201 protein-coding genes, 1 tRNA gene, 1 pseudogene and 1 riboswitch (2 of these 204 only partly in view) are annotated in these 229,420 nt (G+C 69.4%); of the genes and pseudogenes, 93 read left to right on the forward strand and 110 right to left on the reverse strand.

Annotated features, from left to right (window positions below):
* The 3 genes and pseudogenes from cydD to ACZK39_RS05620 all read left to right on the forward strand — a co-directional run.
* A pseudogene (cydD, locus tag ACZK39_RS05610) lies at positions 1-180 on the forward strand (thiol reductant ABC exporter subunit CydD) (its annotated part extends 1,359 nt beyond the left edge of the window); the annotation flags it as partial.
* 285 nt (positions 181-465) lie between these two features.
* Positions 466-2,100, forward strand: coding sequence for a thiol reductant ABC exporter subunit CydC (gene cydC, locus ACZK39_RS05615; protein ID WP_463612915.1), 1,635 nt, complete (start codon positions 466-468; stop codon positions 2,098-2,100).
* A 187-nt stretch (positions 2,101-2,287) separates the two neighbouring features.
* A complete protein-coding gene (locus tag ACZK39_RS05620) occupies positions 2,288-3,790 on the forward strand; it encodes a molybdopterin-dependent oxidoreductase (RefSeq protein ID WP_463612782.1) in 1,503 nt (500 codons plus the stop codon).
* Positions 3,791-4,906: 1,116 nt separating this feature from the next.
* Here ACZK39_RS05620 and ACZK39_RS05625 read toward each other — a convergent pair.
* Positions 4,907-5,980 (reverse strand): glycerate kinase, encoded by a 1,074-nt coding sequence (locus tag ACZK39_RS05625; RefSeq protein WP_463612783.1) that lies wholly within the window; start codon positions 5,978-5,980, stop codon positions 4,907-4,909.
* An 87-nt stretch (positions 5,981-6,067) separates the two neighbouring features.
* On the opposite strand from ACZK39_RS05625, the gene ACZK39_RS05630 reads away from it, so the two are divergent.
* Entirely contained in the window at positions 6,068-7,336 is a 1,269-nt protein-coding gene (locus ACZK39_RS05630; protein ID WP_463612784.1) for a glycosyltransferase, read from the forward strand.
* A gap of 185 nt (positions 7,337-7,521) precedes the next feature.
* Here ACZK39_RS05630 and fumC read toward each other — a convergent pair whose 3' ends face one another.
* The 4 genes from fumC to ACZK39_RS05650 all read right to left on the reverse strand — a co-directional run bounded on the left by fumC (position 7,522) and on the right by ACZK39_RS05650 (position 11,950).
* Positions 7,522-8,910: a class II fumarate hydratase gene (gene fumC, locus ACZK39_RS05635; RefSeq protein ID WP_463612785.1), complete on the reverse strand. Its 1,389-nt coding sequence runs from the start codon at positions 8,908-8,910 to the stop codon at positions 7,522-7,524.
* 210 nt (positions 8,911-9,120) lie between these two features.
* Positions 9,121-11,301 carry a heavy metal translocating P-type ATPase gene (locus ACZK39_RS05640; protein WP_463612786.1) on the reverse strand — a complete coding sequence of 727 codons (2,181 nt, stop codon included), beginning with the start codon at positions 11,299-11,301 and terminating at the stop codon, positions 9,121-9,123.
* 104 nt (positions 11,302-11,405) lie between these two features.
* Entirely contained in the window at positions 11,406-11,615 is a 210-nt protein-coding gene (locus ACZK39_RS05645) for a heavy-metal-associated domain-containing protein (protein WP_463612787.1), read from the reverse strand.
* Positions 11,616-11,638: 23 nt separating this feature from the next.
* Positions 11,639-11,950: a metal-sensitive transcriptional regulator gene (locus ACZK39_RS05650; protein ID WP_182783399.1), complete on the reverse strand. Its 312-nt coding sequence runs from the start codon at positions 11,948-11,950 to the stop codon at positions 11,639-11,641.
* Positions 11,951-12,530: 580 nt separating this feature from the next.
* Here ACZK39_RS05650 and dnaB point away from each other — a divergent pair.
* Positions 12,531-13,883 (forward strand): replicative DNA helicase, encoded by a 1,353-nt coding sequence (gene dnaB / locus ACZK39_RS05655; RefSeq protein ID WP_182800832.1) that lies wholly within the window; start codon positions 12,531-12,533, stop codon positions 13,881-13,883.
* 95 nt (positions 13,884-13,978) lie between these two features.
* The gene (locus ACZK39_RS05660) at positions 13,979-16,678 is read left to right on the forward strand and encodes a phosphoenolpyruvate carboxylase (RefSeq protein ID WP_463612788.1); all 2,700 of its coding nucleotides are present in this window, start codon (positions 13,979-13,981) and stop codon (positions 16,676-16,678) included.
* A 403-nt stretch (positions 16,679-17,081) separates the two neighbouring features.
* On the opposite strand, the gene ACZK39_RS05665 is transcribed toward ACZK39_RS05660, so the two are convergent.
* Entirely contained in the window at positions 17,082-18,497 is a 1,416-nt protein-coding gene (locus tag ACZK39_RS05665; protein WP_463612789.1) for a sodium:proton antiporter, read from the reverse strand.
* A gap of 273 nt (positions 18,498-18,770) precedes the next feature.
* Between ACZK39_RS05665 and ACZK39_RS05670 the strand changes: the two genes are divergently transcribed.
* The gene (locus ACZK39_RS05670) at positions 18,771-19,631 is read left to right on the forward strand and encodes an iron-sulfur binding domain-containing protein (protein ID WP_463612790.1); all 861 of its coding nucleotides are present in this window, start codon (positions 18,771-18,773) and stop codon (positions 19,629-19,631) included.
* A 780-nt stretch (positions 19,632-20,411) separates the two neighbouring features.
* Here ACZK39_RS05670 and yicI read toward each other — a convergent pair.
* Positions 20,412-22,688 (reverse strand): alpha-xylosidase, encoded by a 2,277-nt coding sequence (gene yicI / locus ACZK39_RS05675; protein ID WP_463612791.1) that lies wholly within the window; start codon positions 22,686-22,688, stop codon positions 20,412-20,414.
* Positions 22,689-22,933: 245 nt separating this feature from the next.
* Here yicI and ACZK39_RS05680 point away from each other — a divergent pair, with 245 nt between their 5' ends.
* Together ACZK39_RS05680 and ald are read left to right on the forward strand one after the other, a co-directional pair.
* The gene (locus tag ACZK39_RS05680; protein ID WP_463612792.1) at positions 22,934-23,902 is read left to right on the forward strand and encodes a LacI family DNA-binding transcriptional regulator; all 969 of its coding nucleotides are present in this window, start codon (positions 22,934-22,936) and stop codon (positions 23,900-23,902) included.
* A gap of 459 nt (positions 23,903-24,361) precedes the next feature.
* Positions 24,362-25,486 carry an alanine dehydrogenase gene (gene ald, locus ACZK39_RS05685; protein WP_463612793.1) on the forward strand — a complete coding sequence of 375 codons (1,125 nt, stop codon included), beginning with the start codon at positions 24,362-24,364 and terminating at the stop codon, positions 25,484-25,486.
* Between the two features lie 279 nt (positions 25,487-25,765).
* Here ald and ACZK39_RS05690 read toward each other — a convergent pair whose 3' ends face one another.
* Both ACZK39_RS05690 and ACZK39_RS05695 read right to left on the reverse strand, forming a co-directional pair.
* Entirely contained in the window at positions 25,766-26,131 is a 366-nt protein-coding gene (locus tag ACZK39_RS05690; RefSeq protein ID WP_463612794.1) for an ArsC/Spx/MgsR family protein, read from the reverse strand.
* 119 nt (positions 26,132-26,250) lie between these two features.
* Entirely contained in the window at positions 26,251-28,188 is a 1,938-nt protein-coding gene (locus ACZK39_RS05695; protein ID WP_463612795.1) for a type I restriction endonuclease subunit R, read from the reverse strand.
* 36 nt (positions 28,189-28,224) lie between these two features.
* On the opposite strand from ACZK39_RS05695, the gene ACZK39_RS05700 reads away from it, so the two are divergent.
* On the forward strand, positions 28,225-28,458 hold the full coding sequence (locus ACZK39_RS05700; RefSeq protein ID WP_220491004.1) for a DsrE/DsrF/DrsH-like family protein: 234 nt from the start codon (positions 28,225-28,227) through the stop codon (positions 28,456-28,458).
* Between the two features lie 140 nt (positions 28,459-28,598).
* On the opposite strand, the gene ACZK39_RS05705 is transcribed toward ACZK39_RS05700, so the two are convergent.
* The 5 genes from ACZK39_RS05705 to ACZK39_RS05725 all read right to left on the reverse strand — a co-directional run bounded on the left by ACZK39_RS05705 (position 28,599) and on the right by ACZK39_RS05725 (position 32,980).
* Positions 28,599-29,135: a YbaK/EbsC family protein gene (locus ACZK39_RS05705; protein WP_459055788.1), complete on the reverse strand. Its 537-nt coding sequence runs from the start codon at positions 29,133-29,135 to the stop codon at positions 28,599-28,601.
* 10 nt (positions 29,136-29,145) lie between these two features.
* Positions 29,146-29,781, reverse strand: coding sequence for a MusI family membrane protein (locus ACZK39_RS05710; protein ID WP_182800876.1), 636 nt, complete (start codon positions 29,779-29,781; stop codon positions 29,146-29,148).
* Complete coding sequence (locus tag ACZK39_RS05715) at positions 29,782-30,699, reverse strand: carbohydrate ABC transporter permease (RefSeq protein ID WP_182783418.1); 918 nt, start codon at positions 30,697-30,699, stop codon at positions 29,782-29,784.
* Positions 30,696-31,541, reverse strand: a complete 846-nt coding sequence (locus ACZK39_RS05720; RefSeq protein ID WP_182783420.1) for a carbohydrate ABC transporter permease — start codon at positions 31,539-31,541, stop codon at positions 30,696-30,698. Before ACZK39_RS05720 ends, ACZK39_RS05715 begins: the two co-directional genes overlap by 4 nt.
* A gap of 95 nt (positions 31,542-31,636) precedes the next feature.
* Positions 31,637-32,980 (reverse strand): ABC transporter substrate-binding protein, encoded by a 1,344-nt coding sequence (locus tag ACZK39_RS05725; RefSeq protein WP_182783422.1) that lies wholly within the window; start codon positions 32,978-32,980, stop codon positions 31,637-31,639.
* Between the two features lie 225 nt (positions 32,981-33,205).
* Here ACZK39_RS05725 and ACZK39_RS05730 point away from each other — a divergent pair, with 225 nt between their 5' ends.
* Positions 33,206-33,718: a hypothetical protein gene (locus tag ACZK39_RS05730; protein WP_463612796.1), complete on the forward strand. Its 513-nt coding sequence runs from the start codon at positions 33,206-33,208 to the stop codon at positions 33,716-33,718.
* Between the two features lie 15 nt (positions 33,719-33,733).
* Here the strand turns inward: ACZK39_RS05730 and ACZK39_RS05735 are convergent, their stop codons facing one another.
* The 4 genes from ACZK39_RS05735 to ACZK39_RS05750 all read right to left on the reverse strand — a co-directional run bounded on the left by ACZK39_RS05735 (position 33,734) and on the right by ACZK39_RS05750 (position 38,598).
* Entirely contained in the window at positions 33,734-36,850 is a 3,117-nt protein-coding gene (locus ACZK39_RS05735; protein WP_463612797.1) for a type I restriction endonuclease subunit R, read from the reverse strand.
* A gap of 5 nt (positions 36,851-36,855) precedes the next feature.
* Positions 36,856-37,488: a PIN domain-containing protein gene (locus tag ACZK39_RS05740; RefSeq protein WP_463612798.1), complete on the reverse strand. Its 633-nt coding sequence runs from the start codon at positions 37,486-37,488 to the stop codon at positions 36,856-36,858.
* 10 nt (positions 37,489-37,498) lie between these two features.
* The gene (locus tag ACZK39_RS05745; protein WP_459055783.1) at positions 37,499-38,017 is read right to left on the reverse strand and encodes a helix-turn-helix domain-containing protein; all 519 of its coding nucleotides are present in this window, start codon (positions 38,015-38,017) and stop codon (positions 37,499-37,501) included.
* Positions 38,018-38,130: 113 nt separating this feature from the next.
* Positions 38,131-38,598 carry a TY-Chap domain-containing protein gene (locus tag ACZK39_RS05750; protein ID WP_463612799.1) on the reverse strand — a complete coding sequence of 156 codons (468 nt, stop codon included), beginning with the start codon at positions 38,596-38,598 and terminating at the stop codon, positions 38,131-38,133.
* Between the two features lie 143 nt (positions 38,599-38,741).
* Between ACZK39_RS05750 and trhA the strand changes: the two genes are divergently transcribed.
* The 4 genes from trhA to ACZK39_RS05770 all read left to right on the forward strand — a co-directional run bounded on the left by trhA (position 38,742) and on the right by ACZK39_RS05770 (position 41,639).
* Positions 38,742-39,419, forward strand: a complete 678-nt coding sequence (trhA, locus tag ACZK39_RS05755; RefSeq protein ID WP_182783430.1) for a PAQR family membrane homeostasis protein TrhA — start codon at positions 38,742-38,744, stop codon at positions 39,417-39,419.
* Positions 39,420-39,680: 261 nt separating this feature from the next.
* On the forward strand, positions 39,681-39,971 hold the full coding sequence (locus ACZK39_RS05760) for a hypothetical protein (RefSeq protein ID WP_182783432.1): 291 nt from the start codon (positions 39,681-39,683) through the stop codon (positions 39,969-39,971).
* A gap of 4 nt (positions 39,972-39,975) precedes the next feature.
* A complete protein-coding gene (locus ACZK39_RS05765) occupies positions 39,976-40,269 on the forward strand; it encodes a hypothetical protein (RefSeq protein WP_182783434.1) in 294 nt (97 codons plus the stop codon).
* 227 nt (positions 40,270-40,496) lie between these two features.
* A complete protein-coding gene (locus tag ACZK39_RS05770; RefSeq protein ID WP_459055780.1) occupies positions 40,497-41,639 on the forward strand; it encodes a tetratricopeptide repeat protein in 1,143 nt (380 codons plus the stop codon).
* A gap of 82 nt (positions 41,640-41,721) precedes the next feature.
* Here ACZK39_RS05770 and ACZK39_RS05775 read toward each other — a convergent pair whose 3' ends face one another.
* The 6 genes from ACZK39_RS05775 to ACZK39_RS05800 all read right to left on the reverse strand — a co-directional run bounded on the left by ACZK39_RS05775 (position 41,722) and on the right by ACZK39_RS05800 (position 49,791).
* Positions 41,722-43,482, reverse strand: a complete 1,761-nt coding sequence (locus tag ACZK39_RS05775; protein ID WP_463612800.1) for an ATP-binding protein — start codon at positions 43,480-43,482, stop codon at positions 41,722-41,724.
* A 259-nt stretch (positions 43,483-43,741) separates the two neighbouring features.
* Positions 43,742-44,824 carry a helix-turn-helix domain-containing protein gene (locus ACZK39_RS05780; RefSeq protein ID WP_463612801.1) on the reverse strand — a complete coding sequence of 361 codons (1,083 nt, stop codon included), beginning with the start codon at positions 44,822-44,824 and terminating at the stop codon, positions 43,742-43,744.
* Between the two features lie 12 nt (positions 44,825-44,836).
* Positions 44,837-45,139, reverse strand: coding sequence for a type II toxin-antitoxin system RelE/ParE family toxin (locus ACZK39_RS05785; RefSeq protein WP_463612802.1), 303 nt, complete (start codon positions 45,137-45,139; stop codon positions 44,837-44,839).
* Between the two features lie 37 nt (positions 45,140-45,176).
* A complete protein-coding gene (locus ACZK39_RS05790; protein WP_463612803.1) occupies positions 45,177-46,349 on the reverse strand; it encodes a restriction endonuclease subunit S in 1,173 nt (390 codons plus the stop codon).
* Entirely contained in the window at positions 46,346-47,926 is a 1,581-nt protein-coding gene (locus tag ACZK39_RS05795; protein ID WP_463612804.1) for a type I restriction-modification system subunit M, read from the reverse strand. Before ACZK39_RS05795 ends, ACZK39_RS05790 begins: the two co-directional genes overlap by 4 nt.
* A 2-nt stretch (positions 47,927-47,928) precedes the next feature.
* Positions 47,929-49,791 carry a hypothetical protein gene (locus tag ACZK39_RS05800; protein WP_463612805.1) on the reverse strand — a complete coding sequence of 621 codons (1,863 nt, stop codon included), beginning with the start codon at positions 49,789-49,791 and terminating at the stop codon, positions 47,929-47,931.
* Positions 49,792-49,934: 143 nt separating this feature from the next.
* On the opposite strand from ACZK39_RS05800, the gene ACZK39_RS05805 reads away from it, so the two are divergent.
* Complete coding sequence (locus tag ACZK39_RS05805) at positions 49,935-50,774, forward strand: hypothetical protein (RefSeq protein WP_459055775.1); 840 nt, start codon at positions 49,935-49,937, stop codon at positions 50,772-50,774.
* Positions 50,775-51,601: 827 nt separating this feature from the next.
* Here ACZK39_RS05805 and ACZK39_RS05810 read toward each other — a convergent pair.
* Complete coding sequence (locus ACZK39_RS05810) at positions 51,602-53,671, reverse strand: NAD(+) synthase (RefSeq protein WP_463612806.1); 2,070 nt, start codon at positions 53,669-53,671, stop codon at positions 51,602-51,604.
* A 154-nt stretch (positions 53,672-53,825) separates the two neighbouring features.
* On the opposite strand from ACZK39_RS05810, the gene ACZK39_RS05815 reads away from it, so the two are divergent.
* The 7 genes from ACZK39_RS05815 (at position 53,826) to ACZK39_RS05845 (ending at position 61,907) form a co-directional block, all read left to right on the forward strand.
* A complete protein-coding gene (locus tag ACZK39_RS05815) occupies positions 53,826-55,025 on the forward strand; it encodes a glycosyltransferase family protein (RefSeq protein ID WP_220491006.1) in 1,200 nt (399 codons plus the stop codon).
* A complete protein-coding gene (locus ACZK39_RS05820) occupies positions 55,022-56,227 on the forward strand; it encodes a glycosyltransferase family 4 protein (RefSeq protein ID WP_463612807.1) in 1,206 nt (401 codons plus the stop codon). Before ACZK39_RS05815 ends, ACZK39_RS05820 begins: the two co-directional genes overlap by 4 nt.
* Positions 56,224-57,348 (forward strand): glycosyltransferase family 4 protein, encoded by a 1,125-nt coding sequence (locus ACZK39_RS05825; RefSeq protein WP_463612808.1) that lies wholly within the window; start codon positions 56,224-56,226, stop codon positions 57,346-57,348. The genes ACZK39_RS05820 and ACZK39_RS05825 overlap by 4 nt, the downstream gene beginning before the upstream one ends.
* Complete coding sequence (locus ACZK39_RS05830) at positions 57,341-59,155, forward strand: ABC transporter ATP-binding protein (protein ID WP_220491007.1); 1,815 nt, start codon at positions 57,341-57,343, stop codon at positions 59,153-59,155. The genes ACZK39_RS05825 and ACZK39_RS05830 overlap by 8 nt, the downstream gene beginning before the upstream one ends.
* Positions 59,152-60,273: a phosphotransferase family protein gene (locus ACZK39_RS05835; protein WP_463612809.1), complete on the forward strand. Its 1,122-nt coding sequence runs from the start codon at positions 59,152-59,154 to the stop codon at positions 60,271-60,273. The genes ACZK39_RS05830 and ACZK39_RS05835 overlap by 4 nt, the downstream gene beginning before the upstream one ends.
* Positions 60,270-61,265: a hypothetical protein gene (locus ACZK39_RS05840; RefSeq protein ID WP_463612810.1), complete on the forward strand. Its 996-nt coding sequence runs from the start codon at positions 60,270-60,272 to the stop codon at positions 61,263-61,265. The genes ACZK39_RS05835 and ACZK39_RS05840 overlap by 4 nt, the downstream gene beginning before the upstream one ends.
* Before the next feature lie 75 nt (positions 61,266-61,340).
* A complete protein-coding gene (locus ACZK39_RS05845) occupies positions 61,341-61,907 on the forward strand; it encodes a netrin-like domain-containing protein (RefSeq protein ID WP_463612811.1) in 567 nt (188 codons plus the stop codon).
* Here the strand turns inward: ACZK39_RS05845 and ACZK39_RS05850 are convergent.
* From ACZK39_RS05850 to ACZK39_RS05860, 3 genes are all read right to left on the reverse strand, one after another.
* Positions 61,904-62,497, reverse strand: coding sequence for a DUF4126 domain-containing protein (locus ACZK39_RS05850; protein ID WP_182783463.1), 594 nt, complete (start codon positions 62,495-62,497; stop codon positions 61,904-61,906). The genes ACZK39_RS05845 and ACZK39_RS05850 overlap by 4 nt on opposite strands.
* Before the next feature lie 127 nt (positions 62,498-62,624).
* Positions 62,625-63,638, reverse strand: coding sequence for a diacylglycerol/lipid kinase family protein (locus tag ACZK39_RS05855; protein WP_182783465.1), 1,014 nt, complete (start codon positions 63,636-63,638; stop codon positions 62,625-62,627).
* A gap of 5 nt (positions 63,639-63,643) precedes the next feature.
* The gene (locus tag ACZK39_RS05860; protein WP_459055771.1) at positions 63,644-66,004 is read right to left on the reverse strand and encodes a glycogen debranching protein; all 2,361 of its coding nucleotides are present in this window, start codon (positions 66,002-66,004) and stop codon (positions 63,644-63,646) included.
* 91 nt (positions 66,005-66,095) lie between these two features.
* Between ACZK39_RS05860 and ACZK39_RS05865 the strand changes: the two genes are divergently transcribed.
* On the forward strand, positions 66,096-66,521 hold the full coding sequence (locus ACZK39_RS05865; RefSeq protein WP_182783469.1) for a hypothetical protein: 426 nt from the start codon (positions 66,096-66,098) through the stop codon (positions 66,519-66,521).
* A 16-nt stretch (positions 66,522-66,537) separates the two neighbouring features.
* Positions 66,538-68,262, forward strand: a complete 1,725-nt coding sequence (locus ACZK39_RS05870) for a DUF5671 domain-containing protein (RefSeq protein WP_463612916.1) — start codon at positions 66,538-66,540, stop codon at positions 68,260-68,262.
* Positions 68,263-68,370: 108 nt separating this feature from the next.
* Here ACZK39_RS05870 and ACZK39_RS05875 read toward each other — a convergent pair whose 3' ends face one another.
* Complete coding sequence (locus tag ACZK39_RS05875) at positions 68,371-69,000, reverse strand: cation efflux transmembrane domain-containing protein (RefSeq protein ID WP_370585769.1); 630 nt, start codon at positions 68,998-69,000, stop codon at positions 68,371-68,373.
* 324 nt (positions 69,001-69,324) lie between these two features.
* Between ACZK39_RS05875 and ACZK39_RS05880 the strand changes: the two genes are divergently transcribed.
* From ACZK39_RS05880 to mshB, 4 genes are all read left to right on the forward strand, one after another.
* Positions 69,325-70,320 carry a Gfo/Idh/MocA family oxidoreductase gene (locus tag ACZK39_RS05880; protein WP_463612812.1) on the forward strand — a complete coding sequence of 332 codons (996 nt, stop codon included), beginning with the start codon at positions 69,325-69,327 and terminating at the stop codon, positions 70,318-70,320.
* Positions 70,317-71,321, forward strand: coding sequence for a Gfo/Idh/MocA family protein (locus ACZK39_RS05885; protein ID WP_459055770.1), 1,005 nt, complete (start codon positions 70,317-70,319; stop codon positions 71,319-71,321). Before ACZK39_RS05880 ends, ACZK39_RS05885 begins: the two co-directional genes overlap by 4 nt.
* Positions 71,322-71,422: 101 nt before the next feature.
* Positions 71,423-72,055 carry an HAD-IA family hydrolase gene (locus tag ACZK39_RS05890; RefSeq protein WP_463612813.1) on the forward strand — a complete coding sequence of 211 codons (633 nt, stop codon included), beginning with the start codon at positions 71,423-71,425 and terminating at the stop codon, positions 72,053-72,055.
* 174 nt (positions 72,056-72,229) lie between these two features.
* Positions 72,230-73,132, forward strand: coding sequence for an N-acetyl-1-D-myo-inositol-2-amino-2-deoxy-alpha-D-glucopyranoside deacetylase (gene mshB, locus ACZK39_RS05895; protein WP_463612814.1), 903 nt, complete (start codon positions 72,230-72,232; stop codon positions 73,130-73,132).
* 57 nt (positions 73,133-73,189) lie between these two features.
* Here mshB and ACZK39_RS05900 read toward each other — a convergent pair whose 3' ends face one another.
* From ACZK39_RS05900 to ACZK39_RS05930, 7 genes are all read right to left on the reverse strand, one after another.
* Positions 73,190-73,783, reverse strand: a complete 594-nt coding sequence (locus ACZK39_RS05900; protein WP_463612815.1) for a CE1759 family FMN reductase — start codon at positions 73,781-73,783, stop codon at positions 73,190-73,192.
* 150 nt (positions 73,784-73,933) lie between these two features.
* Positions 73,934-75,088: an LLM class flavin-dependent oxidoreductase gene (locus tag ACZK39_RS05905; RefSeq protein WP_463612816.1), complete on the reverse strand. Its 1,155-nt coding sequence runs from the start codon at positions 75,086-75,088 to the stop codon at positions 73,934-73,936.
* 66 nt (positions 75,089-75,154) lie between these two features.
* Positions 75,155-75,838, reverse strand: a complete 684-nt coding sequence (locus tag ACZK39_RS05910) for a hypothetical protein (protein ID WP_463612817.1) — start codon at positions 75,836-75,838, stop codon at positions 75,155-75,157.
* Between the two features lie 20 nt (positions 75,839-75,858).
* Positions 75,859-76,935: a branched-chain amino acid aminotransferase gene (locus tag ACZK39_RS05915; protein WP_182783485.1), complete on the reverse strand. Its 1,077-nt coding sequence runs from the start codon at positions 76,933-76,935 to the stop codon at positions 75,859-75,861.
* Between the two features lie 2 nt (positions 76,936-76,937).
* A complete protein-coding gene (locus tag ACZK39_RS05920; RefSeq protein WP_463612818.1) occupies positions 76,938-78,662 on the reverse strand; it encodes an ATP-binding cassette domain-containing protein in 1,725 nt (574 codons plus the stop codon).
* A gap of 188 nt (positions 78,663-78,850) precedes the next feature.
* Positions 78,851-79,267, reverse strand: coding sequence for a hypothetical protein (locus tag ACZK39_RS05925; RefSeq protein ID WP_182783488.1), 417 nt, complete (start codon positions 79,265-79,267; stop codon positions 78,851-78,853).
* 28 nt (positions 79,268-79,295) lie between these two features.
* Positions 79,296-80,024 carry an SDR family oxidoreductase gene (locus tag ACZK39_RS05930; protein WP_459055762.1) on the reverse strand — a complete coding sequence of 243 codons (729 nt, stop codon included), beginning with the start codon at positions 80,022-80,024 and terminating at the stop codon, positions 79,296-79,298.
* Between the two features lie 113 nt (positions 80,025-80,137).
* Here ACZK39_RS05930 and ACZK39_RS05935 point away from each other — a divergent pair, with 113 nt between their 5' ends.
* Together ACZK39_RS05935 and ACZK39_RS05940 are read left to right on the forward strand one after the other, a co-directional pair.
* A complete protein-coding gene (locus ACZK39_RS05935) occupies positions 80,138-81,859 on the forward strand; it encodes a fumarate hydratase (RefSeq protein ID WP_459055761.1) in 1,722 nt (573 codons plus the stop codon).
* A 478-nt stretch (positions 81,860-82,337) separates the two neighbouring features.
* Positions 82,338-82,703 (forward strand): hypothetical protein, encoded by a 366-nt coding sequence (locus ACZK39_RS05940; RefSeq protein WP_182800555.1) that lies wholly within the window; start codon positions 82,338-82,340, stop codon positions 82,701-82,703.
* A gap of 12 nt (positions 82,704-82,715) precedes the next feature.
* Here the strand turns inward: ACZK39_RS05940 and ACZK39_RS05945 are convergent, their stop codons facing one another.
* Positions 82,716-83,381 (reverse strand): response regulator transcription factor, encoded by a 666-nt coding sequence (locus ACZK39_RS05945; protein ID WP_182783496.1) that lies wholly within the window; start codon positions 83,379-83,381, stop codon positions 82,716-82,718.
* Positions 83,378-84,832, reverse strand: a complete 1,455-nt coding sequence (locus ACZK39_RS05950) for a sensor histidine kinase (RefSeq protein WP_459055760.1) — start codon at positions 84,830-84,832, stop codon at positions 83,378-83,380. The genes ACZK39_RS05945 and ACZK39_RS05950 overlap by 4 nt, the downstream gene beginning before the upstream one ends.
* 303 nt (positions 84,833-85,135) lie before the next feature.
* Between ACZK39_RS05950 and ACZK39_RS05955 the strand changes: the two genes are divergently transcribed.
* The 3 genes from ACZK39_RS05955 to ACZK39_RS05965 all read left to right on the forward strand — a co-directional run bounded on the left by ACZK39_RS05955 (position 85,136) and on the right by ACZK39_RS05965 (position 92,318).
* Positions 85,136-85,666, forward strand: coding sequence for a hypothetical protein (locus ACZK39_RS05955; RefSeq protein WP_459055759.1), 531 nt, complete (start codon positions 85,136-85,138; stop codon positions 85,664-85,666).
* A 634-nt stretch (positions 85,667-86,300) separates the two neighbouring features.
* On the forward strand, positions 86,301-91,820 hold the full coding sequence (locus ACZK39_RS05960) for an ATP-binding protein (RefSeq protein ID WP_463612819.1): 5,520 nt from the start codon (positions 86,301-86,303) through the stop codon (positions 91,818-91,820).
* A gap of 228 nt (positions 91,821-92,048) precedes the next feature.
* Positions 92,049-92,318: a hypothetical protein gene (locus tag ACZK39_RS05965; RefSeq protein ID WP_463612820.1), complete on the forward strand. Its 270-nt coding sequence runs from the start codon at positions 92,049-92,051 to the stop codon at positions 92,316-92,318.
* Here ACZK39_RS05965 and ACZK39_RS05970 read toward each other — a convergent pair.
* The 4 genes from ACZK39_RS05970 to ACZK39_RS05985 all read right to left on the reverse strand — a co-directional run bounded on the left by ACZK39_RS05970 (position 92,315) and on the right by ACZK39_RS05985 (position 95,460).
* Positions 92,315-94,180, reverse strand: a complete 1,866-nt coding sequence (locus tag ACZK39_RS05970; protein ID WP_463612821.1) for a heavy metal translocating P-type ATPase — start codon at positions 94,178-94,180, stop codon at positions 92,315-92,317. The genes ACZK39_RS05965 and ACZK39_RS05970 overlap by 4 nt on opposite strands.
* 9 nt (positions 94,181-94,189) lie before the next feature.
* Positions 94,190-94,423 (reverse strand): heavy-metal-associated domain-containing protein, encoded by a 234-nt coding sequence (locus ACZK39_RS05975; RefSeq protein WP_463612822.1) that lies wholly within the window; start codon positions 94,421-94,423, stop codon positions 94,190-94,192.
* Positions 94,424-94,879: 456 nt separating this feature from the next.
* On the reverse strand, positions 94,880-95,200 hold the full coding sequence (locus ACZK39_RS05980; RefSeq protein WP_182800563.1) for a type II toxin-antitoxin system RelE/ParE family toxin: 321 nt from the start codon (positions 95,198-95,200) through the stop codon (positions 94,880-94,882).
* A complete protein-coding gene (locus ACZK39_RS05985; protein ID WP_182800564.1) occupies positions 95,197-95,460 on the reverse strand; it encodes a type II toxin-antitoxin system ParD family antitoxin in 264 nt (87 codons plus the stop codon). Before ACZK39_RS05985 ends, ACZK39_RS05980 begins: the two co-directional genes overlap by 4 nt.
* A gap of 105 nt (positions 95,461-95,565) precedes the next feature.
* On the opposite strand from ACZK39_RS05985, the gene ACZK39_RS05990 reads away from it, so the two are divergent.
* Entirely contained in the window at positions 95,566-96,273 is a 708-nt protein-coding gene (locus ACZK39_RS05990; RefSeq protein ID WP_182800565.1) for a Crp/Fnr family transcriptional regulator, read from the forward strand.
* Here ACZK39_RS05990 and ACZK39_RS05995 read toward each other — a convergent pair.
* From ACZK39_RS05995 to ACZK39_RS06030, 8 genes are all read right to left on the reverse strand, one after another.
* Positions 96,263-98,071, reverse strand: coding sequence for an ABC transporter ATP-binding protein (locus tag ACZK39_RS05995; protein ID WP_182783517.1), 1,809 nt, complete (start codon positions 98,069-98,071; stop codon positions 96,263-96,265). The genes ACZK39_RS05990 and ACZK39_RS05995 overlap by 11 nt on opposite strands.
* A gap of 42 nt (positions 98,072-98,113) precedes the next feature.
* Positions 98,114-99,103: a galactofuranose ABC transporter, permease protein YjfF gene (gene yjfF / locus ACZK39_RS06000; RefSeq protein ID WP_182783519.1), complete on the reverse strand. Its 990-nt coding sequence runs from the start codon at positions 99,101-99,103 to the stop codon at positions 98,114-98,116.
* A complete protein-coding gene (locus ACZK39_RS06005; RefSeq protein WP_463612823.1) occupies positions 99,100-100,188 on the reverse strand; it encodes an ABC transporter permease in 1,089 nt (362 codons plus the stop codon). The genes yjfF and ACZK39_RS06005 overlap by 4 nt, the downstream gene beginning before the upstream one ends.
* Positions 100,185-101,720 carry a sugar ABC transporter ATP-binding protein gene (locus ACZK39_RS06010; RefSeq protein WP_463612824.1) on the reverse strand — a complete coding sequence of 512 codons (1,536 nt, stop codon included), beginning with the start codon at positions 101,718-101,720 and terminating at the stop codon, positions 100,185-100,187. Before ACZK39_RS06010 ends, ACZK39_RS06005 begins: the two co-directional genes overlap by 4 nt.
* Before the next feature lie 35 nt (positions 101,721-101,755).
* Complete coding sequence (locus tag ACZK39_RS06015; protein WP_463612825.1) at positions 101,756-102,754, reverse strand: ABC transporter substrate-binding protein; 999 nt, start codon at positions 102,752-102,754, stop codon at positions 101,756-101,758.
* A 195-nt stretch (positions 102,755-102,949) separates the two neighbouring features.
* Complete coding sequence (locus ACZK39_RS06020) at positions 102,950-104,794, reverse strand: glycoside hydrolase family 127 protein (RefSeq protein ID WP_463612826.1); 1,845 nt, start codon at positions 104,792-104,794, stop codon at positions 102,950-102,952.
* Positions 104,795-104,927: 133 nt separating this feature from the next.
* Positions 104,928-106,214, reverse strand: coding sequence for a citrate synthase (locus ACZK39_RS06025; RefSeq protein WP_463612827.1), 1,287 nt, complete (start codon positions 106,212-106,214; stop codon positions 104,928-104,930).
* A 183-nt stretch (positions 106,215-106,397) separates the two neighbouring features.
* Positions 106,398-106,640: a DUF6458 family protein gene (locus ACZK39_RS06030; RefSeq protein WP_182783529.1), complete on the reverse strand. Its 243-nt coding sequence runs from the start codon at positions 106,638-106,640 to the stop codon at positions 106,398-106,400.
* A 137-nt stretch (positions 106,641-106,777) separates the two neighbouring features.
* Here ACZK39_RS06030 and ACZK39_RS06035 point away from each other — a divergent pair, with 137 nt between their 5' ends.
* Entirely contained in the window at positions 106,778-108,121 is a 1,344-nt protein-coding gene (locus ACZK39_RS06035; RefSeq protein WP_463612828.1) for an MFS transporter, read from the forward strand.
* A 19-nt stretch (positions 108,122-108,140) separates the two neighbouring features.
* On the opposite strand, the gene ACZK39_RS06040 is transcribed toward ACZK39_RS06035, so the two are convergent.
* Positions 108,141-109,331: an MFS transporter gene (locus tag ACZK39_RS06040; RefSeq protein WP_459055749.1), complete on the reverse strand. Its 1,191-nt coding sequence runs from the start codon at positions 109,329-109,331 to the stop codon at positions 108,141-108,143.
* A complete protein-coding gene (locus ACZK39_RS06045; protein WP_459055748.1) occupies positions 109,328-110,494 on the reverse strand; it encodes a Gfo/Idh/MocA family protein in 1,167 nt (388 codons plus the stop codon). The genes ACZK39_RS06040 and ACZK39_RS06045 overlap by 4 nt, the downstream gene beginning before the upstream one ends.
* A gap of 287 nt (positions 110,495-110,781) precedes the next feature.
* Here ACZK39_RS06045 and ACZK39_RS06050 point away from each other — a divergent pair, with 287 nt between their 5' ends.
* From ACZK39_RS06050 to ACZK39_RS06065, 4 genes are all read left to right on the forward strand, one after another.
* Positions 110,782-111,609, forward strand: a complete 828-nt coding sequence (locus tag ACZK39_RS06050; protein ID WP_463612829.1) for a sugar phosphate isomerase/epimerase family protein — start codon at positions 110,782-110,784, stop codon at positions 111,607-111,609.
* The gene (locus tag ACZK39_RS06055; protein ID WP_463612830.1) at positions 111,606-112,703 is read left to right on the forward strand and encodes a Gfo/Idh/MocA family protein; all 1,098 of its coding nucleotides are present in this window, start codon (positions 111,606-111,608) and stop codon (positions 112,701-112,703) included. The genes ACZK39_RS06050 and ACZK39_RS06055 overlap by 4 nt, the downstream gene beginning before the upstream one ends.
* An 11-nt stretch (positions 112,704-112,714) precedes the next feature.
* On the forward strand, positions 112,715-113,572 hold the full coding sequence (locus ACZK39_RS06060; RefSeq protein WP_463612831.1) for a sugar phosphate isomerase/epimerase family protein: 858 nt from the start codon (positions 112,715-112,717) through the stop codon (positions 113,570-113,572).
* Positions 113,573-113,640: 68 nt separating this feature from the next.
* On the forward strand, positions 113,641-114,546 hold the full coding sequence (locus tag ACZK39_RS06065) for a D-hexose-6-phosphate mutarotase (RefSeq protein ID WP_463612832.1): 906 nt from the start codon (positions 113,641-113,643) through the stop codon (positions 114,544-114,546).
* A 797-nt stretch (positions 114,547-115,343) separates the two neighbouring features.
* Here the strand turns inward: ACZK39_RS06065 and ACZK39_RS06070 are convergent.
* From ACZK39_RS06070 to ACZK39_RS06090, 5 genes are all read right to left on the reverse strand, one after another.
* Positions 115,344-116,192: an ATP-binding cassette domain-containing protein gene (locus ACZK39_RS06070; RefSeq protein WP_463612833.1), complete on the reverse strand. Its 849-nt coding sequence runs from the start codon at positions 116,190-116,192 to the stop codon at positions 115,344-115,346.
* Positions 116,189-118,012 carry a dipeptide/oligopeptide/nickel ABC transporter permease/ATP-binding protein gene (locus ACZK39_RS06075; RefSeq protein ID WP_463612834.1) on the reverse strand — a complete coding sequence of 608 codons (1,824 nt, stop codon included), beginning with the start codon at positions 118,010-118,012 and terminating at the stop codon, positions 116,189-116,191. The genes ACZK39_RS06070 and ACZK39_RS06075 overlap by 4 nt, the downstream gene beginning before the upstream one ends.
* The gene (locus ACZK39_RS06080) at positions 118,009-118,950 is read right to left on the reverse strand and encodes an ABC transporter permease (protein WP_459018210.1); all 942 of its coding nucleotides are present in this window, start codon (positions 118,948-118,950) and stop codon (positions 118,009-118,011) included. The genes ACZK39_RS06075 and ACZK39_RS06080 overlap by 4 nt, the downstream gene beginning before the upstream one ends.
* 70 nt (positions 118,951-119,020) lie before the next feature.
* Positions 119,021-120,601, reverse strand: coding sequence for an ABC transporter substrate-binding protein (locus ACZK39_RS06085; RefSeq protein WP_459018211.1), 1,581 nt, complete (start codon positions 120,599-120,601; stop codon positions 119,021-119,023).
* Positions 120,602-120,890: 289 nt separating this feature from the next.
* The gene (locus ACZK39_RS06090; protein WP_463612835.1) at positions 120,891-122,099 is read right to left on the reverse strand and encodes a TIGR04053 family radical SAM/SPASM domain-containing protein; all 1,209 of its coding nucleotides are present in this window, start codon (positions 122,097-122,099) and stop codon (positions 120,891-120,893) included.
* A gap of 286 nt (positions 122,100-122,385) precedes the next feature.
* Here ACZK39_RS06090 and chvE point away from each other — a divergent pair, with 286 nt between their 5' ends.
* From chvE to ACZK39_RS06115, 5 genes are all read left to right on the forward strand, one after another.
* Positions 122,386-123,537, forward strand: coding sequence for a multiple monosaccharide ABC transporter substrate-binding protein (gene chvE, locus ACZK39_RS06095; RefSeq protein ID WP_463612836.1), 1,152 nt, complete (start codon positions 122,386-122,388; stop codon positions 123,535-123,537).
* Positions 123,538-123,615: 78 nt separating this feature from the next.
* On the forward strand, positions 123,616-125,154 hold the full coding sequence (mmsA, locus tag ACZK39_RS06100; RefSeq protein ID WP_459018216.1) for a multiple monosaccharide ABC transporter ATP-binding protein: 1,539 nt from the start codon (positions 123,616-123,618) through the stop codon (positions 125,152-125,154).
* Complete coding sequence (gene mmsB, locus ACZK39_RS06105; RefSeq protein ID WP_463612837.1) at positions 125,154-126,329, forward strand: multiple monosaccharide ABC transporter permease; 1,176 nt, start codon at positions 125,154-125,156, stop codon at positions 126,327-126,329. The genes mmsA and mmsB overlap by 1 nt, the downstream gene beginning before the upstream one ends.
* Before the next feature lie 324 nt (positions 126,330-126,653).
* Positions 126,654-128,057, forward strand: coding sequence for a hypothetical protein (locus ACZK39_RS06110; RefSeq protein ID WP_463612838.1), 1,404 nt, complete (start codon positions 126,654-126,656; stop codon positions 128,055-128,057).
* A gap of 138 nt (positions 128,058-128,195) precedes the next feature.
* Positions 128,196-129,176, forward strand: coding sequence for a ribose-phosphate diphosphokinase (locus ACZK39_RS06115; RefSeq protein WP_182780992.1), 981 nt, complete (start codon positions 128,196-128,198; stop codon positions 129,174-129,176).
* 19 nt (positions 129,177-129,195) lie between these two features.
* Here the strand turns inward: ACZK39_RS06115 and ACZK39_RS06120 are convergent, their stop codons facing one another.
* The 3 genes from ACZK39_RS06120 to ACZK39_RS06130 form a co-directional block, all read right to left on the reverse strand.
* Positions 129,196-130,509, reverse strand: coding sequence for an MFS transporter (locus tag ACZK39_RS06120; protein ID WP_463612839.1), 1,314 nt, complete (start codon positions 130,507-130,509; stop codon positions 129,196-129,198).
* Between the two features lie 406 nt (positions 130,510-130,915).
* Entirely contained in the window at positions 130,916-131,974 is a 1,059-nt protein-coding gene (locus ACZK39_RS06125; RefSeq protein WP_463612840.1) for an NAD(P)-dependent alcohol dehydrogenase, read from the reverse strand.
* A 44-nt stretch (positions 131,975-132,018) separates the two neighbouring features.
* Positions 132,019-132,861 (reverse strand): hypothetical protein, encoded by an 843-nt coding sequence (locus tag ACZK39_RS06130; RefSeq protein WP_463612841.1) that lies wholly within the window; start codon positions 132,859-132,861, stop codon positions 132,019-132,021.
* Positions 132,862-133,052: 191 nt separating this feature from the next.
* Here ACZK39_RS06130 and ACZK39_RS06135 point away from each other — a divergent pair, with 191 nt between their 5' ends.
* The 7 genes from ACZK39_RS06135 to ACZK39_RS06165 all read left to right on the forward strand — a co-directional run bounded on the left by ACZK39_RS06135 (position 133,053) and on the right by ACZK39_RS06165 (position 140,668).
* Positions 133,053-133,697: a CpaB family protein gene (locus tag ACZK39_RS06135; RefSeq protein ID WP_463612842.1), complete on the forward strand. Its 645-nt coding sequence runs from the start codon at positions 133,053-133,055 to the stop codon at positions 133,695-133,697.
* A complete protein-coding gene (locus ACZK39_RS06140; RefSeq protein ID WP_463612843.1) occupies positions 133,697-134,497 on the forward strand; it encodes a hypothetical protein in 801 nt (266 codons plus the stop codon). Before ACZK39_RS06135 ends, ACZK39_RS06140 begins: the two co-directional genes overlap by 1 nt.
* Positions 134,494-135,954, forward strand: a complete 1,461-nt coding sequence (locus tag ACZK39_RS06145; RefSeq protein WP_463612844.1) for a TadA family conjugal transfer-associated ATPase — start codon at positions 134,494-134,496, stop codon at positions 135,952-135,954. The genes ACZK39_RS06140 and ACZK39_RS06145 overlap by 4 nt, the downstream gene beginning before the upstream one ends.
* The gene (locus tag ACZK39_RS06150; RefSeq protein ID WP_463612845.1) at positions 135,945-136,802 is read left to right on the forward strand and encodes a type II secretion system F family protein; all 858 of its coding nucleotides are present in this window, start codon (positions 135,945-135,947) and stop codon (positions 136,800-136,802) included. Before ACZK39_RS06145 ends, ACZK39_RS06150 begins: the two co-directional genes overlap by 10 nt.
* Positions 136,799-137,674: a type II secretion system F family protein gene (locus ACZK39_RS06155; protein WP_463612846.1), complete on the forward strand. Its 876-nt coding sequence runs from the start codon at positions 136,799-136,801 to the stop codon at positions 137,672-137,674. Before ACZK39_RS06150 ends, ACZK39_RS06155 begins: the two co-directional genes overlap by 4 nt.
* A gap of 111 nt (positions 137,675-137,785) precedes the next feature.
* Positions 137,786-137,968 carry a hypothetical protein gene (locus ACZK39_RS06160; RefSeq protein ID WP_182781000.1) on the forward strand — a complete coding sequence of 61 codons (183 nt, stop codon included), beginning with the start codon at positions 137,786-137,788 and terminating at the stop codon, positions 137,966-137,968.
* 36 nt (positions 137,969-138,004) lie between these two features.
* Entirely contained in the window at positions 138,005-140,668 is a 2,664-nt protein-coding gene (locus ACZK39_RS06165) for a LysM peptidoglycan-binding domain-containing protein (RefSeq protein ID WP_459055730.1), read from the forward strand.
* A 4-nt stretch (positions 140,669-140,672) separates the two neighbouring features.
* Here ACZK39_RS06165 and ACZK39_RS06170 read toward each other — a convergent pair whose 3' ends face one another.
* From ACZK39_RS06170 to ACZK39_RS06180, 3 genes are all read right to left on the reverse strand, one after another.
* Positions 140,673-141,197, reverse strand: a complete 525-nt coding sequence (locus ACZK39_RS06170; protein WP_459055729.1) for a DUF6553 family protein — start codon at positions 141,195-141,197, stop codon at positions 140,673-140,675.
* Positions 141,198-141,241: 44 nt separating this feature from the next.
* Positions 141,242-142,147, reverse strand: a complete 906-nt coding sequence (locus tag ACZK39_RS06175; RefSeq protein WP_459055728.1) for a rhomboid family intramembrane serine protease — start codon at positions 142,145-142,147, stop codon at positions 141,242-141,244.
* Between the two features lie 81 nt (positions 142,148-142,228).
* Positions 142,229-142,423 (reverse strand): DUF6767 domain-containing protein, encoded by a 195-nt coding sequence (locus tag ACZK39_RS06180; protein WP_182781003.1) that lies wholly within the window; start codon positions 142,421-142,423, stop codon positions 142,229-142,231.
* A gap of 66 nt (positions 142,424-142,489) precedes the next feature.
* Between ACZK39_RS06180 and ACZK39_RS06185 the strand changes: the two genes are divergently transcribed.
* The 5 genes from ACZK39_RS06185 (at position 142,490) to ribH (ending at position 147,409) form a co-directional block, all read left to right on the forward strand.
* Positions 142,490-143,773, forward strand: coding sequence for a YibE/F family protein (locus ACZK39_RS06185; RefSeq protein WP_459055727.1), 1,284 nt, complete (start codon positions 142,490-142,492; stop codon positions 143,771-143,773).
* A 68-nt stretch (positions 143,774-143,841) separates the two neighbouring features.
* Positions 143,842-143,970: riboswitch (FMN riboswitch) on the forward strand.
* A gap of 101 nt (positions 143,971-144,071) precedes the next feature.
* On the forward strand, positions 144,072-145,106 hold the full coding sequence (ribD, locus tag ACZK39_RS06190) for a bifunctional diaminohydroxyphosphoribosylaminopyrimidine deaminase/5-amino-6-(5-phosphoribosylamino)uracil reductase RibD (protein WP_459055726.1): 1,035 nt from the start codon (positions 144,072-144,074) through the stop codon (positions 145,104-145,106).
* 1 nt (position 145,107) lies between these two features.
* The gene (locus ACZK39_RS06195; protein WP_459055725.1) at positions 145,108-145,701 is read left to right on the forward strand and encodes a riboflavin synthase; all 594 of its coding nucleotides are present in this window, start codon (positions 145,108-145,110) and stop codon (positions 145,699-145,701) included.
* Positions 145,698-146,936 (forward strand): bifunctional 3,4-dihydroxy-2-butanone-4-phosphate synthase/GTP cyclohydrolase II, encoded by a 1,239-nt coding sequence (locus ACZK39_RS06200; protein WP_459055724.1) that lies wholly within the window; start codon positions 145,698-145,700, stop codon positions 146,934-146,936. Before ACZK39_RS06195 ends, ACZK39_RS06200 begins: the two co-directional genes overlap by 4 nt.
* The gene (gene ribH, locus ACZK39_RS06205) at positions 146,933-147,409 is read left to right on the forward strand and encodes a 6,7-dimethyl-8-ribityllumazine synthase (RefSeq protein WP_459055723.1); all 477 of its coding nucleotides are present in this window, start codon (positions 146,933-146,935) and stop codon (positions 147,407-147,409) included. Before ACZK39_RS06200 ends, ribH begins: the two co-directional genes overlap by 4 nt.
* Before the next feature lie 25 nt (positions 147,410-147,434).
* Here ribH and ACZK39_RS06210 read toward each other — a convergent pair whose 3' ends face one another.
* Genes ACZK39_RS06210 through ACZK39_RS06220 form a run of 3 tightly spaced genes read right to left on the reverse strand, consistent with a single transcriptional unit; the run spans position 147,435 to position 150,216 of the window.
* On the reverse strand, positions 147,435-148,001 hold the full coding sequence (locus ACZK39_RS06210; RefSeq protein ID WP_463612847.1) for a NifU family protein: 567 nt from the start codon (positions 147,999-148,001) through the stop codon (positions 147,435-147,437).
* The gene (feoB, locus tag ACZK39_RS06215; RefSeq protein ID WP_463612848.1) at positions 147,998-149,929 is read right to left on the reverse strand and encodes a ferrous iron transporter B; all 1,932 of its coding nucleotides are present in this window, start codon (positions 149,927-149,929) and stop codon (positions 147,998-148,000) included. Before feoB ends, ACZK39_RS06210 begins: the two co-directional genes overlap by 4 nt.
* The gene (locus ACZK39_RS06220; RefSeq protein ID WP_182781007.1) at positions 149,926-150,216 is read right to left on the reverse strand and encodes a FeoA family protein; all 291 of its coding nucleotides are present in this window, start codon (positions 150,214-150,216) and stop codon (positions 149,926-149,928) included. The genes feoB and ACZK39_RS06220 overlap by 4 nt, the downstream gene beginning before the upstream one ends.
* 160 nt (positions 150,217-150,376) lie before the next feature.
* Between ACZK39_RS06220 and ACZK39_RS06225 the strand changes: the two genes are divergently transcribed.
* The 4 genes from ACZK39_RS06225 to ACZK39_RS06240 all read left to right on the forward strand — a co-directional run bounded on the left by ACZK39_RS06225 (position 150,377) and on the right by ACZK39_RS06240 (position 153,749).
* Positions 150,377-151,351: an aldo/keto reductase gene (locus ACZK39_RS06225; protein WP_463612849.1), complete on the forward strand. Its 975-nt coding sequence runs from the start codon at positions 150,377-150,379 to the stop codon at positions 151,349-151,351.
* Between the two features lie 14 nt (positions 151,352-151,365).
* Complete coding sequence (locus tag ACZK39_RS06230) at positions 151,366-152,112, forward strand: SIR2 family NAD-dependent protein deacylase (RefSeq protein WP_463612850.1); 747 nt, start codon at positions 151,366-151,368, stop codon at positions 152,110-152,112.
* Entirely contained in the window at positions 152,105-152,458 is a 354-nt protein-coding gene (locus ACZK39_RS06235; protein WP_182781009.1) for an MGMT family protein, read from the forward strand. Before ACZK39_RS06230 ends, ACZK39_RS06235 begins: the two co-directional genes overlap by 8 nt.
* Positions 152,459-152,537: 79 nt before the next feature.
* The gene (locus ACZK39_RS06240) at positions 152,538-153,749 is read left to right on the forward strand and encodes an ROK family transcriptional regulator (protein WP_182800584.1); all 1,212 of its coding nucleotides are present in this window, start codon (positions 152,538-152,540) and stop codon (positions 153,747-153,749) included.
* A 79-nt stretch (positions 153,750-153,828) separates the two neighbouring features.
* Here the strand turns inward: ACZK39_RS06240 and lgt are convergent, their stop codons facing one another.
* The 3 genes from lgt to ACZK39_RS06255 all read right to left on the reverse strand — a co-directional run bounded on the left by lgt (position 153,829) and on the right by ACZK39_RS06255 (position 155,874).
* Positions 153,829-154,710, reverse strand: coding sequence for a prolipoprotein diacylglyceryl transferase (lgt, locus tag ACZK39_RS06245; RefSeq protein WP_463612851.1), 882 nt, complete (start codon positions 154,708-154,710; stop codon positions 153,829-153,831).
* 47 nt (positions 154,711-154,757) lie between these two features.
* Entirely contained in the window at positions 154,758-155,198 is a 441-nt protein-coding gene (locus tag ACZK39_RS06250) for a methylglyoxal synthase (RefSeq protein WP_459055715.1), read from the reverse strand.
* Between the two features lie 112 nt (positions 155,199-155,310).
* A complete protein-coding gene (locus ACZK39_RS06255) occupies positions 155,311-155,874 on the reverse strand; it encodes a TetR family transcriptional regulator (RefSeq protein WP_463612852.1) in 564 nt (187 codons plus the stop codon).
* 48 nt (positions 155,875-155,922) lie between these two features.
* Here ACZK39_RS06255 and ACZK39_RS06260 point away from each other — a divergent pair, with 48 nt between their 5' ends.
* The 4 genes from ACZK39_RS06260 to ACZK39_RS06275 all read left to right on the forward strand — a co-directional run bounded on the left by ACZK39_RS06260 (position 155,923) and on the right by ACZK39_RS06275 (position 159,824).
* Positions 155,923-157,605, forward strand: a complete 1,683-nt coding sequence (locus tag ACZK39_RS06260; RefSeq protein ID WP_463612853.1) for an FAD-binding protein — start codon at positions 155,923-155,925, stop codon at positions 157,603-157,605.
* Positions 157,606-157,770: 165 nt separating this feature from the next.
* The gene (locus ACZK39_RS06265; protein WP_463612854.1) at positions 157,771-158,757 is read left to right on the forward strand and encodes an aldo/keto reductase; all 987 of its coding nucleotides are present in this window, start codon (positions 157,771-157,773) and stop codon (positions 158,755-158,757) included.
* Between the two features lie 75 nt (positions 158,758-158,832).
* Entirely contained in the window at positions 158,833-159,327 is a 495-nt protein-coding gene (locus tag ACZK39_RS06270; RefSeq protein WP_463612855.1) for a bifunctional nuclease family protein, read from the forward strand.
* A 29-nt stretch (positions 159,328-159,356) separates the two neighbouring features.
* Positions 159,357-159,824, forward strand: coding sequence for an NUDIX hydrolase (locus ACZK39_RS06275; protein ID WP_182800591.1), 468 nt, complete (start codon positions 159,357-159,359; stop codon positions 159,822-159,824).
* Between the two features lie 193 nt (positions 159,825-160,017).
* On the opposite strand, the gene ACZK39_RS06280 is transcribed toward ACZK39_RS06275, so the two are convergent.
* Positions 160,018-163,104 carry a DEAD/DEAH box helicase gene (locus tag ACZK39_RS06280; RefSeq protein WP_463612856.1) on the reverse strand — a complete coding sequence of 1,029 codons (3,087 nt, stop codon included), beginning with the start codon at positions 163,102-163,104 and terminating at the stop codon, positions 160,018-160,020.
* Between the two features lie 50 nt (positions 163,105-163,154).
* On the reverse strand, positions 163,155-163,640 hold the full coding sequence (locus tag ACZK39_RS06285) for a GNAT family N-acetyltransferase (RefSeq protein ID WP_463612857.1): 486 nt from the start codon (positions 163,638-163,640) through the stop codon (positions 163,155-163,157).
* Positions 163,641-163,745: 105 nt separating this feature from the next.
* Here ACZK39_RS06285 and ACZK39_RS06290 point away from each other — a divergent pair, with 105 nt between their 5' ends.
* Genes ACZK39_RS06290 through arr form a run of 3 tightly spaced genes read left to right on the forward strand, consistent with a single transcriptional unit; the run spans position 163,746 to position 164,754 of the window.
* The gene (locus ACZK39_RS06290; RefSeq protein WP_463612858.1) at positions 163,746-163,952 is read left to right on the forward strand and encodes an antitoxin MazE family protein; all 207 of its coding nucleotides are present in this window, start codon (positions 163,746-163,748) and stop codon (positions 163,950-163,952) included.
* Positions 163,949-164,275 (forward strand): type II toxin-antitoxin system PemK/MazF family toxin, encoded by a 327-nt coding sequence (locus ACZK39_RS06295; protein WP_463612859.1) that lies wholly within the window; start codon positions 163,949-163,951, stop codon positions 164,273-164,275. The genes ACZK39_RS06290 and ACZK39_RS06295 overlap by 4 nt, the downstream gene beginning before the upstream one ends.
* An 11-nt stretch (positions 164,276-164,286) precedes the next feature.
* A complete protein-coding gene (gene arr, locus ACZK39_RS06300) occupies positions 164,287-164,754 on the forward strand; it encodes an NAD(+)--rifampin ADP-ribosyltransferase (protein ID WP_463612860.1) in 468 nt (155 codons plus the stop codon).
* A gap of 180 nt (positions 164,755-164,934) precedes the next feature.
* Here arr and ACZK39_RS06305 read toward each other — a convergent pair whose 3' ends face one another.
* Positions 164,935-165,462 carry a GNAT family N-acetyltransferase gene (locus ACZK39_RS06305; RefSeq protein ID WP_463612861.1) on the reverse strand — a complete coding sequence of 176 codons (528 nt, stop codon included), beginning with the start codon at positions 165,460-165,462 and terminating at the stop codon, positions 164,935-164,937.
* A 90-nt stretch (positions 165,463-165,552) separates the two neighbouring features.
* Positions 165,553-166,200 carry a LysE family translocator gene (locus tag ACZK39_RS06310; RefSeq protein WP_463612862.1) on the reverse strand — a complete coding sequence of 216 codons (648 nt, stop codon included), beginning with the start codon at positions 166,198-166,200 and terminating at the stop codon, positions 165,553-165,555.
* A gap of 60 nt (positions 166,201-166,260) precedes the next feature.
* Between ACZK39_RS06310 and ACZK39_RS06315 the strand changes: the two genes are divergently transcribed.
* Complete coding sequence (locus tag ACZK39_RS06315) at positions 166,261-166,770, forward strand: Lrp/AsnC family transcriptional regulator (RefSeq protein ID WP_182781022.1); 510 nt, start codon at positions 166,261-166,263, stop codon at positions 166,768-166,770.
* A gap of 73 nt (positions 166,771-166,843) precedes the next feature.
* Here the strand turns inward: ACZK39_RS06315 and ACZK39_RS06320 are convergent, their stop codons facing one another.
* From ACZK39_RS06320 to ACZK39_RS06355, 8 genes are all read right to left on the reverse strand, one after another.
* Complete coding sequence (locus tag ACZK39_RS06320) at positions 166,844-168,202, reverse strand: GntP family transporter (protein WP_463612863.1); 1,359 nt, start codon at positions 168,200-168,202, stop codon at positions 166,844-166,846.
* 3 nt (positions 168,203-168,205) lie between these two features.
* Positions 168,206-169,087 carry an NAD(P)-dependent oxidoreductase gene (locus ACZK39_RS06325; protein WP_463612864.1) on the reverse strand — a complete coding sequence of 294 codons (882 nt, stop codon included), beginning with the start codon at positions 169,085-169,087 and terminating at the stop codon, positions 168,206-168,208.
* 26 nt (positions 169,088-169,113) lie between these two features.
* The gene (locus ACZK39_RS06330; protein ID WP_459055704.1) at positions 169,114-170,547 is read right to left on the reverse strand and encodes a four-carbon acid sugar kinase family protein; all 1,434 of its coding nucleotides are present in this window, start codon (positions 170,545-170,547) and stop codon (positions 169,114-169,116) included.
* 151 nt (positions 170,548-170,698) lie between these two features.
* The gene (locus tag ACZK39_RS06335) at positions 170,699-171,388 is read right to left on the reverse strand and encodes a FadR/GntR family transcriptional regulator (RefSeq protein ID WP_459055703.1); all 690 of its coding nucleotides are present in this window, start codon (positions 171,386-171,388) and stop codon (positions 170,699-170,701) included.
* 51 nt (positions 171,389-171,439) lie between these two features.
* On the reverse strand, positions 171,440-172,681 hold the full coding sequence (locus tag ACZK39_RS06340; protein WP_459055702.1) for an ATP-binding protein: 1,242 nt from the start codon (positions 172,679-172,681) through the stop codon (positions 171,440-171,442).
* Positions 172,682-172,751: 70 nt separating this feature from the next.
* Positions 172,752-172,946 carry a hypothetical protein gene (locus ACZK39_RS06345; RefSeq protein ID WP_459055701.1) on the reverse strand — a complete coding sequence of 65 codons (195 nt, stop codon included), beginning with the start codon at positions 172,944-172,946 and terminating at the stop codon, positions 172,752-172,754.
* A 5-nt stretch (positions 172,947-172,951) separates the two neighbouring features.
* Positions 172,952-174,409 carry an NAD(P)/FAD-dependent oxidoreductase gene (locus ACZK39_RS06350; RefSeq protein ID WP_459055700.1) on the reverse strand — a complete coding sequence of 486 codons (1,458 nt, stop codon included), beginning with the start codon at positions 174,407-174,409 and terminating at the stop codon, positions 172,952-172,954.
* Between the two features lie 107 nt (positions 174,410-174,516).
* Positions 174,517-178,119, reverse strand: coding sequence for a TolB-like translocation protein (locus ACZK39_RS06355; RefSeq protein WP_459055699.1), 3,603 nt, complete (start codon positions 178,117-178,119; stop codon positions 174,517-174,519).
* Positions 178,120-178,406: 287 nt separating this feature from the next.
* Between ACZK39_RS06355 and ACZK39_RS06360 the strand changes: the two genes are divergently transcribed.
* From ACZK39_RS06360 to ACZK39_RS06375, 4 genes are all read left to right on the forward strand, one after another.
* Positions 178,407-178,673 (forward strand): HPr family phosphocarrier protein, encoded by a 267-nt coding sequence (locus tag ACZK39_RS06360; RefSeq protein WP_459055698.1) that lies wholly within the window; start codon positions 178,407-178,409, stop codon positions 178,671-178,673.
* Positions 178,674-179,119: 446 nt separating this feature from the next.
* Positions 179,120-179,797 (forward strand): TetR/AcrR family transcriptional regulator, encoded by a 678-nt coding sequence (locus ACZK39_RS06365; RefSeq protein ID WP_459055697.1) that lies wholly within the window; start codon positions 179,120-179,122, stop codon positions 179,795-179,797.
* Between the two features lie 85 nt (positions 179,798-179,882).
* The gene (locus ACZK39_RS06370; protein ID WP_459055696.1) at positions 179,883-180,776 is read left to right on the forward strand and encodes an ABC transporter ATP-binding protein; all 894 of its coding nucleotides are present in this window, start codon (positions 179,883-179,885) and stop codon (positions 180,774-180,776) included.
* Positions 180,773-182,398 (forward strand): ABC transporter permease, encoded by a 1,626-nt coding sequence (locus ACZK39_RS06375; RefSeq protein ID WP_459055695.1) that lies wholly within the window; start codon positions 180,773-180,775, stop codon positions 182,396-182,398. The genes ACZK39_RS06370 and ACZK39_RS06375 overlap by 4 nt, the downstream gene beginning before the upstream one ends.
* A gap of 301 nt (positions 182,399-182,699) precedes the next feature.
* Here ACZK39_RS06375 and ACZK39_RS06380 read toward each other — a convergent pair whose 3' ends face one another.
* Positions 182,700-183,245, reverse strand: a complete 546-nt coding sequence (locus ACZK39_RS06380; protein ID WP_459055694.1) for a pyridoxamine 5'-phosphate oxidase family protein — start codon at positions 183,243-183,245, stop codon at positions 182,700-182,702.
* Between the two features lie 212 nt (positions 183,246-183,457).
* Here ACZK39_RS06380 and ACZK39_RS06385 point away from each other — a divergent pair, with 212 nt between their 5' ends.
* From ACZK39_RS06385 to ACZK39_RS06400, 4 genes are all read left to right on the forward strand, one after another.
* Positions 183,458-183,832, forward strand: coding sequence for a hypothetical protein (locus ACZK39_RS06385; RefSeq protein ID WP_459055693.1), 375 nt, complete (start codon positions 183,458-183,460; stop codon positions 183,830-183,832).
* Positions 183,833-183,968: 136 nt separating this feature from the next.
* The gene (locus tag ACZK39_RS06390; protein ID WP_459055692.1) at positions 183,969-184,559 is read left to right on the forward strand and encodes a DUF6518 family protein; all 591 of its coding nucleotides are present in this window, start codon (positions 183,969-183,971) and stop codon (positions 184,557-184,559) included.
* A 91-nt stretch (positions 184,560-184,650) separates the two neighbouring features.
* Positions 184,651-186,435 (forward strand): alpha-amylase family glycosyl hydrolase, encoded by a 1,785-nt coding sequence (locus tag ACZK39_RS06395; RefSeq protein WP_463612865.1) that lies wholly within the window; start codon positions 184,651-184,653, stop codon positions 186,433-186,435.
* Between the two features lie 109 nt (positions 186,436-186,544).
* Positions 186,545-187,465: a hypothetical protein gene (locus ACZK39_RS06400; protein WP_463612866.1), complete on the forward strand. Its 921-nt coding sequence runs from the start codon at positions 186,545-186,547 to the stop codon at positions 187,463-187,465.
* Between the two features lie 17 nt (positions 187,466-187,482).
* Here ACZK39_RS06400 and ACZK39_RS06405 read toward each other — a convergent pair whose 3' ends face one another.
* From ACZK39_RS06405 to ACZK39_RS06415, 3 genes are all read right to left on the reverse strand, one after another.
* Positions 187,483-187,683: a type II toxin-antitoxin system antitoxin gene (locus ACZK39_RS06405; protein ID WP_255421928.1), complete on the reverse strand. Its 201-nt coding sequence runs from the start codon at positions 187,681-187,683 to the stop codon at positions 187,483-187,485.
* Between the two features lie 27 nt (positions 187,684-187,710).
* The gene (locus ACZK39_RS06410; RefSeq protein WP_182800616.1) at positions 187,711-188,697 is read right to left on the reverse strand and encodes an SPFH domain-containing protein; all 987 of its coding nucleotides are present in this window, start codon (positions 188,695-188,697) and stop codon (positions 187,711-187,713) included.
* Positions 188,698-188,842: 145 nt separating this feature from the next.
* Positions 188,843-189,844, reverse strand: a complete 1,002-nt coding sequence (locus ACZK39_RS06415; RefSeq protein ID WP_463612867.1) for a TerC family protein — start codon at positions 189,842-189,844, stop codon at positions 188,843-188,845.
* A 242-nt stretch (positions 189,845-190,086) separates the two neighbouring features.
* Between ACZK39_RS06415 and ACZK39_RS06420 the strand changes: the two genes are divergently transcribed.
* Entirely contained in the window at positions 190,087-190,650 is a 564-nt protein-coding gene (locus tag ACZK39_RS06420; RefSeq protein ID WP_463612868.1) for a hypothetical protein, read from the forward strand.
* A gap of 52 nt (positions 190,651-190,702) precedes the next feature.
* Here the strand turns inward: ACZK39_RS06420 and ACZK39_RS06425 are convergent, their stop codons facing one another.
* The 5 genes from ACZK39_RS06425 to ACZK39_RS06445 all read right to left on the reverse strand — a co-directional run bounded on the left by ACZK39_RS06425 (position 190,703) and on the right by ACZK39_RS06445 (position 196,665).
* Complete coding sequence (locus ACZK39_RS06425; RefSeq protein WP_463612869.1) at positions 190,703-191,065, reverse strand: hypothetical protein; 363 nt, start codon at positions 191,063-191,065, stop codon at positions 190,703-190,705.
* A gap of 919 nt (positions 191,066-191,984) precedes the next feature.
* Positions 191,985-193,049 (reverse strand): rhamnose ABC transporter substrate-binding protein, encoded by a 1,065-nt coding sequence (gene rhaS / locus ACZK39_RS06430; protein ID WP_459055686.1) that lies wholly within the window; start codon positions 193,047-193,049, stop codon positions 191,985-191,987.
* Between the two features lie 51 nt (positions 193,050-193,100).
* Positions 193,101-194,168: an ABC transporter permease gene (locus ACZK39_RS06435; protein ID WP_459055685.1), complete on the reverse strand. Its 1,068-nt coding sequence runs from the start codon at positions 194,166-194,168 to the stop codon at positions 193,101-193,103.
* Entirely contained in the window at positions 194,168-195,199 is a 1,032-nt protein-coding gene (locus ACZK39_RS06440; RefSeq protein WP_459055684.1) for an ABC transporter permease, read from the reverse strand. Before ACZK39_RS06440 ends, ACZK39_RS06435 begins: the two co-directional genes overlap by 1 nt.
* On the reverse strand, positions 195,199-196,665 hold the full coding sequence (locus ACZK39_RS06445; RefSeq protein WP_459055683.1) for a sugar ABC transporter ATP-binding protein: 1,467 nt from the start codon (positions 196,663-196,665) through the stop codon (positions 195,199-195,201). Before ACZK39_RS06445 ends, ACZK39_RS06440 begins: the two co-directional genes overlap by 1 nt.
* Before the next feature lie 215 nt (positions 196,666-196,880).
* Here ACZK39_RS06445 and ACZK39_RS06450 point away from each other — a divergent pair, with 215 nt between their 5' ends.
* Positions 196,881-197,894 carry a LacI family DNA-binding transcriptional regulator gene (locus ACZK39_RS06450; RefSeq protein WP_459055682.1) on the forward strand — a complete coding sequence of 338 codons (1,014 nt, stop codon included), beginning with the start codon at positions 196,881-196,883 and terminating at the stop codon, positions 197,892-197,894.
* Positions 197,895-197,936: 42 nt separating this feature from the next.
* Here ACZK39_RS06450 and ACZK39_RS06455 read toward each other — a convergent pair whose 3' ends face one another.
* On the reverse strand, positions 197,937-198,374 hold the full coding sequence (locus tag ACZK39_RS06455) for a PIN domain-containing protein (protein ID WP_463612870.1): 438 nt from the start codon (positions 198,372-198,374) through the stop codon (positions 197,937-197,939).
* A gap of 5 nt (positions 198,375-198,379) precedes the next feature.
* Positions 198,380-198,631, reverse strand: a complete 252-nt coding sequence (locus ACZK39_RS06460; protein ID WP_182800625.1) for a type II toxin-antitoxin system Phd/YefM family antitoxin — start codon at positions 198,629-198,631, stop codon at positions 198,380-198,382.
* A 328-nt stretch (positions 198,632-198,959) separates the two neighbouring features.
* On the opposite strand from ACZK39_RS06460, the gene glpA reads away from it, so the two are divergent.
* The 6 genes from glpA (at position 198,960) to ACZK39_RS06490 (ending at position 206,159) form a co-directional block, all read left to right on the forward strand.
* Positions 198,960-200,537, forward strand: a complete 1,578-nt coding sequence (gene glpA / locus ACZK39_RS06465; RefSeq protein WP_182800626.1) for an anaerobic glycerol-3-phosphate dehydrogenase subunit GlpA — start codon at positions 198,960-198,962, stop codon at positions 200,535-200,537.
* Positions 200,534-201,778 (forward strand): glycerol-3-phosphate dehydrogenase subunit GlpB, encoded by a 1,245-nt coding sequence (gene glpB, locus ACZK39_RS06470; protein ID WP_463612871.1) that lies wholly within the window; start codon positions 200,534-200,536, stop codon positions 201,776-201,778. The genes glpA and glpB overlap by 4 nt, the downstream gene beginning before the upstream one ends.
* Positions 201,775-203,046, forward strand: a complete 1,272-nt coding sequence (locus ACZK39_RS06475) for an anaerobic glycerol-3-phosphate dehydrogenase subunit C (RefSeq protein ID WP_182800628.1) — start codon at positions 201,775-201,777, stop codon at positions 203,044-203,046. The genes glpB and ACZK39_RS06475 overlap by 4 nt, the downstream gene beginning before the upstream one ends.
* A 207-nt stretch (positions 203,047-203,253) precedes the next feature.
* Positions 203,254-204,741 (forward strand): HNH endonuclease, encoded by a 1,488-nt coding sequence (locus tag ACZK39_RS06480; RefSeq protein WP_463612872.1) that lies wholly within the window; start codon positions 203,254-203,256, stop codon positions 204,739-204,741.
* 135 nt (positions 204,742-204,876) lie between these two features.
* Positions 204,877-205,722, forward strand: a complete 846-nt coding sequence (locus tag ACZK39_RS06485) for an HAD-IIB family hydrolase (protein ID WP_463612873.1) — start codon at positions 204,877-204,879, stop codon at positions 205,720-205,722.
* A 38-nt stretch (positions 205,723-205,760) separates the two neighbouring features.
* Positions 205,761-206,159 (forward strand): VOC family protein, encoded by a 399-nt coding sequence (locus tag ACZK39_RS06490; RefSeq protein ID WP_463612874.1) that lies wholly within the window; start codon positions 205,761-205,763, stop codon positions 206,157-206,159.
* A gap of 28 nt (positions 206,160-206,187) precedes the next feature.
* Here the strand turns inward: ACZK39_RS06490 and ACZK39_RS06495 are convergent, their stop codons facing one another.
* The 4 genes from ACZK39_RS06495 to ACZK39_RS06510 form a co-directional block, all read right to left on the reverse strand.
* Positions 206,188-207,018 (reverse strand): FAD:protein FMN transferase, encoded by an 831-nt coding sequence (locus ACZK39_RS06495; protein WP_463612875.1) that lies wholly within the window; start codon positions 207,016-207,018, stop codon positions 206,188-206,190.
* Positions 207,015-207,524, reverse strand: a complete 510-nt coding sequence (locus ACZK39_RS06500) for an FMN-binding protein (protein WP_463612876.1) — start codon at positions 207,522-207,524, stop codon at positions 207,015-207,017. Before ACZK39_RS06500 ends, ACZK39_RS06495 begins: the two co-directional genes overlap by 4 nt.
* 41 nt (positions 207,525-207,565) lie before the next feature.
* Positions 207,566-209,005 carry a ferredoxin reductase family protein gene (locus ACZK39_RS06505; RefSeq protein WP_463612877.1) on the reverse strand — a complete coding sequence of 480 codons (1,440 nt, stop codon included), beginning with the start codon at positions 209,003-209,005 and terminating at the stop codon, positions 207,566-207,568.
* Between the two features lie 327 nt (positions 209,006-209,332).
* Positions 209,333-209,875, reverse strand: coding sequence for a potassium channel family protein (locus tag ACZK39_RS06510; RefSeq protein ID WP_463612878.1), 543 nt, complete (start codon positions 209,873-209,875; stop codon positions 209,333-209,335).
* A gap of 316 nt (positions 209,876-210,191) precedes the next feature.
* Here ACZK39_RS06510 and ACZK39_RS06515 point away from each other — a divergent pair, with 316 nt between their 5' ends.
* Positions 210,192-211,532, forward strand: coding sequence for a protein kinase domain-containing protein (locus ACZK39_RS06515; RefSeq protein WP_463612879.1), 1,341 nt, complete (start codon positions 210,192-210,194; stop codon positions 211,530-211,532).
* A 23-nt stretch (positions 211,533-211,555) separates the two neighbouring features.
* Here the strand turns inward: ACZK39_RS06515 and ACZK39_RS06520 are convergent, their stop codons facing one another.
* The 13 genes from ACZK39_RS06520 to ACZK39_RS06580 form a co-directional block, all read right to left on the reverse strand.
* Entirely contained in the window at positions 211,556-213,601 is a 2,046-nt protein-coding gene (locus ACZK39_RS06520) for an SEC-C metal-binding domain-containing protein (protein WP_463612880.1), read from the reverse strand.
* Positions 213,602-213,674: 73 nt separating this feature from the next.
* On the reverse strand, positions 213,675-214,424 hold the full coding sequence (locus ACZK39_RS06525) for an LmeA family phospholipid-binding protein (RefSeq protein ID WP_463612881.1): 750 nt from the start codon (positions 214,422-214,424) through the stop codon (positions 213,675-213,677).
* Entirely contained in the window at positions 214,417-216,660 is a 2,244-nt protein-coding gene (locus ACZK39_RS06530) for an MMPL family transporter (RefSeq protein WP_463612882.1), read from the reverse strand. Before ACZK39_RS06530 ends, ACZK39_RS06525 begins: the two co-directional genes overlap by 8 nt.
* Positions 216,657-217,181, reverse strand: coding sequence for a hypothetical protein (locus tag ACZK39_RS06535; protein ID WP_463612883.1), 525 nt, complete (start codon positions 217,179-217,181; stop codon positions 216,657-216,659). The genes ACZK39_RS06530 and ACZK39_RS06535 overlap by 4 nt, the downstream gene beginning before the upstream one ends.
* Positions 217,182-217,626: 445 nt before the next feature.
* Positions 217,627-218,253: a hypothetical protein gene (locus ACZK39_RS06540; RefSeq protein ID WP_463612884.1), complete on the reverse strand. Its 627-nt coding sequence runs from the start codon at positions 218,251-218,253 to the stop codon at positions 217,627-217,629.
* A 604-nt stretch (positions 218,254-218,857) separates the two neighbouring features.
* Positions 218,858-219,154, reverse strand: a complete 297-nt coding sequence (locus tag ACZK39_RS06545) for a nucleotidyltransferase family protein (RefSeq protein ID WP_182781064.1) — start codon at positions 219,152-219,154, stop codon at positions 218,858-218,860.
* Between the two features lie 51 nt (positions 219,155-219,205).
* A complete protein-coding gene (locus tag ACZK39_RS06550) occupies positions 219,206-219,799 on the reverse strand; it encodes a hypothetical protein (protein WP_463612885.1) in 594 nt (197 codons plus the stop codon).
* Between the two features lie 662 nt (positions 219,800-220,461).
* Positions 220,462-220,779: a hypothetical protein gene (locus ACZK39_RS06555; protein ID WP_182800328.1), complete on the reverse strand. Its 318-nt coding sequence runs from the start codon at positions 220,777-220,779 to the stop codon at positions 220,462-220,464.
* A gap of 189 nt (positions 220,780-220,968) precedes the next feature.
* On the reverse strand, positions 220,969-221,139 hold the full coding sequence (locus ACZK39_RS06560; protein WP_463612917.1) for a helix-turn-helix domain-containing protein: 171 nt from the start codon (positions 221,137-221,139) through the stop codon (positions 220,969-220,971).
* A 139-nt stretch (positions 221,140-221,278) separates the two neighbouring features.
* Positions 221,279-221,521, reverse strand: coding sequence for a hypothetical protein (locus tag ACZK39_RS06565; protein WP_182781068.1), 243 nt, complete (start codon positions 221,519-221,521; stop codon positions 221,279-221,281).
* A 10-nt stretch (positions 221,522-221,531) separates the two neighbouring features.
* On the reverse strand, positions 221,532-221,768 hold the full coding sequence (locus ACZK39_RS06570) for a BrnT family toxin (RefSeq protein WP_182781069.1): 237 nt from the start codon (positions 221,766-221,768) through the stop codon (positions 221,532-221,534).
* Between the two features lie 70 nt (positions 221,769-221,838).
* A complete protein-coding gene (locus ACZK39_RS06575) occupies positions 221,839-223,041 on the reverse strand; it encodes a site-specific integrase (RefSeq protein ID WP_527252182.1) in 1,203 nt (400 codons plus the stop codon).
* Positions 223,042-223,188: 147 nt separating this feature from the next.
* Positions 223,189-223,261, reverse strand: a tRNA-Ala gene (locus ACZK39_RS06580).
* Between the two features lie 79 nt (positions 223,262-223,340).
* Here ACZK39_RS06580 and ACZK39_RS06585 point away from each other — a divergent pair.
* The 3 genes from ACZK39_RS06585 (at position 223,341) to ACZK39_RS06595 (ending at position 226,731) form a co-directional block, all read left to right on the forward strand.
* The gene (locus ACZK39_RS06585) at positions 223,341-224,648 is read left to right on the forward strand and encodes an MFS transporter (RefSeq protein ID WP_463612918.1); all 1,308 of its coding nucleotides are present in this window, start codon (positions 223,341-223,343) and stop codon (positions 224,646-224,648) included.
* 73 nt (positions 224,649-224,721) lie between these two features.
* Entirely contained in the window at positions 224,722-225,729 is a 1,008-nt protein-coding gene (locus tag ACZK39_RS06590) for a sugar-binding transcriptional regulator (RefSeq protein ID WP_459055659.1), read from the forward strand.
* 75 nt (positions 225,730-225,804) lie between these two features.
* Positions 225,805-226,731, forward strand: a complete 927-nt coding sequence (locus ACZK39_RS06595; protein WP_463612887.1) for an enoyl-CoA hydratase/isomerase family protein — start codon at positions 225,805-225,807, stop codon at positions 226,729-226,731.
* A 5-nt stretch (positions 226,732-226,736) separates the two neighbouring features.
* Here ACZK39_RS06595 and ACZK39_RS06600 read toward each other — a convergent pair whose 3' ends face one another.
* On the reverse strand, positions 226,737-227,081 hold the full coding sequence (locus ACZK39_RS06600) for a hypothetical protein (RefSeq protein ID WP_182781108.1): 345 nt from the start codon (positions 227,079-227,081) through the stop codon (positions 226,737-226,739).
* 132 nt (positions 227,082-227,213) lie between these two features.
* Here ACZK39_RS06600 and trxB point away from each other — a divergent pair, with 132 nt between their 5' ends.
* The 4 genes from trxB to ACZK39_RS06620 all read left to right on the forward strand — a co-directional run.
* A complete protein-coding gene (gene trxB, locus ACZK39_RS06605) occupies positions 227,214-228,149 on the forward strand; it encodes a thioredoxin-disulfide reductase (protein ID WP_182781109.1) in 936 nt (311 codons plus the stop codon).
* Between the two features lie 65 nt (positions 228,150-228,214).
* Entirely contained in the window at positions 228,215-228,532 is a 318-nt protein-coding gene (trxA, locus tag ACZK39_RS06610) for a thioredoxin (RefSeq protein ID WP_182781110.1), read from the forward strand.
* Positions 228,532-229,098: a hypothetical protein gene (locus ACZK39_RS06615; protein WP_182781111.1), complete on the forward strand. Its 567-nt coding sequence runs from the start codon at positions 228,532-228,534 to the stop codon at positions 229,096-229,098. Before trxA ends, ACZK39_RS06615 begins: the two co-directional genes overlap by 1 nt.
* A 96-nt stretch (positions 229,099-229,194) precedes the next feature.
* A protein-coding gene (locus ACZK39_RS06620) for an aminotransferase-like domain-containing protein (protein ID WP_370585652.1) crosses the window boundary here: on the forward strand, positions 229,195-229,420 show its start. Its footprint extends 1,079 nt past the window's final position; the window shows 226 of its 1,305 coding nt (coding positions 1-226); the start codon lies at positions 229,195-229,197; its stop codon lies beyond the right edge, outside the window.

The raw sequence follows: 229,420 nt of genomic DNA on the forward strand, positions 1-229,420 counted from the left end.
GCGCGCGCCCTGGTCCGGATCCGGCTGGGAGGCGCCCGGCTGCTGGTGCTCGACGAGCCCACCGCCGGCCTCGACGCCGCGACGGAGGCGCGCGTCATCGAGGCGGTGCGGGCCACCGGTGCCGGCGCCCTGATCGTGTCGCACCGCCCGGCGGTGCTGGTCGCGGCGGACCGCGTCGTGTCGACGGCGGGCGCTCCGATCCCTGCGGGGGCCGGCCCGCGAAGCAACACCCCGCTCCACGAGGAAGCCCGCCCGCGAAGCAACACCCCGCTCCACGAGGAGGCCCGCCCGCGAAGCAACACCCCGCTCCACGAGGAGGCCCGCCCGCGAAGCAACACCCCGCTCCCCGAGGAAGCAGACCCGCCACACTCCACTTCGCTCCCTGAGGAGGCCCACCCGCGGAGCGGCGAGGGCCGTCTCGAAGGGTCGTATCCCGCGACCTCCTCGCCCAGCGCCCCCACCTCCCTGCTCCGCGACCTTCTCGCCACCGCGCCGAAGGCCCGCACCCGCTTCCTGCTCGCCGTCCTCCTCGCCACCTTGGCGTCGGGCTCATCAGTGGCGCTGATGGGGGTCTCCGCCTGGTTGATCTCCTTCGCCGCCATGGCGCCGCCGGTGCTCTACCTCCAGCCCGCCGCGGTGGGCGTCCGCGCCTTCGGCATCTCGCGCGGCGTGTTCCGCTACGTGGAGCGCCTGGTGGGCCACGACGTCGCACTCCGCCTGCAGGGCGCCCTGCGCGTGCGGATCTACGCCAAGCTGAGCGCGACCACGCTGATCGGGCGGCGCCGCGGCGACCTGCTCACCCGGGTGGTGGCGGACGTCGCGGCCATCCAGGATCTGGTGGTGCGGGTGGTGATCCCCGTCGCCTCCGCCGCGACAGTCGTGGCCGCGACCAGCCTCATGCTCGCCCTCTTCAACTGGCAGAGCGCCGTCGCGCTGCTGGCCACAGCCCTCCTCGCGGGCGCGGTCCTGCCCCTGTGGACGCAACAGGCGAGCCGTGCCGCCGACACCGCGGCCGTCCCCACCCGCGGTCGCCTGGCCGACGGCGTGCGCGAGCTGGCCCGCACCTCCGACGACCTCGTCGCCTACGGGGCCGAAGCCCCCACGCTGGCGCGGCTGCTCGCCGTCGACGAGGAGCTCCGCGGGCAGGAGTGGCGGGGCGCCTGGGTGCGTGGCATCGCGACGGGGGGCCAGGTGGCGGCAGCCGGGATCGCCGTGCTGGCGGCGCTGTGGTTCGGGACGAACGCCCTCGCCTCGGGCGATCTCGACCCCCGTTTCCTCGCCGTCCTGGCCCTGACCCCCCTCGCCCTGCACGAGGTGCTGGGCACCTTCGCGCAGGCGGCGCAGACCCACACCCGCGCCAGGTCCGCGCTGGACCGGCTCGGCGAGGTGCTGAGCGAGCCCCCCGTCGGCCATGGAGACGCCGTCGCGGGCGACAACGGCGAGGCGGGGCTGCGCCTGACCGGTGCCGCGGTGGGGTGGCCGGGCGCGGGCCCGGTGCAGGAGGGCATCGAGCTCAGCGTGGCGCCCGGCGAGCAGGTGGCCGTGGTGGGGCCCTCAGGCGTGGGAAAGACGACGCTGGCCGCCACCGTCATGGGCCTGATCCCGCCGCTGGCCGGGGAGGTGCGACGGGGCGGCCGGGTGGGCTACCTGGCGCAGGACGCCCACATTTTCGCCACCACCGTCGCGGAGAACGTGCGCATCGGCAACCGCGACGCCACCGACGACGACATCCGCGCCGCCCTCGCGCGCGCCGGCCTGCCCCTGGACCCCGAGCGCCGGATCGGCGAGGCGGGCACCACGCTGAGCGGTGGTGAGCGACGGCGGCTCGCGATGTCGCGGCTGCTGGTGGGCAGCCCGGACGTCGTCATCCTGGACGAGCCCACCGAGCACCTCGACCGCGAAACGTCCACCGCCCTCATGGACGACGTGTGGCGCGAGTTCGCCGACACGCCGCTGCTGGTCCTCACCCACGACCCCGACCTGGTGGCCCGCTGCACCCGCGTCCACCGCTTGGACTCTGCGCCCCGCGCTGCAGGAGTTGGGCCGGAGCCGGGTCTCGTGGCGCGTGGATCGTTCGCACCGGGGCGCCCTCCGGGTTGAGCAGGGTCGCCCCTGGTGGGGCGCCCGTTCCGGGTGGAAAATGCAGATCTGGCTCACTCAGCTGGCCAGGCACGATGGGGCGCTTCTGATGAGCCTCTGATCCGGCTCGCGAGCCGTCGCCGCGGGCCGTGTCCGGCCCACACGTCGGCCCTTCCGCCGCCCTTGCGCCGGGGGGCACTATTGGTGCATGCCCGAGCGTGGACGGATCCCCGCCCTTGAGGGGCTTGTCGCGGTGGCGGCCGGCCTTGGGGCCGGGCACGGGCTGTCGGCGCTCGTCTCGGCCGGGTCCTCGCCCCTGTTCGCGACGGCCAACCGCCTCATCGACCTGACCCCCACCGTCGTCAAGGAATGGGCGGTGGCCACCTTCGGGACGGCCAACAAGCCCATCCTGCTGGTGGGCGTGGTGGCCGTCATCGCGCTCCTCGGGCTGGCCGTCGGACGCCTCGCCACCCGATCGCTGACGGCCGCCTGGCTGGCCACCGCCGCCCTGGGCCTGGTGGTCGGGGCGGCCGCGCTCACGGATCCCGAGGCAACGCCGCTGTGGGCCGCGCCGTCGGTGCTGGCCGTGCTGGTGGGCGGCGGGATCCTGACGGCCTTCTCCCGCCTCGGAGTCGGCGACGGCGACACACCCGGCCCGGTGTTGAGCCGACGGCGCGTCATCGTCGGGGCGGCCGGTAGCGGGGTGGCGCTGGCGGGGTTCGGGCTCGGCGAGCTGGCCCCCACCGTCGCTCCTGGCGGGCCGCCCGTCCTGCCGGTCCCGCCGAGTCCACTCCCTGCGCGGGCCGCTGGGCTGGAGGGAGAGGTGGAGGGGGTGTCCAAGCTCTACACCCCCAACGCGGACTTCTACCGGATCGACACCTCCCTCAGCCCACCCCGGCTCGACCACCGTGAGTGGCGGCTGAACGTCGAGGGCATGGTGGAGCGCCCGGTGACCCTGACCTGGGACGACCTCCTCGCGCTCGACGTGGTGGAGGCCGACATCACCATGCTGTGCGTGAGCAACCCCGTCGGCGGGCCGTACGTGGGGGCGGCGAGGTGGCTGGGCGTCCGGGTAGCCGACGTCCTGGCGATGGCCGGGCCCCTCCCGGAAGCCGACATGGTGATGAGCCGCTCGGTGGACGGGTTCACGATCTCCACCCCCATCCAGGCGCTGACCGACGACCGGATGGCCCTGCTCGCCATCGGGATGAACGGCGAGCCGCTGCCGCGCATCCACGGGGCGCCGGTGAGGTTGGTGACGCCCGGCCTGTACGGGTACGTGGGGTCGACGAAGTGGGTGACCAACCTGAATGTGACCACGTTCGCGCGGGATCAGGCCTATTGGACGGTCCGTGGATGGGACGAGCAGGGGCCGATCAAGCCGGCAAGCCGGATCGACGTGCCTCGCGATGGATCGACGGTGCCGGCCGGCCGGGCGGCCATCGCCGGCGTGGCGTGGGCGCAGGGAATCGGGATCGCGCAGATCGAGGTCAGCATCGACGAGGGGCCCTGGCGGGTGGCGAGTGAGGGCCCCGACGCGGGGATCGACATGTGGAGGCAGTGGACCCACGCCTGGGATGCGACCCCGGGCGAGCATCGGCTGGCCGTTCGTGTCACCGATGCGGACGGTCGGCCGCAGCCGGTCGGCCCCGCGGAGCCGTTCCCCAACGGCGCCGAGGGATACCACGAGGTCCGGGTCACCGTCGCCTGAGCCCCGCTGGTTGAGCCAGCCGCGGCGCGAAGCGCCCGCTCAACACCGCTGGTTGAGCCAGCCGCGGCGCGAAGCGCCCGCTCAACACCGCTGGTTGAGCCAGCCGCGGCGCGAAGCGCCCGCTGCTGCGTCGAAACCCACTGCACCGTCGCAGGAAGCCCTGACCCGAACCCGCCGTCGGTGCCGGGAGCCGTGAGCCGAGGCACGGGCGGCCGCTCTCCCCCGTCAGCACGCACCCGTGAGCGGGCCTCGGGTCGGCTATCGAGGCCGCCCGTGCCTCGTCTCCCGTCTCCCCGCACTCGTCCCCGGTGGCGTCGTCGAGTTCGGGCGCGTGCCGTCAGGGCGGCCTGGCGAGAGTCTGTCGAGGCGGGACGCCAGTTCGGTGACCCTCAAGCTGGGCACCCCGACGCAGACCGCCCTGCCGTCCCCCGCCCTCGCGTCCAACCCACGTCGCCGCCCCGCGACTCGCACCCATCTGGCTCACCGTCATTTCTGGTGGCGTAACGAACACCGGAAGTGGCAGTTCTGGTGTCGTAGTCGACACCAGAAGTGCCAGTCAACCGAATCCCCCCCGACGCAGAACCGCCCTGCCGTCCCCGAGCGTCGCACCCAATCGGCGACTCGCGCCGGCTCGTTTCGGGGCGGTGCCCCTTGGCGCCTGCGATAAGTCTGGCCGCCCGCGCTACAGCGCCGGCGCGCGAACACAGGACAGGCGGCTGGGGGGCGCCTGCGATAGAGCGCAGGCGCCGAGGCACAAGGCAGGCGACGAGACCTAAGACAGGCGACCGGACGGGCCAGCCGGGCGCGGGTGATGGGGCCTGGGGCTGGTGTGTCCGACGCGACGGAGACAGCAGGGCGCGGGTGATGGGGTCCGACGGGACGGGCCCGCAGGGCGGCGGGTGGTGGGGGCCGGGGCAGGTTGGGTGGGCGTTGATGACGGCGTCGCAGCGCGCAGCGCCGCCGTCGGCATCATGGGCGGCCCGGCCCCCACCACACGCCGCCAACCAGACCACCACGTCACAGCCGCCGAAACCGACCACAGCATCCACCGCCAACCCGATCTCAGCACCACCGCCAACCCCGACCGCAACCCGCAGCCAGGAACGCGCATGAAGATCAAGGCAGGACGAACCGCGACGCCAGGACCCTTCCCGCCTCCTCCGCGACCCTCGCGGCGTCCGTCAGCGCACCCTCGGCTGCGATATCCCACAGCGACACCGCTCCCGCAAGCCCGTCGACGGCGGCGTCGAGGCGCCCGGCCACCACCGCGACGCGCCCGTCCCCGGCCATCTCGCGCACCACGGAGACCACCTTGCCGCCGGCCGACTGGCTGTCGAAGCGGCCCTCGCCCGTGATCACCAGGTCCGCGCCGTCCAGCGCCGCCTCCAGACCCACAGCCTCCGCGACCGCCCGGGCCCCCGACTCCGTCGTCGCCCCCCACCGTTGGAGCGCGAAACCCGCCCCGCCCGCGGCGCCCGCCCCGGCTGCCTCGACGTCGCCGCCCAGCAGTTCGGCGAACAGCCCGACGTTGAACTCCAACTCGTCGACGATCCCCACCCCGCCCTTCTGCGGCCCTAAGACCGCGGCCGCGCCGAGGGGGCCGAGCAGCGGGTTGGTCACGTCCGAGAGCACCACCGCGCCACCCGGAGGCGGCGGCAGCATCGCGGAGAGGTCCACCGTCACCACGCGGGACAGCGCCGAGTTGCCGGGCGAGGTCACCTCGCGGCCCCCGTCGTCGAGCAGCCGCGCCCCCAACGCCACCAGGAGGCCGGCGCCGCAGTCGGTGGAGGCGCTGCCGCCGATGGCCAGCAGCAGCCGCGACACCCGCGCCTCCAGCGCCGCCCGGATGGCCATCCCGAACCCGGTGGTGTGCGCACCCCGCGCATCCAGGGGATCGAGGCCGACGATGCCGCAGGCGGCGGCCAACTCGACGACGCCCGTCCCGTCGGGCAGCCTCAGCCACGACGACTCCCGCGGGCGGCCCACGGCGTCGACCACCGACACAGGCACCCGCTCCGAACCTGGCACCGCCGCGAAGGCGTCCAGGGTTCCCTCGCCTCCGTCGGCCATGGGGTGGAGGGCGACGGTGTCGCGGGGGCGGACGGCCAGCCAGCCGGCGGCGATGCACTCCGCGGCATCCGCGGCTGTCAGGGTCCCTTTGAAGGAATCGGGCGCGACCACAATGTGCATGGGCTGAGCCTAAGGTGATCGACGGCGTCCGGGGCCGGCCCGGCCAACCCCGGTTACGCGACCGGCGCGAGCCGATAGAGTGACGTGGTGACCTCCCCCGCAGCGCCCGGCCGCCGCCTCAAGGTGGCGCAGTTCACGGACAACTACGGGCCCGGCAGCAACGGGCTGATGTTCGCGGTCCAGCAGCTCGAAGGCAACCTGTTGGACGCAGGCCACGAGGTGATCGTCGTGGCGCCGGAGACCAAGGGCCCCAACCCGCACCATGGGCGCCCCGGCCGCACCGAGGTGCGCCTACCGTCGGTCCGCGTACCGAAGATGCCCACCCGGGTGGCCAACGGCCGCCACTTCGACCGCACCATCGACCAGCTGGGCGAGATGCGTCCGGACGTGCTGCATGTGCACGGGTTCGGCACCGTCGGCCTGCTCGGCACCTGGGCGTCGCGGCGGCTGGGGATCCCGATGATGGTGACCTGGCACACGGACTTCGAGGCCTACGGCGACCACTACTCGGCCGTCCTGCCGCTGCTCACCGGTGTGTTGCGGGCGTTCGCGCGGATCACCAAGGGGCAGTTCGTCAGCGCCGAGGACATCAGGCTCGCCGAGATCCGCTACGAGGACCGGGGCAAGTCCACCGCGTCGCTGCTCAGCATCTGCGAGAAGATGCTGGAGATGGCCACGCTCACCACCACGCCGTCGCCGAAGACGGCCAGCCGTCTCCGCCTCATCTCGCCGGACGCCAGGATCGTCGTGGTGCCCAACGGCGTGGACCCCCTCCCGCCCGGCCCGCCGCCGTTCCCCCACCCGGAGGGGCCGCTGGTGCTGTACGCCGGCAGGATCGCGCCGGAGAAGGGCATCCCGCTGCTGGCCGAGGCATTCGACCTCGTGTACGCGCAGCGGCCTGACGCGCGCCTGTGCGTGGTGGGTGACTGGGAGCGGTATCCGCGCATTAAGAAGGTCCTGGCCGACGGCCGGGCCGCGGGCAAGATCATCCTGCCGGGCGAGCAGAAGCGCGACGCGCTGGGCGCGTACTACGGCATGGCGGACGTGTTCGCCTTCCCGAGCCTCACCGACACGCAGGCACTCGTGCTCCACGAGGCCGCCTTGGCGGGGTTGCCCATCGTGAGCGTCGATCACGAGCTCCAGCTGGTGATCGAACCCGGCGTCAACGGGGAGATCACGCGCCCGACGGCGGCGTCCCTGGCCGCCGGACTGATGCGGGTGATCGACCGCCTCGACGACGAGGCCTGGCGTCGGCACGCGTCTGAGCGCTCCGTCGAGCTGGCGTCGCAGTGGTCCATCGAGTCTCAGGCGGCGGAATTGCTTCGGCTGTACGCGGAGGTCGCGGCTACGCGCTGACCTCTCCCCCGGGCTGAGGCGCGAGGAGCGCTACGACGACCCCAAACCCGCTCCCGCTTGGCCGAGGGGTGAGACCCCACCCTCTGCAACTTGCTATCCAGAGCGCGGTATCTGTGTATATACGCAGATACCGCGCTCTGGATAGCAAGTTGCAGACCCGATCCCCTGGGCGGTGCAGGTGAGGGCTACTTCCCCGTCATGTCCGCCGGAATCACCCACGCGTCGAAGTCCTCGCCGCTCACCCCGTTGGCCAGGGCCGACTCGCGTAGCGACGTCCCCTCCTTGTGAGCCTGCTTGGCGATCTTCGCCGCCTTGTCGTAGCCGATGTGCCGGTTCAGGGCGGTCACCAGCATGAGGTTGGTCGACAGGTTGTGCTCGATGCGCGGCAGGTTCGGCTCGATGCCGACGGCGCAATGCTCGGTGAACGACAGCGCGCCGTCGGCCAACAGCCGGATGCTCTCCAGCACTGCGTGCGCCATCACCGGCTTGAACACGTTGAGCTGGAAGTTGCCCTGGCTGCCGGCGAACCCGACCGTGGCGTCGTTACCGAAGACCCTCGCCGCGACCATCGTCAGCGCCTCCGACTGGGTGGGGTTGACCTTGCCCGGCATGATCGAGCTGCCCGGCTCGTTCTCCGGGATGTTCAGCTCGCCGATCCCGTTGCGCGGCCCGCTGGCGTACCACCGCACATCGTTGGCGATCTTCATCAGGGCGCCCGAGAGCACCCGCAGCTCGCCGCTGACTTCGACGAGCGAGTCGTGGGCGCTCAGCGCCGCGAACAGGTTCTCCGCCTGCCGGAACTCCAGGCCGGTCTCCGCGGTGATCTTCGCGGCCGCAAGGCGGCCGAAGTCGGGATGGGCGTTGAGCCCGGTGCCGACGGCGGTGCCGCCGATGGCCAGGTCCCGCGCCCGCGAATCCGCGTGCCGGACACCCTCGACGGCGAAGTCCAGCTGCGCCACCCAGCCGCCGAACACCTGGCCGAGCCGGACCGGGGTGGCGTCCTGCAGGTGGGTGCGGCCCACCATCACCACGCCGTCGTACTCATCGGCCTTTGCGGCGAGCACGTCGCGGAGCCGGGCCATGGCCGGGTACAGTCGCTCGTTGAGCTCGGTCACCACCGCGATGTGCATGGCGGTGGGGAAGGTGTCGTTGGAGGACTGGCCGCGGTTGACATCGTCGTTGGGGTGGACCGGCGCCTTCGACCCGCGGACACCGCCTGCGAGCTCGATGGCGCGGTTGGAGATGACCTCGTTGGAGTTCATGTTGGACTGCGTGCCGGAGCCGGTCTGGAACACCACGAGCGGGAAGTGGTCGTCCAGGCGCCCCGCGATCACGTCGTCGGCGGCGCGGGAGATGAGATCCGCCTTGTCTGCGGCCAGCTCCCCGAGCTCGGCGTTCGCCTGCGCGGCGGCTTTCTTCAGCACGCCGAGCGCGCGGATCATGGCACGGCCCCACACGAAGGTGTCGCGGCCGATGTCGAAGTTGTGCAGGCTGCGCTGCGTCTGTGCGCCCCAGTAGCGGTCTTCGGCTACCGGGACCTCGCCCATGGAGTCTGTTTCGATGCGGGTACCCATGAGCCCCAACCTACCCTCGCCGGCGCCTCGCTCGGGCAGAAAAAGAGCTCGGCCGCTGCCCTTGGGGGGGCGGCAGCGGCCGAGCGGTCTTTGGTGACACCAACAGCGTCGGGGATAAATGTACCCGATCCGGTGGCAATCACATGCACTCGCAGTACTGGGTTTTTGGCTTCTTGACGATCTCTTGACGTTGCGCGGCAACACCCCCAGTCAGCGGCGGTTCACGCTCCGGAAGCCCTTCAACCGAAGGCTGTTGAGCACAACAAAAACGCTGGAAAAGGCCATCGCCGCGCCCGCGATGATGGGCGTCAGCATGCCGAGCGCCGCCAGCGGGATGGCCGCGGTGTTGTAGCCGAACGCCCACACCAGGTTGGACTTGATGGTGCGCAGCGTGGCCCGCGAGAGGCGGACTGCGTCGACGGCGGCCATCAGGTCGTGGCGCATCAGGGTGATGTCGCCGGCCGCGATCGCAGCATCGGTGCCGGTGCCCATCGCGATCCCGAGGTCCGCCTGCGCGATGGCCGCTGCGTCGTTGACCCCATCGCCCACCATCGCCACCTGCCGGCCGGCCGCCTGCAGCTCCTTGATGGCCGCGACCTTGCCCTCGGGCGTGACGCCCGCGCGCACGTCGTCGATGCCCACCTGCGCGGCCACCGCGCGCGCCGTGCGCTCGTTGTCGCCCGAGAGCAGCACCGGGTGCAGGCCCAGGGACTTGAGCTCACGGATGGCGGCCGCGGCCGACTCCTTGACGGTGTCCCCGACGATGATCCGTCCCAGCACCCGCTGCTCGTCGGCCACCTCGACGACGCTGCCCACCGGCTCACCGGGCCACGCCACCGGCGCCAGCCCGAGGTCGGCCATGAAGGCCGCCGATCCGGCGAACACGGCCCGCCCGTCGACCACCCCACGCACCCCGCGACCCGGCACGTTGACGAAGTCCACCACGGCGCCCGGCCGCTCCACCTCGGCCACGATGGCCTGGGCGATGGGATGCTCGGAGCCTGATTCGACGGCGGCCGACAGCCGCAGCAGCTCGTCGCGGGTGACGCCGTCGGCGGTGTCCACCTGAGCCACCGACATCTGGCCGGTGGTGAGGGTGCCGGTCTTGTCGAAGACCACGGTCTCGACGCGGCGGGTGCGCTCCAGCACCTGCGGCCCCCGGATGACGGTGCCGAGCTGGGCGCCGCGACCCGTGCCCACCATGAGGGCCGACGGCGTGGCCAGCCCCAGCGCGCACGGGCAGGCGATGATGAGCACGGCGATGGCCGCCGACAGCGACATCGTCACCCCGTTGCCCACCAGGAGATGCCCGGCCAGGGTCAGCGCGGCGATCACCAGCACGATGGGGACAAAGATGCCCGAGACCTTGTCGGCGAGGCGCTGCACCTCGGCCTTGCCGGTCTGGGCCTCCTCCACCATGGCCGCGATCCGGGCCAGCTGGGACTGCGAGCCGACGGCCGTGGCGCGCACCACGAGCCGCCCCGTCGTGTTGACCGATCCCCCCACCACGATCGACCCCGGCTCCACTTCCACCGGGAGCGACTCGCCGGTCATGACGGAGGCGTCGACGGCGGAGCGACCCTCCACCACCTCGCCGTCGGCCGCGACCTTCTCGCCGGGGCGCACCACGATGAGGTCGCCCACGCGCAACGACTTGGCGTCCACCCGGCGCTCCTCGCCGTCGACGAGGACGCTGGCCTGCTTGGCGCCCACCTCGAGGAGCGCGCGCAGGGCGGCGCCGGACTCGGTCTTGGCGCGGGCCTCGATATAGCGGCCGAGCAGGAGGAAGGAGATGATGGTGACGGCGGCCTCGAAATAGATGAAGCCGCGCGCGTCCTGCTGGCTGAGGGTCAGGGAGAACTCGTGCTTCATCCCGATCATGCCGGCATGGCCGAAGACCATCGCGTACAGGGACCAGGCGTAGGCGGTGAGCGTGCCCATGGACACGAGCGTGTCCATGGTGGTGGTGCCGTGCCGGGCGTTGGTCCAGGCGGCGTGGTGGAAGTTGCGGCCCAGCCACAGCACGACCACGCTGGAGAGCACCAGCGCCACCCACTGCCAGGCGGGGAACTGCAGCGCCGGCACCATGGACACGACGACGACGGGGATGCTCAGCGCGAAGGACCACAGCACGCGCGGCTTGAGCGCGGCGGCCTCGTCGGCCTTCTCCGCCTCGGGCACCGGGAGCGTGGCGCCGTAGCCGGCCTGGGCGACGACCTCCATGATGCGCTGCGCGGTGACTCCGGTGGGCGCCTCGACGGTGGCGCGCTCGGTGGAGTAGTTGACCGTGGCGGTGACGCCGTCGACCTTGTTGAGCTTCTTCTCGATCCGGGCGGCGCAGGAGGCGCAGGTCATTCCCTGGATGTCGAGCTGGATGGTGGAACTGGCCATGTCGGCCCTCCGTTTTTGGGCGCGCGGGGACGCGCGGGCACTGGGGATTTCAGCGGCGCCGACGGTGGTGGGCGCCGGGAGGAGGCGGGCGCGACCCGCCGGTGTCAGGCTTCGACGACGGAGTAGCTGCCCGCTTCGTGGACGGCCTCGATGATGGCGTCGAAGGGGATGCGATCGGCGGACTCGACGAGCATCGCCCCGTTGTCCAGGGTGACGGAGACGTTGATCACGCCGTCGACCTCGGAGACCTCTTCGGTGACGTGGTTGACGCAGTTGCCACAGGTCATGCCGGAGACGGTGTACTTGCTGATCATGGGGTGAATCCTCTCGTGGTGGGTCAGCGGACGAGGCGCTTGATGGCCTGCATCGCTTCGTCGATCTTCTCCTCGGCCTCCGGTCCGCCCTTGCGGGCGGCGTCGGCGACGCAGTGGGAGAGGTGATCGTTGAGAAGTCCGAGGGAGACCGCCTTGAGTGCACTGGTGACGGCGGTCACCTGGGTGAGGATGTCGATGCAGTACTGATCTTCTTCCACCATGCGCGCGATGCCGCGCGCCTGGCCCTCGATCAGCTTCAACCGACGCAGGTACGCAGCCTTCTCGGGCGTGTACCCGTGAGTGGCGTGGCAGCTCTCCTCAATGATGTCGGTCATCGGTCCCTCTCCTCGGTACCCAACATACCCCATGGGGGTATTGGATTCAACTGATCTCATCATGACACGACGGGGGTGCAGGCCCCCGTCCGGGGTGACCTAGGGCCCCACAGGGCTGACTTATCCACACATTGCGCACCCAGCCTGTGGACATCCCTCCCCGAAGCGCCGCCAGACGCCCGCCATGGGACACTCGGGGCCTATAACACAGCCTCGGGACGCACGGTTCGTGTTTGCCGATGATCGACGATCACCCCTAGTCGGATAGCGTTTCGCGGCGACGGCGCGGCAGCGTTGTGCCGCCGGAGGCGAGTCAGCGCCGGAGGCGCTTGACCCGCTGACCGATTTGTGGACAAAGTGACGGGAGCCGTCGACCCGCGGGTCTTTATAACAATTTGATAACGGTGATTCGACGCTCAACCCACAACATTGTGCACACCCCACGGGCACGACGGGCGGAGTTGTCCACAGGCCGCCCACAGGCCGCCCCCAGGCTTGCCCACAGGCACGTCACAGAACCTGTCAGTGGCGTGCCCTAGCCTGTCCTGTGGCCGGAAACCGGTGGCCATGAGGAGGGGACATGACGCAGACCGCCGTCTACGACGACCGTGATCTGGACCGCACTCCCCCGCAGGCCCTGGCCGCGGAGCAGAGCGTCCTGGGCGCCATGATGATGTCCAAGGACGCCATCTCGGACGTGGTCGAGGTGCTCCGCGGGGTGGACTTCTACCGGCCCAACCACGAGACCATCTTCGACGCCATCATCACTCTGTACGGTCGCGGGGAGCCCGCGGATCCCATCACGGTGGCCGGGGAGCTGGGCAAGAGTGGCCAGCTGTCCAAGGTGGGCGGCGCGGTCTACCTGCACGATCTCCTGGCCTCCGTCTCCATCGCGGCCAACGCCATCTACTACGCCGAACTGGTGCGCGACAAGGCCGTCCTCCGCCGCCTCGTCAACGCCTCCATCCGGATCGCCCAGCTCGGCTACCAGGGCCAGGGCGAGGTGGACAAGATCGTCGACGAGGCCCAGCAGACCCTCTTCGAGGTCACCGAGAAGAAGGCCTCGGAGGACTACAAGTCCCTCCGCGAACTGATCGAGCCCACGTTCGACGAGATGGAGGCCATCGCCTCCTCGGGCGATGCCCTCTCCGGGGTGCCGACGGGGTTCGTGGACCTGGACCGGATCACCAACGGCCTCCACGCGGGGCAGATGATCATCGTCGCGGCCCGCCCCGGCGTCGGGAAGTCCACGTTCGCGCTGGACGTGTGCCGCTCGGCCGCCATCCACCACAACCTCACGGCCGCGTTCTTCTCCCTGGAGATGAGCCGCACGGAGATCGTGATGAAGATCCTCTCGGCCGAGGCGTCGGTGCCGTTGGGCAAGATCCGCGGCGGCAAGATGGACGAGACGGACTGGCAGCGCGTCACGGACAAGTCCGCCATCCTCGGCGAGAAGAACCTCTTCATCGACGACTCCCCCAACCTCACCATGATGGAGATCCGGGCCAAGGCGCGCCGGCTGAAGCAGAAGCACGACCTGCAGATCCTCGCCATCGACTACATCCAGCTGATGAGCTCCGGCAAGAAGGTGGAGTCGCGCCAGCTCGAGGTCTCCGAGTTCTCCCGCCAGATCAAGCTCCTTGCCAAGGAGTTGGAGATCCCGGTGATCGCACTGTCGCAGCTCTCGCGAAACACGGAGCAGCGCAAGGACGGCATCCCGCAGCTCTCGGACCTGCGCGAGTCGGGCTCACTGGAGCAGGACGCGGACATCGTGATCATGCTGCACCGCCCGGAGATGTACTCGCAGAACCCCACCGACGAGGAGCGCGGCCTCGCCACGCTGCACATCCCGAAGCACCGCAACGGTGAGACGGGCAGGATCGACGCGCTGTTCCAGGGCCACTACAGCCGGTTCATCAACGCCCCCATGTGACCGGCCGTCAGTCCAGCCTGGCCTGCGCGAATGCTGCTGCGATGCGGAGTGCTGAATAATGCGCGTACCGGACTTCGCGATCGAAAGGCCCTCCCATGCCAGGTGAAGCCCTGCCCCCCGTCGACACGTCCCCTGATGCGCTCCTTGTCGCAGACCTCGCGCTGCTGACCGAGCTGCACCGTCAGGTGCTCACAGAGTCGGGCCGCGGTGAGCTGGCCACGCTCATGGACAGCCTGAAGGAGGCCGCGGCCGGCGCCGCTGACGGCGGCGATCCTGAGGCGCCGTCGCACATCATCGAGGGCCTCCCCGCGACGACGGCGGCCGATCTGGCGCAGACCCTCACCATGCACTTCCATCTCATCAACCTGGCGGAGGAGCGGCACCGCTCCCGCCTGCTCCGCCGCGCGGACCCCCGCTCCGGGGACGCCACGCCGGACATGTGGCCCGCGGTCGCCGCGCTGGGTGAGCTGGCGTCGCGGGTGCGGGACCTGCGCGTCCATCCCGTGCTCACCGCCCACCCGACGGAGGCGCGCCGCCGGGCGGTGTCGTCGGCGCTGGACCGGATCGGGGACCATCTCGACCACTACGACGACGCGGCCGTCGGCAGGCAGGAGCGGGCCGCCGCGCTGCGCCGGATGCTCGAGGAGATCGACATCCTGAGCCGCACCTCGCCGCTGCGCACCACCAAGCCTCAACCGTCGGACGAGGTGCGCGCGGTCATGCAGGTCTTCGACCAGACGCTGTTCCACGCGGTGCCCCGGCTGTACCGCTCCGTCGAGTCCGTGATCTCCAACGGGGACGCCGGCCGCCGCGAGCCGGCCGTGCCCGCGTTCCTCCGGTTCGGCTCCTGGGTGGGTGGCGACCGCGACGGCAACCCGTTCGTCACCGCCGAGGTGACGCGGCAGACCGCCGCCATCCAGGCTGATCACGCCCTGCGGGCGCTCGCCACGGGGGCTCAACGCATCGCGCGCACCCTGACCATGAGCGACGACGCCACCCCCGCGTCGCCGGACCTGGCCAACTCGCTGGCCCGCGACGCCGTCGCCGCGCCAGAGCTGTTCGCCGCCATCCGCACGTCGTCGCCCAGCGAGCCACACCGCCAGAAGCTGCTGTTCGTAGCTGAGCGCCTGGCCGCCACGCGGAACGGACGGATCGAGCTCGCCTACCGCCGGCCAGAGGAACTGCTCGAGGACCTGCGGCTCATCCAGGACTCCCTGCGCGTCGCCGGCGACGACCGCGCGGCCTTCGGCGAGCTCCAGCACCTGATCTGGCTCTCCGAGACGTTCGGCTTCCACCTGGCCGAGCTCGAGGTGCGCCAGCACAGCGCCGTCCACAAGGCGGCCCTCGACGAGTTGCTGGGTCAGCTCGACGAGAAGCCGGCAGACGACGAGGCCCGGCTGGCGCTGCTGGACCGCCTGGCCATGGAGGGCTGGCCCAGCCACGTGCAGGCCACCACCGACAGGACGCGCGAGGTGCTGGACACGTTACGCGTGATGTCCTGGCTGCAGGAGCGGTGGGGCGAGCGGTCCTGCGGCCGCTACGTGGTCAGCTTCACCCAGGCGCCCGAGCACCTGGTGGGCGTCCGGGCGCTCGCGCGGCTCGCGGTCGGCGACGGTCCGCTCCGGCTGGACGTGGTGCCGCTGTTCGAGACCGGGGCGGACCTCAACGGCGCCGTCGGAATCCTCGAGCGCTGGCTGCCCCTGGACAGCACCCGCGCTTGGCTCGGCCAGACCGGCGGGCACGTCGAGGTGATGGTGGGCTACTCGGATTCGGCGAAGGACGTGGGCCCCGCCAGCGCGACGCTGACCCTCTACACCGCGCAGGGCGAGCTCGTGGATTGGGCGGACCGGCACGGCGTGCACCTGACCATCTTCCACGGCCGGGGCGGCTCGCTCGGTCGCGGCGGGGGCCCGCTGCACCGCGCCATCCTGGCGCAGCCGCCGGGCTCCGTGGCCGGCCGGTTCAAGGTCACGGAGCAGGGCGAGGTGATCTTCGCCCGGTACGCGGATGAGACCCTGGCCCAGGCTCACCTGGAGCGGCTCACCTCGGCGGTGCTGCTGGCGGACACCGAGGACGCGACGTGCCGCAACCGCGACGCGGCGGCTCGGTTCGCCGATGTGGCGGCCACCGTCGAGAGCGTCTCCCGCGAGGCCTGGTGGGAGCTGGTGCGGATCCCGGGGTTCGCCGACGTGGTGGCCGAGTCGAGCCCGCTCGAGGAGCTCGGTGAACTGCGGCTCGGGTCAAGGCCGGCCCGGCGCAGCGGCGCTACGGAGGGCCGCGACCTTGCGGACCTGCGGGCCATCCCGTGGGTGTTCGCGTGGTCGCAGATCCGCGCCAACATCCCCGGCTGGTTCGGGCTGGGCACCGGCCTGGCCGCCGTCGGAGATCCGGAGCGCCTGCGCGCGGCCTATCAGGAGTGGCCGCTGTTCGCCAGCCTGATCGACGTCGCGGAGATGAGCCTGGCGAAGGCCAACCCGCGGCTTGCCCGGTCGTTCCTTGCCCTGGGCGGGCGGCCTGAGGTCACCGAGCGGGTGCTGACCGAACTGGATCTGACCAGGCGCCTGGTCCTGGAGACGATGGGCCAGTCCGAGCTGCTCGAGGCCAAGCCGCTGCTGCAGGGCCGGGTGAGCCTGAGGGCGCCGTCGATCGACGCGCTCAGCCACCTGCAACTCCGGGCGCTGCGGCTCATCCGCGACGCCGCCTCGCCGATCGACGATGCGGAGCGCGCCGAGTGGGCACGGGTGCTGCTGCTCACCGTCAACGGTGCCGCGGCCGGCCTGCAGAACACCGGTTAAGGGCCCCGGGACGCACCCGCTGGCGGGGGCGGAGGAGCGAAGCGACGACTCCACCCCGCAGGCCGAGGCACGAGCCCACCCTGCTGGCTGAGGCGCGAGGAGCCCTTCTCCGCTGGCTGAGGCGCGAGGAGCGAAGCGACGAGCCTCGAAGCCTAAGAAACCGCCGCTGACAAGGTCACGTTCCCGAGGCTTCGAGGCCGCTTCGCGGCACCTCAGCCAACGATATGGGCCGCTTCGCGGCACCTCAGCGCTGCGGGATGGCATGGGCCGCGTCGGCGAAGGCCTAATTGGCAGGTCTCGTGCCGTAGTCGGTACCAGACCTGCCAATTAGCCGCCCGACCGCCGCGGGGCGCCCACGACGGGGGCTCGGCCATCGCCTGAGACGTGGCTTCGCGCCTCCCGGTCAGGCCGGGGGGACGGGCACCGCCGTCGAGCGGCGGATGTCCAGGACCGCCCGCGCAAGAATCCACACCACGACCGCGGCGCCCGCCAGCCATGCGGCCCAGTGGTCCGCGATCATCAGCAGCATCATGGCCAGCAGAGTCGGGGCCAGGTACTGCATCGACCGCACGACGTAGACGCCGAACGACGGCATGTGCACGCCCCGCGAGTCGGCCACGGACTTCACCATGAAGTTGGGTCCGTTGCCGATGTAGGTCAGCGCGCCGCAGAACACGGCACCCAGCGAGATAGCCACCAGGAAGCTCTCCGGCACCGGCGGTGTGGTGCCGATCATGGCCACGCCCGGCGGCGCAGGCACCTGCGAGGCCATCTCGTAGAAGGTGGCGTAGGTGGGGGCATTGTCCAGCACCGACGACAGGCCGCCGGTGAACAGGAAGAACGTGATTTCGTTGAGCGGCAGCTTGGGCGCCTGCTGGCCGAGGAACTCCAGCGCCGGGATCATGGTGAGGAAGATGCCGATGAACAGCGCGGCGACCTCCCCGATGGGGGCCCAGCTGAACTCGTTGTCGTCGTGGCGGACGCTGCGGGGGGTGGTCAGCAACGAGGCAGCGGTCACCGCGAGCATGATCAGCTCGCGCACCGGCACCCAGGACAATGCCGTCGCATGGCCGGCCTCGATGGCGTGGAGGTCCATCGACGGCGCGAACGCCACAGCCGCGATGATCACGGCGAACCAGAGGAAGTTGATCTTGCCGCGCACCCCCAGCGGCTCGATGTGGGTGCGGTCGAAGGCCACGTCCTCCGGCGCCTCGGTGGCGTAGATCCGGCGATCGAGCGCGTAGTAGCTGAACAGCAGGATGACGTTGACGAACAGCCAGTAGGGCCACAGCCCGAAGGTCCAGGTGAACGGGACGCCGCGGAGCAGGCCGAGGAACAGTGGCGGGTCACCCAGCGGGGTGAGCAGTCCGCCGCAGTTGGCGACGATGAAGATCGCGAACAGCACGGTGTGGACCCGGTGCTTGCGCTCCACGTTGGTGTTGAGCAGCGGGCGGATCAGCAGCATCGCGGCGCCTGTGGTGCCGACGAAGGAGGCCACCAGGCCACCGATGGCCAGGAAGGTGGTGTTGTTGCGCGGCGTGGCCTCAATGTCGCCCTTGAGGAAGAGCCCACCGGAGACGACGAACAGCGCCAGCAGGAGGGCGATGAACTGGGCGTACTCATAGACGGCGTGACCCACGCGCCACGGGTCGTCCAGCGCCCACACCGCCAACGCGACGGGGAGGCCAAGCACCAACGCGTAGCCCAGCTGCGAGGCGGGCTTCTCCCACTGATGCTTCGTCCGCGACAGCAGCGGGAACACCGCGATGCCGCCCAGCATCGCGACGAACGGGAGCATGCTCCACCACGGGTATTCCATCGTTGGTCCCTTCACCGGAGCCCGCCGGGGCTCCTGGCTAGACCGCTCAGCCTAAACCGCCATCCCCGTGGAGCATGAGTCCGGTGCCGATGTTGCAGGGAGTTGCCGCCCGTCGGCTCCCAGCCGGGCCAAGAGGGCGGTGTGGGTAACTATGGCGCGGAAATGGTCCCCCAGTGACCGGCCCCAGGCTCAGCGCTCCATGGGGACACCGACGCTGAGGGATCGTTTCCGCGGCCCAGCCGGCACCATGCCAGCTTTTGGCATGATCGACCCGTGACCATCGGCCCACTCCACCCCCGCCTCGCGGCGTGGTACGTCGCGCACGCCCGCGACCTGCCGTGGCGCGCGGAGGGGGTGACCGCCTGGGGGGTGCTGGTCAGCGAGGTGATGTGCCAGCAGACGCCGGCAGCCAGGGTGGCCCCGCAGTGGGTGGAGTGGATGGAACGCTGGCCCGCGCCGTCGGATGTCGCGACGGCGCCGACGGCGGACGTGCTGCGCGCCTGGGATCGGCTGGGCTATCCGCGGAGGGCGCTGCGGCTGCAGGAGGCCGCGCGCGCCGTCGTCGAGGTGCACGACGGGGAGGTGCCCTGCGGCGAGGCCGACCTGATGGCGCTGCCGGGGGTCGGACGCTACACCGCGGCCGCGGTGCGGGCGTTCGGGTTCGGGCTCCGCTCGCTGGTCCTCGACACCAACATTCGGCGCGTCCTCGCGAGGATCGACGGTGGGGTGGAGTTCCCCGTCGCCCACGAGACGGCGGCCGAGCGGCGGCGAGCGTGGGAATTCGTGCCCGAGGACGACGGTGAAGCGGCGCTGTGGTCGGTCTCGGCGATGGAACTCGGGGCGTTGGTGTGCACGGCGAAAGCGCCGCGGTGCGAAGAGTGCCCGGTGGCTGATGCGTGCGCGTGGCTGGCGGCGGGGCGGCCCGCGTGGGACGGGCCCGAGCGCAGGGTCCAGGCGTGGGAGGGCACGGATCGGCAGTGTCGCGGGCGGATCATGGCGGCGTTGCGAGGCCACGGGGCGGTCCGGCTCGCGGACGTCGCCTGGCCCGACGGAGGGCAGCTCGAGGCCTGCGCGGCATCGTTGGTGGCCGACGGCCTGGCCGTCCGGACCGACGTCGGCCTCACCCTCCCCTGAGTCCTCTGAGTCCGCTGCCGAACCGTGAGGGCGTGCATGGTCAGACCCCGGTCCGGTGCGGTGACCCATGAGTCGAGTCTCGGGCTGCCGCTGTCCGCCGTTCGCAACCGTGAGGTCTGCACCGTCTGACCCCCGTCCGGTGCGATGACCCATGAGTCGAGGCCCGGGCGGCCGCTGTCCGCCGTTCGCAATCTGTCGCGACCTGGTCCTGGGTCGGGCAATCGAGGCCGCCCGGGCCTCGTCTCGTGTCTCCCCGCACTGGTCTGCCTGTGGCGTCGTCTGATCCGGGCGCGTGCCGGCCGGGCGGCCCTGGTGAAAGTGAGTTGAGGCGGGAGGCCGGCCTGGTGATCCTCGGGTTGGGCATCCCGACGCGCAGCCGCCCTGCCGTCCCCCACCCTCGTGCATATCTCGCGTCGGCTCGTCTCAGGGCGGCGGATCCGGTGGCGCCTGCGTTAAGTCTGGCCGCCGGCGCTACAGCGCCGGCGGCCGAACCGAGGACAGGCGGCTCCGGGCCGCCTGCGATATAGAGCAGGCGCCGAGACGCAAGCCAGGCGCCGAGACGCAAGTCAGGCGCCGAGACGGGACAGCAGGGCGGCGGGTGGTGGGGGCCGGGGCAGATTGGGTGGGCGTTGATGACGGCGTCGCAGCGCGAAGCGCCGCCGCCGGCATCATGGGCGGCCCGGCCACCACCACACGTCGCCAACGTGACCACAGCACGGACCGCGGATCCCGGGTCCCCGGAGACGTCACGACACGACCCTGCGAGACGGCCGCCGGTCGCTACGCGACGGCGACCTCCTCAGGGATCGGAGTGGGGCGGGACTCCTCAGGGATCGGGGTGCGGACGGTGAGGGTCCAGGACCCCACCGAGGCCGAGCCGTCGAGCAGTTTGGCCGACACCTCGCCATCGGCGTCCGCAACCACCTCGAACCGCGACACCGACCCGTCCGGCCGCGACACCTCGACCGTCCGCGACATTCCAGGCTCGAACCCGTAGGCGGTCAGCTCCACGCCGTCGGCCCAGTCGTAGTCGGGCCGGTCGTCGACGGCGCCCCACGGGATCACCGAGCCCGGGCGCGCCAGGAGCGGCAGCGAGTCGAACCCGTGCGTCTCCGTGCGCCAGCCCGGTCCCTCGACGACGCTGCCGTCGAGCACGCGCGTCCACCGCCCGCTCGGCACGTAGTACGACACCCTTCCGTCGTCGGTGAAGATCGGCGCCACCAGCAACTGGTCGCCCAGCATGTACTGCAGGTCCACCATCGCCGCGCCGGGGTCCTCGGGGAACTCGAGGAACATGGGCCGCATCACCGGCAGCCCCTCGAGGTGCGCGATCTCGCCCAGCTGGCCCAGGTACGGCATCAGCCGCATCTTCAGCCGGATGAAGCTGCGCGCCACGTCGACGGCCTCGTCGTCGAACGCCCACGGCACCCGGTAGGAGTTGGAGCCGTGCAGGCGGCTGTGCGAGCTGAGCAGCCCGAACGCCAGCCACCGCTTGAAGACCGCCGGGTCCGGGGTGCCCTCGAAGCCGCCGATGTCGTGGCTCCAGAAACCGAAGCCCGACGCCGCCAGGCTGAGCCCGCCGCGCAGCGACTCGCTCATGGCCGAGAACGTGGACTCGCAGTCGCCGCCCCAGTGGACCGGGAACTGCTGCCCGCCGGCCGTGGCGGAGCGGGCGAACACGACGGCGTCACCCTCGCCACGCTCCTCCACCAGCAGGTCGAAGACCGCCTTGTTGTAGAGGTGCGCGTAGTAGTTGTGCATCCGCTGAGGGTCCGAGCCGTCGTGCCAGACGACGTCGGTGGGGATCCGCTCACCGAAGTCGGTCTTCAGGCAGTCGACGCCCTGCCGCAGCAGGCCGCGCAGCTTGTCGACAAACCAGGCGGAGGCCTCCGGGTTGGTGAAGTCCACCAGCGCCATGCCGGCCTGCCACAGGTCCCACTGCCACACGGACCCGTCGGGGCGCTTCACCAGGAACCCGAGCTCCCGGCCCTCCTCGAAGAGCACCGAGCGCCGCGCGATGTAGGGGTTGATCCACGCGGAGACCTTCAACCCGCGCTCGTGCAGCCGCGACAGCATCCCTTCCGGATCCGGGAACGTGGCCGGGTCCCACACCAGGTCCGTCCAGTGGAAGGCGCGCATCCAGAAGCAGTCGAAGTGGAACACCGACATCGGGAGGTCCCGCTCGGCCATGCCGTCGATGAACGAGGTGACGGTGGCCTCGTCGTAGTCGGTGGTGAAGCTGGTGGACAGCCACAGCCCGTAGCTCCACGCCGGCACCCGCGCGGGGCGGCCGGTGAGCGCGGTGTAGCGGCGCAGCACGTCGGCCGGGGTGGGGCCGTCGATGATGAGATAGCGCAGCCGGTGGCCGGGGACGGAGAACTGCGCCCGCGACGCGAACTCGGAGGCCAGCTCGTAGGAGACGTGGTCCGGGGTGTCGACGAAGACGCCGTAGCCGCGATCGCTCAGGTAGAACGGCACGTTCTTGTAGGCCTGCTCGCTGGAGGTCCCGCCGTCGGCGTTCCAGATCTCCACGCTCTGGCCGTTCTTGATCAGCGGCCCGAACCGCTCGCCGAGCCCGTACAGGTGCTCGCCGGGCGCGATGGCCAGCTGTTCCCGCACGAACCGCCGCCCGTCCGGGTTGGTGAGGGCCGACGGCGAGCGCCCCGTCGACGACGTGAGCGGCCCGCCCGCGCCGACGAACTGGAGGTCCCACGGCACCTCTCTGCCCAGCGTCGCGGTCAGGGTGCCGCTGGTCAGCGACACCGCGTCCTCGGTCTCGACGACCGACACCTCATGCCCGCCGCCGGAGAGCGCGAAGCTCGGCCCGGTGGTGGGCTGGTCCCAGTGCTCGATGGTCACCCCGATGACGCCGTCGGCCGGGGAGTCGACGGTGATGGTGAGGGCCGGGCAGTTGAGGGTGTCGCCGCGACTCTCGATGACGCGCGTGGGCGTATGGGCAACCATGCGGTCGTCCTCCACCACGATGTCGGCGATGCTGCGCGGGCTGAGCGCAGTGACGCCGGGGCGCATCTGCCAGTAGCCGTCGGTGAACTTCATGCTCGGGTCCTCTCTGGGTGACGCGACACGACGCGGTGCCGGGCGGGAAACTGCTGGGCGACGAGGCCGCGGAAGACAGCTCTTCCAGGACCGTCTGACACGGGGTGCGCGTCCGCGCCCCCGCTTGGTCGAAACGCTTGCGCGGGCCTACGCTGGTGAGACACAGGGCCGTTTGTCGACGGCGCCAGCCCGTCGGGCTGATGGGGCCACACCCCGCCGCTCCCGCCCTGGGACAAGGGGTGTCGATGGCTGGAATCCAGGAGGTCGCACGCAAGGCGGGCGTCTCGCAATCCACCGTCTCGTACGTGCTCAGCGGCCGGCGCCCCATCTCCGAGACCACCCGCGAGCGGGTGCTCAAGGCCATTGACGAGCTCAACTACCGGCCGCACGCCGGGGCGCGCGCCCTGGCGTCGTCCAAGACCCACGTGCTCGGCCTGGTCACCCCGCTCCGCCCGGGCGTCAACGTGGACGTGATCATGCAGTTCGTCGCCGGCATCGCGACGCGGGCCCGCCACTACGAGCATGACGTTCTCCTGGTCACCGAGCCGGACGCCTCCGGCATCGAGGGCGTCTCGCTCCGCTCGATGGTGGACGGCTTCATCGTCATGGACGTCGAATCCCGCGACAGCCGCCTCCCGACGCTGGCTGCGCTGCGGCAGCCCAGCGTGCTGATCGGAATGCCGGAGGATCCCGGCTCGCTCAGCTGCATCGACTTCGACTTCGAGAACGCCGGCTCCATGGCCGTGCGCAAGCTGGCCACCGCGGGGCACACGCGGATCGCGCTCATCGGGTCCTCGCCCGCGGTCCACAGCCGCGGCACCTCGTACGCTGTCCGGCTGGCGCGCGGCGCCGACCGGGAGGCGGAGGCCCACCACATCACGCTGCAGCGGCTGGCCTGCGGCGACGATCCGCTCGAGGCGTCCCCGCTCATCGACGAGTTGGTGGAATCGGGCATCACGGGGCTGATCGTGCACAACGAGGCAGCCCTTCCGGGCGTGATCACGGCGCTGGCCCGACGGGGCCCCGAGGTGGCCAACTCGGTCGCGGTGGTGGCCATCGGGCCGAAGTCTCTGCTGCTCGCGCCGCTGCTGCCGATGACGGTCATCGACATTCCCGGCACCACCATCGGCTCCACCGCGGTGGACATGCTGATGGGTCTCGTCAACGACCGCTCCCTTCCGGAGCGCAGGCTGGTGGCGCCGCGGGTCGAGTGACCGGGCGCGCCCGCCAGGAGTGCTGAGCTCAGCGCGCCGAACCGCATTGCACTCCTCCACCGGGTTGGACGATCTTTCGATTCGTCGTCGAATCATTTCGACAGGTGCTGGTTCCTTGTCATCATGACTCTGCCTCCATTGGCGAAGCGTTTCGATGATTGATCATAACCCGCGAGCTGGACCAGCGCAATAGCCCTTGTAGAGCGCTCTCAAATCCTCGAAACGCCGCAACGCCCGCCTCTGCCACGGGTGCACGGCAACCGAGCTCAGCCCACCGGCTCCTGGCGGAGGTGCGGTAGCTGTTCCTCTAGAACGGCCCTGGAGCCCCCAGGGCGCCCGAGACCCAGCCTGGAGGAACATCAGCCGCAGACCTCCGACCACAACCGGTGGGCACAGGTGCGCGATAGCCTGAACCGTCGCCGCGACGAAGCGGCCCGCGAGCCCAGCAAGGAGCATCAGATGCGCATCGGCGTCCCCCGAGAGGTGAAGAACAGCGAGTTCCGGGTGGCGATCACCCCCGTCGGCGTGCACGAGCTGACCCAGCGCGGCCATCAGGTGCTCGTCGAACATGGTGCCGGGCTGGGCTCGTCGTTCAGCGACGACGACTACCGCGCGGTTGGCGCCACCATCGTCGCGGACGCCGACACCGCCTGGGGCCACGCCGAGCTGGTGCTCAAGGTCAAGGAGCCCGTGGCCGAGGAGTACCACCGCCTCCGCTCGGACCTGGTGCTGTTCACCTACCTCCACCTCGCCGCCGACGAACCGCTTGTCGACGCGCTGCTGGCCGCAGGCACCACGTCGATCGCCTACGAGACGGTCCAGCTCGCGTCAGGTCTGCTCCCCCTGCTGTACCCGATGAGCGAGGTGGCCGGATGCCTGGCGCCCCAGGTGGGCGCGCACGCGCTGCTGAAGAACCAGGGCGGACGGGGAGTGCTGCTCGGCGGAATCGGCGGGGTGGCCAACGCCAAGGTGGTGGTGCTGGGCGCGGGTGTCGCGGGGCAGAACGCCGCCAACATCGCGCTCGGCATGGGCGCCGACGTCACCCTCCTGGACACGGACCTGCAGAAGCTGCGGATGAGCTTCTGGCGGTGGGACAACCGGGTGCACCAGATCGCGTCGTCGACGCTGGCCGTGCGGGAGCAGGTGCTGGGGGCTGACCTCGTCATCGGGACCGTCCTGGTGCCGGGCGCGCGGGCGCCGAAGCTGGTCACCGACGACATGGTGGCCGCGATGAAGCCGGGCTCCGTGCTGGTGGACGTGTCGATCGACCAGGGCGGCTGCTTCGAGAGCTCCCGCCCCACCACGCACGAGAACCCCACCTTCCAGGTGCAGGGATCGACGTTCTACTGCGTGTCCAACATCCCTGGCGTGGTGCCAAACACCTCCACCTGGGCGCTCACCAACGCCACGCTGGCCTACGTCGAGGCGATCGCGGACCGTGGGTGGCGCGACGCGATGCGTGCCGACGAGTCGCTGGCGCGCGGCCTGTCCACCCACGCGGGGACGCTGGTGTCGCGGCCGGTGGCCGAGGCGTTCGGGCGCGAGTGGACCGATGTCGCGGCGGTGCTCAACCTCGCGGGCTGAACGGTCTGCAACTTGCTATCCAGAGCGCGGCTTCTGTGGATATCCGCAGAAGCCGCGCTCTGGATAGCAAGTTGCAGATTGTCCCCTCCCAACTAAACCAGGAAGGGGGCAACGGCGGTCTTCGGCTCCCCCGCTGGCCGAGGTGCCGCGCAGCGGCCCACTCCCGCTGGCTGAGGTGCCGCGCAGCGGCCTCGAAGCCTATGAAACGTTGGCTGACAAGGAATCTCTCTTAGGCTTCGAGGCTCGTCGCTTCGCTCCTCGCACCTCAGCCGGCGGGGGCTAAGCCAGGAAGGGGGCAACGGCGGTCTTCGGCCGGCCGATGATCGCCCGCTCGCGCACCCCGTCGCGCCTGATCAGCACAGGGCGCTGTGCCAAGGCGGGATGGGCGGCCAGGACGCGAGCCACCTGGTCCACGCTGGCCACGTCGTCGTCGCTGAGGTCGAGCTCGTCGAAGGCCTTGTCGCGGCGCACCAACTCGGTGGGGTCAGCGTCGAGGATCTCCAGCACGGCCAGCCAGCCGGCCTCGTCGAGTGGCTCCTTGAGATAGTTGCGCACCTCGAGGCTCAGCCCCGAGGCCTCCGCGGCCTCCAGTCCCGCGCGTGAGGTGGAGCAGCGCGGATTGTGCAGGATGGTCAGGTCCTTCATGGGATCCCCCTTCGACGGTGAAAGCGGCGGCGAAACCCCGCCCCCACCACGCTACCTATCTGCATCAGCCAGCTGATGCGGCCGAACGGATTGATCGCCGGTCAGTGTGACCGGCCGCCCTACCCCCGCGACAGCACCTCCATCTGCTGCACCACCAGCTTCACCGCCTCCTCGGAGCGGTCCGGTGGGTACTTGTACTTGCGCAGCAGCCGCTTGATCTTGGCCCGGATCGACGCGCGCACGTCGTCACGCACCGTCCAGTCCGTCTTCGCGTCGCGCCTGAGCATCTCCACGAGCTCGCGAGCGATCTGCCCCAGCACGGGCTGCCCGAGCACTTCGATCGCCGAGTCGTTGGCTGCGACGGCGTCGTAGACGGCCAACTCGTCGGTGCCGAGCGGAGGGTCGAACTGCTCCCCGCGCCGCGCTTCCGACGCGATCTCCTCGGCCGTACGCCACAGCTCGAGCAGCACCTCAGCGGAGGTCAACTGCCCGTTGGTGTAACGGTTGATGACGTCTGCCACTCGGTCGCCGAACGTCTGCTGCCGCACCAGGTTCCGGCCCGACACGCGCGCGGCTTCCAGCAGCAGCGCGGCACGCAGCGCCTCGATGGCCAGTTGCGGGTTCTGCGATGCCTGCGCCTCCTCCAGCACCGACGGCGCCAGGTGGTCGAAGTCCGGCGGGGTGATATGAGCCATCTCGTAGATGTCGATGACATCGCGCGAGTCGGTGGAGTCCTCGACGACGGCGAGCAGTGCGCGTGCCACCTCCTCCGGCACCGGCCGCCCGGTGGCCTCGCGCTCGGCCGCGTCGAGCTTGGCCACCCAGGCTCGCACCTCCACGTAGAACCGCACCTCGTCGGCGATGCCGGCCAGGTTGTCGGCACCGGCCGAGAGCGCCCACGCGCGGCCGAGCTGCGTGGTGAGGTGCCGGTAGCGGTCGGTGAGCGTCGCGTGCCCCTCCGCGACCCGGTTGCCCGGGTTGCGCGGGTCCCGCAGCCAGGCCGTCAGCAGCCGGGCGGCATCCATCCAGCCTCTAGGTGTGCCGAGCTTGGCCCGCCAGTTCACGGGCCGGACGAGGTCGCGGAGTTGCTCGACGAGGGCCCGCGCCAGCTCGACCGCCTCGCCGACGTCGCGGCCCATGGGGCGCTCGCGCTGATCGGAGAGGGTGTACTCGGCCAGGGCGTGGGCGAGGTTGTCGGTGAGGGGTGCGTAGGCCACCAGCAAACCGGCGGACTTTCCGCGGAATGTTCGGTTGACCCGGGCGAGGGTCTGCATGAGGAGGGCGCCCTTGAGGGGGCGGTCGAGGTAGAGGGTGTGCAGCGGCGGCGAGTCGTAGCCGGTGAGCATCATGTCCTTGACGATGACGAGCTCCAGGGGGTCCTCGGCGGTGGCGAGCCGCTTCTTGATCACCTTGTTCTCGGACTCGCGGCGGACGTGGTTGCTGATCGGGGGCTGGTCCGAGGCCGTGCCCGAGTAGACCACCTTGATGCGGCCGCCGTCGATGGCATCGGCGTGCCAGTCCGGCCGCAGCTCGACGATGGCCGAGTACAGGTTGGCGGCGATCTCCCGCGTGGCACACACGATGAGGCCCTTGCCCGGCCCCTCGATCTCGGTGATGACCCGGGCCCGCCGCTTCTCCCAGTGCTCGACGATGTCCGCGGCCAGAGTGCGCAGCCGCTCGGGCGCGCCGTAGATGGAGTTGATGACTGCCACCGACCGCTCGACCTGGTCCCGCTCGGTCTCGTCGAGGTCGCGGGTGAGCTCGTCGGCCGCGGCGTCGAGCTGTTCTGAGGTGACGCCGTCGTCGAACCCGACGGTGACCAGGCGAGGCTCGTAGTAGACGGGCACGGTGGCGCCGTCGGCGACGGCTCGGGTGAGGTCGTAGATGTCGATGTAGTCGCCGAACACCTCGCGCGTGTTGCGGTCGGTGAAGCTGATCGGGGTGCCGGTGAACGCGATGAGCGTGGCGTTGGGGAGGGCGTCGGCGAGGTGGCGGGCGTACCCGTCGAGGTCGTCGTAGTGCCGCAGCTGGGACGCCTGAAGCCCGGGCTCGAGCACGTCTCGATGCCCCAGGCGATGGGCAACATCCCGTTCATGACCCGCTTCGCGACGTCGATGATGAAGAAGCAGATGGAAGAGCTCGAGGTGCCCGACGTGCCCGACTTCATCGACCTGCTGCACGCCGCCGGTGCCCACATGTACGCTTGCAAGCTGACCTTCGACATGATGAAGATGATCGAGGCCGACCTGCACCCCGGCGTCGAGGGCGTCATCAGCGCCACCGACTTCATCGAGATCTCCGAGGGCGCGCAGGTCATCTTCGTCTGACCCTGCCGCTCGCATCGCGCTGGCCGTCCCCATGGGCGGCCGGCGTGAGTTACAGCGGCGCCTGGCGCGCGGAGCCATAACGGTATTCGTTAAACGAATCGTTACAATGTAACACCCCGCAGGGCCCTCCCTTGAGCCCGTCAGGCGCCACTCAGAGCCAGCGGGATCACCTTGGCGCCGGGCAGTCGTGCCAGGTCGGCGCCGTCAAGCAGAATCTTGCTCCCCCGGACCCCTCCCCCGATCACGACCGGCCCCGCGCTGACGACGGCCTCGTCGATGAGGATCGGCCAGCCGTCGGGCAGCCCCACCGGGGTGATCCCTCCCTGCGTCATCCCGGTCAGCTGCTCCACCGTCGGCTGGTCGGCGAACGACATCTTCCGCATGCCCAGCTCCTTGCGGACGGTCTTGTTGACGTCGGCGCGGTCGACCGCCAGCACCATCACGGCAGCGTGGACGGTCTCCTCGCCGCGTCGCCCGAAGACGATGACGCAGTTGGCCGACGCCTCGAGCGCAACGTCGTACCGCTCGCAGAAGGCGGCGGTGTCGGCGAGCGCCTCGTCGATCTCGGCGACCCGCGCGTCGGGCACGCGATGCGACGCCTGCGCGACGGGGTGGGCGACCAACTCGGGATGGTCGGCGAGCGGCTTCCAGTCCAGGTTTCCTTCGGCAGATGGCATGCCGTCGAGACTACTGCGCGCTTCCGGTGGAGCCGCGCGGCGGGAGCGAATCGATCGTCTCCACGACCACGAGGTCGACCAGGTAGAGCATCAGAGCCACCCCGATGATGGCCATGACCGCGAGCCACAGCACCCAGCCGCCGGGGTTGAGGATGATCAGCACGGCGGGGATCAAGAGCCAGACTGAGGCGAGCAGGCTCCGGGGCAACTTGCCGAGCGCGAGCAGTGCGGCCAACTTCGCGGTGCGGGCGAACCCCTCCCCCCGAGAGGCCAGTGGGAAGAACCAGACAGCCCAGAGAGTCACCAGGATGGCCCCGGCCAGCACTCCGGCCTGGGCCACCAGCGCAGCGCCACCGTCCATGCGGCCGAGCGCCCAGTACTCCCAGCCCAGGACAGAGCCGACGGCGAGCAGCAGCAGCCACCCGAAGGTCGCCGTCCTCCACGTGCGGGTGAAGTAGGAGAAGTAGGTGCGGGCAGGTTTCGCCCCCTCCTCACGGACCATCTCCAGCAGAGTGCCGTGGGCCGCGGACAGCGCAGCCCCCGCGGTCACCACCGGCAACGAGCAGACGATGGTGAGCGCGTTGACGACGACGACGTCGGCCGCGAGGCCGAGCGCCTGCCAGGTCCGCGAGTTGGGGTCGACCACTCAGCCCTTGACCGACCCGGCGACGACGCCCTCGATGATGTGCTTCTGCGCGAACAGATAGAACACGATGATCGGGACCACGGCCAGCACGAGCATCGCCATGAGCGCACCCATGTCGCGGTTACCGTTCGAGCCGACGAACTGCTGCACCACGACCGGGATGGTCTTGAAGCGTGTCGACAGGCCGATGACCAGGTAGGGCAGCAGGTAGTCGTTCCAGATCCACATGGCGTTGAGGATTGCCACCGTGATCGTCACGGGCTTGAGGATGGGCCAGACCACCTGGAAGTAGGTGGTCAGCGGTGAGCATCCGTCGATATAGGCGGCTTCCTCGATCTCCAGGGGGATCGACTTGACGAACCCGGAGAAGATGAACACCGACAGCCCCGCACCGAAGCCGAGGTAGAGCACCATCATGCCGACCGGGTTGGCCAGGCCGAGGGCATCGGCGAGCTTCACCGTCGGGAACATCACCATCTGGAACGGGATGACCATGGAGAAGACGAGCAGGTAGTAGATCAGGGACGTCCACCACGTCTTCACGCGCGTGATGAAGTACGCCAGCATCGCCGTCAGGAACACGATGATGAGCACCGATCCGATGGTGATGACGAACGACCAGAGGATGGCCTCGAAGAAGTTCTGCGCCTGGATCCCGGTGATGTAGTTGCTGAACCCGGCCCACATGTCCCCCAGCGGCACCGCGAAGGGGTCCGACGAGATGGAGAACTTCTGCTTGAAGGAGTTGAGGACGATGAAGACGATCGGCCCCAGAAACAGGCCCACGAGGGCCACCAGCAGCGCGTAGATGAGGATCTTGCCCACCGGGTCGCGGCGCTTGCCGCCGGCCTCGGCCGCCGGGGGCGTCGTCGGTCCAGCGACCGGTACGGGGGTAACTGTCTGCGGTTGCGTGCTCACGCCTCAACCTCCCTGCTCCGGGTGGCGCGCAGCTGCAGCAGCGCGATCGCCACGACGACGATGACAAATAGGACGGCCTTGGCCTGGCCGACGCCCTGCCGACCGATCTGCGAGAACATCGTCTTGAAGATGTCCAGCGCGACCATCTTGGTCTGGTCCATGGGGGCGCCGTCGGTGAGCGCGAGGTTCTGATCGAACATCTTGAACGCGCTGGACAGCGTGAGGAACAGACAGATGGTGATCGTCGGCATGATCATGGGGATCGTCACGTTGCGCAGCGTTTGCCAGCGGCCGGCGCCGTCGAGGGCCGCTGCCTCGTTGAGCTCCGGCGGCACGTTCTGCAGTCCCGCAATGTAGATGACCATCATGTAGCCCACCTGCTGCCAGTTGACCAGCAGGATGAGGCCGATGTAGCCGTACTTCCAGTCGGCCACCAGGGTGGTCCCGTAGTTGGCGAGGACCGCGTTGATGATGACCTGCCAGGTGTAGCCCAGCACGATGCCACCGATGAGGTTCGGCATGAAGAAGATCGTCCGGAAGACGTTGGTGCCCTTCAGCTTCTGTGTCAGCAGCTTGGCGATGCCGAAGGCGAAGAGGTTGACGGTGATGACCGACGCGACGACGACGAGGATCGTGAACCAGAACGAGCCGAGGAACCCGTCAGCGGGATCGAGCGCCCGACGGTAGTTGTCCAGGCCGACCCATTCGGCGTTGGTGATCGTGGTGAATTTCGTGAACGACAGGTACAGGCCAATGACGAACGGTGCCAGGAACGCGATGATGAAAGCGACCGACGTTGGCAGCACGAATAGCGGGAAGTACTTCTTCAGGGATCTCTGCATAGTGATTACTCCGTTCAACCCCGCCCGGCCGCGATGCCGAATGGGGTACTGGGGCGGGCCACTGTGCGTGGCCCGCCCCAGATGTTAGCCGACGGTCAGTTGCCGCCGACGGCAGCCTTCTCGGTGGCCCAGTTGGCGACGACCGCTTCCTCGACCTCAGCCCACTCCAGGTTGCCGGAGGCGTACTGGGCGAGGAGCTGGGCGAAGTCGTCCTTGAACTTGGCCGAGGGCATCGTGGTGAACACCCAGGGCACGGCGGTCAGGGAATCGTCGCTGATGTAGCGGTTGATCTCCTTGGCCAGCGGGTCGGCCGGCGTGCGATCGCCGAAGGACTTGAACGGAGCGATGAAGCCGAGATCCTCGGTCACGTAGTTCATGCCGTCTTCGTCGGTGAACAGCCAGTTGACGAAGTCGATGGTGGCCTGCTGGTCGGCCTCGGTGGCCTGGCTGTTGACGGCCATGAAGGCCTCAGTGCCGACGTTGATGCCCAGGTCTTCTTCACCCTCGACGCCCGAGTAGATGGGGAGGAACTTGATGTCTTCCTCAGCCACTGCGTTGCCCTCGATGTCCTTGATCTGGCTCCAGGCCCAGTTGCCGTTCTGCACCATGGCAGCCTTGCCCGTGGCGAACTCGGCCATGGAGTCGGTCACGGTCTTGGACGGTGCGAGCGTCTTCTCGACGGTTGAGTTGGTCAGGTAGAGGTCAAAGATGTTCTTGAACTCGTTGCTGTGGGTGAACTCGATCTCCTCGGCGTCGGTGATCTCCTTCTCCTGGTACTCGTGGTACAGCGGGGTGTTGAACAGGTGCGTCTGCCAACGCCAGGCCTCACCGGTAGCCAGCGACGTCGACGCGAACACGCCGTCGATGCCGAGGTCGGCCTTGCGGGCCTGCATGTCGTCGGTGACTTCCTTGAGCTTGTCGAAGTTGTTGATCTCGTCCATCGAGGCGGCCTTGGCGCCGTCCATCTCGAAGTAATCGCGCATGATCGCGTCGTTGTAGATGATGCCGAAGCCCTCGACGGCCAGCGGCACGCCGTACACGGTGCCGTCCTCGCCGGTGAGCGCGAGGCCGGGATCGCTCAGGTCCTTCGCGAAGTCGGTCTCGCCGAGATCAGCGGCGTACTCCTGCCAGCTGACGAGGCCGACGGGGCCGTTGATCTGGAACAGGGTCGGGGCGTCCGACTTCGTCATCTCGGCCTGCAGGGTCTGCTCGTACGTGCCGGAGGCGGCGGTGACCACCTTGACCTCGACGCCGGTCTCTTCGGTGTACTTCTCGGCGATCTCGCCGTAGGTCGCCTCCGACTCGGGCTTCCAGTTGAGGAAGTAGACCGAGCCCTCAGCATCGCCGCTGGCGCCTTCGTCATCGCCGCAAGCGGCCAGCGCGCCGACGGACAGTGCCGCGACCGCAAGGAGCGCGATGGAGCGCTTCAGGTTCTTCATGGGGTTCGTACCCTTCTAGGTGACGTTGCGGCCCGCCCTCTTGAGGAGCGCGGGGAGACGTCGTCAGCGTCACCGCTGACCACGTCGATGGCTCGACACTAACGGTCCTCGCGGCGAATTGGCACGTTAGCAAGGTCACAATTCGGCAACGATTTGAACGAGCAAACTTGCACGCCTTGACGGATACCACTGGGGGTATTGGGCCGCGTGTGGCAGACTGGTCGAATGCGTCGCCATCTGAACCTCTCCCTGCAGACCCTGCGGTCCTGGTCCGCCAGGCGATGGGCGGGCGCCGCCGTGGCCACCCTCGTCGTAGGGCTGGCCCTGGGCGTGGTCACGGTGTTGATCCCGAACCCAATCTTCGGCCGCGAGATCCCGCCCACCGCGTGGAGCTACCCGGCCTGGATCGTCACCTCGGTCCTGTCCGGCATGCTCATCGCCACGTACTTCCGCAGCGGACCGAAGGCGACCGCGGACGCAGAGGACGAGAAACTCTCCGTCTGGGGCACCGTGGGCGCCTTCGGGGCGTGGTTCGCGATCGGATGCCCGGTCTGCAACAAGATCGCCCTGCTGGCCCTCGGCTACACGGGTGCACTGACCTACTTCGGGCCGCTCCAGCCCTGGCTCGCGGCCCTGTCCCTGATCCTGCTGGCCGTCGGGCTGGTATTCCGCCTCTCGGGCAGCATCGCCTGCCCAGTCCCTCAGCGACGCCGCGTCTCCGTGGCGCAGCCGAGCTGACGAGGCCAGCAGACCTCAGGCAGCGGACAGCGCCTCCATCTGCTGCACCACCAACTTGACGGCCGCCTCCGAGCGGTCCGGCGGATACTTATATTTGCGCAGTAGGCGCTTGATCTTGGCCCGGATCGAGGCGCGCACGTCGTCACGCACCGTCCAGTCCGTCTTCGCGTCGCGCCTGAGCATCTCCACGAGCTCGCGAGCGATCTGCCCCAGCACGGGCTGCCCGAGCACTTCGATCGCCGAGTCGTTGGCTGCGACGGCGTCGTAGACGGCCAACTCGTCGGTGCCGAGCGGAGGGTCGAACTGCTCCCCGCGCCGCGCTTCCGACGCGATCTCCTCGGCCGTACGCCACAGCTCGAGCAGCACCTCAGCGGAGGTCAACTGCCCGTTGGTGTAACGGTTGATGACGTCTGCCACTCGGTCGCCGAACGTCTGCTGCCGCACCAGGTTCCGGCCCGACACGCGCGCGGCTTCCAGCAGCAGCGCGGCACGCAGCGCCTCGATGGCCAGTTGCGGGTTCTGCGATGCCTGCGCCTCTTCCAGCACCGACGGCGCCAGATGGTCGAAGTCGGGCGGGGTGATCTGAGCCATCTCGTAGATGTCGATGACGTCGCGCGAGTCGGTGGAGTCCTCGACGACGGCGAGCAGCGCCCGCGCCACCTCCTCCGGCACCGGCCGCCCGTCCGCCTCCCTCTCTGCGGCATCCAGCTTCGCCGCCCAGGCGCGCACCTCAACGTAGAACCGCACCTCGTCGGCGATGTCGGCGAGGTTGTCCGCACCTGCGGACAGCGCCCACGCGCGGCCAAGCTGAGTGGTGAGGTGCCGGTACCTGTCGGTGAGCGTCGCGTGCCCCTCCGCAACCCGGTTCCCCGGATTGCGCGGGTCCCGCAGCCAGGCCGTCAGCAGCCGGGCCGCGTCCATCCAGCCTCGGGGGGTGCCGAGCTTGGCCCGCCAGTTCACGGGCCGGACCAGGTCGCGGAGTTGGTCCACCAGCGCGCGGGCCAGCTCGACCGCCTCGCCCACGTCACGGCCCATGGGGCGCTCGCGCTGATCGGAGAGGGTGTACTCGGCCAGGGCGTGGGCGAGGTTGTCGGTAAGCGGCGCGTAGGCCACGAGCAGGCCCGCGGACTTCCCCCGGAACGTGCGGTTGACCCGGGCAAGGGTCTGCATGAGCAGCGCACCCTTGAGCGGCCGATCGAGGTAGAGGGTGTGCAGCGGCGGCGAGTCGTAGCCGGTGAGCATCATGTCCTTGACGATGACCAGCTCCAGCGGGTCCTCGGCGGTGGCGAGCCGCTTCTTGATCACCTTGTTCTCGGACTCGCGCCGCACGTGGTCGCTGATCGGCGGCTGGTCCGAAGCGGTGCCCGAGTAGACCACCTTGATGCGGCCGCCGTCGATGGCATCCGAGTGCCAGTCCGGCCGCAGCTCGACGATGGCCGAGTACAGGTTGGCGGCGATCTCGCGAGTCGCACACACGATCAGGCCCTTGCCCGGCCCCTCGATCTCGGTGATGACCCGGGCCCGCCGCTTCTCCCAGTGCTCGACGATGTCCGCGGCCAGAGTGCGCAGCCGCTCGGGCGCGCCGTAGATGGAGTTGATCACCGCCACCGACCGCTCCACCTGGTCCCGCTCGGTCTCGTCGAGGTCGCGGGTGAGCTCGTCGGCCGCGGCGTCGAGCTGCTCGGCGGTGACGCCGTCGTCGAACCCGACGGTGACCAGGCGAGGCTCGTAGTAGACGGGCACGGTGGCGCCGTCGGCGACGGCTCGGGTGAGGTCGTAGATGTCGATGTAGTCGCCGAACACCTCGCGCGTGTTGCGGTCGGTGAAGCTGATCGGGGTGCCGGTGAACGCGATGAGCGTGGCGTTGGGGAGGGCGTCGGCGAGGTGGCGGGCGTAGCCGTCGAGGTCGTCGTAGTGGCTGCGGTGCGCCTCGTCGACGATGACCACGATGTTGCGGCGCCCCGACAGCAGCGGATGCTCGCGCCCGGCCTCGCGCTCCTGCTGGGTGCGGCCGAACTTCTGCAGCGTGGTGAACAGAATGCCGCCGGAGTTGCGCTCGGTGAGCGCGGCGCGGAGCGCCTCCCGGGTGTAGACCTGCTCCGGCTTCTCGGGGAACAGCTTGGACGCGGCGAATCCGTCGAAGAGCTGACCGTCGAGCTCGGTGCGGTCGGTCACCACCACGACGGTGGGGTTCTGCAGCCGCGGGGTGCGCAGCAGGAGGTTGGTGTAGAACTCCATCTCCAACGACTTGCCTGAACCCTGCGTGTGCCACACGACGCCGGCCTTGCCGTCGCTCTCGACAGCCTGGACCGTGCGCCCCACTGCCTTGGTGACGGCGAAGTACTGGTGCGGCTTGGCGGTGCGCTTGAGGATGCCGCCCTCCCCCTCGGCGAAGGCGGTGAAGTTGCGCATGAGCTGGCCGAAGCGCTCGAGGTTGGCTACGCCGTCGAGCAGCGATTCGAGCGCGGGCGCCTGGTCTGCGAGCGGGAGGCCGTCGTCGTCGACGTTCCATTCTGCGAAGTGGTTGAGCGGGGCGAACGGGTTGCCGTACTTGGCCAGTACGCCGTCGCTGATGAGCGTGACCACGCACGCGCGGAAGGCCATGGGGAACTCGCGCAGGTAGGTGGCGAGCTGGGCGTGGGCGGTGGCGACGGTGGCGGACTGGTCGCCGGCGTTCTTCAGCTCCACGATGCCGACGGGCAGGCCGTTGCAGTAGAGGACGAGGTCGAAGCGGCGGTGGGCGTCGCGGTCTCGGACGATCACCTGGCGCGCGGCCAGCCAGTCGTTGGCCGACGGGTCCGGGTCGATCAGCCGCAGCGTGGGGGTGCGCTCCGTGCCGTCGGGCTCCAGCCAGCTGACCCCGCGGTAGCCGTGCACCATGAGCTCGTGGAGGCGCAGGTTCTCCGACGCCGCATCTTGCGACGCGGGCGAGAGGATCTCCGTGACGGCCTGGTCCAGCAGTGTCGCGGGCACCGCCGGGTTGAGCCGGGCCAGCGCCGCGCGGAAGTCGACGACGAGCACCGGGTCCGCGGCCGAGGCGCGGCGGGCGTTGAGCTCGGAGCCGTGAACCGGACGCCACCCGAGCTCGCCCAGGTAGTCGTGGGCGAGGAGTTCGAGGTCGTCTTCGAGCATGAGCCCTAGTCTGCCCGCATGCCCGTCCGCATCCGACGCGGCGTGCGAGAAGGCCCGTTATCGGTGGCCACGGCTTCAAGCATGAGATCCACGGCGTCGCCCATTCCGTACCGGACTCTCAACGTGTCCAGGAGTTCGAGCGTGCCTCGCGGCGGGTTCTGGTAGCGCACTGCGAGCGTCTCTACGGCTCGGACAGCCATGGGAGGTGCGACGGAGACGGTGTCGAGCGCGAATCGTGCCGCTGACAAAGCGTCCAAGCCTGTCGGCAGCTTGTCTGAAGGCAGGTCGCGCAAGTTGTCGCTGACGATCACACCGGCGCCCCCAACGACCGCTGCGGCGACCAAGTGTTCATCGTTGGGGTCAGGTAGTTCGTAGGAGCCCACCAGCGGCTCCCATCCCTGGACGCACGCGTCATCGAAAGCCCAACTCATCTGTTCGATCAACCGCCGGGAAGCCTCCTCTGCTTCGTGTTGTTTCGCTCCGCGCTTCACGCGCTTCGCGGTCTCTGCCCAGGTCAGCTCGTCCAGCACCGCCTGGGACCAGATTGGACGGTAAAGGCCTTCGATGGCGAGGCTGAGTAAGAAGTCGCGCTGAAAACTGGGCCAGAGGACCGAGGTGTCGAGGAGTGCGGTGAACATTCCTCCCAGATCAACGCTTTCTCTGTCCGGCGAGTGACTGCCGTGCGGCTCGCAGCTGGGCGATGACGTCCGCCGGGTCGTCCTCGTCATCGATATCGACCGCCGTGGCCTCGAGCATCGCGTACTGACGCTGGCGGCGGCGGTCGCGATATTCGAGGACGTCACTCAGAAGGAGTCGCCGGCGCGACCCATTCCGTTCGGCGCGGAGTTCGCCGGAGTCGATCATCCGGACCACAGTCGGCCGCGACACACCCAGCAGGTCCGCCGCCTGCTGCGTGGTCAGTTGAGGCTCCGTGGGTGTCACGGTCACCGCCTTACCGGCGGCGAGTGCGTCCACCACTTGCACAAGAATCCCGTAGAGGGACTCGGGCAACTCGATCTGCTCCCCCTCGCCGCCTCCGATCAGCAGGAACCGGGCGGGCGGTACCGCCCCTCTACGTTCAGCATGGGCCTCGATGAAACTGTGAACCTGTGCCAGTTCTTCGCTCTGTTCAGGGACGTAGGTCTGGGGTGCCATAGCCGTGCTCATCACGCAACCTCCTCGTTACGATCAAAGTGTACGCGCTTTCGAAACGTTCGTTTACCATCCACGCACCACGCCGATTTACTGACGTGGAATGCAGTTGCCTGACCGGGGCAAGGTCATTCGCTGCGAGGCTGGCCGCCCACCGAGAATCCTCCACCCTTGAGAAAGGCTGGGTGGATCACGGAGAACACGTCGCGCAGCACGGAGGCAGCCACGGCCGCGGCGTGCGTCGCCTCGCTGACGGGGAGCACCAGCCGATATGCCGAGGTGTGCCTGCTGAAGCGCCGCAGCCCACACTTCCGCAACGCAGACATGTCGGCCCGGGTCAAGTGATAGGCGCAGGCCAGGACATCGTTGCCCTCCACGATGACGCCGACCTCCCCCTCCCAGGCGAGGGTCATGACGGAGGGGATGGCTTCCATCCCGTATCCGCCGACCTCGTCGTCATCGTCTACATAGCCGTCGTCGATACTCGCCAGCAGGTGCTGCCCTGGACGCAACTCCCGCACCGCGGCTGCGTACTCCTGCTCGAACCTGCCCCACGACGCTTCCACCGTGGCGTCCAGATCGATCACGTCGTCCATGAGGACCTCCTACCGTTCGCGTGCCGACCCGAGTGTCGACTCCTGACGCCGACGCTAGGGCGCAGGTACGACAGTTCCACCCCGGTAAACTGCGTCGTGATTGGACCCCCCTCACGCACGGCCCTACGTTCGGAAGGCGGCTTGTGAACAGCCCTATCAGAAGCAGGGACGGCAGCGTCCACGTGACCGACGAGCGGTTCAACACCCTCTCGCACCTGGTGGCCTTCTGCTTCTCCGTCCTGGGGACGGTCCTGCTGGTCTCCCAGGCCATAGACCAGGGAGATCCGTGGAAGATCGTCGGCTTCAGCATCTACGGGCTGGCACTCATGACACTCTTCGCGGCGAGCACGCTCCACCACGGACTCGATCGAGGCCCACGAATCAACGAGGCACTACGGACGCTCGACTACGCATCCGTCTTCACCCTGATCGCCGGCACGGTCACTCCCCTCGTGCTGGTGCTCTTCCGCAGCGTGTACGGATGGGCGGTGTTCGGCGCGGTGTGGGCCGTCGCGATCCTGGGGATCGTGCTGCGCTCAGTGTGGCGACGAGTCCCGAAGTACGTCACCAACACCCTCTACATCACGCTGGGCTGGATGACCATCGCGCTGTTGGGCGCGGACGTCTCGCTCCCGCCGACCGCACTGGTCCTGCTGGCGGCGGGCGGCCTGGTGTACAGCGCGGGCTTCGTGATCTACGTGATCGAGCGACCGAACCCGTGGCCCGGGATATTCGGCTTTCACGAGATCTGGCACGTGCTCGTGGCGGTGGCGGCGTTCCTGCACTACCTCTTGATGTACTTCTACGTGTTGCCCGCGTGATCTGGGACTGTGGCTACCGGTTCAACCGCGGCCGAGCGCGGAGGAACCATGACCATTGGTTCGTCACGACGTCGGTGATTCCAGCGTGACGCGAGCCGGCGCGCTGCCGGACCAAGCCGATACGGCAGGCTTCGAGTTGTCCACAGAACATTACTCCCGACTTGAACAGGCCACCAGAAAGGCGTACCGTGGGCAATGCCCCAGTGGGGCAATGCAACCGCGGGTCAAGTGTTACATTTCTCGCGGAGGGGAAGGACTCACATGAACACGGACGTTTTCAAGAGCGTCGGCGAAGCACTTGCTGACGAGCGCGGACGCCTGCCCATGGCCAAGACCGGCGTTCGCAAGGACGATCGGTACGCAGTAGCGGTCAACGACGACGGGCAGATCCTGCTCACCCCCTTGGTCTCGATCCCCCGCCGCGAGTTGATCGTGTGGGAGAACCAGATGCTGCGCGAGTCCCTGGCGCGGGGCTTGGCGGAGGCGGCGGCAGGCGTGACCCAGAGCCTCGGCAGCTTCGCCCAGTACGCCGACGAGGACGTCGAGGACTAGCCCGGTGGAGCTACGTTTCACCGGGGAGGCCACCAAGGTCTTGAAGGATCTTGCGGACTCACCGAACTACTCGGTGAAGCTGAAGAAGGTGCGCAAGACCTTGGGGCTCCTGGAGCAGAATCCTCGGCACCCGGGGCTCAACTCCCACAAGTATCAGTCAGTCAAGTCGGTGGATGGCTCGGACTTGTGGGAGTCCTACGTCGAGAATCACACGCCCGGCGCATGGCGCATCTTCTGGATCTACGGGCCCGGTGACGGGCACATCACCATCGTGACCATCGGCCCGCACCCCGACTGATCTAGGCTGCGGTCATGGGGGAAGCTTCTTCACTTCGAGATGGACTGATTACTCGTGCCCTCACGGCCTACAGCGATGCCTGCACCATTCCGACCCTGACTCCGTCGTGCCCCTACTTCAGGGAGGGTCCCCAAGGGCCAACGTGCGCGGAGGAGTGCCGTGACACGCTGCTCGAGCTCGGTGTCTCCAGACCCACCACTTCGGTGAATGTGCTCGGAGGACTGGTCATGACCGGCGTCTCGCGGCCCATTGAGATCGCTTCGGGCGCTTCCCTCTTCGACGCTACGGAGGCCATGCTCCGCGATCTGGACTCACCGGTTGCGGGCGCAAGCACGACCGCACTGCTGCTCCGGCTGCGTACGCACGCCGCGACACCGCCAATCGCTCGCACCACATCGGATGAGGACTTCCTCGGCATTTGGGGCGAGTTGTCTCGGCGCGGGCTGGATGTCGTCCCCATCCTGCGTGTCGGGGTCTCACCTACCGTCGCGGACGTCATCACGCAGATGATCACCGACCTCCCCGCGTCAGACGCCTGGCGACGACTCTGGGAGAGATGCCTTGATCGCAACTCGAGTTCCCACACGTACGGCGCTTGGTTCGCGACGCATGTGACCGAGTGGCTCGCGCGTCTGGTCGAGACGGACCTGCATGGGTTCCTAGGGTGGCAGGCGCCGGCGGAGGCGCTGTTCAGTAATCTGCCACCCACGCTTCCCGAGCCCGAGGCACTCTGGCTGTGGGAACGGTTCACAGTGACTCACTTGTCGAATTGGACCACGAGTAGCCTCGTCATGGAATGGGGATACTCGCGCGGCAGGATCGGTACTCAGTGCGGGGAGCGCGTCCTCGCTGCGAGGACTATCAGTCCTACCGACGTTGCCGCCGTGGCCCTTGACCGCTTGGCCGAGTCCACACCTCAGACCTTCCCGCAGACACGCGACCTGAGCACTGATCAGTTCGTCAGCGAGGCTGTGCGCCACCTCCAGGAGGGCCGGCCTGAGGAAGCCGCTGAGATCTTCACTGCGCTGGCTTTCATGAACCCAGCGGACGGAGAGGCTCTCAACAACCTTGGGTTTTGCCTGATCCCCCAAGGCGCAGCACAAGCGGTGGGACCACTGGACCGGGCGTCGCGCCTCCCGCTGAGGCAGCCAGAGCTCAACACCGCCAACCGTGCGTTCGTGCGCCATCTCCTCGGGCGCGACGCCGAAGCTCTGGCACTGCTGAAGGGCGTTCGGGCCCCCGACGCCGACGTGTTCGCCTGGTGCGAGCCAGAGTGTGGTTCCTTCTCGCTCCGGTCTATGCGGCTTCCTGTCTATGTCGACGACCTGCATCAGCACATCAGCAGCCGCCTCGCGGCCACTGCTGACTGACCTCACTGTCATTCACTGCACATCACTGTTGTTCAGTGAGCACTCAGTGATGTGCATTGAGGGCGAATGTCGTTGTCGCTGACTAGTGGACGCCACCCGAGCGCTCGTAGCGGGTATCACGCACTCCCTGGGAGCCGATCATCACGACGTCCCCAGTCTCTATGAGCCTCTTCAGTGCGTACCGAACCTGCCCTTCAGTGAGGCCGGTAGCCTCGACGAGCTCGTGGAGCGTCGCCGCACGCTCCATCGCGGCAAGAATCGAGTCTGAATGCTTGACGCGTGGTCGAGGGGCACCCGTATCGTCGAGGCGTGGCGGCCTTGAAGGAGCCGTTTCCAACACCTCCACTTCCTCCTGCGCAGATGAGGCCAGCGAGGGTGAGATTCGATAAGACGTCTGCCGACGTTCGCCGTCGGCCACCGCAAGCCCGGCCTCGACGAGCCGTTGCAACAGCTTCCGGGCCGCCGTCGAGTCGATCGGTGCGAACTCCTGCCGGACGCGGACGTTGCTCCAGACTCCCCCGTGCTTCATCGACACAAGGACGGCCCGTTCCTCACTTGAGAGGTCCACATCGTCGGTGACGTCCTGAAGCCACACCAGGTCCGCGTCCTCCACCAGGGTGTGTCTGGAGATGATGACGGTGAACTGGAGCCCGTTGTCGATGAACCGTGGCGGACGGAGTCCTGCAGCAGTGAGGGCTTGAATCGCCTCGCGAATCCCGCCCCCCTCCCCTTCGATGACTCGACTCGCGTCAGCCATACGTACGAACTTGCAGATCTCGTAGAGAACCGGGTTGACGGCGCTCTTCGCGCCTGGGCGCCCGAGTTGGCTCTCCGAGACGCCCCAGAGACCTCCGGGGCTCGTGATGACCAGTTGATCGTTGAGGAGCCGGATCTCCACCCGCTTCGAGTCGGTGATGGGACCCAGGTTCCTATGGACGAGGGCGTTGGCGACTATCTCGCGCACGGCTCTCATCGGGAGTTCTGAGCGGTCGACGCCATGGCCCCTGTCGTCGTAGCCCATGGTGGTGCGCGTGTTGCGGAGCACCCAAGCCATGGCCTCGTCCAGCAGGTCAGGTATGGGCCCGATGAGGTGAACCAGGTCTCGAGTGCGGGGACCATCCGAATCACGCGGCGGCACGGCGGCGGCGGTAATTCCAAGGCTCGGCGAACCCGACTGTGGGAACTGGCCCATGGCATAGAGACCGGCCAGGGTGACCTCGCCCGAACGCGTCGTCACGCCCGTGTGAAGGAGGATCTGTTCGTCAGTGGCTGCTGCATAGCGACGCGACGCGGCGCGCGCGGCGGCCAGATACGAGGCGACCAGTCCGCCGTCAAGGTCGTCGGCCGATGAGCTGGGAACAGGCTGGCGGTCAGGATGGGTGGGCTGCTTGGCCTGGGTTTTGGCCAGCTCGAGTTGGGCGAGTTCCTGCTCGCTCATCACGTAATCACCATCAGTCTGGCGGAGATACGCCTTGCCGCCGTGGCGCGCAGGCCGCTGGTCGAGTGGCAGGCCTATCACCTCGACGACGAGCACGGGCTTGCCCGACACCCGAAAAGTCTGGAACTCGCACCGCAGGGGCGGGACGACGCTGGTTCTTGCCTGATCGGAGACCGCCTGTTCGAGGGCGGCGACGCTCGTCAGATCCACTGGCACGAAACCTGCCGCCTCATCGAGCCCGAGGATGATTGTTCCTCCTTCGGGCATGTTGGCGAAGGCACACAGGGTTGACCCCAGCGTTGGAGCACCGCCGGCAGCTGACTTCACTTCGATCTCCGCGCTGTCGGCTCGCCGCTCCCGAAGCCCGACGATCGCATCCTGAAGACTCGCGCTGTCCCACTTCACAGTTGAAACATACGACACAAGACTTGGGTTTTCAAGTTTTACAGTCTTTCAGAGTCATCGTGTGTCTTCTCCTGTGAACCCAGCTTTCACAACGTGCAACGCTAACAACGGTGAGAGCTTCTACTTTCACTCTCGTCGACTCACACTGTCAGTGTCCTTCAGTGTGTTTCAGTGTCGATCAGTGTGGTCACACTCTCACTTCACTGACAACGATCCGCATCTGCGTAGCGGCGTTCGGCCGAGTGAGCGCGAGGTTCGGTCAGGCGCGTAGATCGACGCAGAGCTTGTTGCCACGGTTGTAGTCGAGCAGCCGGGTGCGGTGCATCTGGAACACCGCGAGCCCCGGGGAGATGCCGACCTCCTGCGCCACGCGACGGATATCGCCGTCGCGCTCGAGTCCATCGAAGGGCTCGATCCCGGACTCGCCGAAAAGCGTTGCCATCGCGAACTGGTTGGCATGCTTCTCCGCGTGCGAGTTCCGAGTCTTCGACGAGGTGAACTCCAGATGAATGTCGCCGCGGGGGTCGTTCAGGATGTGGCCCAGCTCGTGGAAGAGCGTCCAGATGATGAAGCCGTCCTTGCCCCGGCGGCCGGTCTGCTGGATCAACGGGTGCCGGCCGTCGATCCAGCGAGTGACTCCGTGCAGCGGGAAGCGAGCCGGAGGGTCGACGAGCTGGAGCGTGACCCCGACAGTTCGGAGCAGAGCGCGCAGGTCGTCGATCATGCGCTCGTCGGGGGCGGCGACGCGGCGCCGCAGCACGGGGAGCAGCGCTCGCAGACCCTCCTCGTCGTAGGCCAGGGTGCGGGCCGCCTCGTACTCGGGGGTCAGCTCACCCGCGCGTAGCCAGGCCATCAACAGCCCCTGATCGACGGCGTCCGCGGACTCCTCCAGCGCCGCGAGCTGGAACTCTCCCCGGAACTGATCCGCCACCAGCTCCCGGTAGGCGGCCACCGTGCCGCAGCGATGGAAGCGCAGGAAGTCGGCCACCAGTTGCGTCCTGTTCCTGGCCGTCGCCGTCGTGGCCCCGAGCGATCGCAGGTACGTTGCCACACGCGCATCGACCACGTCGACGTCCGCCTGAAGCTGCTGGGCATCGTGTAGTCGGGCGAGGTCGGCCCGGTAGGCGGCCTCGAAGCGCAGCCAGGAATCGGCGGGGATGCCGGTGACCCGTTCCAGCTGGATGGCCGCCTCCGCGGAGATCGGGGCGCGACCCCCGGCGATCTCGTTCACCCGCTTCCGGCTCCAGCCCAGCCTGTCGGCCAGCTGCTGCTGGGTGAAGTGCTCGTCGTTGAGCCACTCGGCGAGGTACTCCCCCGGCGCGACCGCATAGTTCCTGTCCACGTCCCCTCCCCTCTAGTGGTAGTCCCGAATCTCGATCACCAGGACCGAAACCTCGCCGCCCTCGACGCCGTCATCCTCGACGATGAGCCGCCAGTTGCGACTGAGGTCCCCGGCCCATTGACCAGAGCGATTGGCCGTCAACGGGTGCCACCGGCCAAGTGGATCCAACGTCTGCACATCCTCCAGTGACGTTGCCGCACTCAAAGCGTTGATTCGCAGCCTCAGTTTCGGAGCCACCGACCCGCGTTTCCGCTTCATCTCTCGCTCGTCGCTGCACTCCTTCTGGAGCTGGTTCGACGAGTAACGAATCCTCACGATCTGTAACCTTCTACGTTACACGCTAGCACGGATGTCAAATGTTCTTGACAGCGAGCCGCCCAGACATGAGCTCGGGGAGAAGGGCGTCGCGGGTCGCGGCGAGGCGCTCATTCTCCTGAGCCAACGCGGCCGTCAGCTCAAGCAGCGGCTGCGCGGCCCGATTGAACCCATCGAAGACGGAAGTGTCACTGGGCCAGGCAACGGGGAGCCGCTTGAAGGTCGCCCTCGACAGCTCTAGGAACGTTGCACCGTTCGCATGGGCCAGATAGTCGTCAACGCGCGACTGCATCTCAAAGAACAACCACAGCTGCCCCACCGGGTTCTTCGCCTTGGCGACTATGAACCCCTGGTTGACGGCGACTGGGCGAAACGCCCATGCGAAAGCGCCGATCGTTGCTCGCGAGGTCATGAGGATGCTGCCGGGCTGGTGCAGCTGAGAAGCACACGCGCTCAGGCCAACATCTGTGATCGTTCGGCTCGTCTCGAAGAGGACGGGAGCCGTCAGAGCCGTGACATCGGTTGGCGTGGCCCACCTGATGGGTCCGCCCCAGTACTCAGGCGTACCGGTCCGCGGCGTCCCCCCACCCTGCACCTCCACGACGTCGTCGTAGGTGAGCCACTTGGATTCTGCTCTGCGCGACGCCTCGGCGAACTGGAGACGCGCCAGAGTCCAGGACGAGTCCAAAACTCGCTCGTTGGCGGCGATCTTGTCGTCAAGCGCTCCCAGGACGTCGGCGATGGCGGTTTGGGTGGCGAGGTCAGGAAGATCGCACTCGAACTCGTAGATCTTCCTAGGGCTTGTGTGTCGGACGGTCGTACCCGAGGCTGTTCCAAGGACGAACGCGCGGTAGTCATCAAGTCGCAGCCGATAGGCCAGGAACCGGAGGTCGACGTCCTCGTCCTTGGCTACTACGCGCCCGATCCGTTGATTGTGAAGATACTCGCGTCCCGGTGGCACTAACGCCGGAAGACCGAGGGTGTCTCCTTCCCGGCTGAGGTCAGTCATCGTGATGAGAAGGTCGCCCGACACTAGCCGATAGCCATCGGGAACCGGGCCAGAGAAGGTCTTCGGCTTAGCCTCCCGAAACCCTCCTCCTCGCGCGAAGTTTCCAGGCGTGACAAGGGTGGGGAAGCGGGGATCGTCCGAGAATTCCGCACCTGGAAACGCGAACCCATGAACCACCTCAATGACGTCCCCAAGCCTCATGACAGCCGTCCCAACTGTTCGCGGACGACGGCGTCGAGGCGGGCGGACTCGTCCATCGCCTCGAACAGCTCCTTGGTCAGGCGCTCCACCTTCTCGTCGAGGGGTTCGCCATCGGCCTCGACCGCCGCGGTGCCGACGTAGCGACCGGGGGTCAGTGCGTAGCCCGCGGCCTTGATCTCCGCCGTCGGAACAGATCGGCAGAAGCCGGGCACGTCGTCGTACTCGCCCTCGATGCCTCGCCAAGCGGCGAAGGTGCCCGCGATCTTGGCGATGTCGTCATCGCTCAGGGCGCGCTCCGCCCGGTCGACCATGTGGCCGAGGTTGCGGGCGTCGATGAACAGCGTCTGGCCGCGGCGGTCCGTCATCGCCTCGCCGGCGGCGCCCTTGTTCTTGGCCAGGAACCACACGCACACCGGGATGCCGGTGGAGCGGAACAGCTGCGTGGGGAGCGCCACCATGCAGCTCACCACGTCCGCCTCCACCATCTCGGCGCGGATCTGACCCTCGCCGCCGCTGTTGGACGACATCGAGCCGTTGGCCATCACCACGCCGGCCTGGCCATGGGGGGTGAGCTTGCTGAGGATGTGCTGCAGCCAGGCGTAGTTGGCGTTCCCGGCCGGCGGCACGCCGTAGGCCCAACGGGCGTCGTCCTCGCGGCGCGCCCAGTCCTTGATGTTGAACGGCGGGTTGGCCATGACCACGTCGGCCTTGAGGTCCGGGTGGAGGTCGCGCGCGAACGTGTCGCCCCAGGTGGGCCCGAGGTTGCCGAGGATGCCGTGGATGGCCAGGTTCATCTTCGCCATCCGCCAGGTGCGCTCGTTGAGCTCTTGGCCGTAGACGGAGATGCTGCCGGGCGAGCGGTGGTGGGACTCGAGGAACTTCTCCGCCTGGACGAACATGCCGCCGGAGCCGCAGCAGGGGTCGTAGACGCGGCCCGACGTGGGGCGCAGCACCTCGACGAGCACCCGCACCACGCCCGCGGGGGTGTAGAACTCGCCGCCGCGCTTGCCCTCGGCGCGGGCGAACTTCTCCAGGAAGTACTCGTACACCTCGCCCAGGAGGTCGCGGGCCTTGGTGGCGCCGGCGCCGGTGAAGCGGGCGCCGTTGAGCAGGTCGATCAGCTCCGAGAGGCGGCGCATGTCCACGCTGGACCGGTTGAACACCATGGGCAGCGTCCCGGCCAGCGACTTGTTCTCCTCCATGAGGCGGCGCATGGCGTCGTCGACGAGCTCGCCGGTGGACTTGTCCGGCGTGCCCTTGGCGTGCGCGGCGAGGTAGGACCACCGGGCCTCCTGCGGCACCCAGAACACCTGGGAGCCGGTGTACTCGTCGCGGTCCTCGAGCGTCTCGGCGACGGTGGCCTCGTCGTAGCCCTCGATGATGAGTTCCTCGCGGATCTGCTCGCGGCGCTCCTCGAACGCGTCGGAGACGTACTTGAGGAACACCAGCCCCAGCACGATGTCCTTGTACTGGCTGGCGTCCAGCGAGCCGCGCAGCTTGTCAGCCGACTTCCACAGCAGGTCTTTGAGCTCCTTCGCGGTGCTGGGCGCGGCGGGGGCGGCGGGTGTTCTGGCCATGGTCAGCGGGTCTCCAGGGTGAGGGTGGTGGTCTCGCAGGCGTCGAGGAGCGAGTCCTCGAACGAGTTGAGGGCGTCGAGCTGGGCTGTGAGCTCGGCCCGACGCTGCCCAATCCTGTCAGCCGCCGCAGACAGCGCGACGCGCTGGGCTGGGTCGAGCGGGGTGAGCCGCCACTGGGGCGGCCTGGTGCCGTGCGGCGCGGCGGCGACGGCGCGGGCCAGCTGCTGGGCGGTCACGGGCGCGTCAGTGGTGAGGCGCAACGCCCGGGCGGGGGCGGCGACGAGCGAGCCACCGTCGAGGTCAAGGACGGCGGCCGGGCCCGGGCCGAGGATCACGTCGCCCGGCTGCGTCAGCCACGTGCGCGGGCGGCCGAGGGCGGCCAACCGGTCCACGCGGACGGTCCGGGCGAGGCGGCCGCCGTCGGCGGTCCAGACGGTGAGGTCGCCTTCGCCTAGCTGATCGGGCGAGATCCGGGAGCCGGCGAGAAGCCTGAGCCAGCCGTCGTCGAGGCCTGTCTGGGCGGTGATCTCGGACCGGGTCCTCCGGGCGCCGGAGCCGAGTGGGAGCGGGAGCGTGCCCAACCCCACCGCCTCGGCCTTGGCCTCCAACTCCGCGGGCGTCGGGGCCTGCGCGCGCCGTCCTGTTGGCGCCTGGGAGATGGCGACGAGGGAGCCGCGGCGAGCGAGGAGGTGCCGGGTGAGGGCTGGGCGCAGCACCCGCCACGCGCGGTGCTGCTGGGCGGGAAGGTCCTGCGCGGCGACCGTCAGGTCCACCACAAGGTCGGCGGTCACCTGCGGTAGGTCCACGCCGGTGAGGTCCGCGACGAAGGTGCGGTGCTGGTCGAACGGCAGCTCGTCGCGCTCCGCCACCAGCCAGAGCGCCAGCGCCTCGCGCGGGTGGGCCGGGCGGCATCCCGCCGGCAGCTTGACGACGGCGCGGACCACGCCGTCGCGGAGGAGTGCGTCGCGGGCGACAAGATCCCCTGCGGGATCGGCGAGCAGCCTGGCGGGGCCGAGCACCAGCCGGACCTGGCGGTCGTCGCCGAGCGCGGCGCGCGCGAACAGCTCCGAAGGGTCTGCATCGAGGGCTGCGTCGACGGCGACGGCCCAGCCGCGCTCGTCGGGCACCGCCAGCGCGTCCCACTCCCCCACCTGCAGGACCCGCCGGGAGTGGCGGCCCACCGGCGACTCGTCGATCCGGATCCCCACCGGCGCGGGCCACTCCGGGGGGAGGTGCTGCAGCCAGGAGAAGCCGGTGCCGGCCGAATCGAGCAGAGAGGGTTGCGGGGAGAGGTCCGCGAGCCCCACGGCGGCCCGGGCCACCAGTCCTGCAGCCGCGTCAGACAGCCCTGCGGCGGCGAAGGGCGGGAGGTGGCGGACGAGGCAGTCGTCGGCGAGCCACCGCATGGCGTCGGCCGCCCCGAAGCGTTCGTCGAGGAAGGCGTCTACCGCTGCAGCCGTCTCAGTCAGGCCGTCGCCGAGGGCCAGGACCTCACTGCCGAAGCAGTGGAGCCTGTCCCACGCGTCGAGTCCGCCGAGAGCGGCGCCTCTGTGAGCGTCGAGGTCGTCGACGAGCTCCTCCCCGTAGGCCGCCCGGAACGCGAGCACGGCGGACAGCTCCATCGCCCGGGCCACGTCCGTGCGCGCCTCGACGAGCATGCCGAGCAGCGGCAGCGCACGCTCAGGCTGCGGGTTGTTCCCGCGCCCGTGCTCCGCCAGCCAGCCGACGACCCGCTCCGCGTCGAACAGCCCTGCGCTGTCAGGCTCAGGGAAGGCGTCGGCCCCTGCGTAGCGCTTGCGCCACATGGAGACGACGGGGCGGCGGACGCGCGCGATCATCGACACGTCGGTAGCTGTGATGAGCATGGCGCCCTCCCCTCGGCGATCACAGTAGCCGAGCATCGCCACTTGGGTCTTTGTGCTGCGATAATCCCCCTTATCGCACGCTGTCGCGACATGAGAAGCCAGCCTTGGGATCGTGGATCCATCGTCGACCCCAAGGAGACACCGTGACTACCACGCCACAGTGGCAACAACAGCCCAGCGCCCCCATGCCCACCCCTCCGCCGCTCACCAGGCCGTGGTACCGCAAGAAGCGCGTACTGATCCCTGCGGGCCTCCTGGTGCTGGCCGGTATCGGCGGCGCCTTCTCGGATCCGGCCGAGACTGCGGCACCCGTGGCCGCCCCCGCCTCCAGCTCCGCCCCTGCAACGAGTCCGTCGAGTCCTGCTGCATCACCCGCCGCCAGCAGCGCCCCGTCGAGCACCGCCGCCACACAGCCGGAGGAATCCCCGGCGCCAGAAGCCGACCCCTACGCCGAGCGCTTCGGCGCCTTCGCCACCATCACGCAGAGCGGCACCGGCGACTCGGTGATCCAGCTGCCGGCCGACGCCGAGGCCGCTCTGGTCACCGCCACCCACGAGGGCAGCGCCAACTTCGTCCTCCAGACGCTTGACGGCTCGAACCAGCTCGATGACCTGCTCGTCAACGAGATCGGCACCTACTCCGGCACCGTCTCCTACGGCCTCATGGGTGGCGAGCCCACCATGCTGCAGATCACGGCGGACGGTTCCTGGACGGTCCAGATCGATCCCGTCACCGCTGCTCCCGTGGCACCGGCACAACTCAGCGGGGCCGGCGACGCCGTGTTCAAGTACGAGGGTGGGGCGGCGGTCGCGGCCGTCACCCACGACGGCGGTGCAAACTTCGTCCTCCAGCAGTCCGACGGCACCTGGCCCAGCCTGCTGATCAACGAGATCGGCGCCTACGAGGGCAGCGTCCCCTTGATGGCCGGCCCGTCTCTGCTGCTCGTCAAGGCCGACGGCGCCTGGACCATCGCCACCTCCTGAAGCGGGGCCTGCGGTCCGTCACGCCTCGTGCGGATGTGCGGCCCAAGACGGGCGGTGAGGCACGCCAACCCCACGAGCAGCCGCCGGCGAGCCTGGTGAATTGGGGGGCACCCGGCTCGTCGGCGGCCCTGGGGCGGGTCCCAGCCCCGGGCGCCGGCTGGCTCACCCAGCTGAGAGGGGTCGCCGCCCCCATCCCGAAGCGACGAGCCTCAGAGGGACTCAAGGGACGTTCGTTGTCAGCCTACGTTTCATAGGCTTCGAGGCCGCTGCGCGGCACCTCAGCCAGCGGGAGAGAGCTGCGCGGCACCTCAGCCACCGGGAGCGGCCGCTCGTCTCAAGCGCTCAGCCAGCAGAAGAGCCGTCCCAGGACTCAGCCCCGGCGGGGCCAGGAATACGGAGGCGTCGTGGTCCGCTGGGAGCGGATCGACGGGGGCGGCGCGGCGCAGTGATGCCCAACCCGACGATCACCCAGCTGACGTCCCGCCTGGACTGACCCGCACCAGGGGCCGTCCCGGCGAACCGCGCCCGAAGCTAACCACGCCACACGGAGACCAGTGCGTGGAGACGGGAGACGAGGCCCGGGCGGCCTCACCACCCGGCCACCGCCAAGACTGAACCCCCAAGTCAGACCACGCACAACGGCCGCCCGGGCCTCGACTCACGGGTCCGCGCACCGGCTGAGCGGGTCCCCATCCGCTGGTCAGCCTGCGTTTCATAGGCTTCGAGGCCGCTGCGCGGCACCTCAGCCAGCGGAGTGGACCGCTGCGCGGCACCTCAGCCAGCGGAGTGGGCCGCTGCGCGGCACCTCAGCCAGCGGGAATGACGCCTCAGTCCGGAACGTTGTCCTTCAGTTCGGCCAACCACGCCGTCGCCGACACGTCCGACGGCATCCGCCAATCCCCCCGCGGCGACAACGCCCCACCCGAGAGCACCTTCGGCCCGTTGGGCATCGCCGAACGCTTGAACTGGTTGGCGAAGAACCGACGCAGGAACACCGACTCCCACTTCTTGATGGTGGCCAGGTCGTAGGCGGTACGGTCCGCCTCCGGGTACCCCGAGGGCCAGTGGCCCGCGTCGACATCCCGCCACGCATGGTGCGCCAGGAACGCGATCTTGCTCGGCCGGTAGCCGCGGCGCAGCACGCCGAACAGGGTGAAGTCATGCAGGGCGTAGGGCCCGATCGAGTCCTCCGTGGACTGCGGCTTCTGTCCCTCCCCCACCGGGATCAGCTCGGGCGAAATCTCCGTGTTGAGGATCGACGACAGGGTCTCGTTGACCCCGCTCTCCTCGAACTGGCCGGTGCTGATCACCCAGCGGATGAGGTGCTGCATGAGCGTCTTCGGGACTCCCGCGTTGACGCCGTAGTGGCTCATCTGATCACCCACACCGTAGGTGCACCAGCCGAGCGCCAGCTCGGACAGGTCCCCGGTGCCCAGCACGATCCCGCCGCGCTGATTCGCGGCGCGGAACAGGAAGTCCGTGCGGATGCCGGCCTGCACGTTCTCGAAGGTCACGTCGTAGACCGGCTCATCGTCGCCCGCGGGATGGCCGAGGTCCTTGAGCAGCTGGGTGGCCATGGCCGTGATGTCGACCGTCTCGAACGTGACGCCGAGCGCCTCGGCGAGCAGGGTGGCGTTGTTCTTCGTGTGCGACGACGTGGCGAAGCCGGGCAGCGTGAACGCCAGGATGTGGGTGCGGGGCAGCGACAACCGATCGCACGCCTTCGCCGCGACAATCAAGGCGTGCGTGGAGTCCAGCCCTCCACTGACGCCGATGACGATCTTCGGCGACTTGGCCGCATCCCCTCCCCCGATGGCCTTCATCCGCCGCTCCAGCCCGGAGACCTGGATGTTGTACGCCTCGTAGCAGTCGTGGTGCAGCCTGGCCGGGTCGTCGGGCACGAACGGGAAGCGGTCCAGCGGGCGCCGCAGCCCGAGATCCCCCGAAGGGGGCCGGACCGCGAAATCGATGCTCCGGTACTCCCCAACCCCGACCGCCCGCCGGTTGTCCTCGAACGACCCCTGCCGGATCCGCTCCTGGCGCAGGCGGTCCAGGTCCACGTCGACGACGGTGCGCTGCGCCGCGTGCGGGAAGCGCTCGGTCTGGCCCAGCAGCTCGCCCATCTCGTAGACCATCGTCATGCCGTCCCACGACAGGTCCGTGGTGGACTCGCCGAAGCTGGCCGCCGCGTAGGCGTAGGCGGAGTTGTTGCGGGCGCTGGCGGAGCGGGCCATCAGGTGCCGGTCCTCGGCCCGCCCCACGGTGATGGGGGACGCGGACAGGTTGAGTTGCACCGTCGCGCCTGCCATCGCGGCCAGCGACGACGGCGGCACGGGCACCCACATGTCCTCGCAGACCTCGACGTGGACGGTGAGGCCGGGCACGTCCCGGGCCTCGAAGAGCAGGTCCGTGCCGAAGGGGACCTCGCCGAACTCGGCCGGCCACCCGGGCCTGTGGAGGGTGCCGAAGTCCAGGTCCGCGCCGTCAGCGAACCAGCGCTTCTCGTAGAACTCGCGGTAGTTGGGCAGGAACGCCTTCGGCACCACGCCGAGCACATGCCCGCGGTGGATCACCACTCCGCAGTTGTAGAGCCGGTTGCCTGCGCGCAGCGGCGCCCCCACGACGATCAGCGGCAGCAGGTCCGCGGTCGCCTCCGCCAGCTCGACGACGGCGCGGTCCACGGCGTCGAGCAGCACGTCCTGCAGCAGGAGGTCGTCGATGGCGTACCCGGAGAGCGACAGTTCGGGGAACACCGCCACCGCGACACCGTCGTCGTGGCACGCCTTCACCTCAAGCGAGATGGCATGGGCATTGGCGGCCGGGTCCGCGATGATCACCGGAAGCGTGCAGGCCGCAACCCGCGCGAACCCGTGGCGGTACAGCGAGGAGAACTCCATGGGCGTCAGTCTTGCACGCACCACGGCGGCTTCATGAGAGTTCTCCCATCGACGGCTCACGGGCGCCTCACCGACGCCCGGCAGGCTCATCTCACCGGCCGGTTGGGACCGGCGGCCCGGGCCGACACCCGGCGGACGAGGGACTGGAGCAGAGATGCCGGACGACAGCTCACCCACCAAAGTGGTGCTCTACAGCCACGACTCGCAGGGCCTCGGCCACGTGCGTCGCAACCTCGCCATCGCGCACCACCTCGCCGCCGCGCTCCCCGCGCTGACCGGCCGGCCGGTCTCCGGCCTGCTGGTCTCCGGCCTCCCCCGCGCCAGCGCGTTCCCGCTCCCGGCCGGCTTCGACTGGCTGACCATCCCCGGCATCGCGAAGGACGGCGGCGAGTATCACCCGCGACACCTGGACGCCGGCACCGACGACCTGATCCAGCTCCGCTCCTCGGTGCTCGAGGCCGCGCTGCTCGGCTTCGCGCCGGACCTGGTTGTGATCGACCGCCACATCTACGGCGTCCGCAAGGAGCTCCGTCGCCCCCTGCGCCGGCTGCGAGCAGCGCGCCCCACCACCCGCGTCGTCCTCGGGCTGCGGGAGGTGCTCGACGCCCCCGACGTGGTCGCGGCGGAGTGGCGTCGGCTCAAGAACCCGATGAAGCTGCGCGACCTGGTGGACGAGGTGTGGGTGTACGGCGACCCGCGGATCCACGATCCCATCGCCTCCGGCGAGGCTCCCCCCGCGCTGATCGACCGGATCCGGTTCACCGGCTATCTGGCGGAGGGGCGTGCCGACGCCCCCGCCGCGACCCTCGCCGCCGATCCCCCGTTCATCCTCACCACCACCGGCGGCGGCTCCGACGGCGTGGAGCTGCTGCGCGCCGCCGTCGCCATGGAGGTTCCCCCCGGGCACCGGCACCTGGTGGTGACCGGGCCCCAACTCGACGACGACGCCCACGCCGAGATCGCCGCGGCCGCCGGCCCGCTCACCGACGTGCACCGCGACCTTCCCGGCCTCCCGGACCACATCCGGGCCGCCTCGGCCGTGATCGCGATGGCCGGCTACAACACGGTGTGCGAGGTCCTCGCCACCGCCACCCCGGCGCTCCTGGTGCCTCGCGAGCAGCCCCGCACAGAGCAGCTGATCCGCGCCCGCTCCATGGCCCGCGCGGGTGCCGCTGACCTCCTCCGGGCCGGACACGCCACCCCCGCCGCGCTGGGTTCCTGGGCGGCCGACGCCGTCCACCGTCGCGTCGACCGCTCCGGCATCCGCCTCGACGGCCTGGCGGTCACCGCCGGCTACGCGGCGACCCTGCTCAACGCGGACCGCTCCCGCTACCTCGTGGGGGTGGGGGCATGACCCGCATCGGCTACGTCCTGAAGGTCTATCCGCGCTTCTCGGAGACGTTCATCGTCACCGAGATCCTGGCCCGCGAGGCCCACGGAGACGACCTCTCCATCTACGCCCTGCGTCCCACCACCGACGCCCGCTTCCACCCCGAGATCGCCCGGGTGGAGGCCAACGTGACGTGGATCTCCCGGTACCCGAAAGGCGCCGACCTGTGGGCGCGGATCGCCGACGCCGTCCAGGACCCGGCCATGCGGGACCGCTTCGCCGCGACCCTCCCGCACCTCGCGGAACTCCCCGGCGACGAGGTGGCCCAGGGGGTGGAGCTGGCGCAGGCGGTCGTGGCCGACGGGATCACCCACCTGCACGCCCACTTCGCCACCCTCGCCGGGCGCGCCGCCTGGATCGCCTCGCGCCTCACCGGGGTGCCGTTCACGCTCACCACGCACGCCAAGGACATCTTCCACGAGTCGGTCGACCTCGCCTGGCTGCGCCGCCTGGCCGCCGACGCGGACCGGGTGATCGCCATCAGCCGCTTCAACCTCGCACACCTGGAGCGCGTCCTCGACGGGACGGGCGCCCGCATCACCCTGCAGTACAACGCGCTGGAGCTGGACCGCTTCCCCTTCCGCGACCTCCCCGAGCCGGGCCAGCGGCTCACGGTGGCTGCCGTCGGCCGGTTGGTGGCGAAGAAGGGGTTCGGCAACCTCATCGACGCCGCCGCCCAGGCCACCGCCGCGGGGCTTCCGCTCCGGGTCACCATCGCCGGAGACGGCGAGCTCGCGCCCGCGCTGCAGGCACGGATCGACGAGCTGGGCCTCCGCGGCACCGTCCGCCTGGTCGGCCCCCGCACCCAGACCCAGATCCGGGCCCTGATCGAGGAGGCCGACGTGTTCGCCGCCCCTTGCATCCCCGCCGACGACGGCAACGTCGACGGCCTCCCCACCGTCGTCCTGGAGGCGATGGCCGTGGGCACGCCCGTCATCGCCACCGCGGTCACCGGCCTGCCGGAGGTGGTCCTCGACGGCGAGACCGGCGTGCTCCTGGAGCCCGGGGATGTGACCGGACTGGCCGATGCCCTGTCCGCGTTCGCCGCCGGTCGGCTGCCCGCCGAGGCAATGTCGGCCAACGCCCGCGCCCTCATCGAGGAGCGCTTCGACAGCCGCCGTCACGCCGCGACACTCAGCGCCTGGCAGAACGGAGCCGACCGATGAGGATCGCCTACGTCTCAGTGGACCCCGGCATCCCGGTGTTCGGCACCAAGGGCGCCTCCGTGCACATCCAGGAGGTGGTCCGCGAGTTCCGCGCCCGCGGCCATCAGGTCACCGTCTACGCCACCCGCATCGGGGAGCACGTGCCCGAGGACCTGGCCGGCCTCGACGTGGTGCCCGTCGCCGTCGCGAAGGGGGATCCGGCCGCCCGCGAGCGCGCCCAGCGGACCGCCTCGGACATGATCGCCCGGCTCGTCATCGACGGCGGCGCGGACCTGGTCTACGAGCGCTACTCCCTGTTCAGCACGGCCCTGGCGCTGGCCGGCGCGGCGCTGGGCGCCCGCACCGTGCTGGAGGTCAACGCCCCCCTCATCGAGGAGCAGCGCACGCACCGCGACCTCGTCGACGAGCCCTTCGCCTGGGCGGCGCTCCGCGCGCAGGTCAAGGCCGCCTCGGCCACCGTGGGCGTCTCGGACCCGGTGCGGGACTGGGTGCGGCGGCACACCGACGGCGGCCGCGTACACACCGTCGCCAACGGGGTGGGCGTGCAGCGCATCGCGCCCCAGCCGGAGTCTCCGGGGGCGCCGGTGGTGACGTTCGTGGGCACCCTCAAGCCCTGGCACGGCGTGTCAGACCTGGTGGAGGCCGCCGCGCTGGCCCGCGTGCGCTGGCGGCTGCGGATCATCGGCGACGGGCCGGAGCGCGGCGCCCTCGAGCGGCTGGCGGCCCGGCGGGGTGTCGAGGTGGACTTCCGCGGCGCCGTCGCCCCGGCCGAGATCCCGCGGCACCTGGCGGGCTCCGCCGTCGGCGTGGCGCCCTACCCGGCGTCGCCGGCGGACGGGGACCAGTATTTCTCGCCGCTGAAGGTCTACGAGTACCTCGCGGCCGGGCTGCCCGTGGTGGCATCGGCCGTCGGGCAGCTGCCCGCGATCCTCGACGGCGACGGCGTCCTGGTGCCGCCGTCGGACCCGGCCGCCCTGGCGGGCGCGCTCGATGGCCTGGCCGCCGACCCCGCGCTCAGGTCGCGGATGGGCCGCCTGGCCAGGGCGCACGCCGTCGAGCGGCACAGCTGGGCCGGCGTGGTGGATCGCATCCTGGCCCTCGCGGAGGCGGGCGATGAGTGACCGCACGCGGCTGGACCGCTCCGCGATGGCCCGCACCCTGGCGCTGCTGCGCCCCGACCTCGTCGGCCACCGGCGCCTGATGCTCGGCGGCACCGGGGTGCTGCTGCTCGAGGTGGTGTTCCGGGTGCTGGAGCCGTGGCCGATGAAGTTCGTCGTCGACGCGGTGAGTGCCTCGCTGGGCGCCGACCTCGGCGCGGGCCAGGCCCCCGCCACCGTCGGCCTGCTCGTCTGGTGCGGCGTGGCGACGGTGGTGATCGTGGGGCTCCGGGCGCTCAGCAACTACCTGGCAACGGTGGCGTTCGCGCTGGTGGGGTCGCGGGTGGCCACGACGCTGAGGGCACGCGTGTTCCGTCATGTGCAGGGCCTGTCGCAGCAGTTCCACTCCCGCAACCGCAGCGCCGACACGGTCCAGCGCCTCGTCAGCGACGTGGGCCGGATGCAGGAGGTGGCCGTCACCGCGGGTCTGCCGCTGGTGGCCAACCTGCTCACGCTGGCGGTGATGCTGGTGGTGATGCTGGTGCTGGACCCGCTGCTGTCGCTGGTGGTGGTGGCGGCCATGGCGCTGTTCTTCGTGGGCTCGGTGGGCACCTCGCAGAAGATCGCGGTGGCCTCACGCCAGACCCGCAAGGGCGAGGGGCAGCTGGCCAACACTGCGCAGGAGTCGCTCTCGTCGATCCGGATCGTGCAGGCGTACGGCCTGGAGGAGCACATCGCCGGCCGGTTCTCGTCGGCGAACCACCGCTCGCTCAAGGAGGGCGTGAAGTCCCGGCGGCTGGCGGCCGGGTTGGAGCGCCGCACCGACGTCATCGTCGGGCTCGCGACCGCCGTCGTCCTCGTCGGCGGCGGCCTGCGCGTCCTGGACGGCGCCATGACGCCGGGCGATCTGGTGCTGTTCACCACCTACCTGCGCACCACCATGAAACCGCTGCGCGACATGGCGAAGTACACCGGCCGGATCGCGCGGGCCAGCGCCTCGGGCGAGCGGGTGGCGGACCTGATGGACATCGCCCCCGAGGTGGTCTCCCCGCGGCGCTCAGTGACCCCGCGGGCTGTGCGGGGCTGGGTGCGGTTCGACTCCGTGGTGGCCGGCTACGGGAGGACGACGGTGCTGCGCGGGGTGACGCTGACGGCCCGCCCCGGCGAGAAGGTGGCCGTCATCGGCCCGTCCGGCTCCGGCAAGTCCACGCTGGTCTCGCTGCTGGTGCGGGCGCTGGACCCCCAGCTCGGCGAGGTGACCCTGGACGGTCATCCGCTGCGGGAGCTGGACCTGGGGCACCTGCGGGCCAACGTCTCGCTGCTGGCCCAGGAGGCGGTGCTGTTCACGGGCACCATCCGGGAGAACATCCGGCTGGGAAGGCAGGACGCCACCGACGTGGAGGTCGAGATCGCGGCGCGCGCCGCGCACGCCCACGAGTTCATCCTCGACCTCGAAGACGGCTACGACACCGTCGTCGGCGAGCGCGGCGGCACCCTGTCCGGCGGGCAGCGGCAGCGCGTCGCCATCGCCCGCGCGCTGCTGCGCGACGCCCCAGTCGTGGTGCTCGACGAGGCCACCACCGGCCTGGACCCGGAGTCCGCCCGGCTGGTCCTCGACGCGATCGATACCCTCGTCGAGAACCGCACCACCCTGGCCGTCACCCACGACGTCGAGATGGCGCTCCGCTCGGACCGGGTGGTGTGGCTGGAGGACGGCAGGATCCTGCGCGAGGGCTCGCCGGCGGCGCTGCTCGCCGACGACCCCTCGTTCCGGGCCTGGGTGGAGGCCAGCGGCCGCACCCCCGACGAGATCCGGATGGGCACGCGATGAGGACCGACGAGGTGGTGGCGCTGCTGCTGGACCCGCCGTCGATCTCGGAGCTGACGGGGCGCGAGGCTGTGGTGTCGCGGCTGCGGATCAAACCGGGGGTGTCCGTGGTGGCGGCGCTGGCGGACGCGCGGACGGGGGAGGTCGACGGGTGGGCGCGGGTGCTGTGGCCGGCGAGCCGGGCCAAGACGGAGAAGGCGGAGGAACGGGCAGTCCGGCGCGGCCAGCGGTACCGCCTGCGGACGCTGGACGGCGACCTGGTGCTGGAGAGCGGTGAGGTGTGGGCGGACCCGGTGCTCGCCGGCGCACTGCGGGGCGCTGCCGTGGCCGGGGTTCTGGGGGTCGACGATCCGGTGCTGCGCTACAACCCTGCCCGGCGCCTGGTGGTGCGCCGGGCAGCGACGACGGTGCGGGTGGCCGACGAGGCGGACCCGACGGCGCTGGCGCTGGACACGGTGTTGGTCGCAGCCGGGGTGCCCGTGCCTGGGCGGATCGACGACGGGTCGCGGCGGGGGGTGCGCATCCAGCGGTTCGTGGGCGACACCGACCTGGAGCGGACCCCCGACGTGGCCGGCACCCGCGCGGCGGGGGTCGCGCTGGCTCTCCTGCACGGGGCCGTCGGGGCGGTACCGGTGCAGGTCGCAGGCTGGTTGGCGGCTCGGCAGCCGGACCTGGCGGCGCAGGGCCGCGCCCACGCGGAGATCCTGGCGCCATTGGAAGCAGGCCTGGCCTCCCGGGTCTCCGTCCTGACCGATCGGGTCGCGGCCCTGTGGGCGCGGGTCGGGCGCGGGGGCGCCCTGCTGCACGGCGACTTCTCCCCGGACCAGGTGCTGCTGGAGCGGCAGACCGGGCGGGTGTGGCTGACGGACCTGGACCGGGCCACTGTCGGCGCACCGGCGGCGGACCTCGGCTCCTACCTGGCCTCCGCCGCCCCCGGGCTCGGGGAGGCCCTGCTCGATGGGTACCGCGCGGGCGGCGGCAGCATCCCAGGCGATGCGGAGCTGCGGGTGGGTCGGGCGCGAGCGGTGCTGCTGGGCGCCGTCGATCCCCTGCGGCGGGCCGATCCGGGGTGGCGCGCGGGTGTCGCGGGGCGGTTGGACCTCCTCGAGGAACTGGTGTGACGGGCGTGTCGCGGGCGTTGTCCGCGCTGCGGGAGCTGCCAGGGGTGAGGCGCGCGTGGCCGGCGAGCGACGGCTCGCTCACCGTCGAGGTGGTGCGCGACGCGTCGCTTCTGGCCGGGCGGCTGTCCGCCGACGGTGGGCTGCGGCTCGCCGGGCACCGCCGCGACCCTCGTCTCCCCGGGCTGACGCCGTCGGGAGGGCGGCTGGTGGTGCACCGGCTGCACAGGCGGGCCGTGGTGCTGCACCCGGACCGGGCGACGAAGGTGCTGCGGCCCGGGCGGGCGGCGGGGGTCGCGGCGGTGTCGTCGCGGATGGGCGAGGCGTGCCGACGGGCCGGCCTGGGCGCCGCGGCAGTGCGGGCCGTGGCGGAGGATCGGCTGGAGTTCGAGCTGCTCCCAGGCCGGACCCTGCATGAGCTCGGCGACGACGGCCTCGACGGGTGGCGCGAGCTCGCGGCCCGGTGGCCTCTGCTGGCACGGCAGCCGGTGAACGTGCCTGCCCACGACGCGGCCGCCGAGGTCGCGGTGCTGCGGCAGTGGCTGGGGCACGCTGAGCTCTTCGGGTCCCTGCCGCGGATGGCGGAGCTGGCCCGCGCCGTCGACAGGACGTGCGGGGGGCTCGCGGACGCACCGGACCCCGCGGTGACGCTGCACCGCGACCTGCACGACAAACAGGCCTTGTGGGACGGGGATTCGCTCGCCCTACTGGATCTGGACACCGCGGCCCGGGGCGAGGCGGCCCTGGACCTGGCGAACCTGCTCACTCACGTCGACCTGCGGCACGCTCAGGGATCGCTTCGGGAGCCAGGACCCGTCCGCGAGGCCCTCGCCGGCGTCGTCGAGGAGCTGCGGATCAGCCCGGAGCGGCTGGCGACCTACGGAGCGGCGGCGCGGCTGCGGTTGGCGTTCGTCTACTCGTTCCGGCCCTCCGCGGGGCGCTGGCTCGACGCCTGGGTGGACCGCACCCTCACCCACGCACCCCTCTCAGGCTGACAGCCGAGGTCACGATTCGGCGACGGTTACCGCCTCGGGGATGACCCAGCAGGGTCGCGGTGGCACCCTGGAGGGATGAGGATCAAGGCGCTCCTGGTGGTGGTCGCGATGCTCGCCACCACGCTCGTGGTCAGCTGGCAGCAGGCACCCCGGGCAGTCGCGTGCAGCTGCGTGGCACTCACGCCGACGGAGCAGGCCGACATGGCCGCGGTCGTCGCGCGCGGCACCGTCGTCGCGGTCGAGCGCCCGGCGGCGCCCACCTCGAGCATGGAGGACGCCACCTACACCGTCGAGCTGACGCAGGCGTGGAAGGGCGATCCTCCCGGCACCGTCGAGGTGCTCACCGCCGTCGACGGAGCCAGCTGCGGCTGGGAGGGCATCGAGGAGGGGATGGAGATCATCCTGTTCGCCCAGCCCGACGGTGCCGCCTGGCGGTCCAACCTGTGCGACGGGTCCGGGCCGGCCGACGACACTGTCGCGGCCGAGCTGACCGCCTACCTGGGAGATCCCTCACGTATGGAGCCGTCTCCTGGGACGCCGTCGGCTGGGGTCAGTCTGCTGGCAGACCCAGCCGTCGCCGCGGGGCTGATTGTCGCGTTGGTCGCGGCGGGTGTCGCGGTGTGGTTCGTGAGGCGGCGCTAGGCGGGTGTGTCCGCCGCGCCCCACCGAGCTTTCAACCACTCCCACCCGCGTTTGATCCGCGACATCAGTGTCCACGCCAGCCACATCATGATGGCGAGCAGGATCGCGGCGACGATCGCGGCCGTAACTGGGAACAGCACCGCCAACGTGGCCACGCTCACCACGCCGACGTCCCCGGCCACGGACGCCGCGACATTGGACACCGGCTCCGGGGATGTGTTGACCGCCAGCCGGATCCCGGCCTTGGACAGATGGCTGAGCAGGGCCGTCACCCCTCCGACGGCGGCCAGCGAGATGGTGAGCAGGTCGCCGTTGGCGCCGGCGATGAGCGCTCCGATGACGGCCCCGGCGATGGGGCGGATCGCAGTGGAGGGCACGTCCCAGATGGAGTCGACGACGGGGATCTTGTCCGCCACCAGTTCGAGGAGGGCGAGGACACCCATGATGATCAGTACGTCGGTGCGCATGAACCCCTCGGGGACGCCGCCGGTGCCTGCGTACCGGCCCAGCAGGCCGAGGATGAACACCGTCGCGTAGGCGTTGATGCCGGAGGCCCACCCGGAGGCGAACGTCATGGGGAGCAGTTCCATGCCGCCATTATGGGGGGTTGGCTACTTGTCATGCTCAAGGTCGTGCTCGACCCTGAGCATGACAAGTAACACTCGGGACCCCGTCGGGGGCGGCAGCACGGCGGTGCAGGCGCCGGGCGACGGCGGGTCAGGCGGCGGAGGGCTCCCACCCGGCGGGCATCATCACCTGCAGCCCCTTCGGCTCAACAGTCACCGTCACCGAGGTCACTTCGCCGAAGTGGTCCCCGTCGAGCTCGATCTCCTCCGGCTCGCGCAACCACACCTCGATGCGTCGGCACTGTTGGTAGCTCAGCTCGCGGTTCCCGCCCTGGCTGCGCTTCCGGCCGCGGAAAATGGCGTTGTCGACCAACACCTTCCACGCCACGCGGACCCACCCGAAGCGGCCCTGCGGTTCCACCGCGACCACATCGAGCACCCCGTCGTCGACGGCGGCGTCCGGCATGAGGAGCACGTTGCCGCCGATCGATCCACAATTGCCGACAAGCACCGTGTGCACCCGCGCGCGCTGGGGGGCGTCGTCGTCGAGGCGGTACTGCAGACGCATCCGGTGGTTCTTGCGCAGCGACTCCAGACCGGCCTTCACGTAGGCCACCATGCCGAACTTCTTCTTCAGCTTCTCATCCGCCGACGACATGATCTGGGCGTCCAGGCCCATGCCGGCCATCACGACGAAGGTGCGCTCCTCGCGATCGCCGCTCTCCCGCGTCCATGCGGCGATCCCCAGGTCCACCGGCCGCGCCACGCCCTCGAACGCCGCCTTCACCGATTCGGGCAGGTTGTCCAACGTCAGCTCCAGGTTTCTGGCCAGCAGATTGCCCGTGCCCTGGGGACAGAGCCCGAGCGGCACCCCGCTACCCCGCAGGCCCTCGGCCACGGCCCGGATGGTGCCGTCACCGCCGACCCCGAGCACCACCGCGCACCCCTCGTCGACGGCCTGCCGTGCCATGCCGGTGCCCGGATCCTCGGCGGAGGTCTCCAGCCACAGCGACGGACCCCAGCCCGCCGTCTTCTCGGCCGCACCAACCACCTTCTCCAGCCCCGCACGTTCAACCTTCGTGGGGTTGAACACGACGGCGGCGCGCCGGCCGCGTGCCCCCGTCGCCTCGCCCGATGCCACAGACCCGCCGCTTGCCTCAGCCATGTCAGTCAGTCCTTCCAGACGGGGATGACCCGCGAACCGTCGGGCTTCGGCTGCTCCTGCCACACGATGACCGACCAGGCCGCAACGGTCGCGGTCTCGGACACGATCAAGCCCTCACCCTCGTTCCAGTAGTTGCAGGCAGGCTCCGCGAAGGTCGACGTGTCGATGAGCCGCCGCCACACGTAGCCCTCCAGGGGCGGCGGGACCTTGAACTCGATCTCGTGGTCGGCCATGTTGATCATCACCCAGAAGTCGTCCCCCGGGGAGTCGATCTGGATGGAGACCGCCCGGTCCCCCTCCATGGGGAACCCCTCGCCCGACGGGGTGTGGAAGAGGTAGGACACGTCCTTGTCGTCTGCCACCATGTCCCCCCAGCGCCTCTGCTGGAGCGCCTCGTGCCGCTGGCGGAGGTTGGCGAGGAAGGTGGCGAAGCGGAACTGCCCGTTGACGTGCGGGGGCGTCTCGTACTGCCCAAGATTGTCGTGGTACGGCTCGTCGACGCCGTCGGCCACCGGCACCCGCTGCGGGGCGTTGGTGGGGATCATGGCGTAGTTGTTGCGCATCGCCACCGAGTCCAGCGCCCACGGGTTGTTGTTGCCGTTCTGGGTGCGGCCGAACTCGTCGCCGGCCACGATCATCGGCACCCCACGGGAGAAGAACAGGATGGTCCAGAGGTTGCGCAACCGCTGGCGGCGCAGCGCCTGGGAGCCCCCCGAATCCCACGACAGGTTGTCGTCCGACCCGCCGTCGGAGGGACCGAACGGCGGCGGCTGGTGGTTCTGCTTCTCCTGGTAGGACACCAGGTCCGCCATGTTGAAGCCGTCGTGGGCGGTGATGAAGTTGATGGTCTTCTGCGCGCCGCCGCTGTCGTGGAAGTGGTGGTAGTCGCCGTTGAACATGTCCGTGAACGCCACCATGTTGGCGTCACCCTTGGTGAAGCGGCGCACAGCGTCGCGGTAGCGGCCGTTCCACTCGCCCCAGCCGCGGGGGAAGTTGCCCACCTCGTAGCCCCAGAGGTCCCACGCCTCGGCGATGACGTCGATGTGCTCGGCCTTCGCCATGGCCGCGATGTCCACCAGCAACGGGTGGTCCGAGAAGAACCGCTTCTGCCTGGCCCAGTCGTCGGCGGCGGCCTCACCGGGCAGGCGGCCGAGCACGGTGGCCAGGTCGAACCGGAAGCCGTCCACCTGCATGTCCTGCGTCCAGTACTCCAGCGAGTCCAGCACCAGCTTCCTGGCCGCCTCGGAGGAGTAGTTCATCTGGTTCGACGTGCCCGTGGCGCCGTCGACCAGGATCTTGTCTGGCGTCATCTGGTAGTACTCGGCGCAGGCGAACCCGCCCAGGCTGGTGAAGCCGGTGGCGTTGACGTCACCGTTCCAGTTGCCGCCCTCGGCGGTGTGGTTGTAGACCACATCGAGGTACACCTCGAGGCCCGCGTCGTGGAACGCGGAGACCATCTCCTTGAACTCGCGGGTGGGCCCGCACCAGCTCTTGTCCGCCGCGTACTGCCGGTTCGGGGCGAAGAAGGACAGCGTCATGTAACCCCAGGCGTTCACCGCGCCGTGGCGGGCGGATTCCGACGCGTTCGTCTCGTGCACCGGCAGCAACTCGACGGTGGTCACCCCCAACGCCTTGAGGTATGGCGCCATCATCCCGGCACCCTTGTAGGTGCCCTGGAACTCCGGCGGGATGTCGACGACGCCCTCGAAGCCCGGTTCGCGGCTGAGCAGCTCGGACAGCCGCGCCACCGACGGATGGCCGGTCAGCTGCTCCACCTGCACCTCGTAGATGACGTTCTTCTCGCTCGGGATGCGGGGCTTCGGCGTGACGGGCGTGTAGTCGGCGATCAGCACCCCCTTCGGCGCGTACGGTCCGGTGTCGATGTTGCGACGGGGGACGCCGTCGACCAGTTCCCCGCCGGTGCCGAACACGCCGTCGTTGACGCCGTAATCATGCAGCTGGTCGGTGAAGACGTTGTGGGTGACCTCGCGGGCGTAGGGATCGAAGAGCACCTTGTTGGGGTTGAACCGGTTGCCGTCCTTGTCCAGGTCGGAGACGAAGCCCAGATCCGACCCCGGCTTCCAGCCCTTCACATACCGCCAGTTCCGGCCCCAGGCGCGGAAGCCGATCAGGGCCCCGAACTGCAGGCCCTGCAACCAGGCCCGCCAGACGCCGTCGCGGCCCTTGGCGAGGAGATAGGTGCGCTGCGCGGAGGCACCCATCGCCTCCGGGTAGATCTCGAGCTGCACCCGCGTGGCGGCCGGGGCGTAGACGGCGAAGGTGACCCCCTCTGCGTGGGGGTGTGTGCCCAGCGGCCAGGTGGCCTTGGACCAGGAGCGCCGGTCGAGCGCTATCACGCGTGTCATGGCGACGATTTTGACACGCCGCCCACCAGATTGCCGCAACGAGCGCCCGGGATCTCTTCCCAACGGGTCGCGGCAGGAGGACGCTGGAGGCATGAACACGCGCCCGAACGTGGTGCTCGCGGTGGTGATCGCGACAGTGGCGCTCCTGGCTGTCATGGCCGGCGTCTTCACCGCCACCCGCGAACAGCCAGACCTTGATCCGTCGACGCCCGACGGCGTGGTCCAGCTCTACGCCCTTGCCCTCATCAGGGGCGACGACGACGAGGCGGTCAGCTACCTGGATCCGTCCCTCGGTTGCTCCGCCCCCCTGCCGGGGGTGCAGCGGCCGCTGCGCGCCAGCCTCACCGTCGCCGACACCCGCGTTGATGGCGACAAGGCCATCGTCGTGGCCGATATCACCGAATCCCAGGGCGGAATGCTCGATACGTGGGAGCATCGCGAACAGTTCGAGCTTCGCGCGCGGGATGGCGAGTGGATGCTGACCGGTCACCCTTGGCCTGTCTACGGCTGCAAGTAGGACGGTGGTGGTTGAGATGGTCTCCGGGTTCATCAGCCTGGCGGTGGTGGTGGGGCTCATCGCCCTGATCGCGACGGGAGTCAGGCGCCGCGGCCCCGGCGTCGACGCGCGCAGCGTGCGCCGATTCTTCCAGTACGCCGTGCTGTATGCCCTCGTGATCGTCGTGGCATTGGGCGTGGACGAGCTGCTGGGGAGGCTGCTGGGCGCCGAGGTGCCCCAGTGGCAGGATCCGTCGGCTGAACTCGCGAGGGGGCTGGCCTTCACGTTCGTCGGCGGCGCCCTGGCGCTGCTGCTGGCCTGGTGGACGCGCCGCATGCACAAGGCGGACCCCACCGAGGCCGAGTCCCCGATGTGGGTGGCCTACGTGACGCTGGCCGCGCTCACCGGAGCGGTCGTCGCGGCGTCGTCGGTGCAGAACGTGGGCTACCTGCTGGTCTCGGACGGGCGCCTCGACGCGGAGTCCGCCGCGACCTTCGTCCCTTGGGCTGCCGTCTGGTGGGTCCACTGGGAGATCGCACGACGGACCCTCGACGAGCCCCGCCAGACCGCGCATCTGCTGCTCGGATCGCTGGTGGGCCTCTCCTTCGGGACCGCCGGGCTGGTCATCACGTTGGGCACCTCGCTGGATCTGCTGCTGCGCCCCGAGACGGTCGGCCGCCCGCTGGGCATGCTCGGCGAGGGAGCCGCGACACTGCTCGTCGGGGCGCTGATCTGGATGCGCTACTGGGCCACGCGGGCCATTGCGTTGCCCCGACGGCCGCTGTGGCTGGCCTTCGTGCTGCCGCTCGGGGTGGGCGGCGGATTGGTGATGGCACTGGTGGCCGGCAGCCGGCTGCTGTGGAGCGTGCTGGTGTGGTTCTTCGGTGACCGGCAGGATCTGACGGCGTCGGGGCACTTCGACAGCGCCTCGCTCGAGTTGGCCGCGCTGCTGGTAGGGGTCCTGATCTGGTGGTACCACCGCTCTGTGCTGGCCTCCGGCCAGGAAGGCCTGGCGCGCACAGAGCCGCAGCGGGTCTACGAATACCTGGTGGCCGGCATCGGGCTGGTGGCTGCCGCCGTCGGCGTCGGCACCCTGCTGGTGACCCTCATCGAGGCCCTCACCCCCGGCATCGACGCCGGCATGCCGGTGGTCAACACGCTTTGGGCTGCGGTGACGCTGCTCGTCGTGGGCGCACCCGTGTGGTGGGTGTTCTGGCGGCGGGTCGGCCTGGGCGCCGCCGTCGATCCCACTGCGGAGGCTGCCTCGCCCGCGCGTCGGGTCTACCTGGTGGTGCTCTTCGGGCTGGCGGGTGTCGCGGCGGTGATCACGCTCATCACGGCCGCCGTCACCCTGCTGCAGGACGTGGTGGCTGGGTCCCTCGGGGCGGCCACCGTGCGGTCGATGCGCTACGCGCTGGGGACCCTGGTTGGGGCGGCCGCGGTGTCGGCCTATCACGGGGCGGTGTTCCGGGCCGATCGCGTGGCCGGGGCCTCGGCGCGCCCGCGGGGGCCGAGGACCGTGGTGCTCATCGGCGCAGTAGGGCCGGAAGTGGACCGCGAGGTCTCCCGCGCGACGGGGGCCCACGTCGAGGTGTGGGGGCGGTTGGACCACCCGTCCGCGGACTGGAATGTCGCGGGGTTGGCCGACGAGTTGGCCCTGTATCCGGGCCTGGACGTGATGGTGCTCGCCGAGGGCGGTGGGCATCGGGTCGTGGTGGTTGACCCGAGCGGTCGTCGCGCCGCGAGCCCCGATCCTGACTGACCTTCCCGACGCTGATTGAGCCCTCCCGGATTGAGCCGGGCACAGCCGCGCAGGGGGCAGGGGCGCAGCGCAGGGGGCAGGGGCGCAGCGCCGACGCCCGGGGGCGGATCAGTCGTCGTCGACCTCGCCGGCGAGCGCCTTCGCGGCGAGGTTCTCCTCCTCCGCGACCTCCCACACCTCCTTGGCTGCCCGTAGGTTCAGCGCCAGGATGCCGATCCCGAGTAGCAGGTCCGGCCAGCCGTTGGGCACCAGCGTGAGCGTGACGATGCCCATCGCGATGATGCCGAGGTTGATGATCACGTCGTTGCGGGCGGCGAGCCACGCAGCGCGGGTCAGGGAGCCGCCGTGGTCACGCTGCCGCAGAAGCAGAATCGCGCAGATGGTGTTGATGACGACGGCGCCGCCGGCGGTGAGGATCAGCGAGAGAGGGTCTGGTGCGTCTGGGTTCTGGAACTTGGCGATCGCCATCCACAACGCGGCCACGGCGGGCACCAGGATGATCCCCGCCATCACCTTGCCCGCCACGGAGCGGTGCGCCAGCGGCCAGCCCAGTGCGGCGAAGATCAGCAGGTTGACCGCGGTGTCCTCGAGGAAGTCCACCGAGTCCGCGAACAGCGACACCGACCCGATGGCCAGCGCCACCGCGTTCTCGACGAAGAAGTAGCCCAGGTTCAGCAGGGCGACGATGAGGACGGTCCGTTTGAGGGCGCGGACGCGGGTGGGGTCGATTTCGTGCACGGCCGACAGGGTACCCCTCGCAGAGTGGGGGTCCAGGGCCGGTCTACCCTCCCCAGATCCCCACTCTCGGAGGGCCGCGCAGCGCCCCCCGCTGGCTGAGGTGCCGCGCAGCGGCCCCCCGCTGGCTGAGGTGCCGCGCAGCGGCCCCCGCTGGCTGAGGTGCCGCGCAGCGGCCTCGAAGCCTCACAGAAGTGACCCTGTCAGCAAACGTCAGTGAGGCCTCGAGGCTCGTCGCTGCGCTCCTCACTCCTCAGCCCGGGGGAAGCCCTTCCGCGACACCCGCGCATCGCGTAGGCTGGAATCACCCAAGAAAGGTCAGGACAAATGAGTCTCTCCATCGGGGTCATCGGCGCAGGCATCATGGGCGCCGATCACGCTCAGAACATCCATCGATTCATCGCAGGCGCCGACGTCGTCGCCATCGCTGATCCGGACAAAGACCGCGCCGAAGCGGCCATCGCCGGAATCCCCGGCGCCCGCGTCCTCACGGACCCGAGCCACCTCATCACGGCCGACGATGTGGACGCCGTCGTCATCGCCTCACCGGACTTCCTGCACGCGGATCAGGTCAAGGCCTGCCTCGAGGCCGGCAAGCATGTGCTGGTCGAGAAGCCGCTGGCCTACGACTCGGCCACCTGCGCCGAGGTGGTCGCGGCCCACCGCATCGCCGTCGGTGGCGGAACCGCCCGCGCCGCCGTCGGATTCATGCGCCGGTTCGACCCCGGCTACGTGGCCATGAAGGCGGCCATCACGTCCCGCCAGCACGGCCGGCCGCTGATGATCCACTCCGTGGGTCGCGGCGTGTCCTCCGGGCCGGGGGCCACCAACGAGTCGGTGGTCTTCAACTCCGCCATCCACGACCTCGACCTCATTCCGTGGCTGCTGGACGCTCCCGTCACCGAGGTCAGCTGGCATGCCGGCCACCCGAGCTCCACCGCCAACAACCTCGCGGACCCGTTCCTCATCCTGGTCCGCACCGCCGACGGGTCCCTCAGCACCGTCGAGGTCTTCCTCAACGCCCGGTACGGCTACGACATCCGCTGCGACGCTGTCTGCGAGACCGGCGTGCTCACCGTCACCGAGCCAGCGAAGCTGCTGGTCAACGCCAACTTCGCCACCTCGTCGCCCATCGCCATGGACTGGCGTCCGCGCTTCGCGGACGCCTACCGGCTGGAGCTGCAGGAGTGGGTGGACTCCGTGCGCGAGGGTCGGCCGTCGACGGTGGCCACGCTGGAGGACGCCGAGCGGGCCACCCTCGTGGGGGAGGCCGTGGTCGAGTCGATGTACACCGGCGGCAGGTTCGTCGAGGTCGATCGGTGAGGGCGCTCCCCCAGCCACGCCCCGTCGGCGATGTCCCCAGCCTGCGCTGGGGCATCCTCGGCACCGGCTGGATCGCGCACCAGTTCGTCTCCACGCTGCTGGCCAACACGGGCCAGCGGGTGGTGGCGGTGGGGTCGCGGACGACTCAGCGGTCGCGGGAGTTCGCCGACGGGTTCGGTATCGAGCACGCGTTCGGCTCCTACGAGGAGTTGGTGAACTCTGACGTCGATGTCATCTACGTCGCGACGGGGCACCTCGACCACCTCGCCCACGCGCGGCTCGCGCTGGAGGCCGGCAAGCCGGTGCTGGTGGAGAAGCCGATGACGCCGAAGCTCGCGGACACGGAGGAGCTGGTGGGGGTGGCCCGCAGCCGTGGGCTGTTCTGCATGGAGGGCGTATGGTCGCTGGCGCTGCCGCGTTACGACGTCGTCCGGCAGATCCTCGAGAGCGGAATGCTGGGCGAGGTCCGGTCCGTGGCCGCCGACATGGGCGAGTACCTCGTCGACCATCACCGAGCCATGGACCCGGCGCAGGCCGGCGGCGCCATGAACGACCTGGGCACCTACCCGCTGATGTTCGTGGACTGGGTTCTGCCGGGCTTGAGTGTCGCGGCGGCCACCGGGCAGCGGCACGCGACGGGCGCCGTCGGGCAGTTCGCGGCGCTGCTGGTTGATGGCGAGTCGAGGCAGGCGGTGGTGCACGCGTCGATGGTCGCGGACACGCCGACGACGGCGGTGGTCGCGGGGTCCGAGGCCACCCTCGTCCTCGACGGACCGTTCTACCATCCTGGCCCCGTGGAGGTGCGGTTCCGTGACGGCGAGGTGCTCCGCTGGGAGGAGGAGCGGGTGGCGCACGTGGGGCTCTACCACGAGGCGCTCGAGGTGGCGCGGTGCATCGGCGCGGGGCTGACGGAATCGCCGATCCGGCCCTTGGACGCGACGCTGTCCACCATCACTCTGATGGAGCGGGCCCGCGATCTCATGGGCGACCCCCTCCCCTGACCCACCCGTGGGGATCGCCCCACCCGCTGGGGGCGTCGACGCGGCACCGGGCCGCTCGCGCGCCGCAGCCGGCTCAACCAGCTGGGTCGTAAGCTCTCCACATGTACGAACACGTGTTCTGGGACATGGGCGGCACCCTGGTGGACACCTACCCGGCCCTGGATTCCGCCCTGGCTGCGGTGGTCCGCGCCCACGGCGGCGCTGTGGACGTGGCTGAGGTGTCGCGGCTGACGCGGGTGTCGACGGGGCACGCCGTCGCGACACTCGCCGCTCGGTTCGGGGTACCGGAGGCCGAGTTCGAGGCGGCGGAGGATGAGCTGAAGGCCCAGTGGCGGCTGGATCCGGCTCCGGCGATGCCGGGCGCGCGCCAGCTGCTGCATGACGTGCGGGCGGCCGGCGGACTCAACCTCGTCGTCACCCACCGCGACCGTGCAAGCGCGCAGTCACTGCTCGACGGCCTCGGGCTGGAGGCGGACGATCTCATTTCCACCACCGACGGGTACCCGCGCAAGCCGGACCCTGCGATGTACCTCGCGATGCTGCAGCGGCACGGGCTGGACCCGGCGGGGTGCCTCGCCGTGGGCGACCGTCCGATCGACGCGGACGCCGCCGCAGCGGCGGGGCTGGCCACGGCGACCCTCGAGTCGCCGGAGGCGCCGGTGGAAGACCGCGCGGACCACTCCGTCGCCACTCTGGACGAGCTCCGCCCTCTCCTCGGGCTGTCGGACGGCTGAGGGTCGCGGCCCCGGCGCGGTAGGTGTTCCTCCAAACGGGCCCTCGGTCCCCTGAGAGCGCCGAGCCCCCGCCTGGAGGAACATCTACCGCACGACCCCGGGGAGCCCCGACCGGAACCCGGCCACTCTAGTTGAAGATTGGATTACCTTGCGGCGCGGCGTAGACTGTCGGCCGTGAACCATCGCCTCCTCCTCGTCCATGCCCACCCCGACGACGAGTCCAGCCAGTCCGTCGCCACAATGGCGCGGTACCTCGACGAGGGCGCCCAGGTCACGTTGGTCACCTGCACGCTCGGCGAGCTCGGCGAGATCATGCTGCCCGAGTGGCAGCACTTCACCCCCGCCCAACTCGGCGACCACCGTCGGATGGAGATCGACGCGGCGCTGCGCGAGGTGGGCGTGACCGATCACGTGTACCTCGGCGGCGTGGGCCGCTATCACGACTCCGGCATGACCACCGGACCCGACGGCAAGGCGGCCGTGCCGGACGAGATGCCCGCCAACGCGTTCTGGCGCGCGGACCTCCTCGAGGCGGCCAACCACCTCGTCGAGGTGATCCGCAGCCGCCGCCCCCAGGTGGCCGTCACCTACGATCCGCACGGCAACTACGGCCACCCCGATCACATTCAGGCGCACCGGGTGCTTCTGTATGCGAGCGTGCTGGCGGCGTCGCCGTCGCACCGCCCAGACCTCGGCGCACCGTGGCAGATCCGCCGCATCCTCTGGAACACCCACAACACGGACAAGTGGGTAGAGGCGTACTTGATCGCGAAGGAGCGCGGGCTGGAGTTGTGGCCGGAGCAGGAGCGCGACGCCGACAGCTTCGGGCCGGACCCGGCGCAGATCGTCGCGCTGATCGAGACCGCGCCGTGGCTGGACGTGTGCCGGCGGGCGCTGGGCTCTCACCGTAGCCAGGTGGACATCGAGCACCCGTTCTGGCAGTTCTACCGGATCATGCAGGAGCTCCCGGGCTCCGGCGAGGCGTACCTCATGGGCGCCGGGGAGCCGTTCCCGAAGGTCGACGGGCTAGCCAGCTGCCTGTTCGCCGGTCTGCGGAGCGACGACGTCGCCGGCTGACCGGGACAGGAAAAGGGCCCTCGATGACGCTCATCGCGGGCCCCTTCTTGTGGAGTGCTAGCTCGCCAGCAGCGCGGCGAACTCGACGAAACCGTCGTCTGTGGCCTGACGGGGCGCCGCCACGAGGGCGGCGGCCAGCTCGTCGGCCCCCTCCTTCACCCGCCTGGCGAGCGATGCGGCGCCGGAACCGCCGAAATCGGAGGTCGCGGCGAACACGGCGGTGCGCACTGGCAGCGCGCCCAGATAGCTGAACAGCGGGCGCATCGCGAACTCAAGCATCAGCGAGTGCCGCTCGGTGCCTCCGGTGGCGGCCATCAGCACGGGCTTCCCAGCGAGCGTGCCCGGCTCCAGGATGTCGAAGAAGCTCTTGACGAGCCCGCTCATGGACGCGGAGAAGGTGGGCGACACCACGACCAGCGCGTCCGCCCGGGCCACGGCGTCGACCACCGTGGCGAGCTCACCGGTCGGGAATCCGGTGAGCATGGCGTCGACGATGGGGTGGGCCAGCTCGCGCAGCTCGGCGACCGTCACCTCGGCGCTCTCGCCTCGCTCCAGCAGGTTCTCGCGGAGGCGGGACACCACGGCGTCGCCGAGGACGCGGGTGGACGACGGCGTGCCGAGGCCGCCGGAGATGACGACGATGCGGGACATGGGGATGGTTCCTTTCGCGGAAGGGGCGTGCTGGGCTGGAGGGGGTTTGAGCAAATGGCACGAGTCGATGCGGTTTGATCGTTCAAGAAGGCCGGTTTCGCGGTTTGACCCGTGCCATTTGCTCAAACCCCGACCCGCGCCGAGCGCAACTCAGAGGCGGTTGTCGTCCTCGGCCCGGGTTCCGGTCCACCGGTCGACGGAGGGCTCGGTGCGCTCCGGCTCCTCGACGGGGGCGCGGGCGGCCAGGAGCGAGGCGTGGGTGGGCGCATCGGGCACGTGGGCGGGCTTCAGCGCCGCGAACTCCTTCCGAAGCACTGGCACCACCTCCTCGCCGAGCATGTCGATCTGCTCCAGCACCGTCTTCTGCGGCAGGCCCGCGTGATCCATCAGGAACAGCTGGCGCTGGTAGTCGCCCGCGTACTCCCGGAAGCCGAGGACCCGCTCGATCACCTGCTGCGGCGAGCCCACCGTCAGCGGCGTCTCCCGCGTGAACTCCTCCAACGACGGCCCGCCGCCGTAGACCGGCGCGTGGTCGAAGTAGGGGCGGAACTCGCGGATGGCGTCCTGCGAGTTCTTCCGCATGAACACCTGCCCGCCGAGCCCGACGATGGCCTGGTCAGCCCGTCCGTGGCCGTAGTGCTCGAACCGACGACGGTACAGCTCCACCATGCGCCGGGTGTGGCTCGGGGGCCAGAAGATGTTGTTGTGGAAGAAGCCGTCGCCGTAATAGGCGGCCTGTTCGGCGATCTCGGGCGAGCGGATGGAGCCGTGCCACACGAACGGCGCCACATCGTCGAGCGGGCGGGGGGTGGAGGTGAAGCCGTGCAGCGGGGTGCGGTACCTGCCCTCCCAGTCGACCGATTCCTCGCGCCAGAGCTGGTGCAGCAGAGCGTAATTCTCCACCGCGAGCGCGATGCCGTCGCGGATGTCCTTGCCGAACCACGGGTAGACCGGTCCGGTGTTACCGCGGCCCAGGATGAGATCCACGCGGCCCTCGGCCAGGTGGGACACGTAGGCGTAGTCCTCCGCGAGGCGGACCGGGTCGTTGGTGGTGATCAGCGTGGTGGCCGTCGAGAGGATCAGCCGCTCGGTCTGGGCAGCCAGGTAAGCCATCAGCACCGTCGGGTTGGCCGGCGCTACGAACGGCGGGTTGTGGTGCTCGCCGGTGGCGAAGACATCCAGCCCCACCTCCTCGGCCTTCTTCGCCAGCTCCACCGTCGCGCGGATGCGCTCGTGCTCGGTGGGAGTGCGCCCCGTGGTGGGGTCTGTGGTGATGTCCCCAATGCTGAAGATGCCGAACTGCATGACTGCTCCAAACTGTTTGCTACCTCTACGATAGACCAAACAAGTTGAAAATGAAACTATTCCCGATCAGGGACGGCGGCGTCCGAGCAGCCACATGATGAACCCCACGACGAGCAGTGTGAATCCGATGCCGAGCAGCGCGATCACCCCGAGCAGGCCGCCCACGGAGCCGACGATGTCCCCCACGTCGAGCGGCGGCGCGATGAGGAGGCCGGTCTGTTCGCAACTGACGGTGTACTCGCCCTCGGGCTCGCCCGGACCGCCGATCCTGGCCATCGATTCGTAACTCACGTTGTTGACCGAGAACTGATAGCTCGCGCCCCCGAGGTCGATGTTGGGCACGGCCTCGGTGGGGCCGATGATGTCGCAGACCGGCATGATCCCGCTGGGCGCGTAGAGCACCAGCGAGTCACCACCTGTGACGGTGACGACTGTCTCTCCCATCACCGGCGTGCTCTGGCTGGCCGACGGAATGATCTGCATGAAGCTCCGCCCGACGGAGAACCCCAGCACCACACCGGCCACCAGCATCACCGCGCCGACGGCGGTCAGGATGGGCCCCAGCTTGCTGCGAGGCTTCGCCGGCTGCTGCCAAGCCCCGGGCTGCCCGGGCCACTGAGCGGATGGCTGGGACTGACCGTAAGGAGGCTGGCCCTGACCGTAGGGCGGTTGACTAGGCCCATAGGGCGGCTGACCAGGCCCGCCGCCCCACGGAGGCTGAGGGTTCGACGGCGGCTGGGGTGCGCTCATGCCGCCACTATGCCACCGCCTCAGCAGACCTTTCGGGTCCAGCCGAACTTGTCCTCGGCGCGGCCGAACTGGATGTCGACAAGGTGCTGGCGGATCTCACGGGTCTTGCGGCCCGGGACGCCGTCGGCCACGGTCTGCACGCCCCGAGCCGGCGAGTTGAACCCGGTGATGGGCGTGACGACGGCGGCGGTCCCGCAGGCGAACACCTCCGGGATCTGACCCGATTCCACGCCGTCGAGCACCTCGTCGACCGAGATGGGGCGCTCCACCGGCTCGAGCCCGTGCTCGGCCGCGAGCGCCAGGATGGATTCGCGGGTCACGCCGGCGAGGATGGAGCCCAGCGACGGGGTCACCAGTTCGTCGTCGGCGGTGACGAACATGATGTTCATCGTGCCGCACTCCTCCACCCACTTGTGCTCGGCGCCGTCGGTCCACAGCACCTGTCCGCAGCCGTTGGCCGCAGCCTCCTGCGTGGCGACGAGGCTGGCGGCGTAGTTGCCGCCGCACTTCGCAGTGCCGGTGCCGCCGGGGGCGGCGCGGGTGTAGTTGGGCGTGATCCACAGCTTCACCGGCTCCGAGTAGTACGGGCCGGCCGGCGTGGCGATGACGGCGAAGCGGTAGGTGTGGGCTTCGCGGACGCCGAGGTACGGCTCAGAGGCGATCATGAACGGGCGCAGGTACAGGCTCTGCTCGTTCTCGCCCACAGGCACCCAGTCCCGCTCCAGCTCGACGAGCTGGGTGACCGAGTCCAGGAAAAGTTCCTCCGGCAGCACCGCCATACCCATCCGCTTCGCGGACTGGACGAAGCGCGCGGCGTTGCGCTCGGGGCGGAACAGCCAGATGGAGTCGTCGTCGCGGCGGTACGCCTTGAGGCCCTCGAAGATCTCCTGCCCGTAGTGCAGGACGGCGGCCGCGGGGTGCAGCGCCCACTCCGTCATGGGCACGAGGCGTGGCTCCTGCCAGCCGTCGCCGCCCTGGTAGTCGATGACGGCCATGTGGTCCACGTAATAGCGGCCGAAGCCCGGGTCCGCGAGCGCCGCCAGGCGAGCGGCGTCCGCTGTGGGGGTGGTGGTGCGGGTGAGCGAGAACGTGGCCATGGTCATTGATGGTAGACCCCAGATTTTCCGCCGTCCGCCCTGTCCACAGGTTCGACGACGTCCGAGATCGAGCCGTCGTGGTGTAGCTCCAGGAGCCTCCCGACGGCGAGGCGAGCGAGGAAATCGTCGTCGTGCGAGACGACGAGGAGGCCGCCGCGGTACTGCCGCAGTGCGTCGACGAGGACCTCAACGGTGGCGAGGTCGAGGTTGTTGGAGGGTTCGTCGAGGATGAGCAGCTGCGCGGGTGGCTCCGCGAGGAGAAGCGCGGCCAGGGAGGCGCGGAACCGTTCGCCGCCGGAGAGGGTGCCGAGGGGCCGGAGGGCCGCGTCGCCGCGGAGGCCGAAGCGGGCGAGGCGGTTGCGGATGGCGCCAGGCTCGACGGTGGGGGCGGCGTCGCGGATGCAGTCGAGGACGGCGCGGGCGTCGTCGAGGTGGTCGAGCCGCTGCGGCAGGTACCCGACGCGGGCGGTGATCGAGCCGGCTGCTCCGCTCCCTGAGGGGGCCCACCCGCGGAGCGGCGTGGCCCGTCTCTCGCTCCCTGAGGGGGCCCACCCGCGGAGCGGCGTGGCCCGTCTCGAAGGGTCGTGACCGAGCGTGTCCGCCGACGCAACCATCAACTCGATCAGCAGCGTTTTCCCGACGCCGTTGGGGCCCACCAGCGCGACCCGCTCCGGCCCCTGGATGACGTGAATGACGCCGGCCGCGTCGACGATCTCGGCCAGCCTCCGGCCCGTCCCGACACCCGGGTCCGGCAGATCGATCCTGACCCGCTCGTCGTCGCGGAGCCGGGCCTCGGCGTCGTCGACGGCGGAGCGCGCGGCCGCGATCTTGTCGTCGAACTCCCCGCGCGCCTTACCGATGGCCTTCTCGGAGCGGTTGGCGTAGAAGTCGCGGGCGGCCTTGCTCACCCCGCGAGCGGCAGCCGGTTTCCCCGCGTTCTCGCGCCTGGCCAGGCGCTTCTCCGCCTCGACCTTCTGGCGCTTCTCGGTGCGCAGCTGTTGTTCGGCCGCGCGGAGTGCGCGCCCGGCGGCCTCCTGGGAGATGCCCACCGCCTCGCGGTACACCTCCCAGTTGCCGCCGAACGCCTCGACCTCGCCGTCGCGCACCTCGACGATCGAGCCGACGCGACGCAGCAGCTCGACGTCGTGGCTGACCACCACCGCGGTGCCGCGCCAGCGTTCGAGCAGCGAGTAGACGCGGACGCGGGTGTTGCGGTCCAGGTTGTTGGTGGGCTCGTCGAGGAGGACCACATCGAGTCGACGCACGCTCAGTCCCACCAGCGCCACCAGCATCGCCTCGCCTCCGGAGAGGGTGCCGACGGGCCGGTCCAGGCCCAGGTCCAGGCCGACGGCGCCCAGTTCCTCGGCGGCGCGGGCCTCGATGTCCCAGTCCTCGCCGACGGCGTCGAAGTGGGCGGGATCAGGGTCCCCGCCGACGATCGCGCGCACGGCGTCGACCTGCGCCCGGATGCCCAGGAGGTCGGCAACCGTGTCGACGGTGCGGAGGGTCAGGTTCTGGGGAAGGACGCCCACGCTCCCGCCGACGACAACGGTGCCCGCCGTCGGGGCGATCTCGCCGGTGATGAGCTTCAGGAGGGTGGACTTGCCGGAGCCGTTGTCGCCGACGACCCCCGTGACACCGGGGGAGAAGGCGAGCGTGACGTCATCGAGGCAGGGAGTGCCGTCGGGCCAGGTGAGGCGGACGCGGTTGAACGTGACTGAAAACAAAAGAACTCCGATCGATCAGCGGGACGCGCTGAGACCGGAGCGGACAGCTCGACGGGTCAGCGCAGGGGCGCGGTGCCGATCAGATCTGTCACTGGAGTTCTCCTCGTGAGGGAATACGTCAGAAATATGATGCCACGCGTCCCGTCGTTGGCCAACCGACCCACAGCGGGCTGAGGCGCGAGGAGCGTTCAGTCCTGCGGAATGCGACCCTCCAACGCCCACGCCAGGAACTCCCTCAGGTCGCCCGTCTCGCCGTCGCGACCCCCGCGCCCGATCACCAGCGGCGCCAAAGTCGGCTCCAGCTTCACCCCGCGGAGGCGCTCCATCAGCCCGCCGGGGACGGTCAGGGAGTAGTAGTTGCCTTCGGTGTCGATGCCGACGGAGTGGTTGGTGCGCAGGTACCAGCCCACCTTGTCCGTCTTGACGGGGTGACCGCTCAGCGTCCGCGCCTGCAGGGGTCGGGGCTCGAGCCCCTGGGCGCGCGCGGCGACGATGAACTCGTCGATCAGCACCTTCGCACGGGCAGCCTCGGCTCGCGCGTGCCCCTCGGTGAGCTCGTGCCTGATTTTGGCCGCCTTCTGGCGCTCCGTGAGTTCCTCTGCCACACCCCCAGGCTAGACGACGACGCCGCCCTCAGATGGTGAAGCCGCCGTCGACGACGATCTCCTGGCCGGTGATGTAGGCCGCCTCCTCTGTGACCAGGAATGCGACCGCCGCCGCGACCTCCCCAGGGGCGCCGAAACGCCGCGCCGGGATCGAGGCCTGAAGGCGCTGCGCGTCCGCCGCGTCAGTGTGGAGGCGCTTGAGCCGCTCTGTCGCGGTGTAGCCGGGGGCCACGGTGTTGCAGGTGACCCCGTCCTTGGCGACCTCCATCGCCAGGGTCCGCAGATGGTTGGTCACCGCGGCCCGCATGGCGTTGCTCACCGGCAGGTTCAGCGCCGGTCGCCGCACGGTGAGGCTGGTGATCGCGACGATCCGTCCCCAGCCCCGCTCCCGCATCCCCGCCAGCACGCCGTCGGCGAGCCTCACCGTCGACATGAAGGTGGTCTCGAATCCCGCCTCCCACGCCTCCGGGGACACCTCACTCGGGAGCCCGGGCGGCGGTCCGCCCGCGTTGCTGACCAGGATGTCCACGTCACCGGCCCGGTCGACGAGGCGCAGCACGTCTGCCTCACGGCTCACGTCGGCGGGCACCCAGGAGGCGCCGATCCGCTCGGCCGCCGCCTTCAGCTCCGCCCCGTTGCGCGCCGCGATGGTGACTTCTGCCCCCATCTCGCGTAACACCTTCGCCGTCGCGAACCCGATCCCCCTGCTGGCGCCCGTCACGAGGGCGCGCTTCCCGTCGATCCTGAACATGGCCATGGTGACGACGCTACTCCGCCCATGCGCCCAGCAGTAGACCCCAACGCCGACCCCACTCATGCCGCGGCAACCCTCGTCTGAGAAACTGGTCGGACCGCTCTCTAGGAGGTCCCATGCCGGAGTTTCGCTACGTTGACATGCTGCCGATCGGGCATGACGAGACGCCCTACCGACTGCTCACCACCGAAGGTGTGGAGACGGTGGAGGGACCTGAGGGGCGACGATTCCTCAAGGTGGCGCCCGAGGCCCTGACGCTGCTGTCCGAGACCGCGATGCACGACATCGGCCACTACCTGCGCCCCGCGCACCTGCAGCAGCTGCGCAACATCCTCGACGACGAGGAGGCCTCCCCCAACGACAAGTTCGTGGCGCTGGACCTCATGAAGAATGCGAACATCGCCGCCGGCGGGATCCTGCCCATGTGCCAGGACACCGGCACCGCCATCATCATGGGCAAGCGCGGCCAGCAGGTACTCAGCGAGGGCACCGACGAGCGGCCCCTGTCGATGGGCGTGTTCAACGCCTACACCAAGCTCAACCTGCGCTACTCGCAGAACGCGCCTCTGACGATGTGGGAGGAGAAGAACACCGGCTCCAACCTGCCCGCGCAGATCGAGCTCTACGCAGACACCGCCGTCGGGCATGAGAACTCCTACAAGTTCCTGTTCATGGCCAAGGGCGGCGGCTCGGCCAACAAGAGCTACCTGTACCAGGAGACGAAGGCGGTCCTGAACCCCGCGTCGATGATGAAGTTCCTCGAGGAGAAGCTGCGCTCGCTCGGCACCGCGGCCTGCCCGCCGTACCACCTGGCCATCGTGGTGGGCGGCACGTCGGCGGAGTTCGCGATGAAGACGGCCAAGTACGCCTCCGCAAAGTACCTCGACACCCTGCCCACCGAGGGGTCGATGGCGGCGCACGGCTTCCGCGACGTCGAGCTGGAGAACGAGGTCCTGGAGCTCACCCGCAAGCTCGGCATCGGCGCCCAGTTCGGCGGCAAGTACTTCTGCCACGACGTGCGCGTCATCCGGCTGCCCCGCCACGGGGCGTCGCTGCCCGTCGCGATCGCGGTCAGTTGCTCCGCGGACCGCCAGTGCCTCGGCAAGATCACCCCCGAGGGTGTGTTCATCGAGCAGCTCGAGTTCGACCCCGCCCGCTTCATGCCCGAGCACGTCGACGAGGAGCTGGACGCCCAGACCGACGGCATCACCGGCACCGGCCAGGGCGCGGCCGTCCGCATCGACCTCAACCGCCCCATGCCCGAGATCCTCGACGAACTGCGCAAGCACCCCGTCAAGACGCGCGTCATGCTCAACGGGCCGCTCATCGTCGGCCGCGACATCGCACACGCCAAGATCAAGGAGCGCCTCGACGCCGGCGAGCCGATGCCGCAGTACCTGAAGGACCACCCCGTCTACTACGCCGGCCCGGCCAAGACCCCCGAGGGCATGGCGTCCGGTTCGTTCGGGCCCACGACGGCGGGCCGCATGGACTCCTACGTGGACCAGTTCCAGGGCGCGGGCGGCTCGATGATCATGCTGGCCAAGGGCAACCGCTCGCAGTCGGTCACCGACGCATGCCACAAGCACGGCGGGTTCTACCTCGGCTCCATCGGCGGCCCCGCCGCCCGCCTGGCGCAGGACTGCATCAAGCACGTCGAGGTGGTGGAGTACGCGGAGCTCGGCATGGAGGCGATCTGGAAGATCGACGTGGTGGACTTCCCGGCGTTCATCATCGTCGACGACAAGGGCAACGATTTCTTCGCCGAGGTCAACAAGCCCATCGCCCTGACCATCCCGAAGCGCGAAGGAATGGCACCCTTAACGCCCGCTGGGTGAGCCAGCCGCGGCGCGCAGCGCCCGCCGCTGAGTCGAAGCCCCTTGCGCCCGGTGCAGGGAGCCCCGACACGACCCCGGGCGGCCATGGTCCACCGTCGGCCGTTTTGCTGCCAGCCTGGCTGTGGTCGGGAAGTGAAGCCGCCCGGGCCTCGTGTCAGGTCTCCCTGCACTCGTCTTCCAGTGGCGTGGTCCCTTCCGGGCGCGTGCCGTCACGGCGGCCTCGGGCCGGGTCTGCTCAGGCGTGTTCCGTCGAGTGATGGTCGGGTTGGGCGTGCACGCGCGCAGCCGCCCTGCCGTCCCGCACCCTCGCTCGCAACTCAAAGCCCGTCCCTTCCCCGAATGCCTACTCGGTAGAAATCGTGGCCAACACCACACCAGACCTACCCAATAGTCGACGGGGAGATGAGAGTTCTCTCATGCGCGCGTCGCTCCCCGCTCATGCGGGCGGTGTTGACTGGTGTGGTCGAGGAGGTCTGACATGAAACGGACGCTGGCCGGGTTGGCGCTGATCGTCGCCGTGGCAGCCGCAGGGGTGTGGGCGGTGGCGAGCATGGTCCCACCGGCGGGCACCCCGGTTCGCGAGCCGGCCCTGATGGTGCCCGCCGCGGGGTCGCCGTCGCCGGAATCGACCATCACTCCGACCATCCCCACACCGTCCCCGTCCGACTCGGCTTACCCGGGCGCCACGTCCGGATCGACGACGACGCCTTCGCCGTCCGCGACCCAGACCGCCCACGAGGCCGAGGCGCCCCAGACCGTCGCGGCCCCGAAGCCGAGCTACTACGACGACGACGACGACGACGATGATGATGATGACGACGACCGGGACGATGACGATGACTGACGCGCAGTCACGTCATACCAGCCGGTAGCCCATGCCCCGCACGGTCTCGAACCGCTCCCTGCCCAGCTTTCCCCGCAGGTATCTCACGTACACGTCGACGACGTTGGAGCCGGGGTCGAAGTCGAACCCCCACACATTGCTCAGCAGTTGCTCCCTGCTCAGCACCTGACCGGGGTTGCGCAGGAACGTCTCCGCGAGCGCGAACTCCCGCGCCGACAGGTCCACCGATTTCTCTCCGACGGTCGCGCGGCGGGTTCGAAGATCGAGGGACAACCCGTTGTGGCTGAGCTGCGTCGGGTCCCCCGCCGTCGACCCCGCGTCCGTGCGCAACCGCAGCCGGATCCGCGCCAGCAGCTCCTCGAACGAGAACGGCTTGGGCATGTAATCGTCCGCGCCACCCTCGAGGCCAGCTACCCGGTCCGCCACCGATGACCGCGCGGTGAGCAGGATCACCGGGACCGCGACCCCTTGGCCACGGATCTGTTCGAGCACCTCGAAGCCGTCGATGTCCGGCAGTCCGACGTCCAGCACCACGAGATCGAAGCCGCCGTGGATCGCCAGCGATGCCCCTTCCGCGCCGCTCGCCGTCGAGTGCGAGGTGAACCCGGCGGACTTCAACCCCTTCGCAATGAACGACGCGATCCGCGCCTCGTCCTCGATGATCAGAATCGTGCTCATGAGACGTCGGCCTCCTCGACGGCACGCTCGGGCCCGAGCGGCAGATTGATGGTGAACGTGGACCCGACGCCGGGCTCGGACTCGATGTCCAGCCGTCCGCCGTGTGCGGCGAGGATGGTCTCGACGATGCTGAGCCCCAGCCCGGCGCCGGCCGCGTGGCTCTCGGCTTCCCGGGTCCGCCCGAACCGTTCCCGCACGGATGCCAGCTGATCCGGCGCGATCCCGATCCCCTCGTCGCGCACCCACAGCTGCACCTCGCCGCGGTGGAGCTGCGACCCCAACGCGATCGCCGAGCCCGGCGAGGAGTACTTCACCGCGTTGGCCGCCAACTGAAGCCAGGCCTGGGTGATCCGTGACGGGTCCAGCCACGCCTCGGCGGACGCGATGCGCTCCAGGCGCCACACCCTGTCCCCCAGGGCGCGCGACTTCTCCAGCGTCTGGTCGGTCAGGGCGGCCAGGTCCACCCACCGCGGCTGGACGAAGTCGCTCTCGCCGGCCCGGGCGAGCATGAGGAGGTCGTTGACCAACACCCCCATGCGGTCCACCTCCTCCAGCACCAGGTCGCGGGTCTGCCGGACGTCGTGCGGATCGTGGACGTCGATGAGTTCCATGTGGCCTCGGACGACAGTGATGGGCGTGCGCAGTTCGTGGCCCACATCGTCGAGCAGCTGCCGCTGCCCCTCGACGGAGTGCTGCACCCGGTCGAGCATGCGGTTGATGGTCGCGGACAGAGCGGTGAGGTCGTCGTTGCCGCGGAGCGGGACGCGGGAGGTGAGGTCGCGTTCGTCGATGGACTCGGCAGCCTCGCGCAGTTCCTCGATCGGGCGCAGCAACCTGCCGACCACGAGCCAGGCCAGGAAGACCACGAGCGCCATGGTGGCCAGCGCGATGGCGGCGTACACGGTCATGGTGCGGCGGAGTTCGGCCTCGGCCAGGCCACGGTCCACGACGTGAAGCAGGGCCCCGGTCTCAGTCGGGAACTTCACGGGCACCAGGAGCAGGTGATAGTCCCCCGTGGGCGTGCGGAGCCGCTCCAGGATGATCTCGTCGCCCGTCGCCCACGGAGTGGCGATGGCGATCAACTCGGCGTCGTCCTCCGGCCGCAGCGGCACATCCTCCGAGGCCACCCACCGCACCTGTGATCCCACGAACGCCACCTCGCCCTCGCCCGGGCCGACGACGGTGCGTTCGAGGTAGGTGCGCAGCAGTTCTGAGGGGCCAGCGAAGGGAGCGCCAGTCGCTGGGTCGACACCCCGGGTGGCCAGGACCCTGAGCTCGTCACGTGAGCGCTCCAGCTGGGCGTCCAGGTTCGCGGAGATCACGCGGTCCTGCACCCCGGCCACGATGGCGCCGGATGTAAGGAGGGACAGCCCGGCCAGCAGCACCATCGCCCACATGATGCGGGCCCGAATGGTCACCCGGGTGGCGCCCTGGGGGTCGGGGTCGGTCATGGGCTCCAGTCTGCCCGCTCCGGTGCCCTCTGCCGGGCGTGGCCGCGTGAGAAACGTCTCATGTGGACGAGTCACGGGACGGTCGCCTCGGGGGTGCGCGGTTTCTGTTCCTCCAGGCGTGGTCTCGGGCCCCTCAGGGCGTCGGGAACCGTTCTGGAGGAACAGCAGCCGCGCGGGTGGGTAGAGCCCGGGCTGCCACGACCCGCGAACGACGCGGATGAGAGAGGTCTCACGCTGATCTTCTGGTCGCCCTCATGTTGCCGCTGTCGAATGGTTCCAACGACAACGACGAAGGAGCCCACCATGGCACTCTCAACCCTCACCTGGTTCGCCGCAGCAGCACTCGGCGTCACCGCCGTCGGAGGCGGCCTCTTCGCCTCAGCCGTCAACCAGCCCGAGAACGCCCGCCCCGCGACGACCATCTCGGCCCCCGCTTCGTCCGACGACGGCGACACGACCCCGATTCTGGTCCCGGCCGGCTCCGCGAGCCCCTCGGCCACCGCGGACAGCACCCCCAGCTCCTCCGCCGCTCCCTCGACCCGGTCCGCCGGTGACGATGACAGGGGCGGCGAGCGCGATCGGGATGATCGCGTCGAACTGGGCGACGACCGCGACTCCCGCTGGGACGACGACTCCGATGACGACGGCCGCGATGACTCGGACGACCGTTGGGATGATCGGGACGACGACGACTCGCACGACGGCTACGACGACTCCGACGGCCGTGACGACGATCACGACGATCGTGACGATGACGACGACTGGGATGACGATGACGACGACTGGGATGAGGACTCGGACGACGACGACGATGACGACGGTGACGACGACTGATCTCTCCCGAACCCGAACGCCCCGTCGCACTCCCCAGCGGCGGGGCGTTCCGCTTGTCAGGCCGCTGCACCGGCCGAGAGAGGCTTCGACGCAGCTGGCGCTTCGCGCCGGCTGGCTCACCCACCGGGAGGCCTGCGACCACGCCTCCGGAGAGCCACCGTGTAAGAGAGGCTTCGACGCGGTCGGCGGCGCTCCGCGCCCGACCGGCTCACCCACCGGGAGGCCGGTGACCGCGCCAGAAAGGCGGTGGGTGGTGGGGGCCGGGGCAGGTTGGGTGGGCGTTGATGACGGACGCGCAGCGCGAAGCGCCGCCGCCGGCATCATGGGCGGCCCGGCCCCCACCACACGCCGCCGAACCTGACCACAACACCCGAGACCGAGGCCGGCATCATGGGCGGCCCGGCCCCCACCACACGCCGCCGGACCCGACCACAACACCCAAGACCCACCCAATGGCGGGGGACGCCCACAGCTTGTGGGAACCTCACAATGTTTTCCCCGCGACATTGAGCCGCAACCCCTTCACTACCGCCAATCGGGGGCCAACCGTCGCGCCGACTCGCGCAGCCGCCCAAAGGGTGCGACATTGACACTCAGCCCCCCACGGGCTGCCGTCGACCCCTGAGGAGGCAAGGTGTTCCAACGCATCGCCATCGTCAACCGCGGAGAGGCCGCCATGCGGCTCATCCACGCTGTGCGGGACCTGAACGCTGAACATCCTGACCGCGACCCCATCGCGACGATCGCGCTGTACACGGACGCCGAGCGCTCCGCCATGTTCGCCCGCGAGGCCGACGAGGCCTACCCGCTGGGCCCGGCGTCAGAGCGCCCCTACCTCAACCACGACCTTCTCGCCCGCGTCCTCACCGACGCCAGGGCCGACGCCGTCTGGGTGGGCTGGGGCTTCGTCGCCGAGGACGCGTCCTTTGCGGACCTCGTCGAGAGCCTCGGCATCACCTTCATCGGCCCCTCCGGCGACGCCATGCGCAAGCTGGGCGACAAGATCGGCTCCAAGCTCATCGCCGAGGAGGTGGGCGTGCCGGTGGCGCCGTGGTCGCGCGGCGGCGTCGACACCCTCGACGACGCCCTCGCGTCCGCCGAGTCCATCGGCTACCCGCTGATGTTGAAGGCGACGGCGGGCGGCGGCGGCCGCGGCATCCGCAAGGTCACCACCCCCGAGGAGTTGACCGACGCCTATCAGCGCACCCGCGACGAGGCCCAGCGGGCGTTCGGCTCCGGCGTTGTGTTCCTCGAGTCGCTCGTCACGGGCGCCCGGCACGTCGAGGTGCAGGTGATCGCCGACGGCCAGGGCACCGCCTGGGCCATCGGCGTGCGCGACTGCACCATCCAGCGCCGCAACCAGAAGATCATCGAGGAGTCCGCCTCCCCGCTTCTGACCTCAGATCAGACCGACGAGCTGAAGGCCTCCGCCGAGCGTCTGGCGCTGGCCGTCGACTACCGCGGCGCGGGCACCGTGGAGTTCCTCTACCACCCGGGCGACAAGATGTTCGCGTTCCTGGAGGTCAACACCCGCCTTCAGGTGGAGCACCCGATCACCGAGGTGACCAATGAGTTCGACCTTGTCAAGGCGCAGATCCACGTCGCCGCCGGGGGCACCCTCACTGAGCGCCCCATCGAGTTCGGCCACGCCGTGGAGGCCCGCCTGAACGCCGAGGACCCCGACCGCGACTTCGCCCCCGCCCCCGGCCTGATCACCAGGCTGGACCTGCCGGCCGGCCCGGGCATCCGCGTCGACACCGGCGTGGCGGAGGGCGACTCGATCCCCGCGGACTTCGACTCGATGATCGCCAAGATCATCGCCTACGGCCGCACCCGCGACGAGGCGCTGGGCCGCCTGCGCCGCGCGATGGCGGAGACCACCGTCGTCATCGAGGGCGGCGCCACCAACAAGAGCTTCGTCCTCGAGCTGCTCCGCCAGCCCGAGGTGACCGGCCGCCAGCCGAAGCAGGCGGGCGCGCGCCGCGCCGCGGGGCCCCAGGACGCGGACATCCCGTGGGCCGACACCGGCTGGATCGACCGCACCCGCGCCGACGGTGGGCTGATCGCCGACGAGCACGCCGGGGTGGCGCTCGTGGTGGCGGCCATCGAGGCCTACGAGGAGACCACGGCGATCGAGACCGACCGGCTGCTCACCACCGCGCACGGCGGCCGGCCGCAGACGCAGCACAAGTCCGGCGCCGCCGTCGACCTGAAGCTGCGCGGGGCCGTGCACAGCGTCACCGCGTTCGCGATCGCCCCGGGGCGCTATCGGGTCGTCGTCGGAGGCCAGGCCACCGAGGCCGAGCTTCAGCGCCTCGACGACGTGCACGGCCGCGTGACCGTCGGCGGGGAGCGCCACCGCATCGTCACCGCCACACACGGGCCCATCCACCTGATCGAGGTCGACGGCGTGACCCACCGCGTCTCCCGCGACGAGGGGGGCGTGCTGCGCTCCCCGGCCCCCGCACTGGTGGTGGCGACGCCGGTGAAGGTGGGCGACGAGGTGGAGGCCGGCGCCCCCGTCGTGGTCCTCGAATCCATGAAGATGGAGACCGCCGTCTACGCGCCCTTCGCCGCGCGCGTGAAGGAGATGCTGGTGACCACCGGCTCGCAGGTGGAGTCCATGGCTCCGCTGGTGCGCCTGGAGCCGCTCGGCAACGGCGCCGCCGCGGTGATCGTGGAGTCCGCGCCGATCGACATTCCTGTCTGCCCGCCCGCGGCGGATCCTTCCGTCCGCGCCGGCCGCCTGCTGGCGGATCTGTCGGCCATCCTCATGGGCTTCGACGTGGACCCCTCGGCCAAGACGCTTCCGCGCTACCTCGTGGCACGCGAGGAGGCACGGTCCGCGGGCGTCGACGTGGTGGCCGCGGAGATCGAGCTGCTCACCCTGTTCGCCGATCTCGCCGAGCTCAGCCGCAACCGCCCCATGGGCGAGCAGGCCAACACCGAGCTGCGCGTCCACTCGGACCGCGAGCACCTGCACCGCTACCTGACCACCCTCGACGTGGAGCGCGCCGGGTTGCCCGGCCACTTCGTCGACCGCCTGGCGGCCGCGCTGCGGCACTACGGCGTGGACTCGCTGGACCGCACGCCCGAGCTGGAGGCGGCCGTGTTCCGCATCTTCCTGGCGCAGAAGCGGGTGGCCGCAGACGTGCCGCTGGTGCTGGGCATCCTGGACCGCTGGATCGCCGAGCCGGCCCCTGACGCTGACCGTGCGGTGATCGCCCGGGCGCAGCTGGAGCGCCTGGTGCGCGCCACGCAGCTGCGGTTCCCCGCCGTCGGAGACCTCGCGCGTTCGGTCCGCTTCCGCTGGTTCGACCAGCCGCAGGTGGACGCCGAGCGGGCGGCCATCGTCGCCGGCGTGGGTGACGAGGTGGAGGCACTCGCCGCCACCCCTGACGCGCCCGACTACGACGAACGGATCGCCAGGCTGGCCGACATCCCGGAGTGGACGGCCAACTTCCTCGCGACGCGGTTGGGTCGCGGGGTGCCGGCGCACGAGCCGATGCTCGAGGTGCTGCTGCGCAAGTACTACATGGATTACGGGCTCTCGGACGTGTCTCGCCTGACGGTGGACGACCGCTCCGTCGTGCTCGGTGACTACACCCTCAACGGGCGGCCGCGCCGCTTCGTGACGACGGTGGGCCTGGCCGACGAGCTCGCCGCGGGCGGGCCGCTGGAGTCGCTGATCGCCTCGCAGGTCGCGGAGCGGACGCCGGGCCATGACGCCGTGGTCGAGATGTATGTGCTGTGGCCGGAGCGCCCGGATGCCGAGGCGCTGGGCGCCGAGCTGCTGGAGCGCCTGCGATCCTGGGCGTGGGACCCGGCCGTGCAGAGGGTCGCGGTGGCGGTGTGTACCGCCGACGGCGCGGTGGAGTACCGCACGTTCCGGTTCACTGACGGTGAGCTCTACGAGGACGAGAAGATCCGTGGCCTGCCTCCGATGGTGGGGCGCCGCCTGGACCTGTGGCGGTTGCGCGACTTCGACACCACGCGCCTGCCCGCCCCCGACGACGTGCTGCTGTTCGAGTGCGTGGCGAAGTCCAACGCGGACGACCGCCGCCTCGTGGCGATGGCGCAGGTGCGGCAGCTGGCCGTGGTGCGCGACGCCGACGGCGGCCTGATCGGCCTGCCGCACGCCGAGCGCGCGGTCGCCAACTGCCTGGAGGCCATCCGTCGGACCCGTTCCGCCCGAGGCAAGGCCGGCTCGAAGCTGGACATGAACCACGTGTGGGTGCACGTCTGGCCGGAGATCGACCTGGACGTCTCAGACGTCGAGCCGCTGCAGGACCGGATCACCCCGCTGTCCGACGGCGCGGGCATCGAGGAGGTCCTCTGCCAGGGCCGCTTCGTCCGCGGCGACCGCCTCATCCCGCTGGCCGTCCGCTTCCACGCGCAGCCGGGCGCGGGCGTCACCACCACGGTCACGCCGCCGCCCACCGAGCCGCTCAAGCCGCTCGACGACTACACGGCCAAGGTGCTGCGCGCCCGCCGTCGCGGGCTGGTCTACCCGTACGAGCTGTCCGCGACCCTCGCCGGTCCCGGCGGCTCGCTGGTCGAGCTGGACCTCGACGGCGACGGCCGCCTCGTGGAGGTGGACCGTGCCCCGGGCCGCAACAAGGCGGGAATCATCGTCGCGCGGGTCACCACCCCGACGGCGCTGCACCCGGAGGGCGTGACCAGGATCGTACTGTCGGGCGATCCGACGAAGGGTCTGGGCGCCGTCTCGGAGCCGGAGTGCTCGCGGATCATGGCCGCGATCGACCTGGCCGAGGAGATGGGTGTGCCGGTGGAGTGGTTCACGCTCAGCTCCGGGGCCCGGATCTCGATGGAGTCGGGCACCGAGAACATGGACTGGGTGGCCGCCGCGTTGCGCCGGATCGTCGAGTTCACCCAAGGAGGCGGCGAGATTAACGTGGTCGTCGCGGGGATCAACGTGGGCGCCCAGCCGTACTGGAACGCCGAGGCGACCATGCTGATGCACACCAAGGGCATCCTCGTGATGACGCCTGATTCGGCCATGGTGCTGACGGGCAAGCAGTCGCTGGACTTCTCGGGCGGCGTGTCGGCGGAGGACAACTTCGGCATCGGCGGCTACGACCGCGTGATGGGCCCCAACGGCCAGGCGCAGTACTGGGCGAAGGATCTGGGTGCGGCCATGGGCATCCTGATGTCGCACTACGACCACACCTATTCGCCCGAGGGCGAGTCCGGCCCCCGCCGTGCGGTGACGGGCGATGCCGTGGATCGCGACGTCTCGGAGTACCCACACAACATCGGCACGGATTTCGCCACCGTCGGGCAGATCTTCTCGGCCACCCACAACCCGGACCGGAAGAAGCCGTTCGACATCCGCACCGTCATCGCGGCGGTCTGCGACCAGGACCACCCGCGCGTCGAGCGCTGGGCGGGCATGGCGGAGGCCGAGACGGCGGTGGTGATCGACGCGCGTGTTGGCGGGCACTCGGTATGCGTCGTCGGGATCGAGTCCAAGCCTGTGCCGCGCGCGGGGTTCCCCCCCACCGACGGCCCGGACACGTTCACCGGTGGCACGTTGTTCCCGCGGTCGTCGAAGAAGGTGGCTCGTGCCATCAACTCGGCATCCGGCAACCGGCCGCTGGTGGTGCTGGCGAACCTGTCGGGCTTCGACGGCTCGCCGGAGTCGATGCGCAACCTGCAACTGGAGTACGGCGCGGAGATCGGGCGCGCCATCGTCAACTTCGACGGGCCTATCGTCTTCGTCGTGATCTCGAGGTACCACGGCGGCGCGTTCGTGGTGTTCTCCAAGCGGCTCAACGAGAACATGACGGTGCTGGCGCTGGAGGGCTCCTACGCGTCCGTGCTCGGCGGGGCGCCCGCCGCGGCCGTGGTGTTCGCGGGAGACGTGACGAAGCGGACCGGCGCGGATGCGCGGGTCGCGGCCTTGGAGGCGAGCCTGCGCGACGCGGCCCCCGAGCAGCGGGCGGAGATCCAGGTGGAGCTCGCGGACGTGCGGGCGGCGGTGCGGGCGGAGAAGATCTCCGAGATCGCGGCCGAGTTCGACGGGGTGCACAACATCCACCGCGCCGTCGAGGTTGGCTCGGTGGACCGGGTGATCTCGCCGGCCGAGCTGCGTCCCTCGATCGTCCAGGTGATCGAGGCCCACCGCCGCTGACCCCTTCGCGTACCGCGGCTCTGCCCCTGGCCCGTCCACGCATACCGTAGCTCCGCCCCGGCCCGTCTTCGCATACCGCAGAACGTATGCGAAGACGCCTCGCACACGGTGGCGTTCTTTGCACAGCCAATACGGTGTGCGAAGAGACCCCAGGTATGCGAAGTGGGCCGGGCCTGCCGGAAAGCCAGCGCGACACCCGCGCCGTCGCGTACGCGTACGCTGGCGGGCGTGACCGACGACGACCTCTGGGACCTCACCCGCACCCGGCTGTTCTGGGCCGGGATCCTGGCCAACGGGGTGACCACCGACGAGGGGGCCGCGGCCGTCGAGGCCGCCCTCCCCACCCGTCCGTCGTCCCATTCCGCCCTCCAACGCCTCCACCAGCTGGCCACGGATGAGCTGACGGGCATGTTGGCGCTGCTCTCCGACGACGAGCCGCGCTGGGCCGATGGCCACGGATCGACCGTCGGCGACATCCGCCGCCTGCTCGACCGCTAAGCCGGGTGAGCGACCGCGCGGCCATTCCCGCGCGCCGGGCGCAGCAGGCGCATGCCGTTGACGATCACGATCAGCACGGACGCCTCGTGGACGAGCATCCCGATCGACATCGTCACCCCACCGAACAACACACCTGCCAGCAGCGTTCCGACGGTGAGGAGCGCGATGGCGATGTTCTGCCTCATGACCCTCACGGTGCGCTTCGCCAGGCCGATGGCCTGCGGGATCCGGTCCAGCCGGCTGGTCATCAGGGCGATGTCGGCGGTCTCCACCGCGACAGCCGAGCCAGCTGCGCCCATCGCGATCCCGACGTCGGCCAGGGCGAGCGCCGGGGCGTCGTTGACGCCGTCGCCGACCATCGCGACGACGCGGCCCTCGGCCTGGAGGGCTCGCACCACGTCGAGCTTCTGCTCGGGCAGGAGCCCGGAGCGGGCGTCGGCGATCCCGACCGTCCCCGCAACCGCGGCCGCGACCCTCGCCTGGTCGCCGGTGAGCATGAGGACGCGCGTCACACCGACCCGGTGCAGCGCCGCCACTAGCGCGGCCGCCTCGGGCCGAACGGCGTCGGCCACGCCGATGGCGCCCACGACGTCGCCGTCCACGGCCACCATGAGCGGGGTGTGGCCGGCGTCGGCGAGCGTCACGGCCGCCTGGGCCGCCCACGCGTCACCCTGCGGTGCGACCAACGCCACCGTGCCGACGGCCACCTCACGCCCACCGACCATCGCGACCACGCCGTGCCCGGGCACCGTGCGCACGCCGTCGGGGACCGCGGGCACGTCCAGCCCGCGGGCCAGCGCCTCCTCGACGACGGGGAGGGCCAGCGGATGATCCGAGCCCGCCTCCGCGCGCGCGGCCCAGCCGAGCACCTCGTCGGCGGTCCAGTCACCTCGGGCCACCACGTCGGTCAACGCGGGCCGGCCCACGGTGAGTGTGCCGGTCTTGTCCAGCGCGACGGTGTCGACGCGGGCGGCAGTCTCGAGGAATTCGCCGCCCTTGATGAGGATGCCGTCACGGGCAGCGCGGCCGATGCCCGCCACCAGCGCCACCGGCACGGAGATCACCAGGGCGCCGGGGCAGCCGATGACCAGGAGGGTGAGGGCCAGTTCGAGGTCGCGGGTGAGCAGGCCCACCACGACGGCCAGGACGATGATCCCCGGGGTGTACCAGCGCGAGAAGCGCTCCATGAACTGCTGGGTGCGGGCCTTGGCGTCCTGCGCCTCCTCCACCCGGTGGACGATGCGCGCGAGGGTGGTGTCGGCGCCGACGCCCGTGGCATCCAGGGTGACGAATCCGTCCGCGACAATCGTGCCGGCGAACAGTGGGTCCCCGGGGGACTTCTCGGCGGGGATGGACTCGCCGGTGATCGCGGCCTCGTCGATCGCCGCCCGCCCGGAGGTCACCACTCCGTCGACGGGGACCCGCCCGCCGTGCTTGACCACCACGGTCTCGCCGACCCCCACCTCACCGGCCGGCACCTCCAACTGGGCGCCGTCGCGGACGACGGTGGCGGTGTCGGGGGCCAAAGCCACCAGCTCGGCCAGTGCGGAACGGGTCTTGGCCAGCGTCGCGTCCTCCAGCGCGTGTCCGACGGCGAAGAGGAACGTGACCGCGGCGGCCTCCCAGTAGTTGCCGATCGCGATGGCCCCCACGGCGGCGACGGCGACCAGCAGGTCGATCCCGATCACCCGTAGCCGAAGCGCCCGTGCCGCGGACCAGGCCACGGGTGCGCCGGCCACGAGGGCTGCGGCCAGCATGAGCCAGCCGGCCGCCGGCCACGCGAGCGCACCGGCCAGCCCCGAGGACACGATGAGGAATCCGGAGAGCGCCGGCACCCGCCAGCGATGGGACAGGAGTGTCATGGCCGGTCCTCAGAACGCCGAGGGGCGGGCGGTGTAGCCGGCCTTGGCGACGGCGGCCACGAGCTGGTCGACGCTGGTGCGGGTGAGGTCGTGATCCACCTCGATGCGTGAGGAGGCGAAGTGGACCTTCGCCATCGTCACCCCGGGCAGGGCGCCCAGCGCCTTCTCGATCTTGGCCACGCAGGACGGGCAGCTGAAGCCTTCTGCGCGGAGGGTGGTGTGGGTGATGGTCGCGGTGGACATGGTCTCCTCCTGGAGGGTCGGTGCCGCTGGATGCGGCGATGTCTCGACGCTACGGGGGTGCCGCCGACGCTTCCTTGACGTGGATCAAGCCCCCGTCGGGGGAATGGCGCTGCATGCCTGCCCGCGCAGCGGGGAGGTCTCACCTGCTCCGGGAAGCAACGGACGCGCTCGAGCCGAGCCCCTCCGCGGTCATGCTTGCGGCTTGGCGATGGTGGGCACGCCGGCGAACACCTGATCACGCCCATCGCGGCAATTGAGTGCGTTCCACCGGTGTCCTCTAGGGAGTTACTGATCAATGCTGTCCTCGGCGAGGACGTGCCGGGCGGGATGAGATGGTGCCACTGCATCTGGTGCGTGTACTCGACGTCCATATCCAGATGCAGGGGGGTCAGATCGCCCGATCCGGTGCGCCGCAGCCAGGACATGATTGATCAGTGATTCCCTAGGGCAGAGGACTCACGCGTTGTCGGATCCGCTCAGGATCGTGTCGTAGTCTTGGCCGCCGTAGAAGACGCCGAGGATGGTGATCTCCTGGGTCTCGTCATCGACGTAGGTAGCGATCACCGCACGCTTCTTGTAACTGGAGGTGCGAAGCCCAGGACGGATGTCGTCCCGCATTGTTCCTCGGTGCGGGAACACCGCGAGGCCCTCGCAGTGGGCCACGATGGCATCCACGTAATCGGCAGCAACCATCGGCGATGCTGACGAAGCAAGGTACCGGTACAGCGCCTCGAGTTGATCTGCCGCCTCCTGCGCAAACCGAACCGTGTAGGTCACTGGCCGCGCAGGGACACGAGCCGCGCACGGACCTCGCCTGCAGACAGCGCACCATTCGGGTCTGCCAGCAGCCTGTCATAGGCTGGAGCAACCTGCTCCAGAAGCCAGGCGTCGACCGCCCGATCGCGTGCCGCCAGGGCCCGTAGGCCTTCGCGGATGACCTCGCTTTCGGAGGCGTACTCTCCTGAGACCACCTTGGCGCGGACCATGTCGGCCATCTCGTGGGGCAACGTCACACTCATCTGCTTCGTAGTTCTCATGTCGACCTCCCTCCATCCATCCATCCAGGGTAGGACTGAATCCTACTCGGCGGAAGAGTCGTTCGGCATTGCCTGACAGACTGGGTGTTGGGGCAGGCTGGGGCCATGACTCAGCACGCTCAGACCCATCACGCCGGCGACACCTGCGTGGCGCTGGTCCCCGTCTTCCGCGGGCTGGATGCCGGCCAGCAGGAGGAGGTGGCAGGATTCGCGAGGCCCATCAGGGCCGCCGCCGGTGAGCAGCTGCTCGCGCCGACGGACCGGACCAGACGCCTCCTTGTCATCCACCGCGGAAGCGTCCGGGTGGCGCACCTGCTGGACACCGGCCACGAGCGCGTCGTGAGGGTGCTGGGTCCGGGCAGCGTGGTCGGCGAGGCGTCGTTCATCCTCGGCCGTCGCCCGGACAACTACGCCTACGCCGAGACCGACGTCGAGCTGTGCTCGTTCGACCACGCGGACCTGGCGCGCCTCGTCGCCCGCTACCCCGACATCGCCGTGCGGATGCTGCAGATGCAGGCCGAGCGGCTGGCCGCGGCCGAGCGGATGCTGGCCGCCTTCGGGGGGCGGGACGTGGGCGCGAGGGTCGCGGCGTACCTGCTGGACCTCCCGTCCCGCCGCGACCCCGAGGGAGCGGTCGTCGAGCTGCCCATGGCGAAGAAGGACGTGGCGAGCTACCTGGGCACCACCCCGGAAACGTTCAGCCGCCGGCTCCGCGACCTCGTCGACGACGGCGTGGTGGAGCTGGCGGGCCGACGTGGGGTGCGGATCCTCGACGCGGAGGGCCTCGAGCGCCGCGCCGACGCTACTGCGTGATGTCGTAGCGCAGGAGGCGCGCCTTGTCCGCCTTCCGCGTGGAGCCCTGAAGGGCCAGCAGCTCGGCGTAGATGCCGTCGGTGGTGGCCAACTCCGCAGGGGTGCCGATCTCGTCGATGCGACCGTCACGCAGCGTCACGATCCTGTCCACCGTCGAGATGGTGGACAGCCGGTGAGCGATGATCAGCGTGGTCCGACCCTCCATCAGCTCCTCCAACCCGGCCTGCACCGCGCGCTCGGACTTGGTGTCCAGGGAGCTGGTGGCCTCGTCGAGGATGAGGATGGGAGCATCCTTGAGCAGGGCGCGCGCCACGGAGAGCCGCTGCTTCTGCCCGCCGGAGAGCTTGACGCCCCGCTCGCCGATCTCGGTGTCGAAGCCGTTGTGGAGGTGCGAGATGAAGGACAGCGCATTCGCCCGCCTGGCCGCGACACTCAACTGCTCGTCAGTGACGCCGTCCTGCCCGTAGGCCATGTTCTCGCGGATGGTGCCGGAGAACAGGCTGGCGTCCTGGAACACCACGCCCACCTCGCGGCGGAGCGCCACCGTCGGCACGTCGTCGACGGACTGGCCGTGGACGCGCAGCGCCCCGGAGGTCACCGGGTAGAGCTTCATGATGAGGTTGACCAGCGTGGTCTTGCCGCCTCCGGACTCGCCCACGAACGCGATCCGTTCGCCGCGGTTCACCCTGAGGTCGATGTCTCTCAGGACCAGCCCGTCGGCGCCGTCACCGTCGCCGTAGCCGAAGTCAACGTGGTCGAACTCGATCACCGGATCGGAGTCCACCCACTGCACCACGGCCGACGGCGCGGCCTCCAGGGCGTTGTTGGGCTCGTCGGTCTCGTTCATCACCTTGAAGTACTCGCGGCTTCCAGCGACGGCGCGCTGCGTCATGTCCACCCAGTAGCTCATGGAGGTGACGGGCATCCGCGCCATGGTGGTGAGCTGGATGAGGAGGACCATGGTGCCGACGCTGTACTGGCCGCTGGCCGTCTGGTAGAAGATGATGGCGTAGATCCCGAAGAACACCACGTCCAGCGCCCCCCGGCGCCAGAGATCCATGGTGTGCCAGAACCGGGACTGCTGCCGCGACAAGGCGATGGCGTCGCGGTAGTGGCCCTTGAAGGACTCCAGCTCGCTCTTCTCGGTGACGAAGCTCTTCACCACCCGCATCTGCCCGATCACCTCGGAGAAGCGGCCGCCTGAGATGTCGTAGTGGTCGTTCTTCTGCTTCTCCCACACCTGCCACTTCTTCGACGTCCTGGCCGTCAGCCACACGAAGGTCGGGTAGATGAGGATGAGCAGGATCGTCAGCCACGGCGAGTAGAACGCCGTGATGACGAGCACCGCGAGCAGTGTCACCACGGTCGGGAAGAAGCCGTTGCTGAAGGTCTGGAGGAAGTCGGTGATCGACGTGATGGAGCGGTTGAGCCGGGAGATGATGGTGCCGGTCAGCTCGTTGTCGTAGTAGCGCTGCGGGAGCCGCAGCAGCTTGCGGTAGTAGTTGGCCGACAGGATGGCACGCAGCCGCACGGACATCAGGTCGCCGAAGTAGCCCGAGAGGTTCGTGATCGCCGAGTTCGCCAGGGCGATGATCAGCAGCACCACCGCCAGCCACATGAGGTCCGCGACGGTGCCGCCGCGTCCCTCCGCGATGTCGACCACCGTGTCGGTGGCCCTGGCGATGACGAACGGCGTCAGTAGCGCGGTGGCCGAGGTGGCGATCGCGCCGAGCGTGACGGTGAGGTAGAGGGGCCACAGCTCTTTGGCTGTGGCCATGATGGTGACGATGCTGCGCACGGGGTGACTCCTTCGGTGGGCACTCTACCCACGTCGACCGGGTCACTCCCGCTTGCGACTCAGCAGCCGTTGCAGCACGACGAAGATCAGCAGGAGAACCCCGATGACGATCTTCGTCCACCATGACGACAGGGTGCCCTCGTAGGTGATGATCGTCTGGATCAGCCCCAGGACGAACACACCGAGGAGCGAGCCCAGCACGTAGCCGCTGCCGCCCGTCAGCAGGGTCCCGCCGATCACGACCGCCGCGATCGCGTCGAGCTCCATGCCGACGCCCGTCAGCGCGTACCCGGATCTGGAGAACATGGCGAAGAGCAGGCCGCCGAACCCGGCGCAGGTGCCGGAGACCACGTAGGCCAGCACCTTGGAGCGGGCGACCGGCAGACCCATCATGAGCGCCGACTGCTCCCCGCCGCCCAGCGCGTACACGGTGCGCCCGAAGCGCGTGTAGTGGAGGATGTAGACCGCCAGCAGGACGAGGGCCAAGGCGATCATGACGGCAACCGTCAGGCGGAATCCTGACGAGCCGAAGGCAATGCTGCGGCCGGTCAGGGTCACGAAGGACTCGTCGTTGATCGCGATCGACTCGGGCGCGATCACGAAGCAGAGCCCGCGCGCGAAGAACATCCCGGCGAGGGTGGCGATGAATGGCTGGACCTTGAAGATGTGGATGATCAGGCCGTGCATGAGCCCGATCGTCGATCCGACCAGCACCGCCATCGGCAGCACCACCTCGATCGGCCATCCGTCCCGGAGCGTGGAGGCGGTGACGATGGCCGAGAGGGCCAGGACCGCGCCCACCGAGAGGTCGATGCCGCCGGTGATGATGACGAAGGTCATGCCCACCGCCAGAGCGATGAGGAAGGAGTTGTTGATCAGCAGGTTGCCGAGCATCCGCGCGGAGAGGAAGTTGTCGTAGCGCAGGCCGCCCACGATGAGCATCAGCGCCAGGACGACGAAGGTGCCGATGACCGGCAGCTGGGCCGCGGAGAGCCGGAAGCGTGGACGCGCGCGCTGGGTTGTCGTGCTCATGCCGCGACCGCCTGCGCCTGGGGACGCCGTCGGCCCCAGTGTTCGAGTTTGTCTCGAACCACCGGCGACTGGAGCAGCGTCACCGCGATCACCACCAGGGCCTTGAACAGCGGGGTGACCAGCGGCGAGATCCCGAGGATGGTCACGGTGAGGGAGAGGGTGGTGATGATGAACACTCCGATCACGGTGCCGCTCAGGGAGAACTTGCCGCCGGCCAGCGACGTGCCGCCGATCACGACGGCGAGAATGGCATCCAATTCGATGAAGAGCCCCGCGTTGTTCGCATCCGCGGCCATGACGTTGGCCGAAAGCAGCAGCCCCGCGATGCCGGCGAACAGCCCGCCGACGATGTAGACCGTCCACGTGATGGTGCGTGCCCGCACACCCGCGAGCCGCGCGGCCGCCGGGTTGATGCCCACCGCCTCGATCAGCATGCCGAGCGCGCCCTTCCTGCAGACGAGGAGAACGATGAGGAAGGCCGCGGCGGCGATCCACGCCGGGACGGGCAGTCCGAGCACCCAACCGGAGCCCAGCCACTTGTACGGGGTGGAGTTGACGGTGGTGATGAAGCCGTTGGTGATCAACATGGCGATGCCGCGCCCCGCCATCATGAGGATGAGGGTGGCGATGATCGGTTGGATGCCCAATACCGCGACCATGAACCCGTTCCAGGCGCCGAGCACCAGGCACAGCGCGAGCGCCATACCGATGGCGGATGCGACGGTGAGCACCGAGTCGGGGTTCGGCGACGCCTGGATCGTGCTGAGTGCCAGTGCTCCCGAGATGGCGACGATGGCACCCACGGAAAGGTCGATGCCACGCGTGGCGATGATGAGCGTCATGCCCAACGCCACCAGCATCAGTGGGGCCGAGTTGCGCAGGATGTCGATCAGCGAACCGAAGAGGTGCCCGTCGCGGACGGTGACGGCGAGGAAGTTGGGCCGGTAGATGGTGTTGGCGGCGAGCATCGCAACGAGTGCGACGAGTGGCCAGAACAGGTTGTGCGACACCATCCGGGAGAGCCTTCCCGATCGGCGCGTCTCCTGGGAGGTGTCAACGCTCGGTGTGGTCGGTGCATCGGTCATCGGGCGGCCCCCGCGATCTGGGTCACGACGTCGTTCACGGTGAGGTCCCCACTGTTGGTGAGCTCGGAGATCTTGCGCCGGTCGCGCATCACCACGATCCGGTTGCTCAGCCGCAGCACTTCTTCCAACTCGGCCGAGATGAACACCACGGACATGCCGTCCGCGGCGAGCTCCGCGACAAGCTTCTGGATCTCCGCCTTGGCGCCGACGTCGATGCCGCGGGTGGGCTCGTCGAGCAGGAGGAGCTTGGGTTGCGTGGCGAGCCAGCGTGCCAGCAGGACCTTCTGCTGGTTGCCGCCGGACATGTTCCGTACGAGCAGGTTGGGGTTGGCGGGGCGGATGCTGAGCGCCTTCATGTAGTGGTCGACGATCTCGTCGGCCTGCTTGTCAGGCAGCTTCCGCAGCCATCCGCGGTCCGCCTGCACGGCGAGGATGATGTTCTCGCGGACCGTGAGGTCGCCGACGACGCCCTCGGCCTTGCGGTCCTCCGAGGAGTAGGTGATGTGGGAGTCAAGCGCGGCGCGGGGACCGCGGAACTTCGCAGGCTTCCCCTCCACCTCGAGCTCGCCGGTGGTGGACATGTCCGCGCCGCACAGCAGCCGGGCGAGCTCGGTGCGGCCGGAGCCCAGCAGGCCGGCCACGCCGACCACCTCGCCCTCGTAGAGGTCCAGGTCGAACGGTTCGATGGTGCCCTTCCGGCCCAGGCCAAGTGCCCGGACAAGAGGCCGACGCTCGGCCCCAGCGGCCGGAGCGGCCACTCGGAGGTGTCCGAGAGCCTCCAGGGATCGGCCGATCATCTTGGACACCAGCTCGTGCTGGCTGAGGTCCCGGGTGAGGTATTCGCCGATGAGCAGCCCGTTGCGTAGCACGGTCAGGCGGTCCGCGATGGCGTAGATCTGGTCCAGGAAATGGGAGACGAAGAGGATGGCCACGCCCTGGTCGCGCAGGCCCCGCATCACGGTGAACAACTGCTCCACCTCCCCCGCGTCGAGTGAGGACGTGGGCTCGTCGAGCACGAGGACCTTGCAGTCGATGGAGGTGGCGCGGCAGATCGCGACGAGTTGTTGGATGGCCAGGGAGTGGGTGCTGAGCTTGGATGCCGGGTCGATGTCCAGCCCCATCCGGCGCAGGTGCTCGCCCGCGGCCCTGCGGGTGGCGCCCCAGTTGATGAACGGCCCTGAGCGCAACTCCTGCCCGAGCATCACGTTCTCCGCCACAGAGAGGTTCTCGCAGAGATTGACCTCCTGATAGACGGTGCTGACCCCGGCCTGGCGCGCCTGTTCCGGGCTGCTGAAGCGGACCTGGGAACCCTCGACGACGATGGTGCCGGAGTCGATCCCATAGATACCAGTGAGCGCCTTGATCAGGGTGGACTTGCCCGCCCCGTTCTCGCCCATGAGGGCATGGACCTCGCCCGGCAGGAGTCGGAAATTGACGTCCTGCAGTGCTTTGACCCCGGGAAATTCGATCGAGATGTCTGTCATCTCGACGATCGGGGCCACCTCGCTCGGGGCGAGGTCCGATGCCGTCATAGGTGTTCTCCTGTGGTTGTCAGGTGGGGCGGGGGTCAGTACTGACGGTCCGCGATGACGGCCTTGGCTGCCTCCTGGTCGAACGCCTCGTCCTTGACCACGATGCGCTTCTCCACCTCTTCACCGGCGAGCACCTTCTTGGCGATGTCGGCGAGGTCCGGCCCGAGGAGCGGGTTGCACTCGACGATGTAGTTGATCTTGCCGTCGACCAGGGCCTGCATGCCGTCCTTGACCGCGTCGATGGTGATGATCTTGATGTCCTGACCGGGCACCTTGCCGGCCGCTTCGATGGCCTCGATGGCGCCCAGGCCCATGTCGTCGTTGTGGGCGTAGACGATGTCGATCTTGTCGTGCTTCTGTAGGAAGCCCTCCATGACCGTCTTGCCCTCGGTGCGGGTGAAGTTGCCGGTCTGGGAGTCGATGATCTCGAGATCGCTGCCCTCAATGGCGGAGGCGAAGCCGGTCTTGCGGTCGTTGGCGGGCGCCGAGCCGGTGGTGCCCTGGAGCTCGACGACGGTGAGGCCCTGGCCGTCGTACTGCTCCTTAGCCCACTCACCGGCCATCTCGCCCTCCTTGACGAAGTCCGAGCCGATGAAGGTGGCGTAGAGGGAGTCGTCATCGCTGTCGATGGCGCGGTCCGTGAGGACGACGGGAATCCCTGCGTCCTTGGCCTCCTGGAGCACCGCGTCCCACCCGGTCTCGACGACGGGGGAGAAGGCGAGGATGTCGACGCCCTGCGAAATGTAGGAGCGCAGCGCCTGGATCTGGTTCTCCTGCTTCTGCTGCGCGTCGGAGAACTTCAGGTCGAAGCCGTTCTCCTTGGTGAGGGTGTCCTGGATGGACTTGGTGTTGGCCGCGCGCCAACCGGATTCGGCCCCCACCTGCGAGAAGCCGAGCACGATCAGCTCGCCCTCGGCCCCTCCGCCCGTGCTTCCGGACGGGGTGGAGGCAGTGTCGTCCGCGCACGCGGCGAGCGGCACGATTGCCGCCGCGGCCAGTGCGCCGAGAATGGTCCTGCGATTGAACTGCTGCATCAAAGGCTCCTAACACGTGTGATGCACAGCGCCTGGTTGCCCAACCGCGACACCTTCGTCGCATCCCCCGGGTTTCCTGGCGCATCGTGTGAACGTTCACATCGAATGCCTTGATCCTTGCCCCTTGTCGGCGCAAGGTCAAGCGGGCGCCGATAGATTTATCGAAACGTTACGAGACGCCAAAACTTTCGCCCACTAGGCGTTGGGGAGCCAGACGCGCATGGCACCCGAGGCGCGGTTGCCCCAGGTGTGGAAGGGGATGGCCCGCACTGTGACCGGCTGCCCCGTGGGGGCGGTGGCTGGCGCGCCGTACAGCGGGCCCACCCCCGGCCGTGGGGTGACCGCGATCTCGAGCCCGCCGTCGGACTCGATCGGCGCACTGGTGGCGTCGACGATCACATCGTCCAGGCGGATCCCCTCAGGGAGGTCCACCTGCTCGACGCAGTACACCTGGGGTCCGCGCTCGAGCGCGAGACAGCCGCGCACCGAGTCCACGCGATGGTTGGCCTGCGTCCAGCGGGGGGCCATCGGCAGGTCGAGGGCGAGCGGGGTGGCTGCGAGTTCGACGCGAGCGTAGCCGTCGGCGTCCGGCTGGACCGGCTGCCCGTCGATGGTGGGAGCATCGGCCCAGCTCGGGATCCGGAGAGCGACAGGAAGGCCGGCCGGGCCGGCGATCTCGACGCGGCCGTCGTCGGGGTAGCTGGTGCGCACGACAACGATTCCGCCGCCGAGGGCTTCGGGCACGTCGATCTCGCAGGCGGTGTAGAGGTGGAGCGCCAGGGCGTCGCCGTCGATGGAAGCCACGTAGCCGCTCAGCTGGGCGAAGACGCGGGCGATGTTGGGCGGGCAGCAGGCGCAGGCGTACCAGGGGGTGCGCTCACGGGGTGCGCTCTCTTCCGAGTAGCGGTCTGGGCGCAACTGGAGCGGGTTGGAGTAGAAGAATCGGGTACCGGACTCGTCGAGCGAGGCGGCCAGCGCGTTGTGCAGCTCGCGCTCGATGGTCTCGGCGTAGCGGGCGCCGCCCTCGGCCAAGTACATGCGCCAGTTCCAGTGCAGGTCCGCGATGGTGGCGCAGGTCTCGGCGTAGGCGCGGTCCGACGGCAGCTCGTAGTCGTCGCCGAACGCCTCGTCGCGGTGGCGCGAGCCGAATGCGCCGGTGATGTACATCTTGCGCTCGTGGGCGCTGTCCCACTGGGCGCGCATCGCAGCCAGCAGCGACTGGTCGCCCTCCTCGAGGACCAGGTCGGTCACCCCTGCGTTGAGGTAGAGCTGCCGGACGGCGTGGCCGACGGCGCTGGTGGATTCCCGAACCGTGGCGTGGTCCTGGAAGTAGCGGGCCCCGAGTGAGCCCACCTTGAGCAGGCCGGAGCCGCGGTGGTCCACCTGGTGGCGGGCCAGGTCCAGGAAGCGGCGCTCGCCGGTGTGCCTGTAGAGCTCCACTAGCGCGGTCTCCAATTCAGGGTGCCCGCAGTATCCCACCTTGTCAGCTGCTGGTCCGAAGGTGGCGTCCACGAGGTCGACGAAGCGGACGGCGATGTCCAGGAGGTCGGTGCGGCCGGCGCGGGCCAACGCGACGGCGGCCTGCACCATGTGGCCGAGCACGTACATCTCGTGGGTCCAGTCCAGCTCCGCGAACTTCTTCTCGGGGTGCACGCCCTGGATCCAGGTCATCACGTAGCCATCCGGCTCCTGGACGCGGGCCACGAGGCCGATCACGTCGTCGAGCCAGGCGTCGAACTCACGGGTGCCGGTGCGGGCGATCTCCCAGGCCACCGCCTCGATGGTCTTGTAGAGGTCTGAGTCGGCGAACCAGAACCCGCGCCATTCGGCGGTGGACTCGCCGATCAGACGGCGGAAGTTGTCCAGGTTGCCGGCCTCCTCGAGCTGGGCGATGCAGTGCGGGATGGTCGCGGCGGCGTTGCGCAGCTGCCAGGCGCCCAGCCGCGAGGCGGGGTCCAGGCGGACCCCGGTGATCGCGACGGGGTGACGCGGGCCTGCGGCCAGAGGGGAAGCGGGGGCGACGAGCGGGAGGGTGGCCACGGGACAGCCTTTCATCGTTGAAATACGTGTCCAATGGTGCCCCGTCGTGCGGGAGCGGTCAACCCCTCCCCGACCCTGCAGGTGAACGACGAAGGGCCCACTCCCGACGGGAGTGGGCCCTTGAAGTCGGACGTCAGCGCTCGGTGATCGGCACGTAGTCGCGCTTCTTCTCGCCGATGTAGATCTGGCGCGGACGCCCGATCTTGCGGTTGGGGTCCGCGTGCTGCTCGCGCCACTGCGCGATCCAGCCGGGGAGCCGGCCGAGGGCGAACAGGGCCGTGAAGTGCTGCGAGGGGAATCCCATCGCCTCGTAGATGAGGCCCGTGTAGAAGTCCACATTGGGGTACAGCTTGCGTTCGATGAAGTAGTCGTCGTTGAGCGCCGTCTCCTCCAACTCCAGCGCCATGTCGAGCAGCCGGTTGTTGCGGCCGGAGATGCGCAGCAGCGCGTCGGCGTGACCCTTGATGATCTTGGCGCGCGGGTCGTAGTTCTTGTAGACCCGGTGGCCGAAGCCCATCAGCTTCACGCCGGACTTCTTGTCCTTGACCTGGCTGACGAACTCCTTGATGTCCAGGCCCTCATCCTGGATACGCGAGAGCATCTCCAGCACGGCCTGGTTGGCGCCGCCGTGCAGAGGGCCGGACAGCGCGTTGACGCCGGAGCTGATCGAGGCGTAGATGTTGGCATCCGCCGAACCCACGAGCCGCACCGTCGACGTGGAGGCGTTCTGCTCGTGGTCCGCGTGCAGGATGAACAGCGTCTCGAAGGCACGGACGATGTCCGGGTCGATGTGGTACTCCTCCTGCGGCGTGCCGAAGGACAGGCGAAGGTAGTTCTCGACGTAGCCGAGCCCAGTCTGCGGGTAGAGGAACGGCTCGCCGACGGAGCTCTTGTACGCGTAGGCGGCAAGGGTGGGCATCGAGCCCAGCAACCGGAGCGACGCCTCCTCGACCTGGTTGGTGTCGTGCACCGAGAGGGTGTCGCGGTGGAACGAGCCGAGCGCCATGATGCCGGCGGCGAGCACCTGCATGGGGTGGGCGCCGCGCGGGAAGCAGCGGAACAGCTCGCGCATGCGCTCGTCGAGCATCATGCGGCGCGAGATCTTGAGGCTGAACTCGTCGAGCTCATCCTGCGAGGGGAGGTGACCGTAGATGAGGAGGTAGGTGACCTCGATGAACGTGGCCTGCTCGGCGAGCTGCTCGATGGGGTAGCCGCGGTACTGCAGCACACCCTCGTCGCCGTCGATGAACGTGATCGACGACGTGCACGACGCGGTGTTCACGAAGCCGGGGTCCAGGGTGGTGGCGCCGGTCTGCGCCAGGACCTTGCCGATGTCGAATCCATCGTTGCCCTGCGTGGCCTCCACGATCGGCAGTTCAAGCTCGAGATCCCCGTACCTGAGGAATCCGCTGTCGGTCATGCGTTGCCTTTCTTTTGGGTCCCGGCGACCGTCGTGGGCGCCGTTGATGCCTACTCACTGGCCTGCACCCCCACCCTACAACGCTGGAGGGAACCTCCGGAAAGCGTCCAATCTTGTTGTAGAGACCACACAAAACAGCCCCCACCCGTCAGAGCGACGGGAGGGGGCTGCAGAGTCGGTGGGTCAGATGCCCTCGGAGGACTCCGAACGGCGAACGGTCTCGCCGGTGGCAGGGTCGCTGACCACGCGGGTCTCGGTGGTGCGGCTGCGGTTGGAGGCGAGCAGCGCCCAGATGAGGCCGACGACACCTGCCGCCATCAGGATGTAGCCCACGAGATCCAGGCTGATGTAGGGGACGTCAGCCTCCACTGCGAACGTGAGGATGGCGCCGAGCGCGATGAGGAAGACGGATGAACCGATACGCATGAGTGGCTCCTTGCTTGTTCAGATGTATCTCTCCCTCATACCCACTTCGGCGGATTTCAAACATCGCCCCCTCCCGGAGCAACCGACGTTTCCCGGGATGACGCTCACCGTTCACCCGTTCGGCATACATTGCTCGCGTGACGATCGAGCCGCCCCCCGCCGTCGACGCCGTGCCACAGGCCGGCGCGCTGTCCTCCACCAAGGCCCCGCGCAGGAAGGTGGTCGCCTGGGCATTCTGGGACTGGGGCACGCAGCCGTTCGCCACAGTGATCACCACGTTCGTGTTCTCGGTCTACCTCACCAGCTCCGCCTTCGGTGAGAAGGACCAGGTCACCATCCAGCTGGCCTGGGCGACGGGTACCGCGGGCCTGCTCATCGCCCTGCTGGCCCCGGTGCTCGGCCAGGGCGCGGACCGCACGGGAAAGCGGATGTTCCACCTGCGCTGGCAGACCTGGCTGCTCGCGGCGATCTGCGCGGCGATGTACTTCGTCGCGCCGGCGCCCGAGTACTTCCTGCTGGGCGCGGTGCTGCTGGGCGCGGGCAACGTGGTCTCGGAGATCGCCAACGTCAACTACTACTCGGCGCTGGACCAGGTCAGCACCCCGTCCGACGTGGGCCGGGTGAGCGGCCTGGGCTGGGGCCTCGGTTACCTCGGCGGCATCACCATCCTGCTGGTCATCATCGCTGTCCTGGGCTCCGACTTCACGCCCGACGACGTGCGGCTCTCGATGCTCATCTGCGGGGCCTGGACTCTGCTGTTCACCATCCCGATCTTCATCGCGCTCAAGGACCGGAGGCCCGATCACGTGCCGCCGTCGCTGGGCATCGTCGGCTCCTACCGCGAGCTGTTTCGCTCCATCGCGCGCGTCGGGAGGGACAACCCCAACACCCTGTTCTTCCTCGTCGCCTCCGCGCTGTTCCGCGACGGCCTGGCCGGGGTGTTCACCTTCGGTGGCGTGCTGGCCGCCGGCACGTTCGGCTTCACGTTCGGCGAGGTGGTGATCTTCGGCGTGGTGGCCAACGTCGTCGCGGGCCTGGCGACGATGCTGTTCGGCCTCCTCGACGACCGACTCGGCCCGAAGCGGGTCATCCTGTTCTCCCTCGGGATGCTGGTGGCGTTGGGGCTCGGCATCTTCTACTTCCACGACGGCGGGAAGACTATCTTCTGGATCTTCGGCCTGGGCATGACCCTGTTCGTCGGCCCGGCGCAGTCGGCGAGTCGATCCTTCCTGGCGCGCCTGATCCCCGAGGGCATGAGCGGCGAGATGTTCGGGCTGTACGCGACGACGGGGCGCGCGGTCAGCTTCTTGGCGCCGCTGATGTTCGGGTTGATGATCGCGGTGGGTGTCGCGGTGACGGGCGACGCGCAGGAGTCCAGCCAGCACTGGGGCATCCTCGGAGTCGTGCTGGTGCTGCTGGCCGGCTTCATCGTCGCGCTGTTCGTCAAGCAGCCGCAGCGCTCGGAGGCTGCTCAGGCCTGAGGCCGGGTGCTTGCTCGGGTCAGAGGCTCGGTGATCCGGCCCCGCCGCGACCCCGACCGTGCCCCAGGTGGTAGACGCCCGCCGCCACGAGAACCAGCGCTGACAGGCCCAGATACATCGCCCCCAGCCCCCATTCGGCGATGACCGGGCCCAGGGCCAGCGGCCCCAGGCCCACGCCGAGGTCCATCATGATGAACAGCGTCGACGTGGCCAGCCCCACCCGGTGCAACGGCGCGACCGACACCGCGATCACGTGCGCCGAGGACTGCAGCGTGCCCATGCCCAACCCGAGCAGCCCGCCGGCCACCAGCAACGCGACTCCCGACGACGCAAGCGCCAGGACCACCAGCCCCGCCGACATGGACACAAGGGCCGGGTAGACGATCACGTTGTCCCCCCGCGCGTCGTGCAGCCGCCCCACGAACAGCCGCGAGACTGCGATCACGCCGGAGTAGACCAGGAAGAACCCGCTCAGGGCGGCCGTCAGGTCCAAGGCGGCGGCGTGGGTGGACACGTAGGTGAGGACGCCGGTGAAGGCGATCCCCAGCAGCAGCATCATCGTCGCGATCGGCAGCACCGAGCGTTCCAGGAACCCGCTCACGGGGCTGTGCGGGCGGTCGCCCACGGGTCCGGCCTCGCCGCCGTCGCGCCCGGGGCCGGGGAACCTGAGGCCGAACGCCAGCAGAAAGGCCCCCGTCGACAGCACTGCACCGAACCCGAACAGCCACTCGATGGCGCCCAACTGCAGCACCGCCAGGGCGATCGCCGGCCCGACGGCGGTGGCCACCGTCCCGCTGAGCGTGAAGTAGCCCATGCCCTCCGAGCGGCGCGCCGGCGGCAGCACCGTCATGATCGACGCCGCGATCGCCGTGTGCGAGGCCCCCAGACCCGCGCCGTGCAGCATCCGCACGGCGAGCAGGAGCCCGAGGTTGTCGGCCGGCACGTACAGGAACGAGGCGACGCTGAACACCCCAAGGCCGAGGAGCAGCATCCGGCGCCGCCCCACCACGTCGAGGAACCGGCCGGCGAACGGCCGCACCACCAGCGCCCCGACGATGAAGATGCTCGCCGCCAACCCCGCGACACTGTCTGACGCCGAGAACCGCTCCCCCGCGTAGGTGGCCATGGTCACCATCAGCATGAAGAAGACCAGCGACACCAGGAAGTTGACCACCGTCGCCAGGACGAAGGTACGGGTCCAGATCCTCACGCGCGCTCGGCGAACTTTCCCTCCTCGCGGATGCGGTCGTTGAGCAGCGCGAGGTACTCGTCGGCGTCGAAGGCCAGCGGCACCTCTTCGCCCTTCCAGCTCGACAGGTGGATGGCGTTGGCCAGGCGGACGCCGTGCATGCCGTCGGCGCCGGGCGCGACGAGCGGGGTGCCGTCGACGATGTTGAGGGCGAAGTTCTCAAGGACGTCGGCGTGCTGGCTGCCGAAGGCCGACTCGAACTCCAGCGTCTCCTGGGTGTAGAGGGTGTTAAGGTCCACCTTCCCGGTGAACAGGCGCATCACGTCGTCCATGTCCATGCCGCCGCTGAGCTCCTGCTCGGGCTTGCGCAGCCTGGTGATGATGGCGCGCTTGCTGTCCTCGACGACGATCTTGCCGGCGTCGCCGAGGATCTCGAGCCGGTCGGTGCCGGCGATGTCGTAGGTGCAGGTGACGAACGAACCCGTGACACCGTCGCCGTAGTCCACCATCGCGTTGACCTCGTTCTCGACGGCGATGTCGCGGTTGACGCCGTAGCCCAGCTTGGAGAAGACGGTCCGCGGCACGCCGCAGATCCACTGCCACAGGTCGAGCTGGTGGGGGGCCTGGTTGACGAGCACGCCACCGCCCTCGCCGCCCCAGGTGGCGCGCCAGGCGCTGGAGTCGTAGTAGCCCTGCGGCCGCCACCAGGTGGTGATGGTCCAGGTGGAGCGGCGGATGGCGCCGATCTCGCCGCCTTCGACGATCTCCTTGAGCTTGCGGTACAGCGGGTTCATCCGCTGGTTGAACATGATCGCGAACGTCAGCTCGGGCTTGGAGGCGGCGAAGTCGACGAGCTCCTGGGCCTGCTTGGTGTAGACGCCGGCAGGCTTGTCCACCAGCACGTGGAGGCCGGCCTTCAGCCCGGCGATCCCCATCTCCGGGTGCAGATAATGGGGGGTGGTGGTGACGATCGCGTCAACGTCGCCGCTGGCCAGCAGCGCGTCGAGGTCGTCGTGGACCGGCACGCCGGGGTACGTGGACCGGGCGAGGTCACGCTTGGCGGGGTCGGTGTCGCAGATGGCGCCGATGGTCATGTGCGGCACGCGCCCGTCGTTGATGAGCGACGCGTAGAGCCCGCCCTGCTGTCCCAGCCCGATGATCCCGAGCCTCACCTGCTTCGTCATGTGCGTCTCCTTGAGCGTGTTGATCGTCCGCGCCCGCCTTCGTCGGTGGGCTGTCCGGGGGATACCCGGGATACGAGTAGAACAGTGGAACGGCACGGATCGCGCTGTGTTGCATCAAGTTGCCTCGTAAGCCGAGGGGCCGCGGCAACTTCTGGCAATCCATTGGCCACGAGGGGCTCAGTGCGTAGCGTCATCATCAGCGCCCACCCGAACCCCGGGTCCGTCCAAGCGGGACGGCGCTACGACGGTGCAGTGGTGCACCCCAACCTCACGATCGGAGCTCACCCATGTGGACCCTGTCCGGTTTCGCCGACGAGATCGACGACGACCTCGAGACCCAGTGCTTGCTCTTTGATCAGTTGGGCATCCGGTTCATCGAGTTCCGCAGCGCCTGGGGCGTCAACGTTCTCGACCTCGATGACGAGCAGGTGGCCCGCGCCCACGACATCCTGGTCAGCCACGGCATCCAGGCCTCGTCCATCGGCTCTCCCATCGGCAAGGTCAATATCACCGACGACTTCGACGCCCACCTGGCACGGATGGACCGGGCTGTGTGGGTGGCTCAGCAGCTCGGGGCGCCGTTCATCCGCGTGTTCTCCTTCTTCCTCACCGCCGACCAGCGCCCCGAGGACCACCGCGACGAGGTGGTCCGTCGGATGACCGCGCTGGCTCAGCGCGCCGAGGCCGGCGGCGTCGTGATGCTGCACGAGAACGAGAAGGGCATCTTCGGCGACATCCCCGAGCGCGTCCTGGACCTCGTCACCTCCGTCAACTCCCCGGCGCTTCGGCTGGCGTGGGACGCGGCCAACTACGTGCAGGTGGGCGTGGTCCCCTTCCCAGAGGCCTACGAGCTGCTGCGCCCCTACACCGACTACATCCAGATCAAGGACGCCAAGCTCGGCACGGGCGAGGTGGTGGTGGCCGGTGCAGGTGACGGGCGGGTGCCCGACACCATCCGGGCGCTCGCGGCAGACGGCTTCGACGGATTCTTCTCCATGGAACCGCACCTCTCCTCCGCGCACCATCTCGGCGGATTCTCCGGCCCGAAGAACTTCACCCGCGCCACCCACGCGTTCACGGCGCTCCTCGACGCACAGCAGATCAGCTACCGATGAGCGCCGTCCGGTTCGCCGTCGTGGGCTGCGGCGCCATCGCCCCCACCCACGTCCGGGCGCTGCAGCAGCTCGCGGGACGCGTGGAGCTGGTGGCGTGCAGCGACATCCTTCCGGAGCGCGCGGAGGCCCTCGCGGCCGAGTTCGGGCTGACCGCGATGAGCTACGACGACATCCTCAGCGATCCGACGATCGACGCCGTGTCGGTCTGCGTCCCCAGCGGACGCCACGCCGAGGTGGGCGTCCCAGCGCTGCTCGCCGGCAAGCACGTCATCATCGAGAAGCCCATGGAGGTCACCCTCGAGGCCTGCGACCGGCTGATCCAGGCCCAACGAACCTCGGGCTGCGCCCTCGCCGTCGTCTCCCAGCACCGCTTCGACCCCGCGGCGCAGCTGGTGCACGAGGCGATCAGCGACGGCCGGCTCGGCCGCCTCGTGCTGGCCGAGTGCCGCGTCCCGTGGCTCCGCACCCAGGAGTACTACGACTCCGGCGAATGGCGCGGCACGTGGGAGCTCGACGGCGGCGGCGCCCTGATCAACCAGGGCATCCACACCGTCGACCTGCTGCGCTGGATGTGCGGCCCAGTCGAGACCGTCTATGCGCAGGCGCGCACCGCCACCCACGATCGGATCGAGGTGGAGGACGTGGTCTGCTCGACGGTGTCCTTCGCCGACGGCGCCATCGCCACCGTCATGGCCACCACCAGCGCCTTCCCCGGCTTCCCTGCCTCGCTGTCCCTCCACGGCACCGACGGCGGCGCCGTGATCCACGGCGACCGCCTCGCCTCCCTCTCCCTGACCGACGGCACCGTCCTCGGAGGGGAGGGCACCACGGCGCACGCACAGCAGGTGGCCGCGGGCGGGACACGCGCCGCGACACTCGCCGTCGCCGAGGCACCGGCCGACGTCGCCGTCGACCCTGCCGACGTCTGGGGCGAGGCGCACCGCCTGCAGCTCCTGGACTTCGTGGACGCCATCGCCGAGGGCCGCGCCCCGTTGGTCGACGGCGTCGGCGGCAGGCAGACCCTCGAGCTCGTCCTCGCCATCTACGCATCAGCCCGCACCGGCGACGTTGTCCGGCTTCCCCTCACCTCCTGAAAGGAACACCCATGGCCAGAATCGGTGTGCAAGCCAGCACCATCAAGACCTCCTTCGCCGAGAACGGCACCTTCGAGACGCTTCGCCGGATGGCCGAGATCGGCTACCGCGACATCGAGATGTCCCAGGTGGCGATGACGCCCGAGAACGTCGCGGAGATGAAGCGCGCACAGGACGAGCTCGGCGTGTCGGTGGTGGCGCTGTCTGCCGGCCTCACCCCGCCTCCCGGCGGCGGAGACTCGCTCAGCACCACCTACGACAAGATCGTCGACGACTGCCGCACGCTGGACACCGGCCTGCTGCGCGTCGGCATGCTGCCGATCGACGCCATGGGTCACCGCGACAGCATCGTCGACTTCGCACAGAAGACCGAGGAGTACGCCAAGCGCCTGGCCGACGACGGCATCGCCCTGTACTACCACAACCACCACGTCGAGTTCGCCCGCCTCGACGGGCGCTACATGCTCGACGTGATCGCCGACCTGGCGCCTACCGTCGGGCTGGAGGTGGACGTCCACTGGGTCCAGCGCGGCGGCCTCAACCCGGTCTCGGTGCTGGCCAAGTACGCGGGCCGCGTGCGGCTGGTCCACCTCAAGGACTACCGGATCGGCCTGCTCCCGGATTCCGCCCGCGACGCCATCGCCGCCGGAGACTTCGCAGGCTTCATGGCGGGGTTCTACGGCGTGGTGCAGTTCGCCGAGGTGGGCGAGGGGAACCTTGAGTGGGAGCCCATCATCGAGCAGGCCTTGGCCAGCGGCGCCGAGCACCTCCTCGTCGAGCAGGACGACACCTATGGCCGCGACCCCTTCGAGGCGCTGGCGATCTCGCGGGCCAACCTCGTCGAGCTCGGCTACGGCAACCTCCTCTGACCCTCACCCCGGACGCCCGACCGCCCCGCCCAAGCCAACCGGAGACCCTCGTGACCAGCATCGCCCCAGTGACCGACATCGCCCCGACGACAGGCGCGGGGCTCGGCCTACCAGGGAGCGTGCGCTTCGAGGAGGGTCGCGGCGGGCTGCGGCGGGTGGTCGTCACCACCCCGGCGGCCTCCGCGGTCATCTACCTGCAGGGCGCCCACGTGACCTCCTGGGTCCCCGCCGGCCATGAGGACGCCCTGTGGGTCAGCGGCCGCAGCGCGTTCGCGCCGGGCGCCCCGATCCGGGGCGGGGTGCCGGTCTGCTACCCCTGGTTCGGCCCCCACCCGTCCGACGGCGCGGCCCCGCTCCACGGGTTCGCCCGCACCGCCGTCTGGGAGCTGGAATCGGCTGACGAGGCCGACGGCGTGGCCACCCTCACCTTCGCCCTCGACACGGCGGGCATCCCGGGCGTCCTCGCCCACGAGCCCGCCCATCTCCGCTACAGCGTCAGCGTGGGCGCCGAGCTCCGGCTCGCGTTTCAGGTGACGAACGACGGGCCCGCTCCGATCGTCGTCGAGGAGGCGTTCCACACCTACCTGGCCGTCGGCGACGCCCGCCGGGCGTCACTCCACGGCCTCGAGGACACACCCGGCGTCGACCGGCTCACCGGACAGGAACTCGTCCCCACGGGTGGCCCGATGACGCTGAGCGGCGAGACCGACCGACTCCTTGCCCAGCCGGGCACCATCCGCGTCGACGACCCTGCCGGCGCTCGCTCGGTGACGGTGCGAACCACCGATTCCGCCAACGCGGTCGTGTGGAATCCCGGCCCGGACAAGGCCGCCGCGATGCCCGACTTCGGCGACGACGAGTGGACCGGGATGCTGTGCGTCGAGACCTGCAACGTGGGCGACGGCAGTGTCGCGGTGACCCCCGGCACGACCCACACGATGACCGCCACTCTCACGGTGGACGCTCTGCGCTGAGGCTGGCCGACCGGGGCGACGCTCCAAACCCCGCGGGCTGAGGAGCGAGGAGCGCAGCGACGACCCCACCCCCGCGGGCTGAGGAGCGAGGAGCGCAGCGACGACCCCACCCCCGCGGGCTGAGGAGCGAGGAGCGCAGCGACGAGCCTCGAAGCCTAAGAAAAGTGACCTTGACAACTCACGTTTCCCAGGCTTCGAGGCCGCTCCGCGGCACCTCAGCCAGCAGGGGTCGGCCACCGCTCGCCGTCTGGCGACAACCGTCTCTCCCCGGCATGCGATGACAACAACCCTGGCCGCCCGATCATCAGATCGGGCGGCCAGGGTCGAGACGGCTCAGCTCAGCCGGTGACAGCGCCGAGGGCCTCAGTTGGCGAAGTTCAGGCGACGTCCATTCCCTAAATCCCCTCCAGGCCGGGCTGGCCGGCTGCGCGTGCGGTGAGCCAGTGGAGGTTGTAGGCACGACACGCCGTCGCGACGCACCCTCGACGACCCATGCGGGCACCGACGCGGGGTCCGACGGCGTTTCGTGCACCCCAACCCGCACCCCCACAACGGCACGACACGCCGTCGCGACGCACCCTCGACGACCCATGCGGGCACCGACGCGGGGGCCGACGGCGTTTCGTGCACCCCAACCCGCACCCCCACAACGGCACGACACGCCGTCGCGACGCACCCTCGACGACCCATGCGGGCACCGACGCGGGCACCTTGCTATCCAGAGAGCGGCTTCTGTGCATATACACAGAAGCCGCCCCATGGATAGCATCCTGCAGGCCATGCCGACCTGAGTCAGGTCAGGCCGCCGCCGTCTCCCGGGCAAGGCGCTGGCGCTCGTCGCGACGGACCGCCTGCCGGTCGGGGTCCGGGACCGGCGAGGCAAGCAGCAACTTCTGCGTGTAGGGGTGCACGGGGCGGGTGGTCACCTGCTCCGCCTCCCCCTGCTCCACCAGCTCGCCCTTGTACATCACGGCGACCCGGTGGCTCACGTGCCGCACCACATCGAGGTCGTGCGAGACGAACAGGTATGCCACCCCGGTGAGCTGCTGGATCTCGAGCAGGAGGTCCAGCACTCGGGCCTGGGTGGAGAGGTCCAGGGCGCTGACCGGCTCGTCGCACACGATGAGCTTCGGACGCAGGGCCAGCGCGCGCGCGATGGCGATGCGCTGGCGCTGACCGCCCGAGAACTCGCGCGGCAGCCGTCCCATGGCGTCCTGCGGCATGTGCACGCGGTCCAGCAGCTCGCGCACCCTCTTCCGCGCGTCGGCGCCGGTGACTCCCTGGATGCCGAGCGGTTCGGCGAGGATGTCGCCGACGGTGAGCGACGGATTGAGCGAGCTGTAGGGGTCCTGGAAGACCACCTGCAGGTCCTGGCTCAGCTTGCGCCGGTCGCTGCGGCTGGCGTGGCTGATGTCCTGGCCACGGAAGACGATCCGACCATCGGTCACCGGCGCCAGGCCGAGCACGGCCCGGCCGAGCGTCGTCTTGCCGGAGCCCGACTCGCCGACCAGTCCGAGCGTCTCGCCCTCCCCGATCCGGATCGACACGCCGTGCAGAACCCGGAAGTGCTTGGCGAACCAGCCCTTGCCCGGGTACTCCACCACCAGGTCGTCGACGGTGAGCAGGTCCTTCTTGGGAGCGTTCATCGGGCCACCTCCACGGGGGCGTCGGGAGTCGTCGGGGTGGTTCCGCCGAGCAGGGGCGTCATCGGCGGCTTGCCCTCGAGCATCGAGGACAGCAGCATCTGGGTGTAGGGATGTTGGGGCGTGCGCAGGATCTGCCTGACGGGACCGCCTTCGACGAGCCGGCCGTTCTGCATGACGAGCACCCTGTCGCAGATGTCGGCCACCACACCGAAGTTGTGGGTCACCAGGATGATCCCCAGGCCCAGCTTGCGCTGCAGCTCGCGGAGCACGTCCAGGACCTCGGCCTGCACGGTGACGTCCAGCGCTGTCGTCGGCTCGTCGGCGATGATCAGGTCCGGCTCGCAGGAGATCGCACCGGCGATAAGGACGCGCTGCGCCATGCCTCCGGAGACCTCGTGCGGGTAGGCGTCGTAGGTCCGCTGGGGGTCGGGGATGCCGACGCTGGCCAGTAGCTCCAGGGCCCGCTGCTTGGCCTCCGCCTTGGTGACGCCCAGCACCCTCACCATCGGGGTGGAGAGCTGGGACCCGACGGTGAAGGCGGGGTCCAGGTTGCTCATCGGCTCCTGCGGGATGTAGGAGATCCGCTTGCCGCGCAGGGCGCGCATCTTGGATTGCCGCACGTGGTCGTCGCCCGGCGCGACGGTGTACGCGCCGTCGAACAGGATGGAGCCGCCGGTGATCATGGCGTTGTCGGGCAGGAGCCCGAGGATCGAGAACGCGGTCTGGGACTTGCCGGATCCGGACTCGCCGACGATGCCGACCACCTCGTTGCGGTCAACATGGAAGGACACACCGTCGACGACCGTCTTGGTGGAGCCGTCGGGTTGGGGGTAGCCGACGCCGAGGTTCGTCACTGTCAGCAGGTGGTGCGCGGCATCGGCGATGCCGGCGGCGTGTTCCTCAGCCACGCGGGCGTCGGGGACGGGCTTGGCGCGGACCGCCTTGGTCTTCTCCAGGTCCTCGAGCGAGTCGCGCACCGCGTTGCCCAACAGGACGAAGGCCCCGATGGTCAGGGCGATGGCGATCGTGGGCCAGAGCAGGTTGAGCGGCTGGCGGTAGATGCTGCGGAAGCCGTCGCTGACCATCACGCCCCAGGTGGGGACGGTGGGGTCGCCCAGTCCCAGGAACTCCAGGGCGGACTGGATGGAGATGGCCACACCGGAGACCATGGCGGTCTGGATGATGATGGGGGCCCGGACCACGGCGAAGATGTGCCGGGCGATGATGCGGGAGTCCGACAGGCCGGAGACGCGCGCGGCGTCCACGTACAGCTCGTTGCGGACCGACTGCACGGCGGTCCTGGTCAGGCGGTAGTAGCCCGGGCTGAGCAGGAGGCCGAAGACGATCATGGAGACCCACACGGACGGGCCGACGGCGGCGCGCACCGCCAGCAGGACGATCATGCCGGGCAGGGCGAGCAGGATGTTGGTCATCCAGCTCGCGACTCCGTCGAACTTCCCGCCGTAGTACCCGGCGATGAGGCCGGAGGGGAGGCCGACCGCGATGGCGACCCCGGCGGCCAGGGCCGCGGACACCAGGGTCACCCTAGCGCCGAAGATCAACCGCGACGCGATGTCGCGGCCGGCGCTGTCGGTGCCGAGTGGGTAATCCCCACCGGGGCCGAGCAGCACGTTGCTGAGGCTGGCGAAGTTAGGGTCGTGCGGCGCGAGGAGGGGCGCCAGGACCGCCACCAGCGTCACCGCGACGAGGAAGATGATGGCCGCGAGGCCCATGGGGTTCTTGAGGAGGCGGCGCACCAGGGAGGCCCGGACGACCGCGCCCACCTGCCCCACCGTCACCGTGGGGGTGATCTCGCTCATGAGACACGCACCTTCGGGTTGAGCCAACCGTTGAGGATGTCCACAACGAGGTTGACGAGGATGACGATCACGACTGTGTAGATGACCACGCCCATCACCAAGGGGAGATCGCTCATGGTGGTGGCGGTCACGGCGAGTCGACCGAGGCCAGGGATCGCAAAGATGGATTCGATGATCACCACACCGCCGAGCAGACCGATGAACTGCAGGCTGAGCACCGTGAGCCCGGCGGGTGCTGCCGAGCGCAGGACATGCTTGAAGAGAATCTCTCGCTCGCTGATGCCCCTGCTCCGGAGAGTGCGCACGTAGTCCATCTCGAGCTGCTTGATGAAGGCGCTGCGGATCTGCTGCGCCGCGCTGGCGACGCCGTTGATGACAAGGGCCAGGACGGGGAGCGCAAGCGACGCGGCCCACACCCCCGCGTCGGCGCCGGGCGCGATCCGGGAGATCGCGGGGAGCCAGCCCAACTGGATGGCGAAGAACCACACGAGCAGCACACCGATGATGAAGCCGGGAACGGCGTTGCCGATGACGGCGCCGATCTGGACCGTGCGGTCGGCGGCTCCGCGCCGTACGGCTGCGAGCATTCCGAGCCCCGTGGCCACGAGGGCGATGAGGAGGATCGAAATGCCGATCATCACCAGGGTGACCGGCAGGCGGCTGCCGATGGCCGAGAAGACGGGCTCGTTGGTGAACCAGGACTTGCCGAACTCGCCGCGGACGGCGTCGCCGAGCCACGCCACGAGACGGGTGGAGAGGGACTGGTCGAGGCCCAGTTCGGCCTCCTTGGCAGCGATGGCTTCGTCAGAGGCCTGGTCGCCGAGGATGTTTCGCGCGATGTTGCCGGACGACGCGTACAGCATCGTGAACGTGAGGACGGCCACGACGAACAGGACGGCGATTCCAGACGCGATGCGCCGCAGGATCATGGTCAGCATGAGTCAGCTCCGTTGCAGACAGGGATGGGGGGAGCCGGGGGACGGCTGAGCCGTCCCCCGGCCACGTCGGTCAGGAGGCCGGCGAGTAGTTGTAGATGGAGGGCACGGCCATCTGCGTCTGCGGTTCCGCACTGACCTTCTCCGCATTCACGAAGTAGAGCTGCGAGGGGCGGAACCAAGGGCTGAACCAGGCGTTCTCGGTCACGTACCGGTTGATGGCCTGCGCGGCCTCAACCGCGTCGTCACCCTCGAGGCGCAGCTGCTCGACGGCCGCCTCGATCTCGGGCGAGGTGGAGTCGAACGGGTTGTAGAGGGCGTCGGTGGAGAGCAGCTGGCTGTAGGCGACCCACGACGGGCCCTGGAAGAGGCTGAACCATGCGCTGGCGAACTTCCCCTGGCCCAGCATGCCGACGTAATCGGCTCCCGGAACCGAGGTCTGCTTGACAGTGATGCCGATGTCGGCCAGCTGCTGCGTCGCGAAGGTCATGATGGTCTCGGCACCGGGGGTGAGGATCGGCATCTCGATCGTGAGGCCGTCGGCGTACCCGGCCTCCGCGAGGAGCTCGCGGGCCTTGTCGGGGTCGTAGGTGTAGTAGTCCTCGAGCTCCGGCAGGAAGGCGCTGGTGTCGGGGCCGAACACCTGGCTCGTGATGTCACCGAAGCCGCCGCCGAGCTCCTTGAGGAGGGCCTCGCGGTCGAAGGCGTAGTTGATCGCCTGGCGGACGCGGACATCACCCAGCGCGGGGTTGACGGCGCCGTCGCGGTCGAGGAGCAGGAGACCCTGCCAGTCGGTGGCGTATTCGAGGAGCTCGAAGCCGGCGCCCTGGGCCTGCTGGTAGGTGGTGGCGTCGAGCAGGGTGGCGTCCACCTCTCCGGAGACGAGTCCGTTGACGCGGGAGGTCACGTCGGCGAGCAGCTTGAGGGTGATCTGGTCCCACTTCTGCAACTCGGGGTTCCAGTAGTCCTCCCGCGCCGTGAACACGTACTGCGAGCCGACGACGGCCTGCGCGGCATCCATGACGTAGGGGCCGGTGCCGACGGGCATGCGGTCGAGCTCGTCGGTGCCGAGCGCCTCGGGGCTGCCCATCAGGCCGAGGGCCTGGCTCAGGTAGTACTCCAGCGCGGGATCGGGCTGGGACAGCGTGATCTCCACGGTGTCCTCGTCGACGGCAGCGGCGGAGGCCACCGCGGCGGCCTGGCCGGCCTGGCGGCCGTTCGCCGTCTTGAAGTGGTCGATGTTCGCCACGACGGCCGCCGCGTCGAACGCGGCTCCGTCGGAGAAGGTGACGTCGGTGCGCAGGTCGAGGCTGAACACCAGGTTGGTCTCGTCGGTGTAGCCCCACTCGGTGGCGAGCATGGGGGCGTAGGATCCGTCGGGCTCGCGCAGGATCAGCGAGTCGTAGACGGTCTGGTAGGGCTGGAGACGGTGGCCGACGTGCGCCTGCGCCGGATCCCAGGAGGCGGGCTCGTCGAGGACGCCGAGCGTCAGGAGCTCGCCCCGTTCGGACGTACCGGCGGTGGTCGACTCCGCCGCGCCGGTCGAGGAGGGGTCGCCAGCAGGCGCGGGGTCGTCGGCAGGCGCGGAGCATCCCGCGAGGGCCAGGGCGGCGACGGCGGCGAGCGCCGTGGCCGAGAGAATGCGTGACTTCATTGTCGGTTCCTTCGAGAAGGGGTCCCCTGCGGCGCGAGGCCTGTCTGGGACCAGCTGTCGGACTTCTCCGCGCTGCTGTGTCAGGACTCAGGGGGCCGAGCCTCCAGTGCGGGTGTGCTAAGTACGCCATTCTGTTGCCCGGACGACAACAAGTTGCAGCTTGTTGCCGTCGCTGATTCTGATCCTACGACCGCACCGCGACGCGCGTGGGCGTCCCCGCCGATCCCTGAGGAGCCAACTGTCGGCAGCGCGGGGGCAGCGCTCGGCAAGGATCCCCTCAGGGCCACGCTCAGGGTGCGGGAGCGGCCTCAGGCTGGTAGACGCAGGTGGGGTCCGAGGCCAGCGGGTCGCCGAGCATGGCGTGGGCGCGCGCCCGCGACCCGCCGCAGATCCAGTTGAACTCGCACACCCCGCACTTGCCCGAGTACGACGAAGGGTCGCGCAGCGCCTTCATCATCGGCGCCTCTGCGTAGATCTCGCGGAAGCTCTGCTCCTTCACCGAGCCACAACGGTGCGGCAGGAAGCCTGAGGGATAGACGTCGCCGATGTGGTCCACGAACGCGAAGCCGCGACCGCTGTTCACGCCGATCGGTGGCCGCGGCGGCCGGCGCTCGAGGACCTCGCCCAGCAGGGCCTCGGTCTCCGCGGTGAGCCAGGCGTGCAGCTCGCCGCGCACCGGCAGCGGCTCGCCGGCCGCGCGGGCGTCGTCGCGCTGGATGGCGACCCGGCGGTAGTTGGGCGCCTCTGTCACCTTCACCGCGATCCGGTCCGAGACGTCGTGCAGCCAGTGCAGCACGTCCTCCATCTCGTCGGGATCGAGCGGCTCGAGGTTGGAGCCGCGACCCATGGGCACCAGGAACAGGACGTACCACATGCCTGCGCCCATCTCCATGGTCCGCTTCAGTAGCTGAGGCAGCTCGCGCAGGTTGTTTCGGCAGATGGTGGTGTTCACCTGGAACCGGAAGCCGTGCTTCACGACGAGCTCGGCGGCGGCCATGGTGTCGTCGAAGGTGCCTTCGATGCCGCGGAACGAGTCGTGCGTCTCCGCCGTGGCGCCGTCGAGGGACAGCGAGAACGCCTTGACCCCGGCCTCGCGCACCGAGGCGAGCCGCTCGTCGGTGAGCAGTGGCGTGACCGACGGCGACAGCGCGATGGGCAGGCCGATGCCGGTGCCGTAGGCGATGAGCTCCTCGAGGTCGTCGCGCTCGAACGCGTCCCCACCGGAGAGGATGACGATGGGCTTGGGCGTGCCGTAGGCGGCGAAGTCGTCCAGCAGCGCCTTGCCCTGAGCCGTGGTCAACTGCCGGGGGTCCGCGCGGGTGAAGGCGTCCGCCCTGCAGTGGCGGCACGCCAGCTGGCACGCGCGGGTCACCTCCCACACGAGCACGTGCGGCCGCTCGCCTGCGTCGTGGTGCAGGGTGCGGACGACGCCCTTGCGGGCCTCGTGCGGAACGGTGCCAGGGTGCGGAGTCACCGCCCGAATATTACACGCCGTCATTTCGACGCACCCGGGCACCCCACCTCGACGAAACACCACCTGAGAGCGCTTTCGGATCGTTACAAATCTGCAACCATGTCCGGCTGCCGAATCGGTTGACAGCGCTGCCATCGACCGACAGACTCGGCTCAACGGAGCGACAACGCCGTCCTGAAATCCGCCCCTGCCGTGGGCTTCGGTCGAGGATCAGCCCGCGCGCTCAGCGCTCCGCCACACGCTTCCACATGCACCCACAGGGCGGCGTCGGACCGCTCGAAGTGAACGTTCTCAGGAGGAACGAATGAAAATGAACAAGCTCATGACCGCAACCGCGGGCGTGCTGATGGCTTTCGCTCTCACCGCGTGCGGTGGCGGCGGCGCCGGCAGCACCACCGCCCCCGCCACCTCCGGTGGCGCGGACCCCAGCGCCAGCACCAGCGCCCCCGCAGGCGAAGAGGGCGGCAGCGTCGGCGTGTCGATGCCCACCCAGACCTCAGAGCGTTGGATCGCCGACGGCGAGGCCGTCAAGTCGCAGCTCGAAGAGGCCGGCTTCGAGGTGGACCTCCAGTTCGCCAACGACGACATCCCCACCCAGAGCCAGCAGATCGACCAGATGATCACCCAGGGCGTCAAGGTCCTGATCATCGCCGCCATCGACGGCACCGCCCTCGCCCCCCAGCTGCAGACCGCCGCCGACCAGGGCATCAAGATCATCTCCTACGACCGCCTGATCCGCGACAGCGGCAACGTCGACTTCTACGTCTCGTTCGACAACTTCAAGGTCGGCGTCGCGCAGGGCCAATCCCTCATCGACGGCCTCAAGGCCCGCGGCGAAGGCCCGTTCAACATCGAACTGTTCGCCGGCTCGCTCGACGACAACAACGCCCACTTCTTCTTCAACGGCGCCATGAGCGTCATCCAGCCCGAGATCGACAACGGCACCATGACCGTCGTCTCCGGCCAGACGAAGATCGAACAGGCCGCCACGCTGCGTTGGCAGCAGGAGACCGCGCAGAAGCGCATGGAAGACCTCCTCACCGCCAACTACCAGGGCGACACCAAGATCGACGGCGTGCTGTCGGCCTATGACGGCCTGTCCCGCGGCATCATCACCGCCCTGCAGAACAACGGCTACTCCGGCACCGTCGCTGACGGCTTCCCGATCGTGACCGGCCAGGACGCCGAGATCGCCTCCGTCAAGCTCATCCAGGACGGCGTGCAGTACTCGACGATCTTCAAGGACACCCGCCTGCTGGCCGAGCAGGCCGTCACGGCCGCCCAGTCGCTGCTGGCCGGCGACGAGCCCGAGGCGAACAACACCACCGATTACGACAACGGCGTGAAGGTCGTCCCGTCCTACCTCCTCGATGTGGCCACCGTCACGCAGGACAACATCGGCGAAGCTCTCGTCGACACCGGCTACTGGACCCAGGAGCAGATCGACAAGGGCGTTGCCTGATCGAGGCACCCACGATGGCCCGGCTCCCCGCGAGCCGGGCCATCGCTCGCCAAGTGTGACTTTCCCGAAAGGCGACGCATGAACGACACCTCAACCATCCTCGAGATGCGCAACATCACCAAGACATTCCCCGGTGTCAAGGCGCTCTCGGACGTCACGCTTGAGGTCAAGCGCGGCGAGATCCACGCCATCTGTGGCGAGAACGGGGCCGGCAAGTCCACCCTCATGAAGGTGCTCTCGGGTGTCTACCCGCACGGCACCTACGAGGGTGACATCATTTTCGAGGGCCAGCCGTCCAGCTTCGGCTCGATCAACGACTCCGAGCACGCCGGCATCGTCATCATCCACCAAGAGCTGGCGCTTGTGCCCCTGCTGTCGATCGCGGAGAACATCTTCCTCGGCAACGAACAGGTCGAGGGCGGGCGCATCAACTGGCACAAGACCAACGCGGAGGCGGCCAAGCTGCTGGCCCGCGTCGGGCTGGACGAGAACCCGGTGACGCCGATCAACCAGATCGGCGTGGGCAAGCAGCAACTCGTGGAGATCGCCAAGGCGCTCTCCAAGCAGGTCAAGCTGCTCATCCTCGACGAGCCCACCGCAGCCCTCAACGACACGGATTCGGCCCACCTGCTCGACCTGCTCCGGCACCTCAAGGGGCAGGGCATCACCTCGATCATGATCTCGCACAAGCTCAACGAGATCATCGCCATCGCGGACGCCACAACCGTGATCCGCGACGGCATGACCATCGAGACGCTGCAGCGGGGCCCCGAGATGACCCAGGAACGGATCATCAAAGGCATGGTCGGCCGTGAGTTGGACAACCTGTTCCCGGATCACACGCCCAACATCGGCGAGGAGATGATGCGGGTAGAGGACTGGACGGTCCTGCACCCCACCGTCGCCGGTCGCAAGGTCTCCGACAACGCGGCGTTCGACGTCCGCAAGGGCGAGATCGTCGGCATCGCCGGCCTCATGGGCGCCGGCCGTACCGAACTGGCCATGAGCATCTTCGGAGGCGCCTACGGGCGCAAGGTCTCCGGCAGGCTCCTCCTCAAGGGCAAGGAGGTCCACCTCCACTCGGTGGACCAGGCCATCGAGGCGGGGCTGGCCTATGCCACCGAGGACCGCAAGCGGTACGGGCTCAACCTCATCGACGATATCCGCCGCAACATCTCGGCGGCGTCGCTGGACCGGATCGCGCGCAACGGCGTCGTCAATTCCAATGAGGAGATCAAGAACGCTGAGCGGTACCGCAAGGAGATGCGCATCAAGACCCCCACGGTGATGAACGTCGTGGGCCAGCTCTCCGGCGGCAATCAGCAGAAGGTGGTCCTGTCCAAGTGGATGATGACCTCCCCCGAGGTGCTGATCCTCGACGAGCCCACCCGTGGCATCGACGTCGGGGCAAAGTACGAGATCTACACCATCATCAACGCGCTCGCTGACGCCGGGAAGGCCGTCGTCGTGATCTCCTCGGAGCTCCCGGAGCTCCTCGGCATCTGCGATCGCATCTTCACGCTGGCCTTCGGCCGCATCACCGGCCAACTCCTTCGGGCAGAGGCAGACCAGGAGAAGCTCATGAAGCTCATGACCAAAGAAAGGGAGGCCGCCTGATGACCGGAATCAAGGATCTGTTCTCGAAGAACCTCCGCCAATCCGGCATCGTCATCGCGTTCGTCGCGATCGTGGCGCTGTTCACGATTCTGACCAACGGGATGCTGCTCGATCCCACCAACGTCAGCAATCTGATCCTGCAGTACTCCTACATCCTGATCCTGGCGATCGGCATGCTGTTCGTCATCGTCGTGGGCCACATCGACCTCTCCGTGGGCTCGGTCGTCGCGCTCGTCGGCGCGGTGTCGGCCACGCTGATCATCAAGATGGACATGCCCTGGTTCGTCGGTGTCCTCGCCGGACTCGTCGTGGGCCTGATGATCGGCGCGTGGCACGGGTTCTGGGTGGCCTACGTCGGCATCCCCGGCTTCATCGTGACCCTGTCGGGCATGTTGCTGTTCCGCGGCATGACCTTCCTGGTGCTGGGTTCGGTGTCGCTGTCGCCGATGACCGGGGAGTACCAGCGGATCGCCAACGGGTTCCTCAACGGACTGTTGGGCGGCATGGGTTACGACCTGTTCACGCTGCTCATCGGCGTGTTCGCCGTCGCCGGCTTCGCATGGACGCAGTGGCGCAGCCGTCGTGCCCGGATCCGCTACGAGCAGGAGGTGGAGGGCATGCCGCTCTTCGTCGCCAAGCTCGTCCTGCTGGCCGTGGTGATCATGTTCTTCGCCTGGAAGCTCGCCACCGCGCGCGGCTTCCCGATCGTGTTGATCATCCTGGCGGTCCTGGTCCTGATCTACTCGTTCCTGTCCAAGAGCTCGATCTACGGCCGTCACGTCTACGCCATCGGCGGCAACATCAACGCCGCCATGCTCTCGGGCGTCAAGGTCAAGCGGACCATCTTCTGGGTGTACGTCCACATGGGTCTCCTCACCGGCGTCGCCGGCGTGGTGTTCTCGTCCCGCACCAACGGCGCCCAGCCTGGCGCGGGCAACATGTTCGAGCTGGACGCGATCGCGGCCTGCTTCATCGGTGGCGCTGCCGTCACCGGCGGCGTCGGCACCGTGATCGGCGCCATGATCGGCGGCCTGGTGATGGCCGTCATGAGCAACGGCATGCAGCTGATGGGCGTCCAGACGTCCATCCAGCAGATCGTCAAGGGTCTGGTGCTGCTGCTCGCAGTGGCATTCGACATTTGGAACAAGCGTCGGGCGGCGGCCGCCAAGGCCTGATCCGTCCGCAACGCGACACGGAAGACCCTACGAGTCGGAGCTCCCCCTACCCGTTGGCTGAGGAGCCGCGGGTCGGCGACGAGGGCTTCCCCGTTGGCTGAGGTGCCGCGCAGTGGGCTGGAGCCCTCCCCGCTGGCTGAGGTGCCGCGAAGCGGCCTCGAAGCCTAAGAAACGCGAGCCGACAAGCCAACTCGCCCGACGCGTCGAGGCCTCGACACCGTCGCCGACCCCACCGCAACCCCCAGAAAAACTTCTCGAAGAATTTCTGCCGGGCGCCCCTGCTGGGAGCAGAAAATGTCAGTGGTCGGTCATAGCGTGGAACCCATGAAGGACAAGGCGCGTGAGATCGCGGAGCAGTTGCGCTCCGCCGACGAACTGCGCCGCTTCGCCGAGGCCCAGACCCTGACCCTGCTGTGTGACCTCGCGGAGCACTACGAGGTTGACTACGACCAGGTCGTTGAGGTCCTCGCCGAGCGCAGGGTCGTGGTCGGGGGCATCGGCACCCCGGCCGTCTCCGAGTTCATCGGCCTCGAACTGGCCGGCCTGCTGCGCTGCCCACCCATTGTGGCGGCCTCGAAGCTGGCAGATGCTTTGAGCCTGAAGCACCGCCATCCCTGCCTCTACGCGGCGGTGCAGGAGGGCAGGATCGAGGCGGCCAGGGCCTGCAAGGCGGCGTCGATGTGTCTGGACCTGCCGGTCGAGGGGGCCGATGCGGTCACCGACCGCTGGTTGGGTAGGCAGGACGGGTTGGGTTGGACGGCCGCGTTCACGCTGTTGAAGAAGATGATCATCGAGGCTGATCAGGCCCGCGCCGCGGAACGCGAACGGCGGCAGCGGGCCTCGCGCGGGGTGCACGTGTGGGGGTTGCACGAGGGGGTGATGAACCTCACCGGCCGCTTGGATGTGCTCGACGCCCGCTACCTGGATGCTGCCGTCGACCGCATCGCCGACCTGTTGGCTGTCGAGCAGCCCGACACATCGAAGACGATCCTGCGCGCCAAAGCCCTCGGAGTGCTCGCCAACCCGGCCTACGCCCTGGCGCTTCTCCAGCACGCGGCGCAGCCCGCCCTCCTCGACGGCCTGGCCGTCGCCCTCGACACTGCCCCGGCCCCCACCAGAGCGAACGCCCCGAGCATCGCGGCAACCGGCGCCGGCCCTGCGGGTCCTGCGCCTGTTGACGGCGGGCAGCGTCATGATCCGCACTGCCTCGGCGCGTTGTGTGGCACCATCACCACCCCACTGGCCAAGCTCCGCCCCAAGCTGGAGCTGGCTGTCCACATCCACGCCGACGCCCTCGGCGAGCTCACCGGCACCGCCCGCATCGACCGCGCCGGACACATCACCACCACCCTCCTCGCCGAACTCCTCCCCGGGTTGGATGTCACGGTGCAGCCTGTGATCGACCTGCCCGCAATCCCCGCCGAAGACCACTACGCCCCATCGGCCGGGTTGAAGAAGGCCCTCCTGCTGAGCATGGACCACGAAATGTTCCCCTACTCCAAGCGGCGAGCCGACGGCCTGGACCTGGACCACACCCACCCCTTCACACCCGGCCGCCGAAGGCAAACCCGAAGCGGGAACCTCGCCCCCCTCACCCGACGCGTCCACCGCGCGAAAACGGCCCGCACCTGGCGCGCCGACCAACCCAGACCAAGCCAGCTCCACTGGTCCAGCCCCCTGGGCTACCGCTACGAAGTCACCCCCACCGGCACCCGCATGCTTGTGTGAGCGGTCGCGTCGGATGAGCGCTGCGGGAGGTGAGGCGACGGCGACGCCCCGAACGGGCTGCCCACTGGAACGTGTGATCGGTGGGGCCCGCGATACCCCGTCGCCCATTAGGCTGGGGGCAAACGGAAGGGGCAGCCTGTGAAGGGCGTTGTCGTGTTCTCCGGGTCGGCCCACGCCGCGCTCGCCGACGAGATCTGCAGCCACCTGGGTCTTCGTCGTTCAGGCGTCAAGATCTCCCGTTTCAGCAACGACTGCCTGCAGGCGCAGCTGCTGGCCAACTGCCGCCAGCGCGACGTCTACATCGTGCAGCCGCTCGTGCCGCCCACGCAGGACCACCTGATGGAGCTCCTGCTGATGATCGACGCGGCCCGCGGCGCCTCGGCCGGCCAGATCACCGCCGTGATGCCGCACTACGCCTACGCGCGCTCGGACAAGAAGGACGCGTCGCGGATCTCGATCGGCGGGCGGCTGGTGGCAGACATGCTGTCCACGGCAGGGGTGGACCGGGTGCTCACCATGAACCTGCACGCGCCCCAGGTGCACGGCTTCTTCTCGGTTCCCGTGGATCACCTCACCGCACTGGGGGTGATCGCGGACCACTACCGGGATCGGGACCTGAGCAACACCGTCGTGGTCTCCCCGGATCTGGGGAACGCGAAGCAGGCCACGCTGCTGGCCCGCCTCCTCAACCTGCCGGTCGCGGCCGGGTCCAAGCAGCGCCTAGCAGACGACCGCGTGGTCATCGACGCCATCGTCGGCGACGTGGCCGGCAAGCGGGCCATCGTGCTGGACGACGAGATCGCCACCGGAGGCTCCATCGTCGAGATCGTCACCCGGCTAGGGGACTTCGGCTGCGAAGAGGTGTCGGTGGCGTGCACTCACGGACTGTTCGCGGGCCAGGCCGTGGAGAAGCTGCAGAACGTGTCGCGGATCGTGGAGGTGGTCTCCACCAACACCGTGCCCCCGCCCGAGAACTTCCCCGGCCTGACGGTGCTGAGCGTAGCGGGACTGTTCGCCGACGCCATCGACCGCATCCACAACGGCCGCTCGGTGAGCAAGCTGTTCAACGACGTGGACCCGTCCTATGCACCGCCCCCGCTGCCAGAAGGCCTCTTTTAGCCCCTTTTAGCCCTCGTCGCTAGTCCTCGACGCGCCGGTCTCGGATTCGGCGCGCCACCTCGCGCCACGACGGCACGACGACGCCCTCCTCCGCCATCAACCGGCGCAGGCGTCGCCTACTGAGCTGGATACCTACGATCCCCACCGCGAAGAAGGGGATCTGGAGCAGCCACGCGAGGCGGAGTTGCTCCGGGGTGTAGGCGCTGCCCCCCGAGAGCCAGTCCAGGAAGAGGCCCATGATCAGGATGAGCACGGTGCCGCCCACGAAGCCGCCCGCGATGACGATGCCGTTGGCGGCCCCGAGCCGGGTCACCGGGAGGTTGGTGCGGGGGAAGTCGAAGCCCACCCCGGTGCCGGGGCCCGCCACCGCCAGCGCGAGCACCAGCAGGACCAGCAGCGGTAGCGGGGCGCGCCCCGGCCACAGCAGCACGGCCGCCCAGCACGCGATGACGGCCCACACCAGGATCATCACCAGGGTGCTGCGCCGCAGCGGGTGCCGGGCGGTGAGCGACCCGACGACGGGGCCGGCCACCATCGATGCCACCGAGAGCAGCGCGAAGAGCACGCCCGCTTCGGCCTGCGACATTCCCTGGCCGACGACGAGGTACGGGATCCCCCACATGAACACGAAGGTGATGCTGGAGAATCCAGAGGTGAAATGCACCCAGAAGCCGAGTTGGGTGGCGGGGTGCATGGAGACCCCTCTGATCCGGCCGGGGATTTCGCGAATGGGGTCCACCACCACCGCCGACGCCTGCCCGGGGGGAGCGTCGCGCACCCACGCCATCACGAGCACTGCGGCCAGGACGCTGAAGGCCACTGTGATGAGTAGGCCCGTCTGCCAGCCCATGAGCTTGATCAGCGGAAGGACCGCGCCCACCGCCGCGATCTGGCCCAGTGCGCCGACCATGCCCGTGACCTGGCTGAGCACGGGGACGCGCTGCGGCGCGAACCAGCGGGGAAGGAGTCTGAGCACGGAGTTGAACATGCAGGCGTCGCCGATGCCGAGCAGCACCCTGGCGACGTAGGCCGTGGACAGGTCGTCGGTGGTGGCGAGCATCGCCTGCCCGCCGGCGATGACGAGGGTTCCGCCGGTGAGCATGAGGCGGGAACCGTACCTGTCGAGCAGCAGGCCGACGGGCACCTGGGCAAGCGCATACGTGGCGAGTTGCAGCACGACGAAGGTGGAGATGATGCCGGGAGTGGTGCCGAAATGATCCGCCGCCTCAAGCCCCGCGACGCCGAGGGCGGCACGGTGCATGACCGCCAGCGAGTACCCGAAAACGCCGACTCCCCAGACCACCCAGGCCGCTCGACCGTATCCGCTCGCCACCACGCGTGACCTCCCGGGACGATCCTATGCCGATGACTGATGAACCCACGCCCGCGGCTGGGCTGTCGCGGCAACCGTGGGCAACAGAGGCACCGGCGGCCGACGTCGTCGTCGGGGGTCGGCCCGGTTGCCGGGAAAGCGCCGGGCCGACCGGCCGGCCGCAGGAACGGTGGACGCCGTTCCTACCCCTCCATCGTCTCACCGGGCACTCCCGGCCAACGCTCGGGGTGGGTGACACGCATCCGAGGCCCGGTGATACCGTCGCCCGGTCCGAGGCGCCTGCCTTCGTCCCGGTCGCCTGCCCTCTAGGACAGGCCACGAGACCTAGCGCAGGCGCGTCGTGACGAAAGACAGGCGTCGTGACGGAAGACAGGCGTCGTGACGGAAGACAGGCGCCAACCTGACCTCAGATGGTGGCGATGTCGATCACGTAGCGGTAGCGGACCTTCGACGCGACGACATTGTCGTACGCCTCGTCGATCTGGTCCGCGCCGATGATCTCGACGATAGGCGCGAGCCCGTTCTCAGCGCAGAAGTCCAGCATCTCCTGCGTCTCCCGGATCCCACCGATGTTCGATCCGGCCAGCACCCGGGCCTGCCCGGTGAGCACGCCGAGGTGCACCGACGACGCGTTCTCCGGCAGGCCGACGTTGACCAGCACCCCGTGCGCCTTGAGCAGTTTGAGTAGCGAATCCAGCTCGACGCCGTCGGAGACGGTGGTGACGATCAGGTCGAACGAGCCCCGGAGAGACTTCACCACCCCGCGATCCTGCGTGGACACGTAGTCCGTGGCGCCGAGCTTGAGCCCGTCGTCGCGCTTGGCCAGAGTGCGGCCGAGAACGATGGTCTCGGCCCCCATGGCCGCCGCGATCTGCACGCCCATGTGACCGAGGCCGCCCATGCCGACGATGCCCACCCGTTTGCCAGGCGCGGCGCCCCAACGCTTCAGCGGGGAGTAGAGCGTGATGCCGGCGCACATCAGGGGGGCGGCGTGCTCGAGGCGCATCTGCTCCGGCACGCGCATCAGGTAGTCCTGCTCCACGGTGATGCCTTGCGAGTAGCCGCCGTCGGTGGGCAGCCCGTCGCGACCGGTCCCGTTGTAGGTCCAGACCGCGCCTGGCCGGCCGGTGCAGAACTGCTCCTCACCCTGGAGGCACATCTCGCAGGTGCGGCAGGAATCGACGAAGCAGCCGACGCCAACGCGATCACCCACCTGGAACCTCGTCACCTCCGAGCCCACCTGCCTGACGACGCCCGCGATCTCGTGGCCGCCGACGAACGGGTAGTGGATGGGCCCCCACTCGCCGCGGGCGGTGTGGATGTCCGAGTGACAGATGCCCGTGTACGCGATGTCGAAGTACACCTCGGTGGGGCCCGGCTCGCGACGGCTGATGGTGGTCCTGTGATAGCGGCCGGTGGGTGAATCGATGGCGTAGGCGGCGACGTCGGGCATGACTTCCTCCATGAAGCAGATCCGTGGGACAGCTTGCGATGCTACCCCGTCAGCTTCTACTCGCCGCCGAGACCTTCCATCCACGCCGCGACCTCGGCGCCCGGCGCCGGCTCCTCGGCCGTCGCGGAGGGCAGCGTGCAGCTGGGCGCGACGCCCGGCGCGGGGCCGAACTCCTTGCCGCCGAAGATATAGGTCTTCGCGTAGTCGTAGTACGCGGCGTGCTTGCCTGAATCGTACGGATTGTCCAGCGCGCAGCGGCCGACGTAGTAGCCGACGACGTCTGCGAACGTCTCCGTGACGCTGCGGCCCGCGTACTCGCTGAACCGGCCCTCGCGGGCGAAGAGCTTGGTGAACACCGTCCAGTACTCGGGGTTCTCGTAGCGGTCCGAGTTCCGCACGTGGCCGAGCTCGTGGATCACGAGGCGCACGAGGCGGCCCTCGTCGCCGCTGTCCAGCGCGCGCTGGAACTTCGCGAAGTCCAGCGTGACGTAGTTGGTCTTCGTCAGGCTCCAGTCACCCCAGGCATAGCCGGAGATGTGGGCGGCGTTGAGGCCGAGAGCGCCGTGCACGTTGGCCTGGAGATCCGCGCGGTAGGTGGTGCACTCCACCGCGTCCAGGGTCTCCCACAGGATCTTGATGGAGGGCCTGCGCTGCTCGGTCCACTGGGAACCGGCGAGCTTGAAGCCGAAGGTGGCCGCGAGTTGCTCCTTGAGCTGCTCGATCGACGCGTCAGCCGGGTAGGGCTTCGTCGAGGGGCACGGGGTGGGGATCCCGGTCACTGACGCCACTGGGGCGGGGGCGATGGGCAGCGCCTGGGCAGAGGTGGCGACGACGGAACCCGCGGCGACGACCAGGGAGGCCGTCAACGCTGCGATCCACTTGCGCACAAGCTCTCCCACTCTTCACAGTCAACGACCCCAAGAATCTCTCAGGATTCTCAGATAGTCAAGCTGGTGTGCTTCGTTCACAGGACTCTGGGGATAAGGGTGTGGATAAATCGTTCAAATGGGGCGAACTTGTCCACATCCGGGTTCTGGACTCCGAAGTGACCCTCTGCTCCTCTTACATTTGCGGCCGGAAGGGAGGCCCGATGCACGATCAGAAACGGCCACACACGCCGGAACCCGCTGCGCCCGCCGCGCCCCGGCCGGCCGAGGTCCAGCTGCGCGCACGCCGCAGCCCCAAGCTGATTGCCCTGGGAGCGATGCTCGTGGCGCTCGGCGGGCTCGGCGCCGCAACCCTCTATTCCATGAACGCGGACCATCGCGCGGTCGTCGTGATGGCCGCCGACGTGCGCCGCGGAGACGCGATCGAGCGGGATGATCTTGCGGTCCTCGAGGTCCCCGAGAGCCTCGGCGTCGAGGCCCTTGGCGCGGCGGAGCTGCCGGGCCTCGTCGGGCAGCGCTCGCTGACGGACCTCCCGCAGGGGGCGTTCCCGCTCGCGCGCCACGTCGGCGAGGAACCCCTGCCCAGCGGGCAGGCCCTCATCGGGCTGCGTCTCCCGCTCGGCAAGCTGCCCACCGCTGACATGCCGCCAGGCACCGCGGTGCGCCTCGTCGGACTCCTGGAGGGCACGAACACCGCTGCCCAGGCGGTCGTCGCCAGCTCGCCCGTGCTCCTCGACGACGGGGCCAGCTTCTCCCTGGACGTCCGGGTCTCCGATTCAGACGCGGATTCCGTGGCGCGGCTCTCCGCTGCGGACCTCCTCGCCGTCGTCGTGGTCAGGGGGCAGTGATGGCCGTTGTCCTGCTCACCTCGGCCACCGGCTCGCCCGGGGTCACCACCACCGCCTTGGCGCTCGGCCTGGTCTGGCCGCGACACTCGCTGGTGGCGGACTGTGACAGAGACGCTGCCCAGGCCATCCAGGCCGGCTACCTCCGCGGCATGGATCACGGCGGGCGGGGGCTGATGTCCGTGGCCCAACTCCACCGGGAGGGCACCCCGCTGGCGCCAGAGCTCTGGCGGCACACGCTGCCCCTCACCCAGGGAGGGGACCGGGAGCGGAGGTTCCTCCCCGGATTCTCGACGGCGGGCGCGCCCAGGCTGTTCGAGCACGTGTGGGGCCCACTGGGCGAGGCGTTGGCCTCCCTCGACGACCGCGGGATCGACGTGCTGATCGACGGCGGACGGATCTCGTCGGCGGGGCTGCCGCTGGGCCTGCTCGCCGCGGCGGACGCCGTCGTGGTGTGCGTGAGGTCGTCGCTGCGCTCGCTCGCCGCGGCCAGGATCCATCTGGCCACGCTGGAGGAGCAGCTGCGCTCCATGCCGTCCCCCACGACGGCGGGCCTGGCCGTGGTGGGCCCGGGCCGGCCCTACGCGGCGGGAGAGATCGCGGCGCAGTTCGGCCTCCCCTGCTGGCTGGAGCCGTCGTGGGACCCGCGGCAGGCCGAGGTGCTGAGCGACGGCGCCGTCGAGCCGAGGCGGTTCCACGAAGGTGGGTTCATGGGCAGCTTCCGGGCGGACGCGAAGGCACTGTCGGAGCGCCTCACCCGCACCCGCCAGGCCACGGCCGCGGTGACGGTGAGGGCTTCATGAGCGTCGGACAACTCCCTCCGCTGGCGGGGGCGCTGGGCAGGCTGGGGCTCTTGCCGGCGGACCCCGGGCCCTCGGCGCCGGCCCCTGATCCCTCGTCCGCCCGCAGGGCCGCCGCGCCGTCGGCAGGCGGGCCATCCGTCCCCCAGGACGTGGACTGGCAGCTCGTCGTCGGGCTGCGGCGCGAGGCGGTGGAGCTCATCTCCAACGCCTCCGCCGAGTGGCAGGCCAGCCGCAACCAGCCCATGCCCGAGGAGGACCGCCGGGTCCGCGGGCGCGCCATCATCCGCAGCGTCGTGCACTCCCGGGCGCAGAGCCTCGGCGAGGCCGGGGAGGCCCTGTGGCCGCTCGAGCTGGAGCTGCGTTACGTCGACGCGGTGGACAACGCCATCTTCGGCTATGGCCGGCTCCAGCCGCTGTTCGAGATCCGAGACGCCGAGAACATCGAGATCCACGGCTGCGACACCGTCACCGTGCAGTACGGCGACGGTCACCGCGAGGCGCACGCCGCCGTCGCGGACACCGACGAGGAGCTGGTGGACGCCATCCGCTTCCTGGGTCAGACCGCCTCACCGCCGAGGCCGTTCGACGACCTGCACCCCACCATGACGCTGGCCCTGGGCAATCGCTTCCGGCTGCACGCCATCGGGTTCGGGCTGTCGTTCAGGCCGAGCGTGGTCATCCGGCAGCATCTCCTGACCGACGTCACCCTGGGCGAGTTGGCAGACGACGGGATGCTGCCGCCGCACGTGGCGCGCCTGCTGCAGAGCGCGGTGATGGCGCGAAAGTCAATCGTCATTTCGGGAGACCAGGGCGCGGGCAAGACCACACTGCTGCGTGCACTGATCGCGGCCATCCATCCCACGGAGCGGTTCGGCACGCTGGAGACGGACTATGAGCTGCTCACCCACCTGCTGGGCAACCGTCGCAACATCCTGGCGCTGCAGGCCAGGGTGGGGATGGGCGAGATGGCTGGCGGGACCAGCGTGGGGTCCTACTCGGTGGCGGATCTCATCCCGGAGGCGCTGCGGCAGAACCTCACCCGGATCGTCGTGGGCGAGGTGCGTGGCTCGGAGGCGGGCGCAATGTTTGAAGCCATGCAGTCCGGCGCGGGATGCCTGGCCACGACGCACTCGCATTCGGCGTCGTCGACGATCGACCGCCTGGCGGCCAGGGTGGCGCAGGGCCGGGTGCTGAGCGTCGAGGACGCGATGCATCAGATCGCCCATCACCTCAACTTCATCGTCCACGTCACGCTCCGCGACGACGCCTGGCGTGGCGGCACGAGAGTCCGGTTCGTCTCTGAGGTGAGGCAGCTCACCGGATCCGTCGAGGCGGGCAGGCCGGCCACGCACCTGGTCTACCGCGCGGCCACACCCACCCAGCCCGAGCTCTTCCAGCCTGAGGCGGCGATGGCGGCGGAGTTGGCGCAGTTCGACGGGGCCGGCCCGTGGGGGTGATCCTGGCGGCGCTGTCCGGATCGACGCTGGGCCTGGGTCTGCTGCTGGTGGGGCTCGGCTGGCGCCGCGCTGAGCGGTTATCCACACAGAAGTCCACAGGCCTGTGGGCAAGAGTGTCGCGGTGGTGGACAGGCCTGTCGAGGGCACGGAGGGGCTGGTTGGCGGCCGCCGGCGCCGCAGGGGTGGTGGCCGGCCTCGCGACCGGATCGGTGATGGCGCTGATCCTGCTGCCCGCCATCTCCATCGCCATTCCCCTGCTGCTGAGCGCGCCGCCCAACCGCGAGATCGAGATCCTGGCCGCCCTGGACCGCTGGGTGAGGCTGATCGCCACCTCCCTGTCCTCGGGCAGATCCATCCGGGACGCCATCTTCAGCACCCGCCAGCAGGTGGCGCCGGTGCTGCGCGAGCCCGTCGCACGGCTGTGCACGCGCCTGGATCAGCGCTGGCAGGCCCGGGATGCGCTGTTCGCCATGGCCGACGAGCTGGCCTCCGCAGACGCGGACGCGGTGGTGGCGGCCCTGACCATCGCCTCCGCGAAGGGCGGCGCGGGCGCGCGGGCCACCCTCGGTGCCATCTCCGACAGCATCCAGGCACGCCTCGCCGCGCTGCGCGAGATCTCCGCCGAGCGCGCCAAGCCCCGCGCCGTGGTCAAGCAGGTGACTTTCATCACCCTGGGCGTGCTCGTCGGGGCGTTGGTGATGAATCCGCAGTTCTTCGCCCCATACACCACCCCCCTCGGCCAGCTGATCGCGCTCGGACTGGCCGCCGCCTACCTGGGCTGCCTCGTGATGCTGCGCCGCATGACGGTGCCGCCCGTGGCGCCCCGCTTCCTCCGGAGCGCGCAGTGATCGGGGCGGCAATCGGATTCGGCATGGTGGCCGGCCTGGGCGCCGTCGTGATGGTGCGGGGCTTCACCACTCCCCCGGTGCGGCTGGGAGACGCGTTGGCTCTCCTGGACAGTCGTCAGCCGACGGCGTCGGCGTCGGCGCCCGCCGTCGGCGTGGAGGCGCTGGGCGAACGGGTGCACAGGCGCCTCAGGCTCCCGCTGACCGCCCGCCAGCAGCAGTTGCTGCTCATGCAGGGCCGCAGCGTGGGGGACTTCTTCGTCGAGAAGCTCGTCTGGACGGCGGCCGGGCTCCTGCTCCCGGTGGTGTGGGCCGCGTCTCAGATGGCGTTCGGCGGCTCACCAGGCCCCGCGCCCCTGGCCATCGGCCTCGTGGCCGCAGTGGTCGGCTACTTCGTTGCTGACCTGCGGCTCCGCGGCGGGGCGGAGCAGGAACGCCGCGCCGCCACCGACGGCATCCACACGTTCTTCGATCTCGTCGTGTTGGAGCGGTTGGCCAACTCGTCGGCCGCGCAGGCGGCGGCGAGCGCGGCTGGTGTCTCCGATTCGCCCCTCTTCCGGAGGATCTCATCCGGCCTCGAACGCGCCCGCATGGAGCAGTCCCAGCCATGGTCCGAGCTGCGGGAGGTGGCCCGGGAATGGAACGTGCCGGAGCTGGCGGACTTCGCGGACGTCATGCAGTTGGAGGAGCAGGGCGCGGGCCTGGCGGACGTCCTTCAGGCTCGGGCGCGCGAGCTGCGCGACGCCCACCTGGGCGCCCAACGCACCGCCGCGCAGGAGGCGAGCGAGGCGATGTCGCTGTGGATGACCATCCCCGCCCTGATTCTCGGTCTTGCCCTCCTGGTTCCGCCGCTGCTGAAGCTGTTGGCCACCTGATGTCAAGACCCGGACCACAACTGTGGACGACTATCTACTCTTTCGCCCGCACCTGTGGATAACTCAAGAACTGGCACTGCCCCCCACCACAATCATCACCAGGAGGTTCCCATGTCACCCATCCATCACCTCGTCGGGCTGCTCGTCACCCTTCGTCACCTGCCCCGCGAGCGCGATGAGCGAGGCCTCAGCCAGAGCACGGAGAACGCCATCCTGCTCGCGGGCGCCGCCGCCATCGCCCTGGTGGTCATCACCGCCATCACCGCGTACGTCACAGACCGCCTCCCCAGCTGACATGCGCGCGCACTCAGCCGGCGAGGAGGCAGGGCCATGAGGCTCATCCGCGCCCTCGGCGCCACGCTGGCACTCGCCTTCCTCCTGATCGGCATCCCGTGGCTGCTGCTCCAGGTGGGGAATCCGACGGCGCTCCTCAACGCGGACTGGGCCACGTCGCTCTTCGTGGCGATGGACAGCCGCCTGGTCGTGGCCGCGCTGAGCGTGGTGGGCTGGGTGGCGTGGGCGGTCCTGGCCCTCACCGTCGTCTTCGAGCTGCTGTCCGTGGCCACCCGACGGCGGGTCGCGGTGGCTCTGCCGGGCACCGGCTGGCTCCGTCCAGTCATCGGGGCGCTGGTGTTGGCGGCTGTCGCGGCGCCCAACGCGGCGGTGGCCGACACGGTCGCGGCGCCTGGTGGCCCCGCTGATGCGTCCGGGGGGCGCGCGTCGGTCTCGGCCCGCGCCGAGGCCTCCGTGTCGGATGAGGCGGCAGGGTCACGCACCTACCTGGTCCAGCCGGGCGACGAACTGTGGGGGGTGGCCGAGCAGGAGCTGGGCGAGGGAGGCCGCTGGCGGGAGCTGGTGGCCCTGAACCCAGGGCTCACTGAGTCCACTCGGCTCGAGGCCGGGAGGCGGCTGGTCCTCCCCGAGGAAGCCGCCGTGGGTGCCGTGGAGGAGATGGTGGTGGAGGAGGGTGACACGCTGTGGTCCATCGCGGCGGACGAGCTCGGGGATCCCGAGCGGTGGCCGGAGATCCACCGGCTCAATCAACAGCGCATCGCAGACCCGGACCAGATCGACACCGGTTGGGTCCTCAGCGTCCCAGTTGCCGCTGAGCCGGTCGTCGAGGTTGTCCCAGTGGCTGCGGCGCCGGCGGATCCCCTTCCTGACGAAGTCGCGGTTGAGTCCTCGCTCAGTGACCCCACCGACACCTCCACGCCCAGCCGCCCGCCGGCCACTCCGCGGCCGGACGAAGGTGCCGAGGACCCGCTCCCCGGTCCACCCACCGTTGCCCCATCTGAGCGCGCCGACGAAGCCGCGGCCGCCGTGTCCTCGATGGTTGACGCGGACGACGGCGTGGCCGAGGTGCTCGGCCCCATCGGAGCCATCCTGGCCAGCGGCATCGTGGCGGGCCTGGCCTCACGGCGTCGCCTGCAGCTTCTCGGCCGTGCGATGGGCCGCAGAGCCATCCCGGTCTCACCTCCACTCGCCCGCTTCTGGGCGGCGCTGGCGAGGCGGGCGGAGGAGGCGGAGCCAGGGCAGTCGGCCACCGCCGTCGTCCTCGGGTGGACCGCTGAGGGCGAGACGGTCGCGGCGGACGTGGAGCGGGAGCGGGCGCTGATCCTCACCGGGCCGGCTACGGCGTCGGCGCTGGCCGCTGTGGTGACGGGCCTCAGCTGCGCGCCCTGGGCCGATGAGACGCAGCTTGTCCTGGTGGGCGGCACCGAATGGGCCGACGCCCTGGATGATCCCCGGATCAGCGCCACGCACACCGTCGAGGACGGCGTCCTGGCCCTCACCAGACTCTGCAGCCAACGGCGCCTCGCCATGGCCGGTCGCACCCTCCCCCAGCTCCGCGAGGACGCGGACCTGGCCGGCGTGTGGCAGCCGGTGGTGGTGGTGTTCGTGTCGACGGTGAACCCGGTGCAGCTGGATGCCATCGCCGATGCCCTCGCCCTCGGTGAGGTGGGCGTGAGCGTGGTCGTCGGATCGGAGTCCGCCACCCAGCTCGGCTCGCACCCCGTGACGGTCGATGATCGCTCAGGCACCTGGCGGGGTCAGTCGTTCACGCCCCAACTGCTGACCCAGCCGGCCCGCAGGGCAGTGCTTGAACTGTTCCGCGCAGCCGGCAGCACAGACACAGAGCAGGCTCCGTGGTGGCGCTCGGAGGACGAGCTTCCCCCCAACGTGACGCCCCTTCCGCACTCACCCAGACCGTACGAGGACGCCCCCATGACCGGACGGCTCAGCACTCCCGAGCACCCGATGCTGCTCCTCCTCGGGGATCCGGACCTGATCGGCGCCGCCGGAGACGTTCCTGGGCGCGCCGTGGGCCAGTGCCTCGAGTACTGCGCCTGGCTCCTGGAGAACCCCGGATCCACGCCGACGGCCATGACGCGCGCGCTGCTGATCGCTGAGACCACCCGGCGCTCCAACACCAGCCGCCTGCGCAGCTGGCTGGGCGACGCCCCGGACGGGGTGCAGTACCTGCCGGATGCGTACTCGGGGAGGGTGTCGCTGGATCCGAGGGTGTCCTCGGACTGGGAGCAGTTCCGCACCATGCTGAGCGGTGGCGTGAACCTGTCCTCGGACGCTGCTCTCGTGGCGGCGCTGCGCCTGGTGCGCGGCGAGCCCCTTGGCTCCTTCGAGTTCCAATGGGGCTGGGCGCACCAGCTGCGCTCGGACATGGTGTCCATGGTCGTGGACGCGGCCAGTGTGCTGGCGGACCGGGCGCTGGAGCGCAGCGCGGCCGAGGCCGCCCTCTGGGCGGTACGAAGGGGACGTCTCGCTGCGCCCTCGAACGACGCCCTCGCATCGCGGGAGATCCTGGCCCTCGCCCTGGCCGGTCGTTCCTCCGAGGCCAACGGCGCCGCGGTGGCCCTGACCCGGACGGCCCGCGCCGAGGGCCGTGACCTGGCGCCGGACCTCTCCAGGCGAATCCAGGCCGCGCTCCACGCACCGTCGGCCCGCCGCGCAATGGCGGGGGCCCCCGAGGCGTGAGCTCCTAGACCAGTCCGAGGCCCGCCAGCGAGGACCTCTTCGCCAGGGCTGGGCGCAGTGCGTCGCGGCCCGGCTCACCGAAGACCTCGAGGAAACCATCGACGAACAGCGGGGGCAACTCCTCCGCCGGGCTCCCGGCGCGGCACTCCACCAGCGCCGCCAGCGCGGTCGCGGCATCCTTGGCCGCCTTGGCGCGCAGCTGGTCTGGCTGCAGCCGATTCATCCCCCACACCACCGACGAGTATTGGGGATCGGTCAGGCAGGTCTGGAAGTAGACGGCTGCGGCGTCGCGCAGCTGGTCCTGCACAGCCGGCAGCCCCACCGCGGCGACGGCGGCCCGCACCTCACGCCCGGCATAGAAGCCCTCGATGGCGCGTCGAACCTGGGTGAGGCTGGGAGTGAGTCGATCCTGGCGGGCATGCACCAGGATGGTCAGCCAGAAGCCGAGGAACCTGTCCCCGTCGTCGCGCTTGCCGTAGCGGGCGCGACGCAGCGCGGGATCGAGCTCATCGCGGGGGGCCTCCACCATGCCCGCAACCTACCACCGTGCTGGACGGGGGCCACGCCCCGCCGTCAGCCTGCCAGGGCGAGCGCGCGGGCCACGATGATGGCCACGAACACCGCCGCCAACAGACCCACCAACGGCCACTGCCAGGCGGCGCGGCGCTCCTTGGGCAGGTACATGATCAAGGCCGCCGTCGCCGCGCCGCCGAGGAGGCCGCCGAGGTGCCCCTGCCAGCTGATGCCCGCCCAGGTGAACGACAGGACGACGTTGAGTCCAAGCCAGAAGAGGATGCCGCGCACGTCTCCCTTGTGCCGGACGGCGATCAGCAGAAGACCCCCCATCAACCCGTAGATGGCACCAGAGGCGCCGATGGTCGAGAGGAATGGCTCCGAGAAGAGCATCACCGCGGCCGACCCACCCAGGAGCGCCACCAGGTAGACCGCCAGGTACCGCGCCCGGCCGAGCACCTGCTCGATAGTGGGCCCGAGCAGCCACAGCACCAGCATGTTGAACAGGATGTGGAGGGGGGCGGCGTGGGTGAAGCCGGAGGTGATCACCTGCCAGGGGGCGCCCGTGGCCACCCCCGCCTGCCACACGTAGCCCTCCGCTGCGCAGCCGGCCGCGTCCGTGAGCAGGATCTGGTCGCCCACCGGGCAGATGCCCTGCGGGGTCAGGGCGAACAGGTTGAACAGGGACCCGAAGGATCCCCCCGTCAGCAGGACCCCCGCGAACACGACGACGTTGATCACGATCAGCGCGATCGAGGTGGCGCGCGGGTTGGCCGCCCGAGTCCCCCCGTAGGGGAGTTGGAGTTGCCGTGTCTCGCGGTGGCCGCGGGACACGCACTCAGGGCACTGGAAGCCGACCGCGCCGGGGATCATGCACTGCGGACAGATGGGCCGGTCGCAGCGCTGGCACGCGATACGCGTGGGTTGATCGGGGTGTCGATAACACGTCGACGACTCGGCATCCATGCGACGAGCGTACCCAGCCGCCGCAGCGGGGCGGCTCCGTGGTTGTGGGCTGAGGGCCCGGGCTGGACGGGCTCGGGGCTGCTACTGCCCGACGGGCCGGCGCGACGCCGCCCAGGCCTCGCGGAACTCGGGATCATCCATGACCAGGTACACCAGGCCGCAGTCCTGCGGCCCCGTCACACTTGCCTGGCACAGGGTGCACGGCTCCCCCGGGCGCAGCGGGCACTTCGCGTCGGGTCGTCGCCGCGGGAGGGAGGGCTGGGGTGCCTTGAGCATCGTGAGTCCCATTCTAGGGCGAGCGGTCTTGGCCACTCCGGGCGGGTGGGCCGGTAAGTTGTGCCCATGGGTCACGGGCATGGGCACGGGCACGGCAGCCACGGGGTCGTCGAGGTGGGCCAGCGCGCCCGCACCCTGCTCACCGGCCTGCTGGTGGTGTTCGGCGTCCTCGCCATCGCCGGGCTGATCTGGCTGTGGCCCAGCCAGAGCGAGGTGTCCGCGGCGCTCAACAAGATCTCCGACGCCCCGGGGGTCACCTACGAGCAGGCCACCATCGACTCGATCGTGGACGGGTGCGAGTCCTCCGTCGAGACGCCGACGGGGACGGCGGCGTGCATGACCGCCACCGTCACGCTCACCTCAGGTCCGGACGCCGGCGAGCAGGCTGCCGTCGAGCTCACCGGCCCCAACGTGCACAACGGGTTGCGAGCCGGAGACACCATCGAGGTGGCGCGCGTGCCCACCTCTGACGGCATCCACTACGCGTTCAACGGCATCAACAGACTGCCGGTGCTCCTCACGATGGCAGTACTGTTCACTGTGGCGGTGGTCGCGGTGGCGCGCTGGCGCGGGCTGTTCGCGCTGGTGGGGCTGGTCATCGCCGGCGGGATCCTGCTGGGCTTCATGCTGCCGGCCATCATCGTCGGGAAGCCGGGAATGGCGGTGGCGCTGTCCGGGTCCACGGTGATCATGTTCATCGTCCTCTACGTGGCCCACGGGGTGTCGATGCGCACGTCGGCGGCGCTGGCCGGCACCCTTCTCGGCCTCGCCGTCACCACCACGCTGGGGACGATCGCCGTCAGCGCGGCACGCCTGTCAGGCTTCGCCGAGGAGAACGAGTACGACCTGGCCCAACTCGCCCCAGGCATCAACTTCCAGGAACTGCTGATGGTGGGCATCATCATCGGCGGCCTGGGCGTGCTCAACGACGTGACAATCACGCAGGCCTCGGCCGTGTGGGAGCTGCGTGCCGCCGCGCCGGAGTGGACGCGGGCGAAGGTGTTCTCGGCGGGGATGCGGATCGGGCGGGACCACATCGCGTCCACCATCTACACCATCGTGTTCGCCTACGCCGGTGGCGCCCTGACCATCCTGCTGCTGCTGTTCTTCACCACCCGGGAGCCGCTGGACCTGTTCGGGCTCGAGCTGTTCGCCGGGGAGGGCGTGCGGACGTTCGCCTCGGCCATCGGGCTGATCCTCGCGGTGCCCATCACGACCGGCATCGCGGCGCTCACCGTCGGCCCCGCACGGGAATCGCACGCCCCCCCCAAGCACAGCGGCCCCGTCCCCGACCCCGCTCCGGGCCACGGCGTCGAGCCGGCTCATGACCCCGCCGTCGGGCCAGGATAGACGAGGCCTGACCAGCCATCACGGATTGACTGCCACCGCCGGGCCGTGCATTGTTGGCCCAACACACATTGCGTGCTCTGGGGGCGGTGAAATTCCGCACCGGCGGTGACAGTCCGCGACCCGGCCAACTCGTTGGCCGGTTGACCAGGTGGAACTCCTGGACCGACGGTTAAAGTCCGGATGGGAAGCGCACGCAGCGGTCAGCGGCAGCGTACCTGCCGCTTGGTCGTGTACCCCCGGAGCGCGCCCGAAGAGGACAGCGGGCACCGTGCACGAATCACCGGCCGAACAGAGCGCTATGACGCGGGCACTGCAGCTGGCGGCTGCAGAAGACGCGCCGCACGGCCCCAACCCTCGCGTCGGCTGCGTGCTCCTCACACCCGACGGGCGCACAATCGCTGAGGGTCACCATCGGGGAGCGGGCACACCACACGCCGAGGTCGACGCCCTGACCGCCGCGGGGGTGCGTGCCCATGGCGCCACCGCCGTGGTCACCCTTGAGCCATGCAACCACACCGGGCGCACAGGCCCCTGCACGGAAGCTCTGATAGCGGCCGGCGTGCGGCGGGTCGTCTTCGCGCAGGAGGATCCCAACCCCGAGGCGTCGGGCGGTGCCCGGCGGTTGAGTGACGCGGGCATCGACGTTGCCGGAGGACTCCTTGCTGACGAGGCGGCAGCCCTCAACAAGGCATGGGGCATCGCCGTGAGCCGCGGCCGACCCTACGTCTCCTGGAAGTTCGCCTCAACGCTCGACGGGCGGACCTCGGCCTCTGACGGCACTTCGCGCTGGGTGTCGTCGAGGGCCGCACGTGCCGACGCCCACCGGCTGCGTGCACGTTGCGACGCGATCCTCGCCGGGACCGGCACCGTAACCATCGACGACCCACACCTGACGATCCGCGACTCCGCCGGGACCCTGGCGGACATCCAGCCACTGCGGGTGGTCATGGGGCTGCGGAAACCCCACCCCGGAAGCCGCGTGCTCGACGGCGCCGCCGACTCGATCCACCTCCCCACCCGCGACCCGCACTCGGCCCTGGCCGAGCTTCACCGGCGCGGGCGCAGGCATGTGCTGCTCGAGGGCGGTCCCACGCTTGCGGCAGCTTTCCTCCGCGAGGCCCTGATCGACGAGATCGTCGCCTACATCGCGCCGGCCCTTCTCGGAGCTGGCAGCCCGGTCGTCGGCGACCTCGGCATCGGCACCATCTCGCAGGCGTTGCGCCTCGACCTCGACGAGGCCACCGTCCTCCCACCTGTGGACCCCACTGACCAACCCGCGCTGCGCCTCACGCTGCGCCCACCCTCCCCCACCCCCCTCGAAGGAGCGTTCTGACATGTTCACCGGAATCGTCGAAGAGCTGGGCCAAGTGCTCGCACTCGATCCACACCCCGACGCACTGACCCTCACCATCGGGGGGCCGCTGGTCACCGGCGACGCCCGCCCCGGGGACTCGATCGCCGTCAACGGGTGCTGCCTCACCGTCGTCACTCTTGACGGGCCCACTTTCACGGCAGACCTCATGCAGGAGACCCTCGACAAGACCTCCCTCGGTTCACTGGAGCCGGGCAGCCCGGTGAACCTCGAACGGTCCGTCACCGCGACAGGGAGGCTCGGCGGCCACATCGTGCAGGGCCACGTCGACGGGACCGGCCACGTCGTGTCGCGCCACCCCAGCCAGCACTGGGACACCGTGACCTTCGCGTTGCCGTCGGCGCTCGCCCGCTACGTTGTGCCCAAGGGATCGATCGCCGTCGACGGCACGAGCCTGACCGTGGTGGAGGTCGACGACGACGCCGCTACCTTCACCGTCGGGCTGATCCCGGAGACCCTGCAGCGCACCACCCTGGGCCTCCGGCAGGCCGGCGACCTCGTCAACCTTGAGGTTGACATCATCGCCAAGTACGTCGAACGGCTGGTCACCCGATGACCCTCCAGCTGGACACCGTCGCCCGAGCCATCCAGGACATCGCAGCCGGCCGCCCGGTCGTGGTGGTGGACGACGAGTCACGGGAGAACGAGGGCGACATCATCTTCGCCGCCGAGAAGGCGACTCCCCAGCTGATGGCCTTCACCGTCCGCTACTCAAGCGGTGTGGTCTGCGCGCCGATGACGGGCGAGCTGCTGGACCGCCTGCAGATCCCGCTGATGACCCGCGACAACGACGACCAGTACCGGACCGCTTTCACCGTGACCGTCGATGCGCGCACCGGGGTGACCACGGGCATCAGCGCGGCGGACCGGGCCCACACCGTCCAGATGCTGGCCAACCCGGCGACGGGGGCCAGGGATCTGACCAGGCCGGGGCATGTCTTCCCGCTGCGGTATCGGGAGGGCGGGGTGCTCGCCCGGCGTGGGCACACCGAGGCGGCCGTTGACCTCGCGCGGCTGGCCGGGCTCCGGCCGGTGGGCGTGCTCGTGGAGATCGTCAACGACGACGGCACCATGAAACGGGGCCAGGCGCTCCGTGACTTCGCCGACGAGCACGGCCTAGCGCTGATCTCCATCGAGGACCTGGTGGTCCACCGGGAACGTGCCGAACGGTTGGTCGAGCGGGCCGCCGAGGCACATCTGCCCACTCGCCACGGAGACTTCCTCGCGATCGGTTACCGCACCGTCGAGGGCGAGGAGCACGTCGCGCTGACCCTCGGCGACCTCGGCGGCCCCAAGCCTCCGCTCACGCGGGTCCACTCTGAGTGCCTCACCGGCGACGTCTTCGGCAGCATCCGCTGCGACTGTGGCCCACAGCTGGACCTGGCGCTGGCCCGGATCGCGGCGGAGGGACGAGGGCTGATCGTGTATCTGCGCGGCCACGAGGGTCGGGGCATCGGCCTCATCGCCAAGCTGCATGCGTACGCACTCCAGCAGTCCGGCCGCGACACCGTCGATGCCAATACCGATCTCGGTCTCCCGATCGATGCCCGGCGCTATACCGCCGCCGCGCAGATCATCCGCGACCTCGGCGTCCCTGCCGTCCGGCTGCTCACCAACAACCCGGCCAAGGTCACCGCCCTCGAGGAGTTGGGGACCAGCGTCACGGAACGAGTCCCCATCCTCGTACCGCCAGGGGAACACAGCCTGGCCTACCTCACCACCAAACGGGAACGGATGGGACATCTTCTCAGTCCCCTGCTTCCCACCAGCGCCCAAGGAGACCTCACATGAGTGGACACGGCGCCCCCGCCACCAGTGGACTAGATGCCCGCGACCTCCGCGTCGCAATCGTCGCGGCCAGCTGGCACCAGACGGTGATGGACGGCCTCCTCGCGGGTGCGCTGCGCGCCTGCGTGGCCGCCGGTGCCGATCCGACGGTGGTCCGCGTGCCCGGCAGCTTCGAGCTGCCCGTGGCAGCCGACGCTCTCGCCCGTACCCACGACGCCGTCGCGGCCCTCGGCGTCGTCATTCGGGGAGGGACGCCACACTTCGAGTACGTGTGTGCCGCGGCGACGGACGGCCTCACCCGCGTGGCTCTCGATCATGGCACCCCCGTCGGCTTCGGGTTGCTCACCTGTGACACCGAGGAGCAGGCACTCGCCCGGGCAGGTTTGGCGGGCTCTGTCGAGGACAAGGGCTTCGAGGCGGCGCACGCGGCCATCGAGACCGCACTCACCCTCCGCTCCCTCCGACGGGTCGGATAGGCCCCAGCTCAGGCGACGGGGCGAATCAGCGGCCGCGACCCGGGACGGGCAACCCCAACCATCCCCGCGACCTGTGGTGGGCCCCACCCACCCGCTCGACGCCGCGCAGCAGCGGGTAGCGCTCGCGCACGGCAGCCTCGATCCGCTCGTGGAGCGTCGAGCTGGCGGCCGGGCAGTCCTCGCACGCGCCGCCGAAGTCCAGGGTCAGCCGCCCGCCCGCAGCGGCCGCCACCGTGATGACGCCCCCGTGGGATTCGACGTAGCCGGCGAGTTCGCCGTCGAGGATCTCCCGGGCGATCAGGCCGAGCAGCTCGTCGGATCCCTCGTCGACCTCCCAGCCGGGCAGGTCGACGGCCGACGAGACCGCGTCCCGGATCCGCGGCCCGTGCTCGGTCCACGTGTGGTCCGGGGCGAGCCACGTCCACACTCCCCCACGTTCGACGAACGCCTTGGTCAGCACCCCGTACTCGAGCAGCGGGCCGAGGGTGCCGGGGGCGGAGACCACGCGCCCCACCGGCAGGTCGACGTCCGTGACCCACCGGACCGCCGCGGGCTCTCCGGGGACGGCCTGGGGATGGATGCTGCGCTTCACAGGAGTGCTCCGACGATCGAGTGGGCAAGGAACGCCATCAGCCACGCGATGACCCCGAGGTGCACGAAGGCGATCAGCGGCCAGCGCCAGGTGCCGGTCTCGCGCCGCATGACGGCGAGGGTGGACATGCACTGCAGCGCGTAGACGAAGAACACCAGCAGAGCCGCGATGGTGGGCGGCGTGAAGACCTTCTCCCCGGCGCGGGGCCCCTCGGTGTGGGTCATCGCCTCGAGCGCGGCGGTGGGGTCCTCCGGGTCCGAGGCGGCGGCCACCTGGCCCAACGTCGAGACGAACACCTCGCGGGCGGCCAGGGAGGAGATGACGCCCACGTTGACGCGCCAGTCGAAGCCGAGCGGCTCGAACACGGGTCCGATGGCTCGCCCCACGGCGGCGGCGGCCGAGTGGTCCAGCGTGTAGGCAGTCACCGCGACACTGTCAGCCGGGTCCACCCCAGCCTCGAGCAACTCGTCGGTACCGCGGATCGGCAGGTTGAGCAGCGCCCACAGCACGACGGTGGTGACCAGGATGATGGAGGTGATCTTGCGCAGGAAGGCCTTGCACGCGTCCCATACGGAGATCAGCACGGTGCGCAGCCGCGGCATCCGGTAGCTGGGCATCTCCATGTAGAACGGCAGGCTCATGCCGGAACGTCCGACGATGCGCTTCCAGAACCAGGCCGACGTCATGGCGGAGGCGGCCCCCATCAGGTACAGCCCGAACATGATCAGGCCCTGCGCACCGATGAGGCCCCAGCGCAGGTCCGGCGGCACCAGCATCCCGATGAGCAGCACGTACACGGGCAGCCGCGCGGAGCAGGTCATCAGCGGGGCCGCCATCATGGTGGCGAGCCGGTCCTTGGCCGACGGCAGGGTGCGGGTGGCCATGATGCCGGGGATGGCGCACGCCATGGAGCTGAGCAGTGCGACGAACGCGCGACCCTCCAGCCCCGCGGTGGCCATCACCCGATCCATCAGGTACGCGGCCCGCGACAGGTAGCCGGAGCCCTCCAGCAGCGAGATGAGCACGAACAGCAGCGCGATCTGGGGCAGGAAGACCAGCACCCCGCCGACGCCGGCCAGCAGCGCGTCAGCGACGAACCGGCCCAGCCACTCCACCGGGATCGACGACCGGGCCACGTCACCCAACCAGGCGAAGGCAGCCTCGATCCACCCCTGCACCGGGGCCGCGACCATGAAGATGGTCTGGAAGAACGCGAACATCGTCGCGAAGAACACCAGTGACCCCCACACGGGGTGCAGCAGCACCCCGTCGAGGCGGCCGGTGCGCGAGTCGGGGTCGGGAGGCGCGAAGTGCGCGGCCTGGAGGATGGATCTGGCCCAGCCGGTCACCTCGTCCGGCTCGGTGGGCGGCGGCAGCGGCGGGGCGGGCCAGGCCGACGGTGCGGCCAGCACGTCGCGCAGTGCCTCAACCCCCCGTCGCTCCCCCGCCACCACGGGCAGGACCTTGACGCCCAGCGCCCGTCCGAGCCGCTCCGGGTCCACCCGGCCGCCGCGTCGGAGCAGCTCGTCGACGAAGGTGAGGACTACGACGGTGGGCAGGCCGGCCTGCTGCACCTGCGAGACAAGGCCGAGTCCGCGGCGGAGGTGGGTGGCGTCCACCACCACGACGAGGCCGGCGAGCTCGTGGGCCTCCTCCAACACCTGCGCGACGATCTCCTCGTCAGGGCTGATCGGGTCCAGCGAGTAGGTGCCCGGGAGGTCCTCCACGATGACGGGGCCGGCCGGGGTGTCCACCCGCCCCTCGTATCGCGACACCGTCACCCCGGGATAGTTGCCCGTCTTGGCCCGCAGGCCGGTCAGGCCGTTGAAGAGGGTGGTCTTGCCGGCGTTGGGGCTTCCGACGAGCGCGACCCGGGCGGCGTCGGGCAGCACTGGCGCTGCGGAGGTTCCGCCGTGGTGGTGGGTCATGCGGAGACGAGGATCCGCCGCGCCTCAGCCCGGCGCAGCACGATCTCGATGCCGCCCACGCGGAACATCAACGGGTCGCCGAGCGGCGCCTGCCTCAGCCTGATCACGGGTTCTCCCGGCGTGAATCCGAGGTCGAAGAGGCGCCGCGCGACGACGTCGTTGGCGTCGAAGGCGGCGATGGTGGCCGCCTCGCCTACCCTCAGTGCGTCCAGTGCGCGCGTCGTCCCGGCGTCCAGCTGTTGGGCTGTGATGCACCGACGGCTCACGAAGCGCTCCACGAGGGTCATGGAATTAAGCTAACACTGCGGTTGTCAATTGCGACCCCGGGGGTCAGTTATGAGCTGAGGCTGTCCTAAGCCCGCAGTCGTGCCACGTCGCCTCTGCGAAGTCCCCACCCCCGCACGCGGGCCGTGGATAGGGTGGAGGAGCAGTCAACTGGAGGACACCATGCAGTACACCCGCCTCGGCCGTTCCGGCCTTCTCGTCTCGCGCATCGTGCTCGGCACCATGAACTTCGGCCCGCACACCTCGGAAGAGGACTCGCACGCCATCATGGACCGGGCCCTCGACGCGGGCATCAACTTCTTCGACACCGCCAACGGCTACGGCGGTCAGGGCCATCGCGGCCGCACCGAGGAGATCGTCGGGCGCTGGTTCGCCAAGTCCGGCCGCCGCGACGAGGTGGTGCTGGCCACCAAGTGCTATGGCTCCACCCTCGACGAAGAGGTGCCGAACTTCTCGAAGCTGTCCGCCGTCAACGTGCGCCGCTCGGCGATCGCCTCCCTGCAGCGGCTCCAGACCGAACACATCGACCTCTACCAGATGCACCACGTGGACCGCGCCACCACATGGGAGGAGGTGTGGCAGTCGATGGACCGCCTCGTCGCCTCCGGCGACATCGTCTACGTGGGCTCGTCGAATTTCGCCGGCTGGCACATCGCCGCGGCCAACGAGGCCGCCAAGGCGCGTCACTCGCTCGGCCTGGTCAGCGAGCAGTCGCTCTACCACCTCGCCGCCCGCACCATCGAGCTTGAGGTCCTCCCGGCGGCCCGCCACTACGGCCTCGGCGTCATTCCGTGGTCGCCGCTGGGCGGCGGCCTGCTGGGTGGCGTGCTGCGCAAGATCGAGGAGGGTCGCCGCGCAGACGCGGGCATGCTCAAGCGGGTCGAGGAGAAGCGGGCGCAGCTGGAGCAGTGGGAGGCGTTCTGCGACGAGCTCGGCCACGCGCCCGGCGACGTGGCACTCGCGTGGTTGCTGCACCAGGACGGTGTCACCGGACCGATCATCGGGCCTCGCACCATGGAGCAGCTCGAAGGCGCCCTCCGCGCGGTGGAGATCACCCTCGACGACGCCGCCTTGAAGCGCCTCGACGAGATCTTCCCCGGCCCCGGCGGAGCCGCGCCGGAGGCCTACGCCTGGTGACCGGAGGCTGAGCCGTGGCGAAGATCACGAGCCTCGACGAGGCCACCCGGATCCTGATCCTCAGCGGGGCCGGGCTGTCCACCGCGGCGGGCATCCCGGACTTCCGCGGGCCTGAGGGTCTCTGGACGCGGGACCCGTACGCCGAGCTGGTCTCCACTCTCTCCTGGTATCTCCGCGACGACGACGTGCGCAAGGCGGCCTGGCGCCGTCGGGCCCACCCCGCGATGTGGGCCGCGCAGCCCACTCGCGCGCACCGGGCCATCGTCGAGCTGGAGCGGGCGGGGCGGTTGCGCGCGATCGTCACGCAGAACACCGACGGTCTGCACCAGTTGGCCGGCAGCAACCCCGAGCTGGTGCACGAGATCCACGGCTCGGCGCGCACCTGGCGCTGCGAGATGTGTGGGCGCACCGGTCCGATGGAGGAGATGCTGGAGCGGGTTGCGGCCGGCGAGGAGGATCCGCGTTGCCCCGCGTGTGGGGGGATCACGCGGGCCACCGTCGTGCTGTTCGAGGAGGTCCTCGACGCCGACGTGCTGGGCGCCGCGGTGGCGGCGGCGGAGGACTGCGACGCCATCGTCGCCGTCGGCACCACTCTCGGCGTCTATCCCGTCGCCGGCCTGTTCCCGTTGGCGTTGGAGCTCGGGGCGTACGGAGTGATCGTCAACGCGGAGGCCACCGCCTACGACGACGACGCGGACCAGGTCATCCGCGGTCAGCTCGACGAGGTCCTCCCGGCTCTGCTCGGGGTCGCCGATGAGTGACGAGGTGGTGGAGCGCGTGCTGCGGGCCGTGGAGCAGGTCCCGCCGGGGCGAGTCGTGGCCTACGGCGACATCGCGGCTCTTGTCGGCACGTCGCCCCGCCGGGTCGGCAGCATCATGACCAGTTGGGGCGGTGAGGTGTCATGGTGGCGCGTGACCAACGCCTCCGGGCGAATGCCCGAGCATCTGCTCCCGCTGGCCCGGAAGCAGTGGCAGCGCGAAGGCATCGACGCCGACGGCGACCGCTGCCTGATCAGCCGCTGCCGGGCGGACCTGGAGCGCCTAGGCGACGACTATCGGGCCGCCGTTGCAGATCTGCCTGACCGCCCATTTATGGACGCCCCCTAGCGCTCAACACCTTGTTGGGTGGACACTGGCGGCGTCACCGGAGACGCACCCCCAGCGTCGGTGATCGGAAGTGAGTTGCATGACGGAAGAGCCGGAGTACGAGCACACCTCGGGCATGACGCAGTCGGCGATGCGATCGTCGAACCTCGCGTTGGTGTTTCTGCGCGTGGTGGAACACAGCGGGCACGTGTCGCGCGCGGGAATCGCCCAGCAGCTGGGCATGACGAGATCGACGGTGTCGCGGCTGGTTGACGAGCTGATCTCCGGCGATCTGGTGACCGAGGGCGAGGCGGCCAGCGCCGGCCGGGGCCGCCCCGCGGTCCCGCTGTTCATCAAGCCGGGGACCACGTTCGGGCTGGGCCTGCATGTCCGCCTGGGCAGGCTCGCGGTGGGCCTCGTGGACCTGACCTCCAAGGTGACTGCCTCCCGGGAGGTGGCCGCGGATGCCAAGCGCCTGGGTGTCGCGGGGACCATGGCCGAGTTGGAGCGGCTCTCACGTAGCGTCCTGGAGGAGCTTCCTTCCGCCGGCCGCCTCATCGGCGCCTACGTGGCGCTGCCCGCCTTGGTGGATCGCAAGGCCGGCCTGATCGTGCGCTCCACTCCGCTCGGCTGGGAGGGGGAACGCCCGGCAGATCACTGGTCTCTCGCGCACGACGGCGTGCCTGTGTCGCTGAATATCGCCAACGACGCGGACAGCGGCGCGGTGACCCTGCTCCGGGACGCGCACGGCGGGTCGTTCATCCTGCTCTGTGGGGATGCCGGGGTTGGAGGCGCCATCGTCGTCAAGGGCAGGCTGCACCTCGGCGAGCACGGCTGGGCCGGTGAGATCGGCCACGTCTGCGTAGACCCGCGCGGGGCACCCTGTCCGTGCGGTTCGGTCGGCTGCCTGGAGACGGTCGTTGGCCTGCACGCCCTCCTCTCAGCGGCCAGGCAACCCACCCTGGAGGCACTCATGCACGCCCTCTCCCACGGCGACGAACGGGCCCAGACGGTGATCCGCCGCGCCGCCGGCGCCCTGGGGATCGCGCTCGGTGCTGCGATCAACCTCTCCGACGTGTCCACCGTGCGACTGTCCGGTCACTTCGCCCACCTCGAACCCTGGCTGCGCGAGCCTCTGCACCGGCAGTTGGCGGGCCGGGTGGTGTGGGCCCGCAAGACACCCATGGAGGTCACGGCGTTGACCGACGCACCCCTGCGGTCGGTGATGGGGGCGGGGCTGGCGGCCATGGGCCCCGTCTTCAAGGATCCCGAAGGATGGCTGGCCGCCCGCGCCGGCCACTACCACCTCTGAGCCGGTCGGTCCACACAGCCGTCCACACAGTTGTCCACAGGTTCGCGGAGCGAAAAGACCGCAGGTCACCGCGAAGGGGTCAGGCCTCGTCGGACTCCACGGACTTATCCTCCGGGTTATCAACAGCCTCGGATTCCACATCGCTGACTGCGCGCATCCGGGCCCAGGACCAGAGGACGAGGCCGATCAGCACCATGGGCAGCGACAACCACTGACCCATGCTGAGCCCGAGCGAGAGGAAGCCCAGCTGCGCGTCGGGCTCGCGCCAGAACTCCGCGATGAACCGGAACAGCCCGTAGCCGGCGATGAATGCGCCGGTGATCTGGCCGCGGAAGCGGGGCTTGCGGGCGTAGAGCCAAAGCAGGATGAACAGCAGGACGCCCTCGAGGAGCATCTGGTAGAGCTGCGACGGGTGGCGCAGGACGTCGCCCCCGGTGGGGAACCGCATGGCCCACGGCAGATCTGCCGAGGCTTCGCGGCCCCACAGCTCGCCGTTGATGAAGTTGCCGAACCGGCCGGCGGCCAGGCCGATGGGCGCGGCGGGCACGAGGAAGTCCGCCACCTGGAGGAAGGGGCGCTTCTCGCGGAAGGCGAACCAGGCCAGGCCGAGCGCCACGCCGATGGCGCCGCCGTGGAAGCTCATCCCGCCATCCCAGATCTGGAGGATCTCCAGCGGGTTGGCGAAGTAGTAGGCCGGATTGTAGAAGAGCGTGTAGCCGAGGCGTCCGCCCACCATGACGCCGATGATGGCCGCGAGCAGGATGTCTTCGATGCTCGTCCGGGTCCACGGCCTGGGCGTGGTGATGGACCGGTACGGCTCGTGCCGCAGTCGCAGGATCATCAACCCGTACCCCATCGCGAACGCGAGGAGGTACATGAGGGCGTACCAGTGGATCTTGAGGCCGAAGATGTTGATGGCAACCGGATTGATGTCCGGGAAGGTCAGCTCGAGGGGTGTCACGGCCCCAGCTTTCCATACCGCGGCAAGGTGGCCGAAGGCCCGGCCCATCACTCCTCGTCGGGCTGCCAGGCTCGCGGCGAGATGTCTGGCCGGTTCGCCCACGGCTGGCTCATCAGCGGCGACGAGATCAGGACATCGGCGGTGGCGACGTTGCACGCCATGGGCACGTTCCACACGGCCCCGATCCTCAGCAGCGCCTTCACGTCAGGATCGTGGGGCTGCGGCTCGAGCGGATCCCAGAAGAAGATGAGCGTGTCGATCCGGCCTTCGGCGATCATGGCGCCGATCTGCTGATCCCCACCCACGGGGCCGGACAGCAGCCGGGTCACGGGCAGCCCGAGCTCGTACTCCAGCATCGTGCCCGTGGTGCCGGTGGCGAAGAGGGTGTGGTGGCTGAGGGTGCCCCGGTTGTAGTTGGCCCAGCTGAGCAGCTCGGCCTTCTTGTTGTCGTGCGCCACGAGGGCGATGTTGTGTTTGATGTCCGGCATGTCTGCCGCCTCTCATCCGTGTGAGGCCAGCGTAGGCCTGCACGAACCGCTGGGCGCGGCTTAGCCGTCTGTTGCCTCCACCTGCTCGATCGGGGTCCCCGCGCGGTCCGGCTCAAGCAGCGGGGAGTCCGAACCACCGCCGCGACACCGCCGCGATCCGCTGCCTCAGCATGCCCCCGCCGCCGCTGGTCACCACCAGGCCGTAGACCATCCGCACGGCCGTGAGCACATCGTCGACGACGAGGTCCGCGCGCACCTCCCCCGCCTGCCTGGCGGCCTCCACATGTGGGCCGAACACCGCGACCACACGCTCGTTGCCGCCGAAGTCCGGCATCTCGCGCCGCGCCTCCACCGCCATCTCGACGAACGCCGCGGATTCCACCACGCTGTCCACCATCACTCCCCACAGCGCGCTGAAGGAGCCCGGGCCCACCTCGGCGCCCGCGGTCTCGAGGCGGACGAAGTTCTCCTCGAACACCGCTAGCGCCAGGTCCAGGCGCTTGGGGAAGTGCCGGTAGAGCACCCCCTGGCCGACGCCGGCCCGCTTGGCGATGGCCTGCATCGGCACCTCGTAGCCCCGTTCGGCGAAGAGTTCGCGGGCGGCAGCCAGCACCGCGCGGCGATTCTCGGCGGCCGCTGCGGGTCCCCTATTGATCCGACGGTGATGGGCGGGCATGCTGGACAGCATAGAACCGGACATAGATGTCCGGTATGAGGAGGAGAGATGACGCAGACTTTCGACCACACTTTCGATGTGGTGGTTGTGGGCTCGGGCGGGGCCGCAATGGCCACCGCGCTGGGCGCCGTCGACGAGAAGCTGGACGTGGTGATGCTGGAGAGCACCGAGAAGTGGGGCGGCAGCACGGCCATGTCGGGGGGCGGCCTCTGGCTGCCCAACAATCCGTTGATGCAGCGGGAGAGGGTCTCAGACTCCCGCGAGTCCGCACTCGAGTACATGGAGGCGTGCATCGGGGACGTCGGACGGTGCACATCGCGCGCACGCAAGGAGGCCTTCGTCGATTCGGTATCGGACTTCGTGACCACCGCTGAGCGCTACGGGGTGGAGTTCGTCCGCGCGGGCGAGTACCCGGACTACTACCCCGAGCTGCCCGGTGGACGGATCGGGCGCGCCGTGGAAGTGAAGCCGTTGGATTCGAAGGTGCTCGGCGACTGGTACAAGACGCTGCGGCTCACCGCGCCCCTTCCCATCAAGACCGACGACGTATGGCTCATCCAGCGCGCCTGGTCCACCTGGGGCGGATTCAAGCGCGGCGCGGGCCTCGTGTTCCGGATGCTCGGCTTCCTGGGCACCGGGAAGCGGGGCGTGGGCATCGGCGCGGCGCTGGCCACCGCGATGTTCGCGGGCGTGGTGCAGAAGGGCGGCGCGAAGCTGTGGCTGAGCAGCCCCGTCGAGGAGCTGATCTTCGACGGCGACCGCGTGGTGGGCGTGCGGATCACCCGCGACGGCCGCACCCAGACAGTGGGCGCCCGCCGCGGCGTGATGCTCGCGGGCGGCGGATTCGACCGCAACGCCCTGATGCGAGTGCAGTACCACGGCATCGAGGGCGACAGTTCCGGCAACCCCGGCAACCTGGGCTCGGCCATCGGGCTCGGCCAGCGCGCGGGCGCTGCGCTGGAGCTGATGGACGACGCGTGGTGGGGCGCGTCCGTGATCGGCGCCGACGGCGGGGACCCGTCGTTCATCGTGGGCGAGCGGGCGCTGCCCTACTCGATCATGGTGGACGGCCGCGGGGAACGGTTCGCCAACGAGGCGGAGTCGTATGTGGACCTCGGGCACCACATGCTGGAGCACGACAAGGACGGCGCCTACTGGATCATCGGCGAGGCCCGCCACGCGCGCCGCTATATGCGCACCTACGCGATGGATCCGCGCACCAACAAGAAGCTGGCGGCGGAGGGGTCGATGGCGAAGGCGGACACCGTCGAGGCTCTGGCGCGGAAGCTGCGGATGGAGCCCGCCACGCTGCGCGCCACCGTCGACCGCTTCAACGCGTTCGCCCGGGCCGGCGTGGATGACGACTTCGGCCGCGGGAGGTCCGCCTATGACCGCTACTACGGCGATCCGTCGGTGATCCCGAACGCCAACCTAGGCCCGCTGGAGAAGGGTCCGTTCACGGCGTATCGCGTGGTGATCGGCGACCTGGGCACGAAGGGAGGCGTGGTGACCGACGAGTTCGCGCGGGCGCTGCGTGAGGACGGCTCGGTGATCGAGGGCCTGTACGCGGCGGGCAACAACTCGGCCTCCGTGATGGGCCGCACGTATCCCGGCCCCGGCTCGACGATCGGCCCAGCCGCGGTGTTCGGCCTCCGTGGGGCCCGCCACATGGCCGGCGCCGGATCGGCGGGAGACCTCGTGGGTGCGGGAGGCTCAACCTCCGCCGGCTGACGGCGGCGGTGCGCTGCCAGCACGGTCATACAGAGATATGAGCATTTGGGATCACCGGCTCGAATGCCTCATAACTATGCATAACTATGACTCGCTCCCCGGGCTCGATAGGCGAAGGCGGAGCACCTCAGACGTGATCAGGTGTGGTGTGCCAAGGTGGGAGGCATGCAGACTTCCATTTTGGGTAGGACCGGCCGCACCATCGGCGTCGTGGGACAAGGATGCTGGCAGTTCGGCGGCGATTGGGGCTCGGTCAGCGACGACACCGCCATGACGGTCCTCCACACCGCCGCCGACGAGGGCGTCACCTTCTTCGACACCGCGGACGTCTACGGCGACGGGCACAGCGAGGAGCTCGTCGGCCGCTTCCTCAGGGAGCGCGCCGACGATTCCCTCACCGTGGCCACCAAGCTGGGCCGCCGCGCCAATCCGCACACCCCGGAACAGTTCACCCGCGACAATCTCCGCGCCTGGGCCGACCGCTCCCGCAGCCTGCTGGGCGTCGAGGCCATCGACCTGATCCAGCTGCACTGCCCGCCCACACCGGTGTACTCCGACGACTCGGTCTACGACGTGCTCGACGAGATGGTGGCCGAGGGCCGGATCCGCCACTACGGCGTATCCGTGGAGACGGTCGACGAGGCCCTCACCGCCATGGCTCGTCCCGGGGTGGCCAGCATTCAGATCATCCTCAACGTGTTCCGCCGCAAGCCGTTGGAGCGAGTGCTGCCGGCCGCCGCCGAGGCGGGGGTGGGCATCATCGCTCGGGTGCCGCTGGCCAGCGGGCTGCTGACCGGCCGGTTCACCAAGGCGACGACCTTCGCCGTGGAGGACCACCGCACCTACAACCGTCAGGGCGAGGCCTTCGACCAGGGCGAGACGTTCAGCGGTGTCCCCTACGACGTCGGGGTGGAGGCGGCGCGAGAGTTCGCCGCCATCGTGCCCGACGGCGTCACCCCGGCCCAGCTGGCGCTGCGCTGGATCATCGATCAGCCTGGGGTCTCAGTCGTCATCCCGGGGGCGAGCCGGCCGGAGCAGGCCCGGGCGAACGCGGCGGCGGGGTCGCTGCCGTCGCTGACCGCTGAGCAGTTGGCGGCGTGTGAGCGGATCTACGACGAGTACATCCGCGGGTACGTGCACGACCGCTGGTGAGGCGTCGGCCGGGCCTACGATGGAAGAGGCATCACAATCCGGCCGAACATCTGGCCCCGCTGAGAGGTGGCATCCATGATCCCCGTCCACATCGTCGGGCTCGCACTGGACGTGAAGTCGCAGCCGGTGGTGATCCTGAAGCCCGTCGGCGAGGAGACCGGAGAGGGCAGGATGCTGCCGATCTGGATCGGCGGGCTCGAGGCCGCCGCGATCCTTCAGGGCGTCAACGGCGACCCGGCACCCCGGCCGCTCACCCTGGACCTGATGCGGCATGTGCTGGAAGCGTTGGATGCCTCGGTGGAGAGGGTCGCGATCACCCGCATCGAGGGCGGCACCTTCTACGCCGAGATCACCCTGTCCACGCCCGGCGGGCAGCTCGTGCTGGATGCGAGGCCCTCGGACGCGCTGGGCCTCGCCGTCCGCACCGGGACGGTGATCTGGGCGGCCGAGTCGGTGCTCGACGACGCCGCCATCCCCGACGACCGGGAGCACGAGGTGGACGAGGAGGCCGAGGTGGAGGCGTTCACCAAGTTCCTGGAGGATGTGGAGCCGGAGGACTTCCAGGGCTGAGCCGGCGCCGACCCCGCTAGCGTGTGCCCATGGCAACCCCCGAATTCATCCTGAAGCTGCGTGAGAAGGTGGGTCACGCCCCGCTCTGGCTGACCGGCACCAGCGCCATCGTCGTGCGCGACGGCGAGGTGTTGCTGGTGCGGCGCGCAGACAACGGCGCCTGGACTCCGGTCACGGGGATCGTCGATCCGGGCGAGGAGCCCGCGCAGGCCGCCCGCCGGGAGCTGCTCGAGGAGGCGGGGGTGGTGGGCGAGCCGGTGCGGTTGGTCTCGCTGCGGGTGACGCCGATGATCACCTACGACAACGGAGATCAGACCCAGTACCTGTCCGTCGAGTTCCTCTTCCGGTGGGTGAGCGGCGAGCCCCACCCCGCCGACGACGAGAACACGGAAGCGCGATGGTTCCCCCTCGACGATCTGCCGCCCTTGTCGCAGTGGCATCGGGAGGCCCTCGAGCACGCCCTGACAAGCGACGAGGCCACCCACTTCGTGCGGTGATGGACATCGGCGACGGCGGGGAGGGTACCGTCGAAGGTCCGTCCTGCGCTTCCCGCGAACGGCGGAGCAGAGGTCTCTCGACGGTTCCCTGGGTCTGGTGGATCCCGGGCCAGGGGCGGAGAGAGTGAGAATCCGGGGAGATAGCGCCCTATGGCGTCCAACTCCCCGGATTCTCACCAAGTGGGTGCTCGCGTCAGCTGACGGCGCGTGCCTCCTGCAGGACCTGCGGAGGCATGGCTCGCCGCAACTTCCAGGTGATCGCAATCGGTCGCTCACCTCGGTGATCGACGTAATCGACGTCCCCCAGCAGCAGATACGGCGCGCCAGTGCCGAACTCCCACATCGCGGTGTTCCTCACGAAGAGCGCCACCTCGGCGCCATTGGTGCGTTGGGTCACGTAGCGCTGCCCCGTCGGTGATTCGACGGTGGTCCGGGACTGCGACTCCCAGTGGAACAGCGATGCGTTGATGGCGTAGTCGCGATACATCGTGGTTGGCGAGAAGCCGCGCTCGGTCTTGACGAGTGTGACCAGCAGCGCGTCGACGTCGACCTCCCGGTTGTAGAACACCCCCTCGCGCAGATTCCCGGGCAATCGGCTGAGGCTGGCGTACCCCAGAGCGGCCGCAAGCTCCTCACGTGAGTACCGCGCATGCGACCTGAGCGGCGTGTCACGGAGCCGTCCGACGAGGGGGCGCGCCACGTGTTCGGCGTGGTCAAGCGCCCAATCGAGCACCATGCACGCCTCCTGCCTGAAGGCTGGCTCATCACGCAGAGCCGTCAGGCCATCCTCGACGCTGGCGAATCCTCCGCCGTGCGGCAACAGGGAGAAGAAGAGCATTTCGGCCCAGCGTCGATCAGAGGGCTGGAGGTGCTGGTAGTGGGGGGCGGCGTCCGCCAGCAGCCTCGTGTAGGCCGCGTGGCGGTCCACATCGTCGACGTGAACCAGCGCCTTGACGCGTTTGAGGAGCTGCGCCTCCAGGTGCCCGCCCGCCGGTGTGGGCAGGCCCGCCTCGCGGCGCAGCTCGGTGAACGACTTCTTGCCCAGCAGGTCAGGAAGCTCGACGCCGCTCTCGTCCAGGTACGTGCGCAGGTCGACGTCGCCGACGGCCCGCAGTTCGGCGACGAGGTGCTTCCACCGTGTGGCGATCTGAGCCTTGATGTTGTCCAGGACGCGCTCCTGAGTGATGTCGTCGAGCACTATCTGCGAGCCCGACGGCAGGTAGGGGAAGCCGCGCTCTACCTGCTCTCTCAGTGACTTCCGCGACCCTCCGACGATGGCGCGGAAGCGCTGGGCGACGTTGAAGTCCTTGCGGTGATGGCCCACGAAGTCCAGCACCGTCAGCACCGGCTTGTCCGGAGTGCGCCTGAGGCCGCGCCCCAACTGCTGCAGGAAGATCGTGGCGCTCTCCGTGGGGCGGAGGAACAGCAGGGTGTCGACGTCCGGGATGTCGACGCCCTCGTTGAACAGGTCCGCGGTGAAGATCGCCACCAGCTCACTCGCAGTGAGCCGAGCGACGGCTGCCTTGCGTTCAGCCTCAGGGGTGTCTCCGTCGACGGCCACCGCGGGAAGACCCGCGTCGTTGAACACCTTGGCCATGTAGCGCGCGTGCGACACGTCCACACAGAAGCCCAGGGCCCTCATGGCACCCGGGCTGGCCACCTTGCGGGACAACTCCTTGAGGACGACACGCGATCTGGCGTCGTTGCCCGTGAAGAGCCCAGACAGCTGCCCCACGTCGTAGCGTCCCCGCCGGAAGTCGACGTGGCTGAGATCCGTGGTGTCGGCGATCCCGAAGTAGTGGAACGGGCTGAGGAGGTCCGAGCTGAGCGCGTCCCAAAGCCTCAGCTCGTAGGCGGCACGGTTGCCGAAGAAGCTTCGGACATCGACACCGTCGGCACGCTCCGGGGTTGCGGTGAGGCCCAGGAGTTCGGCCGGCTTGAAGTGGTCCAGGATGCGGCGGTAGCTCGACGCCTCAGCGTGGTGAAACTCGTCAACGACCACCACCTCGAAAGCCGATGAGTCCATCTGAGCCAGCGATTCGGCGCTCAACGACTGAACCGAGGCGAAGACATGCTGCCACCGCGAGGGCCGATAGCCGGCAACGAGCAGCTCACCGAAGCCTCCGTCGGCCAGGACCTCGCGGTAGGTGCGCAGGGCTTGCTCCAAGATCTCTCGGCGATGCGCCACAAACAGGAGGCTGGGCCGCCGACCCGCTGCCCGAGCGAGGTTGCGGTAATCCAGCGCCGCCACCACGGTCTTGCCTGTTCCGGTGGCCGCGACGACGAGGTTGCGGTGCCGGTCATGCACGTGGCGCTCCACGTCGAGGGCCTCCAGGATTCGCTCCTGGTGCGGCCACGGATGCACCTCGAGCCCCGAAATCGCGAGGGAGCCCGTCGCCCGGGTCTTCCCCGAAGCCTCCGCGAGGGCGCGGTCCAGACGATCCCCGTCGTCGGGCGTGTAGGGCTCGAAGGCCTGATCGTTCCAGTAGCTGTCGAAGGTGGCGCTGAATTTGCGCAGCAGGTCCGGAGTGGAGGTCGACGTGAGCCGCACGTTCCACTCGACGCCGTCCAGCATCGCCGTGCTGGTGAGGTTGGAGGACCCGACGTAGGCAGTGTCGTATCCCGTGTTGCGGAGGAATCGCCAGGCCTTCGCGTGGAGCCGGGTGCGGGACGTCTCGTAGCTGATCCGGACCTCGGCGCCGAAGTCTTGGATCAACCGATCGAGGGCCGCTCGCTCCGTCGAGCCCAGGTAGGTGGAGGTGATCACGCGCAGCGGGACTCCCCGCTCGCGGAGGCTGCTGAGCTGCTTCTCCAGCGTGCGGATGCCGTACCACCTGATGAACGCGCACAGGAGCTCGACGTGGTCGGCGGAGCCGAGCTCGGAGGCGATCTCGCTCCCCATCGTCGGCTCGCCTCGTGAGTTGGTGAGGAGGGCAGGCTGCGACAGGGGTGTTTCCGGAGCGCCGAGGTAGCGCGCTGGGTGCCCGGGGATGGCGGGGCGCAGGAGTGCAAGCAGGCGACGAGGCTCGCCTGCGACGAGGTCCCCCTCGGATCCCATGCCGGCGATCACCTCATCGACGAGCTCACGGCTACGTTTCTCACCCACGTCCTCGAAGGCGGCCAGTGACACTCGGCGCACATGGTGGGCAAGCACATCTGCGAGTTCTGCGGACTCGATGGCCGCGAGGGTGGGGTCCAGGCCAGAGACCTCAATCTGGCGCTGGAGCGCCCGGGTGACCAACGCGTCGTAGAAACCCTCTGGCACATCGCTGCTGCTCACGGCCCCAGCATGTCAGCTGGCTGCGACGAAAGACCGCGCGCCTCGCCTTGTCAGCGGGGTTCGGCTGGAAGATCCGCGTGCATGTCGAAGTTCGGGACTCGTACTCCCCGGGTCCAGTTGTCGGTGTTCTCACGCTCGACGACGAACCCGAACCGTTCGAAGGCCGGCCTGGCCGTGCGGCTGGCGTGGGTCACCACGCGGGCGAGCCCGCGCCGTCGCGCCTCTTCAAGGACCGCCGCCACCAGCTGCCTCGCGACACCCTGGCCCCCGAAGTCGGGGTGCACGAACAGCATGTCGAGGACCCCGTCGTCGGTGAGGTCGCTGAACCCCACCACCCGGTCACCCTCCACCGCGACCAGAGTCCACGCCTGGGCCCGCCGTCGGCCCCACGCCTCGAGGTCCACCTCGTCGGGTGACCAGGCCTCCAGCTGCTCGGGCGTGTAGTCCGCGCGAGCCGTCACGCGCACCGCAGCGTGGAAGACCTGCCAGGTGGGTTCGACGTCGAGGTCGCGGTAACGACGGAGCGTGACGGGCATCCGGCAACGCTACCTTCGAGGTCACCCGCACAGCCCACATGCGCGCTGCCCACAGGCGTGACAATGGGTCTGGCCACTGCTGACCGTCACATGTAACTTGCTGGTATGGCCGTCAGGGACCGAGTGGGGCAACACCGCCACAGGATGCGAGCACGGGGCTACCGCCCGGTGCAGATCTGGGTGCCCGACGTGCGCACCGAGCAGTTCGCGCGCGAGGCTCGCCACCAGGCGGCGCTCGTCGCGCAAAACGACCGTGAAGGAGATGACCAGGACTTCATCGAGGCCGTGACGGTGGGCTGGGACGAGGAATGAGGCGGGCAGAGGTGTGGACCGTGGCGAGCGGGATCCATGCCTCCACACCTCGTCCGGCCGTCATCGTCCAAGACGATGTCTTCGAACTCACAGATTCAGTCACCGTCGCTCCCCTGACGCCGACCCTGGTCGATGCGCCCCTCCTTCGCCTCCGGGCCCCAGCGGGCGGTATCACCGGCCTGGCTCAGGACAGCGACGTGATGGTGGACAAGCTGACGACCGTGCGGCGCAGCAATATGCAGGTCAGGATCGGGCGCCTCTCAAGTCAGCAGATGGTCGAACTGGAGCGCCTCCTGATGACGTTCCTTGGAATGGCCCGATAGGTCAAGCTCCGATGACATCAGGCGAGGACCCCGGCACCCACAAGCCCGTCACCTTCGAGAGCTGCTCCCACGTCGAGGGGCCGTTCTACCACGGCACGAAGTCGGCGCTGGAGCCCGGCACCGAACTCGTTGCAGGCTACGGCTCAAACTTCCACGCGGGGCGGACGTCGAACAACATCTACTTCTCGGCGCTGGTGGAGACGGCAGTGTGGGGAGCGGAGCTGGCCACGGCCCTGGCCGACAGCGCCGAAAGCGGCCACGTCTACGTAGTCGAGCCCACGGGACCGTTCGAGGACGACCCCAACGTGACCAACAAGCGCTTCCCTGGCAACCCCACGCAGTCCTACCGGACCCGGCACCCTCTGCGCGTTGTCGCGGAGCTTGAGCACTGGGAGGGTCACGACCCAGCGGTGCTCAAGGGCATGCTGGACCACCTCGCCCAGCTCCGGGAGCAGGGACTCGACGTCATCGAGGACTAGCCGGTGGGCGAGGACTCGACCACTGGCGTCATCGGCGGCGGGTCTCGAAGGGTCGTCTCGGACCCCACAAGCAGTTCGTGCTGAACCTCACGCCACGACCCTTCGAGACGCGCCGCGCCGCTGCGCGGACGACGCTCCTCAGGGAACGAGAAGGTGATCAGGACAGGCGGCCGGTCGGTTCTAGAGGACGTACTCGAACAGGTGGAACTGGTTCAGGTCAGTTCCGTCGTAGCGCACTGTGTGGCAACCCAGATCCGTGAAGCCGCACCGTTCATACAGCCTGCGCGCGGGGATGTTCTCGACATAGGTGTCCAGGCGGACAGTCCGGCAGTCCTGTTCCCTCGCGACCCTGATCGAGGCGTCCACGAGGAACCGGGCCACGCCCATTCCGAGATGGTCAGGCACGACGCCGAGTGCGTGGACGATCAGCACCTCCTCCTGCTCCGCCTCGATCGCCCAACCCGCCTCCTGGTACGCGTCGGCTGCGTCGTGATTGAGCACCACAACGCCGGCGACGGTGTCGTCGTCGACGGCCAGGTACAGCTCGCCTGCTTCAACCCACCCGGCGACCTCCGCCGGCGTCGGGTGGTCCTCGGTGTGCCAGTGGGGGTAATCCACGGTCTCGGCGAGGTGGTCGATGATCTTCCGGTAGGCCGCCTGCGCCGCCGCGGTGTCAGGCGTCTCGGCTCGTCGGAAACTCAGGTCCATGCTCGGTGTCCTTCTGTCGAAGTGGGTCACAGATGTCTATCTTCCGACGGTATCGGGCTACGCCGGACGATGGTGTGTCGACCGGTTCGGTCAGACAGCCGGGTGGACGAGGCCGTACGCCGTGGTGGCGAGCAGTGCAGTCCCGATGAGCAGTAACGCCATTCCGCCCAGGAGGGTGACAAGTCGGTCAGCGGTGGAGGACCGATGGAAGCCGAACAGCCTCACCAGGGCGATCGTCGCCGCCCACCACAGCCCGGCCCCGAGCACGACTGCTGCGCACAGCGCGGCGGTGCGCATCTCGGCACCGTCGCCGGGCCCGATGAACTGCGGCAGGATCGCCGCGAAGAAGAGCAACGCCTTCGGATTGGTCGCGTTCGTGACGAACCCGCGCACGTAGCCTCCCTGCGCCCGCCCCCCGGTGATGCCCTCGGTATCCACCCCGGCCCCCGCACTGCGCGCCGCGTGCAGCATGCCCGCGCCTATCCATAGCAGCACTCCGGCGCCGAGCACCTGCACGGCGGTCAGCGCGCCTGGCGCGGACACCAGCAGAGCAGTCGCACCCGCCGCGGCGAGCAGCGCATGCAGCATCAACCCGGTGACGATGCCTGCGGCCGCCGAAGCGCCTTCCCGCACGCCGCGGGTGGCCGAGTGCACCACCAGCACCAGGTCCGGGCCGGGCACGGCCAGCGCCACCACCAGAGCGACGGCGAACGCCGCCCACGACTCAGCTCCCACCATGCCTCCAACCCGAGATTCCGTCCCGGGCAACGTTATGGGTGGATTCGCTACCGTTCGCTCATGAACGAACCCCAGAGGAAAGATCACCGATCTCCCGAACTGGATTCGGTGGACTGGGCGATCCTCGAACTGCTCCAGGTGGATGCGACCATCCCCAACAAGGACATCGCCGCCAAGGTGGGTGTGGCCCCGAGCACCTGCCTGGAGCGGATCCGGAGGATGCGCCGCAACGGCACCATCGTCGCGACGCGCGCTCACGTGCTCCCCAGCCTCCTCGGGAAGGGCGAACAGGCGTTCCTCGGCATCCAGATCCGGCCGCACGCACGAGACACCGCCAACGACTTCGTGCAGAAGGCCCTTGCCCTGCCCGAGACGCTCGCGCTCTACAACGTCAGCGGCAGCGAGGACTACCTCGTCCACGTCGCCGTGGCCAGCAGCGCGGAGTTGCAGACGCTCATCATCGACAAGCTCCTCGCCATTCCCCAGGTGGCTCACTGCCGGACCCAGCTCATCTTCGGCGAGCCCTGGGTGGCTCCGTTGCGGCACCCTCCGGGACCCGCCGAGCCCTGAGACTCAAGCCTGGCCGTCAACGCGACGAGGGGGCCGCGCACCCCCGCGCGGCCCCCTCGTCGATCCCCGAACGCTACGACACCAGAGCGAACACACCCCAGGTGAGCAGGAAGCCCGTCAGGCCCAGGATGGTCGACAGCACGGTCCACGTCTTCAGGCCGTCCTTGACGCTGAGGCCCAGGTACTTCGTCACGATCCAGAAGCCCGAATCGTTGATGTGGCTGAGCCCCAGGCCGCCGAACGCGATGGCGAGGGTGACCAGCGTCATCTGGGTGGGGTTGTAGCCCGCGGCCAGGATGGGCTGGGCCAGCAGTCCGGCCGCGGTGAGGATCGCCACCGTCGCGGAGCCCTGCGACGCGCGGAGTGCGAGCGAGATGAGGAAGCCGGCCAGGATGATCGGCATGTTGATGGCGATCAGTGCCTCCGAGAAGGCCGCGCCGATGCCCGAGGTGACGAGCACGTTGGCGAACACTCCGCCGGCGCCGGTGACGAACACGATCACCGCGACATCCGGCAGCGCCGAATCCAGCACCGAGCCGCGCTTGCCCAGCGACCACTTCTGGTTGTGACCCACCACCAGGTACCCCACGACGACGGCGGTCAGCAGCGCGATCGGCGACGAGCCGATCATGCCCGCCAGCCCGCGGGCGGTGGAACCCTCCGCGAGCGTCATGTTGCCGACGGTTCCCACCATGATCTGCAGGATGGGCAGCAGGATCAGCGCCAGCACGGTGCCGGCGCCGAGCACCCGCTTCGGGCCGTCGACGGCAGCGTCGTGGATGACGGCGGCCTTCGTGGCCGGCGACTCCAGCAGCTCGTACTTGTGCGCCTTGATCAGCTTCGAGGCGTAGAACCCGACGATCGCGGTGACGGCGGCGATCGGCAGGCCGATGAGCAGCATCATGCCGACGTCGGCGCCGGTGATGCCCGCGGCCGCGACCGGGCCGGGGTGCGGGGGCAGCGCGACGTGCACGGTGAGCATGGCGCCCGCGACGGGGAGCCCCAGGACCAGCGGGTTGAGCTTGGCCACGCGGGCGAAGCCGAACACGATGGGCGCCAGGATGATGAAGCCGACGTCGAAGAAGACGGGGATGCCCAGCACGAAGGCGGCGGCCGTGACCGCTGCGACGACGCGCTTGGGTCCGAGGACTGCGGAGAATTTCTCCGCCAGGGCGTCGGCGCCGCCTGAGACCTCGATGAGGCGGCCGAGCATGGCGCCGAGGCCGACGACGATCATGACGCTGGAGAGCGTCTTGCCCATGCCCTCGGTCATGGTGGGCACCACGTCGGTCAGGGCGATGCCCGACGCCAGCGCGGTGCCGAACGCCACCAGCAGCAGCGCCACGAAGGCGGACATCTTGATCCGGATCACCAGGATCAGCAGCAGGACGATTGCGCCGACGGCTATGCCGAGCAGGCTTGCGGCTCCCATGGCTCAGCCCTTCTTCGGGGTGACGAGGCGGATGACGGAGGAGTCGTCCATGGCGGCCTGGCCGTTGGCGAGGCCCTGGAGGTACAGCTGCTCGGCGGCCGCGGCCACCGGCACGGGCATGCCCACGGACTTGGCCGCGGAGGTGACGATGCCCATGTCCTTGACGAAGATGTCCAGGCGGCTCTTCACCTCGGCGTCCTCGCCGGCGTAGGCCTGGATGGCGCGGGGTCCGCGGTCGCCCAGCATGAACGATGCCGCGGCGCCGGACATCAGCGCCTCAAGCGCCTTCGTCTGGTCGAGTCCCAGCTCGCCCGCCAGGGCCATCGCCTCGGCGGCGGCGGCGATGTGCACGCCGCACAGCAGCTGGTTGACGGTCTTCATGCACTGACCCTTGCCGGGGGCTTCCCCCACCCAGACCAGGTTGGAGGCCATCGCGTCGAGCACGGTGCGGCAGTGCTCGTAGACGGCCGGGTAGGCGCCGACGGTGACCAGCAGGTCGCCCTTGCCCGCGCGGGCGGGGCCGCCGGAGACGGGGGCGTCGGCCAGGCCGATGCCGTCGTCCGCGAGTCGTGCCGCAACGTCCTCGACGGCCTGGATGCCGACGGTGGAGGTGAGGATGATCGCGGCGCCGCGGCTCAGCGCCGGGACGATCCCCGCCTCGCCGTAGAGCAGCTCCTCGAGCTGAGACTGGTTGCGCACGGCGACCAGGACGATGTCGGCGCCGTCGGCGGCGTCACGGGCGGACTTCCGGCAGGTGATGCCCGCATCGGTGGCGAGCTGGACGCGCGCCTCGGCGATGTCGAAGGCGGTGACGGTGAAGCTCTGGGCTAGCCAGGTGGCCATGGGCAGGCCCATGGCGCCGAGTCCGAGAACAGCGATGTTCATGGAAGTGGGGTCCTTTCGAGGGTGAATCAGGCTTGGGTGAGCGTGTCGACGACGGCAGCAAGGGAGTCGGCGGCGCCGACGTTGCCGGCGAAGACCACGTAGGGGATTCCCGCGGCGGGGCCGTCCTGGCCGGACCACAGGGAGACGATGCCGGGAAGCATCGGGCCGACGACATTGGCATGGCGGAAGCCGAGGCCCTTCGTCGCCACGTCCGAGGAGGTGATGCCGCCCTTCGCCACCACGAAGCGCGGCGGGTTGGCGGCCAGCACGCGCTGGACCACCTCGACGACGGCCGCGGACACCTGGCGGGAGATGTTGAGCGACTCGTGGCCGTCGGCTCCGGTGACCAGGGCGCGGGAGGTGCGGACCACGACGGTGCCGTCGTTGAGCGCGTCGGCGGCGCGGGCGGCGATGTCGGCGACGTGAGCGTCGCGGGCGGCGGCGTCGATGACCTGGGCCACCTCGATCTCCAGCTCGACGGGATGCATCGCCTCGCGGAGGTGGTTGAGCTGGCGGGTGGTGAGGTCCACGTGGCTGCCGACGACGACGAGGCCGCCCTTGGCCAACTCACGCTCGCTGCGGGAGCTGCGGATCTCGTCGAGGGTCACCGGCGGATGCACGGCCTGGCCGATGCGGGCGCGGGTGAACGGCGGGCCGACGCGGTAGATGAAGCGCGACCCGGCGGTCTCGGCCTCCATCAGCGCGAGGGAGAGCTGGCGGAGGTCCTCCTCCTCGACGATGTCGACGACGATCACGCGGGCGTCTGAGGCGGAGCGCAGCAGCGCGACGGTGTGGGCGCGGTCGGTGCGGAGCGTGGTGAGGTCGATCAGGATGACGTCCGCGGCGCGGGTGGCGCCGTCGGTCTTCTCCTCCACCCACTCCGCGAGGCCGGACGACCGGTAGCCGAACGTGGCGTCGCGGGCGAACTCGGTCTCCCCCACCGGAGTGAAGCCGGCGGCGCGGGAGCCCGCGTAGTGGACGCCGTCGACGGTGATGCGGCCGGCGTCGCCGAACGCGGGGACCACGACGATGCCGTCGACGCCGTGGCCGGTGGCGGTCCGGATCTCCTCGGCGATGGTCAGGGGCTCCAGAGGGAAGTGGCCGCGCAGCGTCGAGTCGGAGCGGGAGACGAACGCGACGCGAGTGTCGCGGGCGGCCTCGAGCGCCGCAGCGACGACCTCGCGGTTGACCCGCTCTGCGTCGGCGGGGGCCAGCGAGCGCGAGTTGGTCATCACGTAGACGGCGGGCTTGCCGGTGCCGAACGCCCAGCGGAAGTCGTCGACCTCCCAGGCGGTGAGGACGGGGAGGTCGGCCACCGACTGCGTGCCGGTGGGGTCGTCGTCGAGGACGACGTAGACGGTGTGGTCGCCCGCGCGGTGGCGCGCCTCGACGACGTCATCCGCGGTCACGGACACCACGGACGGATGGTTGGTCAACAGATCGGACAGTTCCACTGTCATGTCACTCCTTTGTGCTCAGACCTCAGAGGTCTTAGGAAAGAATGACACAAGGATTGTCCGGGTGCAAGACCCTGCCCACCGCAAATGAGGCTTCAACACCGGCCGAGCCGCTCCGCGGCCGACGCCGGGCTCAACCGCGGGGGGTCGGGACCTACAGCGCCGCGATGTCGTCGTGGGTCTGCTTCATGTGGGCGCGCATCGCGTCCTTCGCGGCCGACGCGTCGCCGCCGGAGATGGCCTCCAGGATTCGACGGTGGTGCTCCTGCGCCCGCGCCCTTACGTCCTCGCGCGCCGCCGTCGTCTGCCGCGACGCCGACAGAGCCTCGGCCAACGGCTGCATGATCGCCGCGAGGAACGGGTTGCCCGAGGCCTTCAGGACCAGGCCGTGGAACGCGAGGTCCAGCCTGACCACCTCGTCGACGTCTCCTCGGGTCGCGGCCTCGTCATACCCGTCGAGCACCGCCCGCATCCCGGTGAGGTCGACGTCGTTCCGGTTCTCAGCGGCGAGCCCCGCCGCGCCCACCTCCAGCATCCGCCGGACCTGGGTGAGCTGGATTCCGAGCTCCCGCGACGGTGTGGTCCGCGCCAGCACGCCGATGAGGGTGGGCAGGTCCCGCCACTCCTCCCGGGCCGTGACGAAGGTGCCCCGCCCGTGCACCACCCGCAGGACGCCGCGGTCGCTCAGCGACCGGACCGCCTCGCGCATGGTGGGCCGACTGACGTCCAGGAGCGCAGCGAGATCCGCCTCCGGCGGGAGCGAACCGCCGACTGGGAAGGTGCCGTCGACGACGCGATTGAGGATGCCCTGAATGGCCTCGTCCACCAATCCCCGCCGGCTCATGCCTCCCCCGTCCACTCAACGTCTCTCGGCTGGTCAGCCTACGCCACACGCTCAAGGCCCCAGCGCTCCCAGGGGGACCACATGTACACCGTCTTCCCGGGTGTAGGCCAGCGAACCGGTTGTCATGACAACCAGAGCGCGTGGAGGCCGCTCCACTCGTGCCGCTAGCGCATGCAATGAGCCCGCGGCCCGCTCCACCTGAGCATCTCCCATCTTCACCTCAACTGCGAGCCACTCGCCGTCTCGATCCTCGACGACGTAGTCCACCTCCAGCCGACCCTCACCCTCCCGGTAGTGAAAAACCGACGCGCCGGCTGCTTCGGAGTACACCCGCAGGTCGTGGGCCACGAGACTCTCGAAGAGGAATCCGGTGGTGGAGAGGTCCGCGAGCATGCCGTCGGTGGACAACCGCAGCAGGCCTGCCGAGAGCGACGGGTCTGCCAGGAGCCGCTTCGGGGTGTTGACGAGGCGTTTCGATGATCTCACCGCAGGATCCCAAGCGGGCACCTCGTCGACGATGAGCATCCGAGTCAGAACGTCGTAGTACAGCTGCGACGCCGGACGAGATGGGGCCTCTCGATCCTCCATCCGTTTGAGGATGGCACTCAGAGTCGCGGGGTGGGCCGTCATCTGCGCGTAGGCGTGAAGGAAACGACGCACCAGCCGGGGGTTCCGTGGCCCCCCGGACACCTCGTCGATGTCATGCTCGACGATGATGTCCAGGTAGCCGTCGAGGAAGGTGCGCGCCCGGCGTTCGTCGGCCCCCACTAGGAACGGCCACCCGCCCACCGCAATGTGATGGAGGTAGTCCCGCACCCCGAGTGTGCTGTTGGCCGGGGTCACCGGATCGCCGCGCAGTAGGCCGGCCAGGGAGACGGCCGGGTTCGACGCCTGCTTCTCCGTCAGCGTCATGGTGCGCATCCGCATCACACCGAACCGTCCCGCTCCCGTGTGGCGCTGCAGGTTGTTGTTCGGGGTGGCGGAGCCAGTGAGGATGAACTGGCCCGGAATCCCACGGGCATCGACCTCACGCCGCACGGCGTCCCAGATCCGCGGTGCGCGTTGCCATTCGTCCAGCAGCTTCGGGGTGGCGCCATCGAGCAACAGTCGCGGGTCGAGGGCCGCGCGGCGCTCTGCCTCCGGATCGGTATCCAGGAGCACCTCACTGGCAGCACGCTGACGTGCTGACGCGGTCTTCCCGCAGCCCTTAACTCCCTCGATGAGCACGGCTCCCATCGCGTCGAGTTGTGCGGCCAACTCACCGTCAGCGAGGCGAGGAAGATATCTGCTCACGCTTTCAGTTTACATTCTTCACACTTAAGAGTTTAAAAAAATCACAGATTTCAGTTCACATTCTTCACACTCAGTGATCCTGGCTGTGCCCCTTCAGGACCATCCGCATGATCCTCGCGTTGAACACCACGAACCGCGTCAGCTGCAGCGGCAGGCTCATCCGCTTCCGCAGCGTGGACTCGGTGGGCAGCGGGGCCTTCGACAGGTCCGCGACCGTCGAGCCCGACGGCGCCCTCAACTGCTGCTCATGCACTCGCTCGCTCATCGCACTCACTCCGGAATCAGCTGCCAGCCGGGCAGCGCCTTGGCCTTGTAGAGGAACAGGTAGTGGAGCATCAGCTTCACCCAGTGCCCGGCGAGCCCCACCTCGCCTCGCGTGTCCGCGAGGTCGCGGCCCGTCGGGTAGCGCTGGTAGTCAGGCACCACCGGCATCATCGTCATCGCCGCCGCCGAGCCCGTGCGCAGCCCCTCCCCCACCGACGCCACGCACGCGGCACCCATCGCCGCCATCGACGCCTCGTGGTTCTTCGCCGTCGGTCCCTTCCTGACCCGGTCGGCGATCGACATCGCAGCGACCTTCCCCATCACGCCCGACGGCATCCCCGTCCTGGGCGGCGACGGCGCGATGACCGTCCCGTTGGCGCTCTTCCGAGGCCGCGAGATCTGGTGCGGGGGCGCGAACGCGATGCCCACCGCCCAGATGTTGTCGTAGCCCACGGCCTGGTAGCTCCTGGGCCAGTCGTCGGCCCGCCACTCCTCGTACGGCTTGGGCGTGTAGTCGGCGTCCACCTTCATGAACCCCGACGGCGCGAACAGCTGGGCCGTGATCTCGGTGCCGTCGCGGTCGAACGCCTGCAGCGGCACCCCGCCGAACGGCGGCAGCAGCATGCCGAAGTCGAACTCCAGGGAGTGCTCGAGCCCGTCGAGGGTCTCGTAGCGCACCACCCCCGGCTCCACTCGGATGACGTGCGCCCCGAGAATGGCCTCCACGCCCCGCTCTCGGAACAGCGACCCCGCCCAGAGCTCGGAGGTGGTCTGGAAGCCGCGCTCCTCGAACACCATGCCGTCCACGCCGAAGTCGCCCAGTTCGGCCTCGTTGGTGAGGTAGACCAGGCGCGCGCGATCGCGGACGCCTGCCTCGCGCAGCTCGTGGTCGACGTTGAAGACGTACTCGAATGCCGCCCCCTCGCAGGTGCAGGTGCCGTGCCCCATGCCCACCACCAGCGTGAGGCTCTCGCCGGACTTCAGCCGTTCGATGGTTGCCCGCAGCGCCGCGGCCGCCTCGACGGCGTGGTCCGCCGTGCAGACGCTGACGGTGTGCCCGCCGTGGGGGCCGAGGCCGGGGGTGGCCCCGAACTTCAGCTGCGGTCCGGTGGCGTTGACCAGATAGTCGTAGCGGATCCGCTCGGTCTGTCCGGCCTTGTCAGGGGAGGTGTACTCGACATCGACGGCAGGGCGCGCAGACGTCTCGTCGCCTTCCGGCCGGATGGCGGTGGCCTTCGCCTGGATGAACCGGATGCCCTTCTTCCGGTAGACGGGCGCAAGAGGGAACACCACCTGCTTCTTCTCCATCTTGCCCACTCCCACCCAGATGTTGCTGGGGATCCAGTTCCACTGCGAGTTCGGCGACACCACCGTGACGGTGTGCCCCGAGGGCAGCAGGCGGGACAGGTGGAGGGCGGCGGTGTGGCCGGACACGCCGGCCCCGAGAACCACGACGTCAGCCATATCAACTCCTTTGTTGTGACTGCACCCTTCAGTCTACGCCCGCCCGGCGTGCCTCGGAGAGGGGGGCGGGCTTCAGCCGTCGATGCCCCCCTCGGATCCGAACTCCGTCAGACACCGGTGTTCGGCAGGCCGGGCGTCGGCTTGGGCGTCGGCCGCGACGACTGGCCCGCCGACGGCGAGACAGACGGCGACGGCTCCTCGCGGACGAAGGTCACCTCGATGCCGTCACGGTTGTTTCCGGGATCGGCGTCGAGAGTTCCGCGCCCCTCCACGGTGAAGCTCAACCGGTGACTACCAGCGGGCCCGGAGACACTCAGGCTCAGACCGACGTCCGCCCCACCTGGCAGCGCCCCGCGGGTACAGACCCCGTCGGCGCTGCAGCCCTCACCGGTCACGGTGACCTCTGCCGGCGCATCGATGCGCACAGTGAGGGCGTTCGCCGGAATCCCACGCTCGTTGGTGACCGTCAGCTGCACGGCGGTGGGTGACCTGACCGGAGTATCCGGTCCTGATGCCTCGAGCCGCAGGTCCGTCGTGCGGACGGCGGCGCGCAGCGCCTCGATCTCCTGGTTCGTCGGCAGACCGTCGTCATCCGAGGGGTTGGTCGGCGCATCCGAATAGTCGCCCAGGGCGTCGATCGGCAGAACGAGGGCCGTCCAGTCATCGTGGTCGCGGTGGGTTTGCGTGGCGTCCTCCGAGGCACCCTCGCACGTCTCGGGAAGATCGTCGGCCGGTGTGTTGAAGCCCGGATGTGACACCGGGCTGTCCGGGCCCGCGACGAGCGGGTCGACGTCGAACGGATCGTCAGCCGGGGCCACGGTCAGCGCGCACGCGGTGTCGGCCCACGAGAGGTCGGCAGCATGATCTGCGCCGAGGACCACCTCCACCGGCAGGGCCCCCTCGTCCAGGTTCGGGAGGAGGGTCGACGGCCGGTCTCCGGGCACCCCGACGGCAGGGGGATCCTGGCGTACCGGTGAGAAGTCCAGGAACCCGTCGCCCCCGTTGGGTCGGTGCAGGGTGAACACGTAGCGGTAGTTCATCAGCGACACGTAGTTGGGCTTGTAGTTGGCGTTCTCGAAGCCGCCGTGCTTGAGGTTGAGCATGTGCCCCAGCTCGTGCATGAACGTCTCGCCGCCGGGCCAGGCCGTGCCATCGGACAGGGTGGTCCGCTGGTCGTGGTTGAGGATGAGCATGTCATTGCCGCTGATCTCGGCCTGCCCCCCTCGGCCGCATAGGTCCACTTCGTCCTCCAACTCCTTGAGCGCCCACCGGAACACCCATCGCCGGTTCGCGTCGAAGACCGCGCTCTTCACGGTGTAGAACTCGTCGTCACCAACCGAACACACCTCGCCCGTAACCACGCGATCGCGATCGCTGCCCTCCAGGCTCAGCGCCGAGTCGGTCGACGGTGAGTCGATCCACAGCCTGATGCCGGGCTGACCGTCGGGGTTGTCCACGCCACCGGCGTCGACGGGCGCCAGGGCGAAGGCCTCCTGGACGGCGATCAGGCCGTCCTCCACCCGGCTGTCGAAGCGGGCATCGTCCTCGACGTCGTACTGGATGAACAGGTCCTTGTGGTCCGGGGAAGCTCCCCAGCCTGGAAGATCGAGTTCCACCGGCACTGCAGGATCGGTGCTCACCCCGAACAGCTCCCAGGCGTCGAGCAGGCCGTCCCCGTCGGCGTCTCCAGAGAGGCTCAGTGCGGACACCGCGAAGCAGATATGCCCTGCGACGGTGCCGGGATCGGGCGTGGATGCCGAGCGCACGCACGACGTTGGCGCCTCGAACGCGTTGCCGTCTCCGTCAAGTCCCTGCCACCGGCCGGTGTCCAGGTCAACCGAGACGACGAGGTGGGAAACTCCTTCGATCGGGTTGAGGTCCATCCTCGTCCGGCCTCCGTCTGCACGCAGGAACCCCACGTCCAGGACAACCGCCGCAGTGCCGCTCGTTGAGACCACCTGAGAGCCGTAGGTGGCGAAGAGGTCACCGTCGTCTGCCACATCCCGCCGGACGGAGGGGTCATCGACGGAGTCGTATCCCAGGGCGTTGACGTCGGGGAGTTCGCCCGGCATGACCCCGATCCGGGCGAACGGCTGCAGGGTGGTGGGGGCGTCGGCGACGACGTTGACGACTGTCGCGGCAACCGGACCGGCCGCCTCGTCCACGATGACGTCGGTGCAGGCCGGGGGGACGGTGACATTGCCTCTGCCGTCGGTGGCCCGCACGCAGATGGAGGAAGTGCCGCCCGGGAGGCCTGGGACATTGGCCATGAGCTGCTCGCGCGCCGAGTCGAAACCGCCGTCGAGCGCCGCCATCGGCACCCAGTCGCCCGATCCGATGCGATAGTCGGCCGCCGCGATGACCGACCCTCCGCGACCCGTGTCGTCGGCCGTGGCCGTCAACGTCACCTGCTCCCCGCCAACCGGTGAGGACGGAGTGACGGCGACGTCGGACACGGCGGGGCCGAGCACATCGCCGCGGTCGCGGACGAACACGTCCCGCAGCCCACCGGTGTCACCGGCGACCACGCCGTCGGCGGTCGTCCAGAAGCCGACGATGCGGCCGTCACCGCTGATGCCCGGCCGGCCCCAGGTTGGGACGCCGTCCGCCCCCGTGGTGACCGGCGCACCGGCGTCGGTTCGCGTCTCCTCCGTGACAGATCCGGTCAGCCTGTCCCACACCCAGAGGCGGTAGCTGTTCGACCGCAGCCCGTCCTCGGCGTACACGGCCAGCCACCGGCCGTCGTCGCTCCATCGTGCCCAGGACGCCGCATAGGTTGAAGGGATGTCGACCACAGCGGTGGTCCCGGTCCGGCGGTCATGAACCACCCGGTAGGTGTAGCCGCGGTGGAAGAAGACGAAGCGGCCATCGGGGCTGATGGTCGGCGCCTGGCTCTGGTTCGAGCCGGAATCGGGGATCACCGAGGTGGTGCCCGACTGGAGGTCCCGGATGAACAGGTAGCCGAGCCCGTCAGGGGTCAGGTTGGTTGAGAACGACTGGAAGACGACGAAGCGGCCGTCCGCGGAGATCGTCGGCTGGCCGGCGTTCAGCGCGGCGGGCTCCCCTGTCGATGAGACGCTGGCGAGTTCGACTGTCCCGCTGTCGAGGTGGGCGACGTACACCTGGCCCACACCGGCAGGCACGCCGGGCACCAGGTCTGGCGCGCTCGAGACGAAGACCACGTGGCGGCCGTCATCTGAGATCTCTGGGCGTTCGCTTCGGCCGGAGGCCGGCGAACCATCGGCGGCCCGGCTGACAAGGGTGGTGGTGCCGGTCCGCAGGTCGCGCACGAAGACGTCGGAATTTGAGTTGTCGTCACCCGAAACGAGGTTGTTCGAGATCGAACTGAAGGCCACCCGGGTGCCGTCGGACGAGATCGACGGCCACAGGCTGGTGGAGTTGCCGCCCCCGCCGGAGACACTGCGGCTCACCAGCTGCGTGGTCCCTGCAGAACGGTTGCGGAGATAGATGTTGAACCCACTCGAGACCCCGGCCACGAGGTTGGTGGCGTTGGAGCCGAACACCGCGAGCGTGCCGTCGGCCGACAGGTCTACGCCATGGCTCATGCCGTTGCCGTGGCTCCCACCTGTGGCCACCGACACCTTTTCAGTGCCGGGATCGTCAGCTCTGGCGCTCGAGGGGACGATGAACATCGTCGACAGCAACGCGAAACCGGCCGCGAGTGCCCCCACCCTGGTCAATTGGTGCATGAGGCACCTTAACTGACGGCCCCCGGGTCTCGGGCCAGCGCGAATCGCCCGACCTCTCCCCGAAGGCCATGTCCGCGAGGCCAACCCCTGGGGCGGCGACATCCGGCTGAGCGCTGGCGTCCGGGTGGGCCGGATGTCACGATCGGCAGTTCGACGGTGCCGCTCGGGCATAGTCTCGGAGTCATGATCGCGTTCGACCGCGGCGGGCCCCGTCGCACGACGCCGCCCACCTCTTTCGGCTCCCGCGGGCGCGTGACTCAAGCCACCGAAGTAGAAGGAGATCAGCCATGCCGCACACCACCGCCACCGTCGGGTCCGCCGTCGGCCTGCAGGCCCGGCCCGCCTCGATCATCGCCGACGCCGTGGCCGAGCTCGGCATCCCCATGACGCTGCGCCTGGACGACCGCGCGACGCAGCCGGTGGACGCCGCCTCGTCGATGGCGATCGTGAAACTCGGAGCGGGCGCGGGGGCTTCGGTCATCGTGGAGTCGGACGACGAGGACGCCAACGCCGCCATCGCCTCGCTGATCGAGAGCGACCTCGACGAGGAGTGATCCCCGCCCGCGGGCTGAAGAGCGAGGAGCGCACCGACGAGCCCACCCCCGCTGGCTGAGGAGTGAGCAGCGCAGCGACGAGCCCACCCCCGCTGGCTGAGGAGTGAGCAGCGCAGCGACGAGCCCACCCCCGCTGGCTGAGGAGTGAGGAGCGCAGCGACGAGCCTCGAAGCCTCAGTAAAGTGACGTTGTCAGCTCGCGTTTCATAGGCTTCGAGGCCGCTACGCGGCACCTCAGTGTCCGGGGCCGGGCGGCCCCCGTGGAGCGGGAAAGAGCGTTCTTTCAAGTCAGCCAGCGGGGTTGTGCCGTCACCGTGCGCAGGTCGGTTTCGACACCGCAGCGGGCGCTCCGCGCCGCGGCGCCGGCCCGCGTCGAAACCCACGCTGCGGATCAGAAGACCCCTCGAGGGCTTGACAGGTACTGAACGCGCGTTCAGAATACTGAACATGGGTTCAACCGATGACCTCCAAGCACACGCACGCATCCGCGACGAGGCGATGCGGCTCTTCGGGACCCACGGCATCAAGTCCACCACCGTCCGCCAGATCGCCGAGGGGGCCGGCGTCTCCGCCGCGCTCGTCATCCACCACTTCGGCAGCAAGGACGGCCTCCGGCGCGCCTGCGACGAGTGGATGATGGCCCGCCTGACCGAGACCAAGACGGCCGCCGTCAGCGGCGCCGACCCCCTGGAGGCGGTGTTCCGGGCGCAGAACGAGTTCCGGCCGTTCTTCGGCTACATCGCGGCCTCCATCACCGAGGGCGGCGACGGCGCGGACCGGCTCTTCGAGGCCATGTGCGGTCTTACCCGCGAGATGTTCACCGTCGGCGTGCCCGCCGGCATCATGCGCGAGCCCACGGACCTGGACGCCACCGTCACGCTGCTGGTGGCGCTCAGCCTGGGCGCGACGGTGCTGGAGGCGCAGGTGTCGCGGCACCTGGGCGGCACGCACCTCCTGGACCCGGCGGTGCTCCCCCGCTACTCGATCGCCTCCACCGAGCTCTTCACCCACGGCCTCTTCGCCGACGACACCATGCTGCGCCAGATCAAGGCCGCCTTCGCCGCGCCCGAGCGGATCCCGGCCGACGGCGTCACGGACCCCGACCCGCCCGCGCCGGATCGCTGAGGCCCGCGCGCAACCCCGCGACGAGAGCCTCGAGGCCCGCCTTACGCGGCCGGCTCCACATCCCCACTCACCCAAAGGCACACCCATGACCCACGCCATAGACACCCACGGCCTCACCAAGACCTTCGGCCGCACCGTCGCCCTCAACGGCCTGGACCTCGACGTCCGGCAGGGAGAGGTGCACGGCTTCCTCGGCCCCAACGGGGCCGGCAAAACCACCACGTTGCGCATCCTGCTCGGCCTGCTGCGCCCCGATTCCGGCACCGCGACCGTCCTCGGCGGACACCCCGTCCGCGACGCCGTCGAGCTCCACAAGCGCATCGCCTACGTGCCCGGCGACGTCGAGCTCTGGCCCCAACTCACCGGCGGCGAAGCCATCGACGTGCTGACCCGGCTCCGCGGCGACTTCGACCCGGCCCGCATCGCCGAACTCTGCGAACGCTTCGACCTCGACCGCACCAAGAAGGGCCGCACCTACTCCAAGGGCAACCGGCAGAAGGTGGCCCTGGTGGCGGCGCTGGCCAGCGGGGCCGACCTATTCATCCTCGACGAGCCCACCTCCGGCCTCGATCCGCTCATGGAAGCCATCTTCCAGGACGAGGTCCGGGGCCTCATCGCCCGCGGCGCCACCGTCCTCCTCTCCAGCCACATCCTCGGCCAGGTGGAGGCGCTCGCCCACCGCGTGTCGATCATCCGCGAAGGCAGCATCGTCGAGACCGGCACCCTCGACGCCATGCGCCACCTGCGCCGCACCACCATCCAGGCGACCACGGCTCAGCCCGTCAACGGCCTCGCCCACATGACCGGCGTGCACCACGCCCAGGTCGACGGGGACCGCGTCAGCATGGAGGTCGACGGCGAGCATCTGGGCACCGTCATGTCCCAGCTGACCGTGGCCGGCGTGCAGTCCATCGTCGCGCATCCCCCGACGCTCGAGCAGATGCTGCTGCGCCACTACGGGGAAGAGACCCCCCGATGAGCCAGCCACTGACCGCCACCGGCCCGCTGCTGCGGTTCGCCGCCCGCCGCGACCGGGTGAAGCTCACCATCTGGGTGGTGTCCCTGGCCGCCTTCGTGCCCTACATGATGACGGCCTACAAAACCATCTTCGGCACGCCCGAGGAACTGGCCCCCCTCGCCATCCTGATGGCCAACCCGTCGCTCACCCTGTTCACCGGCCCGGGCTTCGGGCTGAAGAACGTGGACCCGACCACCCTCACCCACCAGATCATCTTCTCGGGCGTCTACTGGCTGTACCTGCTGATCTTCGTGGCGCTGATGAACATCCTGCTGGTGTCGCGGCACACACGCCTGGAGGAGCAGACGGGGCGCGCGGAGATCGTCCGCGCCAGCGTGGTGGGACGCTTCGCGCCGCTGACGTCCGCGCTCATCCTCGCCCTGATCGCCAACCTGCTCGTCGGGGCGTTGATCGCCGTCGGGCTGATCGGCTTCGGGAGCGACGCGTCGTCGTCGCTGCTGCTGGGCGCCGGGACGGCCGGGGTCGGACTGGTGTTCGCCGGGGTGACGACGGTGACCTCGCAACTGAGCGCGTTCTCGTCGGCGGGCAGCGGGATCGCCGGGGCGGTGCTGGCCACCGCCTGGGTGGTGCGCGGCATCGGCGACATGGCGGCCGCGCCCGGCGAGTACGCGAGCTGGCTCTCCTGGCTGTCACCGCTGGCCTGGGCGCAGCAGACCCGCGCATTCCACGACGACCGGTGGTGGCCCGTCGGCCTGCTCCTGCTGACCGCAGCGGTGCTGGTGGCCGTCGGGGCCGCGATGGAGGCCAGGCGCGATCTCGGCGCCGGGCTGGTGCAACCCCGCAAGGGTCGCGCGACGGCTGCGGCCTGGCTGCGCGGACCCCTCACCCTCGCGTGGCGCATCCAGCGGACGCAGACCCTCTGGTGGGCCGTGGCGCTGACGCTGGCCGGGGCCATGTACGGCTCATTCACCCCGGCCATGGTGGAAGCGTTCAACGACCTTCCGGACATCTTCCAGCAGCTGATGGGCGGCTCCGAGGCGGCCCTGGAGGGCTACCTGACGTTGACCGTGACGATGATGCGCATCACCGTGGCCATCTACGCGGTCATCGCGTGGCAGAAGGTGGTGGCCGAAGAGGTAGGCGGTCGCGCCGAGCCGGTGCTCGCCACCGCGGTGCGACCCTGGGGATGGCTCGCCGGCCACCTCGCCGTCGTCGCCGCAGCGAGCGTCGCGATGCTGCTGCTCACCGGCGCGGTCGCGGGGTTGTTCGCGGGCATGGTCGACGGGGACTACTCCCTGGTGGGCGACGGTGTCGCGGGGTCCGCGGTCGGCATCCCGTCGGTGCTCATGGTGCTGGGACTGGCCGTCGCGCTGCACTCTCTGGCCCCGCGCCTGGTGGTGTTCACGTGGATCCCGGTGGTGGCGGGTGCGCTGATCGAGCTGTTCGGCGACATGTTGAAGTTCCCTGACTGGGTGCGCCAGATTTCACCCTTCGAGCACACGCCGGCGCTCCCGGCGGAGGAGCTGACTGTGGCGCCGCTGGCGGTTCAGTTGATTGTCGCGGCGGGTTTGGTGGCTTTCGGGTTGTGGCGGTTCGGTCGTCGCGACATCCCCGGCCACTGAGAACCCCGGCTGAGCCCACCCGCTCGCTGAGCCCACCCCTGCTGGCTGCCCCCCCCCCCCGCTGGCTGAGGTGCGAGGAGCGAAGCGAGGGCCCACCCCTGCTGGCTGAGGAGCGAGGAGCGAAGCGAGGGCCCACCCCTGCTGGCTGAGGTGCGAGGAGCGAAGCGAGGGCCCACCCCTGCTGGCTGAGGTGCGAGGAGCGAAGCGACGAGCCTCGAAGCCTAAGAAAAGTGACGTTGTCAGCTCGCGTTTCATAGGCTTCGAGGCCGCTGCGCGGCACCTCAGCCAGCGGGGATGCCAATCAGGCGACGGGGAGTCCGGTCGGCAGTCCGTCGAGGCTCACCAGGTTGTTGCGACGCTCGTACTCGCGCAGGCCGTCGTCGCCCTTCTTGACCAGCCAGTCGGTCATGGTGTCGCGGTCGGCCACGAAGTCCATCAGCGGCACCCCGAACCCGCACGACGTCTGAGCCATCTCGACGGCGACGTCGAAGATGTTGCGCTCCCCCACGAACCCGGGGAACAGCCCCAGCAGCTCGTCCCAGCCCTCGTCGCCGCGGTGCAGCGCGCGGGCGGTGCCGTAGAGGCGCAGGATCTGCGGCTTGGCGTCGAACGAGCAGAACATCAGCGTCATCCGGGGGGTGTCGAGGAGATGGGCCGCGGTCTCGTTGCCGGAGCCGACGGCGTTGACCCACACCACACGGTTGGGGCCGACGACGCGGAGGGACTCGAGCCCCTTGGGCGAGAGGTTCACGCGCCCGTCGCGCGCCGCCGTCGCGACGAAGAAGATGTGCTGCGCCTCGATGAACGCACGGAGCTTGTCGGTGATGCCGGCGAACTGCTTTCCCATGGGACTGAGCGTATTCGCATCGTCTTCGGCCCATGCCTGGCCGTCTCCCCGGCGAGCTTGTTCGCTCGGAGCATGGCCAGCCGCGTCGGTCGGCGTCGGGGATGGCCGTCTGGCCGAAGAGCTCGCGTGCCTGGCCAGCCGCGTCGGACTCATCGCGCACCTGGCCTGCGACCCGGCCCTCGTGCGGCCAGCGTTCCTCCAGGCTGCAGCGCGTGGTCCCCTTCGAGAAGCAGGGTCGGGTGTTCGGCTTCGCCGCGGCCGTGGAGTCCTCCGCGGCGCCCATGCGCGCATTCCTCATCGGGCCCCTGGCCGAGTTCTGGCTCATCCCGTACGCGGGGTCGCCCCAGGGGCGAAGGGACCTGACGTGGCTACTGGGCGAGGGGGATGCCCGCGGTATCGCGCTGGTGTTCGTGCTGTTCAGCATCGTCGGGCTCGTGGTCACCGTGGCGGCCTTCTTCACCCGCACCTACCGCCGCCTGAACGAGGCCTACGCGGCGGGCGACGTCAACGCCGACGTCGCGCAGTCGGTCGACGACGACGGAGTGCCTGGGCCCGATCCCACCGGCAGAGGCCTGACCGGGCACTGACGCCCGGTCGTCGGGCGGCCCGGCCCAAGTGCGCTGAGGGTTCCCACTGGACTTGACTGGGTGGTCCCCTGGGTTTGCCCTGGGTTGGCCCGGCGGAGGGGTCGAAGTGTCACCCCGCCCGCCTAGCATGACGGCCATGCACAGGTGTCTACCCTCGGCTTTGGCCGGCTCGCTGATCGCGGGCGTGGCCATGTCGTTCGGGCAGACCTACGCCCCGGAGGCCCTGGCCCCCCTCTTCAACTCGGCCACCCCCGTCGTCGCTCTGGCCGCGCTGGTCGCGCTCGCCTGCCGGGGCGGGTGGTGGGCCCACGCGCTCCTGGGTGCGTCGGCCGGCCCGCTCGCCATGGTGGGCTACTACGCCACCACGTCGCTGCGCGGCTTCCCCGTCAGCATGCGGATGGTGGGGTTCTGGGTGGTGGCAGGCGTGGTGAGCGGTCTCGTCATGGGCGTCGCGGTGTGGCTGCTGCAGGGCCATGGGGATCCTGTGTTGCGGGGAGCCGCGGCCGGCGCGTTCCCGGCGGTCGCCCTCGGCGAGGCCGCGCACGGGCTGCGGCGAATCGCCGAGACCACCCCGTCGTCGTACTGGTGGGCGCAGGCGGCGGTGGGTGTCGCGGTGGTGGTGTGGCTGTCAATCACCCGGCTGCGCTCCTGGCGGGCTCGGCTCGCCGCCCTTGCAGTCGCCGTGCTGGGGGCGCGTGCCTTGTTCGCGATCTACGGCCTGGCCTGACCTACTCTCGCCGTCGGGCGGTCGCATCTGGCGCAGACAGCAGCGCGTCGGGCACACTCGATTCGCCGCACAAGAACAACGAGGGGGACACGTGGCCGAGCGCGAGACACTGGCCGGGATGGGCGCGATCATCACCGACGGGGGCGTGGCCTTCCGCGTCTGGGCGCCGCACGCCGACAGCGTGGCCGTGACCGGCGACTTCAACGAGTGGAGCATCACCGCCGACCCACTGGGCGACGAGGGCAACGGCTTCTGGTACGGCTTCGTCGAGGGCGCCACGGCAGGGCAGGAGTACAAGTTCCACCTCACCAACGGCGAGCTGGAGCTGGACCGGATCGACCCGTACGCCATGCAGGTCACCAACTCGGTGGGCAACGGCGTCATCTACGACCACTCGGCCTACGACTGGGAGGGTGAGACCGCGCACTGCCCGCCGCACCACGAGATGGTCATCTACGAGATGCACGTGGGTTCGTTCGCCCCCTCCGACGACGGCGTCGGTGGCTTCCACGACGTCATCGAGCAGCTGGACTACCTCCAGGAGCTCGGCGTCAACACGCTCCAGATCATGCCGGTGGCCGAGTTCGCCGGGGACCAGTCCTGGGGCTACAACCCCGCTCACATCTTCGCGGTCGAGAGCGCATACGGCGGCCCGGACGCCTTCAAGACCCTGATCAAGACCGCGCACTCCCGCGGCTTCGCGGTGATCCTCGACGTGGTCTACAACCACTTCGGCCCCTCGGACCTGGATCTCTGGCAGTTCGACGGCTGGGGCGAGAACGGCAAGGGCGGCATCTACTTCTACAACGACGACCGCTCCTCCACCCCGTGGGGCGACACCCGGCCTGACTACGGCCGCGAGGAGGTGCGCCGCTTCATTCACGACAACGCCATGATGTGGCTGCGCGAGTACCACGTCGACGGCCTGCGCCTCGACATGACGCCCTATATGCGCAGCGTCCACGGCGGCGGGTTCGAACTGGAGGAGGGGTTCGGGCTGATGCGCTGGATCACCGACTCCCTGCGCAGCCAGTACCCCGGCCGCATCTCGATCGCCGAGGACCTCCACGGCCACGACCGCATCGTCGGCACCGAGGACCACGGCGCCGGCTTCCACGCCCAGTGGGACGCCGAGTTCGTGCACCCCGTGCGGCACGCCATCACGGCGATGACCGACGAGGAGCGGTCGCTGTCCTCCATCGCCGAGGCGATCTCGCACAACTACGACGGCGACCCGTTCCGCCGCGTCGTGTACACCGAATCCCACGACGAGGTGGCCAACGGCTCCGCGCGCGTCCCGCACGAGATCGACCCGGAGAACGCCGACGGCTGGTTCGCGCAGAAGCGCTCCACCGTCGGCGGCGCACTGGTGATGACCAGCCCCGGCATCCCGATGATCTTCCAGGGCCAGGAGGCGCTGGAGGGCGGCTGGTTCTCCGACGACGACCCCTTGGACTGGGACCGGATCAAGCGGTTTGAGGGGATCACGAAGCTGTACAAGACGCTCATCAACCTGCGCCTCAACAGGGGCGGCGTCACCCGCGGACTGACCGGGCGCGGGCTGAACGTCTACCACGTCAACGAGGAGGACAACGTCATCGTCTTCCAGCGCTGGATGGACCACGGGGCGGGCGACGACGTCGTGGTGGTGGTCAACCTCAGCACCAACACCTACACCGACTACCGGATCGGGATGCCGCACGGCGGGCTGTGGAAGCTGCGGTTCAACAGCGACGCGAAGCTCTACAGCTCGCTGTTCGGCGATCACGACTCCTTCGACGTCACGGCGTTCGAGGAGGACGAGGACGGGATGGGGGCGCACTCGAACATCTCGGTGGGCCCGTACTCGGTGCTCATCTACAGCCAGGACGCCTGACCCGGGCCGGGGGGTTGGCCGCAGTGGGGCCCGAAGGTAGAGTCGCACAGGTACTGCGCCTCCGGGACGGGCCGACGACGACCTCACCGTCGCGCACTGGGAGACTCCGATGATGGCTGCGAAAATCCCCACCTGGCGAGCGGCTGCGGACCCTGACGATCTGCGTGAGTACGACGCCTTCGGACCGTGGATCGGCGAGGTCAAGGACCCGGTGGATCTCCCCCGCCGGTTCAGCCGATGGTGGCCCGAGCTCGAGGGGGCGCGCCATCTGCTCAAGGTGCCGCGCCCCATCGATCGCGCCAAGGTCCGCCCCGGGATGGACCTGTACGAATCGGTGATCGCCGTCTTCCCGGACAAGGTGCGCGTACTGCGGGCAGGACCGACAGACGTCACCAGCCGCGAGGCGCCGCGCAACGACGTCGTCGCCACCATCCTCCACACCAACCTCCTGGTGGCCAGATGGACGCTGCTCCTCGCCGACGGAGGCGCGCTGGACGTCGAGTACAACGCCGTGTCGCACCCGACGATCGCGGAGGTGGACCGCGACGTCCTGTCCCACGGGCCAGGCGACCTCAAGCAGCCGGCGGCCCCCGTCGTGACCTCCTCGACTGCGCCGCCCAAGTACCACTTCTTCGGCTCACTGTTGCTGGCCCTCAACACCGGCGCCACCGAGCGCGTCCAGCCGATCCACGTCGACGAGCCCGGCCAGTCCTGCCTCAACGAGCGGGGCCGCCGGCGCCGCTCGGCTGGGGCGATGATCCTCGCGTCATCCGAAGATCTGGTGATCATCAACCGCAACAGGACCGTCGAGCCGCTCTTCCGCCGCTCCAACTACGCCTACAACGTGACCCGGGTCCCGTTCCGGAGAATGACGTCCTTCGAGATCCGCAGGCCCGAGAAGACCTCCCCGCCGAGCTTCACGGAGCTGGTGCTCACGTGCCACAGGACCGTGATCACTCAGGCTGTCCTCACCTCCCCGGACGCGGTGGCAGACCTGCTCGCCGCGCACGGGGTGCCGTCGGCTCGCTGACCGCGAGCCACGAAGGCTCACGACTCCTTCGGGGGCCGACCCCGCTGAGGCAGCGGGCCGGCATCCTTCGGAGACCGACCCGCCCTCTTGAGCGCGTCACGCAGCAGGAGCTCGATCTGCGCGTTGACCGAGCGCAGGTCGTCGGCCGCCCACCGCGCCAGCGCGTCGTGGACGGCGGGGTCGAGCCTGAGCAGCACCGCCTTGCGTTCGGCCATCATGACCTGCCCCTGCCGTCGCGCCGCTACTCAGGTGTACAGCGAGCCGGTGTTGACGACGGGGGTCACCCTCGAATCGCTGGTGAGGACCACCAGCAGGTTCGACACCATGGCCGCCTTGCGCTCGTCGTCGAGGGTGACCACATCGTCGCGCTCGAGGCGTTCCAGCGCCTTCTGCACCATGGTCACCGCGCCCTCGACGATCTTCTCGCGCGCCGCGATGATGGCGGAGGCCTGCTGCCGCTGCAGCATCGCCTGGGCGATCTCCGGGGCGTAGGCGAGCGAGGAGATGCGGGTCTCCACCACCTCGAGGCCGGCGATCGCGATCCGTGCGGCGACCTCGTCGGCCAGCTCCCGGGCGACGAGCTCCGTCGAGCCGCGGAGGGTCTCCTCGCCGGCCTCGCCGTTGTCGTAGGGGTGGGTGGTGGCCACGTGGCGCAGGGCCGACTCGGACTGCACGGCCACGAACTCGTCGTACTGCTCGACGGCGAACACGGACTTGGCGGTGTCGGCCACCTGCCAGACGACGATGGCGGCGATGTTGACGGGGTTGCCGTCGGCGTCGTTGACCTTCAGCTCGTTGGTCTCGAAGTTGCGGACCTTGACCGAGACCTTCTTCTTGGTGGTGAACGGCACGGTCATGAGCAGGCCGGCCTTGCGGATGGTGCCGATGTAGCGGCCGAAGAACTGGATGACCTTGGTGTCTCCGGGGCTGATGATGGTCAGCGAGGAGAACATCACCATGGAGAGCAGGAACGCCAGCATGGCGAGGAACATCCGCCAGCCGCCGCCGTCGTTGTTCTCCAGCTGGATGCCCGCGAGGACGCCCTGCCAGGTGGCGAGGGCGCCGATGACGAGGGCCACAAAGAAGGCGAGCAGGCCGTCGACGTACCAGGCCTTGCGCTCCTCGATGTCCACCCTTGCGCCCTCCCGGCCCACCGGACGGCCCGACGGTGCGCCGCCGAGCGAGTCGCCCTCGAGGTCTGTTGAGGGATCTGGGATGTGGGGGGTGCTCATGGTGCGTCCTTCCGCGAAAATTTCGATATCTAAGTGATATCACATTCTGAAGGCTCTGGGCAAGGCCCCTCCTCCGCCGCCCTGGCCGGGGGACACGGCTGAGCCGGACACGACTCCCGCGGAGGGTCGTGTCCGGCTCAAGGCCTTAGCGGGTGCGGGCCCCCTCGAGCTCAGCCAACTCGTCCTCGGTGGCCATCCGGAACGGGCCGTTGCCCTCGACGACGGGCGCGGGGGCAAGGCCGCGGGTGGCCCGGAGGCTGGCGACCACGGAGACGGTGAGGATCGTCGCGATCACCGCCAGCGAGATCGCGGTGGGGATGTAGAACACGTCGATCTTGAGCGCCATCTTGATGCCCACCCAGATCAGCACCAGCGCCAGGCCGATCTTGAGGTAGACGAAGCGGTGCATGAGGTCGGCCAGGAGGAAGTACATGGCGCGGAGGCCGAGGATCGCGAACGCGTTGGCCGTGAACACGATGAACGGCTCGCTGGTGACGGCGAAGATCGCGGGGATGGAGTCGACGGCGAACACCACGTCGGTGGCCTCGATCAGCACCAGCACCGCCAGCAGGGGCGTGGCGAGTAGCACGCCGCCCTTGCGGATCAGGAGGCGCTGGCCGTAGTAGGCGTCGGTCATCGGCACGAAGCGGCGGAACAGGCGCAGCACCGCCGACTGCTCGGGGTCAAGGTGCTCGTCGCGCTGCCGGATCATCCGCCAGCCCGTGTAGAGGAGGAAGGCGGCGAAGACGTACAGGATCCAGGTGAAGTTCTCGATCAGGACGGCGCCGACGGCGATGAACGCGCCGCGGAGGACCAGCGCGCCGAGCACGCCGAGGAACAGGACGCGGTGCTGGAACTGCGGCGGCACCGCGAAGTAGCTGAAGATGACGGCCCAGACGAACACGTTGTCGACGGCCAGCGACTTCTCGATGAGGTAGCCGGCGAAGTACTGCTGACCGATCTCGGGCCCCTGCCACCACCAGAGCAGCGCCCCGAAGCCGACGCCGAGCGCCACCCAGACGGCGCTCCAGGCCGCGGCCTCGCGGACTTTGATGACGTGGGCGTCGCGGTGGGCGACGAGGTCCACGGCGAGCATGGCGAGGATGACGGCGATGACGCCGACCCACACCCAGAGTGAGACGTCCATGAGGAACCTTCCGATCGAGTCAGTCGATCGGAGGTCTCTCCCGGTCCGAAGACCGGCTCGCCGGGCCCGATGGCGGACCGTAATGACGACGAGGCGCCTGGGGGATACTCCCCTCCGTGGGCACTATTGAAGCCTATGTTGAAGGTTTGTTCAAGGGCGTCTTTCCGTGCTTTGCCGTCCCGGCCGAGAGCGGAGTGTCGCGGGGCCTTGAGTTGAGGGTCGCGGCGGCGTGCAATGGGGGGATGAGTTCTCTGCAGACCTCCCTGCCCATCGCCGGGTTCGTCATCGACGACTCGGCCTGCGATGTCGACGACCTCGCCTTCTGCGGCGGGGTCCAGGTGACGGTGGCCGCCGACGAGAGCTGGGACGGGCTCGTCGAACGCGCCGTCGCCGAGGGGTGGATGGGCGTCGAGGCGTTGTCGGGGATCCCGGGAACGGTGGCCGACGTCGTCCGGGCGAACTCCGCTGCGTATGGTCAGGCGGTCGCGGACACCGTCGCCTCCGTCCGGACCTGGGACCGGGTGGCGGATGCTCAGCGCACGTTCCCCGCCGTCGAGTGCGCGTTCGTGGACGGGGGTTCACGCTTCCAGGAGCCGCTCGACGACGGCCTCCGTTACGAGCTCCTCGACGTGGCGTTCCTGTTCAAGCAGGGGGACTTCAGCGCCCCGATCGTCGACGGGGTGCTCGCGGGAGCCTTGAGTGTCGCGGTGGGGGCGCGCGTGCCGCTGGCTGAGGTGCGCGCGGCCGCGTTGGCGCTGCGCGCCGTGCACGAAACGCCGTCGGACCCGGCCCCGAACCCCACATAGGGGCTCGGGAGGACATCGCGACGGCGTGTCGTGCACGCCGGGAAGTGGCAGGTCAGTTCCAGGCGAGGTCGATGCGTGGGGCCCCGATCACCAACGGCTCTTCGGCCCTCGATGGCTGGCGTCGGGCGATGTCCAGGTCCACGTCGCGCACCATCATCGCGAAGAACAGCTCATCGTCCGTGAGCCGCCGCGGGTCCCACCTCGAGACTCGAAAGGCAGCCCAGGTGAAGCAGCGGGCGGCCGTCCCGGGGAACCGGAGTGCCGCAACCGGCCTCCCCGCCGCCAGGGACGCCGCCAGCATCCAGCAGGTCACGACCCCCAGCTGCGACATACCGGGTAGGGAGTCGTCGTCGTGCATCATCAGATGGCAGGCCTCATCCAGAAGCAGGCAGATTTCGTAAGTGTCGTCGGGCATGAGTCATCCCGTCCTTTCAGTCGCAGTAGATACCAAAGATCGGTTTTCGAGCCGAGGAAGTCCCAGGCCTCCCCTGTTCTGTGGATAACTTCTCCGTTGCGACGACTCGTGGCCACCTCCGTGAGGTCACCTGAGGTCTGCGAAGGATGGGTGGGGTCTGTTCGTCCGATGCGGCTATCGCCACGAGCCTCCTGGTGCAGGGCATCGACCTCAGCGGGTCTGGAATGTTGGCCAGGTGCAGTCACGACCCTTCGAGACGGCCCGCGTCGCGAAGCGACCGCGGGAGTCTCGAAGGGTCGAGAACTCGGACCTGACAGCGAGGGTGGGGGACGGCAGGGCGGCACTGCGCAGCGGTGCCCAACCCGAGGATCACCAACTGGCATCCCGCTCGAGCTGACCTGACCCCCACGCCGCCCTGCCGGCCCGCACCCGGGACAAGACCACGCCACAGACATGGCGAGCGCGGGGAGACGGGAGACGATGCCCGGGCGGCCTCAACACCCCGACCACACACTGACCGGCAGCCAACAACAGGACCCTTGACAACGGCCGCCCGGGCATCGACTCACGCCTCACCGCACCCGACCACAAGAAGCGCGTGAAGGTGGTAGTCACGACCCTTCGAGACGGCACCCGCGCCTTCGGCGGCGCGCCTCCTCAGGGAGCGGCAGGGACGGCACCCGCGCCTTCGGCGGCGCGCCTCCTCAGGGAGCGGCAGGGACTGCACCCGCGCCTTCGGCGGCGCGCCTCCTCAGGGAGCGGCAGGGACTGCACCCGCGCCTTCGGCGGCGCGCCTCCTCAGGGAGCGATGGGGGGCGGCCAGCCCACTGATCAGGGAACTACAGGGCGTCGACACCGCGACAGGACGAAGCGCCGCCCGGGTGACCCCGGACGGCGCTTGGCCTGGTTGGTGCGGAACTCAGAAGTCGAAGTCCGCGATGTTGTCGCCGTTGAACACGTACGGCTCACCGAGCAGCACCGAGGCGCCCTCACCGACGGTGTAGGAGCCCAGCTTGCCGGCCTCGAACTTGTCGCCCTCAGCGCCGGTGATGTCACCGTTGACGAGAGCCTGAGCGGCGAAGGCGGCCAGGTAGCCGAGATCGGCAGGGTTCCACAGCGCGAACGCTTCGACGGTGCCGTCCTCGACGTATTCACGCATCTGGTTCGGGGTGCCGAGACCGGTCAGCATGACCTTGCCCTTGTAGTCCGACGTCGACAGGTAGCGCGCCGCAGCGGCGATACCGACGGTGGTCGGGGACACGATGCCCTTGAGCTCCGGGTAGGTCTGGAGCAGAGCGGCGGTCTTGTCGAAGGACATCTGATCGTCGTCATCGCCGTAGGCGACCTCGACGAGCTCGACGTCGGGGTGGTTGGCCGCGAGCTCGGCCTCCATCATCTCGATCCACGCGTTCTGGTTCGTCGCGTTGGCCGAGGCCGACAGCACGGCGATCTGGCCCGCGTCGCCGATCTGTTCGGTGATCAGATCCACCTGGACCTTCGCGATGCCCTCTGCGGTGGCCTGGTTGATGAACAGGTCGCGGCACTCCGGGTTGGTGTCGGAGTCGAAGGTGACGATCTTCACGCCGGCGTCGCGCGCCTCGTTGAGGGCGTCACAGATGGCCTCGGGATCGTTGGCGGACACGACGAGCGCGCCGACGCCCTGCTGGGCCGCGGTCTGGATGAACGGCACCTGGGCGGTGGGCGATGCCTCCGTCGGGCCGACCTCCTCGAACGTGCCGCCGAACTCTTCGACTGCCTCAGCGCCGCCGGCGTTGGAGGTGTCGAAGTAGGGGTTGCCCAGGTTCTTGGGCAGGAACGTCACGCTGACGCTGCCCCCGGCGTCGCCGCCACCGCTGGTTGCGGTGGGGTCAGCTGAACCCTCGGTGCCCGGGTCCGAGCAGCCTGCCAGCGCGAGTGCCGCGGATGCGGCAATCGCGACGAGGCCGAGGCCGAAGCGCCCGGTCTTGCGTCCCTTGATGAACATTGCAGTTTCCTTTCTTGGCCCGTCGTTGGACCGGTGGTCTTTCGTCTCTTTTCAGGCTGCGGCGCCGGTGGCGCCCGCCTGTCCCTTCTTTCTTCCGATGGCCGCGACCCGCTTGGTCCGGATCCAGCCGAGGAAGCTTGCAGACACCACCGACAGGATGAGGACGATGCCGGTGATGACGTTGATGATGTCGCTCGTGACTCCCGCCAGGCGCAGTGCGCTGGACATCGTCCCGATGAGGAACACGCCGGCGATCACGCCGTGCAGCGCCCCGCGACCTCCGAAGATCGACACCCCGCCCAGGAGGACTGAGGCGATGATCAGGAGCTCCATGCCGATGGCGTTGTCGCCTCGGGCGTTGTTGTAGAGAAGTGTGAAGTACACCCCGGCGAAGCCGGAGACGGCCCCGCTCATGACGAACAGCCAGAACTTGGTGCGGACCACGTCGATGCCGGAGAAGGCGGCCACCTCCTTGTTGAGGCCGATCGTGTAGAGGGAGCGGCCGAAGGGGGTGAAGTGCAGCAGCACCGCGAAGATGAGCGCGAGCACGAGGAACGGGATGATGATCACCGGCATCGATGTGCCGGGGATGTTCGCCCGGATCAGGTCCGTCCAGTAGTCGGGGAACTCGCTGATCGCCGTCGTGCCGAGCAGGCCCACCGCGATCCCACGGAACAGCGCGAGCGTGCCGATGGTCACGGCCAGCGACGGCAGCCCGACGAAGGTGATCAGCCCGCCGTTGATGGCGCCCGCGAGCGTCCCGACGAGGATGGCCACGAGCCCGGCAACCGGCAGCGGCCAGCCCGCCTGCACGCCGAGCCCGGTGACGACGCTCGCCAGGCCGAGGATGCTGGCCACCGAGAGGTCGATCTCCTCGGTGACGATGATGAGCGTCATCGGCAGGGCGATCAGCAGGATGGGCGCGATCTCGCGGATGAGGAAGGTGAGAGTGAGCGGGCTGTCGAAGTTGGGCACCGTCAGCGTCGACACGACGACGACGATGGCGAGCAGAGCGATGATCGCGGTTTCGCGGGTGGCGATGATCCGGCGCCAGAGCGGGTGCTGGTAGGACTTGTACTCCCTCGCGGGCTTGTCGGTGAGGACCGTGGCGGTGCTCATCACTTCACTCCTTCCCTCGCCGCGACGAGTCGTCGATGCTGACGGACGGCGAGGACGCGGTCCAGGATGATGGCGCCGATGATGAGGATGCCCACCACTGCGCGCTGCCAGAAGTCCTGGATGCCGATGATCGGCAGGGCCCGGTTGATGGTGAGCAGCAGGTAGGCGCCGAAGGCAGCGCCCCACACCGTGCCGACGCCGCCGGACATTGCGACGCCACCGATGACGGCGGCACCGATGGCCTGGAGCTCCCAGCCGGTGCCGGCGTTGGAGCTGACGGTGCCGTAGCGGGCAGCGAACAGCACCCCGGCCAGGCCGGCGAGCGCTCCCGACAGGATGAACGCCGAGAGGATCCGCCGGGTGACGCGCAGGCCGTAGAGGTGGGCGGCGTCGGGATCTGAGCCGATGGCGTAGAGCTCCCGGCCGCTGCGCAGGTTGCGCAGGTACCAGGCGGTGACCACCAGCACGAAGACCGCCAGGATGGTCAACAGCGGGATCCCGAGCACGATCTGGGTACCGAGATCGCGGAAGGACGCGGGCATGTCTGAGGCGTTGATCCGGTCACTGCCGGTCCAGGCCACGTTAATGCCGCGGTAGATGTACATGGTGCCAAGCGTGATGACCAGGGCCGGCACCTTCGCGAACGCCACCAGCGCTCCGTTGATCAGGCCGAGGAGCCCGCCGAGCGCGATGCCGGCGAGGAAGACGAGCCCTGGGTGGATGCCTTCGATGTCGATGAACAGGCGGCCGGTCATGTAGGCGGTGAGGCCGACGACGGAGCCGACGGACAGGTCCACGTTGCGGGTGATGATCACCACGGCCTGGCCGATCGCCACCACCATGAGCAGCGACGGGGTGAGCAGGAGGTCGCGGAAGCCGTCGGAGGAGAAGATGAAGCTCGGGTTGACGGCGGTCGCGGCGATCACGATGAGGATCAGCGCGATGACGATGCCGGTCTCGCGGGCCTTGAGGATGTGGCCGGCCACGTCCAGCACCGATCGCCTGGGCACCGTTGCGGTTGCCGCGGTCATCACGCGACCTCCTCGTCGGCCGTCGCGGCGAACATCACGGCCTCGGGGGTGGCGTCGGCACGGTCGAACTCGCCGGTGATGCGCCCAGCGCGCATCACCAGGACGCGGTCGGCCATGCCGAGCACTTCTGGTAGTTCGGAAGAAATCATCAGGATTGCGAGCCCCTCCTGGGCGAGTTGTGAAATGAGCCGGTGCACCTCGGCCTTGGTGCCGACGTCGATGCCGCGGGTGGGCTCGTCGACGATCAGCACCCGTGGCGTGGTGGCCAGCCACTTTGCCAGGACGACCTTCTGCTGGTTGCCGCCGGAGAGGGTGCCGGCCTCGGCGTCCAGAGCCGCCGTCTTGACCTCGAGCCGGCTGGCCCACACCTTGGCGCTCGCGTTCTCCAGCCCGCCCCAGATGAGGCCGCCCTTCGCCAGCCGCTGCCGGATGGCGAGCGTGAGGTTGAGGGCGACGGACTGGTCCAGGACCTGTCCCTGCTTGCGGCGGTCCTCCGGCACGAGCGCGATGCCCTGCGCCATCGCGGCCTTCGGGTTGCCCTTGGGCAGCGCCTGGCCGCTGACGGTGACCGATCCGGACTGGTAGGGGTCGACGCCGAAGATGGCGCGGACCACCTCGCTGCGGCCTGCGCCGACGAGCCCGGCTAGGCCGACGATCTCGCCGGAGCGCACGGTGAAGGAGATGTCGTTGAAGACGCCCTTCTGGGTGAGTCCCTTGACGACGAGGATGTCCTCGCCGATGTCGGCCGGCAGCTTGGGGAACATCTCGGTGACGTCGCGGCCCACCATCAGGTGCACCAGTTCGTCGACGGAGGTGTCCGCGATGGGCATGGTGTCGATGTAGGAGCCGTCGCGCATGACCGTGACGGTGTCGCAGAGCTCGAACACCTCGTCGAAGCGGTGGGAGATGAACACGAGCGCGCGGCCCTCGTCGCGGAGGCTTCGGGCGACGGCGAACAGCCGTTCCACCTCGACCCCGCTGAGCGCCGCCGTCGGCTCGTCCATGATCAGCACGCGGGCGTCCAGGGAGATGGCCTTGGCGATCTCAATGATCTGCTGGTCCGCGATGGACAGGCCCTCGGTGAGCCGGTCGGGATCGATGCGGACGCCGAGGCGCTCGAAGATCTGCGTGGCCTCGTCGCGCATGGCCTTGCGGTCGATGCGTCCGAAGTGACCGACGGGCTGGCGCCCCATGAAGATGTTCTCGGTGACCGAGAGGTCCGGAAACAGCGTCGGCTCCTGGTAGATCACCGCGATGCCCGCTGCCTTGGACTGGGCGGTGCTGTGGAAGTCCACCGGCTCCCCTTCGAGGCGGAACTCCCCAGCGTCGCGACGGTAGAGCCCGGCGACGATCTTGACGAGCGTGGACTTGCCGGCCCCGTTCTCGCCGATGAGGGCGTGGATGGAGCCCTTCTCCAGGCTCAGGCTGCCCGAGCGGAGCGCGACGACAGCGCCGAAGGATTTCACTACCCTCGACAGCTCTAGAGCCGGCGTCGTCGCCGGTTCGGGTACCGTATCCGTCACTAGCGGTTCTCCTCTTTGAGTGTGTTGCCCTCCTCGCCGAGGGCCGCCTTTGAATCGATTCAACGTCGTTTCATGGCTACAGTATGTTTCAGCGATCCGCCAGGTCAAGTCACCGGAGACAAATGATGCGGATTCGTTAGAGAGGGAGGCGCCGGGGCATGGCAGCCGTGAGCATTCGGGACGTGGCGCGGCGCGCCGGGGTGTCGGTCGGCACCGTCTCCAACGTGCTCAACCGGCCCGACGTGGTGTCCGCGGACGCGGTCCTGCGCGTCCAGCAGGCCATCGACGAGCTGGGCTACGTCCGCAACGAGGCAGCCCGGAAACTCAGGCAGGGCATCAGCGGCACCGTCGGCTTCGTCGTCATGGACGGGCAGAACCCGTTCTACAACGACGTGGTCCGGGGGGCCGGCGACGAGGCCACCCAGCACGGCATCGCGATCCTCTTCGGCGACACCGCCGAGGACCCCGCACGGGAACGCATGTACATCGACCTGTTCGAGGAGCACCAGGTGCGCGGCCTGCTCATCGCGCCGTTCGGGGAGGTGTTCAGCCGGCTGGAGAAACTCCGGAGGCGAGGGATGCCCGCGGTGCTCGTCGGCCGCTTCTCGGGCCAGAACCTGTTCAGCTCCATCTCGGCAGACAGCATCGCCGGCGGCCGGATGGCGGTGGAACACCTCATCGCCGGGGGCCGACGAAGGATCGCGTTCGTCGGTGGCCCCTTCGAGCTGCACGAGGTGACCGACCGGCTCGCGGGCGCGAGGGTCGCGGCGGAGAACGCCGGTGGCGTCGAGATCGAGGTGATCCCGACGGCGGCGATGAGTGTCGCGGAGGGCGCGGCCGCGGGCCTGCGGATTCTGTCGCGGCCGCCGAGGGACAGGCCGGACGCGGTCTTCGCGGCCAACGACCTGGTGGCGCTCGGCGTCCTCCAGGCGCTGGTGGAGGACGGCCGGATGCGGGTGCCGGAGGAGATCGCGTTGGTGGGCTTCGACGACATCACCTTCGCGGCCGCGGCGGCGGTGCCCCTGACGTCGATGCGGCAACCGAGCGCGATGATCGGCAGGACGGCGCTGCGGATCCTGCTCGAGGAGGCGGCGGACCCGGAGCTGATCCCCCGGCAGACGGTCTTCCAGCCGGAATTGATCGTGCGGCGCTCCACCGGCCGTCGCTCCTGAGCCGCCAGCGTCACCCTGTGCCGGGAACCCGAAGGCAGGGTTCTACTCTCCCCTAGCGGAGTTCAGGTACAGCTCCACACGGTCGGTGGTCCAGGTCGGCACGCCAGTGCCGAAGAAGTCCTGGTCCTCTGTCCAGACCGGCAGCGCTAGCACCAACGCCGTCGCCAGGACCGACCAATCCTGAGCGTCGCGAAGCTCGATCCTCGCCAACGCCTCGGCACGCGCCGACGAGTAGACCGGCTCTTCCACCGCCCGCACGATCGCCTCGAATCCGTTGAGGACCTCCACAGCTGGTCCTGGATCTACCCGACGAGCGACAAGCAAACCGGGGAGGTACTTCCGGGCGTCGTCATAACACACGGCTGGAGTGAAGAAGGCGACATCATCCGCGTGCTCAAGGACCAATTCGCGCACTCGGCGCCCCAGGACGAGCCGGATCAGAATGTTGGCGTCGAGCACCAAACCACGCTTGGACTGCACTCGACCTACTCCGGGGCGCGCCGGGCCGTCTTGAACTCCTCGACCACCGCGTCGGCATCCACGCCGTGCTCGGCCAACAGAGCGTCCAGCATCTCAGCCGCGGTGCGCAGCGAGGCCACCTCGGCTTCTCGGGTCGCAGGGGTCGGGATGAACCACCCGACGGTCTGACCGTGCCGGGTCACTGCGACCGGCTCGGCCGCAGCAATGTACTCCGCCAGCCCGGCCCGGAACTCACGGATCCCAACCGATGCAGTCATGGCCCTCCTTTGTGTATCTACGTGTACACATTATCTCGGAACCAGGTGACCATCGACGCCCCCGTGCACGAAACGCCGCCCGGACTCCCTCCCGAGCCCCTATGCGGGCACCGGCAGCGCTTCCGACGGCGTGTCGGGCACGGATGGGCGCACGGTCGAGCGCAGCCTGAGTGAAGGCCGGCCGGAGGAGGGGGAGCCGACGCGGCGCTGCACAATAGGTTGGCCCCGCGACCTTCCCGCTGCACGAATGCGGCTCAATGCCCCTTGCCGGGGCCCCTCCCGGGGGAAGATGGTAGACACCACAGCAGGGGCCCAAGGAGGGGACACAATGAAGCGTCTCGACACCGACGTCGTCGTCATCGGAGGCGGCTCGACAGGGCTGGGCGTCGTCCGCGACGCCGCGATGCGCGGATACCGCGCGGTGCTCGTCGAACGCGTCGACCTCGGCCAGGGCACCACCGGCCGGTTCCACGGTCTGCTGCACTCCGGCGGGCGGTACGTCGTCAGCGACCCGGGATCGGCCACCGAGTGCGCCGAGGAGAACGCGATCCTGCGCCGCATCCAGGCCAGCGCGGTCGAGGACACCGGCGGTTTCTTCGTCACCCTCGCCGGCGACGACCCGGCCTACGCCGACAAGTTCCTGGCCGGGGCCAAAGCCACGGGCGTCCCAGCCACCGAGATCTCGGTCAAGGAGGCGCTCCGCCGCGAGCCCCGCCTCGACCCCCACATCCAGCGCGCCATCGAGGTGGCCGACGGCTCCGTCGACGGCTGGCAGCTCGTCTGGGGTGCGGCCCGCTCGGCCGAGGCGCACGGCGCGAAGGTGCTCACGTACCACCGGGTGACGAAGATCGAGCGCGACGGCGACCGTGTGGCGGCCGTGATCTGCCGCGACGAGAAGGGCGGCGAGGACGTCCGGATCAACTGCACCTTCGTCCTCAACTGCGCCGGGCCGTGGGCGGGACAGATCGCGGAGATGGCCGGCGCCGAGCCGGTCGCGGTCGTCCCCGGCCGCGGCATCATGATCGCGATGAACCACCGCCTGGTGAACACCGTCATCAACCGCTGCGTCTACCCCACCGACGGCGACATCCTCGTCCCCGTGCACACCGTCTCCATCATCGGCACCACCGACATCCACGAGACGGACCCCGACCACCTGCCCATCCCGCGTGCCGAGGTGCAGCAGATGCTGGACGCCGGCGAGGCGATGATCCCCGGCTTCCGCAAGGCCCGCGCCCTGCACGCCTGGTCCGGGTCGCGGCCGCTGATCAAGGACAAGCGGGTCTCCGTGGAGGACACCCGCCACATGAGCCGCGGCATGGCCGTCATCGACCACTCCCAGACCGACGGCCTGAACGGCATGCTCACCATCGGCGGCGGCAAGCTGACCACCTACCGGCTGATGGCCGAACACATCGTCGACGCCATGAACCGGCAGCTCGGCGAGGAGCGGCCCTGCACCACAGCCGACGAGGTCATCCCCGGCAGCGAGGACCGCAAGCTCTACACCGTCACTCACCGCCTCGAGGACCGTGAGAAGGACCGCCTGGACGACCAGATCATCTGCGAGTGCGAGCTGATGAACCGCTCCATGTTCGTGCGGCTCCTCAAGGAACAGCCGGACGCCACCCTCGACGACCTGCGCCGCCAGCTGCGCCTCGGCATGGGTCCTTGTCAGGGTGGGTTCTGTGCCGCCCGCGCCGCCGGACTGGCCTGTTCGGAGAAGGCGATCGACGCGGAGCGCGCCTCCGGGCTGCTTCGCCTGTTCCTCAAACACCGGTGGATCGGCATCTGGCCCATCCTGTACGGCCAACAGGTGCGCCAGACCGCCCTGGACCATTGGATCTTTGCCGGCACGCTCGACGTCGAGCACCTGCCCCAGCCTGAAGAGGAGATCGTGCGATGAGCGACGTCGTCGTCATCGGGGCCGGACTTGCCGGCCTCACCGCCGCGCTGCGGCTTGCCCGCGCCGGGAAGTCGGTCACCCTGACCACGAAGGGGCCCGGCGGGCTCCAGCTGTCCCAGGGCACCGTCGACATCCTCGGCTACACACCGGAGCGGGTCACCGCACCGCTGGATGCGGTGGCGGCCGTCTCCAGTGAGCACCCGTATGCCTCGATCGGCGCCCACGCCGTGGCCGCGGGCGTGTCCTGGCTCGCCGAGGAGCTCGGCCCGAACCTGCTCGTGGGCGATCCGGCGCGCAACTATCACCTGCCGACGGCGGTCGGCGCCGTGCGCCCGACGGCGCTGGCCCAGCCGTCGATGGTCGCGGGGGACGCGGTGGGCGGTAAGAGTTACGCCGTCGTCGGCGTGCGGCAGCTCAAGGACTTCCCGGCGGACCTCATCGCCGGCAACCTCGCCCGCTCGAAGGCCCCCGACGGCGGCGCCCTGAGCGCGCACTCAGCCTGGATCAACCTCCCCGCGCGGAAGGGTGAGGCGGACCCCACCCCGCTCACCTACGCCCGAGCGATGGACGATCAGTCCTTCGCCGCCGCGTTCGCGACGGCGGTCGCGGCTGTCGCGGGGAAGGCCGACGTGGTCGCGCTGCCCGCCGTGCTCGGCATCAAGCGCCGCGACGTGTGGCGGCAGGTCGCTGACCAGCTCGGCCGCGACATCTGCGAGATCCCCCTGCCCCCGCCGTCGGTGCCGGGCCTGCGGCTCTATGACGCGCTGCTGGCGATGGTGCGCGCCGCGGGCGTGCGATTCGTGCAGGGCAGCCGCATCGTCGGCTTCACCCCTGGCGGCGACGGCGTGGCCTCGGTCACGCTGGCCGCGGCCGGCGGGCCCCGCCACCTGAAGGCCGCCTCGTTCGTGTTCGCACCGGGCGGCTTCGAGAGCGGCGCACTCGACGTCGACTCGTTCGGCGCGATCACCGAGCCCGTGTTCGGGCTCCCGCTGACGGCAACGGACGCGACCCCGCTGATCCCCTCGGTCTACTGGGGCCCGCAGGCCCTGTTCGAAGTGGGAGTCCGCACCGACGGCGGCGGCAGACCGGTCGACGCCGCCGGCGCCGTCGTCCACCCCAACCTGTTCGTCGCGGGCGGCATCATCGCCGGCGCCGAGCGCTGGCGCGACAAGTCAGGCGACGGGATCGCCGTCGCCACGGCCGTCCGGGCCGCCGATCACATCACCGGAGGTGCACGATGAGCGAGAAGCGCGACGAGCGGGCCAAGGCCCTGCGGGAGCGGCTCAACAACGAGCTGCAGCGGATGAGCCTGGACATGTGCGTCAAGTGCACCATCTGCGAGACCTCGTGCCCGGTCTCCGCGGTCACGCCGCTGTTCTCTGGGCCGAAGTTCGTCGGTCCCCAGGCCGAGCGGTTCCGTGACGACGAGTCAGTGGACCACTCCGTCGACTACTGCTCCAGCTGCGGCACCTGCAGCGTGGTGTGCCCGCAGGGCGTCAACGTGGCCGAACTCAACTCCCTGGCACGCGCCGTGATGAAGGCCGAGGACGGCGTGCCGGTGCGCGACAAGATGATCACGCAGACGGTGCTGATGGGCAAGGCCATGACCCCCATCGCGCCCATTGCCAACGCGGTGCTGGGCAACAAGGCTGCGCGCTACGCCATGGAGAAGGTGGTGGGCGTCCACCGCGACGCCCCCATGCCCACCGCCCGAGGCGAATCGCTGCACAAGTGGCTGAAGAAGCGGCCCGCACGGACCAAGCCCGCCACCCGCGGCGCCCTGGTCTACTTCCACGGCTGCGCCGGCGGCTACTTCGAGGTGGACGCGGCCAAGAAGGCCATCGAGGTGCTGGAGCACCTGGGCTACGAAGTGATCGTGCCCCAGCAGGGCTGCTGCGGCCTGGCCGAGCAGAGCAACGGCCTGTTCGAGGCTGCCAGCGCGTCGGTCCGGCGGCTCGTCGACCAGCTTCGCACCCCTGGCACAGACCTGACGATCATCAGCACCGCGGGCAGCTGCACCGGCATGCTCAAGCACGAGGCGCACCAGATCCTTGGCATCCACGACCCCGAACTGTTGGACGTCGGCACGCGAATCCGGGAGATCTCCGAGTTCCTCATGGAGCTCTACGAGGCGGGCGAGCTGCCGACGGACTTCCACCCGGTCAACATGCGCCTGCCGTACCACGCGCCGTGCCAGCTGAAGAGCCAGGGCATCGGCACCCCGGCGTCGGATCTGCTGCGTCTCATCCCCGGGCTCGAGGTCATCGACAGCAACGTCACCTGCTGCGGGATCGCCGGCACGTACGGGCTGAAGAAGGAGAAGTACGAGATCGCGCAGGCAGTCGGCCAGCCGCTGTTCGACATGGTTCAGGCCAACAACGACGGCCTCGCCGCGTGCGACACGGAAACGTGCCGGTGGCAGATCGAGAAGTCGAGCGGCGTCGAGACGGTCCACCCGATCGTGCTGGTGCACCGCGCCTACGGGTTGGGCGGGGTGGTCACCCGCTGACCCTTGCGCCCGGTTTGGATCCCTGCCCCACTCCTCAACCTGAAGCCGACGCGACCTCGCTCTGACAAGGGCTGTTGACCTCTGCGAGCGATGCCTCCGCGCGTGGTCGAGCTGCGCGGAGAAGGCCCAGAAATTGGTTCAAGAATTTCTTGCATGGCGGGCTTTCTGGGCCCGTTTTTGTCGGTGGTCGTTGCCAGAATGATTCACATGAGCGAGACGGTGGTGGACCTGGGACAGCGGTACCTCGCCGCCCTGTGGGACGCCGCCGCCGCGCTCGGTTCGGACGCGGTGGCGGTGGAGCGTCTGGCGGCTCTGGTGGACTCGATCGGTGAGTTCGAAGCCCAACTCGCTGGGCTCAGGCTGCACCTGCTCCACGAGGCCAGGCTGTCCGCGGCGGACCGGGTGGTGGAGGGGGTGCGGCAGTCGGTGCGCACCACGCCTTCGCAGGCCACCGCCGCATTGCGTCTCGCCACGGATTTGGGGGACCGGTTCGGGTTGATCGCCGCCGCGTTGAGTCAGGGTGTGGTCTCTCTGCCGCAGGCCGAGGCGATCGTGGCCGGGTTGAAGAAACTCCCCTCCCGCCTGACCCGCGGCGAGTTGGTGGAGTGTCAGGAGTTGATCCTGGCCCACGTCGACACCCTCGGCCCCAGCGAGTTGCGGATCCTGGCGTCGCGCCTGACGGAAGTGATCGACCCGGACCGCGCCGACGCCGACGACGCGACGCGTCTGGCGCGGGAGGAGCGCACCGCGCATCGGGACCGGTTCCTGCATCTGGCGCCGGATTATCACGGGTCGATGCGGATCACGGGCCAGCTCCCTGTCGCCGACGCCGCCCTGTTGTCAGCTCAACTGGATGCGTTGATGCCTCCGGCGTCGAAGTACACGGACACCGGGGAGGCGCCGAGCCGTGGCGCCCGACGCGCCGATGCCCTGGTGCTCCTGACTCAGCATGCCGCGGGTCACGGCACGCTGCCCTCGCACGGGGTGGACCGCCCCCACGTCCACATCACCCTGGACTACGACACCCTGGTCACCGGCCTCGGCGATGTGACACTACTCGGTGGCGGCGTGGTCGACGGGCTGTCGGCCAGCGAGGCGCGGCGCCTGGCGTGCGACGCGGACCTGATCCCCATGGTGCTGGGCACCACCTCCCGGCCGCTGGACGTGGGCCGGACCCATCGCCTGTTCACCCCCGCCCTGCGCGCGGCGATCGTGCAGCGGGATCAAGGGTGCGTGTTCCCCGGCTGCACCGCCCCACCGGCGCCGTGTCAGGCGCATCACATCATTCCCTGGTGGGCCGGCGGGGACACCTGCCTGGCCAACGGCGTTCTGCTCTGCCCCCACCACCATCGCCTTGTCGAACCCGATCCGCTGCAGTCCGCAGAATCCCAGTGGCAGGTGCACATCGACCAAGTGACCGGCCTGCCGTGGTTCACCCCACCGCGGCACATCGACCCCGCCCGCCGACCACGGCAGCATCAGCGCCACCGCCTTCAACAACTGGCACCGCTGGTCGGGGGAGCACTATGCCCACTGGAGCCCGACCGGCATGAGTGGGACCATGACCCCCCGGATCCGCCCGACTGGGATCTGGAGCCGCCGGACCCGGACACGTGCAGCCTGCCCGACCACCACGGACCGGCCCTCGACGAGCTCATCCGCAGCGCCACTGCCTGGGGCACTGACGCGGCCTGAGTGCATGAACCGCGTGCGGGAGGGTGGTTTGGACTTGGATCGGGCTCCGCGTCGGCTCAGCCGCTGACCCGCAACGCGGTCGATCAAGTCACGACGGTGAGCCGACCTTTCGCCTTCGCCGGTACAGTCAGCCCCATGGCTCCTACATCGGGCTCACCCGGCCGCCGCGCCGTGTTCCTCGACATCGACGGCACCTACGCCGACCACGGCGAGGTTCCCCCAGCTCATGCGACGGCGGTGCGCAGGGCGCGCGCGGCCGGCCACCTGGTGTTCCTGTGCACCGGTCGGCCGAAGTCGATGGTGCCGCCCCGGATCCTGGAGGCGGGGTTCGACGGGTTCGTCGGCGGGGCCGGCGCCTACGTCGAGGTGGACGGACAGGTGCTCGCCGACGTCCGGTTCCCGCCCGCGGTGGCCGCCCGCACCGTCGAGGTTCTCCTCGAGCACGACGTGGCGTTCCTGCTGGAGGCGACGGAGGGGTTGTGGGGCCCGCCTGGTGTCGACGTGCGCGTGGCCCGTCACCTGGAGCCTCATCTTCGCTCAGAAGACCCCGCGCAATCGCGGCCCTTCGACCTCCTCGACAACCTGCGGATGACCGATGACCTCTCCGACGCCTCGTTCGGGAAGGTCTCCTGCGTCGAGTCCCCCACCCTCATCCCGGAGTTGGCCGAGCTGATCGGTCCCGAGGTGGCTGCGCTTCCGAGCTCCATCCCGGACCTGGGCTCCGCGGCCGGCGAGCTCTACCTGGTGGGTGTGCACAAGGCGGTCGGGATGCGGCTGGTCGTGTCGACGCTGGGCGTGGACCCCGCGACAGTCGTCGCAGTCGGTGACGGGCTCAACGACCTCGAGATGATCGACGAGGCCGGCGTCGGCGTCGCCATCGAAGGCGCCCACCCCCGCGTCCTGGCGGTAGCAGACCGCGTGGCTGCTGGCCCCAGGGATAGCGGTCTGGCTACGCTCTTCGCGGACCTCGGGCTGTTCTGAGGCGCCAGCGGTCGCGCGGCCGGTCTAGCGTTGCGGGCATGAACATCAAGCTCTCGACCTCATTCATCACCGTCAACGACCCGGATGCCGCCCTCGCCTTCTACCGCGACGTGCTCGGCCTCGAGGTGCGCATGGACGTGCCCCAAGGTGAGTTCCGCTGGATCACCGTCGGCTCGCCGACGCAGCCCGACGTCGGGATCGTGCTGTCGAACTACGTGGACGGCTCGCCTGAGGACATCGAGGTGATCCGGGCCCTCGTCGCGAAGGGCGGCATGAACGCGGCGCACTTCAGCTCCTCCGACGTCGACGCCGTCTTCGCCAAGGCCACGGAAGCCGGCGCCGAGATCGTCTCCGAGGTCGCGGACCAGCCGTGGGGGGTCCGCGACTGCGCCTTCCGCGACCCGTCCGGGAACCTCGTGCGCGTCGACCAGGCGTGAGCCCAACCCGGGCCGGTTCAGGCCGCTGCTAGAGCCCCCGGACGGTGGTGACGCTCCCGTCGTGATCGACGAGGATGCTCGCGTGACCACGTCGGGTGGCGAGCCAGCCGAGGCCCTTGTGGCCGAGCACGAAGGCGGCGGTGGCGTAGACGTCGGCCCAGGTGAGCTCGGGGCCGATGACGGTGGCCGACAGCAGCCCGATCGCCGCGGCACCCGTGGCCGGGTCGGTGATGTGCTGACCGCGGGCGGCCGTCCCGGACGTCGCGACAGCGCCCGTGCGCATCTCGAGCCGCTGGAGCACCCGGCTCCTGTCGCGGGGGTCCTCGACCGCGACCACCCAGTCAGGCGTATCGGTGCGCTCGCAGTGCAGTGCGATGTCTCCACCTGCGTTGACGAGGGCGTCGTGCTCGCCGAGCTCGGCCAGGCGAGCCAGAAGGCCTGAGAAGGCCTGCTCAACCGCCCACCCCTTGACGAGGCCGGTGGGGTCGAAGCGGACGGAGCGGCCACCGTCGGGCAGCCACGCCGAGAAGGCGCCCCCGGTCCGCTGACCCGCGACCTCGCACAGCGCCGCGACCCGACGGATGCGAGGATGCGCGTCCCGGAGCGAGTCCCGGCCGTCGCGGATCCGGCTGATGGGGCTGTCCGGCTTCCACGTGCTGAACAGCTCGTCGTCGGCTCGCAGCTCATCGAAAGCCTGCTGGACGGCCTGCTCGACGGCGGGGTCGCAGGCACGGGGACCCCGTACGTGGATGCTCATCGGGAGCCCCATGATCTGGGCGACGAAGGCGCGGCGCGGGTGGCTCCCGGCGTCCACCGTGGGACCGGTCTCCGCACGCTCGGCGACTGGCGCGCTGTTCACTGGAATGCCTCGTCGATGGCCGACTGCAGCGACTGCGCGTAGCCGACGCTGGTGAACGTCGCGCCGGAGACCGAATCGATGTCCGCGCTCTGGGCGTCGACCGCCTCGGAGTTGAGCACCGGCACGGCGTAGGCGTTGATCTGCTGATCGTGGCGGTCGCGGTTGGGGTACTGGATGGCCTCCGACGATGTGATGGCGCCGTCCTCGACGGTGATCTCCACCTGCACCGCGCCGTAGCGGGTCTCGACGGCGGCGCCGGTGAAGGTGCCCGAGACTGACCCGGTCGTCGAGGTGCTGGTGCCGTCGTCGGAGCTCGACTCGTCGGCGGCGGAACTCGACGAGCCCGCCTCGCTCTCCCCCGCGTTGGGCGTGGTGGTGGCGGACTGACCGTCGCCGGTGGAGGTCTCCGCGACAGTAGCGGCCTGGGTGCCGGTGCTGGTGTGGTAGCTGAACAGCAGCACCACGCCGCTGATGGTGCCCATGAGGGCCGCGATGATTGTGCGCATGGGTGTTTCTCCTTGTCAGTGCCGTGTTGTCAGGGCTGGGGTCACCAGCTGAAGCGTTCGCTGTGAATGTGCCCGTCGGGCACCCCGCATTCGCGAGCGGCCGCCGCGGCGGCGGCCATCCAGGCGGTGGCGCCGCAGAGGAAGACGTCGTGGTCTGCGATGTCGGAGATCAGCTGTCGGAGGGCCTCCCCGTCGGTGAGGTGGGCGGCGGACTCGGGAAGCCAGGTGTCGCGGCCGGGCGCGCGCCGGCCGAGCAGGTAGACCACCCGGGCGCCCTTGGCGCGCCCGATCTCCTCGATCTCGGCTCGCAGCGCGAGGTCCTCGTCGCCGTGTGCGCGGTAGAGGAGGGTGACGTCGCCCGGGTCCTGCGGAAGGCCCTCGAGGAGGGCGCGCATCGGGCTGATCCCGATGCCTGAGGCCATGAGAGCGACCTTCCGCCGGGTCCGCATGCCGGGATGGAGGCGGCCGTAGGGCCCCTCGATGAGGACGCGGGTGCCGGGCTTCACGTCGGCGAGCGCGCGGCTGCCGTCGCCGAGGTCCTTGACCGTGATCCGCAGCCTCTGGCCGTCTGGCGCTGCCGAGAGCGAATACGGATGCGCCCGCGTCCAGCCGGGGCCGGCGAGGAACCGCCAGTTGAGGAACTGGCCGGGCAGCGGGTCCAGGCGCTCGAGGTGCCGGCCGTGCATGGTGACCGACACAACGTCGGCTGATTCCCGCTCGACGCTCTCGACCCGGAGGGCGTGGAGAGCGCTGCGGTAGGCGGGCAGGCCGATCCGGAAGACGAGGATGGCACCGGCGGCCACGGCCCACAGCGTCCACCAGTACACCGTCGCGACGGGGCTGTTGAGAAAGTCCTGACCGGTCCACAGCTGATGCGGGAGCGCGAGGCCGACGCCGAGATAGGCGTAGAGGTGGAGCAGGTGCCACGACTCGTAGCGCAGCCTGCCGCGGGCCTTGCGGACGCTGGTCACCACCACCATGACGAGCGCGACGGTGCCCGCCGTCGCCAGCAGCATGCCGGGGTAATCCACCACCAGCTCCCAGAACTGGACGAACGGATTGAGGCCGGCCGCCGCGGCGTAACCCATCGAGATGAGCACGATATGGGCCGTCATCAGCCAGAAGGACCAGAACCCCACCAGGCGGTGCCGTCGGATGAGTTCGTCCTGCCCGTACACGCGCTCCACCACCGGGATGCGGGCCATCAGCAGCACCTGGATGAGCAGCAGGTCAGACGACACCAGCGCGGTCAGCCGGCCGAGGCTGGTGAGGCCCGAGGCCCAGCCGGTCAGGTCCTGCACGCCACCGCCGGAGACCCACAGGGCCACGACCACAAGCATGCTGGCCCAGGTGGCCATCCCGACGACGTCGCGCCACCACCCCGGCACCAGCGCCCGGGTTCCTCGTGGGGACGCCGACGGGGTGGACTGGGCCGGGCGGGTGGTCGGGCCGGCGTGTGTCCGGTCCAGGAGCGTGGTCATGGGGCGTCCTCTGCTAGATGTCGCTGTCCCCTACCCTGGTGCGCGCACCTGTCACACCGGCCTCACGAACCTGTGAGTCAGCCATGAGCCCGCGCCCGCGCCGCCGATGCGGAGAACTCACCAGAAGCCGTGACCCCCTCGCCTAGGTGGTGGATCTGGGGCCGTAGTCGAAACCAGATCCGCCACTCAGCTGCACGTGGTGTCGGCGTTGCTCATGGTCATCATCCTGACACCACCCGCCGGGGGTCACCGGCGGCGACGCGGCTCACCGGCGACACAATCCGCGAGGCCCGATGCCAACCCCGCGCGTTCCGGCCGTTCCGACAGTCAACGCGCGCCGTCGTCCTCCACCGGCGGCTCCTGCTTGGAGCCGGTTGGCCTGGGACGCAGCCACTCTCGGGCCCCGCCCCGTCGGATCTGGTCCTGGAACAGGCTCACCAGCGATGCGACGAACACCAGGTTGAACACCAACTGCACCGTGACCAGCAGCCGTGCGAGCTGACCCTCGGCGTGGATGTCGCCATAGCCGACGGTGGACATCGTCGTCATCGAGAAGTACAGGGCGTCGAGGCGGGTGGTGAGCCCGTTGAACTGCCCCGGCTGCTGGACGGTGAGCAGGAAGTACCCGAAGGAGAAGATCACCAGCACCAGCTCGAACGCGAGCAGGAGGTGAACCGGTCTGAGGCGCTTCGCGGCCTGGCGCACCTCGTTGAACACGGCCCCGGCGACGGCAGCAAGGCACACGGCGCCCACCACGAACCCGAGGACCGTCCCGACGGGGGCGTCACTGGCGCTGACGGGCACCACGAAGTAGAAGGTCAACACAGCCGTCGGAAGGAGCATGCGGCTGAACACGAGGCGCCAGTTCACCGCGTCAGTCTAGGAACACGGTGCCGCGAATATCGGATCCAGCCCGCTTCGCCGTCGCCATTGCCTGCCGCCACCGTGCGCTTCCGTATTCGGCGGATCTGGTGTCGTAGTCGGCTCCACATCCACCGCCGGAGCGCCTCCGTGGATCAGGCGAGCCTGAGAACAGATGTTTCGTCTCGCCGCTGAGTGGGTAGGTAAATAGCGCCAGCGTCAAAGACCTACTGGAAGGCGAGGTAAGTGACAGACAGGAACCTGGACGGCCTCTTCCACGCGACGATGCGCGACATGGACCGCGCCGAGCGCCACATCCGACGGCATGCACGCTGACGCTGTTCTGGGAGACCGCTACCGCCTCTCGCGCCTGATCGCCTCCGGCGGGATGGGCGAGGTGTGGCAGGCCCACGACGCCGTCCTCGACCGCGAGGTGGCGGTGAAGCTGCTGTCCGCGGGGGAGGCCGACCCCTCGGCGCTGGAGCGCTTCCGTCGTGAGGCGGTGGCCATGGCCGCACTCCAGCACCCGAACACTGTGTTGGTCCTCGACATCGGCACCCATCACAGATGGACCTACATCGTGATGGAACTCCTCCCGGGGCCGACTCTCGCCCAGCTGGTCGCCTCCCGAGGACCCCTTCCGGACGAGGAGGTGGCCGGTCTCGGGGCGCAGGTGGCGGCCGGCCTGGAGGCCGCCCACCGCGCGGGGATCGTGCATCGCGACATCAAGCCGGGCAACCTGATGCTGGGCGCGTCGGGGGAGCTGAAGGTGGTCGACTTCGGGGTGGCCCGCTTGTCCCAGGCCGCCGCATCCGCCCTGACCGCGACCAACACCATCGTCGGGAGCGCCCTCTACCTCTCCCCCGAGCAGGCAGCCGGATCGCCGGCCGACGAGCGGAGCGACCTCTACGCGCTGGGATGTGTCCTCATGACTCTCGCGACGGGGCGGCCCCCGTTCGAGAGCGAGCACCCGATCGGGGCGCTCCACCAGCATGTGCGGGTTGATCCGCCACTTCTCCGCACGCGACGCCCCGGTGCGAGCGCAGCCCTGGAGGCCTTGATAAGCGAGCTGCTGGCCAAGGATCCCGACGATCGTCCGGCGTCGGCCGCCGAGGTAGCCCTCCGGCTGAGGAGCATCGAGATGTCGCTGCGCGACGCCCCGACCACCCCCGCGTCCCCTTCGCCTGAGGTCACGGCTCGGATGACCCGCTCAGCCGCGTTGCTGCCGAGCGCGGGCACCGCCCCCGCTGAGCCGCGGCATGCTCATGTGTCGAAGTCCCGGCCGGCACGGGGCAGGGCCCCGTGGGTGGCGGCTGGCGTCCTTGTCTCCAGCGCGCTCCTGGCGGCGATGGCCTTGACTCAGGGCGCGGATCCCGCCGGAGACCCGCGGACCTCCGTGGCTGGCTCACCCGCCGCGGCTGCCAGCGCCTCGCCGGTGCCATCGCCGTCGACGATGCCCTCGACGACGCCCGACGGGTCGGAGACCACCTCGCCGACACCGACCCCGGCTCCGGCTTCCACCCGATCCGCCGTCGGCCAGGACACCGCACCCCCCGTCGCCGCCGACGGTGACAAGCCGGCGCGCGGCAAGTCCGAGGAGAAGAAGCCCACCAACCCATCCGACGGCAAGGCGAAGGAGAGGCCAACCCAGGCCGGGAAGAACTAGAGGCGGCGCGTGGGGTGGGCGGATCAGAGTGTCGCGGCGGTGGGATCCGTCTTCGGGGCGAAGCGACGCGACAGGAACTCGACGAGTTCCGCCGTGTCCGGCTCGTCATCGTCGAGGAGTGTCATCACGGGTTCCAACTCCGACGCTGCGACAGGGTCCAGACCACCGAAGACACTCAGACCGGCCACCGTCGAGGCCACGCGGGTGCAGTAGTACTCCCCCGCCTCGACCCGACGGCTCCAGTCCAGCTCCGTGACCTCCTCGACCTCACCGGTCCGGACATCGCGAAGCGTGATGGAGCTGCCGGGGATCGCCGAGGCCACCTCGTACACCGACCGCCTGGTCAGCAGCCACTCCTGCGCCAGTTGCAACTCGTCGGGGGGCAGCAGAGCGCCCCTACGGTTCAGGTACTCAGCGAAGACGCCTCCCTCCCACAGGGCGACGTCGAGGATCAGGCCCTCCTCCAGCGCCCGGTCGAACCCGTCGGTCCCGTCCCAGTGCTCGGCACGTGCCTCGGCGAGCTCGAGGATGAACGGCGTGTCCTTCTCGATGAGGTAGCCGACCGCCTTCTGATAGAGCCAGTTCCAGCGCTCGGTGAGCGGGAGCTGCGCTTGCCGAAGATGGCACTGCTTGAACTTCTTCCCCGAGCCGCACCAGCACGGAGCGTTCCGCGGCAGGCTCCGTCCCTGCCCCGGCAGGAACTGCTGCAGGTAGCCGTAGAGCGGGTCGTCCTCGGCGCCGGCGCGGCGGAGCAGGGACATGCCACGGGCCGCGTCGCCTCGGTCGCTGGCGCACACGGCCAGCGACAGCAGCGCCGGGGGCCACGAGGGATCGAGCGCCTCGGCCTGTTGGTACAGCTCCTCGGCACCAAGCACGTTCCCCATCTCCTCGACGGCCACCCCCCGCATCCACCTCAACGCGACCCGCGCAGGCCGGGGAGCGTCGGGCTCCCACGCACTCGTCAGCGCAGCGACGACGACGGGCTCCCCGTCGAATACGCCCAGAGCCTCGTCGAGGAAGGCCACCGCGACGGCGGGGTCCCGCAGCAGCGACACCGCCGCCTCGACACCCTCGCCCGCGATCCCCAGGGCCCCGAAGCCTTCGAGCCCAGGGCCCGCGGACTCGCCGGCCCCCTCCGCGGGACCGACCCACCTGGCCAGAGCCTCCGAGACTTCCGACTCCCGGGCTTCTTCCTCTGTCTCCATGGCCGAGTCGAGATCGTGGGTCATTCCGACCACGATCTGCAGCAGCTGCACGACGGCGACCGCCTCCGATTCGTCGAGGTCATGCTCCTCCTGGATGCGGCGCAGAATCTCTTCGGCCTCCCCGGCGTCGAAGTCGTAACCCTCGGTCGCGATCAGGGAGCCACGGCGCGCCACCCCGCAGGATTCGAGCTGTTCACCCAACGGGAGCTCCGGCCGACGCAGCAGGTCGTTGTCGGCCGCACACACCGCCCACACCGAGTTCTCGATCAGATGCGGCCGATCCGGGGACTCCCCCACCAGGGCCGCCAACGCCTGGCCGGTGCTCATCCCCGAGGCCTCCCCCACCGCCAGCAGCTCAAGGCCGTCCTGCTCGACCCTCACTCCGACGATGTCACCAACGCCGAGCCCTAGCCCAGCAAGCCGCCCGCGTTCGAGCAGTATCGCCCCCGACGCGACCTCCGCATCGATGGCCCTGTCCAGGAGCTCAGGGTCGGACGGATACACGACGGCGGCGTCCGCGCCGTCGGTGAAGCGGTCGTACGGCGGGTCGCCGATCAGTACCTCCAGCGGCGCCAGGTCCCCCGGCGTGGCGAGCAGGTCGTGCTCCACCTCAGCCTCGCTGAGCCGATGGGTGAAGGTTCGCCCCTCAAGCAGCGCAGGCAGCCACACCCACCGTTGGTCGGCGACGGGCATGATCGGGGGATCGGTCTCGACGAGGAACTCCTCGAACCAGTCCCCCTCGTCGTCCACAGTGAGGCCAAGCGCGAGAAGTTGCTCCCGCAACTCGTCCTCGTCCATGGGCCCGTGGGCGATCAGGAGGTCGCGCGTGGCGGCGAGAAGCTCTTCTGGAGAAGAAATCGGCATGACAGCCACACTATCCGGGGCCGGACATCCGTGCCCTTCGTCGGTGGAGGAGCAACTCACACCTGCCCGGACCTCACTGGACGAGGCGGACGTTGTCTCCGGTGAGGTTGGCGCGGAAGCCGCCGTCGACCACCTTCACGCTTCGCAGGACGACCCCGTCGGGCAGCCCTTCGATACGGTGCTCGATCGTGACCAACTCCCGCACCGCGCCCCCCAGCAGATCCGAGATGAACTGAGGCCCCCCGATGTCGATGGAAGTCGGCACGATCACCAGTTCGCCGCCTACGGCCTCGACGGTGCCGGTGGCCCCGACGGGGAGGCTCCGTCCCAGCGCCTCCACCCGCGTGTCGACGCGCACCTCACCCCCACCGGCGGAGCTCAGTGTTGCGTTCGGGCCCAGCTCCGCGGCCACGACGTCGAACGGGACCGTGGCCGTCAGATCGAGGTGGCGGGCAACGAGACCGTCAGGCCCCGACGTGACGTCGGTGCCGGTGCCGACGACGTCGACCAGCGGCGTTGCCGCGGCGACGACGGAGCCGGCCTCGAGCGAGATGTCGCCGAGCCAGACCTCGTTCTCGGCGAGATCCGGAGGCGGGGTGGGTTCCACGATGGGTGCCGTTGTCGACGCGGCGGGCGTCGGGGCATCGGTGCTGCCCGCCGGCCGCGTGATCGACAGCCAGAACAGCAGCAGCGCGAGAAACACGAGGCCGAGCATTGCTACGGCACCGATGGCCCAGTCGAGCACCCGCCTACCCAGGCGTCGACGCGACGATGACGTGGAGGCGTGGTTGCCGTCCTGGGGGGCTGGGTACTGGTCAGGCATCCGCACGCGCCTTCCTGACGCGGGTGCTTCGCTCTCGCTGCAGGATGCCTGACGGCCAACTGCTGAGCGGGCCCACCAACGTGATCAGTGACGGCACCAGCAGCGCTCGGACGATGAACACGTCGATCAGGATACCCACCCCCAGCAGGAAGCCGAGTTCGCGGAACGGTCCCAGCGGCACCAGGGCGAGGAGCCCGAAGCTGGCGGCCAGCGCCAGGCCCGCGGAGGTGATCGCTCTGGTCGACTCCGGGGTGGCGACGAGGAGGGCGTCCTTCATCGACCGGTTGCGGGCCTCCTGCCAGACGTGGCCGACGGCGAAGATGTTGTAGTCGGATCCGAGGGACAGTAGGAGCACCGACCCCGCGAACGGGACGTAGAACGTGAGGTCGTCGTGCCCGAGGAAGTCCTGGAAGAACAGCACCGACAGACCCAGCGTCGCCCCGAGCGCGAGGACGCTCGACGCGAGGAGGTACAGGGGGGCGATCAGCGCACGCAGGAAGATGACCAGCAGAAGCAGGTTCACGGCAAGCGCGACGAGCCCGATGCGGAGGAGGTCGTTGGTGGTGTCCGCGATGATGCCCGAGGCGAGCGCGGTGTCACCGCCGACGTGGGTGGTGACCTGGCCGAGGTTCGCGTCGGCGGCGAGCCGCGGAAGCGCTGCTTCAACCTGCCTGAGCGTGTCGATCGCCGTCGCCTCGAGTGGCGTGCTGTCGAGGACCATGAGGAAGCGGACGGCGTCGCCCGACTCAGTGGTGAAGGCGCCGACGTCGTCAGCGGCGCGGAGGTCGCCGGGGCCGATCACGCCGGCCACTCCCGGCTGGGACTCGAGGGCCTCGCCCAACTCGGCGACTTCGTCGGTCTTCTCCCCCACTCCCGGTCCCTCGAGCACGATCTCTGTCGGAGAGATGATGCCGGGAGCAAAGCCCTGGCTGGCCGCATCGGCTGCTCGCTGCGCGCTCGTCGAATCCGGCAGGGATTGGACGAATCCGAGGCCGAGGTCAAGGTTGCGCGCCTGGTAGGCGGCGGCACCCAGGCCGGCCACGCACAGCAGCACGAGGACGAAGGCGGAGCCGCGGTGCGCGACCGCCCGGGTGAGGAGGGAAGGACGTGCGCGCACGGTCGCGGGTTCGGCGATGAGGGTTCGCGGCCAGAACGCGGCGCGGCCGAGGATGGCCAGCAAGGCGGGCACGAGGGTGACGGCTACCACGAGTCCGGTGAGGACGGTGAGCGAGAGGGCGGGCCCGAACCCGCTGAAGAGTGGGGACTCGGCGACCAGCAGCGAGGCTGTTCCCGCCGCGACCGTGACGCCGGCGACGGTGACGATCGGCGTGACGGACGCGGTGGCCAGGCGGGCTGCCTCGAGGCGTTCGTGGCCTTCCCGGAGCCGGCTGCGTACCCCGGACAGGTAGAAGATGCAGTAGTCGGTGACGATGCCGAGGAGGAGTGCGACGATCAGTGGCCTCAGGTCGGCCGGGATCGACACGTCCATGACGGTGGCGGCCCATCCGGAGACGCCGAGCGTGACGAACACGGCCGCCCCCACCGAGATCAGCGTCAGGGCCGGCGCCGCCAAGGAGCCGAACGTGAGCGCCACGATCGTCAGCACCGCGAGGACGGTCACCGCCTCGACGATGTGGACGTAGGAGTTCAGGACCTTGCCCTGGGCGGCGCGCGCGGGGATGGAGCCTGTGACGCCCACATACCCGTCGGAAGCGTCCGTGAGCTGGTCGGCGGCGAAGTCCTCGACAACCTGGGTCTGCTCGAAGAAGTCCAGCGCGGGGTCCGCGAAGACGAAGGTGACGACGGTGGTGTTCTGCTCACCGGCGCCGGGAAACGCGCCCTCGGCGTTGGGCACCGGGATTGCGCCGAGGAGTTCCGTGTCGTGCTTCCCCTGGCTGACTGCGATGCCACGCATGACGGCTTCGGCCTGGACCAACGGAGGCAGGCCCTCGGGGTTGCGCTGCACGATCGCCGTTCGACTCAGGAGGGGGATTCCGAACAGCTCCATCGACCGCTGCTCCGCCGCGAAACTGGCGTCGTCGGCCCCGAGCGCTTCGATGTCATTGGCAGTGCTCTGCATGGGCGGCAGAAACAGCGTCGCCGCGATGGCCGCCGCCACCCATCCGAGGACGATGACCCAGCGCAGCGCGACCACTACTCGGGCATAGCCGTACCAGAGTGTCGCCATGAAGCCGCGGCGCGGCTCCACCTCGACCGGCCCAGGTGCTGCGGTCATGACGTGGGGCTGGGGCTGGGGTTGGCGCTCGAGTTGACGCTGGGGTCGGCGCTGACGGTGGGGCTGAGGCTGGGCTCCGGAGAGGCGGACTCTTCGGCCTGTGGGGTCCTCCCGGCCTGGGCGAGGCACTCTTCGGACGCCCCGTCGGCCGTCTCACGGGCATCCTGCAGACGGTCCAGGGTCTCCTGCAGTGTGCGCGCGTCCTGCGCCTCCACACCCCTGGCGAGGTCGTCGATGGCCTCGTCGACCACCAGGTTGTACTCCGCCGCCCGCACGCACGCGTCGGACACCTCACCCGGCTCCGTGCTCGAGCTGTCCGCCGTCGGCGACGGCGACGGCGACGGGCTGGCGCTGATGACCGACTGCGCCTTGATCGGGGTTGCCCACCCGATGCCCAGCAGGAAGACGCCAGCAGCCGCGGCCAGCGCAATCCCGGCAAGAAGGCCGATAAAAAGCATCACCCCACCGCTGAGTGAGCTGCCACCCCGGCGCGAGACGCTCCCGCGATCGTCAACTGTCATCGATCCTCCTCGTGGTGAGGCCGTCACCTGGCCCGATGGGCCTAGCGGTACTGCGATCGTAATTCTCAAACGCGAGTCACACCGCGTTTGCGGACAGGATCAGCACGTGACCCGGACGCGACACGGCAGTGAGGGCCGCGGTCGTCGTCGAGGAGGTGCTATTCGGCGCTCGTCAAGCTCAGGCACGCGGAGGCGTCAACGGTCACCTAGGCGCTGGCCGAGTGCCCGGTGGGGGTGCCGATTGTGCCGGTCATCTTCGCCGCGACACGGCAACTGGCCCAGGAATGGACATTCCGGTTCCTCGGCGCGGCGTTGCGGGAGCGACGGGAGTCGCGGGCAGCCGACTGGTCATGATCCGGGGGCCCCACGCGGCTACGGTGACGGATCTGACGCCGGCCTCCACGGACTCTCGCAGCCGCGCTCTGGCAGCCATGAACGGGCCGAGCTACGTCGTGCGACGGAAGGCCCCCAGCGCATTGTCCAGGGCCTCGAGGCCGGCCCGCCTCTCCCGCACATCGAGTGACTCCGCCAAGTCAAGGGCGGCCAACACAACACCGCGCTGTGCGAGGTCGCCGACAATATCGAGATCCATCCCCGTGGCGCGGAGAGTTACTCGACCCTCGTCGTCACGGATCAACCCATGAGCACGGACCACGTCCTCGACCTCGCTGACCGCCAGATAGCCGTCGATACTGGTGGTCTCGGCCAGCCCAAGCTGCCTCCCGGCATCCGTGGCGCATACGAGCAAGCCGAGAAGGTACTGACCCGCGCTCGAATGCGCCCGATACCGCCTTACGACGGCACGAGCTCGCGCACGCTCCACGAACTCGGACGCAGTCAGTCCCCGAAGCCGCGACCTCAGACGCGACCGCTGCGTCAGCCCCAACCATGACCCATGCCCACCCGACAGCAGCGACACCGCCGCCCACGCCGTGGACTCAGACCATGCCCGCTGATGTGATCCGCCACGCACCGCCACCAGCCGCTCCACCGAGGTCCCGTCCACGACCCCTCGCGCCAATTGGCGCAGCTCTCCCTGTGCGACCAGATACTGCACCTGCCGTGTGGACACCCCAAGACGCTCAGCCGCCTCGGAAACCATCATCAACCCCACAACAGAGAGCTTCGCAGAAACGAATAGGTTTGCCAATCCTGCATCGAGACGGCGACCACCCCCAAGCTCGCTCGTCGCTGGGCAACTCAAAGCCTTGCGGCAAGGCATCTCACAAAACACCTGAGCCTGCCGAGCCCTTGTGCCCCATCGGGGCCGGCGTGGTCATCGAGGTCCGGGCCTAGACGATGCGTGCTTCGGGGGCGGATCTGATGGCGTAGTCGGCACCATATCCGCCGAACCAGGGCGGGTCATCACCGATTCTTCGGCACTACTGGGCCAGGCGGAGGCGAGACTCGCGAAAGTACGAATACCGGACCGCGAATCTACGGAACTACGGTCTGAACTCGATCACGCCGTCATCCGTCGCTGATTTCGGCCGCCACCTTACGCAGCTCGGCGACAAACCCCGGCAGGTCGTCGACGGCGGTAGCGATCAACACCTCGAGGTCGACCGACCAGCTTCGGAATCGGATTGTCCATGGGCCTCGACCACCTCACCTCCGGGTGCGCTTGCTTCACTGACTCCGGGAGCTGCGACGCGGCCTCGCCGAGGAGCAGCAGTTCACGCCGCGGCATAGACCGGCTCCGCCTCCAGCAGTACGTGTTCACGCAACGCAGGGTGTAGAGCCCTTCGCGCCACCAGATCCACCCTGCGCCCGAACACGACGGCCAACTCGTCCGACAGGTCCTCGATCTCCCAACCCAGACGCGCACCAGGGGCGAGTGTGTACAACAGGTCGATATCGCTGTCGGCGTCAGCCTGGCCGCGCGCAACGGACCCGAACACCTCCAGTGACGCGATCCCATACCGCTGGCATATGTCGCGCAGCCGTTGGCGATCAGGACCAACGATCTCCACAGCGACCCTCCCCTCGAACCAACACCAACAGTCTACGGCGGACGCTGAAGGTCAGCCCGCAACCGGCACGTAACCACGGTTGTGCTCCAGTCTGCGGCAACCCGCGCACAGAGTCTTCAGCCAGCCCCGCCGCCTGCAAAGCACCGCGTCGGCCCCGCACACCTCGCAGGTCCGCAATGAACGTTCCTCCGCGTCGCGGAGCAACGCATCCAGTCGCCGATGCCTGGGATCTTCGAGCGGAAGGCCCTCGGCGTCGAAGTAGAACCGCAGGGAACCGAACTTCTCTTTCACTTGCTGAACCACGTACGTCGGCCAGATCGCGGCCATTGCCGCGTCCAAGTCCACGATCAGCGGGTACCAGCCTGCGTCACAGGAGATCCACCGGCCCCACCCGTCCGGGATCCGTCGCAACAGACCCTCCAACGCCTCGGCGTAAGCGCCCGCGTCCTCGGGGACGTGGAGTGCGTCCGTGAACCGCGCCGGGTCAAGCTCGATCTGGCCTGTCTGGGCCAGCGTCGCCCCCACATCCTCCTCGGTGAGGTCACCCTTCGCGGCCGCTTCTGCGAGGGCTCGGTACGAGGAGCCCAGCGCCTTCCAGCCGGCCCTCTCGGGCTCGGTCAGTTCGGGAATGTCGGCGTCGCCCATACTGACGATCATGCAGGGTGGGTCCGACAGTTCCGCACGAACGCGCTTGTCTGTCCCTCATGCCGGCGACTTGATCAGCGCAGACCCACGCGGAGCCGGTCTCGGGCGACGAGCGCTCCGGCGGCAGATCTGATGGCGTAGTCGGCACCAGATCCGCCGAACAACCCCAGAGTCGGGCCACACGGCAGGCCCTCCGCACCGGGGCGAGCGCACACGGTGCCCGACCTTGCGGAAGTTGGCGCGGGGTGACGCACCCACGAAAGTGCAATGCCCGAATCAGCCATATGAAACGCGCCTGACTAAGGGAAACGCACAGTGGAGCATAGTGGACTCGAACCCCTGTCTAAACGCTGCTGACTAGGAGCTTACCGAGGAGAAGGCAGCGCCGTGCTGCGAGTGTGCTACCAGCCAGACGATTCGCGGACTCCCGGCACCACACAACCGGCTCTGGCTTCTCCTCCTCCACGCGCACAGCGTCCCGATCCGCTCTGTCCCGCGACCCGAACTGCTGCTGCTTGTAGCCCCTGACCACACCACCCTCGCGGGCTCGGTTAGCCTCAAGAACCGCCCGCGACAGCCGAGAGCCATGAGCCGGCTCTCGCGCTCATGCTTGATGAGCGGGCACAACTCCCCCTTTCCACGTCACGAAGCCGAGTGCGAGATCAGGCTGTCTCCACGGTCTCCGACTCCTTGAGCCAGGAAAGCGCCGAGGAGACCGCTCGCTCATCGGTGTCGAGGAGGCGGAAGGCGGTGCCGATCAGTGAGTAGAACTGGTCGCCCCATGCAGTTCCGAGCTGTACGTTGCCGCCCCTGCTGAGCGAGAGGCTCGAGATGAGGTGCAGGCCGCGTAGGACGTTGAGGCACCGTTCCATCGCGTGGGCTTCAATCGACCACCCCTCGGAGCGCGCGACGCCGCTGGCCTGTTGATAAGCCTGATAAGCCTGCCGATAGAAGTCGAGGAGACCTATCTCCGTGGCCATGCTGCGGATGGACTTGCCTTGCGCGGAATGAACCGCCCGATCTATCTTCGAGACCGGCGGTTCAGGCCTCAACTACACCGTGGATTGTGATGAGCCACAAACCCCAATACTGGGGAGCGGCACTACATTGGGACAACAAGCGCCCCACCTCGAGGGTCTGTGCCCACGAAGCCGACGCCCGCAATGCGGTCACCCGGCCAGGGTCTTGAGGCCGCCGGCGCTCGTGACCACGAGTTCGTCCAGCTCGTCCAAATCGACCATCACCCGGCGTCCAACTCGGTACCGGATCAGGGAACCGTCGCTGAAGCGTCGGGTCAAGGTCTTGGGATGAACACGAATGTACTCAGCGGCTTCATTCAGGGAGGCCCACCGCGCGCGCCCGCTCTCGGTGTGGGGGCTGAGGTGTTACGGGTGCTCATCAAGGATCCTCTCGCTCATACCCCTATGAACCCCCACGGCCGACACCCAGCGTGAGAGGGGCCATTTGAACTGCGACGGTTCAGTCGCGACCGAAGCGCTGATAGGCAGCCTGACGGGTGGTGTCGAGCGCGGCCCCGATAACGGTCCAGGAGTCGCCGGCCTCGCGGGCCTCGTGTACTGCTTCTCGCAGTTCCTGTTCGGCCTCCGCCACCGCCTTCCGGGCAGCGAGAATCCGGCGGAAGTGCGCGGCGTCGCGGGCTGGGTTCGTACGGACGTCTAGCTGGTCCAGCCCGGTCGAGTCATTGTGTGTCTTGATGGTCATGGCGTTCACCTCACCTCAGGTAGTCGTAGAACTTCGGTCGTAGTCGATCAGCGTGGATGATCCGAGTCGGTTCATCTGCAGGCACAGCAACGAGTTCCAGCAAGCGTCCGTGCTGGTCAGCCCCGATCACCAACAGGCGTTCCTGACCGTTGTATTCATACTCGACGAGCCTTATGGCGTGGTGCCAAGCATGTTCGATCTCTGCATCCGTGATCCCGTGCTTGCGCGCCGAACCGCGGATCTCCATGTGTAAAGATTACCTTTACATCCTGCCCTCGTCAAGGGAGCCTTTACACGTAGAGAGGCGATCGGGGGCCTCATGCCACGACGACTGTGAGGCCCTTGAGCGCTTCGTCCTGCTTGGGGCCGACGCTCTCGACCCGGCGTGGAAAGACACGGCTGTAGACCTCAAGCGCCATCCGCGAGTCGCTCCACCCCAGCAAGAGCAGGACTTCCGCGCTCGTGTACCCCTCGCTGAAGAGCCACGCGGCGTACGAAGCACGAAGGTCGTGCAACGTGATGTGGTCCTCCGTCGGCACCGGTAGACCCTTCCGCCACAATCGGCGCCGCTCCGCCTCCGGGGTCCGCAACCCCATGTTGGCCAGCGCCCTGTTGTGCCTCCGGTCGGCCTCGGCCGGCCCCATCGGCTTGCCATCCGCGACGGTGAACACGAGCTGCTCCGGCGACCTCGGATGCAACGTGAGGTGATCCCGCAGGATCGTCACCAACGTTGTCGACATCGGCAGCGAGCGGATGCCGGCCGCCGTCTTGGGAACCTTCACACCCACGCGGTGGGCAGTGCCGTCCTTGCCATGCTCGATCGCCTGGCGCACGAGGATCCGCCGCCCCTCAAGGTCGAGGTCCATCCGACGCAGACCCCGGACTTCACCGGATCTCAACCCGCCCAGGGCCACCGTGGCCAACATCGCCACATGCTGGGGTTCGGCGGCCTGCAGATAGCGTCGGACGTCGTCCAGGTCGAACACGTGACGCTGCTCCATCGCCTTCGTCTGGCGCGGAATGCCCACGCCGGCGGCGGGGTTCTTGTCGATCCATCCCCAATGCGCCGCCTTAGCCAGCAACTCACTGAACAAGGCCAACGACGACCGGTCGCGGCGGCGCTCAGCACCCAGCGGGCCCTGGCGCCATTGCCACACGTCGTCGTGGGTGATGGTCTTCACGTCACGCTCGGCCCCCCAGTGGGGAACGATCCGCAACCGCCAATCCTGCTCATACGCGGTGAGCGTGGACAGAGCCAACGGCCGCGGGCGCTGTGCCAGGAACCGGTCGTAGGTCTCCTGAAGGGTTCGCAGCGTCGGCCGCCGAGCCTCCACTTCCTCGGGCGCGAGCCACTCTCCTCGCTCGATGGCCCGCTCCTGCATCCTGAGCCAATGCTCCGCGTCGCTCTTGTGCGAGAAGGTGACTGGTGCCGTCACACGTCTACCCCGGTCGTGGGGATGCACGAAGGACGCCTGATAGCGCTGGCTTGGCAGCTTCCGGACTAGTCCAAAACGTCTCATGGCTGTAGGAACCCGGCCCAGACGCGCTCAGCGCGTGCATCGAACGTGCAATGCGAAAGCTCTCTTGTGTCCCTCTGAGGACACTTGAGTCCAAGGTGAAACATACAAACTCCCTAGTCAAGAGCGTTTGACTAGGGAGTTCGGCCGTGGAGCATAGGGGACTCGAACCCCTAACTTCCACCTTGCAAAGGTGGCACTCTACCAATTGAGTTAATGCCCCGAATCGACGGCAAGTATAGGGCAGCACGCGCCCCGGAGCATCCCGCGCAGGCGGGCTGATCTAGGGTCGGAACGTGAGCATGTCCGAACGCCTCTACTCCGCTCTCCTCCACCGCGACCTCGACGCCGAGCGCGCCCTCCCCGGAGGCGCGGGAGAGCACGTCGCGGGCAACGGGCTGCGGCAGGTGGTGGCGAGCGCCCTGCAGTCCTCCGGCGATCAGATCGTCAAGCCGTCGACGGTGCTGCCGTGGCTGCTGAACGCACTCGGCGCGCCCACCGCGCTGATCGGCCTCCTGGTGCCCATCCGCGAATCCGGCTCCATGCTCCCCCAGGCGTTCCTGACGCCCCTGGTGATGCGGGTCCGGCACCGCAAGTGGGTGCTGGTGGTCGGCTCCTTGATCCAGGCGGTGGCCGTGGCGGCCATGGCGCTCACCGGCGCCGTCGGCTCCGGCTTGGCGGCTGGGCTCGCCATCGTCGCCGCCCTCGCGGTGTTCTCCCTGGGCCGCTGCCTGACGTCGATCGCGTCCAAGGACGTGCAGGGGCGCACCATCCCGAAGGGCGAGCGGGGGCAGATCAACGGTCTGGGCACCACGGCCGCGGGCATCGTCGCCATCACCCTGGGTCTTGCCATCCGGATCTTCGCCGGCGACGACTTGTCCGCAGGCCAGTTGGCGTGGATGCTGGCCGCGGCCGCGGCGCTCTGGCTGGCCACCGCCGTCGTCCAGGCGGGATTCCGCGAGCCCGACGACGGCGCGCCCGAAGCCACGGCCGACGGCTCCCCCACCGGTGTCCTCGAACTGCTTCGCACGGACCGCGAGTTCCGCAGTTTCGTCACCACCCGCAGCTTCCTCCTGGTCTCCGCCCTCAGCCCCCCGTTCGTCGTGACCCTGTCCGCGACGGAGGGCACGGACACGCTGACCGGCCTGGGTGGTTTCGTGCTCGCCTCGGGGGTGGCGTCGCTGATCGGCGGCCGCATCTTCGGTCGGCTGGCCGACCGCTCCAGCAGAACCCTGATGTCGTTCGCGGGTGCCGCGGCGTCTGTGGTGGTTCTCGTGCTGGTTGCGGTGGTGTCGCTGCCGGGCTTCGACGGCGGGTCGACGTGGGGCACCGTCGTCCTGGTGACGGGCTACTTCCTGCTCACCCTCCTCCACACGGGGGTGCGGGTGGGGCGGAAGACCTACGTCGTCGACATGGCAGAGGGCGACATGCGGACCGTCTACGTCGCGGTGTCCAACACGGCGATGGGCGTGATCCTGCTCATCGTCGGCGGGATCAGCACGCTGCTGGCGCTGGCCGGGGTGGTGTGGGCGCTGCTGTTCCTGGCGGGCCTGGGCATCCTGGGCGCGTGGTGGGGGTGGCGGCTGCCTGAAGTGTCGCGGGGGCGGTAAGCCCTCCGCCCTCGGCTGCACGGTTCGCGCAACCAGGATGCACGTTCGTGCACAGCTTGGTCTAGACTTGCCGGTGACGGTGTACGACGAGTCCAAGGAGGGGCGAGTGGTCAACCGCACCAGCGACTCACTGCTCACGGTGGCGCGCATGTACTACGTCCAATCCGAGACGATGGACGCCATCGCGCACCACCTCGGGGTCTCCAGATCGACGGTGTCGCGGCTTCTCAAGGAGGCCCGGGATCGCGGCCTGGTGCGCGTTTCCATCGTGGATCCCGACCGTCCGCTCAACCGGATGGCCGAACTCTTCGAGAAGTACTTCCACGTCACCGCACACCTCGTCCACGTCCGCCCCGGGGCCAGCAGCATCTTCCGGTTGGACCAGGTGGGGCGGATGGCCGCCGGCCTCCTCAGCAACGCGGTGCAGGACGGCGACATCGTCGGCATCGCGTGGGGCACCACCGTCTCGGCCATCGCCACCCACCTCCACCCCCGTGACCTGACCGGCGTCACCGTCATCGGGCTCAACGGCGGCGCCAACCATCAGACCACCGGCCTGCCGTACGTGGGCAGCATCCTGCACAAGTTCGCCCAGGCCTTCGGCGGTCAGGAGCAGCTGCTTGCCCTGCCCGCCTTCTTCGACGACCCCGCCACCAAGGAAGCCATGTGGCGCGAGCAGAGCACCCGCCACATCCTGGCCGTGCGCGCCAACTGCCGGGTGGCGCTGTTCGGCGTCGGCGGCCTCCACTCGGAGCTGCAGAGCCACGTGTACTCGTCGAACTACCTGAGCGAAACGGACCTGCGCCACCTCCGCGAGCAGAACGTGGTGGGCGACGTGTGCACCGTCATGCTGCGCGAGGACGGCTCCTACCGCGACCTTGAGATCAACAGGCGCGCCACCGGCATGACGCCGGCCGAGCTGCAGACGGTGCCCCGCCGGATCTGCGTGGTGAGCGGCCTGTCGAAGGCGGCGCCCGTGCTGGGCGCGCTCCGCGCCGGGGTGGCCACGGACCTCGTGATCGACGCCGAGACGGCCCGCGCGGTCCTCAACAGGATGAAGCCCGGCATCCGCGTGGTGTGAAGGCCCGCCGGGACGCCGAGACGCTGCTCCACTCCCGGCAGACAGCCCCCCGCGGGTTCACTTAGGCTGGCCCCCATGTCTGAATTCATCGTCACCGAGGTGCAGGACGGGATCGCCCGCATCACCCTCAACCGGCCCCGCGCGATCAACGCCCTCACCGAGGACATGTTCAACGCGATGTACGACGCGCTCACCGCCTGGCACGACGACGATGCGGTCACGGCAGTGGAGCTCGCGGGCAACGGCGAGCGTGGGTTCTGCGCCGGCGCCGACGTGCGGGCATTGGCCCAGTTGGTCCGCGACGGCGGCCCGTTCCTGCAGTACCTCGAGACCGAGTACGCACTGGACATGATGCTCGCCAACTACCCCAAGCCGGTCACCTCCTTCCTGCGCGGCGTCTCGATGGGCGGCGGGCTCGGCATCGGCGCGCACGTGGACCGTCGGATCGTCTACGCGGACACGGTGATGGCCATGCCGGAGACGAAGATCGGCTTCGTGCCGGATGCCGGCGTGCTGTATGAGCTGTCGCGGGCGGGCGCCGTCGGCAAGCATGTGGCCCTGACCTCCGCCACGTTCACCGGCGGTGACGCGCTTCTGATGGGGCTGGCCGACGAGTCGGCCGACGGCGACCTCCCGGCTCCCCTGTTCGACGAGTCCGCCGCCTGGATCCACGAGTGCTACGCCTCCGAGGATGTCCTCGAGATCATCAGGGAACTGGAGAACCACCCCGCGGACGAGGCCCGCGCCGCGGGACGCGAACTGCGCGCCCGCAGCCCGTTCGCGGTGCACGTCACGGCGCGCGCCATCGTGCGCGCCCGCTCGCTCAGGCTCAGCGAGGTGCTGGCGCAGGACCTGAGGCTCGCGGAGACGGTGATCCCCTCAGGGGACTTCGTCGAGGGGGTGCGGGCGCTCCTGGTGGACAAGGACAACGCCCCGCATTGGCGGCACGCCTCCCTGGAGGAGGTTCCCCTGGACGAGGTGGCGCGGGCGTTCGAGTACTGACGACCCTAGCGGCCGGTGCCGGGGGGCTTGAAGGCCATCGCGACGTTGACCAGCACGATGCCCACCCACACCATGAGCAGCGCCGCGATTCCGAACTGCAGGACGATCGCCGTCAGCGGGATCGCCATCACGAGCGACACGATCGCGAGGGCGAGGCGGCCTCCCTGGCCCTGGCGCTCCGCCGCCGACTGCGCCTTGGTGGCGGCGAGCTCGGCCTCGTATCGACGGCGGACGGTGGCCTCCACCTTCGCCGCCAATGAATCCACAAGCGCCGGCTCGATTTCTGTGCCCATCTCGCGGCGCACCTCGAGGGCGGCGTGCAGCTCGTCCCGGGACAGCTCCTCACTCATGCTGCGAAGGCTACTCCTGACAGCACCCGAACGGCACCGTATGCCCCTGGGGGTATACTCGACGCGGCCGCCTCATCTCCGCCAGGAGCACACTACGATGGTGGCGGCTGACCGCCCCCGTGAAGGAGAAGCATGCCCACCGTGCACGACGTCATCATCATCGGCTCCGGCCCCGCCGGCTACACCGCGGCCATCTACGCCGCCCGCGCCAACCTCAAGCCGGTGATCTTCGAGGGATCGTTCGAGGGGGGCGGCGCCCTCATGAACACCACCGAGGTGGAGAACTTCCCCGGCTTCGCCGAGGGCATCATGGGCCCGGACCTCATGGACCAGATGCGCAGGCAGGCCGAGCGCTTCGGCGCCATCCTCATCACCGACGACGCCACCGCAGTGGACCTCACCGGCGAGATCAAGATCGTCAAGGACTCCGAGGACACCGAGTACCACGCCAAGTCCGTCATCCTCGCGATGGGATCGGGCTACCGCAAGCTCGGCCTCCCCGACGAGGAGCGCCTGTCCGGCCGCGGCGTGTCCTGGTGCGCCACCTGCGACGGCGCCTTCTTCCGCGACAAGCCCATCGCCGTGATCGGCGGCGGTGACTCCGCCGTCGAGGAGGCCACGTTCCTCAGCCGCTTCGGCTCCAAGGTGGTCATCGTCCACCGTCGCGACGAACTGCGCGCCTCCAAGATCATGGTGGATCGCGCCATGCGTGACCCCAAGATCGAGTTCGCCTGGAACTCGGTGGTCGAGACCATCAACGGCACGAAGTCCGTCGAATCCATCACCCTCAAGGACACCCACACGGGCGAGCTGCGGGACCTCGACGTCCAGGGCGTGTTCATCGCCATCGGCCACGACCCCCGCTCGGCCCTCGTCAAGGACCAGGTGCACACCGATGCCGAGGGCTACGTACTGGTGGACGGACGCACCACCGCCACCAACGTTGCAGGCGTCTTCGCCTGCGGCGACCTCGTGGACCACACCTACCGGCAGGCCATCACCGCGGCGGGGACCGGCTGCGCGGCGGCACTCGACGCCGAGAAGTACCTGCAGGCGCTCGAGGACTGATCCCGGTCCCGCGGGGCCGGGCGCATAGACTCTGTTGACCTATCCCATTCTTGAGAGGCAGCACCATGGCAGTCACCGACGTGACGGAGAAGACCTTCGTCGACGAGGTCCTCATGGCAGACACGCTCGTCGTGGTGGACTACTGGGCGGACTGGTGCGCGCCGTGCAGGCAGATCGCACCCATCGTCGAGGAGCTCTCGAAGGAGTACGGCAACGTGAAGTTCGTGAAAGTGGACACCAACACCAACCCGGGCCTCGCCGCCGAGCAGGGCGTCCTCAGCCTCCCCACACTGCAATTCTTCCAGGGCGGGCGCGTCGCCAAGTCACTGACGGGCGGGAAAACCAAGGGCGCCCTGAAGAAGGCCATCGACGAGTTGCTCTGATGAGCAGCAGCCCAACCCCCACCCGCGCCGCCTGGACGGCCGTCTCCGACGACACCACACAGCCGCCCGCCCCCTGGTGGCAACGGCTGTTGGGGCCGGCCATCGCCGCCGCCCTCGTGGTGGCTGGCGGGCTCATCGGCGCGGGTTTGGGCGGGGCGACCGGCAGCTCGCAGTCTCCCACCCACGCTCCGTCACCGACGCTCATCATGGACCCGCCGGTCCAGGTGGGAGATCTCGTCCGGGGAGACGTCACCGCGAGCGATGGCCCGGCACCTGAGAATCAGCGCATCGTCCGGGCGGACTACTCCGACGGCGTCAACAAGGTGATCTTCGTGATGACCTGGCCTCAGGAGGATGCGGCCACCTACGTGGCGGACGCCGGCGTCGAGGACGCCTCTGCGGTGGGAGGCGGCGGGACGCTGTGCGGATTGTCGGTGGACACGTCGCTTCCCGCGTGTGGGCGGGTGACGGAGGAGACGGGCCTGCTCCTTCTCGCCGTCACCGAGCACGCCACGGAGGACCTGGCGGCGCTGCTGACTGAGTTCGAGACGGCGGTCACACCCTGATGTCCTGCGGCCAGTCTGGCCGGACCGGATAGGGTGGGCGCAGGCTCAACGCGTGTCGCCAACGGCGGCCGCGTCCCGAACGCAAGGTAAGACAACGTGAGCGAGCACTCGAGGCACGACACCCGGCTGGACCGGTTCGTCGACAGCTACTCCCAGCGCACCAACGGCATGCGGGTCTCCGCCGTCAGGGCACTGTTCGCCGTGGCCAACCGCCCCGAGATCGTCTCCCTCGCCGGCGGCATGCCCAACATCAAGGACCTGCCGCTGGCGGACATCGCGGCGTCCATGGCGCACATGATCAGCACCAACGGCACCCAGGTGA

This window comes from Tessaracoccus luoxuelianae (genome assembly GCF_055326245.1).

Bases quoted from the DNA above. Each gene is read 5' to 3' on its own strand.
- ACZK39_RS05790 (WP_463612803.1), bottom strand. From the start codon at position 46,349: ATGAGGCTTGGGGACGTCATTGAGGTGGTTCATGGGTTCGCGTTTCCA.
- ACZK39_RS06085 (WP_459018211.1), bottom strand. From the start codon at position 120,601: ATGAAGTCACGCATTCTCTCGGCCACGGCGCTCGCCGCCGTCGCCGCC.
- dnaB (WP_182800832.1), top strand. From the start codon at position 12,531: ATGACGCAGACCGCCGTCTACGACGACCGTGATCTGGACCGCACTCCC.
- ACZK39_RS06595 (WP_463612887.1), top strand. From the start codon at position 225,805: ATGTCTGAATTCATCGTCACCGAGGTGCAGGACGGGATCGCCCGCATC.
- ald (WP_463612793.1), top strand. From the start codon at position 24,362: ATGCGCATCGGCGTCCCCCGAGAGGTGAAGAACAGCGAGTTCCGGGTG.
- ACZK39_RS06400 (WP_463612866.1), top strand. From the start codon at position 186,545: ATGATGGCTGCGAAAATCCCCACCTGGCGAGCGGCTGCGGACCCTGAC.
- ACZK39_RS06600 (WP_182781108.1), bottom strand. From the start codon at position 227,081: ATGAGTGAGGAGCTGTCCCGGGACGAGCTGCACGCCGCCCTCGAGGTG.
- ACZK39_RS06315 (WP_182781022.1), top strand. From the start codon at position 166,261: ATGAACGAACCCCAGAGGAAAGATCACCGATCTCCCGAACTGGATTCG.
- ACZK39_RS05740 (WP_463612798.1), bottom strand. From the start codon at position 37,488: ATGTTCACCGCACTCCTCGACACCTCGGTCCTCTGGCCCAGTTTTCAG.
- ACZK39_RS05650 (WP_182783399.1), bottom strand. From the start codon at position 11,950: ATGACCGACATCATTGAGGAGAGCTGCCACGCCACTCACGGGTACACG.
- ACZK39_RS06275 (WP_182800591.1), top strand. From the start codon at position 159,357: ATGGCAACCCCCGAATTCATCCTGAAGCTGCGTGAGAAGGTGGGTCAC.
- ACZK39_RS05700 (WP_220491004.1), top strand. From the start codon at position 28,225: ATGACCCGCTTCGCGACGTCGATGATGAAGAAGCAGATGGAAGAGCTC.
- ACZK39_RS05770 (WP_459055780.1), top strand. From the start codon at position 40,497: ATGACCGGCGTCTCGCGGCCCATTGAGATCGCTTCGGGCGCTTCCCTC.
- ACZK39_RS06370 (WP_459055696.1), top strand. From the start codon at position 179,883: ATGACCCACGCCATAGACACCCACGGCCTCACCAAGACCTTCGGCCGC.
- ACZK39_RS06320 (WP_463612863.1), bottom strand. From the start codon at position 168,202: ATGGGAGCCGCAAGCCTGCTCGGCATAGCCGTCGGCGCAATCGTCCTG.
- ACZK39_RS06180 (WP_182781003.1), bottom strand. From the start codon at position 142,423: ATGCTCAAGGCACCCCAGCCCTCCCTCCCGCGGCGACGACCCGACGCG.
- ACZK39_RS06490 (WP_463612874.1), top strand. From the start codon at position 205,761: ATGAACATCAAGCTCTCGACCTCATTCATCACCGTCAACGACCCGGAT.
- ACZK39_RS05945 (WP_182783496.1), bottom strand. From the start codon at position 83,381: ATGAGCACGATTCTGATCATCGAGGACGAGGCGCGGATCGCGTCGTTC.
- ACZK39_RS05940 (WP_182800555.1), top strand. From the start codon at position 82,338: ATGAAACGGACGCTGGCCGGGTTGGCGCTGATCGTCGCCGTGGCAGCC.
- ACZK39_RS05975 (WP_463612822.1), bottom strand. From the start codon at position 94,423: ATGTCCACCGCGACCATCACCCACACCACCCTCCGCGCAGAAGGCTTC.
- ACZK39_RS06310 (WP_463612862.1), bottom strand. From the start codon at position 166,200: ATGGTGGGAGCTGAGTCGTGGGCGGCGTTCGCCGTCGCTCTGGTGGTG.
- ACZK39_RS05645 (WP_463612787.1), bottom strand. From the start codon at position 11,615: ATGATCAGCAAGTACACCGTCTCCGGCATGACCTGTGGCAACTGCGTC.
- ACZK39_RS05870 (WP_463612916.1), top strand. From the start codon at position 66,538: ATGGTCTCCGGGTTCATCAGCCTGGCGGTGGTGGTGGGGCTCATCGCC.
- ACZK39_RS06265 (WP_463612854.1), top strand. From the start codon at position 157,771: ATGCAGACTTCCATTTTGGGTAGGACCGGCCGCACCATCGGCGTCGTG.
- ACZK39_RS06305 (WP_463612861.1), bottom strand. From the start codon at position 165,462: ATGGACCTGAGTTTCCGACGAGCCGAGACGCCTGACACCGCGGCGGCG.
- ACZK39_RS06080 (WP_459018210.1), bottom strand. From the start codon at position 118,950: ATGCTGACCATGATCCTGCGGCGCATCGCGTCTGGAATCGCCGTCCTG.
- ACZK39_RS06425 (WP_463612869.1), bottom strand. From the start codon at position 191,065: ATGCCCGACGACACTTACGAAATCTGCCTGCTTCTGGATGAGGCCTGC.
- ACZK39_RS06090 (WP_463612835.1), bottom strand. From the start codon at position 122,099: ATGACGGCGTGTAATATTCGGGCGGTGACTCCGCACCCTGGCACCGTT.
- ACZK39_RS05730 (WP_463612796.1), top strand. From the start codon at position 33,206: ATGCGTCGCCATCTGAACCTCTCCCTGCAGACCCTGCGGTCCTGGTCC.
- ACZK39_RS06055 (WP_463612830.1), top strand. From the start codon at position 111,606: ATGAGCGCCGTCCGGTTCGCCGTCGTGGGCTGCGGCGCCATCGCCCCC.
- arr (WP_463612860.1), top strand. From the start codon at position 164,287: ATGACATCAGGCGAGGACCCCGGCACCCACAAGCCCGTCACCTTCGAG.
- ACZK39_RS05750 (WP_463612799.1), bottom strand. From the start codon at position 38,598: ATGGACGACGTGATCGATCTGGACGCCACGGTGGAAGCGTCGTGGGGC.
- ACZK39_RS06010 (WP_463612824.1), bottom strand. From the start codon at position 101,720: ATGACGGCATCGGACCTCGCCCCGAGCGAGGTGGCCCCGATCGTCGAG.
- ACZK39_RS06060 (WP_463612831.1), top strand. From the start codon at position 112,715: ATGGCCAGAATCGGTGTGCAAGCCAGCACCATCAAGACCTCCTTCGCC.
- ACZK39_RS06585 (WP_463612918.1), top strand. From the start codon at position 223,341: ATGTCCGAACGCCTCTACTCCGCTCTCCTCCACCGCGACCTCGACGCC.
- ACZK39_RS06255 (WP_463612852.1), bottom strand. From the start codon at position 155,874: ATGCCCGCCCATCACCGTCGGATCAATAGGGGACCCGCAGCGGCCGCC.
- ACZK39_RS06235 (WP_182781009.1), top strand. From the start codon at position 152,105: ATGAGTGACGAGGTGGTGGAGCGCGTGCTGCGGGCCGTGGAGCAGGTC.
- ACZK39_RS05855 (WP_182783465.1), bottom strand. From the start codon at position 63,638: ATGGCTGAGGCAAGCGGCGGGTCTGTGGCATCGGGCGAGGCGACGGGG.
- ACZK39_RS05735 (WP_463612797.1), bottom strand. From the start codon at position 36,850: ATGCTCGAAGACGACCTCGAACTCCTCGCCCACGACTACCTGGGCGAG.
- fumC (WP_463612785.1), bottom strand. From the start codon at position 8,910: ATGGGTACCCGCATCGAAACAGACTCCATGGGCGAGGTCCCGGTAGCC.
- ACZK39_RS05880 (WP_463612812.1), top strand. From the start codon at position 69,325: ATGAGTCTCTCCATCGGGGTCATCGGCGCAGGCATCATGGGCGCCGAT.
- ACZK39_RS06005 (WP_463612823.1), bottom strand. From the start codon at position 100,188: ATGACCGATGCACCGACCACACCGAGCGTTGACACCTCCCAGGAGACG.
- ACZK39_RS05850 (WP_182783463.1), bottom strand. From the start codon at position 62,497: ATGGAACTGCTCCCCATGACGTTCGCCTCCGGGTGGGCCTCCGGCATC.
- ACZK39_RS05830 (WP_220491007.1), top strand. From the start codon at position 57,341: ATGAGTGACCGCACGCGGCTGGACCGCTCCGCGATGGCCCGCACCCTG.
- yicI (WP_463612791.1), bottom strand. From the start codon at position 22,688: ATGAAGTTCACCGACGGCTACTGGCAGATGCGCCCCGGCGTCACTGCG.
- ACZK39_RS05725 (WP_182783422.1), bottom strand. From the start codon at position 32,980: ATGAAGAACCTGAAGCGCTCCATCGCGCTCCTTGCGGTCGCGGCACTG.
- ACZK39_RS05745 (WP_459055783.1), bottom strand. From the start codon at position 38,017: ATGAGCACGGCTATGGCACCCCAGACCTACGTCCCTGAACAGAGCGAA.
- ACZK39_RS06165 (WP_459055730.1), top strand. From the start codon at position 138,005: ATGAGGCTCATCCGCGCCCTCGGCGCCACGCTGGCACTCGCCTTCCTC.
- yjfF (WP_182783519.1), bottom strand. From the start codon at position 99,103: ATGAGCACGACAACCCAGCGCGCGCGTCCACGCTTCCGGCTCTCCGCG.
- ACZK39_RS06565 (WP_182781068.1), bottom strand. From the start codon at position 221,521: ATGACCATCAAGACACACAATGACTCGACCGGGCTGGACCAGCTAGAC.
- ACZK39_RS05660 (WP_463612788.1), top strand. From the start codon at position 13,979: ATGCCAGGTGAAGCCCTGCCCCCCGTCGACACGTCCCCTGATGCGCTC.
- glpB (WP_463612871.1), top strand. From the start codon at position 200,534: ATGAGCGACGTCGTCGTCATCGGGGCCGGACTTGCCGGCCTCACCGCC.
- ACZK39_RS06345 (WP_459055701.1), bottom strand. From the start codon at position 172,946: ATGAGCGAGCGAGTGCATGAGCAGCAGTTGAGGGCGCCGTCGGGCTCG.
- ACZK39_RS05865 (WP_182783469.1), top strand. From the start codon at position 66,096: ATGAACACGCGCCCGAACGTGGTGCTCGCGGTGGTGATCGCGACAGTG.
- ACZK39_RS06405 (WP_255421928.1), bottom strand. From the start codon at position 187,683: ATGATGGCCGAACGCAAGGCGGTGCTGCTCAGGCTCGACCCCGCCGTC.
- ACZK39_RS06125 (WP_463612840.1), bottom strand. From the start codon at position 131,974: ATGGAGGAAGTCATGCCCGACGTCGCCGCCTACGCCATCGATTCACCC.
- ACZK39_RS05990 (WP_182800565.1), top strand. From the start codon at position 95,566: ATGACTCAGCACGCTCAGACCCATCACGCCGGCGACACCTGCGTGGCG.
- ACZK39_RS06045 (WP_459055748.1), bottom strand. From the start codon at position 110,494: ATGACGAAGCAGGTGAGGCTCGGGATCATCGGGCTGGGACAGCAGGGC.
- ACZK39_RS05910 (WP_463612817.1), bottom strand. From the start codon at position 75,838: ATGAGCGCACCCCAGCCGCCGTCGAACCCTCAGCCTCCGTGGGGCGGC.
- ACZK39_RS05935 (WP_459055761.1), top strand. From the start codon at position 80,138: ATGCCGGAGTTTCGCTACGTTGACATGCTGCCGATCGGGCATGACGAG.
- ACZK39_RS06555 (WP_182800328.1), bottom strand. From the start codon at position 220,779: ATGGCCACGGAGATAGGTCTCCTCGACTTCTATCGGCAGGCTTATCAG.
- ACZK39_RS06485 (WP_463612873.1), top strand. From the start codon at position 204,877: ATGGCTCCTACATCGGGCTCACCCGGCCGCCGCGCCGTGTTCCTCGAC.
- ACZK39_RS06200 (WP_459055724.1), top strand. From the start codon at position 145,698: ATGACCCTCCAGCTGGACACCGTCGCCCGAGCCATCCAGGACATCGCA.
- ACZK39_RS06415 (WP_463612867.1), bottom strand. From the start codon at position 189,844: ATGGACGTCTCACTCTGGGTGTGGGTCGGCGTCATCGCCGTCATCCTC.
- ACZK39_RS05620 (WP_463612782.1), top strand. From the start codon at position 2,288: ATGCCCGAGCGTGGACGGATCCCCGCCCTTGAGGGGCTTGTCGCGGTG.
- ACZK39_RS06025 (WP_463612827.1), bottom strand. From the start codon at position 106,214: ATGACCGACAGCGGATTCCTCAGGTACGGGGATCTCGAGCTTGAACTG.
- ACZK39_RS06195 (WP_459055725.1), top strand. From the start codon at position 145,108: ATGTTCACCGGAATCGTCGAAGAGCTGGGCCAAGTGCTCGCACTCGAT.
- ACZK39_RS05810 (WP_463612806.1), bottom strand. From the start codon at position 53,671: ATGGAGTTCTCCTCGCTGTACCGCCACGGGTTCGCGCGGGTTGCGGCC.
- ACZK39_RS06350 (WP_459055700.1), bottom strand. From the start codon at position 174,409: ATGGCTGACGTCGTGGTTCTCGGGGCCGGCGTGTCCGGCCACACCGCC.
- ACZK39_RS06515 (WP_463612879.1), top strand. From the start codon at position 210,192: ATGCACGCTGACGCTGTTCTGGGAGACCGCTACCGCCTCTCGCGCCTG.
- ACZK39_RS06500 (WP_463612876.1), bottom strand. From the start codon at position 207,524: ATGCGCACAATCATCGCGGCCCTCATGGGCACCATCAGCGGCGTGGTG.
- ACZK39_RS06075 (WP_463612834.1), bottom strand. From the start codon at position 118,012: ATGAGCGAGATCACCCCCACGGTGACGGTGGGGCAGGTGGGCGCGGTC.
- ribD (WP_459055726.1), top strand. From the start codon at position 144,072: ATGACGCGGGCACTGCAGCTGGCGGCTGCAGAAGACGCGCCGCACGGC.
- ACZK39_RS06355 (WP_459055699.1), bottom strand. From the start codon at position 178,119: ATGCACCAATTGACCAGGGTGGGGGCACTCGCGGCCGGTTTCGCGTTG.
- ACZK39_RS05970 (WP_463612821.1), bottom strand. From the start codon at position 94,180: ATGACACTCCTGTCCCATCGCTGGCGGGTGCCGGCGCTCTCCGGATTC.
- trxB (WP_182781109.1), top strand. From the start codon at position 227,214: ATGCCCACCGTGCACGACGTCATCATCATCGGCTCCGGCCCCGCCGGC.
- ACZK39_RS06225 (WP_463612849.1), top strand. From the start codon at position 150,377: ATGCAGTACACCCGCCTCGGCCGTTCCGGCCTTCTCGTCTCGCGCATC.
- ACZK39_RS05720 (WP_182783420.1), bottom strand. From the start codon at position 31,541: ATGCAGAGATCCCTGAAGAAGTACTTCCCGCTATTCGTGCTGCCAACG.
- ACZK39_RS06375 (WP_459055695.1), top strand. From the start codon at position 180,773: ATGAGCCAGCCACTGACCGCCACCGGCCCGCTGCTGCGGTTCGCCGCC.
- rhaS (WP_459055686.1), bottom strand. From the start codon at position 193,049: ATGTTCATCAAGGGACGCAAGACCGGGCGCTTCGGCCTCGGCCTCGTC.
- ACZK39_RS06525 (WP_463612881.1), bottom strand. From the start codon at position 214,424: ATGCCTGACCAGTACCCAGCCCCCCAGGACGGCAACCACGCCTCCACG.
- ACZK39_RS05915 (WP_182783485.1), bottom strand. From the start codon at position 76,935: ATGGCCACGTTCTCGCTCACCCGCACCACCACCCCCACAGCGGACGCC.
- ACZK39_RS05795 (WP_463612804.1), bottom strand. From the start codon at position 47,926: ATGGCCAGAACACCCGCCGCCCCCGCCGCGCCCAGCACCGCGAAGGAG.
- ACZK39_RS05640 (WP_463612786.1), bottom strand. From the start codon at position 11,301: ATGGCCAGTTCCACCATCCAGCTCGACATCCAGGGAATGACCTGCGCC.
- ACZK39_RS06475 (WP_182800628.1), top strand. From the start codon at position 201,775: ATGAGCGAGAAGCGCGACGAGCGGGCCAAGGCCCTGCGGGAGCGGCTC.
- ACZK39_RS06160 (WP_182781000.1), top strand. From the start codon at position 137,786: ATGTCACCCATCCATCACCTCGTCGGGCTGCTCGTCACCCTTCGTCAC.
- ACZK39_RS05985 (WP_182800564.1), bottom strand. From the start codon at position 95,460: ATGAGAACTACGAAGCAGATGAGTGTGACGTTGCCCCACGAGATGGCC.
- ACZK39_RS05625 (WP_463612783.1), bottom strand. From the start codon at position 5,980: ATGCACATTGTGGTCGCGCCCGATTCCTTCAAAGGGACCCTGACAGCC.
- ACZK39_RS05820 (WP_463612807.1), top strand. From the start codon at position 55,022: ATGACCCGCATCGGCTACGTCCTGAAGGTCTATCCGCGCTTCTCGGAG.
- ACZK39_RS06550 (WP_463612885.1), bottom strand. From the start codon at position 219,799: ATGGGCGACGCCGACATTCCCGAACTGACCGAGCCCGAGAGGGCCGGC.
- ACZK39_RS06570 (WP_182781069.1), bottom strand. From the start codon at position 221,768: ATGGAGATCCGCGGTTCGGCGCGCAAGCACGGGATCACGGATGCAGAG.
- ACZK39_RS05825 (WP_463612808.1), top strand. From the start codon at position 56,224: ATGAGGATCGCCTACGTCTCAGTGGACCCCGGCATCCCGGTGTTCGGC.
- ACZK39_RS06140 (WP_463612843.1), top strand. From the start codon at position 133,697: ATGGCCGTTGTCCTGCTCACCTCGGCCACCGGCTCGCCCGGGGTCACC.
- ACZK39_RS05900 (WP_463612815.1), bottom strand. From the start codon at position 73,783: ATGTCCCGCATCGTCGTCATCTCCGGCGGCCTCGGCACGCCGTCGTCC.
- ACZK39_RS06460 (WP_182800625.1), bottom strand. From the start codon at position 198,631: ATGACTGCATCGGTTGGGATCCGTGAGTTCCGGGCCGGGCTGGCGGAG.
- ACZK39_RS06220 (WP_182781007.1), bottom strand. From the start codon at position 150,216: ATGACCCTCGTGGAGCGCTTCGTGAGCCGTCGGTGCATCACAGCCCAA.
- ACZK39_RS05835 (WP_463612809.1), top strand. From the start codon at position 59,152: ATGAGGACCGACGAGGTGGTGGCGCTGCTGCTGGACCCGCCGTCGATC.
- ACZK39_RS06135 (WP_463612842.1), top strand. From the start codon at position 133,053: ATGCACGATCAGAAACGGCCACACACGCCGGAACCCGCTGCGCCCGCC.
- ACZK39_RS06440 (WP_459055684.1), bottom strand. From the start codon at position 195,199: ATGACCGCGGCAACCGCAACGGTGCCCAGGCGATCGGTGCTGGACGTG.
- ACZK39_RS06070 (WP_463612833.1), bottom strand. From the start codon at position 116,192: ATGAACGCTCCCAAGAAGGACCTGCTCACCGTCGACGACCTGGTGGTG.
- ACZK39_RS06615 (WP_182781111.1), top strand. From the start codon at position 228,532: ATGAGCAGCAGCCCAACCCCCACCCGCGCCGCCTGGACGGCCGTCTCC.
- mmsA (WP_459018216.1), top strand. From the start codon at position 123,616: ATGAACGACACCTCAACCATCCTCGAGATGCGCAACATCACCAAGACA.
- ribH (WP_459055723.1), top strand. From the start codon at position 146,933: ATGAGTGGACACGGCGCCCCCGCCACCAGTGGACTAGATGCCCGCGAC.
- ACZK39_RS05665 (WP_463612789.1), bottom strand. From the start codon at position 18,497: ATGGAATACCCGTGGTGGAGCATGCTCCCGTTCGTCGCGATGCTGGGC.
- ACZK39_RS06240 (WP_182800584.1), top strand. From the start codon at position 152,538: ATGACGGAAGAGCCGGAGTACGAGCACACCTCGGGCATGACGCAGTCG.
- mmsB (WP_463612837.1), top strand. From the start codon at position 125,154: ATGACCGGAATCAAGGATCTGTTCTCGAAGAACCTCCGCCAATCCGGC.
- ACZK39_RS06260 (WP_463612853.1), top strand. From the start codon at position 155,923: ATGACGCAGACTTTCGACCACACTTTCGATGTGGTGGTTGTGGGCTCG.
- ACZK39_RS05705 (WP_459055788.1), bottom strand. From the start codon at position 29,135: ATGCCATCTGCCGAAGGAAACCTGGACTGGAAGCCGCTCGCCGACCAT.
- ACZK39_RS06285 (WP_463612857.1), bottom strand. From the start codon at position 163,640: ATGCCCGTCACGCTCCGTCGTTACCGCGACCTCGACGTCGAACCCACC.
- ACZK39_RS05955 (WP_459055759.1), top strand. From the start codon at position 85,136: ATGGCACTCTCAACCCTCACCTGGTTCGCCGCAGCAGCACTCGGCGTC.
- chvE (WP_463612836.1), top strand. From the start codon at position 122,386: ATGAACAAGCTCATGACCGCAACCGCGGGCGTGCTGATGGCTTTCGCT.
- ACZK39_RS05905 (WP_463612816.1), bottom strand. From the start codon at position 75,088: ATGCAGTTCGGCATCTTCAGCATTGGGGACATCACCACAGACCCCACC.
- ACZK39_RS06325 (WP_463612864.1), bottom strand. From the start codon at position 169,087: ATGAACATCGCTGTTCTCGGACTCGGCGCCATGGGCCTGCCCATGGCC.
- ACZK39_RS05860 (WP_459055771.1), bottom strand. From the start codon at position 66,004: ATGACACGCGTGATAGCGCTCGACCGGCGCTCCTGGTCCAAGGCCACC.
- ACZK39_RS06250 (WP_459055715.1), bottom strand. From the start codon at position 155,198: ATGCCGGACATCAAACACAACATCGCCCTCGTGGCGCACGACAACAAG.
- ACZK39_RS06175 (WP_459055728.1), bottom strand. From the start codon at position 142,147: ATGGATGCCGAGTCGTCGACGTGTTATCGACACCCCGATCAACCCACG.
- ACZK39_RS06145 (WP_463612844.1), top strand. From the start codon at position 134,494: ATGAGCGTCGGACAACTCCCTCCGCTGGCGGGGGCGCTGGGCAGGCTG.
- ACZK39_RS06420 (WP_463612868.1), top strand. From the start codon at position 190,087: ATGAGTTCTCTGCAGACCTCCCTGCCCATCGCCGGGTTCGTCATCGAC.
- ACZK39_RS06360 (WP_459055698.1), top strand. From the start codon at position 178,407: ATGCCGCACACCACCGCCACCGTCGGGTCCGCCGTCGGCCTGCAGGCC.
- feoB (WP_463612848.1), bottom strand. From the start codon at position 149,929: ATGACCCACCACCACGGCGGAACCTCCGCAGCGCCAGTGCTGCCCGAC.
- ACZK39_RS06050 (WP_463612829.1), top strand. From the start codon at position 110,782: ATGTGGACCCTGTCCGGTTTCGCCGACGAGATCGACGACGACCTCGAG.
- ACZK39_RS06295 (WP_463612859.1), top strand. From the start codon at position 163,949: ATGAGGCGGGCAGAGGTGTGGACCGTGGCGAGCGGGATCCATGCCTCC.
- ACZK39_RS06365 (WP_459055697.1), top strand. From the start codon at position 179,120: ATGGGTTCAACCGATGACCTCCAAGCACACGCACGCATCCGCGACGAG.
- ACZK39_RS06390 (WP_459055692.1), top strand. From the start codon at position 183,969: ATGCACAGGTGTCTACCCTCGGCTTTGGCCGGCTCGCTGATCGCGGGC.
- ACZK39_RS05760 (WP_182783432.1), top strand. From the start codon at position 39,681: ATGAACACGGACGTTTTCAAGAGCGTCGGCGAAGCACTTGCTGACGAG.
- ACZK39_RS05930 (WP_459055762.1), bottom strand. From the start codon at position 80,024: ATGGCCATGTTCAGGATCGACGGGAAGCGCGCCCTCGTGACGGGCGCC.
- ACZK39_RS05680 (WP_463612792.1), top strand. From the start codon at position 22,934: ATGGCTGGAATCCAGGAGGTCGCACGCAAGGCGGGCGTCTCGCAATCC.
- ACZK39_RS06530 (WP_463612882.1), bottom strand. From the start codon at position 216,660: ATGACCGCAGCACCTGGGCCGGTCGAGGTGGAGCCGCGCCGCGGCTTC.
- ACZK39_RS06110 (WP_463612838.1), top strand. From the start codon at position 126,654: ATGAAGGACAAGGCGCGTGAGATCGCGGAGCAGTTGCGCTCCGCCGAC.
- ACZK39_RS06170 (WP_459055729.1), bottom strand. From the start codon at position 141,197: ATGGTGGAGGCCCCCCGCGATGAGCTCGATCCCGCGCTGCGTCGCGCC.
- ACZK39_RS06185 (WP_459055727.1), top strand. From the start codon at position 142,490: ATGGGTCACGGGCATGGGCACGGGCACGGCAGCCACGGGGTCGTCGAG.
- glpA (WP_182800626.1), top strand. From the start codon at position 198,960: ATGAAGCGTCTCGACACCGACGTCGTCGTCATCGGAGGCGGCTCGACA.
- ACZK39_RS06330 (WP_459055704.1), bottom strand. From the start codon at position 170,547: ATGACAGTGGAACTGTCCGATCTGTTGACCAACCATCCGTCCGTGGTG.
- ACZK39_RS06290 (WP_463612858.1), top strand. From the start codon at position 163,746: ATGGCCGTCAGGGACCGAGTGGGGCAACACCGCCACAGGATGCGAGCA.
- ACZK39_RS05815 (WP_220491006.1), top strand. From the start codon at position 53,826: ATGCCGGACGACAGCTCACCCACCAAAGTGGTGCTCTACAGCCACGAC.
- ACZK39_RS06410 (WP_182800616.1), bottom strand. From the start codon at position 188,697: ATGAGCACCCCCCACATCCCAGATCCCTCAACAGACCTCGAGGGCGAC.
- ACZK39_RS05800 (WP_463612805.1), bottom strand. From the start codon at position 49,791: ATGCTCATCACAGCTACCGACGTGTCGATGATCGCGCGCGTCCGCCGC.
- ACZK39_RS06380 (WP_459055694.1), bottom strand. From the start codon at position 183,245: ATGGGAAAGCAGTTCGCCGGCATCACCGACAAGCTCCGTGCGTTCATC.
- ACZK39_RS06435 (WP_459055685.1), bottom strand. From the start codon at position 194,168: ATGAGCACCGCCACGGTCCTCACCGACAAGCCCGCGAGGGAGTACAAG.
- ACZK39_RS06505 (WP_463612877.1), bottom strand. From the start codon at position 209,005: ATGACCACGCTCCTGGACCGGACACACGCCGGCCCGACCACCCGCCCG.
- ACZK39_RS06335 (WP_459055703.1), bottom strand. From the start codon at position 171,388: ATGAGCCGGCGGGGATTGGTGGACGAGGCCATTCAGGGCATCCTCAAT.
- trxA (WP_182781110.1), top strand. From the start codon at position 228,215: ATGGCAGTCACCGACGTGACGGAGAAGACCTTCGTCGACGAGGTCCTC.
- ACZK39_RS06030 (WP_182783529.1), bottom strand. From the start codon at position 106,640: ATGCGTATCGGTTCATCCGTCTTCCTCATCGCGCTCGGCGCCATCCTC.
- ACZK39_RS06015 (WP_463612825.1), bottom strand. From the start codon at position 102,754: ATGCAGCAGTTCAATCGCAGGACCATTCTCGGCGCACTGGCCGCGGCG.
- ACZK39_RS06520 (WP_463612880.1), bottom strand. From the start codon at position 213,601: ATGCCGATTTCTTCTCCAGAAGAGCTTCTCGCCGCCACGCGCGACCTC.
- ACZK39_RS06270 (WP_463612855.1), top strand. From the start codon at position 158,833: ATGATCCCCGTCCACATCGTCGGGCTCGCACTGGACGTGAAGTCGCAG.
- ACZK39_RS06535 (WP_463612883.1), bottom strand. From the start codon at position 217,181: ATGACAGTTGACGATCGCGGGAGCGTCTCGCGCCGGGGTGGCAGCTCA.
- ACZK39_RS06450 (WP_459055682.1), top strand. From the start codon at position 196,881: ATGGCAGCCGTGAGCATTCGGGACGTGGCGCGGCGCGCCGGGGTGTCG.
- ACZK39_RS05690 (WP_463612794.1), bottom strand. From the start codon at position 26,131: ATGAAGGACCTGACCATCCTGCACAATCCGCGCTGCTCCACCTCACGC.
- ACZK39_RS05890 (WP_463612813.1), top strand. From the start codon at position 71,423: ATGTACGAACACGTGTTCTGGGACATGGGCGGCACCCTGGTGGACACC.
- ACZK39_RS05845 (WP_463612811.1), top strand. From the start codon at position 61,341: ATGAGGATCAAGGCGCTCCTGGTGGTGGTCGCGATGCTCGCCACCACG.
- ACZK39_RS05950 (WP_459055760.1), bottom strand. From the start codon at position 84,832: ATGACCGACCCCGACCCCCAGGGCGCCACCCGGGTGACCATTCGGGCC.
- ACZK39_RS06575 (WP_527252182.1), bottom strand. From the start codon at position 223,041: ATGAGACGTTTTGGACTAGTCCGGAAGCTGCCAAGCCAGCGCTATCAG.
- ACZK39_RS06480 (WP_463612872.1), top strand. From the start codon at position 203,254: ATGAGCGAGACGGTGGTGGACCTGGGACAGCGGTACCTCGCCGCCCTG.